The following is a 228,261-nucleotide window of genomic DNA, read 5'->3' on the forward strand; positions in this document are numbered from 1 at the left end:
TGCTCACGTGTTACTCACCCGTTCGCCGCTCGAGTACCCCCGAAGGGGCCTTTCCGCTCGACTTGCATGTGTTAAGCACGCCGCCAGCGTTCGTCCTGAGCCAGGATCAAACTCTCCATCAAGGTCCAACGACGGACACGGGGGCGAACCCGCACCGCCAAACCTCCGAAGGAATCCGAAGATCCCAGCATGCGATCCGAAGACCGCTTGCCTCAAAGAAATCCCCACCCCGACCTTCCGGTCAGGGCCACGGGGTGACCAGGCGCATCGCCTGATCTATAAAGGCACTGGCTTTTAACACGCTGTTGAGTTCTCAAGAAACGGACACCCACCGCGCTCGTCCCGCTTTCGCGGGCCTCGCTCCGGGGCAACCCTTCTATCTTACCGGGTTCTTCACTCGTGTCAACCGGCTCTTCCGAGCCGATCTTCTGAGCTCGCCCGCCCAGCGCATGAGGGCGCAGACGACTAGACGTCATCCGACGTGATCATTCGCTGGAGTCCCTCGGGCCGGCCGCCGTGTCCGGCGTCCTGCATCCCGTTCCGGGCTGACCACACCAGAGTAACGCGATCCGAAGCGTGCTTCGAACGGTTTTCCCTTCGGTGGTCTCCCCGGGGCCGTCCGCCTCTCGGCGTCCCGCATCCCCTCGGGGCAGGAAGAACATTAGGTACTCCCCGAGGGGTCGTCAAATCGGAGCGCATCGCGACCGGACGCCGTCGCGAACTCAGCTGGTGGCGGGCGTTTTCGCGGGTGGCATCTGGCTGAAGGGGGCCATGCCCGCGAGCTTGCCGCCGTCGATCGGAAGGACCGTTCCCGTGATGAAGGACGCCGCGTCCGAGCACAACCAGACCACGGCTTCGGCGACCTCATCGGGAGCGCCGATCCGGCGCATCGGCATGGCTTGGGCCGCCGCCGCCCGCGCCTGCTCCCCCGCGCGTTGCAGCTGCTCGGTGAGGATCGGCCCGGGGGCCAGGGCGTTCACGCGGATACCAGCGTCGGCGTAGTCGAGGGCGGCCGTCCTGGTGAGGCCGATCAGGCCGAACTTGCTGGTCACGTACCCGGCGAGTCCGCCGACGGCCTGGAGGCCGGCGGTGGACGACATGTTGACGATGGACCCGCCTCCCGAGGCCAGCATCGCCGGGATCTCGTGGCGCATCGCCAGGAAGACGCCGCGGAGGTTGACGGTCAGGGCACTGTCGAAATCCTCGACGGCGACGTCCGCCAGGCGGGTGGGGCGGTGGCCGCCGCCCGCGGCGTTGTTGAACGCGGCGTCGACGCGTCCGTAGGTGTCGAGCGCCTGCTGGACGAGTCGCTCGACGGCCGAGGCGTCGCCGACGTCGGTCGGGACGGCCAGGGCACGCCCTCCATCCGCGCCGATCTCGGAGGCGAGGGCCTTCAGGGCGTCGGCGTCGCGCGCGGCGAGGACGACGGCGGATCCGGCGCGGTGCAGGGCGCGGGCGGTCGCGGCGCCGATGCCGCGGCTCGCTCCGGTCACGATCGTCACTCGGCCGTCCAGGGGACGGTATGTCGCGGTGTGCACGGCGGGCCTGCTTTCCGGTAGAGTTCGTTGGACGGACAGTAAATCCAATTTTGAGGACGGTCAAGGATGTCGCCGCGCCCCTACCGTTCGGACCGGCGGGCCGCCGCCGCCGAGGAGACCCGCCGTCGCGTCCTCGCCGCGGCTCGCGAGCACCTGTCCGGGACGGGGATGACCCGCCTGTCGGTGGACGCGGTCGCCAAGGCGGCCGACGTGTCCCGGCAGACGGTCTACAACGCGTTCGGATCCAAGTCAGGGCTGCTGGAGGCGCTGTTCGACTCGCTCGCCGAGGAAGCCGGACTGTCCCTGGGAGCGGCTTTCGCGGCGGACGGCGTGGACGAGGCGTTGGCCCGGTTCTGCGCGGCGTTCTGCGGATTCTGGGCGTCCGAGCGTCCCGTGGTGCGCCGGCTCCGTGGCATGGCGGTGCTGGACGATGACCTGGACAAGCTCCTGCGCGAGCGCGACGGGATGCGCCGAACGGCCCTGATCACGCTGCTCGGCCGCTTCGACGGCGAGCCACCGGCGGCGCAGGTCCTGGACGTCGCGTGGCAACTGACGAGCTTCGAGTCCTTCGACCTGCTCGCCGGACGGGACGGAGACGGTGGGCGCAGCACCGAAGAGGTCGCTCGGCTTATCGCCGACGCCGTCATCGCCGTCCGCAACGGGCTGCCGCGCGACGCCTGACCCCTGGTGCTCGACGCCCCGCCGCACGCTCCTCGCCTTGCCGCATGGTCTCGATGTCCACGCCGTGCCGGGTGGGGTCGTGCGCGCGCACGAACGCGCGCGCACGAACGCGCGCGCACGAACGCGCGCGCACGAGCAAAAAGATCAGGAGGGGGTTTTGCCTGCGGAGATGGCGGCGATGCGACCGTGTTCGTCGAAGCGGACGACCAGTTCGCTGCCGTCCACCATGTCTCCGGCTACGACGTTCGGGCCCTCCTTGTACCGGGTCCCGTAGCGGGCGATGTAGCCCTGCACGATGAGCTTGGGGTTCGCAGGGAAGACTTCGGCGGCGGTCATCAGGAGGCGCGCCGAGGCGATGTGGCTGTAGGTGGCCGGTGGGATCTGCGGGTCGTCCAGGTGGATGTAGGCGGAGCCCTTGCCGTCGTTGATGCGGCATGACCAGCAGCCGTTTCCGCCGAGGATGTCGGCCGCGCCCAGGACCATCGTGGTCGCCGCTTGCGCCGGGTTGGGGAAGCCCGAGAAGTCGATGTGGCCCGTGGTGAACTCGACGATCTCGTAGTGCGCGCCGAGGTCGTAGACCGCGCGCAGCGGGGCGACGAACGGGTCGTCCCAGGAGAAGGCGGGGTTCGCCCAGGACCAGAGCCAGGTCTGGCTGAGGTGGGAGAAGCTGCCCATGCTCGTGACGCCGCCGAGGACCGTGCCGGCGCCGCTGAGGGTGCGCGCGCGCAGGTCGAACTGGCGTTCGGCGTCGCCGAGGAAGGCGTTCAGGACGTCCTGCCGGTGGATCACCGCGGCGGACGAGCGGCCCGCGAAGTTCTCGAAGGCGTCGCTGTAGCGGGCGAGTGCGAGGGGTTCTTCGATGCCGGGCATGCGGCGTGATCTTAGCCAGGCGTCAGGGCCGTGTCAGCGGAACGTCAGCCGGGCCGGGACCGTGACGGCGGCGCGTCAGGCGGGTGCCGGAATCTCGAGGTCGTGGGCGGCGTCCCGTCGCCGCCCGATGGGCGCGGCGGTGGTGGATCGCCGCCGTCGATACTTCGGGAGGCTACGGATGAGCCAGGTCATAAAGGCCGAGGGGCTGCGCAAGCGGTTCGGCGAGACGCAGGCGCTGGACGGTGTGGATCTCACCGTCGAGCAGGGGACGGTCCTCGGCGTCCTCGGGCCGAACGGCGCGGGCAAGACGACGGCCGTGCGGGTCCTCGCGACGCTGCTGAAGCCGGACGAGGGCCGCGCGGAGATCTGCGGCTACGACGTGATGCGGGACGCGACGAGGGTGCGGGCGCTGATCGGGCTGACCGGCCAGTACGCGTCGCTGGACGAGGAGCTGACCGGCCGGGAGAACCTGGTCATGATCGGCCGGCTGCTGGACCTGTCGCGGGCCGAGGCCCGGGCGCGCGCCGCGGCGCTGCTGGAGCGGTTCCGGCTCAGCGACGCGGCGGGACGGGCCGTCAAGACGTACTCGGGCGGCATGCGGCGGCGGCTGGACATCGCCGCGAGCATGATCAACCGGCCGCGGGTGGTGTTCCTGGACGAGCCGACGACCGGGCTGGACCCGCGGGCGCGCGGGGAGGTCTGGGAGACCGTCCGGGAGATGACGCTGGACGGCGCGACGGTGCTGCTGACCACGCAGTACCTGGAGGAGGCGGACGCCCTCGCCGACCGGATCACGGTGTTCGACCACGGCCGGGTGATCGAGGACGGGACGCCGGCGGAGCTGAAGGCGCGGGCGGGGCGGCAGACCCTCGCGGTGCGGGCCGCAGAGGTGTTCCGCACCGAGCAGCTCGCGGCGATCGTGGCGGAGCTGACCGGCGAGCGGCCGGAGGTCCGCCCGGACGCGGGCCTGGTCACGGCGCCCGTGACCGATCCGGGCGTGCTCCGCGCGGTGGTGCAGCGGCTGGACGAGGCGGGCCTGGTGGCCGCCGAGGTCGCGCTGCGGCTGCCCAGCCTGGACGAGGTGTTCCTGACCCTGACCGGACATGCGGCGGACGAGTCCGCCGTCGAGGCAACGCTCGAAGGGAGCGTCCGATGACCACGATGACCACCGCCCCGGCGGCCACGCTGCCGCCCGCCCGGATCAGCGCGCGGCGGACCGTCCGGCACAGCCTGACGCTGGCGTGGCGGAACATCGCGCAGCTGCGGCACTCGCCGGAGAAGCTGATCGACGTCACGCTGATGCCGCTGGTGTTCCTGACGCTGTTCCTGTACGTGTTCGGCGGCGCGGTCGCCGGGAACACGCACGCCTACCTGCAGCAACTGCTGCCGGGTCTGGTGGCGCAGATGGCGATGTTCGCCACGATGGGCCTCGGGACGGCGCTGAGCGAGGACATCCGCAAGGGGGTGTTCGACCGGTTCCGGAGCCTGCCGATCGCGCGGTCCGCGCCGCTCGTCGGCACTGTCCTGGGAGATACGGTCCGCTTTCTGACGGTGATGGTCGTGCTGTCGGCCGCGGGCGTGGCGATGGGGTTCCGGTTCGGCTCGGACCCGCTGCGGGTGCTGGCCGGATTCGGCCTGGCGTACCTGTTCTACATGGCGTTCTCGTGGATCTCGGTGATGGTCGGCCTGATCGCGCCGTCGCCGGAGACCGTCCAGGGGCTCTCGTTCATCTTCGTCATGCCGCTCACGTTCGGCAGCAGCGTGTTCGTGGCGAACACCAGCACGATGCCGGGGTGGCTCCAGGCGTGGACGAAGGTGAACCCGGTGACGCACCTGACGGACGCGCTCCGCGCCCTGCTCGTCGGCGGTCCCGTGGGGAACCACGTCTGGTACACGCTGGCCTGGGCCGTCGGGATCGTCGTCGTGACGTTCCCGATCGCGATGCGCATGTACGCCCGCCGCGCCTAGACCGGCCGTGCCCGATGCAAAGGCAGGGTCAAGGCGTCAGGGCCAGGGCGTCTTCGAGTGTGGCTGAACGACCTCGTTCGTAAGCCGCGTCGAAGGCGTCCTGGCCTAGGACGGGCAGGACGGCGGCTATGACCTCGCGACGGTCGTAGCCCTGTTCGTCGTTGAAGCCCCGGGCGCCGTGGGCCATCCCGAGGAGCTCAGCGGCGCGCTCGAATTCGCCGCGCGCGACGGCCAACCCCGCGATGCCCTCGACGACCGACGCGATCGTGTGGTTCACGAGCATCGACTTCGGGTCGACGTGCCGCAACGCGCGGGCGTGCCATTCGGCCGCGCGCTCGAAGTCGCCTTCGGCGGCGGCCAGCGTGCCCAGCCTGCTGTAAGTGAGTGTTGTAGCGCTGTGGAAATCCTGCCTGGCGGCGCGGGGCTCGACCAGTTCCAAAGCGCGTCGCGCGGACTCGTAGGCCGCCGCTAGGTCACCGTCGCGCATATGGAACTCGGCCTGGGTGATGTAGCCGACCGTCGCGTCCGCGTACTCGCCGATGCGGACCGCCGTGCGGATGCCCTCGGCGAGCTCCCGGTAGGCGCGTTCGGTGTCGCCGAGCGCGGCCCGCGCGCCCGCGAGCCGGATCAGGAGCGTGGAGCCCTGGTCGGGGTTGACTCCCTGGGCGGCGTACCGGCGGGCCTCCTCGCCGTACTCGACGGCCTCCTCCGGCCTGCCCTGGCTCAGCGAGATGTGGAGCAGGACGGTCAGGGTGATGCCCATGCCGAGCCGGTCGCCGATGGCCCGGAACCCCTCGTAGGACTCGCGGGCGCTGGCGTAGGACGCCTCCACGTCGCCGCTGTGGAGGGTGATGAAGGTCAGCAGGGTCTTGGCGATCGCGCCGACCCACGGGTCCGGGTGGCCGGTGAGCTCGCGGAAGCCCTCGGCGGCGGCGGGGACCTCGTTCACGAACAGGTGGGAGGCCGGCCGGGCGATCACCGACAGCGGATGCCGCGGACGCTCGGGCAGGAAGCGCAGCAGCTCGGCGATCGTCTCGCCGAAGAACTCGGGCGCGGGGCCGTCCTGGTCGGCGCGGGTGATGACCGTCCCGCTGAAGGCGCACAGGGCGTACTCCTCCTCCAGGCCGGGCGGCGGCTCGTCCCCGGCGAGCCGGTGGACGGCGGCGGCCCAGGTGCACGCCTCCCGTTCCAGGTCGCGCATCAGCCAGTACCAGACGAGCGCGCTGACCAGGCGCAGCCCGTTGCGGACGTCCCCGTTCTCGAGGACGGTCTGGAACGCGGCGTTGTGGTTGTCGCGCTCGGTGGTGAGCCGCTCCACCCAGGCGAGCTGGTCGCTGCGGCGCAGCTCGGGTTCGGCGCGTTCGGCCAGTTCCAGGAAGAACGCGGCGTGCGCGGCGCGGACGGCGTCGGTCTCGCCCGACTCGTCCAGGCGCTCGCGCGCGTACACGCGGACGGTCTCCAGCAGCCGGTAGCGCGGCTCGGCGTCGCCGTCGGCCATCACCAGGGACTTGTCCACCAGGGACGCGACGACGTCGATGACGTCGGCGGACAGGCCCGCGCCGCAGACCCGCTCGGCGGCCTCGGGCGTCGCGCCGCCCGCGAACACCGACAGCCGGGCGAGGACGGTGCGCTCGTCGTCGTCGAGCAGGTCCCAGCTCCAGTCCACGACGGCGCGCAGCGTGCGGTGCCGGGGCAGCGCGGTGCGGCTGCCGCCGGTGAGCAGCCGGAACCGGTCGCCGAGGCGGGCCGCGACCTGCGCCGGGGTGAGCGAGCGCAGCCGCGCGGCGGCCAGCTCGATCGCGAGCGGGATGCCGTCCAGGGCGCGGCAGATCTCCACGAGGTCGGCGACGTTGGTCTCGTCCACGGTGAAGCCGGGCCGGACGGCGGAGGCGCGGTCGGCGAGCAGGCGGGTGGCCGCGTGCTCCAGCGCGGTCGCCGGGCCCGCGCCGGCCGGCGGGAGGGCGAGCGACGGCACCGGGTACAGGGTCTCGCCGGTGATGCCGAGCGGTTCGCGGCTGGTCGCGAGGACCCTGACCTCGGGCGCGGCGGCGAGGACGCGGTCGGCCGCGGCGGCGACCCCGTCCAGGACGTGCTCGCAGTTGTCCAAAACGAGGAGGGTGCGGCGGGTGGCGAGCAGGTCGGCGAGCCGGTCCAGGGGGCGGGGCGCGGAGCGGCCCTCGGCCTGGCGCAGCAGGTCCGGGACGTCCAGGGCGACGAGGACGGCCTGCGCGACGGCGTCGCCGGTCCCGCCGGGCGCCATCGGGGCGAGCGGGACGAACCAGACGCCGTCCGGCAGCCGGTCGACGAGCGGCGCGGCGGCCTCGGACGCGAGCCGCGTCTTGCCCGCGCCGCCCGGCCCGGTCAGGGTGACGAGCCGGGACTCGCCGAGCATCTTGCCGAGCTGGCGGATCTCCTCGTCGCGTCCGACGAAGCTGGTGAGGCCCGCCGACAGATTCGTCCGGCGCTCCTCGACCGCCGGAGCGGGCTCGACCTGCGCCTTCGCGCGTTGCTCCGCCTTCGCGCCGGGCTGCGGTTCGGCGGCGAGCGGCGTCCCTGTGGCGGGAGGCCCTGCGGCGAACCGCGTCTCAGGGGCGGTCGGCGAACTTGCCGCGGGGCGCGGATTCGCGGCGAAGCGCGGCGGGGCGGCGGTCGTCGGGGGGTCGCGGCGGAGGATCGACAGGTGGAGCGCCGCTAGATCCGGCGCCGGGTCGACGCCCAGGTGCTCGGACAGGAGTTCTCGGGTCTCCTCGTACACGCGCAAGGCGTCGGCCGGACGGCCCGCCGCGTTCAGCGCGCGCATGAGCAAGCCCCGCAGCCGTTCGCGTAGCGGATGGGCCGTGGCGATGGCCTCCAGCTCGGGAATCAGCGAAACTGACTCGCCGAGCGTAAGTTCGGCTTCCATCCGGTCTTCGAATGCCGTGAGCCGGAGTTCCTCTAAGCGTGCCGCGCGTGCGCGGGCGAAATCGGCGTCCGCCACGTCGGCGAGGGCCGGGCCACGCCAGATGTCCAAAGCTTGACGAAGCGAAGCGGCCCGCTCGGACGGGCTGGACAGCGTGCGCGCGGCGGTGACCGCCCGTTCGAAGGCGACGGCGTCCACGGCGGCGGGATCGAGCGCGAGGCGGTAGCCGGCCGGGCTGTGCTCCACCAGGTCGCGCCCGGTCGCGGCGCGCAGCCGCGAGACCAGGGCCTGGAGGGCGTTGCCGCCGGGCGGGGCGCCGTCCCAGAGATCGTCCAGGAGCCGGGACGCGGACACCGGGCGGCCCGGTTCCAGGGCCAGCCGGACGAGCAGCGCGCGCAGCCGGGGCCCGCTGATCTCGACGGGACGGCCCGTCTCGTCCCGCGCCTCCAGCGGCCCCAGAATGCCGATGCGCACGCCTGCCATGCCTGCATTGTCCCCCACGTAAGCGACCGGGGCCGTCCATGCAGTTGGGAACGTTTGAGGCAGATGGGGCGGGTAGGGCGGATATATGGATCTGACTTTCCTCAAACCGCTGTACTCCGGATCCGGTCCGTACGCGTCCGTCTACCTGGACCTGACCCGCACGACCGAGGACGCGGCGAAGGCCGCCGAGCTCCGCTGGCGGGCGCAACGCGGAGAGCTGGCGTCGCAGGGCGCCCCGGAGGAGGATCTGCGGGCGCTGGAGGCCGTCGTCGCGGAGGACCTGCGCGACCGCCGCTCGGAGGGGCTGGTCGCGTTCGCCGCGGACGGGGAGGTCGCCTACGTCCGGCGGATGGACCGTCCACCGCGCGCCGAGCAGGCCCGCTGCGCGCCGCTGCCGCACGTCCTGCCGCTGCTGGCCGACCTCGGCGAGCGGTTCCCGTACCTGGTGGTGTCGGTGGACCGGCGCGGCGGCAAGATCACCTGCGTGACCCCGAACCTGTCCGCGGACGGAGGCGAGGACGCCCCGCCGCGGGTCATCGAGGTCGAGGGCGACGACTCCTACCCGATCCACAAGCCCAAGGGCGGCGACTGGAACCAGTCCCGCTACCAGCGGGCCGCGGAGGAGGCGTGGAAGGCCAACGCGCGCAAGGTCGGCCGGAAGGTGGAGGCCGTCGCGCGGCGGTGCGGGGCCGAGCTGATCATCCTCGCCGGGGACCCGCAGGCCCGCTCGGCCGTGCTGGAGGACCTGGGCGAGAACCTGCTCCCGCACACCGTCGAGACCGACCGCGGCCCGGACGGGGAGGCGATGCAGGACGAGATCGAGCGCCTGCTCGAACTGAAGCGCGCCGAGCGGATCATGAAGGTCGCCGAGCGGTTCGAGCGGGAGCTGGCGGTCGGCCAGCGCGCGGTGACCGGGCTGCCCGCGACGGCCGAGGCCGCCTTCGGGGGCCGCGTCGAGTCGCTGCTGCTGGACGAGGACCCGGCCGCGCCGACCCGGCTGTGGGTGGGGCCGCGCCCGCACGAGATCGCGGCGTCGCCGGAACGCCTGCGGGAGATGGGCGTGGACGAGCCGGCCGAGGACCGCGCCGACGCCGCGCTCATCCGCGCGGTGGCGGCGACGGACGGCGACCTGACCATCCTTCCGGCGATCACGCCGCAGGCGGAGCTCGGGGTCGGCGCCGTCCTGCGCTACTGACCGGACATCGCCGCGAAGGCAAAGATTTCCGAGGGGGAAAGCGAGAGGGGCCGGTGTCGCCACCGGCCCCTCTCGTCGCTGTGGAGCTATGGGGATTCGAACCCCAGACCTCCTCCATGCCATGGAGGCGCGCTACCAACTGCGCCATAGCCCCGCGTCGCGCCCGCCCGGAGAGAGTGCCTCCCAGGCGACCCGCAGGGAAAAGCTTAGTGCATGCCGAGACCGCTTCGGACCATCCCGAACCGGGCCCTCCTGCCGCGAAGCCCCGGCCGGGGACGGCGGCGTCGGCGCCGTCAGCAGCCTCAGCGGCGTCAGCGGCGTCAGCGCCAGCCGAGGCGGTCGGCAACCTCGTCGGGGGCGTAGCCCTCCTGGCGCCCCTCGCCGATCCAGACCATCCCGTCGGCCTCGGCGATCGCGCCCACGGTGTGCTCCTGGGGCATGCGCGGCTGGGTGGCGAGCCGCACCTCCATGTCGGACGGGTACCGGCGCAGCGCGTCGATCAGGTCGGCGACGGTCACCTCGCGCCGGGCTCCCCTGCGGTGTCTTCCCATGGTCGGTAATGAAACCATCCCGCTGGGAGTGATTTCGCCATCTGCGTACCCTGATGTCCGTTTCAACGGAGATCGAACGCGAAGAGAGCGGTGAGCATCGCTCACCGCTCTCTCGTAGGTGGAGCTATGGGGATTCGAACCCCAGACCTCCTCCATGCCATGGAGGCGCGCTACCAACTGCGCCATAGCCCCGTGCGACTGCGATGGACGTTCATCCCCGCAGCGCTCCGCCAGCATATAGGACCGGCGGCGTTCAGACGAATCGAAAAGGACGTCAGGCCCGGTCGTCGCCGAGCACCGGCTCGGGCAGGGTTCCGGCGTTGTGCTCGGCCAGCCGCCAGCCGCCGTCGCGCATCTCGGTGACCACCGACCAGCAGCAGTTCGACAGGCCGCCGAGCCGGTCCCAGACGTCCTCGGGCAGGCCGAGCAGGTGCCCGATGCCGAGCCGCAGCGCAGCGCCGTGCGAGGCGACGACGAGCACGCCGTCCGGGTCGAGCGCGGCAGCGTGCCGCTCCAGCGCCGTGCCGACGCGCTTGGCGACCTGCGCGCTGGTCTCGCCGCCCGGCGGATCCCAGCGGGCGTGCTCCTCGGGGAAGCGCTCGCGGATCTCGCGCGCGTTCAGGCCCTCCCACTCGCCGCCGTCCCGCTCGACCAGTTCCGGGTCGTACCCGACCGGAAGGCCGGTCAGGTCGGCGAGGGACTGCGCGGTGTCACGCGCGCGCACGAGGGTGGACGACACGATCGCGGTCGGGTGCAGCGCGGCGAGCAGCCGGGCCGCCCGGCGCGCCTGCTCGACGCCCGTCTCGTCCAGGGGGATGTCGGTCTTGCCCTGGAAGCGGCGCTCCACGTTCCAGGCCGTCTGGCCGTGCCGCCACAGGACGAGCCGCCGGCGACCGGGCTCGCGCCGCGCCGGGGCCGCCGCACCGGGGCGCTCGGACGCCGCCACGTCCGGGCTGCTGCTGCGCTCAGCCGCAGGGACGTCGATGTGCTCGGGCGTCGGGGTTTCGGTGCGCTCGGAGGCCGGTTCGCCTGCGCGCGCGCGGGAGGTTCCGGGAGTGTCACTCACCGGGGACCGCCGTCCGGGAGCGCTGCGCCATGTGCGCGTTGACGTCCTCGGGGAGCTCGATGGTCGGGCAGTCCTTCCACAGCCGCTCCAGGGCGTAGAAGGTGCGCTCCTCCTCGTGCTGGATGTGCACGATCACGTCGGCGTAGTCCAGCAGCACCCAGCGGCCCTCGCGCTCGCCCTCGCGGCGGATCGGCTTGGCCCCCGCCTCCTCGCGCAGGCGCTTCTCCACCTCGTCCACGATCGCGTGGACCTGCCGGTCGTTGGGGGCGGAGCACAGCACGAAGGCGTCGGTGATGACGAGCTGCTCGCTCACGTCGTAGGCAATGATTTCGTCGGCCAGCTTGTCGCCCGCCGCCTCGGCGGCGATCCGGACCAGCTCGGCGGCCCTGTCGGATGCGGTCACGGTGCGCTCGTGATCCTCCCTGTGGGGGTGGTGTCCGGGCTCAGCCTCTCACGGGAGGCTCCCGGGGTCCCCGGTGTCGTCCATCCGTGCGAACGGGCCGGGACGGCCCGCGACGGTCTCTCCCTTCCAGGGTATGGGGCGGAGACGACCGCTCGTCCTCGCGTTTCCCCCCGCGCTCCGCGGGCGGGGCTCAGGCCCGGTAGAGGTTGCGCTTGTTGATGTACTGGACGATGCCGTCCGGGACGAGGTACCAGATCGGCTCGCCCGCGTGCACCCGGTCGCGGCACTCGGTGGACGAGATCGCGAGCGCCGGGACCTCCATCAGGCTGACCCGCCCGTCCGGGAGGCCGGGGTCGGCCAGCCGGTGCCCGGGCCGGGTGACGCCGATGAAGTGGGCCAGCTCGAACAGCTCCTCGGTGTCGTGCCAGTCGAGCATCTTGGCCAGGGCGTCCGCGCCGGTGATGAAGAAGAACTCGTTGTCGTCGCCGTGCAGGGCGTGCATGTCGCGGAGGGTGTCCACGGTGTAGGTCGGGCCGGACCGCTCGATGTCGATGCGGCTGACCGAGAACCGCGGGTTGGACGCGGTGGCGATCACCGCCATCAGGTACCGGTCCTCGGCGGGGGTGACCCGCTGGTCGGGCTTGTGCGACGACAGCCCGGTGGGCACGAAGATCACTTCGTCCAGCGCGAAGAAGTGCGCCACCTCGCTCGCGGCCACCAGGTGGCCGTGGTGGATCGGGTCGAACGTGCCGCCCATGATCCCCAGCCGCCGCTTTTGCGTCATGCCGACGAGAATAGCCAGCGCGCCGGACCGCTCCGGCGCCGGGGCGGACGGCTACCGGCGTGCGGCGGGAGCGGGCGCAAGGTCGGCCCGAGGTCAGGTTGAGGTGAGGGTGAGATCAGGCGAGGTCGGGCAGGGGAGGCGCGCCCTCGGTCCACAGGACGACCCGGACGGCCTTGCCCACCTCGACGCGCGGCACGGTCCCGGCGGGCACGACGGCCACCTCGGCGTGCAGCCCGAGGTCGGCGCGCAGGAGCCCGGCGAGCCGTTCGGACGGGTCGTCCCCGCCCGCGGCGTCCGTCGCGGCCTCGCAGGCGACGATGAGCCGGACCGCCGCCTCCTTCCGGCGGTCCACGACGATCTGGTAGTGCGGGCCGACCAAACCGGAGCCGAGCAGCACCCGTTCGATCTCGCTCGGGTACACGTTCACGCCCCGGACGACCAGCATGTCGTCCGCGCGGCCCATGACCTTGCTCATGCGCACGAGCGTCCGGCCGCAGTTGCAGCCGCCGCGGGCGAGGGACGCCACGTCGCCCGTCCGGTAGCGCACGAGCGGCAGCGCCTGCTTGGTCGGCGTGGTGAACACCAGCTCGCCGGGCGTGCCGTCCGGGACGGGCTCGCCGGTCAGCGGATCGACGGCCTCGACGATGAAGTGGTCCTCGTTGACGTGCAGGCCGTCCTGCTCCAGGCACTCGGTCGCGACGCCGGGTCCGATGATCTCCGAGAGGCCGTAGACGTCCAGCGCCTTCAGCGGAAGGACCGCCTCGATCGCCGCGCGCAGCTCCTCCGACCACGGCTCGGCGCCGAAGATCCCGGCCTTCAGGGACGACACGTCCGCGCCGGCCTCGGCGGCGGCCTCGCCGAGCCGGAGGGCGTAGGCGGGCGTGCAGGTCAGGATGTCCGGCTTCAGGTCGGCGAGCATCCTCACCTGGCGTTCGGTCATCCCGCCCGACATGGGGACGACGGTCGCGCCGAGCTTCACCGCGCCCTGGTGGATGCCCATGCCGCCGGTGAACAGGCCGTAGCCGTAGGCGTTGTGGACGAGGCTCCCCGCGCCGGCCCCGGCGCAGGCGAGGGACCGCGCGCACATCGAGGCCCAGAGGTCCAGGTCGGCGCGGGTGTAGGCGACGAGCGTCGGCCGCCCCTTCGTCCCGGACGACCCGTGCACGGCGGCGACCTGGTCGCGCGGGACGGCGACCAGGCCGAACGGGTAGGCGTCCCAGAGCTGCCGCTTGGTGGTGAACGGGAGCCGGGGAAGATCGTCCAGATGGACGTCGGCGCCGCCCTCGATCCCCGCCTCGCGGAGCCACCGGCCCTGCGGACCGTCCGCGGCGAGGAGCCGGTCGATCATCCCCCACAGCCGGTGCCGCTGGAGCGCGGCCCGCTCGTCCACGGACATCGCCTCGGCCTTGGGGTCGAACATCCGCGCCTCCCGCGTCCACCTGGAGTGAAGCGTGTCACACGCTCCGGACGCCCGACCTTACTTACCGGCCATTCGGTAAGTCCACGGTCTTCTCCCGGTCCGGCCCGCTGTCGGAACCGATCACCGAGCGCGGAGCCGGTCGGCGCCGAAGCGGCGGGCCGGTGTCGGACGCGGCGGTCGGGAACCCCCGCACCCCGGCGATCGTCGGACATACCATGCCGGATATGACGACCAACACACCGGACCGAGCACGAACGCGCTTCCCCGGGATCAGCTCCCGGGCCTACGAACACCCCGCTGACCGCTCGGCGCTGGTGGCGCTGCGCTCGCTCACGGGGTTCGACGTCGTCCTGCGGAAGATGTCGGGGCTCTTCAACGAGCGGGCCATCCGGCTGACCTTCCTCGGCGGGGCCGTCCGCGCGGGCGAGGACCAGTTCCGCCACCTGCACGACATCGTCCGCGACGCCGCCTACATCCTGGACCTGCCCGAGGTCCCCGAGGTGTACGTCACCCAGGACCCGCGCGCCAACGCGATGGCGATCGGCTCCGACCACCCGTTCATCGTCGTGACGACCGGGCTGCTCGACCTGCACGACGACGAGGAGCTGCGGTTCGTCATCGCGCACGAGGTCGGGCACATCCTGTCCGGGCACGCGGTGTACCAGACGATGATGATGATCCTCATGCAGCTCGGGTCGCGGCTGGCGTGGCTGCCGCTCGGCAACATCGGGATCGCGGCGATCATCATGGGGCTGCGCGAGTGGTTCCGGAAGGCCGAGCTGTCGGCCGACCGCGCGGGCCTCCTCTGCGGGCAGGACCTGGAGGCCGCCAAGCGCGTGATGATGAAGCTGGCGGGCGGCACCCGCCTGTCGGAGATGAACGCCGAGGCGTTCCTGGCGCAGGCGCGCGAGTACGACGCCGCAGGGGACGTCCGGGACGGGTTCCTGAAGTTCCTGAACCTGCTGAACCAGTCGCACCCGTACTCGGTGATCCGGTTCGCCGAGATCGACCGGTGGGCGCGCGGCGGCGAGTACGAGCGGATCCTCGCGGGCGACTACCCGCGCCGCGCGGACGACTCCAGCGCCTCGATCACCGAGGAGATGCGGAACGCGGCCAGGTCGTACCGCGAGTCCTGGGAGAACAGCGCCGACCCGTTCGTCGGGAAGGTCCGCGACATCGCCGACGCGGCGGCGAACGCCGCGGGCGGCCTCTTCGACCGCCTCGGCCGCCGCAACGGCGGCGGTGGCAACGGCGGGGGCGGCAACGGCGGGGGCGGCGACTCCGCCAACTGACGTCCGCATGGAGAAATGACGTCCGTACGGAGAACGGCCGCCGCGCGTTTCGCGCGGCGGCCGTTTCGCGTTGGACACGGGCCGGCCCGACGCAGCAAGATCGTCCGACCGGCGGCGGAAGGGAGCGTGCGCGGATGATCGCGTTGGTCACCGGGGCGAACCGGGGCATCGGGCGGGAGGTGAGCCGCCTGCTGGTCGAGGCGGGGCACACGGTGGTCGTCACGGCCCGGTCGCTGGACGCCGCGAAGGACACGGCCGCCGAACTGGGCGCGCGCGCCGTCCCGCTGCGGCTGGACGTCACGTCCGAGCAGGACGTGCGGCGCGCGGCCGCGGCGGTCGCCGAGCGGCCCGGCGGGCTGGACGTCCTGATCAACAACGCCGCGATCACCTACGACACGTGGCAGCGGGCCGTGAACGCCGATCTCGACGTGGTGCGCGAGGCGGCGGAGACCAACCTGTACGGGCCGTGGCGGCTCGCGCAGGCGTTCCTGCCGCTGCTGCGGCACAGCCGCGCGGGGCGGATCGTGAACGTGTCGAGCGAGGCCGCGTCCCTGAACGGGATGGGCAGCGGCACGCCCGCGTACACGGTGACCAAGACCGGGCTGAACGCGCTGACCCGGATGCTCGCCGCCGAGCTGCGCGCCGACGGGATCCTGGTCAACGCGGTCTGCCCGGGCTGGGTCGCCACCGACATGGGCGGGCCCGGCGGCCGTCCGGTCGCGGACGGGGCCGCCGGGATCGTCTGGGCCGCCACCCTCCCGGACGACGGCCCGACCGGCGGGTTCTTCCGCGACGGCCGTCCGCTCCCCTGGTGATCTCCGGTTCCGGTCGCGTTCGTCAGCGGACGAGGTCGAAGAACGTCCGCATGTCGGCGGCGACGGCGTCCGGCTCCTCCATGGCGACGAAGTGGTGCGTGCCGGGATTGCCCTCGCCCCAGTGGACGATCTCGTTCGCGCGCTCGGCGAGCCGCCGGATGCCGGGAGGGCCGCTGTAGGTGCCGGACGGAACGGCCTTCTGTCCCTCGGGCCAGCCCGACCCCGCGTCCTTGCCCCGGCTGTAGTACGGCCAGGCAGCCGGGCCGAACGACTGCGTGAACCAGTAGAGGCTGGCGTTGGCGAGGAACAGGTCGCGGTCCACGGCGTCGAACGCGCCGGTGGCGAAATCGTTGAACTTGTGCGTCATCCAGGCGAGGGCGGCGGTCGGCGAGTCGTCCCATCCGTAGGCGAAGGTCTGCGGCGCGACGCGGTTGACGTGGTGGTGGTCGAGTACGGCGGCGCCCATCCACTGCTGCATCAGGTCGTACTGCGCCTTCTCCTCGGGGAGCATGTGCGGGACGTCCTTCTCGGTGGGGAAGCCCAGGCCGCTGATGATGTAGACGCCCGCGACGTCGCCGGGCGCGGCCTTGGCCATCTCGGGCGCCACGTACGCGCCGAAATCACCGCCTTCCACGCCGTACCGGTCGTAGCCGAGCCGGCGCATCAGCTCGATCCACATGCCAGCGACGCGCGCCGCGTCCCAGCCGGTCTCGCGCGGCGCCTCGGAGAACCCGACGCCCGGGACGCTCGGCACGACCACATCGAAACCGCGCTCCGTCAGCGGCCGGATCAGCTCCGCGAACTCGACGAACGAGTTGGGCCAGCCGTGCGCCAGCAGCACCGGCAGCCCGCGCGAGACGCCAGGAGCGTCCGGCATGGTCGCGGCGTCCGGCATGGTCGCGGCGTCGGAGGAGGGCGCGGTGTCGGGGCGGACGTGCAGGAAGTGCACGTCGTAGCCGTCGATCTCCGTGACGAACTGCGGGAACTCGTTGAACCGCGCTTCCTGCGCGGGCCAGTCGAACTCCGTGCGCCAGTACTCGGCGAGCTCCTTCATGAATCCGACCGGGACTCCGCGGTCCCAGCCGTCGCCCGGAAGCGTCCTCCCCCAGCGCGTGCGCGCGAGGCGGTCGTGCAGGTCGTCGATGTCGGCCTGCGGGATGTCGATGCGGAACGGGCGGATCTCGTTGCTCATGAAGATGACGCTAGAAACCGTGTAGGTCAGGGTTGTTCCTACACAGGGAGATTGATTCTGCGTATTCTCCGATCACCGATCATGGAGTGAAGGAGCCGCATGGCCGAGACGTCGTCGCGCCTGCTGAGGCTTCTGTCCCACCTCCAGACGCCGCGCCGGTGGTCGGCGACGGAACTCGCCGAGCGGCTCGCGGTCACGCCCCGGACGATCCGGCGCGACGTCGAACGGCTGCGCGACCTCGGCTATCCGGTCGAGACGACGATGGGACCCACGGGCGGATACCGGCTGGTCGCGGGCACCGCGATGCCGCCGCTGCTGCTGGACGACGAGGAGGCCGTCGCCGTCGCGGTCAGCCTGCGGACGGTCGGCGGCCAGCCCGTCGAGGGCATCGGGCCCGCCGCCGTCCGGGCGCTGGCGAAGCTGGAGCAGGTGCTGCCGTCCCGGCTGCGGCACCGGGTGTCGGCGCTCGGCGACGTGGTGGAGGCGCCGGTGCCCGAGCCGGACGAGCCGAACGTCGATCCCGGCGTCCTGGCGGTGATCGCCGCCGCGGCGAGCGCCGGGGAGCGGCTGCGCTTGCTGTTCCGGGACGAGCGGCGCGTGGTCGAACCGCACCGGCTCGTCCCCGTGCGGAGGCGCTGGTACCTGCTCGCCTTCGACGTCGCGCGCGACGACTGGCGGGTGTTCCGGGTGGACCGCGTGTCCGAGCCGTCCCGGACGGGGCAGCGGTACCCGGCGCGGGACGTGCCGGGCGGCGACGCGGCGGCCTACGTCCTGGATCGGCTGTACTCGGTCGTCCCGACGTTCGAGGTGGACGCGACGCTGCACCTGCCCGCCGCCGACGCCGTCCGCGCCCTCCGCACCGCCCCGGGCGAGATCGAGCCGATCGACGCCGGGACCTGCCGGCTCCGCGGACGCGCCGACACCCTCCCCTGGCTCGCGAACCGCCTGCTCATGCTCGGCTGCCCCTTCGAGGTCCACGGCCCGCCCGAACTGGCCTCCCACCTGCGCGATCTCGCCGCCCGCGCCGCCGCCGCGGCGACCGGCGGGGGGTGATCTCCGCGGCTGATCGACTCGGGCGTACGATCACCTCCTCCTTTCGAGAAAGGCCGAGGTGCGGTGCGCCGTTCCGCTCTGTTCTCCCTCGCCGCGACCGCCGTGACGGTCGCCGTATCCCTCCAACCCGCCCACGCCGCCACGGCGTCGGGCACGCAGTTCGCCGACCTGTCCGCGTCCAGCACGACGGTCGGCTACGAGCACCGGACGGTGACCGTCCAGGGCCACCTGCGGCACCTGGTCGCGCGCCAGTGGCAGCCGGTCGCGGACGAGCCCGTCGACGTCCGGCTCAACGGCACGACGCTCACCACCGTCACGACCGGCGCCGACGGCGCGTTCACCGCGACCGTGGACCTGCCGTCCGGCGGGGCGTTGATCGTCGTGTTCGGTGGCGACGGCCAGTACCAGCCGTCCCGGGCCTCGGTGGCGACGGAACGGCCCGAGCGGTCGCCCGGCCGCGTCGTGCTCGACCCGGCCCCCTCCTCGGTGCGCTCCGGCACCACCGTCGCGATCACGGGCGTCGCGCAGATCTCGCTGGACGGCGCCTGGAAGCCGCTTCCGCGCGTGGGACTCGATCTCGACGGTGACCAGGGCACCAGCCGATCCGTCACCAGCGGTGACGACGGACGCTTCCGGGTCGAGGTCACGGCCCGGGTGCCGGAGGTCTACAAGGTCGCGCTGCCTGACGACGGCGACGCCTACTACACCGGCGACCAGCCCGGCACCGCGCTGATCAGCGCGTACGACGACACCCGTTTCGCCTTCTTCAAGGTTCCGGCGACCACCGAGGCCCACCACGACGGCTACGTCACCGGCCGGGTGCAGTGGGGGCACGGCACGAGCTGGGGCGGCCCCGCCCAACCCCCGATCGTGAGCCTCTTCTACCGGCCGAAGGGCACCAAGGCCTGGCACACCATCGGTGGAACCCAGACGGACGCCTCGGGGAACTTCTCGTTCATCGCCTACGCGCCGATGGGCGCCGCCGACTGGCAGGCCCGGGTGGTCGGCGACGGCGTGAACCTGGCGAGCAGCAGCGCGACCGCTCCCCACACCATCACCGACCAGGGGCATTTCACGAATCCCGCCCCGCACGCTGACCGCGGCAAGCGGGGCACGACCGTGTACGGCCACCTCCAGGACTGGTACGACGGCCAGCACTCGTTCTCCAGGATGGGCGGCCTCAAGGTCGGGCTCTACTACCGCCGGGCGGGCAGCAGGACCTGGCACTGGTACCGCACCACGAGGACGACCAGGACCGGCATGATCTACATCGACCGGCTCGGCCTGGGCCAGGGGTACTCCTTCCGGCTGTACCTGCCCGCCCAGGGGCCGTACCTGCCGGTGACGAGCAAGACGTTCTGAGGGCGGCACTAGGGTCGGGACGGTGACCGCGTACTACCACGTCTGCTTCACCGTGCCCGACCTCGGCGCCGCGATGCGCGATCTGTCCCGTGCCGCGCCGCTCACCTGGCGTGAGCCGCGGACGGGACGGATCGGCGACTGGGACTATCGGATCGTGTTCTCCGACGGGCCGCCGCACGTCGAGCTGATCGAGGCGGCTCCCGGCGGGCCGTGGGGCGACACGTCCGAGCCGGGCTTCCACCATCTCGGGTTCTGGTCGTCCGATGTCGAGGGCGACTCGGCGCGGCTTTCGGACGAGGGGTTCGGCGTGGAGTTCTCCGGATGCCCGTACGGGCGTCCTTTCGCCTACCACCGGGTCGGGGCGATCGGGGCGAACCTGGAACTGGTGGACGAGTCGGCGCGGCCGGGGTTCCTGGAGACGTGGGGGTTCTCCGCGTCCTGAACGCGGTCAGGCGCGGCCGGCTCGGGCGGTGCGGGCGGCACGGGCGGCGCGGAGTTCGACGGCGTCCAGGAAGAGGGCCAGGGCCACTTCGAACTGGTCCTCGGCGTCCACTTCGGGGAGGTGGGACGCGACGGACGCGATGTTCGGGTACCGGTCGGGCGGCAGGGCGAGGTACTCGCGGCTCCAGGCCCGGCGGTCACCCTCCACGGCGTCGTCGGACAGGGTGAGCTGGACGGCCTCGAAGGCCGAGTAGGCGAGCGCGACGTCCACCAGGGCGCGGTAGCAGGAGGCGGCCTCGCGCCCGCGCAGGCCCGCCTGGAGCAGCGCGCCGATCACGAGTTCGGCGCCGGCGAACTCGTGGTCGCGGCGGGCGGTGCGGCCCGCGACGAGCGCGGCGGCGTGCGGGTGGGAGCGGCAGGCGCGGCGGACGCGCCGGGCCAGCTCGGAGAGGGTCGCGCGCCAGTCGCCCGAGGGCTGGAGACCGTCCAGGGACTCGGCGAGCAGCCGGTCGGTGATCGCGAGGAGCAGGTCGTCCTTGCCGCCGAAATGGCGCAGCACGGCGGTGTGGTCGACGCCGAGCTCGGCGCCGAGCCGCCGGAAGGTCAGGGCGTCCGCGCCGTCCCGCTCCATGATCGCCATGGCGGCGTCCACGATCAGCTCCGGGGTGAGGAAGCCCAGGGAGCGGCGGCGCCGGGCGGGCGCGGGAGCTGGCTCGGTCATCGCGCCAGGATATCCGCGGCCACTGAGCACCACTGTTGACACCAGTGGTGCTTAGCTGTTTCCATGCGGACCCACCCCCCAGTGATCGGAGCGCTCATGCTCAAGCGAGGAGTCGCCGCCGCAGCCTCCACGGCCGTGCTGCTGGCGTCCGTCCTGTCGTCGCCGGCCAGGGCGGACGACGGCCCGATGCCCCTGCCGCTGCTGCCGCACGTGCCCTTCTATCCGACGACCACGGTCGCGGTTTCGGGCCGTCCGGAACCTCTGGACGCGCGCCCACGCGAGATCGACGCCACGTACGGCTACCAAGGTCGGACGAAGACGCTGAAAGATTTCCTGAAGCGGTCGTCCACGCTCGGCTACCTCGTCCTGCACGACGACCGGATCGTTGACGAGCGGTACTTCTCCGGCTACGACAAGAGCAGCCGCTTCAACTCGTGGTCGGTCGGAAAGTCGATCACCGCCACGGCCGTGGGCGCCGCCATAGCGGACGGGCACATCCGCTCCGTGGACGACCCGGTGAGCAAGTACGTCCCGGAACTGCTCGGGACGGGCTACGACGGCGTCAGCATCAAGGACGTGCTGCACATGGCGTCCGGCCACAAGTACGACGAGACCAAGTACACCGACCCGACCAAGGGCTCGACCGCGACCACGATCCGCATGGTGTTCGGTACGCCGCTCACCGCGCAGGCGCGCGAGGCCGTCCGGGAGCGCGAGCCGGGCACGCGCTGGAACTACGACTCGATGAACACGTTCGTGCTCGGCTGGGTCGTGAGCAAAGCCGTGGGCCGTCCCCTATCCGCTTACGTGCAGGACAAGATCTGGCGTCCGGCGGGCATGGAGACGCCGATGCTGATGGGACGCGACTACGCGGGCAACGACATCGCCTACTGCTGCTACCACGCGACCGTCCGCGACTTCGCCCGCTTCGGCCTGCTCTACCTGCGCGGCGGACGCGCCGGCGGACGCCAGGTCATCCCGTCCGAATGGGTGCGCGACTCCACGCACAGCACCGAGCCCTACCTCCAGCCCCACCACCTCATGCCGGACGCCCCCGACACCCCGGACAACACCTACGGCTACGGCTACCAGTGGTGGCGCGGTGACGGCGACGAGGGCGACTACAGCGCGATCGGCATCCTGGGCCAGTTCGTGTACGTCTCCCCCAAGAACCACGTCGTCATCGTCAAGACGAGCCAGGACCTGAACTCCGAGGCGCACATGGCCGAGGCCCTCCACGCCTTCCGCGCCGTCGCCGACAAGGTCTCCGCACTCTCCTAGTCAGCGGGCGACGCGGAACCCGACATCGTCCACGCGGTAGGTCGGATGGCTGCGGCGACGGGCGGAGGCCCGGCAACTCCAGTCCTCGTCGAACCATCCACCGCCGCGCAGGACGCGGTAGGAGCCATAGACCTCCGGATCGTAGAGATCCCAGCACCAGTTCCAGACATTGCCGAGCATGTCGTAGAGGCCCCACGCGTTCGGACGCTTGCCGCCGACCTCGTGGGGCCTCTCGTCCGAATTGGCGCGATACCAGGCGATGTCGTCCAGCTCACCGTAGTGAGGCCCAGTCGTGCCCGCACGGCAGGCGTACTCCCACTCCGCCTCGGTCGGCAGCCGATACCCGTCAGCGGACGCGTCCCATTCGACGTCCTCACCCCGAACGCGGTAGACGGGAGCGAGCCCGTCCCGCTCGGACAGCGCGTTGCAGAACCTCACCGCGTCCCACCACGACACGTTCTCGACCGGCAATCGCCCCTCGGTCCCAGCGCCCAGCGATGCACCCGTGACCTCGGCATACAACTCCCGCGTCACGGGCAGCGCGGCGATCTGGAAACTGTCGAGCACAACCGTCCAGCGGCGGCGCGTCCGCCGATCGGACAACGTCACCGAACCCGCCGGAATCTCAACCATCACCTCCCGATCCTACGAACCCCCGCTCCACCTCCGAACCATGCCGCTGCGACTTCACAGGCACGCCCAGCAGTAGAGGTGCTGATCGGCGTCGCGAGCCGTCCGCGCCAGTCCGATGAGGTCCTCGACGACCGGCCGCCACTCGTCGGCGCCGCCGCCGCGCAATTCCTCGGTCCTCTCCACGAACGTAACGACCAGGGCGGTAACGTCGGCGGGCGCCACGCCGGCCAGGGTGTCCCTGGTCGGGTCGTCCAGCGCGAAAGCCCACGGGCCGTCCTGGAACGGGTCGTCCTCGGACGGATCCGGCTCCTGCTCCGATGCGGGCGGCCAGACCTGGCTGACCTTGACCTGCTGCACGTCCCAGGGGACGCCGCGGATGGTCGCGACCAGCGAGCCGAGGACGACGCCCGGGTCCACTCCCTTGGCCTCGACACCGTCGAAGGAGGGCTTTCTTCCGACGATCGGCGAGTGGCCGCGCGTACGGTCCAGCAGGCGGATGACGGCTTCGTCGTCGGGAGCGCGGAAGTAGTCCGTGAGAACACCCATGGTTCGTCCTGTCCGTGTGGGAGGCGTCAGGCGGCAGTACAGCAGGTGGGGGTGACAGGGCGGGGTGGTAAGGGGAGGGGGCGGGGTGGGTTGGGGATGATGGGGGGCATGAGCGGGATCAGGCGGGTGAGCGGGCGGGTCGTTTATGAGAATCCGTGGATGGTGCTGCGGGAGGACGAGATCGAGCGGGACGACGGGTCCCGGGGGATCTACGGGTTCGTGGACCGGCCCGACTTCGCGCTCGTGATCCCCATGCAGGACGACGGGTTCGTGCTGGTCGAGGAGTTCCGGTACCCGATCGGGCGGCGGGCGTGGAACTTCCCGCAGGGGTCGCGGCCCAACCGGGAGGACGGGGACCCCGAGGAGCTGGCGCGGATGGAGCTGGTCCAGGAGACCGGGCTGCGGGCCGGGAGGTTGCAGCACATCGGGTTCCTGCACAGCGCGCACGGGTCGGCGACGAACGGGTTCAACGTGTTCGTGGCGACCGACCTGGAGCAGGGGCCGCACGACCGGGAGCACGAGGAGCAGGACATGCGGCAGGGGTTCTTCTCGCGCGTCCAGTTCCGGGACATGGTGCTGCGCGGGGAGATCACCGACGACTCCAGCGTGGCGGCCTACGCGCTGCTGACCATGCGGGGGCTCTGAGCGCCGGCGATCAGAAAGGGGCGGGGACGAGGAGTTCGACGTTGCGGTCCTCGGCCTTGCCGCGGCGGTGCTCCGGGGTGTCCTGCCAGTCGTTCGCGGAGAGCTCGCGGGACAGGGACGCCAGGGAGACCGGGTCGGTCAGGCTCCGGGAGGCTTCCGGGCCCGCCGAATCCAGGACGGTGGCGAAGATCGAGAGGGTGCCGTCGCGGTTGTCGGCGATCTCGACGACGCGGCTCTGCTGCGGGAAGTCGATGTGGGCGGCCGTGTTGACCTCCCAGAACCCGCCGCCGCCCTTGCGCGCGTGTGGGGTGACCTGGTTGACGTGCGTGTGGCCGTTCACCCACAGGACGACGTTCGGGAAGCGCAGCAGCAGCGCCTCGACCTCGTCGCCGAGGACGCGTCCGCCGCCCAGGGGGTTGCTCAGGGACGCGAGCGTGTGGTGGCTGAACAGGACGAACAGCCGGTTCCGCACGTTGTGCGCGACCTTGCGTCCGGACGCGTCGTAGTACGTCCGGCTGCCGGCCTTGAGCTGGGCCTCCAGCCACGCGAGCTGCGTCCGGTCGAGGGAGCCCTCGGAGTAGCCGTTCGGGTTGACCGTGTCGAGGACGAGACCGCGCACGACACCCTGGTCGAAGCCGTAGTAGGCGGTCCCCTTGCGCAGGTTCTCGGCGGTGAAGCCGTGGCCGCGCAGGGCGGACGAGGTGGTGAAGTGCTCGCGGACGACCTCGGCCCGCGACAAGACGCGGCGGCGCGGGTCGGCGGTGACCTGCCGGAACAGGCCGCCGTCCGACCGCGCGGCGAGGCGCGCGAACTCGCGGGTGTCGCCGGTGCGCAGGACGCGGGCCAGCCGGTCGGCCTGCGCGGCGTCGGCGGGCGCGACGATCTTCGTGCCGCCGGTGGCGAGGGCGGCGAGCAGCGGGTTCGGCGGGAGGTTGCCCTGCATGAGGCCGTCGTGGTTGCCGAACGCGGCGAGCCAGGGGGTGCGCAGGCCGGTCGCGCGGAACGGCGCGCGGGCCGCGTCGAGCAGGCCCGGGACGCGCGGGAACCCGTGCTTCGCGATGGCCTGGTCGGCGGCGTGGCCGGGCGGCGGGCCGTCCGGGTGCCAGTAGGCGGCGCTGTAGCCGGCGCCGTCCATCACGCCCTCGTAGCGGCGCGGGTCGCCGGAGTCGGGGGTGATCGGGCGGCCGTCCAGCAGGTCGATGATCCAGCGCAGCTCGTTGTACTGGGTGTTGTCGGCGGCGTCGCCGGTGTTGATCGTGAACGCGAGGCCGAGGCCGGTCGCGGGGCCGCGTCCGACGCGGTTCATCGCGCGGACCATCGCCTCGGCGACGTGCGTGGTGAGGATCTCCTGCGGCCGGTAGGCGCCCTCCACCGGGATCGCGCCGGCCAGGTCCTTGATCCGGTCCAGGAACTCGACGCGTCCCGGGGACTGGGCGTCCACGATGTGCACGTCGGTGAGCTGGCCGAACGCCAGCAGGCCGCGCCGGGTCGCGGCGCGCCGGGCGGCGGCCGTCCCGCCGAGGTCGCGGCGGAGCAGGTGCGGCTCGCCGGGGCCCGCGACGATCTTCCGGTAGCCGCCCGGGCCGGGACGGCCGAGGAGCAGCGTCCGGTCCAGGGTCGTCCCGGAGGCGGAGCCGCGGAGCGGGGGCGCGGCGAAGCCGGGACGGGCGGGGAACGCGGCCAGGCCGGAGGCCGCGAGACCCGCGGCGCCCGCGCCCAGCAGGACGCTGCGGCGGGTCACGCCCGCCGACCGGGAAGCTTGGTTCACGAGAGTGAATCAGACCACACAGTGCACAGTTACATCAAGAGTAAATCTGTCACACATTCGGGACAGAGCAGAGCGCCGCGCCCCGGAACGGGACGCGGCGCTCGGAACCCTCCTCAGCCCCGGGTGTGGCCCTCGCCCGTGACGACGTACTTGGTGGACGTCAGCTCCGGCAGCCCCATCGGCCCGCGCGCGTGCAGCTTCTGCGTCGAGATGCCGATCTCCGCGCCGAACCCGAACTCCTCGCCGTCGGTGAACCGCGTCGAGGCGTTCACCATCACGGCCGCCGAGTCGACGAGCGCGACGAACCGCCTGGCGGCGGGCTGCGAGTCGGTGATGATCGCCTCAGTGTGGCCCGACCCGTACCTGCGGATGTGCGCGACCGCCTCGTCCAGCGTCGGGACGACCCGGGCGGCGATGTCGAGCGACAGGTACTCGGCGTACCAGTCGTCCTCGGTGGCGGCGACGACGTCCGGCGAGTAGGCGCGGACCAGCGCGTCCCCGTGGACGGTCACGCCCTTCTCCTTCAGCGCCGCGAGCGCGCGCGGCAGGAACCGGTCCGCGACGTTCGCGTGGATCAGGACCGTCTCGGCCGCGTTGCACACCGACGGACGCTGCGTCTTGGCGTTCACCAGGATCGCCAGCGCCATGTCGAGGTCGGCGGACTCGTCCACGTACACCGAGCAGTTGCCGACGCCGGTCTCGATCACCGGGACCGTCGACTCCTGCACGACCGAGCTGATCAGCGACGCGCCGCCGCGCGGGATCAGCACGTCCACCAGGCCGCGCGCCCGCATCAGGTGCTTCACCGACTCGCGCGAGGTGCCCGGCACCCGCTGGACGGCGTCCTGCGGCACGGCCGTGCCGCGCAGCGCGTCCTGCATGATCGCGACGAGCGCGGTGTTCGAGTCGACGGCCGAGGACGAGCCGCGCAGCAGCGCCACGTTGCCGCTCTTCAGGCAGAGCGCCGCCGCGTCCACGGTGACGTTCGGACGGCCCTCGTAGATGATCCCGACGACGCCGAGCGGCACCCGGACCTGCTGCACCGACAGGCCGTTCGGCAGCACGTAGCCGCGGACGGTCTCGCCGACCGGGTCCGGCAGCGCGGCGACCTTCCGGACGGCCGCCGCGACCGCCTCGACCCGCTCGCGGGTCAGCGCCAGCCGGTCGATCATCGCCTCGGACGTGCCCGCCTCGCGCGCCCGCGCGACGTCGCCCGCGTTGGCCTTGACGATCTCGTCGGCGCGGGCGACCAGCGCGTCCGCGACGGCGTGCAGCGCCGCGTCCTTCGCGGCGCGCGGCAGCGGCGCCAGCTCCGCCGCCGCGGCCCGGCCGGACTCGGCCACGCGCAGGAACGCTTCCCGCTCTTCGTTGTACGGCTCGCTCATCGGCGAACCCCTTTCCCTCTATCCGCGGTTCGGACGGGCGCCGTTGACCGTGTCCGGGTGGAGACGACGTGGGTGACGATCTGGAGAGGTGCTCAGGCGAGGATGACCAGGTGGTCGCGGTGGATGACCTCGCGCTCGTACTCCGGGCCCAGCTCGCGCGCCAGCCAGCGGGTCGAGCGGCCCATCAGCTCGGGGATCTCGGCGGCGTCGTAGTTGACCAGGCCGCGGGCGACGACCGAGCCGTCGGCGCCGACCAGGTCGACCGGGTCGCCCGCCGCGAAGTCCCCCTGCACGCCGGTGACCCCGGCGGGCAGCAGCGACTTGCGGCGCTGCACGATCGCCTCGACCGCGCCCGCGTCCAGCAGGACCCGGCCCTGGCCGGTCGTCGCGTGCGCGAGCCACAGGTTGCGCGACGACATGCGCGGCGCGTCGCCGGGATGGAAGTAGGTGCCGACCGGCTCCCCGGCGAGCGCGGCGGCGGCGCGCGCGGCGTCGGTCAGCACGACCGGGACGCCCGCGATCCGCGCCGCCTCCACCTTGGTGATCATGCCGCCGGTGCCGACGCGCCCGGACCCGCCGAGCTCGATCCCGGCGAGGTCGGCGGGCGAGCGGACCTCCCCGACCCGGACCGAGCCCGGCCGGGACGGGTCGCCGGTGTAGAGGGCGTCCACGTCCGAGAGCAGGACGAGCGCGTCCGCGCGGGTCAGGTGCGCGACGAGCGCGGCGAGCCGGTCGTTGTCGCCGAACCGGATCTCGTCGGTCGCGACCGTGTCGTTCTCGTTCACGATCGGCACGATGCCGAGCGCGAGGAGCTGCCCGACCGCGCGCTGCGCGTTGCGGTGGTGCGAGCGGCGCATCATGTCGTCCGGCGTCAGCAGCACCTGCCCGACCGTCAGCCCGTACCGCGCGAACGACGCGGTGTACCGGGCGACCAGCAGGCCCTGCCCCACCGACGCGGCGGCCTGCTGGGTCGCCAGGTCGCGCGGTCGCCGGGCCAGCCCGAGCGGGCCGAGCCCGGCGGCGATCGCGCCGGACGACACGAACACGATCTCCGTGCCGGCGGCGCGGCGCGCGGCCAGCACGTCCACCAGCGCGTCGATCCGGTTGGCGTCGATCGTGCCCTGCGGAGTGGTCAGCGAGGACGACCCCGCCTTCACCACGATCCGCCGGGCGGACCCGATCGCCTTTCGGATGGTCACCAATCCTCCTGGGGGGGTCGAGCCGGGGGGCTCGGCTCAGTCCTCGTCGCCCGTGTAACCCGCGCGGCGGGCGGCGCGCTTCTCCTCCAGCTCGGCGCGCCGCTCCACGTTGGTGCGGCGGTGCCCGGCGGCCGCGTCGAACCGCCGGTCGGTGCCGCGCGGGGACGCGGCGGCGGCGGCGGCAGCGGCGGCGGCGGTCTCGGGCTCCCAGTCGAACACGATCGCGTCGTCCATCGTGCCGATCAGGACCGTGGCCCCGGCCGCGGCGCCGGCCTTGGCGAGCTCCTCCTCCACGCCGAGGCGGGCGAGGCGGTCGGCGAGGTAGCCGACGGCCTCCTCGTTGTTGAAGTCGGTCTGCCGCAGCCACCGGACGGGCTTGTCGCCGGTGATCAGGTAGGTGTTGTCGCCGACGTGGCGGACCTCGAACTCGGTGCCGCCGCCGACCGGCACCGGGCGGATCACCAGGCGGGTCGGCTCGGCGGGCGGCAGCGACGCCCGGTACCGCTTCACCATGTCGGCCATCGCGAACGACAGCTCCCGCAGGCCCTCGTGCGTCGCGGCGGACACCTCGAACACCTTCAGGCCGCGCTTCTCGAACTCGGGCCGGACCATGTCGGCGAGCTCGCGGCCGTCCGGGACGTCCACCTTGTTGAGCACGACGATGCGCGGACGGTCCGACAGCGGACGGTCGCCGAGCACCCGGTCGTACGCCTGGAGCTCGTTCTCGATGACCTCGAAGTCGGAGACCGGGTCGCGGCCCGGCTCCAGCGTCGCGCAGTCGAGGACGTGCGCGAGCGTGGACGACCGCTCGATGTGCCGGAGGAACTCCAGGCCGAGGCCCTTGCCCTCGCTCGCGCCCTCGATCAGGCCGGGGACGTCCGCGACGGTGAAGGTCGTGTCGCCCGCGCCGACCACCCCGAGGTTCGGGATGAGCGTGGTGAACGGGTAGTCGGCGATCTTCGGCTTGGCCGCCGACAGCGCCGCGATCAGCGACGACTTGCCCGCGCTCGGGAAGCCGACGAGCGCGACGTCCGCGACGCTCTTCAGCTCCAGGACGACGTCGCGCTCCTCGCCGGGCTCGCCGAGCAGCGCGAAGCCGGGGGCCTTGCGCTTGGCGGTCGCGAGCGCGGCGTTGCCGAGCCCGCCCCGCCCGCCCTGCGCGACGACGAACCGGGTGCCCTCGCCGACCAGGTCGGCCAGGACCTCGCCGTCGGGGGACTTCACGACCGTGCCGTCCGGCACCGGGAGCACCACGGTGTCGCCGTTCGCGCCGGTGCGGTGCCCGCCCTGGCCCGGCCGCCCGTTCGGGGCCTTGCGGTGCGGGCGGCGGTGGTAGTCGAGCAGGCTGGCGGTGTTCGTGTCGACCTCCAGGACCACGTCGCCGCCGTTGCCGCCGTTGGCCCCGTCGGGGCCGCCCAGCGGCTTGAACTTCTCGCGGTGGACGGAGGCGCAGCCGTGGCCGCCGTTCCCCGCCGCCACGTGCAGCACGACCCGGTCCACGAACTGCGCGCCGGCTCCGGTGACTGGGGCCACGACTCCTCCTGGTTGGTCTGGAACAAAGCAAAGGGGCGGACCGAGATGGTCCGCCCCTCCTCTAACGTCGCTGCGTGGCGGACTTACTCCGCCGGCGGGACGATGCTCACGGCGTTGCGGCCACGGTAGCGGCCGAACTCCACGTGGCCCGCGACCAGCGCGAACAGCGTGTCGTCGCCGCCGCGGCCGACGCCCGGGCCGGGGTGGAAGTGGGTGCCGCGCTGGCGGACGATGATCTCGCCGGCGTTGACCAGCTGGCCGCCGAAGCGCTTGACACCCAGACGCTTGGCGTTGGAGTCGCGGCCGTTGCGGCTGGACGACGCGCCCTTCTTGTGTGCCATTCGGGGCCTCCCTTACTTCCCGGCCTTGATACCGGTGATCTTGACCTCGGTGTACGGCTGACGGTGACCCATCCGCCGCTTGTACCCGGTCTTGTTCCGGTAGTGCATGATGTGGATCTTCGGGCCCTTGACCGCGCCGAGGATCTCGGCGGTGACCTCGTAGGAGGCCAGGTCGGCCTGCTTGCTGACGACGTTGGAGCCGTCGACGACCAGCAGGGCCGGGAACGTCACCGTGGAGCCGACCTCGGCGTCGAGCTTGTCGACGGTGAGGACGTCGCCCTCGGCGACCTTCTCCTGCCTGCCGCCTGCGCGGACGATCGCGTACACGCGGAAACCCTTCGTTCAACGCGCGCTTCCGGATCGAACCGGTCCCACGCGTGGTCTTCACCAGCCTCCGGGCTCGGAGGCCTATCCCCGGCCGGGGCCGAGGACGGCACACCACACGGCCGCAAGGCCACGGGCGCTCTCTGCTCCTCCCCGCCCGGACCGGACGGGGTGTCTGCACCGCCGCGGCGTCGCCGCCGCCTCGCGGTCGCAAGTCGATATGGCGCGCCGACGACGCGCCGACTCTCAAGGTTACCGGACACTTCGAGGTAAGGCGAACCGTCCTCCGAGGCGCCCCGTACACGGCCGGCCGAGGCCTCCGTACACGGCCGGCCGAAAGCCTGCCCGTGAGCGGCCGGGGGCCGCCCGCCGCAGCGGGGCCGCTACGCGACCGTCAGGACGATCTTACCCGCGGTGCGGTTGGTCTCCCCGGCGACGTGCGCGTCGGCGGCCTTCTCCAGCGGGTAGGTCTCCTGGACGTGCACCCGGAGGCGGCCGTCCTCGACCAGGGCGGCGATCTCCCGCAGCGCGTGGTGGTCCGGCTCGACCAGGACGAACCCGGCCTCGATCCCCCGCTCCTGCGCGCCCGGGACCGGGCCGTCCAGCGGGAGGATCGAGACGAGCCTGCCGGTTCCGGGCTTCAGCGTGCGGACCGACCGCGCCGGGTAGTCGCCGCCGATCGTCTCCAGGACGACGTCGGCGTCCCGGACCACCTCGGCGAAGTCCTGCTCGGTGTAGTCGATCAGCTCGTCCGCGCCGAGGCCGCGCAGGAAGTCGTGCTTGGCGGCGCGGGCCGTGCCGATCACGTGCGCGCCGCGCGCCTTGGCGATCTGGACGGCCAGGTGACCCACGCCACCCGCCGCCGCGTGGATCAGGACGCGCTCGCCGGCCCGGACGTCCGCGGTGTCCACGAGCGCCTGCCAGGCGGTCAGCGCGGCCAGCGGGAGCGCGGCGGCGTGGACGTGGTCCAGACTCGCGGGCTTCGGCGCGAAGTGCCTGGTCGGGGCGGTGACGTACTCGGCGTAGGCCCCCGCCGGATGCGGGAACCGGGGCATCCCGTACACCTCGTCGCCCGGCCGGAACAGGGACACGCCGTAGCCGACGGCCTCCACGACGCCGGAGACGTCGAAGCCGAGGATGAACGGCGGGGTCGTGCCGTCCGAGAAGCTCCCGCGCTCGCGGCTCTTCCAGTCGGTCGGGTTGATCCCGGCGGCGTGGACCCGCACGAGGATCTCGCCGGCGCCCGGCTCGGGCCGCTCGGTCTCGACGAGCTTCAGGACCTCCGGGCCGCCCGCCTCGTCCTGCCTGACGGCGCGCATCGTCTCGGTTCCCATGGTTCTCTCCTTGATCTGCGTGGATCGGACGGCCTTCAGCTTTCCGGTCGCCGCCCCGCCCCGGGAGTGGCCCGCTGGACGCGATGCGAAAGAATCGGGCCATGCATCATGTGGCGGTCCTGGCGCTGGACGGCGTCATCCCCTTCGAACTCGGCATACCCGCGCGGATCTTCGGCGCGGCGCGGGACGCGTCCGGCGCCCCGCTCTACTCGGTGGCGACGTGCAGCCTGGACGGCCTGCCGGTCCGCGCGGACGCCGACTTCACGATCACCGTCCAGCACGACGCGTCCCTGCTGGCCTCGGCGGACACCGTGGTGATCCCGCCGTCGCACGCGCTGGAGGGCATCCGGCAGGGCGCGCCGCTGCCGGACGCCGTGCGCGACGCGCTCGGGACCGTCCGGCCGGGGACGCGGATGGTCGCGATCTGCACCGGCGCGTTCGTGCTGGCCGCCGCCGGGCTCCTGGACCGCCGTCCGGCCACCACGCACTGGCGCGAGAGCGACCGGCTGCGCCGCCTGTTCACCGGCGTGCGGGTCGATCCGGACGTCCTGTTCGTGGACGACGGCGACGTGCTGACCTCGGCGGGCGCGACGGCCGGGATCGACCTGTGCCTGCACCTCGTCCGGCGCGACCACGGCAGCGAGGTGGCGGGCGACGTCGCGCGCGCCTGCGTCACTCCCCCGTGGCGGGACGGCGGCCAGGCCCAGTACATCCGGCGGCCCGTCCCGGAGGAGCGCGCGGGCGGCCTGTCCGCCACGCGCGCCTGGGCTCTGGAGCGCCTCGGCGAGCCCCTCACCCTCACCGAGATGGCCGCGCACGCGGGGCTCAGCGTCCGCACCTTCACCCGGAACTTCCGCGCCGAGACCGGCGTCAGCCCCGGCCAGTGGCTCGCGGGCCAGCGCATCGACCTGGCCCGCCACCTGCTCGAAGCCACCGACCTCCCGGTGGACGCCGTCGCCCGCCGGGCCGGTTTCGGCACCGGCACCGCCCTCCGCCAGCGCTTCCGCGCCGCCCTGGGCGTCTCCCCGCAGAACTACCGCCGCACCTTCCGCCCCGTCGCCGCCTAGCGACCCCCTAGCCGCGCTCCCCGGCAGATCAGCTGGGCCCGGTCGTCAGGTTCGGACGGCTCGGACGGCGGAAAGCGCCCCCGTCGTCCGGGGAGGACGGCGGGGGCGCTTTCCGGTGCCGATCAGGCGCGTCAGTCGGCGACGGCGGGCTCCGGCGGGGCGGCGGCCGGACGGGTCGCGCGGCGGGTGCGGCGGCGGCCGCGGCCGTTCGCGGACGTCTCCACCGGCTCCGGGGCGTCCTCGGTCAGGGCGCCGGGGGCGGTGCCCTCGGACTCCTCGACGGCGTCGGCGGCCTCGACGGCGGCCTGGGCCTCGGACTCCTCGTCGTCGTCCTTGCGGGACGAACGGGCGATCTTCTCCTCGACCGCGCGCTCGACCTCGCCCTTGCGCTTGCGGCGGCGGCCGGACTCCTTCGCCGAACCGCCCTTGTCGGCGCCCTTGGGCTCGACCGGGGTCAGGTGGACGTGGATGCCGCGGCCGTTGCAGCTCTCGCAGGTCTCGGAGAACGCCTCCAGCAGGCCCTGGCCGACCCGCTTGCGGGTCATCTGGACCAGGCCCAGCGAGGTGACCTCGGCGACCTGGTGCTTGGTACGGTCCCGCGACAGGCACTCCACCAGGCGGCGCAGCACCAGGTCCCGGTTGGACTCCAGCACCATGTCGATGAAGTCGATCACCACGATGCCGCCGATGTCGCGGAGCCGGAGCTGCCGGACGATCTCCTCGGCGGCCTCCAGGTTGTTGCGGGTGACCGTCTCCTCCAGGTTCCCGCCCTGGCCGGTGAACTTGCCGGTGTTCACGTCGATCACGGTCATCGCCTCGGTGCGGTCGATGACCAGCGAGCCGCCGGACGGCAGCCAGACCTTGCGGTCCAGCGCCTTCGCGATCTGCTCGTCGATCCGGAACGCGCCCATGACGTCGCCGTCGCCGGTCCACTTCTCGACCCGGTCGGCCAGGTGCGGCGCGACGTAGCCGACGTACTCGGCGACCGTGTCCCACGCGCCGTCGCCCTGGACGACGAGCTTGGAGAAGTCCTCGTTGAAGATGTCGCGGATGACGCGGATCGTGAGGTCCGGCTCGCCGTGCAGCAGGGACGGCGCGGACGCCGTCTTCACCTGCTTCTGGATGTGGTCCCACTGCGCGGCCAGGCGGGACACGTCGCGCGCCAGCTCCTCCTCCGTCGCGCCCTCGGCGGCGGTCCGGACGATGACGCCGGCGTTCTCCGGCATGACCCGCTTGAGGATCTGCTTGAGGCGGCTGCGCTCCTTGTCCGGCAGCTTGCGGCTGATCCCGGTCATCGAGCCGTCCGGCACGTACACCAGGTAGCGGCCGGGCAGCGAGACCTGGCTGGTCAGGCGGGCGCCCTTGTGGCCGAGCGGGTCCTTGGTGACCTGCACCAGCACCGACTGGCCCGACTTCAGCGCGGACTCGATCCGGCGCGGCTGGCCCTCCAGGCCGGCGGTGTCCCAGTTGACCTCGCCCGCGTACAGGACGGCGTTGCGGCCCTTGCCGATGTCGACGAACGCCGCCTCCATCGACGGCAGCACGTTCTGGACCTTGCCCAGGTACACGTTGCCGACGTAGCTCTGGTGGCTGGCGCGGTTGATGTAGTGCTCGACCAGCACGTCGTCCTCGAGGACGGCGATCTGGGTGCGGTCGCCCTCCTGCCGGACGACCATCTCGCGCTTGACCGACTCGCGGCGGGCCAGGAACTCCGCCTCGGTGATCACCGGCGGGCGGCGGCGGCCCTGCTCGCGGCCCTCCCGGCGGCGCTGCTTCTTGGCCTCCAGGCGGGTCGAGCCGCGCACGGCCTGCACCTCGTCCTCGACCGGACGGGCGGCGGCCTGCTCGCGCACCTCGCGGACGTGCACGACGGTGTTCGGCGGGTCGTCCGAGCCGGACCCGTCGTCGCCGTTGCCGGAGCGACGGCGGCGGCGGCGCCGGCGGCGGGACGAACCGGACGCGCCGGACTCGTCGGCGTCCTCGTCGGCGTCGTCCTCGTCCTGCTCCTCGGCCGCGGCCTGCTTCGGCGCGTCCTTGGGAGCCTTCGCGTCCTTGGCGTCCTTGGCGTCGCGGGCCGCCGGCTCGGGCTGCTCGTCGGCGTCCTCGGCCTCGGCGGCCTCGTCGTCACCGCCCTCGCGGTTGCGGCCCCGGCCTCGTCCGCCCCGGCGCCGGCGGCGGCGGGACGGGCGGTCGTCCTCGTCCTCGTCGGCGGACGCGTCGGCGCGCTCGTCGGTCTCGGGTTCGGCCTCGTCGGCGGGAAGTTCGTCCTCCTGCGGCGGCTGCGCCTGCTTCTTGCGGACCGGGGTCGCGGCGGTCGGCTGCGGCGGCTGGAAGACCACCATCGTCGGCGGCTGGAAGGTCACGCCGGGCACGCCCACGGCGGACGCGGGCTCGTTCTCGTCGACCTGCGGGTCGGCGGCGGGGACGGCCGGGACGCCCGGAACCGTCGGCGCGTTCGCGGCGGACGCCTGCTCGGCGGGGGCCGATCCGGCGGCCGTGCCGCGCTTGCGCGTGCGGGTACGGGCGGTCTTGGGCGCGCTCTCCTCGGCGGCGGCAGCGTCGTCGGCGGAGGTGTCGGCGGGCGTCCCGTCCTCGACGGCGCGGGTCGAGCGGCGCCGCGTGCGGCTGCGCTTGGTCGTCCCCTCGTCCTCGCCGGAGGTCTCGCTCTCGCCCTGCGCGGACGCGCCGCGCGTCTCGTCCTCATCCCGGGCGGCCTTCGCGGACGCGCGCCGCCTGGTGGGAGCCTCGCCCTCGGTGTCGGACGCGGAAGCGCTGCGCGGCTCGGTCTCAGCCTCGGCGGTCTTCGCGGACGCGGCGCGCCTGCGGCCCCGGGCCGGGGTGGTCTCGGTGGTGGACGCGTCGCTCGGCGCGCTCTCGGCCGGGGCTTCCTCGCCCGGCTCGGGCGGCGGCGCGGCGGCGCGGGTCGCGGCGCGGCGGCGGGTGGTCTTGACGACCTTCACGGCGGGCTCGGCCGTCGCCTCGTCCCCGGCCGGGGCGCCGACCTCGGCGGACGCGTCGCTCGCGGAAGACGCGTCGTCCCGGACGGCGGTGCCCGTCGCAGCGCTGCGCCGGGTGCTCCCCGCCTTGGTGGCGGCCGCTCCAGAGGCGGCCTCGTCGGCGGCGGCGCCGGACTCGTCCGGCTCGGGCGGCGGCGCGGCGGCGCGGGTCGCGGCCCGGCGGCGCGTGGTCTTGACGACCTTCACGGCGGGCTCGGTCTCGGACGCGGCGGCGGCCGTCCTGGTCGTCTTGCGGGCGCGGGCCGGCTTCTTCGCCGGGGGTTCGGTCGCGACGTCGTCGTCCACCTCGGGCGGCGGACCGGCCGGACGGCTGGCCACGCGGCGGCGGGTGGTGGTCACGGCGGGGCGCGAACTCTCGGTGTTGCTCTCGGTGGTGTCGGCCTCGGTGGCCGGATTCGGTTCGTTGTCAGGCATGCGGGCAATCTCCCGTCAGGCTCCCGGGCGCGACCGCACGTTCCGCCCGGGAGGGGCGGTCCGCCGCGGTGCGCCGCACGAGAGCACTCCGTCAGTCATCGGCGCCGCCGCGCCCGGACCCTGGGTCCGGGCACGACGACGAAGTCGTCGGGGGCGCGCCCGCCGCTCCCTGCGGACCGGTTCCGCGCCGCCACGAGAGTGGCGGCGCCGGCTTCGGCCCTACGAGCGGGCGCTGACGGCATCCACGCCCACGGTGTCGCCGGACCGCGGCAGGGCGGGACGGTCCGCCGGACCGGCAGCGTCGCCGGCGGCGGAAGCCGTCTCCCGGTCGGGATCGAGCGGATCCGCGAGCTCACCGGTCCGCTCGTCCAGGAGCCCCTGCGCCAGCCTGGTCACCAGCGGAGGTGACGGCGGCGCGAGGTCGGCGACCTGGCGGAGACCGGTGAGGATGTCGTCGGGTCGTACGGCGGGTGTGGTGTGCCGCACAACCATGCGAAGTATCGCACATGGGGCATCCGTCGCCTCGGTGCCGCGCCGGTCGGCGTCCTGGGCGAGCTCCAGGGCGGACACGGCGGCACGCACGTCGAAGCGGCGGCGTCCCTTCTTGGTGAGGCGTTCGACCTCCACGGCCCCGGCGGCGAGGAAGGCGGACACGGCGGTGGCGGCGTCGCCCTCGGCGACGCCGTCGAGCCGTACCCGCCACTCGGACGCCTGGAGCCGATCGGCCAGCGCGGTGCTCTTGCCCGTCCCGGCCGGGAGGGCCACGACGTCGACGACGTCGAGGCCCGGCGGCAGGGCGGCGTCGAGCTCGGCGCGCACCCGCGCAGGGTCGCGGGGCTCGGTCAACCCGATCTCGAGGTACTCGGCCTCACTGGCCACCCCGGTCGCCGCCGCACCCGCGTAGGAGATCTTCGGGTGCGGGGTGAATCCAGCACTGAACGCGACCGGAATCCCGGCGCGCCGGACGGCGCGTTCCACGGCCCGGGAAATGTCGCGATGGCTCGTGAACCGCAGCCTGCCCCGCTTGGTGTAGCGGACGCGCAGGCGCTGGATCACGGGGGCCGGTGCGGGACCCTCCGGCATGGGTGCCAGGGTTCTGGTCCTTCCTACTCGCGTCGAGTCGAAAACGTCTCCCTATAGAGTACGGCCACGACGGCGCGCTCGGACCCCCGGGCGTCCCCGATCCGCCCGCACCCCCAGTTCACCGGGGGTGCGGGGTCAGACGACGCTGAGCGGCAGGAGCTTCTTGCCGGTGGGGCCGATCTGGATCTCGGTGCCCATGGTGGGGCAGACGCCGCAGTCGTAGCAGGGCGTCCAGCGGCAGTCCTCGACCTCGGTCTCGTCGAGCGCGTCCTGCCAGTCCTGCCAGAGCCACTCGCGGTCGAGGCCGGCGTCGAGGTGGTCCCACGGCAGGACCTCGACCTCGTCGCGCTCGCGCACGGTGTACCAGTCGAGGTCGACCGGCTCGGCGGCCAGGGCGCGCTCGGCGGCGGCGGTCCAGCGCTCGTAGGAGAAGTGCTCGGACCAGCCGTCGAAGCGCCCGCCGTCCTCCCAGACCGCACGGATGATCCTGCCGACGCGGCGGTCGCCGCGCGACAGCAGGCCCTCGATCACCGAGGGCTGGCCGTCGTGGTAGCGCAGGCCGATGGCGCGGCCGTACTCCTTGTCGGAGCGCAGCGCCTCGCGGAGCAGGCGCAGGCGGCGGTCCACGGTCTCGTGGTCGGTCTGCGCGGCCCACTGGAACGGCGTGTGCGGCTTGGGGACGAACCCGCCGATCGACACGGTGCAGCGGATGTCCTTGCGGCCGGTGGCCTCGCGGCCCGCCTGGATGACGCGCCTGGCCATCCCCGCGATCTCCAGGACGTCCTCGTCGGTCTCGGTGGGCAGGCCGCACATGAAGTACAGCTTGACCTGCCGCCAGCCGTTCTCGTAGGCGGTGGTGACGGTGCGGATGAGGTCGTCCTCCGACACCATCTTGTTGATGACCTTGCGCATCCGCTCGGAGCCGCCCTCGGGCGCGAACGTCAGGCCGGAGCGGCGTCCGCCGCGGGAGAACTCGTTCGCGAGGGTGATGTTGAAGGCGTCCACGCGGGTGGACGGCAGCGACAGCGAGGTGTGCGAGCCCTCGTAGCGGTCGGCGAGGCCCTTGGCGACGTCCGCGATCTCGCTGTGGTCGGCCGAGGACAGCGACAGCAGGCCCACCTCGGTGAACCCCGTCTGCTTGACGCCCTCGTCCACCATCGCGCCGATCGTGGTGATCGACCGCTCCCGGACCGGACGGGTGATCATCCCGGCCTGGCAGAACCGGCAGCCGCGGGTGCAGCCGCGGAAGATCTCCACCGAGAACCGCTCGTGCACGGTCTCGGCCAGCGGGACCAGCGGCTTCTTCGGGTACGGCCACTGGTCGAGGTCCATGACGGTGTGCTTCTCGACCCGCCACGGGACGCCCGGACGGTTCGGCGCGACCCGCTTGATGCGGCCGTCCGGGTGGTACTCGACGTCGTAGAACTTCGGCACGTACACGCCGCCGGTCTCGGCGAGGCGCAGCAGCAGGCCGTCCCGGCCGCCGGGCTCGCCCTCGTCCTTCCACTCGCGGACGACCTCGGTGATCGCGAGCGCGATCTCCTCGCCGTCGCCGAGGACGGCGGCGTCCAGGAAGTCGGCGACGGGCTCGGGGTTGAACGCCGCGTGCCCGCCCGCGAGGACGATCGGGTGCGAGTCGTCGCGGTCGGCGGCCTCCAGCGGGATGCCGGCGAGGTCGAGCGCGGTGAGCAGGTTGGTGTAGCCGAGTTCGGTGGAGAACGACACGCCGAGCACGTCGAACGCGCCGACCGGACGGTGCGCGTCCACGGTGAACTGCGGGATGCCGTGCTCCCGCATGACCTGCTCCATGTCCGGCCAGACCGCGTAGGTGCGCTCGGCGAGCACGCCCTCGCGCTCGTTCAGGATCTCGTAAAGGATCTGGACGCCCTGGTTCGGCAGCCCGACCTCGTAGGCGTCGGGGTACATCAGCGCCCACCGGACGGTCGTGTCGTCCCACTCCTTGAGCTGGGAGTTCAGCTCGCCGCCGACGTACTGAATCGGCTTCTGCACGCTCGGGAGCAGCGGCTCCAGGCGCGGGAAGATCGACTCTACGGACATGACGGTGCGCCTCCGATGGCTGGACGTGGGACAGACCGTCAAGCCTATCCCCGGGGAACCGGTCGATCGGACGCCGCGACCGGGTGGAGCGGGACGGCCGCGGCCGGGTGGAGCGGGACGGCCGCGGTCGGGTGGGAGCGGGACGGGCGCGGCCGGCCGGGTCAGTCGAACGGGCGCCTGCGGATGTGGACGGCCTGGAGCAGCCCCAACGCGATCATGTTCGCGAACGTCGCGGACCCGCCGTAGGACACGAACGGCAGCGGCAGCCCGGTGATCGGCATGATCCCGAGCGTCATCCCGATGTTCTCGAACGCCTGGAACGCCAGCCAGCAGACGACGCCCGTCGCGACCAGCGTGCCGAACAGGTCGGCGGCCTGCGAGGCGATCCGCAGCCCGCGCCACAGCACCAGGCCGAGCAGCAGGACGATCAGGGCCCCGCCGAGGAAGCCGAGCTCCTCCCCCGCGACGGTGAAGATGAAGTCGGTCTGCTGCTCGGGGACGAAGTGCCCGCCGGTCTGCTCGCCGTGGAACAGCCCCTTGCCGACCACCCCGCCGGAGCCGATCGCGATCCGCGCCTGCTGGGCGTTGTAGCCCGCGCCGCGCGGGTCGGCGGTCGGGTCGATGAAGGCGGTGAAGCGGGCGAGCTGGTAGGGCTTCAGGATCCCGAAGAACCAGACCGCGAGCCCGGCGAGCACGCCGCCGCCGACCAGGCCGCCGATCCACCGCTTGGCCGCGCCGGACACCGCGAGCATGCCGATCACGACGACGCCGAACACCAGCGTGGTGCCGAGGTCCGGCTGGAGCATGATCAGCGCGGCCGGGATCCCGGCGAGGCCGAGCGCGAGCAGCACGTCCCGGCGGCCGGGGCCGATCTCGCCGTCGCGCGGTTCGCCGAGCACCATCGCCATGACCACGACCAGGCCGACCTTGGCGAACTCCGACGGCTGCACCTGGAAGCCGCCGCCGAGCACGATCCAGGAGTGCGAGCCGTTGATCGTCGAGCCCAGCGGAGTGATCACCGCGAGCAGGCCGACGCAGGCCAGCCCGTACATGATCGGCACGTACGCGCGCAGCAGCCGGTAGTCCAGGACGGTCACGACCGTGCCGAGCCCGAGCCCGATCACCAGGTTCAGGACGTGCCGCTTGAGGAACCACTCGGGGTCGCGGCCCTGCTCGGTCAGCAGGTGGTAGGTCGCGGACCGGACCAGCAGCGTCCCGATCACCGACAGCGCCAGCACCGACAGGACGAGCGTCCAGTCGAGCCGCCGCAGCCCGGCGGCGCCCCGCCGCCAGGCGTTCCGCTCGCCGTAGCCCTCGACCGGCCCGGCGAGCCCGCCGAGCCCGGTCACGGCGTCCCTCCCGCCGCGGCCGTGGGCCTGGTCGCCGGGCCGGACGTGGCGCCGGGCGTCGGGCCGGTCGTCGGGACGGCCGGTGGACCGGCGGCCTGCGGGTCGAGCTGCGGCTGCGGGCGCGGCAGCGCGGACGGCAGCCGCCCGTCCCTGCCGACCATCGGCGGCTTGCCCTTCAGCCCGTACATCGCCTCGTAGATCTCGCGGACGGCGGGCGCGGCGGCGTTCGCGCCCTGCCCGCCCTGGGAGATCATTACGACGACGGCGTAGCGCGGGTTGCTCACCGGGGCGAACGAGGCGAACCAGGACGTGTCGTCCTTGCCGTAGACCTCGGCGGTGCCGGTCTTGCCCGCCACGTCCACCTTCTTGAAGTCGAAGCCGTTGAACGCCCCGGCGGCCGTGCCCGACTTGGTCACCCCGGCGAGGCCGCCCCGGATGTACTTCAGGACCTTCGGATCGACCGGCAGCTTCGCGGGGGGCGGGTCGGCGACGCGGCGCACGACGCTGCCGTCCGCGCGGACGACCGCCTGCCCGATGCGCGGCACGACCAGCCGTCCGCCGTTGGCGAGCGCCGCGTACGCGCGCGTGAGCTGCAGCGGCGTGGCGAGCACGTCGCCCTGCCCGACCGAGAAGTTCGCCGCGTCACCCGCGCGCCACACGTAGCCCTCGGCGCAGTTCTCCGCCGCGACCGCCTTCAGGTACGCGGCGCGGGACGGGTCGGACTCCGCGATGTCGGGATAGCCCTCCTTGGCCGCCTTGCAGTCGGCCTTCTTGGTGGCGTTCCAGTACGCGGTCTTCCAGGCCCGGTCGGGGATCCGCCCGGACGACTCGCTCGGCAGGTCCACCCCGGTCTTGGTGCCGAAGCCCCACTGCCGCGCCATCTTCACCATCGGGTCGGACGGGTTCTTCTTCGGCTTGGTGCCGCCGTCGCGGAGCCACTCCTCGTAGGCGAACCGGTAGAAGACCGTGTCGCAGGAGACGACCAGCGCCTCGTGCAGGTCCATGCTGCCGCGCGACTCGCCCTCGAAGTTGCGGAACGCGCGGCTCCCGACGTCGTAGGAGCCCGGGCACTGGTAGGTGCCGTGCAGGTCGTAGCCGTCGGCGACGGCCGCCGCCACCGAGGACACCTTGAACGTGGAGCCCGGCGCGAACTGGCCCTGGGTGGCCCGCGAGATCAGCGGCTCGCCCTTCTTCTTGCCGAGCAGCGCGTCGTACTGGTCCTGCGAGATGCCGCCCGTCCAGATGGACGGGTCGTAGGTCGGGTAGCTGGCGAGCGCGACGAGGTGCCCGGTCTGGACGTCCATCACCACGGCCGCGGCCGAGTCGGCCTTCTTGCCCTGCGAGCGCGCCGACTTCACCGCGTCCTGGAGCGCCTTCTCGGCCGCGCCCTGCACCCCGGCGTCCAGGCTGGTCACCAGGTTGCCGCCGGGGGTGGCGGCCTTGTCCTGCGCGGTGCCGGTGACGCGGCCCTGGCTGTCCACCAGCACCCTGCGGAAGCCGGGCTCGCCGCGCAGGTCGGCGTCGTAGGTCGCCTCCAGGCCGTCCCGGCCGATGAGGTCGACGCCGCTGTAGCCGGTGACCTTCAGGCCCTTGCGCTTGTCGAGCTCGTCCTGGGTGATCGGCTGGAGGTAGCCGAGCGCCTGCGCGGCGTTCGCGCCCTCCGGCTGCGGATACTCCCGGACGGCCTGGACCTGCGCCGTCACGCCGGGGAACTCCTCCTGCCGCTCCATGATCTGGAGGGCGCGCTTCGGGTCGACCCGGTCGTCCACCGGGATCGGCTGGTACGGCGAGCCGGGCCAGCAGGGGCGCTTGATGCCGGGCCCGCACAGCCGCGTCTTGTTCACCAGGTCGTCGTAGCGCGTGCCGAGCACGCCCGCGAGCCTGGTCAGGACGGCCCTGCCCCGGTCCTTCTGCCGCGACAGGACGGTCCGGTCGACCGAGACCACCAGCGCGGTGCGGTTGCGGACGAGCGCGCGGCCCCGGTCGTCCAGGATCATGCCCCGGACGGCCGGGACGACGATGTCGCGGGTGCGGTTCTCGGCGGCGACCTGCCGGTAGTGCTTGCCCTGGAGGACCTGCATCGTCCACAGCCGGCCCACCAGCACCAGCAGCAGCGCGCCGACCGTCACGTACAGGATGATCAGCCTGAGGTGCGTGCGGTTGGTCACAGGCGCGTCCGTCCCGACATCGCCCGGTACCGCGCCGCCGGGACCGAGAACCGGTCGCGGCCGCGCTCGGGCCGGTCGTAGCGGCGGGTCGCGCGCAGCACGGCCCACACCACGAACGGGCTGGCGATGACGTCGTAGAGCACCTGCAACGGGACCATCCGCGCGACGATCGTCCAGGACGCGCGCGGGTCGCCGAGCAGCATCCCGGTCGCGGCGTAGGCGAGGGTGCCGAGCAGCGCGCCCGCCGCGACCGCGAAGAACGGCACCATCGACTGGCGGTCCATCTCGCCGGCGGCGACCCCGCACACGTACCCGATGACGCAGTAGACCAGCGCGTACCGGCCGATGGTGTGGTCGGCGGGCGGGACGATGTCGGCGGCGAGCCCGGCGCAGAACCCGGCGACGCAACCGGTCAGCGACCCGGACACCAGCGCGAGCGCGACCACGCTGAGCAGCACCAGGTCCGGGGTGACGCCGCCGGGCAGCGGCAGCCGGTTGGCCACCGACACCTGGAGCACCAGCGCCACGACGATCACGATCGCGGAGATCACGCGCCGTCCCGTGGGCGACGCCTCCGGAGCGTTCAGCATGTCAGGCTCCCTTGGACGGGCTTTCTGGAACGGCTTTCACGAGCACGGCCTTCACGAGCGCGGCCTTCAGAGGGCCGGCCTTCACAGGGTCGGCCATCACGGGGACGACTTCGCGTCGGGGGTCTTTCCGGCGGGGGTCTTCCCGGCCTTGCGCGGCGGGCTCGACGAGGGCGGCGCCGACGGCGGCGGGGTGGACGGCGTGGGCGACGGCGGAAGCACCGCGTCGCGCGGGTCGGCCTTCGGCGGGGCGACCACCACGGCCACCACGTCCAGGCTCGTGAAGTGCACGAACGGCTGGACGTAGGCCGTGCGGGTCAGGCCGCCGCCGGGCGCGTCGATGCGCTCGACCGTCCCGATCGGGACGCCCGGCACGTACGGACGGTCGCCCTGCGAGCCGAGCGTCACCAGCCGCTGCCCGATCCGGAGCGGGGCGTTCGCGTCGAGGAGCTGGAACCGCATCGGCGTGCGGCCGCCGTCGCCGAGACCGCGACGGCCGCGGCCCTGCACGATGCCGATCTCCTTGGAGTCCTCCAGGCGGGCGCCGACCGAGGAGTTCACGTCCGTCGCGAGCAGCACGGTCGCGGTGGCCGGGCCGACGCGGGTGACCCGTCCGACCAGGCCGTCCGCGCTCATCACGGTCATGTCGGGGCGGATCCCGCTGCCCGAGCCGGCGTCGATCGTGACGGTGTCCTCCAGGCCCTGCCCGGCGGAGATCACGTTCGCCGCGACGATCTTGTACCCGCCGAGCCCGGCCGAGCCGAGCAGCCGGTCGAGCTGGGTCGCCTTGCCCTGGTCGACGCGGGTGGTGCGGAGCTGGTCGCGCAGCCGCTGGTTCTCGCGCTGCAACCGGTCGGCGCGGCGGCGCTCGCCGGGCGCGTTGAAGACCGCGTCCACGCCGTTGCCCACCGGACGCACGACCGCGGCCGAGGCGCGCTCGACCGGGCCGAAGACCGCCTCCCCCGCGCTGCGCAGGCCGCGCAGCGGAGAGGAGTCCCCGCCCCGGTAGTCGATCGTGATCATCGTGAGCGCGGCCACCAGCAGCGCCCCGAGCACCATGCGGCTGCGTCGGGTGTCGTTCACCCGCGGACCTCCCGTCCCATCGTCCTAGGAGATCAGTGCCGCGACTCCGGTACCAGCACCTGGCGCAGCGAGTCGAAGTCCTCCACGGTCTTGCCGGTGCCCAGCACGACCGAGTCGAGCGGATTGTCCACGAGATGGATCGGCATCCCGGTCTCCTCGCGGAGCCGCTCGTCCAGGTGCTTCAGCAGCGCGCCGCCGCCGGTCAGGGCGATGCCCCGGTCCATGATGTCGCCGGACAGCTCCGGCGGGCACTTGTCGAGCGTCGTCTTCACCGCGTCCACGATCGCGTTCACCGGCTCCTCGATCGCGCGGCGCACCTCCTCGGCGGAGATGACCACGGTCTTCGGCAGCCCGGACACCAGGTCGCGGCCCCGGATCTCGGCGTGCGGCTCCTCGTCCCCGCCGGGGTAGGCCGACCCGATCGCCATCTTGATCTCCTCGGCGGTGCGCTCGCCGAGCATCAGCGAGTACTCCTTCTTGGAGAAGCTGATGATGGCCTGGTCGAGCTCGTCCCCGCCGACGCGGACGGACTGGCTGGTCACGATCCCGCCGAGCGAGATGATCGCCACCTCGGTGGTGCCGCCACCGATGTCGACCACCATGTTGCCGGTCGGCTCGTAGACCGGGAGCCCGGCGCCGATCGCGGCGGCCATGGGCTCCTCGATGATGTACACGCGGCGGGCGCCGGCCTGGTAGCCGGCCTCCTTGACGGCGCGCTGCTCCACCCCGGTGATCCCGGACGGCACCGCCACCACGATCCGCGGCTTGGCGAAGTGCCGTCGCTTGTGCACCTTCTGGATGAAGTAGCGCAGCATGCGCTCGGTGACGTCGAAGTCGGCGATGACGCCGTCCTTGAGCGGGCGGACCGCGACGATGTTGCCGGGCGTGCGGCCGATCATCCGCTTGGCCTCGATACCGACCGCGACGATCTTGCCGGTGTTGGTGTTGATCGCGACCACGGACGGTTCGTTCAGCACGATGCCGCGCCCGCGCACGTACACCAGGGTGTTCGCGGTGCCAAGGTCGACCGCCATGTCACGGCCAAGGAACGACAGCTTGTTACCCATGAAGAAAGGGAGCCCTTCATGCTTGTCGGGCGTGCAGAGCGGCGCTCCCATCGTAACGTGCCCGCGCCGCGCCGGGCAGTCGCCCCACCGGCGGCGCGACGCCCGAAACCCCGCTGCGACCAGGCTGCCTATGCGAAAAACCCGCATGCGCCGAATGATTCAGACCCGCGTGTCTACCCTCGTCCAGCCCAACGAACTCCCCCTTTTCACACACCTCATCCGAATACGGACACAACAGTCATCCCACGGCCTCGTCGAGCCGCGGCGAGACGGGTCGGGCGGGGACAGCGGGACGGGTAGTCCGGGGACAGCGGGACGGGTAGTCCGGGGACAGCGGGACGGGTAGTCCGACGCGACGGGCGGGCGCGGCGGGACGGGACGGGAAACGCGTGTGCCCCGGCGCGCGGGCGGGCCGGGGCACGGAAGGCGAGCGGGGGCGGGTCAGCCCAGCTCGGGGAAGAAGATCTTGATCTCGCGGGCGGCCGAGTCGGGCGAGTCGGAGCCGTGCACGATGTTCTCGCCGATCTCCAGGGCGAAGTCGCCGCGGATGGAGCCGGTGGCGGCCTCGACCGGGTTGGTCGCGCCGGCGAGCTGGCGGAACGCCTTGATGGCGTTCGGGCCCTCGACGACCATCGCGACCAGCGGGGCGCTGGTGATGAACTCGACCAGCTCGCCGAAGAACGGGCGCTCGACGTGCTCGGCGTAGTGCGCCTCGGCGGTCTCGCGGGACAGGTGCTGGAGCTCCAGCGCCACGAGCTTCAGGCCCTTGCGCTCGATCCGCGAGATGACCTCGCCCACCACGCCGCGGCGGACGCCGTCGGGCTTGACCAGGACAAGAGTGCGCTCGGACACGGAGTTTCTCCTCAAGGAAAAGGGATGATCGATGGCGCGGAGCGCGCCGGGCATGACGCCAGTGCTTACTGTACCGAGGCGCCCGCTCTGCTCCGGCGCGCGACGGCCCGCCCGCGCCCGGACACCACGGCCCGTCCGGCGGCGGCGAGCAGCACGGCGAGCACGGCCGCCACTCCGAGCCACGTCCGGTACCCGTCGGCCAGCGCCGCGAGCTGGGCCTGCGCGGTCGTCGGCGCGGGCCGCAACCGCTGAGCCTGCAGCGACAGCACCACGAGCTGCCCGGCGAGGACGGCCGGGACGCACAGCGAGAGCCCGAACAGCGCGGCGGCGACCTCCGCGCCCCGCAGGGACGCGGCCAGCGCCGTCCCCGCGCCCGCACCCAGCACCGCCAAGGCCACGGTCTCGACCCGGGCGTCCTGCACAGGCGCGATCAGCAACGGCACCGCCGCCAGCACCATCAGAGCCTGCCCACCCAGGACGGCCCCTCGCTCCAACCGGCCGGCTTGCGTCGAGGGCTCGGGAAGGCGGGAGGTCAGCAGGGCGGCGGCGAGGGCGGCGCCCGCGCCCACGGCGAAGGGCAGGTAGGTGTGGAAGGACGCGCCGGTCCCGTTGCGGGCCGCGGTCGCGGCGATCCCGGCGAGGGGCGCGGCGACGGGGTAGGCGAGCAGGCCGGTGGTGACCATGACGACGGCCGCGCCGAGCGGGCTGCCCGCCGTGGCGTCGCGCGTGCCGACCAGGGCGAGTCCGGCGAGGCCGAGGAGCGCGAGCCCCGCGAGGAGGAGGCATCCGCCCGGTGACCAGCCGTAGGTGGTGACGACCGCGATGAACGCGAACCCGGCGGCCGGGACCAGCGGCAGGACGAGCTGTCCGCGCTCGGGGTGCCGCAGCGCGGGCAGGCGTCCGGACCGTCCGCGCAGGAGCAGGCAGAACGGCAGGCCGACCGCGACGGCGGCGGCGAACCACGGGAACGGCGCGAGCGCGGCGTGCCAGTCGATCGCGTGCGCGATCCCCGACACGGCCGACGCGGCGGAATTCGCGCCCGAGCCGGTGCTATCGGCGCCGGACGCGGCCGAGTCCGCGCCCGACGTCGCCTGGTCCGCCCCCGGCGCGGCGGGGTCGCCCGGGAGCGGGACGCGCGACAGGGCCAGCGGCATCGCTCCCAGCAGGGACGCGACGAGCATCCCCGACCACAACGCGGGGACGAGGCGTCCGCCGCGCTCCCAGGCCAGGACGAGCGTCGCGGGAAGGACCAGCCCCGCGCCCGCCCCCTGCGCCGCGCGAACGGCACCGATCATCACGACCGAATCGGCGCGCGCCGCTGCGAGCAACCCCGCCACCAGCAGCGCGAGACCCGCGGCCAGGATCGGACGGCCTCCGAACCTCCGCGCGGCGACCGCCCCGACCGGCACGCTCCCCAGCAGCACCGGGACGCTCATCCCCGTCGCGCGCAGCAGACCCGCGAGACCACCGGCGTCGAGTCCGAGCGCGCGGGCCGCCTGCTCGATCACGTTGTAGGACGTGTCCGGCACCACGAGCAGCGCCGCCGGGACGGCCGGGACGATCACCGCGAGCGCGGCGAGAGTCGCCGCCGCCTCGCGCCCCCGCCTCGGAGGCGCCAGTGCTGCGGGTCCAGCGGCCCCCACTCCGTCACCCGGCCTCGCCCCGGACGGCTCGTCCTCACCCTGCACCGGCCCGCCGCCAAGCGACGAACTCGCGAACGCGCCCGGACGCACGTCCCCAACACTGCTCTCGTCCGCGCCCGCATCGTCCGGGACGAATTCCCGCGAATTCACATCATCCGCGACAAATGCCACCTGGCTCGCGTCCCGCACGACGGAAAAGGCCAGACGCACACCGCCCGCACCAGACTCCGCCTGGCTCGCCTCGCGCACGACGGAAACGGGTGGACTCGCGTCGTCCGCAACAGACTCCGTTGGGCCGACCTCGCGCACGGTAGAAAAGGTCGGATTCGCATCGCCCGCGACAGGCTCCGCCGGGCTGATCTCGCGCACGACGGAAAAGGCCGGACTCGCGTCGTCTGCGACAGACTCCGCCGGGCTTGCCTCGCGTGCGACGGGGACGGGCGAGGTCGCGTCGCCTGCGGCGGGTTCCGCTTGGGGCGGGTCGTCCGCGGCGGGGGCGGGTGGGGTCGGGCGGGTCGGGCGGGTCGGGGGGTCGGGCGGGGAGGACACGGCCTGCTCCTACGGAAAGGCCGCCCGTCGCTTCAGCGGATGATGTCCAAATTGCGCACTATTTCGGAATAGCGAATGACGGCGGGCGGAATTCGGCTGCCTTCCCCGGGAATTTAGCGCGCCTGAGCCCTCTCCGCCTGGCGTCCGAGCCAGAAGGCCGTGCCCCACAGCGCCCCGAACAGGACGCCGAGCACGAACATCATCGGCACCATGAACCCGGTCAGCAGCACCAGCACCTGCAGGACGGTGCCGACCGCGAACCCCCACGGGCGGCCCATCACGCCGCACGCGAGCAGGCACAGGACGGCGAGCGTGCCGCCGACCCAGCCCGCGACCGCGCCGTCCACCTTCTGGACGGAGATCGCGACCGGGATCGCCAGCCCGATGACGATCGCCTCGCACGCGAGGACCGTCGAGTACAGCCGCCGTACCGGGTTCATCGGCCCTCTCCCACCCGCAGCAGCGTGCGGGCGTCGCCGGCGGTGACCACCGATCCGGTGATGAGCACGCCCGCGCCCCGGTACTCGCCGGTCTCCTCGGCGAGGCCGATGGCCCGGTCGATCGCGTCGTCGAGCCGCTCGACGAGGTGGACCCGCTCGGGGCCGAACGCGCCCTCGGCGATGTCGGCGAGCTCCTCGGGCGGCAGCGAGCGCGGCGAGGAGTTGCGGGTCACCACCAGCTCGGCGAGGACGGGTTCGAGCTGGTCGAGCACGCCCGCCACGTCCTTGTCGGCGGCGATCGCGAGCACCCCGACGAGCCGGGTGAAGCCGAACGACTCGGTGATCGTGTTGACCGTGGCGGCCATGCCCGCCGGGTTGTGCGAGGAGTCGATCAGCACGGTCGGGCCGGTGCGGGCGACCTCCAGCCGTCCCGGCGAGGCGGACTTGGCGAACCCGCTGCGCACCAGCGCCGGGTCGAGCTGGCCGTCGTCGCCGCCGGTGTAGTCCTCCCCGGCGGCGATGCGGGTGGCGGCCTCCAGGTTGTGCTCGCCGCGGGTCGGCGCGCCGGACGCGAACGCCTCCACGGCCGCGAGCGCGGTCGCCGCGTTGCTGGCCTGGTGCTCGCCGAACAGCGGCAGGAAGATCTCGTCGTACTCGCCGTGCAGCCCGCGCACCGTGATCATCTGGCCGCCGACGGCCACGTCCCGGTGGACGACGCCGTACTCGATGCCCTCGCGCGCCGCGACCGAGCCGACCTCGGCGACCCGGCGCAGCAGCACCTCGGCGGCCGGGATCGGCTGCTGCTCCAGCACCACGATCTGGCCGGGCTTGATGATCCCGGCCTTCTCCCCGGCGATCTGCTCGACCGTGTCGCCCAGGTAGGCGGTGTGGTCGAGGCCGACCGGGGTGATCACCGCGACGGTGCCGTCGGCGACGTTGGTGGCGTCCCAGGAGCCGCCCATGCCGACCTCGACGACCGCGACGTCGACCGGCGCGTCGGCGAACGCCGCGAACGCCATCGCCGTCAGGACCTCGAAGAACGAGAGCTTCGCGTCGTTCTTGGCGTCGATGAGGTCGACGTAGGGCTTGACGTCCTCGTAGACCTCGACGAACCGCTCCTCGGAGATCGGCTCGCCGTCGATCGCGATGCGCTCGCGCAGGGTGGTCAGCTCGGGGCTGGTGTACAGGCCGGTGCGCAGGCCGCGCTCGCGCAGCAGCGCCTCGATCAGCCGCGCGGTGCTGGACTTGCCGTTGGTGCCCGCCACGTGGATCACCGGATACGCGCGCTGCGGCTCGCCCAGCACGTCCACCAGGTCGCGGACCCGGTCCAGGGTCGGGTCGATGTCCCACTCGACCCCCCGGCTCATGATCGCGCCGATCGTGTCGCGGTAGCCGCGCGACCCCGTCACCTGACTCACGTCGTGGATCCCTGCCTGTTCAGCGGTGCGTTTCTGTGGACACGAAAAGCCTACTCGCGACCCGCCGCCGGACCGCCCGACCCCGCCCTCCTGTGGATATCCTCCGTCTGATGGCCGTTGACCAGGTGTTCTTCCGTGAATGGACGGCTCGCCGTCCGGGTGCTCGGCGTTCTTTGGCGCGGGCGCGCGAGCTGGCCGCGAAGCTCGATCTCGTGCCCCTCGACCTCCCGGTGCTGGCCGTCGTCGGCTCCAAGGGCAAGGGGACGGCGGCCACCTACGCGTCGGCGATGCTCTCGGCGGCCGGGCTGCGGGTCGTCTCCGTGATGAGCCCCGGTCACCGCTCCAACCGCGACCGCCTTCGCGTGGACGGACGGGCCGTTTCGGATTCCACGTTCGCCTCGCTCGCCGCCCGTCTGGAAAGGGCGATGGACGAGCTTCCGCCGGTTTCGGATGGCTACCTCTCCCCCGCCGGGCTGTTCACCTTGGCCGGCCTCGTGCACGCGCGCGACGTCGGAGCGGACGTGGCGGTGCTGGAGGCGGGGATGGGCGGAGGCTCGGACGAGATCAGCCTCTTCCCCGCGACGGTCGTCGCGGTGACGCCGATCTTCGGCGAGCACCTGGGCGTGCTCGGCGACACGGTCGCGGAGATCGCCGACGAGAAGGCCGCCGTGATCGTCCCGGCGACGCGCGCCGCGGTCTCGGCGCCGCAGTCCGCCGAGGTCGCCTCCGTCCTCGGACCGGTCGAGACGGCCGGATCCAGCCCTTGGGACGATCTGCTTCCGCCGGGCCTCGGCCGCGCGAACGCGCGCGCGGGCGCGCTGGCCGGTCTCCGTCTGGCGGAGGAGCTGGGGCGCCCTCCCGCGGAAGCGCGCGTGCGCGAGGTGCTGTCGTCGGTCGTGCTGCCCGGACGGCTCTCCGTCCACGAGCGGGACGGCGTCGAGGTGCTCGTCGACTCGGCGATCAACCGGGCGGGCGTCGCCTCGGCGCTGAGCGCGGCCCGCGAACGCTGGGATTCGGTCGATCACGTCTTGGTCTGCCTGCCCGACCACAAGGACCTGGACGGCGCGATCGCCGAGCTGGACGGGCTGCCGGTCACGTTCGTCCGGCTTCCGCACGCTCACCTGCGGTTCTCACGTCCGCTGCCGCCCTCGTGGGATGTCCTCGACGCCGCTGAGCTGTCCGTGGACGGGCTCCGGACGAGAGGGCGGCACGTCCTGGCGCTCGGCACCGTCTACTTCGCCGGGATCGTCCTGGACGTCCTGGACGCCGATGTCGAGCGGCTCTTCGGCTAACCCTCCAGGTCCGTCCGCATCCGGGAGACGAGTTGGGCGAGGTCGGCGGTGCTCTCCGCCGGAACGTTCGACGCCACGAACCCGTACGAACCGGACGTCGCCCACGCGCAGTACGCATGCACGGCGGACAGCACCGCGAACGTCCCGCAGACGTCCCGCCCGACATGCCCGGCGGCCAGGACGGTGTTGGGCTTGGCGCGGTCCAGGAACGCCTCCGGATCGGCGATCTCGCCCGTCCCGCCCACGAACAGGATGTCGCGCTCCTCGCTCATGTACACGGCGGCCGTCTGGCGCCGCAGCGGCATGCCTCCCCGCCGGACGGCCTCGGTGATGAACGGGTACGCGACGCTCGCGGCCGGATCCTCCGACGACCTGCGCAGGCCACCCGCCTCGGCGCTGAGCCTGATCTGCTTCACCGCGCCGCCGTCCCCGCCGTCGATGAAGATCGTCCCGCCCAGCACGACGGTCAGCGCGAAGAGCCCCCCGAGCGCCCCGACCCCCACGATCTTCCGCGCCGTCCGAGGCCCCTCCACCCTTTGAGCCCCACCCGAACGCCCAACCCGGCCCGCGCTCTGCGCCCCGCCCGCGCCCTGCGGCCCGTCCACACTCTGCGGTCCCCGCGCGCTCTGCGGACCGTCCGCAGGTTGCGGCCCGTTTGCGGGTTGCGGGGGGTGCTGTGATCGTTGTTCGGACGCGGCGTGCGCTTCGTCTCGGTGAGGCTCGCGTTGCTCGGGTAGCGGCGGCGTGTGCGCCGTGGACCGGGCGGACGGCGGTGGCGCGTCCTCCGAGGTGTCGGCGGTCAGCCACCAGGGCGGCGAATCGCCCCAGCGGGACGGAGGGACGGGCGAATCGGGCATCGCTCTCCTGCGCTTCGGACGGACGGCAGGATCGTAGCCGCACCCGGCGCGCGCCACGCCGGTAACCGGACCGGATCAGCGCAAGTAGAGACCGTATTCCACCAGCTCGGGCACCAGCCGGGGCGGCAGGTCGCAGACGACGGCGAGATCCTCGCCCGAGCTGAACCCGCCGGTCCCGTCGCGGAGTTCGACGGCCTTCTCGGCCTGCTCGGGCGTCAGCCCGAACCGGGTGAGCTCCACCGCCGGGACGACGTTGACGTCGATCAGCCCGCCGTCGTCGTAGGGACGCTGGGCGGGCGGGAGGTCGGTGCGTCCGATCCGGAGCTCGCGGGCCATCAGCGGGTTCTCGGCGGCGAGCGCGCGGGCCTCGCGGCGGCGCTGCGCGCGGGCGTTCATGTGCTGCACGGCCGCGCGGTTGGCCTGCTCGGCGCTGATCGGCTGCTGCCAGGGCTGCGGCGGAGGCGCGGGTGGCAGCGGCGGCCGGCGGTTCCCCGCCACGACCGCGTGCACGATCCACACCGGGATCCAGAGGCCGCAGGTCAACACGGTCAGGATGAGGTGCAGCACGTGAGTGGTGCCGTCCAGCCCGGCGGTGCGCTGCACGGGCGGCGCGGCCGGCGGACGAGGCGGTGGCGGCGGAGGCGCGGGCGGAGTCGGCGGGACGTGCACGTTGACGTTGACGATCGGCGCCTGCGGCCCCGTCGACTCCCTCGGCGGCGCGGCAGGGCGCTCCGGCTCCGCGGGCGCTGACGGCGGCACCGCCATCTCCGCCGATCCCCGCGTCCCGAACACCGCTGGCCCGGCAGGCGGCCCGGCCGCAGGCGCGACCGGCGCAGCGGGCCTGACAGGCGGCACGGGCGCAGCGGGCGAAGGCGATGCGCCCCCGGCCGACCTGGGCGCAGGCCCAGCGGGCGCGGACGCAGGCCCAGCAGGCGCAGGCCCAGCAGGCGCGGGCCCAGCGGGCGCAGGCCCAGCAGGCGCAGGCCCAGCAGGCGCAGGCCCGGCGGGCGCGGGCGCAGGCCCGGCAGACGGAGGCGCGGCAGGCGCGGGCGCGGTTGGCGGTGCGGGCGCGGTTGGCGCGGGTGGGGGAGGTGGGGGGACGGCGAACTCGGGGGCGATTTCGGGGGGTTTGGGGTGCAGGGGTGCGGGGTCGGGAGGCAACGGCGACGGCTCGGACATCACTCCCCCTGCGTTGTGCTGATCCGGACGACACCGACAGTTTACGAAAGCTCTCCCTCTTGGAGTCATCCTCCCGGCGAAGGGTTCCACGCACATCCGCCCCCGCTCCGGACGTCCGGAGCGAGGGCGGTGCGAGACGGTGCGAGGCAGCGCGAAGAGCGGGGGCGTCAGCCGGCCGGCAGGGCCGCCAGCTGGGCCTCCAGGCGGGCGATGTCGGCCTCGGCCTGGGCGAGGCGGCCGCGGTTCTTGGCGACGACCGCCTCCGGGGCCTTGGCCATGAACGCCTCGTTGGCCAGCTTCTTCGAGGTCTGCTCGACCTCCTTGCGGGCGGCGGCGAGGTCCTTCTCCAGGCGCTTGCGCTCGGCGGCCACGTCGATCGCGCCCGCCGTGTCGAGCCGGACGACGACGCCCTCGACGGGCAGGGACGCGGTGGCGGTGAAGCCGTCCTCGGGCGGGGTGAGGCGCAGCAGCGCCCGCACGCCCTCCTCGTGGGACTCGAGCGGCGAGCCGCCCCACTCCAGCGCGGCGGCGACCTTCTGCCCCGGCTTGAGGCCCTGGTCGGCGCGGAACCGGCGGACCTCGGTGACCAGGCGCTGGAGCGACTCGACGACGAGCTCGGCGGCCTTGTCCTCGCGGGCGGGGTCGGCGGCGGGCCAGGCGGCGCGGACGATCGTCTCCTCGCCGGTCAGGGACGTCCACAGCTCCTCGGTGACGAACGGGATCACCGGGTGCAGCAGCCGCAGCAGCTTGTCGAGCACCTCGCCCAGCACCCGCTGCGTCGCGGCGGCGCGCGAGTCGGCGAGCTGGACCTTGGCGAGCTCCACGTACCAGTCGCAGACCTCGTCCCACGCGAAGTGGTAGAGCGCCTCGCACGCCTTGGCGAAGTCGAACGACTCCAGGTGGCCGTCCACCTCGGCGGCGACCTGCTGGAGCCGGGACAGGATCCAGGCGTCCACGGTCGAGACCTCGGCGGGCAGCTCGCCGCGCACGTGCGCGCCGTTGATCAGCGCGAACCGGGTGGCGTTCCACAGCTTGTTGCAGAAGTTGCGCGAACCCTGCGCCCAGTCCTCGGCGACGGGGACGTCGCCGCCGGGGTTCGCGCCGCGCAGCAGCGTGAACCGGGTGGCGTCCGCGCCGTACCGGTCGATCCAGTCGAGCGGGTCGACGACGTTGCCGAACGACTTGGACATCTTCTTGCCGTGCTGGTCGCGGACCATGCCGTGCAGGGCGATCGTCTTGAACGGCTCGACGCCGTCCATCGCGTAGAGGCCGAACATCATCATCCGGGCGACCCAGAAGAACAGGATGTCGTACCCGGTGACCAGCACGGACGTCGGGTAGAACCGCTTCAGGTCGGCGGACGAGGCGTCCGGCCAGCCAAGCGTGGAGAACGGCCACAGCGCCGAGGAGAACCAGGTGTCCAGGACGTCGGTGTCCTGCGTCCAGCCGGCGGGCGGCTCCTCGTCCGGGCCGGGGCAGACGGTCTCGCCGTCCGGGCCGTACCAGACCGGGATGCGGTGCCCCCACCAGAGCTGGCGGCTGATGCACCAGTCGTGCATGTTGTCGACCCACTCGAAGTAGCGGGCCGCCATCTCCGGCGGGTGGATCGCGACGCGGCCGTCGCGGACGGCGTCGCCCGCGGCCTTCGCCAGCGGCTCGACCTTCACGAACCACTGGAGCGACACGCGCGGCTCGACGACCGTGGAGCAGCGCTGGCAGTGCCCGACCGAGTGCTCGTAGGGACGGACCTCCTTGACGATCCGGCCCTCGGCGCGCAGGGCGGCGACCACGGCGGGGCGCGCCTCGAACCGGTCCATGCCCTCGAACGGGCCGTGCGCGGTGATCACGCCGCGCTCGTCCATGACCGACAGGGACGGCAGGTCGTGCCGGCGGCCGATCTCGAAGTCGTTCGGGTCGTGCGCCGGGGTGACCTTGACGCAGCCGGTGCCGAACTCGGGGTCGACGTGCTCGTCGGCGACGACGGGGATGCGGCGGCCGGTCAGCGGCAGCTCCACGGTCGTCCCGACGAGGTGCCGGTACCGCTCGTCCTCGGGGTGGACGGCCACGGCGGTGTCGCCGAGCATCGTCTCGGCGCGGGTGGTCGCGACGACGATCTCGTCCGAGTAGCGGATCGAGACCAGCTCGCCCTCGCGCTCGTAGTGCTCGACCTCGATGTCCGACAGCGCGGTGAGGCAGCGCGGGCACCAGTTGATGATCCGCTCGGCGCGGTAGATCAGGCCGTCGTCGAACAGCCGCTTGAAGATCGTCCGGACGGCGCGGGCGCGCGCGTCGTCCATCGTGAACGCCTCGCGCGTCCAGTCGACCGAGTCGCCGAGGCGGCGCATCTGGCCGAGGATCCGGCCGCCGGACTCGCCCTTCCACTTCCAGACCCGCTCGACGAACGCCTCGCGGCCGAGGTCGTGCCGGGACAGGCCCTCCTTGGCGAGCTCGCGCTCGACCACGTTCTGGGTGGCGATGCCCGCGTGGTCCATGCCGGGGATCCAGGCGGTCTCGTAGCCCTGCATGCGGCGGCGGCGGACCAGCGCGTCCTGGATGGAGTGGTCCAGCGCGTGGCCCATGTGCAGGGAGCCGGTGACGTTCGGCGGCGGGATGACGATCGAGTAGGCCGGGGCGTCCGGATTCCGGGCCGGGTCGGCCGTGAAGTGGCCCGCCGATACCCAGCGCTCGTAGAGCCTGCCCTCGACGTTCGCCGGTTGGTACTGGGTGGGCAGATCGACGTCGGCGGCGGCGTTCTGGCCGCGCTCGTTGCTGGGCTGAGTCACGGCCCCTGATTCTACGGGTCCCGGACGCGTATAACGTGCGGGGTCAGAACAGATCAAGGATCGAGGAGAGAACGTGAGCGGCTGGAACCCTCCGCCCCAGTCGCCGGGAGGCAATCCCGGCGGATACCCGCCGCCCCCCGGTGGCGCCCCCAACCCCTACGGCCAGCCCGCCCAGCCCGCCTACGGCCAGCAGCCCGGATACGGTCAACCCGCCCCCCAGCAGCCCGGGTACGGTCCGTCCGGCCCGCAGCAGCAGCCCGGCTGGGCGCAGCAGGACCAGCAGCCCGGCTGGGGCCAGCCCCCCGGCGGCTACGGCCAGCCGCAGCCCGGCTTCGGCCCGCCGCCCGGCGTCCCGCCGCGCAAGTCGAACGCGGGCCTGGTGCTCGGCCTGGTCGGCGGCGGCCTGGTCATCGTGATCATCGCCGTGGTCGCGATCGCCGTGCTCGGCGGCGGCGCGGGCGGCGACAAGTACACGATCACCACCCCCGACACCGTCGCCGGCCGCTCCCGCGACAGCTCCATGGAGTCGCAGCTCGCGACGAAGATGGAGAGCCTCAAGTCGCAGATGCGCAGCACGACGCACGGCAAGGTCACCGACGTCCTGTCGGCGTTCTACAAGGACTCCGACACCAGCAGCCTCGCGAAGACCGGCGTCATCTTCTTCGGCGGCACCGGGCCGATCGGCAATCCGGACGGCTTCATGAAGGGGATCCGGTCGTCCGCGAGCACCAGCGGCACCACCGTGCAGGACGTCTCGGCCGGGCCGCACGGCGGCAAGGCGGGGTGCTTCCAGCTCAGCTCGGTCGGCGTCACGATCACCGAGTGCGCCTGGGCGACCAGCAGCAGCTTCGGCGCGATCGTCCCGACCAAGCCGGGCTCCACGATCAGCGACACCGCCGACCTCATGCGGCAGTTCCGCGACGCGGTCGAGCAGAAGAAGTAACCGCCCGCACGGGTACCATCCCCCTACCCGCGCGGTGCCGGCCGCCGTCGCGCGGGTAGGGGGACGCGGCCGCCGGGGACGACGAGACGACGGACGCGAGATGGACACCGAACCGATCCGGGTACTGATCACCGACGACCATCCCGTGTTCCGGCAGGGGCTGCGCGGCCTCCTCCAGGCGCTCGGCGTCGAGGTCGTCGGCGAGGCCGAGAGCGGGCCGGACGCCGTCCGGCTGGCCGCCGAACTGCGGCCGGACGTGGTCGTCATGGACCTCCACATGCCCGGCGGCAACGGCCTGGAGGCCACCCGCACGATCACCCGCACCAGCCCGCGCACCGGCGTGCTCGTCCTCACCATGTTCCAGGACGACGACTCGGTGTTCGCCGCGATGCGCGCGGGCGCCCGCGGCTACCTGCTGAAGGAGTCCGGCGCCGAGGAGATCGCGCGCGCCGTCAAGGCCGTCGCGGCGGGCGAGGCCATCTACGGCCCGGAGATCGCCCGGCGCGTCCTGACCTACTTCGCGGGCATGCCCCACCCGAGGCAGCACGCCTTCCCCCAGCTCACCGAGCGGGAACGCGAGGTCCTCGAACTCATCGCGCAGGGCCGCGGCAACGCCGACATCGCGTCCGCGCTGTTCCTGTCGACCAAGACCGTCCGCAACCACGTCTCGAACATCTTCATGAAGCTCCACGTGGCGGACCGCGCCCAGGCGATCGTCATGGCCCGAGAAGCCGGCCTCGGCGACTCCGGCAAAACCTAGCCCCGCGCTCCGGGCGCAAAGCGCCCTCCGCGCGGGGCGTGAAGCGCGCTTCCCCGGGGTTTCTCGCCCCCGCACGCGGGGGCGCCCGGCGCGGCAGGGGGCCTACGCGCGGGGGTCCCTGCGCCAACGGCGGAGCCCCCCGTACTCAAAAGCTTCGCGCGTAACCATTCTGCTCATCGCCCGCGCCGTTCGTGCCCGGCTAGGCCCCGGAACTGGAAGACCCGCGCGCGCAACGAACCGCACGGACAGAAGCCATGCCCGCGCACGCGGAAGGACCCTCGCGCACGAACAACCGCGCGAACACGAGCCGCGCGCGCACGCGGAAGGACCCCCGCGCACAAACAACCGCGCGGATAGGAGCCGGGCGCATGGGGAAGGACCGCCGCCCCGGAGGGGCGGCGGTCCTTCCCCATTGGTCTTTCTAGGCGCTCTTCTCGCGGGGTTCGCGCTTGCTGCGCTCGCGCGGGACGAGGGTCGGGTTGACGTGTTCGAGGACGGCCTCGCGGGTGATCACGACGCGGGCGACGTCCTGGCGGGACGGGACCTCGTACATCACCGACAGGAGCACCTCCTCCATGATCGCGCGCAGGCCGCGGGCGCCGGTGCCGCGCAGGATCGCCTGGTCGGCGATGGCCTCCAGGGCGTCGTCGGTGAACTCCAGATCGACGCCGTCCAGCTCGAAGAGCCGGTGGTACTGGCGGACCAGCGCGTTCTTCGGCACCGTGAGGATGTTGATCAGGGCCTCGCGGTCCAGGTTGTGGACGCTGGTGATCACCGGCAGGCGGCCGATGAACTCGGGGATCATCCCGAACTTCAGCAGGTCCTCGGGCATGACGTCGCCGAGGACGGCGGCGGACTCGTCGAAGTCGGACTTGGAGCGGATCACCGCGCCGAAGCCCATGCCCTGCTTGCCGACCCGGGACTCCACGATCTTCTCGAGGCCGGCGAACGCGCCACCGCAGATGAACAGCACGTTGGTGGTGTCGATCTGGATGAACTCCTGGTGCGGGTGCTTGCGGCCGCCCTGCGGCGGGACCGACGCGGTCGTCCCCTCCAGGATCTTCAGCAGCGCCTGCTGGACGCCCTCACCGGAGACGTCCCGGGTGATCGACGGGTTCTCGCTCTTGCGGGCGATCTTGTCGACCTCGTCGATGTAGATGATCCCGGTCTCGGCCTTCTTGACGTCGTAGTCGGCCGCCTGGATCAGTTTCAGCAGGATGTTCTCGACATCCTCGCCGACGTAACCGGCCTCCGTCAGCGCCGTGGCGTCCGCGATCGCGAACGGGACGTTGAGGAGTTTGGCGAGCGTCTGCGCGAGCAGCGTCTTGCCCGATCCGGTCGGGCCGAGGAGCAGGATGTTGGACTTGCCCAGCTCGACCCCGTCGCCCGAGCCCGTGTCACCGGACTGGATCCGCTTGTAGTGGTTGTAGACGGCCACCGAGAGGGCCTTCTTGGCCGTCTCCTGCCCGATCACGTAGGAGTCCAGGAACTCGTAGATCTCCCGCGGCTTGGGCAGGCTGTCCCACTTGAGATCGGAGGTCTCGGAGAGCTCCTCCTCGATGATCTCGTTGCAGAGATCGATGCACTCGTCGCAGATGTACACGCCCGGACCCGCGATGAGCTTCTTGACCTGCTTCTGGCTCTTCCCGCAGAACGAGCACTTGAGCAGGTCACCACCGTCGCCGATGCGTGCCACCCAACTGTCTCCTTTTCGTGGGGCCGCGGCCCGTAGGGCCATCCGCTGCGGCTCGGTCTGGTCCCGGAGGCTCCAGGCGTTGGACTCGACGTTACCGCCTCGCAGTGGGTTGTTAAGCCCCCCGCCCGGAACTCTCCCGGCCGGGCGGGGGCCCAACGCGCCCTCCCGAGGGGACGCCGTGAGCGCCGTCTATCAGGACGACACTACCTCGGCTTTGCGCTTCCTGCTGACGAAGACGTCGTCGATCAGGCCGTACTCCTTGGCCTCCTGGGCCGTGAGGATCTTGTCGCGCTCGATGTCGCGGCGGACCTCCTCCAGGTCCCGCCCGGAGTGCGTGGCCAGGATGTCCTCGAGCTGCTCGCGGATCCGCATGATCTCGCGGGCCTGGATCTCGATGTCGGACGACTGGCCGTAGGTGCCCTCGGTCGCGGGCTGGTGGATCAGTATCCGCGAGTTGGGCAGCGCGGCGCGCTTGCCGGGGGTGCCCGCGGCGAGCAGCACCGCGGCGGCCGAGGCCGCCTGGCCGATGCAGACCGTCTGGATGTCCGGCTTGACGAACTGCATCGTGTCGTAGATCGCCGTCATGGCGGTGAAGGAGCCGCCGGGCGAGTTGATGTAGATGCTGATGTCGCGGTCGGGGTCGATCGACTCCAGCGTGATGAGCTGCGCCATCACGTCGTTCGCCGAGGCGTCGTCGATCTGCACCCCGAGGAAGATGATCCGCTCCTCGAAGAGCTTGTTGTACGGGTTCATCTCCTTGACCCCGTACGTGGTGCGCTCGACGAAGGACGGGATGATGTAGCGGTTGTCGACCGGCATCACGCCGCCGCCCGCCTGGATCTGGGGCCGGTACAGTTCGCTCACTTGATGTGCCTCCGCTTCTCCGGACGTTCCGTCAGCTGACCGGGCCCTCGGAGGGCACCTGGGTGGCGCTGAGCACCACGTGGTCGACGAGGCCGTAGTCCTTGGCCTCCTCGGCGGTGAACCAGCGGTCGCGGTCGGAGTCCTTCTCGATCTGCTCCAGCGACTGACCGGTGTGGTCGGCGATCTTCTCGGCGAGCGTCTTCTTGACGTACAGCATCTGCTCGGCCTGGATCTTGATGTCGGACGCCGTGCCGCCGATCCCGCCGGACGGCTGGTGCATCATGATCCGCGCGTGCGGGAGGGCGTAGCGCTTGCCGGGGGTGCCCGCGCAGAGCAGGAACTGCCCCATCGACGCCGCCAGGCCCATCCCGACCGTCACGATGTCGTTCGGGACGTACTGCATGATGTCGTAGATCGCCATGCCGGCCGTCACCGAGCCGCCGGGCGAGTTGATGTACAGCGTGATGTCGCGGCGGCCGTCCTCGGCCGACAGGAGCAGCAGCTCGGCGCAGATGCGGTTGGCGATGTCGTCGTCCACCTGCTGGCCGAGGAAGACGATCCGCTCGCGCAGCAGCCGCTGGAACAGCTGGTCGCCCAGGGGCAGGAGCGGCGCCTCGGCCACCCGCGCCTGGATCCGGGACGACTCGTCGAAAGTCGGAGGCATGCTCACCGGGTGTTCCTCCGGTCCTTTAATCGGTTCGGATGATTGGACATTAACGCGCCCGGCCCCCCGGTTAAGCCCGTGGCCCCTCCTTTTCGCTGGGGGCGTACCGATGACGAGAACGGGCCTTGATCGCGTATCCCCGGCCCGCTCGGGGCGCCCGTCCCCGCCGCGGGGCCGTGCGGGCCGCCGGGACAGCGGAACCGCCCCGGTCCCTTCGCGGTGAAGGGGCGGGGCGGTTCGGGCGTCAGGGGCGCGTTCAGGCGTCCTTGTCGGTCTTCTCCTCGGCGGCGGCCTTCTCCTCGGCCTCGGCGTTGGCCTTCTCGGCCTGCTCGCGGTCGGCCTCGTCGGCGGCGTCCGCGTCGGCCGCGGCGTCGGCGATCTCCTGGGCCTGGTCGGCCGGGGCCTCCTCGGCGGCCTCGACCGTCTCGCCGCCGTTCAGCTCGCGCTGGATGGCCTCGACGTCGAGGGTCTCACCGGACTCGGTCTTCAGCACGACGTGCTCGACGATCAGGTTCAGGGCCTTGCTGCGCAGGACCTCCGACACGATCGCCGGGAGCTGGTTGTTCTCGGTGAGGTACTGGGCGAGCTGCTGCGGCGCCACGCCCATCTGCATCGCCTGGGTCACGACGTACTCGCTGAGCTCCTCGTTCTCGACACCCAGCTCCTCCTGGACGGCGAGCTGGTCCAGGACGAAGCCGCCCTTGACCGCGAGGGCCGCGGCGTCCTTGACCTCCTGGTCGAACTCCTCCTCGGACTTCTCCTCGTCCTTGAGGTAGTCCTCCTTGGTCATGCCCGCCATCTGCAGCTGCTGCTCGAGCTGCTGGTAGCGGCGGTCGATCTCCTGCTGGACGACCGCGTCCGGCAGCGGGATCTCGACCTTCTCCAGCAGGGCCTCCAGCGCCTTGTCGCGGGCGTCGGAGAGCTGCTGCAGCTTGACCTGGCGGCCGAGCCGGGTGCGGATGTCGTCGCGGAGCTCGTCGATGGTGTCGAACTCGGAGGCGAGCTGGGCGAACTCGTCGTCCGCCTCGGGCAGGTCCTTCACCTTGACCGACTGGACGGTCACGGTGATCTCGGCGTCCTCGCCCGCGCGCTCGCCGCCGACGAGCTTGGAGGAGAAGGTCTTGGACTCGCCCGCCGACAGGCCGGTGACGGCCTCGTCGAGGCCCTCGATCGCGCCCTGGCTGCCGACCTCGTAGGAGAAGCCGGTGGTGGCCGCGTCCTCGACCGCCTCGCCGTCGATCTCGGCGGTGATGTCGATGGTGGCGAAGTCGCCGGCCTCGGCGGCGCGCTCGACCGTGGTCAGGGAGGCGAAGCGCTCGCGGAGGTTGTCGAGGGTCTCGGCGACCTTCTCGTCGGTGACCTCGCCGTCCTCGACGACGACCTCCAGGCCGTCGTAGTCCGGCACCTCGAACTTCGGCCGGATGTCGACCTCGGCGGTGAAGGCGAACTTCTCGTTGTCGTCGAGCTCGGTGACCTCGACGTCCGGCTGGCCGAGGACGAAGATCTCCTTCTCCTCGACGGCGCGGCCGTACAGCTCGGGCAGGGCGTCGTTGACGGCCTCCTGGAGGACCGCGCCCCGGCCCACGTACTGGTCGATCAGGCGGGCGGGGACCTTGCCGGGCCGGAAGCCCTTGATCCGCACCTGGCGCGAGATCTCCTGGTACGCCTTGTCGAGATTCGGCTTGAGCTCGTCGAACGGTACCTCGACGGTGAGCTTGACCCGCGTGGGGGTCAGCTCCTCGACATCGGTCTTCACTGGGGTAGGTCTCCTTGATCGGGCACTGTCTTCGCCGCGGCGTTCGACGCGCTTGCTCAGCCTGTGTCAGTTACTCTCCGGCTCGCGGACAGGGCGGGCACGCCGAATCCCCGGCTCCTCGCCCATGCGCGCCAAGTCTATGGGGTAACCGGGGGAACCGTGGACATCGGCGGGTCGTCCACCGACCGCGGTCCCCGGCTTCCGGTCAACCTGAGGGACGTTACCAGTTGCGGCTGGTGGCCCTGGAATGCCTGGCGATCGGGAGGGCGTCCTCGGGCCTCTCGTACACCGACTGTACGGCGACGCGGCCCGGTCCGATGAGCCGCGCCCAGATGCTCCGGTTGCTGTACCGGTTGCCGAACAGGGCGCTCAGGCCGCGTCCGTTCATGTTGCGCGGATACTCCAGGTGCAGGTGCGCCTGGACGGTCACGTCCCGGTAAAGCAGTGCGCTGGGCTGGACGAGCAGGGGCTCCCCCGGCGCCAGGTCGCGGACGAAGGTGTTCCCGGGCGCGTGCAGCAGGAGCAGGCCCGGCCCGTTCCGGGCGGTGAACACGTCCCCGAACTGGCCCATGGGCCAGTGCCGTTCGCGCTCGTCGCCCTTGCGGGTGTCGTACCAGATGCCCGTGCTCGTCCAGTCGTAGGCGACGTTGCCGGTGGCGACGAGGAAGCGGTGCTCGCGCACCCACATCGCCTGGCCGTGCTGGAGCGGCAGGACGACGATGTCACCGGCGTGGTTGTCGGAGAGCGCGATCCGGCCCGGCCCCTGGCCGACGAGCATGACCAGCGGGAGGCCGGCCATCATCCGCTTCCAGCCGCCCTTGAGCCCCATGTTGGACAGCTGCGCCGCGGGGTCGGCCCACAGCAGGTTCTTGTGCGAGAAGTAGATCCACTCCCCGGCGGCGAGCGCGAAGTCGGCCACCGGGACGAGCGTCCCCTCGATCTGGCAGCGGGACTGGCCGAACTGGATGTGCGCCATGTCGCGGACGGCGGGCTGCTTCGTCCAGCCGGACACGCTCACCGACGCGCGCACGTCCACGGGCGCGCCGCAGAGCGGGCAGGTCCGCGCGGACGGGTCGCTCGGCTGGCGGCAGTAGCGGCAGACGTAGCGCTGGGAGCCTTGCGGTGTGGTCACGGACGCCTCACCCGGAGTGGTGGTGGACGTACATGGACTGGATGCCGACGCGGCCGGGTCCGGTCATCTCGGCGAGGTACATCCCGCGCCGCAGCAGGCCGGTCTTGAGATTCATCTGCACCGCCTGCATCTGCACGGTGGAGTCCTTGTAGAGAAAGGCGCCGGGCTCGACGAGGATCTTCTCCCCCGGCCGCAGCACCCGTTCGAAGACGTTCCCGTAACCGTGCAGCATGAGCAGGCCGGGATAGCCCTGGGTGACGAAGCGGTCCATGTACATGCCGTTGCCGCCGTGCAGGATGTTGGCCAGGCCCTTGATCCGGACGAACGAGTAGCCGATCGTCCCGGACGCGACGAGGAACGCGTGCTCGCGAACGTCCAGCTCCATCTGCGGGTGCAGCGGCAGGACGACCAGCTCGCCCGGGGAGTCCCGCGAGAACGCGACGCGTCCCGGGCCGGACGCGACGGTCACGATGTGCGGCATCCCGGCGAGCGAGCGCTTGAGGCCGCCGCCGGTGTTGTAGGCGGACAGCGGCGTGTGCTCGTCCTTCCAGAGCATCACGTGGTGCTCGAAGTACACCGCGTCGCCCTGGCCGAGCGCGACCTCGGCGACGGGGACCAGCTCCCCCTCGACCTGGCAGGTGCTGGCGCCGAAGCGGAACTCGGTCATGTCCCGCAGCCGGGGCGCCTCGCGCCAGCCGGAGTCGCTGACCCGGTCCGCCTCGTTCTGCGGCGCGCCACAGGTCAGGCAGCTGATCGTGCCGGGCGGGTTCTGCCCGCGGCACCACCGGCACTGAATTCTCTCCACCGCTGTTCCCGCTCCCCGGAATTCACCGTTCTCACGCCGCATTAACCCGGCGCTTACTTTTCTCCGGCCGGATTCGGCGCTATTCGCGGGAAGAACGTAGCAGGCACGGTTAGTATCCGTTCGGGGCTTTCCGGCGCAGTGGAGGGGACGATCGGTCATGGCCTGGTTCGAGCGGGAATTCATCGCGGTGCCGGATGAACGCAAGGGGCAGCTGGTCTTCAAATGGCCGGACGTGAACATCCGCCGGTTCACCAAGGCGATCGTCAACGCCGACCAGATGGCGATGTTCGTCAACACCGGCCAGATCGTCCAGATGCTCGGCCCCGGACGGCACACCATCGACGCCGAGGAGCTGCCCGGCCTCGGCGCGGTCATCGACCGGCTGACCGGCGGCAACGCCTACCGCGCCGAGCTGTACTTCGTGCACACCCGCGAGTTCACCGCGTTCACGTTCGGCGGGCGCATCGACAACGTCCAGGACCCGAAGAGCGGCCTCATCGTCACCCTGCGCGTCTTCGGCGACTACGCGCTGCGCGTCACCGACCCGGCCCGGTTGGTGATCAACCTCGCCGGGACCGTGGACCTCACCGACAACGAGCGCGTCGCCGCCTGGGTCAGCGACCAGCTGCTCAAGGCGCTGCGCTCCGGGGTGACCACCCAGATCGTCCGGAACGGCTGGCCCATTCTCGGCCTCTCCGCCTACTCGCAGGAGATCGAGAACGCGGCGATCGCGGCGGGCAACAACCAGCTCGCTGCCTACGGCGTCGCGATCACCCGCATGGGCAACTTCGACGTCAACCTCACGCCCGAGGACGAGAACGAGCTCAAGCGCCTCGCCCGCGACGTCCAGTACTCGCAGCTCGCGGGCGGTTTCAACAACTACGCGGCGGGCCAGATGGCGCTCGGCGCGGGCCAGGGCATGGCGCAGGGCGGCGGCGCCAACGCGGGCGCGTTCCTCGCCGCGGGCCTCGGCCTCGGCCAGCAGGCCGCCGCCGCGCAGCCCCAGCCCCAGGCCCGGCCCGCCGCCGCGATCGTCTGCACGTCCTGCAACACCGGCAACCAGGCGGGCGCGAAGTTCTGCATGGGCTGCGGCCGGCCGGTCGCCGCCCAGCCCCCGCAGTGCGCCGGCTGCGGCACCCAGCTCTCCGCCGGAGCCCGCTTCTGCGCCAACTGCGGCCAGCCCGCCCCCGCCTGACCCACCGGCAGCCGCGCCTGCCCCACCGGCCAGCGCCGAGCGCGTGCCGACCACACGCGCTCCGCGCCTCCCAGCCTCCGGGCCGTGCCCTCGCCCAGCGACGCCACGGCCCGGAGGCTCACTTTCCCGCCCCACCGCGCGAAGCGCTCCGCGCAGGAGCCCCCGAACCTGGGCAGAGCGCTACGAGCACGGCGTCGCCTCGCGACGCCGCGCTCGGGTGCTACTTCTTTCGGCGGTCCTGCTTCGGGAGGCCCTTGTCGAGGCCCGCTCGGCGGAGGGCGTCGGCCATGGCGCTGTTGCCGGCGGGGGCGTTGCCGCCGCCCTGGCGGTTGCGGCCGCCGCCTCCGTTGCCGGGCTGGCGGCGCTGCTGGCCTCCGCCGCCGCGCTGACCGCCGCCGCCCCGCTGGTTGTTGCGGGGGCGGTCGGCGGGCTTCTGCTGGGTCTCCTCGTCCAGACGGAGGGTGAGCGAGATGCGCTTGCGCTGGAGGTCCACGTCCAGGACCTTGACGCGGACGATGTCGCCCGGCTTGACGACGTCGCGCGGGTCCTCGACGAACTTGCTGGACATGGCCGAGATGTGGACGAGGCCGTCCTGGTGGACGCCGACGTCGACGAACGCGCCGAAGGCGGCGACGTTGGTGACCACGCCCTCCAGGATCATGCCCGGCTGGAGGTCGGCGAGCTTGTCGACGCCCTCCTTGAAGGTCGCGGTCTTGAAGGCCGGGCGCGGGTCGCGGCCCGGCTTCTCCAGCTCGGCGAGGATGTCGGTGACCGTGGGCAGGCCGAACCTGTCGTCCACGAACTGCTCCGGCTTCAGCGAGCGGAGCGTGGCGGTGTTGCCGATCAGCGCCTTGACGTCGGTGCCCGCCGCGTCCAGGATGCGCCGGACGACCGGGTAGGACTCGGGGTGGACGGCCGAGGCGTCGAGCGGGTCGTCGCCGCCGGGGATGCGCAGGAAGCCCGCGCACTGCTCGAACGCCTTCGGGCCGAGGCGGGCGACGCCGCGCAGGCCGTCGCGGGTGCGGAACGGGCCGTTCTCGTCGCGGTGGGCGACGATCGAGGCGGCGAGGCTCTCGCCGATGCCCGAGACGCGGGTGAGCAGCGGGACCGACGCGGTGTTGACGTCCACGCCGACGGCGTTCACGGCGTCCTCGACGACGGCGTCGAGGGAGCGGGACAGCTTCACCTCGGACACGTCGTGCTGGTACTGGCCGACGCCGATGGACTTGGGGTCGATCTTGACCAGCTCGGCGAGCGGGTCCTGGAGGCGGCGGGCGATGGAGACCGCGCCGCGCAGCGAGACGTCCAGGCCCGGCAGCTCGCGGGCGGCGTACGCGGACGCCGAGTACACCGACGCGCCCGCCTCCGACACCATGATCTTGGTGAGCTTGAGGTCGGGGTTCGCGGCGATCAGGTCGGCGGCGAGCTTGTCGGTCTCGCGGGACGCGGTGCCGTTGCCGATCGCGATCAGATCGACCTCGTGCTCCTTCGCCAGCTTGGCGAGGGTGGCGAGCGAGGCGTCCCACTGGCGGCGCGGCTCGTGCGGGTAGATCGTGTCGGTCGCGACGACCTTGCCGGTGGCGTCCACGACCGCGACCTTCACGCCGGTGCGCAGGCCCGGGTCGAGGCCCATGGTGGTGCGGCTGCCGGCGGGCGCGGCGAGCAGCAGGTCCTTGAGGTTGGCGGCGAAGACGCGGACGGCCTCGTCCTCGGCCTCCTGGCGCAGCCGGGTGCGCAGGTCGATGCCGAGGTGGACGAGGATCCGGGTGCACCAGGCCCACCGGACGGCGTCCTGGAGCCACTTGTCGGCCGGCCGCCCCTGGTCGGCGATCCGGAACCGGGCGGCGATCTCGGTCTCGTACGCGGACCGGACGCCGGGCTCCTCGTCCTGCATCTCGGGCTGGAGGTCCAGGTCGAGGACCTCCTCCTTCTCGCCGCGGAACAGGGCGAGGATGCGATGGGACGGCAGCTTCGTGAAGGGCTCGGCGAAGTCGAAGTAGTCGGAGAACTTCGCGCCCGCCTCTTCCTTGCCCTCGCGGACCTTGGAGACGACGCGTCCGCTCGTCCACATGCGCTCGCGCAGGGAGCCGATGAGGTCGGCGTCCTCGGCGAACCGCTCGACGAGGATGGCGCGGGCGCCCTCCAGCGCGGCGGACGCGTCGGCGACGCCCTTCTCGGCGTCGACGTACCCGGCGGCGGCCTCGGACGGCTCGTGCGTCGGGTCGTCCAGCAGCAGGTCGGCGAGCGGCTCCAGGCCCTGCTCGCGGGCGATCTGGGCCTTGGTGCGGCGCTTGGGCTTGTACGGGAGGTAGATATCCTCCAGCCGCGCCTTGGAGTCGGCCGCGACGATCTGGGCCCGCAGCTCGTCGGTGAGCTTGCCCTGACCCTCGATCGACTCCAGGATCGCGGCGCGCCGCTCGTCCAGCTCCCGGAGGTAGCGCAGGCGCTCCTCCAGGTCGCGGAGCTGGGTGTCGTCGAGCGCGCCCGTCGCCTCCTTGCGGTAGCGGGCGATGAACGGGACGGTCGACCCGCCGTCGAGCAGCTCGACGGCGACCCGCACCTGCCCCTCCCTGACGCCGAGCTCCTCGGCGATCCGCGCGGTGATGGGCCGCGGCGCGGCCTGCTCGGCGGCGTTCTGGCTGGTGACTGTCACGTGTCGGTTCGCTTTCTCCCCTGGATGTCGCCCGTGCATTGTCCAGGAACCGGGGCCGCTTGTCGCGTCGGCCCCGGTTCCCGTCCGGACTCGTCCCGTATGCGAGGGGATCGTCAGCTCACCGGCACGCGGGAGGGGATCCGGTCGCCGGCCGGGGCGGCGGCCCTGCGCGACATCCGTCCCGGCCACCAGTTCGCGCGGCCGAGCAGCACCATCGCGGACGGCAGGACGACGATCCGGATCACGACCGCGTCGATCAGCACCGCGACGGCGAGCCCGACGCCCATCTCCTTCATGTCCATCAGGCGCAGCGCCCCGAAGATCGCGAACACCGAGATCATGATCACCGCGGCGCTGGTCACGGTGCCCGCCGATCCGGCGATGCCCTCGGCGACCGCGCGCCGGGTCGGCAGCCCCGCCCTGGCGGCCTCGCGGATCCGGCTGACCAAGAAGACGTGGTAGTCCATCGACAGGCCGAACAGGACCGCGAACAGGAACAGCGGGATCCAGGCGACGATCGCGCCGGTGCTGTGGAAGCCGAGCGGCTTCTCCAGCCAGGTGTGCTGGAAGATCAGCACCAGCGCGCCGAACGAGGCGAGCACCGAGAGCAGGTTGACCAGGATCGCGGTCAGCGCGACGACGACCGACCGGAACATCAGCGTCATCATCACGAAGGTCAGCCCGAGGACGAACGCGACGACCAGCGGCAGCCGCTCGGAGATCTGCTTGCCGAAGTCGATCGAGGCGGCGGCGTCCCCGCCGACCCAGTGCTCGGCGCCGGCGATCCTGCCGACCGTCGCCGGGACGAGGTCGCCGCGCAGCTCGTTCACCGCGTCGCGGGCCTGGCCGCTGTTCATGCCGTACGGGGTGGCGAGCGTGAGCGTCTGGACGCGTCCGTCCGCCGAGGCGCGGATGTCGGGGCGCGGGCCGCGGGCGATGAACAGCCGGTCGCCGCTCGTCCGCTTGGCGAGGTCGGTCAGCGCGGTACGGACCTCGGCGGCCTCGCCGGGAGCCGACCGGACGACGATCTGGTGCTCGGTCGACTGGTCCGGGTAGGCGGCGACGAGCCGGTCGTAGGTCCGCAGCGCCGGGATGGCGCGCGGGAGCTGGTCGGTGGTGGTCGAGCGCAGGTTCATGTCGAGCGCCGGGACGGCCAGCGCGCCGAGCGCGACGACGGCCAGCAGCAGCGTCGCGGCCGGGTGCCGCAGCGCGGGGCGGAGCAGCGCGCGCCACAGCCGCGGGTTCTCGCGGGTGGCGGTGAGCCGCCACAGCACCGGGACGCGCGGCTTGTCGACGCGCGGGCCGAGCTTGGCGAGGATCGCGGGCAGGACGGTGAGCGAGCCGAGCATCGCGACCGCGACCACGACGATCGCGGCGGTGGCGAGCGAGGTGAAGATGACGTTCTGGGTGAGGAACAGCCCGGCCATCGCGACGATCACCGCGACGCCCGACACGACCACGGCGTGCCCGGAGGTGGCGGCCGCGATCTCGATCGCGTCCCGGTGGTGCGCCCCGCGCATCCGCTCCTCGCGCTCGCGGCGCAGGTAGAACAGCGAGTAGTCGACGCCGACGGCCATCCCCATCAGCATCGTCATGCTGCTCGCGGTGTCGTACATCGGGACGAGGTGGGAGACCAGCGCGGTCAGCCCGGTCGCGCCGCCGATCGCGGTGATCGCGAGCAGGATCGGGACGCCGGCGGCGATCAGCGCGCCGAACGCCACGACGAGGATCAGCAGCGTCACCGGGAACCCGATGCCGTCCGCGCGGACGAGGTCCTTCGCGATCAGCTCCGACATGCCCTTGCCGATGGACGCCGCGCCGGTCTGCTCGACGCGCAGCCCCGGATGCTCCTTCTGCACGGTCGCGGTCCGGTCCAGGACCGGCTGGACGCGGTCCTTGGCGGTGAGCGGGTCGCCGGCCAGGGTCACCGGGACGAGCAGCGCCGTGCCGTCCTTGCTCGGGACGGCCGCGTCCACCTTCGCGACCTGCGGCATCGCCCGCAGCGCGGCGGTGACGTCGGTCGCCGCCCGCTGGGCCTCGGCGCGGGGCAGCGCCCCGGACCGGGACGTGATGACCACGTTCTCCACCGCGGGCGGCGTCACGCCGTGGGCGTGCGCGACGCGTCCGGCGGTGCCCGCCTCCCGCGCGGCCTGGTCGAGGTCGGTCGCCTTGTTCGTGCCGAGGGCGCCGCCGAGCACCGTGCACGCCACCACGAAGACGATCCACAACCCGATCGCCCGCCAGGGGTGTCCCGCGCTCCAGCGGGCCACCCGCACTGTCACCGATCGCCTGCTCATGAGCCCGACGCCCTTTCCCTCGCTCGTTCCCTCGCTTGCGGAACCTGTCCTTGTGAAGCCGTCGGGTTCGATACTCATGGCGCGGGACCGCGCGGGCAGTGGGCTCACATCCTCTTAGGGGTAGGCATAAGTCCACCCCTGGGATTAGGGGTCTGGACCCACCGCCCGTCCCACGACCGCCAGGCACAATGAATGCCGTGAACGGCGAAGCGCACGAACATGCGGCGGCGAGCGGGCTGGCGGTGGCGCGCAGCCTGCTCCAGGCGGTGCTGACCCAGATGGCGAACCTGCCGCTGGCGATCCTGCTGCTGGTGTCGCTGGCGTTCGTCCCGCTCGGGGTGGGGCTGGCGCTGCTGCCGCCGGTGCTGTTCGCCCTGCGCGGGCTCGCGAACCAGCAGCGGCGCTGGGCGGCGGAGTGGTCCGGCGTCGAGATCGTCGTCCCGTACCGTCCGCGGCCTGAGAACGCGTCCGGGTTCGGGATCGTGAAGTGGCTGCTGCGCGACCCCGCGACCTGGCGCGACATGCTCTGGACGGTGGTGAACTCCGTGACCGGCCTGGTCCTGGCCGGGCTCCCCGCCGCGCTGGTCGTGTACGGGCTGGAGGGCGTCCTCGTCGCGCCCTGGATGCCGAACGTGCACACGTTCGGCTGGGGGCCGTTCTGGCCGCTCAGCGACTACGGCCTGACCGGCTCGGTCGGAAGCGCGCTGCTCGGCTCGCTGATGCTGCTCGTCGGCTGGCAGCTCGGGCCGTCCATCATGCGGGCGTACGCGATCGTCAACCGGTCGATGCTCGGCCCCACGCGGGGACGGCTGGAGGAGCGCGTCCGGGAGCTGACCGAGACGCGGTCGGAGACCGTGGACGCCTCGGCCGCCGAGCTGCGCCGCATCGAGCGCGACCTGCACGACGGCGCGCAGGCCCGGATCGTCGCGGTGTCGATGACCATCGGGCTCGCCGAGCAGCTCGTGAAGGACGACCCGGAGGCGGCGGCCAGGCTGATGGCCGAGGCGCGGCAGGCGAGCGGGACGGCCCTCACCGAGCTGCGCGACCTGGTGCGCGGCATCCACCCGCCGGTGCTCGCCGAGCGCGGCCTGGACGGCGGCCTCCGCGCGCTCGCGCTGACCCTGCCGATGCCGGTCGACGTGGCGGTGGACGTGCCCGGACGGGCCGCTCCCCCGGTCGAGTCCGCCGCGTACTTCGCGGTCGCCGAGATGCTCGCCAACGCGGCGAAACACGCGGAGGCGGCGCGGGCATGGGTGGACGTCCGGCACAATGGCTCCGCGCTCGTCATGATCGTCGGGGATGACGGGCGCGGTGGCGCGGATCCGGCCGCGGGCGGCGGGATGCGGGGCATCGAGCGCCGCCTGGCCGCCTTCGACGGCACGCTGGCGGTCACCAGCCCCGAGGGTGGGCCGACCGTCGTGACCATGGAGCTGCCGTGCGCGTTGTCATCGCCGAAGACCTAGCGCTGCTGCGGGACGGCCTGATCCGCCTGCTGTCCGCCTACGGGTTCGAGGTGGTCGAGGCCGTGGACAACGGGCCCTCGCTGAAGCGGGCGCTGGTGTCGCACCGTCCGGACGTGGCGGTCGTGGACGTCCGGCTGCCGCCGACGTTCACCGACGAGGGCCTGCGGGCGGCGCTGGACGCGCGCCGCGAGATCCCGGGGCTGCCCGTCCTGGTGCTGTCGCAGCACGTGGAGCAGCTCTACTCGCGCGAGCTGCTGTCCGACAGCTCCGGCGGCATCGGCTACCTGCTCAAGGACCGGGTGTCGGACGTCCAGCAGTTCGTGGAGGCGGTGAAGCGCGTCGCGGGCGGCGGGACGGCGCTCGACCCGGACGTGGTGTCGCAGCTTCTCACCCGCCGGTCCCGCGAGGAGCCGCTGAAGGCGCTGACGCCGCGCGAGCGCGAGGTGCTGGAGCTGATGGCCGAGGGCCGGTCGAACGCCGCGATCGCCGGGAAGCTGTTCGTCACCGAGAAGGCCGTCACCAAGCACACCGCGAACATCTTCGCCAAGCTCGGGCTGCCGGTGTCGGAGGACGACAACCGGCGCGTGCTGGCCGTCCTCGCCTACCTGCACGCCTGACCGCCTGACCGCGCACGCGAAAAGGGGCCGCCCCCGGCTGGGACGGCCCCTTTCGCCTGCTGTCGTTAGCCGACGGTGTAGGAGTAGGGAATCGCGGTGAGGACGTCGCCGCCGGTGTAGATCGCGCCGAGCGAGCCGTTGAACGCGCCCACCGGCGAGGTCACCAGGTAGAGCACGCCGTTCACGACCGTGCCGGGCTTGCCGTTCGGCGTGATCGTCACCGTGACCTTGCCGGACTTGCCGGGCTGCACGACGACCGGGCTGCCGTTCGGGGTGAAGTCCCCGGTGATCGCCGTCTTGTACGGGTCACCGGCCGGGGAGGTCACCGTGGCGTCCCACGGCTGGGTCTTGGCGAGCGCGGCGAGGGTGCTGGTGCCCGCCGGGGCCGGACCCGAGAACGGGCCGATCTCCTGGACGTAGCTGAACCAGAACCCGCGGGCGAGGACGTGCCGTCCGCCCGCCTCGCTGACCCGGGCGATCGAGGTGAGGTCGCCCTTCTTCGCCGAGCCGAGGTCGCCGAACACGTCCGGCTCCCCCGCCGGGCCCTGGAGCTCGACCTGCGCCGGGAGGCTGGACTTGGCGGCCAGCGACAGCGACCGGGTGCCGGGCGGCACGAGGTACGCGGGGATGGACGAGCTCGGGGTGATCGGCAGGCTGATCGTCGGGGACGAGCCGAGCGGCGCGAGCGCCACGTCGGCGTAGTTCCGCAGCCGCGGGTTCACCTGCACCGGGACGGGCGCGACCCCGCGGTTGGCGTAGGTGAGGGTGAAGTTCGCGGCCTTCCCGGCGGGCAGCTTCGCGCCGTTCGGGAGGGACCCGGTGACCTTCACCTGGTCGAACCCGATCGTGCCGGAGAAGTTCTGCGAGATCTCCTTGCCGCTGACCGGGTTGGCGACGATGACGGTCAGCCGCCAGCGGCCGGGCTCCGGGTCGGCCTGCGACACCTGGAGCGTGCTCGCGGTGACGGGCGTGCCGTCCTGCTTGAACCCGCGGGCGTTGGAGCCGGTGCCGATGAGCTGGCCGTCCGGGTCCACGAGCGCGGCCTGGACGAGGACGTTCGGGTCGCGAGCGAGCTTCAGGGTGACGCCGACGTCGTGGCGTCCCTTCGGCACGTCGAACGCGTAGGTCGCGGTCTGCGTCGGCGTGACCGCGCGGCCGTTGCCGCCGGTGATCAGGCCGCTGAAGGTGCCCTTGCCGCCCTTGGTCGGGATCAGCGTCCGGATGACGACCGGCACCGAGCCCGCCTGGCCCGCTGCGGTCTTGTACCAGACGGCCTCGGCGAGGTCACCGCGGTTGCCGTCGGTCTTCGCGCGGACCGTGACGGTCGTGCTCTGGCCCGGCTTCAGCGTCACCGAGGACGGGCTGACCGTGCCGCGCGCGACCGCCTTGGCCGCGCTGGTCGCGAACTGCACCGGGCCGCTGTAGGACTGCGCTCCGGTCTGCGGGGTGTAGAGGATCGCGGTCCACGTCCCGGCCGCCGGGTACCGGACGTCCACGTAGGCGTGGTTCGCCGAGACCGCGCCGCCCTGCGGGCGCGAGTTCGCCGCGTACGCGCCGTTCGGGTCGATCAGCGTGAGCCGGACGACCGGGCCGATCAGGCTGCCGTTCGGCTGCGGCTTGTTCACGCCCTGCCAGGCCGTCGAGACGCCCAGCACGTCGGTGCCCTTGGCGACCTTGAAGGTGACCTTCTTGTAGGCCCAGGGCGCGCCGTTGGTCGCGTACGGGAAGGTCGGCAGCGACTTGGCGTCGAGGCCGACGGTCTGCCAGCTCGTCTGCTTCGTGTCGTACGAGCGCGTGCCGAGCGTGACCTTGGTGGCCTTGGTGCCGTCGTTGGTCAGCGCGAACCGCTGGGCGACCGTCCCGCCGAGGTCGCCGGTCAGCGTGGTCTGGCTGATGCCCGGGACGACGTCGGCGGTACCGGACGGCCACTGCGCGACCGCGGCCGGGTCCGCGCCCTTGTAGGCGCGGGCGGCGTCCACGGCGGCCTTGGCGTCCAGCAGGCCCGCGCCCTGCTCGGGAGCGGGCAGGCCGAGGTCGTGCGCGGTGCCGGTGAGGAACCGCTTGACCAGCAGCGGCGACGGCGACTGCCCGCGGTGCGTGGACCGGTACGCCTGGATGACCAGGGCCGCCGCGCCCGCGGTGATCGGCGCGGACTGGCTCGTCCCGCCGAACGGCTGGATCGAGGCTGGCTTGCCGGAGTAGCCGACGCAGTTCTCGAACTTCTCCGGGTCCGGCGTGCACAGCGCCCAGTCGGACTCGCCCGGCGCGGCGAGGTCGGGGACCCGTCCGCCCTGGCTGATGCCGCCGGACGACAGCGCCGAGATGTTGTTCGAGATCCACTTGCCGGGCTTGGCGAAGCGCGCCGCGCCGTACCCGGTCTGCTGGTAGTTCTGGAAGTCGGTGGACGCCGCGGTCGCGATCACGTTCGGGTCGGTGGACGGGCTGCCCTGCGTCCCGGTGATGCCGCCGTCTCCGGTGGACACCGTGACGGTGACGCCCGCGCGGACGGCGGCGTCGTTGAACAGCCGGATCGTGTCGCGGCTGCCGCTGTCGGGGTACACGTTCGAGCCGAACGACTCGTTCAGCACGTTCACGTGCTTGCCGATCGCGTAGTCGATCGACTGGAGGATGGCGGAGTTAGGCAGCGTCTCACCACCCGCCTTCAACCCGAGGATCGACGCTCCGGGGGCCATGCCGAGCACCCGGATGGTGCAGCCCTTCGGGATGCCCTGCGACGGGTGCGCGTAGTCGGACACGTCGTAGACCATGCGGCCCTGCGCGCCGATCGCGGACGCGTCGCCGAACGCCTCGGCGCCGCCGGACGGGGTGTCCGGGCCCTCGCCGGAGAAGTCCTTGTAGTCGGTGAAGACCTTCTGCCCGTTCGCGCGGACGAAGTCGGGATTGTTCGGGTCGACGCCGTCGGCGATGTACGCGACGGTGACGCCCTTCCCGTCGATGCCCTGCTGGTGCGCGAGCGAGGCGCGCGTGCTGGTCAGCGCCTCGGGTTCCAGCAGCGGCTTCTTCGGGTCGCTCGGGCAGACCGTCGGCGGCAGCGCCGACTGGGCCTTCATGCCCTTGAGCGGCGCGGTCGGCTTCTGGCTCGGCGCCGGGGGCGCGACCGGGACGTTCGTGTCGGGCACGACGGCCGCGACCGCCGGGTCGTTCGCGAGCGCGACGGCCTGGTCGGCGGAGACCGTCGCGGCGAACGACGGCACGGCCTGGTAGGTGGTGATCTTCGTCCCGCCCGCCGCGCGCACCTTCGCGACCAGGCCGCTCTGGGCGGAGCCGGACTTCAGCAACACGATCACTCGGGACGGGCGTCCGGCGTCGGGCTTGGGCGCCGCGTGGGCCGGGGCGGCGAGCGCCCCCGAGCCCAGCGCCAGCACCGCCGCGCCCAGCCCGGCGAGCACGCTGCTCCGCCGGGTGGGCGCGCCGCCCCGCGCGTCCGTCCGTCGAGACGATCTCCCCTGTCGTAGGGCCATGAGGTCCCTTCACAAGATCCTTCGCGACCGTGGGCGGGTGAACGCGGTCGCGAGAACGGCGTCCGGTCGGGAGGGCCGGACGGGTCGCCGCCGGACAGAAGGCGGCGAACGTCCGAATATCAACGGATCTTGACGAGCGGGACAAGAGGGAGAAAAGCGACGATTAGATCACACTTTGGTTTGGGACACGGGTGGTGACCGAATTGCGCCGGGCGGTAATTCGCCCCACTAACAGTCAGCCCACCCGCGCGGTCGGCGCTCCCGTACGGTCAGCGGACCCACAGGGGGACGAGCCGCTCGTCGCCCTTGGGGGCGAGTTCGCAGCCGTCCGGCTCGGCGGGGTCGGGGTTGTAGGCGACGGTTCCGGCGGGGGCGGCGACGACGGCCTGGAAACCGTCCGGGGAAATGATCATTTGCCGGGCGACCCCGGCGGGCAGGACCAGGGTGTCGCCGGACGCGACGCCCACCCTGTCGTCGCCGACGAGGAAGTCGGCCGCCCCGCCGACGCAGGTCCACACCTGCTCGGCGTCGAAGGCGTGCAGCGGGCCGGTCACGCCCGGCACCGCCTCGACCCGCCACACCGCCAGCGCCGAGGTGCCGCCCTGGGTGGGCGTCGCGAGGCTGGTCATCGTGCCGTTGGGGGTCGTGGTGCGGCGGGTCTCGGCAGCTCGGATCACGGTCACGGGGGTCCTCCACTAAGGTTTGGACAACTGTGTTGTCCATATAGTCAACGAGGTTGTCTTTCATGTCAAGTCCCGAGCCCGACGCGCCCGGCTTCGAGCTGCCGCTCCGGCTGTTCCTGGCGTTCCGGCAGATCATCGACGAGACGCACGCCGAGCTGGCCCGGCAGGGCCATCCCCACCTGCGCCCCATGCACGGCTTCGTGTTCCAGGCGATCGGCCCGGCCGGCACGACCGCCGTCGAGCTCGGCCGCCGCCTCGGCGTCAGCAAGCAGGCCGCGGGCAAGCTGGTCGACACGCTGGAGCGGCTCGGCTACGTCGAGCGCGCCGCCGACCCGTCCGACGCGCGGCGCAAGCTCGTCCGGCTGACCGGACACGGCGTGGACGCGCTGCGCCGGTCCGCGCTGATCTTCGAGACCGTCCGGGAGCGCTGGGCGGGCGAGCTCGGCCGCGACCGGCTGCGCGCTCTGGAGGCCGACCTGCGCGCGATGACGCCCGGCGACATCTGGCGGCTGGACGCCCCCGGCTGGTTCGGCGCCTCCTGACGATCTTCCGGACCGGCGCAGCGTGCGGGGCGGACCAGCTTGATCGGCCATAACCGCTGCGCCGAAACCCTTGCCGGGCCCGGTCGGCGCGGTTAACATCGCGGCGACTCTTAGGAAACTTTCCTAACAGTCATGAGATTCCTGTTGGTTCGGGGGCGCGAACTGAACGGAGAATCATGGCCACACCGGGCAAGCGACGGGTCCTGGCGGCCCTGTCCGCGCTCACCGCGGCGGCGGGGCTCACGCTGACCGCGGCGCATCCCTCGGCGGCGGCCGGCGCCGTCACGGCGACCTGCACCAAGACCTCCGACTGGGGCACGGGCTTCGAGGGCTCGTGCACGATCAGCAACGGCACGTCCGCGGCGATCAGCAGCTGGAAGCTGGAGTTCGACCTGCCGTCCGGGACCGCGATCACCTCGGCCTGGAACACCACCCAGACCCACTCCGGCAACCACTACACCTTCGCCAACTCGTCCTGGAACGGGACGGTGGCGGCGGGCGCGACCACCAGCTTCGGCTTCGACGGCAGCGGCTCCGGATGGATCTCCGGCTGCACCGTCAACGGCGCGTCCTGCGACGGCTCGGGCACCCCGCCCGGCGGCGGGGACACCCAGGCCCCGACCGCGCCGACCGGCCTGACCGCCACGGGCAAGACCGACACCACGGTCAGCCTGTCGTGGACGGCCTCGAAGGACGACGTCGGCGTCGTCGGCTACGACGTCTACCAGGGCGGCGCCAAGGCCGTCTCGGTCACCGGCACGTCCGCGACCGTCACCGGCCTGACCCCGAAGACCGCCTACAGCTTCACCGTCAAGGCGCGCGACGCCGCCGGGAACGTCTCGGCCGCGTCCAACGCCGTGTCGGTGACGACCAGCGACTCCGGCGGCGGCAACCCCTCCGGCGGCACGAAGGTCATGGGCTACTTCACCGACTGGGGCATCTACCAGCGGAACTACCAGGTCAAGAACATCGACACCAGCGGCACGGCGAGCAAGCTGACGCACATCAACTACGCGTTCGGCAACGTCACCAACGGCCAGTGCGCCGTCGGCGACAGCTACGCCGACTACGACAAGGCGTACGGCGCGGGCGACAGCGTGGACGGCTCGACCGACAGCTGGGACAACGGCGCCCTGCGCGGCAACTTCCACCAGCTCCAGGAGCTCAAGAAGAAGTACCCCGGCATCAAGGTCATCTGGTCGTTCGGCGGCTGGACCTGGTCCGGCGGGTTCACCCAGGCCGCGCAGAACCCGGCCGCCTTCGCCGACTCCTGCTACAAGCTCGTCAACGACCCGCGCTGGGCGGGGCTGTTCGACGGCATCGACATCGACTGGGAGTACCCGAACGCCTGCGGCCTGAGCTGCGACACCAGCGGGTTCGCGTCGTTCAGGAACCTGCTGGCCGCGCTGCGGTCGAGGTTCGGCTCCTCGCAGATCATCACCGCGGCGATCACGGCGGACGCCACGTCCGGCGGCAAGATGGACGCGGCCGACTACGCCGGCGCGGCGCAGTACGTCGACTGGTACAACGTCATGACCTACGACTACTTCGGCGCGTGGGACGCCAAGGGGCCGACCGCCCCGCACTCCCCGCTGACCTCCTACAGCGGCATCCCGATCAAGGAGTTCAACACCACCGACACGATCGCGAAGCTGAAGGGCCTCGGGATCCCGGCGGGCAAGCTGCTGCTCGGCATCGGCTTCTACGGGCGCGGCTGGACGGGCGTCACGCAGAAGGCGCCCGGCGGCACCGCGACCGGACCGGCCGCGGGCACCTACGAGCAGGGCATCGAGGACTACCGCGTCCTCAAGACCAAGTGCCCCGCCGACAGCGTCGTCGCCGGAACGGCGTACGGGCTGTGCGGGAGCGACTGGTGGAGCTACGACACCCCGTCCACCATCAACGGGAAGATGGGCTTCGCCAAGTCCCAGGGGCTCGGCGGCGCGTTCTTCTGGGAGATGTCGGGCGACACCTCGAACGGTGAACTGGTCTCCGCCATGCGGTCGGGTCTCGGCTGACCGCATCCGCCGGTCGCGGCCCGGCCCTCCCCAGAACAGCCGGGCCGCGACCCCACCCAGAAGGCCCCCGGTAACTCCTCCCGCCGGGGGCCTTCGGCCTGTCAGGACGCGTCGAGCGTCGGGCGGAGCGCCGCGACGAGATGCTCGACGAACCGCTCGGGGGTCGCGGCGACGTTCGGACGGTCCTTGCGGAACTCGTCCCACTCGACGTACTCCAGCACCTCCCGGATGCTCTCCTCCGTCACCGGACGGTCGCGGTAGCCCTCGTCCGCGAGTTCGAAGACCGCGTGGAGCAGGTCGGCGGGCAGGGACGTCCGGTCGGCGAGGAGGCAGGCGTCGTACAGGTCCTTGCCCTGGGGGGCGGCGTCGCTGGTCAGCCACAGCAGCTTCCAGGCCAGCGACAGTTCGGGCGTCGCGGCGAGGACGCGGGCGGGCGCGCCGCCGTCCAGCCTCGGGACGTCGGTGAGCTCCGGCTCGGCGGGCAGCCGCTCGTTGAACACGAAGTCGAGCTGGACGGTGCCGCTCACCACGCTCGCCGCGTTCGCCGCGTTCGCCGCGTTCGCCGCGCTCGCCGTGCTCCCCGCGCTCGCCGTGCTCCCCGCGCTCGTCGCGCTCGCCGCGTTCGCCGGGCTCGCCGCGTTCGCCGGGCTCGCCGCCGACCAGGGCAGGACGACCCGGCGGCCCGGGACCCGGTCGTAGGTCCAGATGTCGGACCAGACCGCGCCGTCCGCGTCGACGAGCACGGGCTCGCGACCGGACGCGTCCTCCCGGGACGCCGCCTCGGCCGCCGCCGCGACGCCCCTCAGCAGATCGTCGGTGCGCGGCTCGTTCACGCCCCAGGTCTCCGGCCGCAGGACGAAGTCCAGGTCGCCGGGGTCGCGCGCCGCGTCGCCGTACCAGGCGCGCAGCAGCATGCTGCCGCGCAGCATCAGGTTCTCCGCCCACGGCGATCCGGCCACCCCGGCGAGGACGTGGTCGATCGCGCGCCGCCGCGCCGCGTACCAGCGGGGACCGCTCCCGTCCGCGAACCTCGGCTCGCTCGGCCGCAGCGCGCGGGCGTAGTGCTGGAGCGCCGGGTCGAACACCGGAACCTGCTCGGCTCCCGGCACCGGCCGGATGTTCGGCGGGAGCCGCCGCCGCGCGGCGGTCTCGGCGTCGGGCGGGTCCGGCGGCAGCCGCAGCGTGCCGGGCCAGGGGCCGTACGGCAGCTCGTCCCAGTTCATCGGGGCTCCTCGGTGATCCAGCCGTCGTCCAGCGACGGCGTGTCGTCGTGCACGACGTACTCGCGCTCGACCTCGGCGATCTCGTGGCGGGCCGCGCGCAGCGCCTTGACCAGCGCGTCCAGCCGGGCGGTGGCGGTGGGCGCGCCGACGCGGTGGCAGCGCTGGGTGACGAAGCGCTCGGCGCGGCCGTCCGCGCGGACGCGCCGGACGTTGCGGGACACGTGCGCGCCGTGCCTCACGGCCGTCGCGGTCAGCGCGCCGAGATCGGCGTCCGCGCCGAGCAGCAGCTTCACGTGGTGCTCGAAGTAGGAGCCGAGCGCCTCGCCCTCGGCGTCGGTGCGCGGCACGCCCGCGTTCCACGGGGCCGCCTCGACCTTCACGCGGACGACCTCCAGACCGTCCGCGCGGAGGCCGTCGGCGGCGCGGCCGGCCTCGGCGACCACCTCGCCACCGGTTCCGGAACGGCGCAGGCTCAGCATCGGCTGGGACGGCGTCCGGCCGCGCGCCAGCTCGATCAGGGTGAGCTTCCATCCGCGCGCCGCGGCGACCTCGCGCGCTCGCGGCGCGTCCGGCGCCGCGACGGTCAGATGGATCTCGAAATCACCCGTGATGTCCACGCCGCGATGGTCGCAGAGTTCCGCGATCCGGCCACCCGAATATCGGGCTGGAAGAATCGGGGCATGACCACCCCCACCGCGGCCGTCCTGTTCGATCTCGACGGCACGCTCATGGACCATTCGACGGCGGCCGTCCGGGCCGTCCTGGAGTGCTGGCCGGACGAGGACCCGGCGTTCCTGGAGCGCCGCTGGGTCGAGCTGACCGAGTCCTACGTCGAGCGGTACGCCGCGGGCGAGATGTCCTTCGCCGAGCAGCGGCGCCGCCGGGCGAAGGCGCTCGCGCGCGAGCTGGGCCGTCCCGATTGGGACGACGCGCAGGCGGACGCGTGGTTCGCCGGATACCTCACCCGGTACCAGGGCTACTGGGCCGCGTTCCCGGACGTCCTGCCCCTGTTCGAGGAGCTCGCGGCGCGGGGGCTGCGGTTCGGCATCGTGACGAACGGGGACGGCGCGCAGCAGCGCGCGAAGCTGGAGCGCATCGGCGTCCTCGCCCGCGTCGCGGACTGCGTCATCGCCTCGGCCGAGGTCGGCGCGGCGAAACCGGAGGCGGCGATCTTCGCGGCGGCGTGCGCGCGGCTGGGCCTGCCGGCCGGGGCCGTCCTGCATGTCGGGGACCTGCTCGACACCGACGCGCGGGGCGCGGCGGCGGCGGGCCTCACCGGGATCTGGCTGGACCGGCCCGGCACCGGCGCCGCCGCCGACGTCCCGCGCATCACCACCCTCGCCGACCTGCCCGCCCTGCTCTGACCGCCCGCCGGTCAGACCCCGGCGGCGGCGTTCAGGACGGCCTCGATCTCGATGGTGATCTCCACCTTCTCGCCCAGCGCCACGCCGCCGGGGATCGGCATGTTGGTGTCCACGCCGAAGTCGGTCCGGTTGATCACGCCGGTCGCGACGAACCCGGCGCGGGAGCCCCCGCCGTCCGGGTCGAACGCGTCCGGGCCGAACCCGCCCAGCTCCAGGTCGAAGGTGACCGGCCGGGTCACGCCCTTGATCGTCAGGTCGCCGTCCAGCTCGAACCGGCCCTCGCCGCGCGCCGGGCGCAGGCCGGTGGAGCGGAACTCCATGGTCGGGTGCTCCTCTACGCCGAAGTACTCGGCGGTGCGCAGGTGCTCGTCGCGCTGCGCGTTGCCGGTGTCGACCGAGTCCATCCGGACGGTGGCGGTCACGCTGGAGTCGAGCGGGTCCGCGCCCGTGGTGACCGTCGCCTCGAAGTCGCCGAACCGGCCCCGCACCTTGCTGATCATGAGGTGCCGGACGGCGAAGCCGACCGTGGAGTGGACGGCGTCCACGGTCCAGGTGCCCGCGACGTAGCCGGGGATCTCGACAGTGCCCGTGGTCATGGTGTCTCCTTGGTTCCAGGAAGTAAGTCGGTTCCTCTGAGGAACCGTCCCCATCCTGCGAGCGGGCGAGAAGGCCCCGCAAGAAGGCACTTTTTCCTGCCTCAGGCACCTGGAGATAACCATGGACCTCACCGCGCTGCGCGAGCACTCCCCCGAGGCCTGCCGCGGCCGCGAGACGCTCGACCGGGTCGCGGAGAAGTGGACGCTGATGGTCATCGCCATGCTCGGCGAGCGCACCAAGCGGTTCAACGAGCTGAAGCGCGAGTGCGTCGGGATCAGCCAGCGGATGCTGACCGTGACGCTGCGCTCGCTGGAGCGGGACGGGCTGGTCACCCGGACCGTCCACCCGGAGATCCCGCCGCGCGTCGAGTACACCCTCACCGACCTCGGCCGGACGATGCTGGAGGCGATCGAGCCGCTGCTCGTCTGGACCGAGTCCCACGCGGCGCGCATCGACGCCGCCCGCGCGGCCTACGACGCCGAGCACCCGGACCGCCAGGCCGCCGGGACCTAGGCGGGCCGTGCGGCTTATCGGGATGAAACCCGCGGGCTCCGCGGTTAGATTGGTTCACACCCGAACGACCCGCAGGGAGCAGACGTAGTCCCCATGGACCTTCACGAGGTGGGGCGGCGAGCTAGCCGCGCCGAGCCGGAGAACGCGCGTGGACGCGCGGCCCGGCTCGGCGGTGTGCGCCGCTGTCCCGACCACCTCGTGAGGGTCCACCATGCTTTCCACTGACGTCCGTTCGACCTTCCTGTCCTTCTTCGGCGAGCGCGGCCACGTCCGCGTGCCGTCCAGCCCGCTGGTGCCGGACGATCCGACGCTGCTCCTGACCAACGCGGGCATGAACCAGTTCAAGCCCTACTACCTGGGCGAACGCGTGCCCGAGCACCGGCGGCTGATGTCGGTGCAGAAGTGCGTGCGCACCGTGGACATCGAGAACGTCGGACGCACCACCCGGCACGACACGTTCTTCGAGATGCTCGGCAACTTCGCGTTCGGCGACTACTTCAAGCGCGAGATCATCCCGTGGGCGTGGGAGCTGATGACCGGGCACTACGGCCTGGAACGCGACCGGCTGTGGGTCACCGTCTTCCGCGACGACGACGAGGCGGAGGCGATCTGGCGCAGCCTCGGCGTTCCGGCGGACCGGATCCAGCGGCTCGGCATGGCCGACAACCACTGGTCGATGGGCGTGCCGGGACCGTGCGGGCCGTCCTCCGAGCTGCACTACGACCGCGGTCCGGCGTTCGGCCCCGAGGGCGGCCCGGCGGTGGACGGCGAGCGCTACCAGGAGCTCTGGAACCTGGTCTTCATGGAGAGCCTGCGCGGCGCGGGCGACGGCAAGGACGGCTACGAGGTCCTCGGCCCGCTGCCCGCGCGCAACATCGACACCGGCCTCGGCCTCGGCCGGCTCACCGCGATCCTCCAGGGCGTGGACACCGTCTGCGAAACGGACATGATGCGGCCCGCGTTCCGGCTCGTCCAGGAGCAGGCGGGACGCGAGTACCCCGGCCGGAACGGCGGCGAGGTCGCGACGTCGATGCGCGTCGTCACCGACCACGCGCGGACGGCGGCGTTCCTCGTCGCGGACGGCGTGCTGCCGTCCGGCGACGGGCGCGGCTACGTGCTGCGGCGGCTGCTGCGCCGCGCGATCCGGCACGCGCGGCTGCTCGGGATCGAGGGACCCTTGCTCGCGGACCTGACCGGACGCGTCGCGGACGGCCTCGGCGGCTCCTGGCCCGAGCTGGTCTCCGGCCGCAAGCTAATCGCGAAGGTCGTCTCGGCGGAGGAGGAGCGGTTCGACCGCACGCTGCGGCAGGGATCGCGGCTGCTGGAGTCGGCGATCTCCGGCGCGCGGTCGTCCGGGAGCCTGCCGGGGCGGACGGCGTTCGAGCTGCACGACACCTACGGCTTCCCGATCGACCTGACCCTGGACGCGGCGCGCGCGGCGGGCCTGTCCGTGGACGAGGACGAGTTCGGACGGCTCCTGGAGGCGCAGCGCAGGCAGGCGCACGAGGCGGGCCGGGGCCGCAAGGGCGACGCGGTCGCGCGGCAGGACCTGTACCGGACCGTCCTCGCGCGGCACGGCCGTACCGAGTTCGTCGGCTACGACCGCACGTCCGCGGAGGCGCGGGTCGTCGCGCTCCTCGACACGGCGCCTCGCGACGACGCGGCCTCTCGCGACGACACGGCCTCTCGCGACGACGCGTCCGAGGGGGCGACGGTCGAGGTCGTGCTGTCGCGGAGCCCGTTCTACGCGGAGGCGGGCGGGCAGGTCGGCGACACCGGACGCGTCGTCACGCCGTCCGGGACGCTGGAGGTGCTCGACACGCGGCTCGGCCTGGACGGTCTGCACGTCCACACGGCGCGGGTCGTGGCGGGCGAGGTCCGCGTCGGCGACGAGGCGGAGGCGGTCGTGGACGCGGACCGGCGCGCGGCGACGGCGCGGTCCCACAGCGCGACGCACGTGCTGCACGCGATGCTGAAGCGCGTGCTCGGCGACCACGCGGCGCAGCGCGGCTCGCGCGTCGAGCCGGGCCGGCTGCGGTTCGACTTCGCGCACTTCGGCGCGGTGACGGAGGACGAGCTCGCGACCGTCCAGACGCTGGTCAACGACTACCTGCTGGACGACCCGGAGGTCCGGGTCTGGGAGGCGGACCGCGCGGCGGCGGAGGCGGCGGGCGCGGTCGCGCTGTTCGGCGAGAAGTACGGCGACCGCGTCCGGATCGTGGACATCGGCGACGCGTCCCGCGAGCTGTGCGGCGGGACGCACGTCGGCCACGGCGCGCAGGCGGGGCCCGTGCACCTGCTCGGCGAGTCGTCGGTCGGCTCGGGACTGCGCCGCGTCGAGGCGCTGACCGGCCCGGACGCGCTGCGCCACCACGACCACCAGGGCGAGCTGCTGCGGGAGCTGGCGCGGCTGCTGTCCGTCCCGGCGGACCAGGCGCCGGAACGCCTGCGCCAGCGGCTCGCGTCCCTCGCGGAGGCGGAACGCGAGCTGTCGGCGCTCCGCGCGGCGGACCTGTCGTCGCGCGCGTCCCGGCTGGCGTCGAGCGCGGTGCCCGCGCGCCTCCTCGTCCCGCAATCCGACCTCGCGCCGGTCTCGCGCGGCCCCGCGCCGGAGGGCGTGCTCGCGGTTTGCGCGCGGATCGACGGCGTGCCCGCGGAGTCGTTGCGGGGGCTCGCATCAGAGACGCTCGGACTCCTGCCCCGGCCGGGCGCGGTGGTGCTCGGGACGGTCGTCGAAGGCAAGGCGCTGCTGGTGGCGGCGGTCTCGGAGTCGCTCGGCGTGCAGGCGCGGGAGCTGCTCGCGGACGCGGCGCGCGCGGTCGGCGGCGGCGCGGGCGGACGCGGCACGCTCGCGAACGCGGGCGGACGCCGCGCGGAAGCGCTCCCCGAAGCGCTAGCGGTGGCGTCGCGAACCGTCCGCGACCTCCTCGCCCGCTAGCCCGCCGCCTCCCGGTCCCGGCCCTGGCTCCCGGCTCGGCCGGTGGGGCGCCGGGTTGCGGCTTGGCCGGTGGGTCCCTCGGGCGGGCGGTCTTGATTGGCCGGGGCGCGGGCGTATCGTCCGAGGCACTGCGCCGGAAGGAGCGGGCGATGCTGCGCGTCTACTGTTTCGACACCCTCGCGGTGACCGTCGAGGATGTCTACCTCCGGGAACCCGATCCCCAGCGGGGCGGGGACGAGCGCGGTGTGCGGGTCGAGCTGCGGCCGCTGGCCGCGCCGCCGTGGCAGGGGTCGCCGAACGCGTCGCAGCCGCTCGCGTGCGGGCCCGCGCTCTGGCGGGCGGACCTCCTGGAGTCGGTCGCGGGCGGGCCCGGCACCAAGGACCGGATGCACCACCATCCCGGCATGTCCGGCGGCGAGCCCGGCCCGCGCGTGTTCGTCCCCGCGCTGACCGCCGACCCGATCCTCTGGCTGCGCGACCGGCTCGCCGACGTGACGCCGATGCTGGAGGCCGCGCGGGTGACGGACGCGGCGTCGCACAAGGCGGCCGTGGCCGCCCTGCGGGACGCGGCGCCGGAACTCGCCGAGATCGTCGGGACGGTGCTCGGCGAGGTCCGGGCCGGACGGCTGGCCACATCCGGCCACTGACCGCCCGGCGGCGCGCTCGCCTCAGCGGCGCGCCGGCGGCGCGTTCTCCCGGCGGCGTGGCCTCGCGGTCAGGCCGGGACGATGACGGCCCGGCCGTTGACCTTGCCCTCGTGCAGCCGCTGGTAGGCGAGAGGCGCCTCGTCGATCGAGTAGGTCTCGACGTGGACGTCCACCGCTCCGGCGCGGGCGAGGTCGAGGACCTCGATCAGCTCGGCGCGGCTCCCCCAGTAGGGCGCGCGGACGGCCGCGTCGTAGGCGAGCGCGCCGAACCCGACGCTCGCCACGCCGCCGCCGATGCCGACGATCGCGACGTCCGCCTCCGTCCCGGCGACGCCGGTGGCGATCGCGGTGGTGGGCGGGGCGCCGACGAAGTCGAACACGGCCTGCGCGCCGAGACCGCCGGTCAGCTCGCGCACGCGCGCGACGGCGTGCGCGTCGGACGGGACGACCTCGTGCGCCCCGACCGTCCGGGCGAGGTCGAGCTTCTCGGCCGAGACGTCCAGCGCGATCACGCGGGCCGGGGTCAGCGCGCGCAGCAACTGGATCGCGACGTGCCCGAGCCCGCCCGCGCCGATCACGACCGCGGTGCTGCCCGGCACGAGCCGCGTCAGCGCGCCCTTGATCGCGTGGTACGGCGTGAGACCCGCGTCGGTCAGCGGGACGCTCCGCACCGGGTCGAGCCCGGCGAGCGGGACGAGGTGGCGCGGGTCGTCCACCAGCAGGTACTCGGCGAGCGCGCCGGGCGCGCCGAGGCCGGGCGGACGGATGCCGAGCGCGGCGGCGCGCCGGCAGTAGTTCTCCTTGCCCTGCGCGCACATCGGGCACGTCCCGCAGCCCCACGGCCCGTACACGGCGACGGACTCGCCGAGCTCCAGGCCGGTGACGCCCGCGCCGAGCTTCGCGACCGTGCCCGCGCCCTCGTGCCCGAGCGTCAGCGGCAGCGCGAGCCCGGTCTCCTCCGGCGGACGGCTCATCACCGCGAAGTCGGAGTGGCAGAGCCCGGCGGCGGTCACCTCCAGCAGCACCTGGCCGGGACCCGGCTCCGGGTCCGGCACCTCGACGACCTCGGGAAGCCTTCCGAACTCCCGGTACTGGACAGCCTTCATGATCTTCCCTCCCGTCAGCGCGCCGCGTACCCGCCGTCGACCAGGTGGTAGCTGCCCTGGACGAACGACGCCCGGTCCGAGAGCAGGAACGCGACGACCTCGGCGACCTCCTCGGCGGTGCCGAGGCGTCCGGCCGGGTGCAGCGCGACCAGCAGCGCGCGGTGCTCCGCGTCGGCCTCCTTGAGCAGCGGCGTGTCGATGAAGCCGGGACCGACCGCGTTGATCCGGACGTTCCGGTCCGCGTACTCCAGCGCGGCGGTCTTGGTCAGGCCGACGACGCCGTGCTTGGCCGCGACGTACCCGGCCGCGCCCGCGAACCCGTTCGTCCCCAGGATGGACGCCATGTTGACGATCGCGCCGCCGCCGTTCTCCACCAGCACCGGCAGCTCGGCGCGCATCGAGTAGAAGACGCCGCTCAGATTGATGTCGATCACGCGCCGCCACGCGTCCACGGGCGTCTCGCCCGTCGGCAGCGGCGGCGTGCTGATGCCGGCGTTGTTCACCGCGAGGTCGAGCCGCCCGAACGTCTCGACCGCGAAGCGCACCGCGCTCTCGGCCGACGCCGGGTCGGTCACGTCCATCGCGACCGCCGCGGCCTTCCCCCCTGCGGACTCCAGCTCGTGGACGGCGCGCAGCGCGCCCTCCTGGTCCCGGTCGGCGACGACGACCGCCGCGCCGTCGCTCGCCAGGCGCTTCGCCACGGCGAGCCCGATCCCGGACGCTCCCCCGGTGACCAGCGCGACCCTGCCTTCGAACTCCATCGTTCATCCCCCCATTTCGGCGGCGAGCACGTCGAAGACCCGGCCGGCCGCGACGTGCGGCCCGCCGTCCTCCGGGTGCTCCTGCCACAACCTGATCGCGGCGCGCAGCGCCCCCGCGCACACGGCCGCCAGCACCACCGGACGCAGCCCTTCCGCGCCCGTTCCGGCCGGGTCCGATCCGTCCAGGCCCAGCCGGGCGGCGAAGATCTCGGCCGTCCGGTCCTCGGCCTCGGCGATGACCCGCTGGTAGGCGGCCTCCGCCTGCGCCTCGGCGTGGACGACCCGGAGCAGCTCGGCGCGCGCCGCGAACGGCGTGTCCGAACCGAGCCGGTCGAGGACCGCGTTGCGGTAGGCCACGACCGGACGCTCGTCCGCCGGGCGGGCCGCGAGCGCCGCGTTGATCGCCGCGCAGTCCTCCCGGACGGGCTCGACGAGCGCGTCCTCGCGCCCCGCGAAGTGGCGGGAGAACGTCCGGCGCGACACGTCCGCCCGGTCGGCGATCTCCTGGACGGTCAGCGCCGCGAAGCCGCGCTCCACGACGATCTCCAGGGCCGCCGCCGCGAGCGCCGAGCGGGTGCGCGCGACCTTGCGCTCGCGCCGTCCGGTGCCGGTGGTGCTCATACCCCCACGCTAGCTCGCGAAATGTCCCATCGGGACACAAGTCCCCATGAGCCACATCACTCGCCCACGCGGCTCTGCGCCGACACCGCCGGACGGGATAGACTGCCGCGTGCTGCGGGCTGTAGCGCAGTTTGGCTAGCGCACCGCCTTTGGGTGGCGGGGGTCGCCGGTTCGAATCCGGCCAGCCCGACGGACGGGGCGCGGCGGGGTCCCCACGGGCCTCCGCCCGCCCTCGACCGGAATCGGCGCGGCAACCGCTCCGAAAACCCGGTACGCTACGGTTGCGGACGAGGCGACTCCCCCGTCCCACGCGGATGTAGCTCAATGGTAGAGCCCTAGTCTTCCAAACTAGCTACGCGGGTTCGATTCCCGTCATCCGCTCTCCTCGACGAAGAACGGCGGCCCATGGGCCGCCGTTCTTTTTGTGCGCCGCACTCTCTTCAATGCCTCTCGCTCATGGAGCGGGGCTCAGCAGCGCCTGGCCCGCGGCCCGGTGCTCGGCCGCGGCGGGCGGGTCGGTCTCGGCGAGGACGGCGGCGATGCCCTCGTGGGCGAGGGCCTCCTCGTGCCGGTAGCCGACCTCGGGCGCCAGTTCCAGAGCCTCGCGGTGCAGGCGCAGGGCCTCGTCGGGAAGGCCCGCGAGCCGGCACGTCTCGCCGTAGCCGTTCAGGAAATGGATCTTCCAGTGCTCCTCGAACAGCTCGTCCAGCAGGGCGAACGCGCGGCGGTGGCTGGCCAGCGCCTCGTCGTAGCGGCCCATCCGGCGCAGGGCGACGCCGAGGCAGTTGAGGCACCACGCCTCGTTGTGCCGGTGGCCGTCCTCGCGGGCCAGGTCGAGGGCCCGGTGGAGGTGCTCGGTCGCCTCGTCGGGGCGGTCGTGGGCGATGGCGACGCCGAGGGTGATCCGGGCCGTCAGCGTGGACGGCCAGGCCGGATCGGAGCCCGTCAGCTCCAGCGCCTCGCGGGCCAGCCGCGCGGCGTCGTCGCTGTAGCCGAGCTGCTGCACGGCCCACGCCTCGTACGCCGTCGCGTGCGCCCGTCCGGTGACCGAACCGATGCGCTCGTAGAGCTTTCCGGCCCGGCGGAAAAGGTCGAGCGGTTCGTCGACCCGGCCCTCGTCCCAGAGCAGGAAGGCGCGGCGCATCGTCAGCTCGGCCTCGGCCCAGGTGTCGCCTGTCCGGGCCACCAGTGATTCGGCCGCGTCATAGGCGGCGTGGGCCTCGGCCATGCGGCCCGCGTTGTACCGGGCGAAGCCGAGGTCGCTGTGCGCCTCGGCGAGCTGGAGCGGATCGTCCAGGCGGCGGGCCGCGTCGAGGGCACGCTCGAACAGGCCGTTGAGGTGCGTGGTGCCGCAGCGGCGGGCGAAGAACGCGCGCATGTGGCGCGGCAGCTCGCACGCGTGGACGTCCGCTCCGGTGGCGACCGCTGTGTCGAACACGGTCATCAGGTTCGTGTACTCGGTCGCGAACCAGAAGAGGGCCTGGTGCTTGTGCGCGAAGCTCGGAAGCGCGGCCGGCGGCTCGCCCGCCGTGGGCTTCCGGCTGCGCGACAGGTAGGGCATCGCCGACTCGGCGGCGGCAGCCGCGTGGACGTAGTAGTCGAGGACGCGTCCGACCGCCCGTTCCCGGTCGGCCTGCGAGTCCTGCTCGGCGGACGCTCGGCGGGCGTGCGCGCGCACGAGGTCGTGCAGGCGGTAGCGGCCCGCGGACGGCTGCTGGACGAGATGGGCGTCGAGGAGGTCCTCCAGCATCGTCCGGGCGTCGCGGAGGGAGACGTCCGCGACGGCCGCCGCCACGTACTCGTCGAAGGACGAGCCGGGCACCAGCCCGAGCAGGCGGAAGAAGCGGCGCTGCGCCCGGTCGAGCTGCCGGACGGACATGGCGAACGCGGTGTCGAACTCGCTCGCGCCCTCGGCCATGCGCTCCACGAGGACGCCGACCGTCCAGCCCGGCCGGTGCCGGAGCCGCGCGGCGGCCAGGCGCAGGGCCAGCGGCAGGTGGCCGCAGAGGCGCAGCACCTCGGCGGCGTTGCCGGGCTCGCGGGCCAGGCGTCCGTCCGGGCGGGACGCCTCGCCGCTGGCGCGGGCCAGCAGCTCGGCGCTCTCCGCCTCGGACAGGACGTCCAGCGACACCGGCGGCACCTCGTCCAAACCCAGCAGGCGGTTCCGGCTGGTGATCAGCGCGACCGACGCGCCCGCGCCCGGCAGCAGGGGGCGGACCTGCTCGGCGTCCGCCGCGTTGTCCAGGACGACCAGCGCCCGCCGCGAGGCGAGCTCCGACCGCCAGAAGGCGGCGAGCGGCTCGACGCCGCCGTCCTGCGGGATCTTCTCGGACGGCGCGTCGAGCGCCGCGAGCAGCGTCCGCAGCGCCGTCTCCGGGTCGAGCGGCTCGCGTCCCTCGGTGAAGCCGTGCAGGTCGAGGTAGAGCTGGGCGTCGGGGAGGTCGGGGGTGAGCAGGTGCGCGGCGTGCACGGCCAGGCACGTCTTGCCGACGCCGGCCATGCCGTCGATCGCGACGAGCCGGTCGGTCCGGACGGCCTCGACGACGGCGGCGAGGTCGTCCTCGCGTCCGGTGAAGTCGGGCACGTCGCGCGGCAGGTCGTTGCGCGGCGGGCGCGGCGCCCCGGCGGGCGGCGCGGGCGGCTGCACCTGGCGGCTGGTCTTCGGCGGCGCGGGCAGCGGGCTCCCGGCCCGCTCCCACAGCGGACGCAGCGGACGCGGATCGCGCTTCACCAGCCGGCACAGCGCGACGACCGCGGGCCACGGCGGGACGGTCCGCCCGCTCAGGTAGCGCGACAGCGAGGACGAGCTGAGCCCCGCGTCCCGGGCCAGGGCGCGGACGCCGCGTCCCGACAGCTCCTGGACCAGCCGCAGCCGCTCGGCCAGCTCCTCCCGGGGGTCGGACGCCGCCGTCCGCCGTTCTGAGACCACCGCAACCTCGTCTTTCGTCCCACCGCCGAAGAAACTTCGCGAACGGCGTCTCCGCTGGTCGAGACGGTAGCACCTGTCCCACGGTGTCCCACGGGGATCGTCTCGCCGGATCGGTCCGGCTGTGATGGAGCCATGCCCCGAGAGCACGGGGCGGACGGAACGAAAGCCCTGGTGGAGGAGATTCGAGATGCAGGCTCGCATGCAGAACCCGGCCATGGTCCTGTCCGGCGCGATGGGCCCGATCCAGGAGATCTTCAAGGCGGTGCACGGCGGCGGCGTGGACGCGCAGACGCTGGAGCTGGTCCACCTCCGGGTCAGCCAGATCAACGGATGCAGCGCCTGCGTCGACGCGGGCGTCAAGGGCGGCCGCAAGGCGGGCGTCGGCGAGGAGAAGCTCGCCACCGCCGCCGCCTGGAGGGAGGCGCCCTACTTCTCCGACGAGGAGCGCGCCGCGCTGGCGCTGGCCGAGGCCGCGACCCGGCTGGCGGACCGTCCCGACGCGGTGAGCGACGAGATCTGGGACACCGCCGCCACCTACTACGACGAGAAGCAGCTCGCCGCGATCGTCCTGATGATCGGCGTGACGAACCTGTTCAACCGGCTCAACGCCACCACCCGCCAGATCGCCGGCGCCTGGGGCTGAGCCCGCCGGCCCCCGTACCGTTCCCTTCACACCCCACCACGAGCACGAGGAGACACCATGGCCGACAACACCGCGAACGAGACGGCGAACGAGACCGAGGGCTTCACCGCCGAGGAGCGCGCCGCGATGAAGGAGCGCGCCAAGGAGGTGCGCGCGCCCAAGCGCCGCGCGTCCGCCGCCGACAAGGCCGCCGAGGCGGAGCGGGACGTCCTGGCGAAGATCGCCGAGTTCCCGGAGCCGGACCGGACGACCGCCGCGCGGATCCACGCCCTCGTCAAGGAGCACGCGCCGGGCCTCGCGCCGAAGCTCTGGTACGGGATGCCGTCCTACGCCCGGGACGGCAAGGTCGTCTGCTTCTTCCAGAACGCGGACAAGTTCAAGGCCCGCTACGCCACGCTCGGCTTCAACGACAGCGCGCACCTCGACGACGGCGACATGTGGCCGACCGCCTACGCGCTGACCGAACTGACCGACGAGGTCGAGGCGCGGATCGCCGAACTCGTCAAGCGCGCGGCGGGCTGAACCGGAACACGAGCACCCGCACGCGGCGTGCAACGGGCTGAGCGACGCTTCCCTCCGGGAAGCGTCGCTTCCCCATGCCCGCCCCCCTTCCGCACTCCGCGCCTCCTCCGCGTTCTTCCCGCGGCTTCTGCGTGCGTTTCGGGCGGGCGGCCGTAAGTGGCCGTCTTCCGGCGTAAACCCGGCCGCGGTTGTTAGCGTGCGCGCCATGCGGAGAGTGAGCGCGCCCGGACTCGCGGCGCGCATGGCGGCGTGCACGGTGGTGTGCACGGCCGCGACCGGTTGCCTCCCGGGCGCGTCGAGTGCAACGGGGCTGCTCGCCGAGCGGACCCTAGTCGCCGGGGTGCGGCCGGACCTGCCCGGCATCGGGATGCGCAAGCAGGACGGCACGTTCGAGGGCCTGGACGTGGACGTCGCGACCTACGTGGCGCACGCGCTCGGGAAGCGCGTCCGGATCGTGGCGGTCGAGGCGGCCGACCGCGAGCGGGTCCTGCTGAAGGACAAGAGCGTCGACCTCGTGCTGACGTACTGGGTGCGGGCCGACTGGAAGACGCGGATCGTCTTCGCCGGGCCGTACGTGCCGTCCTACCAGGACATCCTGGTCCGCGCGGACGAGCAGCGCATCCGCAACGTGCACGACCTCGCCGGACGGCCGATCTGCGCGGTCAGGGGGGCGGGCGCGTCCGACCTGGTGATCAAGGGGCTGCGCGTCCCGGCGCGGCCGGTGCAGGCCGACGGGTACGCCGCGTGCACCGCGATGCTCCGCGACGGGCGGATCGACGCGATCACCACGAACGACACGATCCTGGCCGGGCTGCGCAACACGGCCGGCTCGTCCTTCCGGCTGCTCGGCGCGCGGTTCGGGGAGCAGCGCACCGGCATCGGGATGCGGCCCGGCGACCCGGACGGCTGCGAGGCCGTCAACAAGGCGCTCACCCGCATGTACCAGGACGGGACGATGGCGAGGACCATGAAGCACTGGTTCGGCGGGTCCGGGCTGGACCTGTCGGTCGTGGCCGTTCCGCAGTTCGAGGGCTGCGCGTGAGGAACGGGCCCGGGCACGCGGCATCATGATCGCGTGGACGTCTCCTCCGTGCTGGTCCCTGCCGACCGGCTGAAGCAGCATCTCGGGTCGCCCGGCCTGGTGGTCCTCGACGCGTCGGTGGGCGCGCGGCGCGGCGCGGACCGCGTGCCCGGCGCGCGGCGGTTCGACATCGACGGCGCGATGTCCGACCCCGGCAGCCCGGTGCCGCACACGATGCCCTCGCCGGACCGGTTCACCGAGGAGATGCGCGCGCTCGGCGTGAACACGTCCGACACGGTGGTCGTGTACGACGCGGCGGGCGTCTACTCCAGCGCCCGCGCGTGGTGGATGCTGCGCGCGATGGGGTTCGACCGGGTCGCCGTCCTGGACGGCGGGCTGCCCGCCTGGATCGCCGCAGGTCTGCCCACGGAGCGCGGCGAGCCCGAACCACCCGAACCGGGTGATTTCACGGCGCATCCCCGCCCCGGTTTCTTCGTGGACGCCGACGAGGTGGCGGTGGCGCTCGGCGACCCGGGCCGCGCCGTCCTCGACGCGCGCTCGGCCGGACGCTTCGCCGGGACGGAGCCCGAGCCGCGTCCCGGCCTGCGCGGCGGCCACATGCCGGGCTCGGTCAACCTGCCGTTCACCGCCCTCCAGGACGGTGACGGCCGGATGCTGCCCGCACCGGCACTCCGCGACCTGTTCGCGGACGCGACCGGAGGCCGCGAGCGGCTCGTGCTCAGCTGCGGCTCGGGCGTGACCGCGTGCGTGCTGGCGCTGGGCGCAGAGCTGGCCGGGTACCGGGACCTGACCGTGTACGACGGGTCCTGGAGCGAGTGGGGACTTCCGTCCGGACGGCGGCCCGTCGAAACCGATGGAACCGGCGGAACCGGTGGAACCGGCAGTTAGCGGCATAATCCAGGCAGACCGCGTGTGTCGTGGGTGACGTTTGGGGTTGCCCGGCCGCACGCGGAGGTAGAAGTGGTCCCAGGGCCCGACGATCAACGAGACGATCAACGAGGAGCAGCCATGCCGCCGCCAGAGTCGCAACCGCCGCGACGCCAACCGCAGGCGGTGCTCAGCCCGCTCACCGAGGCCGCGCTGTTCCTGGTGGTCACCGTCGACGCCGGGGGCGAGCAGGTCGCGCACGAACTGCTGGCCGACCTGTCCGGGCTGGTGCGGGCCGTCGGGTTCCGGGTGCCCGAGGGCGCGCTGACCTGCGTGACCGGGATCGGCTCGCGGGCCTGGGACCGGCTGTTCTCCGGCAACCGCCCCGCCGAGCTGCACGAGTTCGTCGAGCTGACCGGCCCGCGGCACCACGCCCCGTCCACGCCCGGCGACCTGCTGTTCCACATCCGCGCGCGCAGCATGGACCTCTGCTTCGAGCTGGCGTCGCAGATCATGGAGCGGCTGCGCGGCGCGGTGACCGTCCGGGACGAGGTGCACGGCTTCCGCTACTTCGAGAACCGCGACCTGCTGGGCTTCGTCGACGGCACCGAGAACCCCGCCGGGTACGCCGCCGAGCGCGCGACCCTCGTGGCGGCGGAGGACGATCCCGAGTTCGCCGGTGGCAGCTACGTGATCGTCCAGAAGTACGTGCACGACCTCCAGGCGTGGAACGCCCTGCCGGTCGAGGCGCAGGAGCTGGCCATGGGCCGCCGCAAGCTGACCGACATCGAGCTGGACGACGCGTCCAAGCCGGCCGACTCGCACGTCGCGGCGAACACCATCACCGGCGCGGACGGCGAGCAGCGGCAGATCCTCCGCGACAACATGCCGTTCGGCTCGGTCGGCGCGGGCGAGTTCGGCACGTACTTCATCGGCTACTGCCACACGCCCGAGACGACCGAGCAGATGCTCCGCAACATGTTCCTCGGCCGTCCCGAGGCCGGGGGACGCGGCGACCGCATCCTCGACTTCTCCACGGCCCTCACCGGCTGCCTGTTCTACTGCCCGACGTCCGACTTCCTGGACGACCCGCCCGACCTGCCCGACCTCTCCGCCTCCGCCGCGACCGGCGCCGCGCCGGCCGCGTCTCCCGCGGCCGTGCCCAGCCAGGCCGCGCCCTCCGCATCCGAAACCGTCCCGGCCGCGCCGCCCGCCGCCGCTACCGAGCCGCCCCCGCGCGACCCGTTCGGGTCGCTCGGCATCGGCGGTCTGAAGGAGACGCCGTGAACAACCTGCACCGCGAACTCGCCCCGATCTCCGACGCGGCCTGGGCCGACCTGGAGGCCGAGGTCCGCCGCACCTTCACCCGCAACCTGGCCGGACGCCGCCTGGTGGACGTCCCGGACCCGGCCGGTCCCGAGCTGGCCGCCGTCACCACCGGCTACCTCGACCCCGCCGACTCCCCCGCCGACGGCGTCACGGCGGCGCTGCGGACGAGCCGTCCGGTCGTCCAGCTCACCGCGCCGTTCACCCTCACGCGCGAGGCGATCGACGCGGTGGAGCGCGGCGCGCAGGACGCCGACTGGCAGCCCGCCAAGGACGCCGCCACCAAGCTCGCCCACGCCGAGGACCGCGCGATCTTCCACGGCTACGCCCCCGCCCGCATCACCGGCATCGCCGAGGCCGCCGTCTCGGCCTCCCCGGCGCGGTCGCTGCCCACCGAGGCGTCGCGCTACCCCGACGCCGTGGCCGAGGCCCTCGCCACCCTCCGCCTCGCCGGCGTGGACGGCCCGTACGCGCTCGTCCTCGGCTCGGAGGCCTACACCGCCGCGACCCGGTCGTCCGACCAGGGCTACCCGGTGTACCAGCACCTGGCCGCCCTGGTGGACGGCGGCATCCTCTGGGCCCCGGCGATCGACGGCGCGGTGGTCATGAGCACGCGCGGCGGCGACTACCGGCTGAGCCTCGGCCGGGACCTGTCGATCGGTTACAGCAGCCACACCGCCACGACCGTCGAGCTGTACCTGGTCGAGACCTTCACCTTCCTCGCCTACACCGCCGAGTCGGCCGTCGCGCTGACCGGTCCCTCGAACAACTCCCACCCGACCGGCTTCCAGTCCGGGAGCTGACCGGCGAGGACACATCAGCGGGCGGTCCGGCCACAGAAATGTGAGCTCCGGGTCCGCCCGCCTCATTTTCCGGCGTCTCCTCCCCGCCCCTCGGCGACGGTCTCGCCGAACAGGGTCGGGTCCAGGCCGTCCGGCCCGGCGAGCCGGCCGAGCTGACCGGCGAGGGCGTGCGCGCGCGCAGGCGGATCGCCGCGGCGATCGCCGCGCAGCGCGCCCGGATGAGCGAGTGCTTCTCATCCGGGAACATCGAGTGGCTTACGGAGATGCTCCAGCGCTTCTCCGCGCACCTCGCCACCGTCTAACGGGCGGCGTCCAGGGCCTGGAGGACGTCGGCGACCAGGTCGGCGGTGTCCTCGACGCCGCAGGAGAAGCGGATGAAGCCCGGCGGCACGGCGTCGCCGCCCCAGCGGGCGCGGCGTTCGGCGGAGCTGTGCACCGAGCCGAAGCTGGTCGCCTCGGTGACCAGGCGCGACGCGGCGAGGAAGCGTTCGGCGGCGGCTTGCGACGGCAGCGTGAACGACACGACGCACCCGAACCGGCGCATCTGCGCGGCGGCGACCGCGTGCGCCGGGTCGTCCGGAAGGCCGGGGTAGCGCAGGCCGCTGACCAGCGGATGCTCGCGCAGGGCCGTCGCCAGCGCGAGGGCGTTCGCGGTCTGCCGGTCGAGCCGCAGCGCGAGCGTGGCGAGGGAGCGGTGCGCGAGCCACGCCTCCATCGGGCCGGGGATCGCGCCGACGGTCTTCCGCCACGTCCGGACGGCCTGCGCGAGCGCCGCGTCGCGGGTCGTGACGTGCCCGAGCAGCAGGTCGCCGTGGCCGGTCAGCGACTTGGTGTCGCTCGCGACGGCCAGGTCCGCGCCGAGGTCCAGGACGCGCTGGCCGAGCGGCGTTGCGAGGGTGTTGTCGACCGCGACGAGCGCGCCCGCCTCGTGCGCGGCGGCGGCGATGCGCTTGATGTCGCACACGTCCAGTCCGGGGTTGGACGGCGTTTCGAGCCACACCAGGCGCGCGCCGTCCAGCACGTCGAGCTGGGCGTCCCCGGCGGTCGGGGCCGTCCGGACGTGCACGCCGTAGGACTCCAGCCGCTCGCGCAGCGCGCGGGTCGTCTGGTAGCAGTCGTCCGGCATGACGACCGTGTCACCCGAGGCGACCAGCGAGAACAGGGCGGCGGAGACGGCGGCCATCCCGGACGGGAACACCGTCGTGGCGCCGCCGCCCTCCAGCTCGCTGATCGCGTCCTCCAGCAGCGTCCAGGTCGGGTTCGCGTCGCGGCCGTAGGTGTACGGCCCGGTCGCCTCGCCGGCCAGGTGGTAGTGCGCGGCGAACGTCGGACCGGGCAGCTCGGGCGCGTGCTGCTCGGCGGCGGGTCGTCCCGCCCGGACGCTGCGCGTGCTGTCGCCGTCGGCCATGCCGTGTCTCCTTCGGGTCGTCCGCCCGAAGGGTAACGGCACTGCTCAAAGGCCCCCGCAACCGGGGTCGGGACGGCCCGGCGAAGGCGCCGAGGCGCCCGAGCGCGAGGGGTCGGCGAAGGCGCCGAGGCGCCCGAGCACGGCGGGCAGGCGGAGGCGGTGAGGCGCCTGGGTCGGCGGGTCGGCGGGGGCGGCAGGCGGCTGGGCGCGGCGGGTCAGCGGGGGCGGTGGTGCGCCGGGGCCGGGTCGGGGTCGGCGTCGCGGCGCGCGGGGCCGGACGGCGCGGGCGACGGGACGGGCGCGTCGCCGTCCGCCGGGGACGGCAGGAGGCCGATCTCGGCGAGATAGGCGCGGCCCCGGGGCGTGATGTCCCACAGGTTGCTGCGCCACTCCTTGCGCCGCCACACCACGCCGGCGGCGAGCAGCCGGCGGCCGACGCGGCTGATCTCGGTGTCGTCGGTGCCGAGTTCGGCCGCGAGCTCCCGGTTGGACCGCCCCGGACGGGCCGCGACCGCGACCAGGAACCGCGCGGCGTGCCCGCCGGGCCGCAGGCCGAGCTGGAGCCCGGACGGCAGCCTCTGCAGCGCCCAGTGCGCGACGTCGATCAGGCCGAGCAGCCGGCCGCGCTCCTCGCGCCGGTCCGGATCGAGCGCCGGGACGTCCAGGTAGTGGGTCCGGTACAGCCACTGGAGGCCGTCCTTGATGGCCGTCAGGGACGGCTCGTCGGCACACAGCGACGCGTCGGTGATCAGCATGCCGAGCGCGCTGAAGTGCCCCTCCTCGAGGGATTTCGCGTGCTCCATGGTCTCCAGCAGGCGCTCGGCCTCGGCCCGCCTGCCGCGGCTCGCGCCGAACGCGGTGGTCGTCGTCGCCATACGCGCCGTCCTCGGTGGTCTCTTCGGCTGGTACTCCTCCACTGTGCGCCGATGCCAAGTGAATGTCAAGTGACTCATCGGTTTCGCGCCGGACGGCACGAAACCCCTACGTGGTAAGGGCTAGCATCGTTGACACGTCCAGTAGCGCGCTGTCACGACCCCCCTTGGAGGGCGCACATGACGGATCGGCCCGCGGCGCACCCGCCGGAGACCGCGGCGTACCCGGCCGACCCGGCTGACCTCTTCGTCCGGCTCTACGACGAGCTTCCCGCGGAGCTCCACCGGTCCTGGGCGCCGAACCTCTGGTACGAGGACGACCGGGTCCGGCGCGTCGCCGCCGAGCTGCGCGACCGGATCATCGACCCCGACCTGGATGCGGACCCGGACCCGGATCCGGACGGCCCCGCCCGGGCCCCGGACCCGGATCCGGACGGCCCCGCCCGGGACCCGCTCGACCCGGCCGCGACCGCCGCGCTCGTCGAGGCGGAGGGCGACCGGGGCCGGTTCGCGCTGCTGCTCGCGCTGGACGGCGCGCTCGCCCTCGCCAACCCGTACGGGCCGTTCTACGACGCGTCCGCGATGACCGGGATCACCGTCCGGTACCTGGTCGAGGGCCGGTTCGACAGCGGCGCGGCGGGCGGCGCGCTGCTCCCCCGCTGCGCCCTCCCCGGACGGCCCGAGGGCATGCGCACGCTGCCGGACTTCTTCGGCGTCCACCGCGTCCCCCCGGACCTGTGGCGCAGGATCGACCACAAGCGGCTCCCCGCCGTGCACGACCCGCACCTGCCGCGGGACGAGCCGATCGAGGTCGGCTGCGCGCCGCTGATGGAGTCCTACGACGACGTGCGGATCGATTTCGGCGAGCGCGCGGGGCGCACGGTGTACCGGCTCCGGCCGTCCGGCTCGGCGTCCGTCCGGGCGCGGATCCGGACGATCGTCCGGCGGCTGGACGAGGCGGGCGCGCGGATCGCCGTGCTGCCCGAGGCCACGCTGACCGACGGCCTGCTCGACGCGTGGAAGGAGGCCGCGTTCGACACCGCCAGCCGGGACGGCTCGCTGCGGCTGCTCCTGGTCGGCTCGGGCCCGGTCGGCGGCGGCGACCCGCCGCCGAACCGCGCGGTGCTGATCGACCGGTGGACCGGCACCGAGCTGCTCGTCCAGGACAAGATGAGCCCGTTCGTCCTCGGCACGCAGCAGATGCGCGACTGGGCGCTGCCCGGCGCGCCGGACGCGGGCACCGCCGAGGAGGACATCGAGCCGGGCACGACCGTCCGGCTGCTGGACTCCTCGCTCGGCCGCCTCGCCGTCCTGATCTGCGAGGACCTCAGCCGCGCGGACCGCTGGGACCGCGAGCTCATGGCCGCCGGCGCGTCCCACCTGCTGGTGCCGATCTTCTCCAAGCCGATCCTGCGCTACCGCTGGGAGGAGCAGAACGCGCAGCGCCAGGTCAACACGCTCGGCGCGTGGGTCGTGGTCGCCAACAGCCTGGTCGTCGCGAACGGCACGGCCCCCGGCCCGGCGGACGGCGAGCGGTATTCCTGCCTGGTCGCCGGGCCGGCCGGCGCGACGCGGCTCGACTACGCCTCGGCTCTCGCGTTCGGTTCCGCGCGGCACGGCGACGAGCCCGGCCTGACCGCGGACGGCAAGCTCCCGGCCGTCCACGCGGGAGCCGCGCACGAACCGTGGCTCCCGCACTGGGCGGACGACCTAGACGGCCCCCTGGACGCCGCTCCGGACGGCAAGCCCGGCAACGGCCTGAACGGCGACGCGAACGGCGGGTCGAACGGCGACGCGAACAGCGGGCTGAACGGCGACGCGAACGGCGGGTCGAACGGCGACGCGAACAGCGGGCTGAACGGCGACGCGAACGGCGGGTCGAACGGCGACGCGAGCAGCGGGCTGAACGGCGACGCGGGCGGCGGGCTCGGCGGGAGTCTTGGCGGGGACGGAGCGCTCCACGGCGCCGAGCCCGACGACCTCACTCTCGACTGACCGGCCCGTCGGCCGGGCGCCGGCTCTCGACCAGGTCCTGGTCGGGGACGTTCAGCGTCAGCCCGGACCGCCGCCACGGCGTCTCGGCGGCGGCCCTGGCCTCGGCCGCCTCGTCCGGACGGCCCAGGTCGTCCAGCGCGACGGCGGTCAGGGCGAGCACGCGGCCTCGCAGGTGGTCGTCGCCGATCTCGCCGAACAGCTCGGCGGCCCGCCGTCCGATGTCCACGGCCTCCTCCGGATTGCCGAGCCGCAGGTGCGCGACGATGATCCGGGGCAGGCACCAAGCGGCGCGGAGCGGCATGCCGCGCGTCCGGAAGATCTCGCGCGCGGTCTCCAGCTCGCGCAGCCCGCGCCGGGGATCGCCCGCGTAGATCGACGCGACGCCGAGCCCGAGCCAGCACAGTCCCTCGGCGTTGCCGTCGGCCACCGGCCCGGCCAGGTCCAGCCCGGCGAGGCCGTGCCGCCGCGCCTCGACGACCATCCCCGTCTCGGCGTAGGCGAGGGCGAGCTGGCCGTGCGCGCGGCTGATCAGCGCGGCGTCGTCCGGGAGGACGTCCAGCGCCTCGCTGAGCAGGCCGATCGCCTCGTCCGCCGCGCCCATGACGCGCGCGCCCGCGCCCATCGCGAACAGCACGCCGCCGGGCAGCAGCTCCGCCGGGACGGTCGTCCGGTCGGCGAGCGACGGCACCACGAACAGGCGTCGGGTGAGCCGTCCGGGCGAGCCGCCGCCCGCGAGGTAGCCGCGCAGCGCGGCCATGACGTTGGCGTGCTCGGCGCGCATCCAGGCGACCATCGCGGCGGCGTCCGCGAAGTGCAGGCCGGTGTGCAGCGCGTCGGCCGACGCGCTGTGCGCCTCGACGACCTCGGGCTCGGAGTACACCTGGTACAGCGCGAACGTCTGCCGGAACAGGCCGCGGACGCCCGCGAGGAAGTGCTCCAGCAGCCGGTCCAGCGCGCGGGCGCACAGGATCGGGCCGTCGCCGGTCTCGGCGAGGCCGCGCGCGTAGAGCCGGAGCAGGCTGTGGTAGGCGTACCGGCCCGGCGCGCGCGACTCCAGCAGGCCGGAGTCGACGAGCGACTCGCAGAGGTCCTCGGCGTCCGGGACGTCGAGGTCGAGGAGCGCGGCGGCGGCCTCGCCGGACAGGTCCGGCCCGTCGTGTAGCGCCAGGAGCCGGAACGCGCGCGCCTCCTCGATGCCGAGTTGCGCGTAGCCGAGCGCGAAGCAGGACTCGACGGCCTCGTCGCCGATCCGCAGCTCCCCGAGCCTGCGGCGCTCGTCGTCCAGCCGTCCGGCGAGGACGGCCGGGCGCATCCGAGGCCGGGCCGCGAGCCGGGACGCGACGATCCGCACCGCGAGCGGCAGCAGCCCGGACGCGTGCACCAGGCGCAGCGCCGCGTCCGGGTCGGCGGTGATCCGCTCCGGACCCGCGACCCGGCGGAGCAGCGCGGTCGCGGCCTCGGGCGTGAACGGCGCGAGGTCCAGGTGCGCGGCGACCGGTAGTTCGGCGAGCCGCGTCCGGCCGGTGACCAGCACCGCGCTGCCGGGCTCGCCGGGGAGCAGCGGCGCGATCTGCGCGGCGTCGCGGGCGTCGTCGAGGACGACCAGGACGCGCCGTCCGGCGAGATGGGAGCGGAGCAGCGCGGCGCGGCGGTCCGGCTCGGGCGGGATCTCCCGGTCGGGCGCGCCGAGCGCGCGCAGGAACCCGGCGAGCACGGCGGCGGGCGCGGCCGGGACCGGTCCGGTGCCGTGCAGTTCGGCGTAGAGCTGGCCGTCCGGGAAGGCGTCCCGGACGGCGTGCGCGACGTGCAGCGCGAGCGCGGTCTTGCCGATGCCGCCGAGACCGGCGACGGTGACGACGGGCACGGCGCTGCCGTCCCGGGCGGTCAGCGCGGCGGTGAGCCGGGCGGTCTCGGCGTCCCGGCCGGTGAAGTCGGGCAGGTCGGGCGGGAGCTGGGCGGGCGGAAGCGGTGCGTGCGGTCGTCCGGACCGGTCGTGCGGCGGATGCGCGGACGGCCGGTCGGCGGACGGCCGGTCGGCGGACGGCGGGTCGGCGGACGGAGCGTTGGCGGACGGAGCGTTGGCGGATGGAGCGTTGGCGGGCGGCGCGTCGGACATGGCGATCCCCTCGTTCCCCTCAACCAGTAATTTTGCATGTCGCCGACATCTGGGACGGAAGGGACCGAATGGGCGAATTTCCGCGGTTCGCGGTGCTCGGCCCGGTGCGCGGGTGGCGCGGTGACGCCGAGCTCGCCCTGGGACCGCCGCAGCGGCGCGCGATGCTGGCGTTCCTGCTGTTACAGGAGGGGCGGGCCGTCGCCGGGCAGACCATCGTCGAGGCGCTGTGGGGCGACCGGCCGCCGGACCGGGCGCGCGGCGCGGTCCGCTCGCACGCGTCCCGGCTGCGCTCGGCCGTCGAACGCGACCGCGCCCGTCCGGAGGTCCTGCTCACCGCCGGGGACGGCTACCGGCTCGTCCTGCCGGACGACGCGTTGGACGCCGCCCTCTTCCGCCGCGGGCTCGCCGCCGCCGATCGGGCGCGGGCCTCGGGTGATCGTGCCGCCGCCCGGTCGCTGGTGGCGGACGCGCTGTCGCTCTGGACGGGCGAGCCGCTGGAGGACCTCCCCGGCCCGTTCGCGCGGGCGCAGCGGGCGCGGCTCGCCGAATGGCGGCTGGCCGCGTGGGAGACGCGCTTCGAGCTGGACCTGGAACTCGGCCTGCACGAGGAGGCCGTCGCCGGACTGTCCGTCCTCGCCGCCGGGCATCCGCTGCGGGAGGGGTTCCAGCGGCTGCTGATGCTCGCGCTGTACCGGTCGGGACGCCGGGCGGAGGCGATCGAGGTCTTCGAGCGCTCGCGCTCCCTGCTGGACGCCGAGCTCGGCCTCGACCCCGATCCCGAGCTGGTCGGGCTGCGCCGGCTGATCGGCGCCGCCGGCACCCGCGCCTCGGCCGCCGCGCAGCTTCCGACCGACCTCATCGACTTCACCGGACGGGACGACCAGGTCGCCTCCCTCGTCCGGACCCTCACGTCCGGCCCGGTCGTCGCGGCGGTCGCCGGGCCGGTCGGAGCCGGGAAGTCGGCGCTCGCGCTGCACGTCGCCCACCGCGTCCGGGACGCCTACCCGGACGGTCAGCTGTACGCCGACCTGCGACGCGACGATCCCGACGCGATCCTGTCCGACTTCCTGCGCACGCTCGGCGCTCCGCCGCGGCCCGGCGCGTCCGTTTCTGAGCGAGCCGCGCTGCTCCGCACGATGCTGCGCAGGAAGCGGATGCTCCTCGTCCTCGACAACGCGCCGGACGCGGAGTCGCTGCGTCCGCTGCTTCCCGGCGGCGGCTGCTCCACGCTGCTCACCTGCCGGGCGCGCCCGAACGTTCCGCCCACCACCGAGCCGGGCGAGTTCGGCGTCTCGCAGGTGATCGAGGTGGGTGAGTTCTCCGAGCGGGAGGCCGTTCTCCTCTTCGGACGCGTCGCCGGTCACGACCGCGTCGAGCGGGAGCCGGAGGCCGTGCGCGAGGCGATCGCGCTGTGCGGGCGGCTTCCGCTGGCCGTGCGGATCCTGGCGGCGCGGCTCGCGTCCCGGCCGGGATGGACGGCGGCGTCGCTCGTCCGGCGGCTCGCGGACGAGCGGCGCCGGCTCGCCGAACTCAAGGTCGGCACGCTCGACGTCGAGGCGGTCTTCGCCCGCGCGCACGCCGGGCTCGACGGAGATCAGGCGCGCGCGTTCCGGCTCCTGGCCCGCGCCGGCTCGCCGCTCTTCTCGCTCGACACGGCCGCCGGGGTCCTCGGCCGCCCGCGCGACGAGACCGAAGCCCTGCTGAAGGCGCTGTGCGACTCCGGGCTCGTCACCGGCCCGTCCGAAGACCGCTACCGCTACCCCGCGCTGCTCCGTCTCTACGCGCGGCGACTCACCTGATCCGCGTCACCGGACGTGGCCACCGGTCGCGGCCGGCCGCCCGTCCACGCTGAGGAGCGCGCGGACGTCGTCGGCCTCGGCGGTGCCGAGACCGGTGAAGACGTCCAGCGCGACGCGCCATTCGCGGTGCGCGCGGGTCGTCCGGCCGAGCGCGGCCCACGCCCGGCCGAGGACGACCCGGCTGCGCGCCTGCTGCCAGTCCCCGCCGATGACGCGGCTGACGGCGAGGGACTGCGCGGCGGTGTCGGCCGCGTCCCGGAACTGGCCCAGCGCGAGCCGCGCCTCGGCCATCCGCATGAGCACCTGCGCCTCGCGCATCGGCAGCGAATGCGTCCAGCAGACCGTGAGCGCCTCGTCGAACGCGGCCAGCGCTTCGACGTGCCGGTCCAGCGCGCCGAGGATCTGCCCGACCAGGTAGAGCGCGTAGGCGACGGCTACCGGCGCGTCCGCGCGACGGGCGAGCGAGAGTCCTTGGTAGCCGGCGGCGAGCGCGGCCGACCGGTCGCCCATCTCCAGGTGCAGCTGCGCGATGTTCGCCATCCGCGTCGCCTGGCCCCGGACGTTCCCCATCCGGACGTCGATCGCGAGCGCCTCCTTGCAGCGCGCCAGGCTGGCGGCGTGGTCGCGCCGGTAGAACGCGTCCAGCGCGAGGACGCTCAGCGCCTCGGCGAGCGCGGACGGGTCGTCCAGCTCGCGGCAGATCTCGGCGGCGCGGCCGACCAGCGGCGGCCCGCCGGGCTGCTTGACGCAGTGGATCAGGTGGTAGCCGAGGACGAACGACCCGGCCATCTCCGCGCGCCGCTCGCCCTTACGGACGCCGGCGTCCAGCAGCGCCCGCGCGGCGCCGACCAGCTCCGTCCAGCGCGGCCCGTCGTCGAGCTGCTGCGCGAGCGCCAGCGTCAGCTCGGCGACGCCGTCCAGCGGCAGGGCGGGGTCGGCGGCGTACCGGGTGATCAGCGCGAGCAGTTCGGTGAGCTGGTCGGTCGTCCACTGGCTCGCGGCGCTCGCCGACGCGAACCGGGGCGGCCCGGTGCGCGCCGCCAGGGCGTGGCTCTCCCCGAGCAGGGCGAGCGCCTCGCGCTGCGCCTCCAGGTGGTAGTCCAGCAGCCGGGCGTACGCGGCCCGCCGCTCGTCCGGTCCGCCGCGTTCGGTGAGCCCGCGGGCGAACAGCAGCGACAGGTTGTGGAAGCGGTACCGGCGCGGCGCGGGCGAGGCGAGCATGCCCTGCTCGACCAGCGAGTCGGCCAGCTCCTCGGCCTCCTCCTCGACCGTGCCGAGCAGCGCGGCGGCGGTGCCCGCGCCGATCACCGGCGCGTCGGAGAGCGCGAGCAGCCGGAACGCGCGGGCCTGCGCGGGTTCGAGCCGGTCGTAGGCGAGCTGGAAGGTGGTCTCGACGGCGGTGCGGCCGAGCCGCAGCTCGGCGAGCCGCCGCTCGCCGTCCGCGAGCCGGGCCAGCAGGGACTCGACCGTCCAGGCGGGCCGCGCGGCGAGCCGGGACGCGACGATCCGGACGGCGAGCGGCAGCCGGTCGCAGAGCCGCAGCACCTCCTCGGCGGCGGACCGCTCGGCGGCCGTCCGCGCCGTGCCCGCGATGCTCGCGAACAGCGCGAGCGCGTCGCGGCGGTCGAGCGTGCCGAGGTCGAGATGCCGGTCCACCGGGAGCGCGGCCGGACGCGCCCGGCCCGCGACCAGCACCGCGCAGCCCGCGCCGCCGGGCAGCAGCGGGCGCAGCCGCGCCGCGTCCCCCGCGTCGTCGAGGACGACCAGGACCTTCCGGTCGGCAAGGCACGAGCGGTAGAGCGCGGCCGAGGCGGCGAGGTCGCCCGGCTGGCGCGGGTCCGGGATGCCGAGCCGCCGCAGGAAGCCCCGCAGCACCTCCCCCGGCTCGACCGGCTCGGCCCGCGACGCGCCGAGATCGGCGTACAGCACGCCGTCCGGGAACGCCCCGGCCACCTCGTGCGCGACCTGGACGGCCAGCGCCGTCTTCCCGACGCCCGCTCCCCCGGCGAGCGTCACGATCACGGGGGCCCGTCCGCGGCGTCCGCCCCGGTCGGGGTCGGTGAGGGTCGTCCGGAGGCACTCCAGCTCCCGCGTCCGGCCGACGAAGTCGGGCACCGCCCGCGGCAGCTCGTACGCGGGCAGTCGCGGCGCGGGGAGGGTCTCCGGCTCGTTGGACCTGAGGATGCGCTGGTGCAGCTCTTGCAGCGCGGGGCCGGGACGGGCGTCCAGCTCGTCGGCCAGGGCCCGGCGGGCGGCGGTGTAGGCCGCCAGGGCCTCGGCGCGGCGACCGCTCCGGTAGAGGGCCAGCATCCGGAGCAGGTGCAGGCGTTCCCGGAGCGGATGCGCGGTCGTGAGCGCGGCCAGCTCGACGGCCGCGTCGGCGTGCCGGCCCAAGGCCAGATCGGCTTCCAGGCGGGCTTCCAGCGCGTCCAGGCGGAGCAGGGCGAGGCGTTCGCGGTGGGTGGCGGCGGACGGCCCCGGAAGCCCGACCAGCGGTTCGCCGCCCCAGAGCGCGTCGGCCTCCAGGAGCAGGCGGCGAGCCGCCGCGTGCTCGCCCGAATCGGCGGCGGCGCGCGCGTCCCGGACGAGCCGCTCGAACTCCACCGCGTCCACCGCGTCGGACGGCACGTGCAGCGCGTACCCCGCGCCGACCGAGACGAGGACGCGGGGACGCGTCCGGTCGTCCTCCAGGACGAGCCGGAGCCGCGACACGTAGGTGCGGATCATGCCGACCCCGCGGGCGGGCGGCTCGCCCTCCCAGAGCGCGGCCACCAGGTCGTCGATCCCGGCCGGGCGTCCGCCGCGCAGCAGCAGCGCCGCCAGCAGCGCGCCCGCCTGCGGCGACCCGGTGGCCAGCCGGGCGTCGCCGCGCCGGACCGCCAGCGGCCCGAGCACCGTGAAGCGCAGTCGTGTCGAGGTCACCCGGTCACCCTCTCGCAGTCGGCCCGGTCCACCCGCTCACTCTCGCACGGTGAACGGGTCCGGGCTCGTCGCGGAGCCGCCCGGGGCGCGCACGACCAGCCGTCCGGACGCCGCGTCCGCCGGGACGGTGACGGTCAGCGCGGTGTCGGTGGCGTTCGCGACCCGCGCCTCGGCCGCCCCGAACCGGACGGCGGTCGCGGCGGCGAGGCCGACGCCCGTCACGCGGACGGTCTCGCCCGGCGCGGCCTCCGCCGGTTCCACGCCCCGGACCTGCGGTCCCATCGCCTGGTCCCGGCCCGGCTGCGCGGGCGCGAGCAGCGTGGCGAACACCGCGCGGAGCTTCTCCGACGTCTCCCGCGAGAACAGCCCGACGAGCGCGGCGATCGCGGCGACGCCGTACGGGTTGAGGTCGTCGGACGAGCCCGCGCCGGTCACCAGGCCGCCGCGCAGGACGAGGTAGACGATCAGCCCGAGCAGCGCGCCCACGAACGGCAGCGCCAGGTACATCATCAGCCAGCTCCGCCGCAGCGACCGGTTGCCCACGTACCAGTACAGCGACCGCGACACGTGCACGCACGCGCCGAGCGCGCCCGCCGCGAGGACGACCAGGAACATCGACTTGTCCCGGGACACGTGCGTCCGCCATCCGAACCAGTTCAGCGTGTGCCCCGGCGCGATCCGCGCGCCGGCGCCGGCCGGCGGCGGCCACGCCTGGACGAGCAGGGCGACCAGCGCGGCGGCCATCAGCACGATGACCAGCGCGACCGCGACGATGTCGCGCGTGCGGGCGTAGTCGGTGCCGACCGGTGAATCCTGCACGGATGCTTCCTCACGGATCTCTCGCCGGGACCTCCCCGCGCGCCGGAGGAGGTCTCCCGCATATCGGTCCGTCTCCGCGGCTCGTTTCCGCGCCTTCCACCTCGGCGACCCGCCTCCCGGGATCACCCCATTCATCCCATCCCATTACAAATTGGTGGAGTCTTCACCGACGGTTCTGTTTCGCACCGGTCGCCGCCCCTACGCTCCCGCCATGCGCCGAACAGCAGCAGCACTCGCGACCGCGGCCGTCGCGGCGGCGGGCCTCGCCGGATACTCCGGCAGCGCCCGCGCCGAGACCCCCGCGGCCGCCTGCGAGACGCCCGCCGACCACCGGATCGCGCAGGTCCAGGGGTCCGGGGACGTCTCTCCCCTCGCCGGTCAGACCGTCCGGGTCGAGGGCGTCGTCACCGGCGACTTCCGCCGTGCCGACCAGCTCAAGGGGTTCTTCGTCCAGGACCCGAGGCCCGACGCCGACCCGGCGACCGCCGAGGGCCTGTTCGTCTACTCCACCAGGGACGTGAAGCCCGGCGACCGCGTCCTCGTCACCGGCAAGGTGACCGAGTACAGCGGGCTGACCGAGCTGTCGCCCGCGTCCGCCGTGGACGTCTGCGGCACCGGGACCGTCAAGCCCGTGGACGTCCGGCTCCCCCTCGCCAAGGGCGTGACGCCGGAGCGTTACGAGGGCATGGTCGTCCGGTTCAAGCAGCGCCTCACCGCCACCGAGGTGTACAACCTCGGCCGCTACGGCGAGGTGTCGCTGTCGTCGGCCGGGCGCCTGTTCAACCCGACCGAGGGGCGCGGCAGGTCGCAGGAGTGGAACGACGCGCACCGCGTCCTGCTGGACGACGGTTCGAACGTGCAGAACCCGCCCGTCCCGCCGTACACCAAGCCGCACGTCCTGCGCGTCGGCGACTCCACGACGAACCTGACCGCGATCATGTCGCAGGGCTTCGGCAGCTACCGGCTGGAGCCGGCGAAGCTGCCGAAGTTCGCCCGCACGAACCCGCGCCAGGCCCGGCCGTCGCCGGTCGGCGGGAACGTCCGCGTCGCCGGCTTCAACACCGAGAACTGGTTCACCACGCTGAACAAGCGCGGGGCGACCACCGCCGAGGAGCGCGACCGGCAGCTCGCCAAGCTCGTCGCGGCGATCAAGGGCCTGAACCCGGACGTCGCGGGCCTCATGGAGATCGAGAACAACGACGCGGCGGGCGCGGCGTCCGCCATCCAGACGCTGGTCGACAAGCTCAACAGCGAGGTCGGCGCGGGCACCTACGCGTGGATCAGGCACCCGAACCCGGGCACGGACGAGATCCACGTCGCGGCGATCTACAAGCCCGCGCGGGTCCGTCCGGTCGGCGCGCCGCGCTCGTCCGACGCGCCGGTGTTCGAGCGTCCGCCGCTCGTGCAGACCTTCGCGCGGGCGCACGGCAAGGGCGCGACGTTCACGCTCATCGCCAACCACTTCAAGTCCAAGGGCTGCACCGGCGCGACCGGCGCGGACAAGGACCAGGGCGACGGCCAGGGCTGCTTCAACCCGCGCCGCGTCGCCCAGGCGAAGGCGGTCGCCGAGCTCGCCGCGCACGAGACCAACCCGCTGGTGCTCGGCGACCTCAACGCGTACACGGCCGAGGACCCGATCAAGGCGCTGACCGGCGGCGGGCTCGTCGGCCAGACCGAGCGGTTCGTCCGTCCCGCGCAGCGCTACAGCTACGTGTTCGACGGGCAGTCCGGCGAGCTGGACCACGTCCTGGCCGGGAAGGCGCTGTCCCGGCGCGTCACCGGCGCGGCGATCTGGCACATCAACGCCGACGAGCCGCTCGCCGAGGGCTACTCGACGAAGTACAACCCGCCGTTCCTCTACCACCCGGACGCGTACCGGTCGTCCGACCACGACCCGGTCGTGATCGGCCTCGACCTGCGCTGATCCCCTGACACGACGGTGCCCGGAGCGTTCTGCGCCCTCCGGGCACCGTCATTCCGGTCAGGACGCGCCGAACGCCTCGGCGAGGATGTCGAGGCCCTCGGCCAGCAGGTGGTCCGGGATGACCAGCGGCGGCAGGAAGCGCAGCACGTTGCCGTACGTCCCGGCGGTGAGGACGAGCAGCCCGGCCGCGTGGCAGCGGCGCGCGATCTCGGCGGTCGCCGCCGGGTTCGGGTCCTTGGTGCCGGGCTGGACGAGCTCGATGGCGGTCATCGCGCCGCGTCCCCGGACGTCCCCGATGACGTCGTGCTTCGCGGCCAGCTCGCGCAGCCTCGGCAGCATCGTGTCGCCGATGCGCCGGGCGCGCTCGACCAGGTTCTGCGCCTCGATCTCCTCCAGGACGGCCAGGGCCGCCTCGCAGGCGAGCGGGTTACCGCCGTAGGTCCCGCCGAGCCCGCCGCCGTGCACCTTGTCCATGATGTCGGCGCGTCCGGTGACGGCCGCGAGCGGCAGGCCGCCCGCGATGCCCTTCGCCGTGGTGATCAGGTCCGGGACGATCCCCTCGTGCTCGCACGCGAACAGGTGCCCGGTCCGCGCGAAGCCCGTCTGGACCTCGTCCGCGACGAACAGGATGCCGTGCTCCTTCGCGAACTCGGCGATGCGCGGCAGGAAGCCCGGCGCGGGCTCGATGAACCCGCCCTCGCCCGCGATCGGCTCGATGACGACGGCCGCGACGTTCTCCGGCCCGATCTGCTTGGTGATCTGGTCGATCGCCAGCGCCGCCGCCTCCGGACCGCAGTTCTCCGGCCCGGACGGCCAGCGGAACGGGTAGGCCAGCGGCATCCGGTAGACCTCCGGCGCGTACGGCCCGAAGCCCTGCTTGTACGGCATGTTCTTGGCGGTCAGCGTCATCGTGAGCAGCGTCCGGCCGTGGTAGCCGTGGTCGAACACCACGACCGCCTGCCGTCCGGTCGCGTAGCGGGCGATCTTGACGGCGTTCTCCACCGCCTCCGCGCCGCTGTTCACCAGGATCGACCGCTTCTCGTGGTCGCCCGGCGTCAGGTCGTTCAGCGCCTCGCACACCGCGACGTACGACTCGTACGGCGCGACCATGAAGCAGGTGTGCGTGAACCGCTCCACCTGCGCCTTCACCCGCTCGACGACGCGCGGGTTGGCGTTGCCGACGTTCGTGACGGCGATCCCGGAGCCGAAGTCGATCAGCGAGTTGCCGTCGGCGTCCACGACCACGCCGCCGCCCGCGTCCGTCACGTACACCGGCAGCACGCTGCCGACGCCGGGCGGGACGGCCGCCTTCCGGCGCTCCTGCAACTCCCGGGACCGGGGGCCGGGAATCTCCGTGACGATGCGCCGTTCCTGCGCGAGTTCGCTGGTCATGAGGCCGACGCTAGACCGGGATGCGCCTAGGCTGAACTCGCCGCGACGGCGAACCGGCCCGTCCTCGCTCGCCGTGGCGGAGACCCCGGTCACACCGTCCGGCCCTTCCGGCGAAAGGACCCCGCCCGTGCCGCCCCGCCTCGCCGCCGTCGCCGCGCTGCCCCGGCTCGGCCTGCGCCCGCTGACGCCCGTCCCGCCGGACGCCCCGGTCGCCTGGGTCGCGGTCAGCGAGCTGGAGGACCCGACCGCCTACCTGGAGGGCGGCGAGCTGCTGCTCACCACCGGCATGCGACTGACCGGCGGCAACGCCGACGAGTACCTCTCCCGGCTCGTCCGGCGGGGGGTGGCCGGGCTGGGGTTCGGGGTGGGGGTCGTGCACGGGACCGTCCCGCCGGAGCTGATCGACTCGGCGCGACGGCGCGGGCTGGCGCTCCTCGAAGTGCCGCGCGCGACCCCGTTCATCGCGGTCGGCAAGGCCGTCTCCCGGATGCTGGCCGCCGAGTGGTACGAGGACGTCACCCGCGCCTTCCAGGCCCAGCGCGCCCTGTCCCGGGCGGCCCTCGACGGGCCCGCCGCCGTGATCGTCCGGCTCGCCCGCGAGCTGGGCGGCTGGGCCCTGCTCCTGGACGCCGCCGGAACCGTCCGGCACGCCGAGCCCGCCACCGCCGCCGACCGCGCCGCCGCGCTCTCCCCCGACCTGGCCCGCCTCCGTCCGCACGCAAACGGTCCGTCGGGGGGTGACGGGCGGGGGGTGGCCGGGAGCCTGTCGCTGGTGGACGGGGACGCGCACGTGGTCGTCCAGGGCATCGGGCCGGGCGACCGGCCGCGCGGGTTCCTGGCCGTGGGGACGTCCGAGCCGCTGCCGCACGTGGCGCACACGATCGTCGGCGCCGCCGCCGCGCTGCTGACGCTGCGGACGGAGACGCCGCGGTCGGGACGGGACCTCCGGGCGGCGCTCGCCGCGGCCCTGCTCGGCCTGCCGTCGCCGGAACGCGCGCTCCCCCGCTTCCCGGCGACCGTCCTGGCCTGCGCGAACACCGGCGTCGCGGACGCGCTGGAGGCCGACCCGCTGGGTGATCGCTGCCTGGCCCTGCCGCGTCCGGGCCATGTCGTGGTGATCGCGCCGTCGTCCGGCGCGCGGCGGGTCGCGGCCCTCGCGGGCGGCCCGGTCGGCATGAGCGAGCCCGCCGCGTCCGCGAGCGAGCTGGGGTCGGCGCTCGTCCAGGCCGAGCGGGCCCTGACCGCCGCGCGCCGCGCGGGCGCGACCGTCGGATACGGCGAACTCCCCGGCCAGGGGCTCCTCGGCGTCCTCGACCCGGACCTCGCGCGGGGCTTCGCCGACGCGCTGCTCGCCCCGCTGCGCGCCGAACCCGCGCTCCTCGCGTCGCTGCGCGCCTACCTGGCCGCCGGCGGACGCCTGGAGGAGGCCGCCCGCGACCTGGACGTCCACCGGCACACGCTGCGCACGCGCGTCCGCCGGGTGGGCGATCTGCTGGACCGCGACCTCGACGACCCGGGCGTCCGCGCCGAGCTGTGGGTCGCGCTCGCCGTCACGGCCAACGAGGGCGGCCCGATTGGCCTGACCGGAGCGTCCGGGCCGGGATAGGCAGAGATAACGTCGTGGGTATGGACGTGACTCCCTTCTGGCTCGCCGGGCGCCCCGAGACCGGCACCGAGACCTTCGCCGTGACGCACCCGTACGACGGCCGCGAGGTCGGCGTCGTCGCCGTGCCCACCCCCGAGCAGGTGGAGGAGGCCGTGGCGGCGGCCCACGCCGTCCGCGCCGAGGCCGCCGCGCTGCCCGTCCACGCGCGCGCCGACGCCCTCACCCACGTCTCCCGCCGCCTGGAGGAGCGGCAGGAGGAGATCGCCAAGCTGATCACCGCCGAGAACGGCAAGCCGCTGATGTGGTCGCGCGTGGAGGTCAAGCGCGCGGTGTCGGTGTTCCGGTTCGCCGCCGAGGAGGCCCGCCGCTGGTCGCCGTCCACGCAGCGCCTCGACACCGAGCCGGGCGGCGCGGGCCGCCTGGTGTACGTGGACCGCGTCCCCAAGGGGCCGGTGCTCGGCATCGCGCCGTTCAACTTCCCGCTGAACCTGACCGCGCACAAGGTCGCCCCGGCGATCGCCGCCGGCGCGCCGATCGTCGTCAAGCCCGCCCCGGCGACGCCGCTGTCCGCGCTCGTCCTCGGCGAGATCCTCGCCGAGACGGACCTGCCCGCCGGGATGGTCTCGGTGCTGCCCGTCCCGAACGACCGCGCCTCCGACCTGGTGGACGACCCGCGCCTGCCGGTCGTGTCCTTCACCGGCTCGGTCCCGGTCGGCTGGTCGATCAACGACCGGGTGCCGCGCAAGCACGTCACGCTGGAGCTCGGCGGCAACGGCGCGGCCGTCGTCCTGCCGGACGCCGACCTCGACTGGGCCGCCCAGCGCATCGGCCTGTTCTCCAACTACCAGGCGGGCCAGTCCTGCATCGCCGTCCAGCGCGTGTACGTGGACGAGGTCGTCTACGACGACTTCCTGCCGAAGCTGGCCGACACCGTCAACGCCCTGGTCACCGGCGATCCCTGGGACGACAAGACCCAGGTCGGCCCGCTGGTCAGCGAGGACGCCGCCGAGCGCGTCGAGGCCTGGGTGAACGAGGCCGTCGCGTCCGGCGCGAAGGTCGTCGCGGGCGGCTCCCGCGAGGGCTCCACCTACGCCCCGACGATCCTCACCGACGTCCCGCAGGACGCGAAGGTCCTGCGCGAGGAGATCTTCGGCCCCGTCCTGGTGGTCGAGAAGACCTCCGGCGTGGACGAGGCGTTCGCCAAGGTCAACGACTCCAAGTTCGGCCTCCAGGCGGGCGTCTTCACCCGCAGCCTGGACATCGCCTTCCGCGCCCACCGCGAACTGGCGGTCGGCGGCGTGATCATCGGCGACGTCCCGTCCTACCGCGCCGACCAGATGCCCTACGGCGGCGTCAAGGACTCCGGCGTCGGCCGCGAGGGCCTCCACTCCGCCATGACCGACTACACCGAAGAAAAGATCATGGTCCTCACCGGCCTCCCCCTCTGACGGAAGCCGTCGGTCGGGCCGTCCACACGCGACGGCCCGATCGACTGGTACCATTTCTGGTACCAGTCAAGAAGGAGGCGACGTGTCCATCACCGCGAGCGAGGCGCGCAAGCGCCTGTTCCCGCTGATCGAAGAGGTCAACGCCGACGCGACCGCGGTGGAGATCGTCTCCAAGGCCGGCCGCGCCTACCTCGTCTCCGCCGAGGAGTACGAGGCCCTGGAGGAGACGGCCCATCTGCTGCGTTCCCCGGAGAACGCGCGTCGCCTGATCGAGTCGCTCCAGGAGGCGCTCCACGGCCGCCATCAGGCTCGCGAGCTCATCGAAGACGGCGAATGAAGGTCGCCTTCACCGAACAGGGGTGGGCCGACTACGTCTCCTGGCTGGACACCGACCGCAAGGTCCTCAAGCGGATCAACCGCCTGGTCGAGGACGTCAAGCGCGACCCGTTCGAGGGCATCGGCAAACCGGAGCCCCTCAAGCACATGCTGGCCGGAACCTGGTCGCGGCGCATCACCGACGAACACCGCCTGGTGTACCTGCCCACCGACGACGAAGTGATCATCCTCCAGGCCCGCTACCACTACTGACCCGCCATCTGGCTGGACAAGGTCGCTCTTATCACGGACGTCGAAGAGCTCTTCGTCTGAGCGGCCCGGGCGCGGGACGAGGGGTTGCCCCTTCGTCCCGCGCCGTTGTGCGTCCGGGGGACCTCGGTCAGGGCGGGCAGGATTCGGCCAGGTGGGTGGTGAGGGCTTCGGCGAAGCGGGCGGCGGCCGGGGACGGGGTTTCGGGGAGGACGAGGGCCAGGTGGCGTTCGGGTCGCGGGGGTTTCAGGGGGATCAGGCGTAGGGCGTCCGGGGGGTCGTCCGCTCTGGGGACGAGTTGGGTGGGCGGGGCCAGGGCCATGCCCAGGCCCGCCTGGACCAGGTCTCTGAGGATCTGCCAGTCGGCCACTTCGCAGATGACCCGGCGCGAGACGCCCGCTTCGGCGAAGGTCCTGTCGGTGCGGTGGCGGGTCGTCCAGGCGGGGTCGGTCTCGACGAACGGTTCGTCCGCCAGGTCGGTCAGGGAGACCTCGTCGCGGGCGGCCAGGGGGTGGTCGGCGCGGACGGCCAGGCGGAGCTCCTCGGAGACCAGGGGGATGGCTCGCAGGCCGGGTGGCGGCGGGCCTATCTGGTCGAACAGGGCGCAGTCGAGCTCGCCTTCGGCGACCTTGGCGGCGGTGACGGTGCCGGGGATCTGGCGGACGGAGACGTCCAGGGCCGGGTGGGCGCGGGCGAAGGCGGCGAGCAGGGCCGGGAACGGGAGCAGGCGCGGGTTGATCGGGTAGGTGCCGATCCGGAGGTGGCCGGAGAGCAGGCCCCGGACGTCCTGGACGGCCTGGCGGGCGGCCTCGGCGGCTTCCAGGGTGCGGCGGGCGGCCGGGAGCAGGGCGCCGCCCTCGGCGGTGAGCCGGACGGGCCGGCTGCCGCGCACGAACAGTTCCGCGCCGACCTCGCGTTCGAGGGCGCGGACGGACGCCGACAGCCCGGACTGGACGATCAGCTCGCGTTCGGCGGCGCGGGTGAAGTTGCGCTCTTCGGCGAGCGCGACGAAGTGCCTGAGGTGGCGCAGCTCCATGGGCACATTATCTCTGACAGAGATGGAAGGTATCTCTACTTTCTGCCGGTGAGGGGGTGGGAATGCCGTGAGTGTCTTGGTTGTCTGGAGAACGCCGTCGTTGGATTGGAGCTCGGATGCCTGTCGTTTCGCTGGTCCGGAAGCCCTCTCGCGAGGAGGTGGGAGGCGCCGCGCACGTGCGCGCGTTCTGGGTCGCGGCGGCGGCCTTCTCGGTCGTCATGGCGTTCGGGACCGCGCCGACTCCGCTCTGGCCCCTGTTCGCGGCGCGGGACCGGTTCGGCCCGACGATGGTCACGGTCGCGTTCGCGGCGATCGTCGTCGGGACGGCGACCGGGTTCCTGCTGCTCGGGCACCTGTCCGACCGGCACGGCCGCCGGGTCGTGATCATCCCGGCGCTGCTGGTCACGGCGGCCTCCGCCGTGCTGTTCGTGGTCTGGCACGGGCTGGCGGGGATCATCGTCGCGCGGATGCTGAACGGGGTCGGGACGGGCCTGATGGCCTCGACCGCGACGGCCTACCTGGGTGATCTGTACCGGCGGGCGCGTCCGGACCGTCCGGCGTCGGCGGTGCCGGGGGTGGTCGCGGCGGCGGCGAACCTGGGCGGGCTGGCGCTCGGGCCGCTGGCCGCGGGCGCGCTGGCGGAGTGGGCGCCGTCTCCGCTCGCCACGACGTTCGTGGTGTTCGCGGTGGTGATGGCGGCGCTCGCGGTCGTCCTGCTGCTGGACGCGCCGGAGACCGTGGAGGGCGGGACGTCCGAGCGCCGGTTCGGGCTGCGGCCGGGCGCGGGCGCGATGTTCGCCGGGGCCGCGGGCACGGGCGCGGTCGCGTTCGCCGTGATGGGGTTCTTCTCGTCGCTGAGCGCGGGCATGCTGAAGACCGCGCTCGGCGAGTCGTCGGTGTTCGTGGCCGGGCTGCCGGGCTTCGCGCTGTTCGCGGCGAGCGCGGTCGTGCAGCTCGCGGTCGGCGGATGGTCCGGGACGCGGATGTCGGCGGTCGGGGTCGTGCTGTTCCCGGCGGGGCTCGCGCTGACCGTCCTGTCGGTGTACCACCCGTCGCTGGCGCTGTTCCTGGTCGCGGCGGCGGTGACCGGGGCCGGGGCCGGGCTGCTGTTCAAGGCGGCGATCGCCGAGGCCGCCGGGGCGGCGAAGCCGGAGTCGCGGGCGGGCGTGCTCGCGGTGTTCTTCGCGGTCGGCTACGTCGGGATGGGACTGCCGTCGATCGCGTTCAGCGTCGCGCAGCGCCATCTCGGACTCACCACGTCGATGGTGTGGTTCGCCGCGCTGATCTCGGGCGCCGCGATCCTCACCGTGGCCACCGCCCGGCGCGCGTCCCGGAGAGCCTGAGGGCGGACCGCGAGCCGAAGGGCGGGGCCGACGCGCGGCCCCGCCCTCTCGCGCCCCCGGTCAGGCCAGGGTGACGGTGACCGGCATCTCCTTGATGCCGTTCACGAAGTTCGACCGGACGCGCCGGACGTCCCCCGCGAGGCGGACGTCGGCGAGGCGCGGCAGCAGCTCCTCGAACATGACCCGCAGTTCGAGGCGGGCGAGCGCGTTGCCGAGGCAGAAGTGCGGGCTGCCCTTCCCGAACGTGACGTGGTCGTTCGGCGTGCGGGTCACGTCGAAGACGTCGGGGTTCTCGAAGACGTCCTCGTCGCGGTTGCCGGACGCGAACCACAGCACGACCTTGTCGCCCTCGCGGATCGTCCGGTCCCGCAGCTCGACGTCGCGGGTGGCCGTCCGGCGGAAGTGGTACACCGGGGACGCCCAGCGCAGGAACTCCTCGACGGCGGTCGGCATCAGCGACAGGTCGGCGCGGAGCCGCTCGGCCTGCTCGGGGTGCTCGATCAGCGCGCGCATGGTGTGCGTGATGGCGTGCCGGGTCGTCTCGTTGCCCGCGACGACCAGCAGCAGGAAGTAGTTGTCGAAGTCGTGCGCCGACAGCGGCTCGCCGTCCAGCGGGACCTCGTTGACCAGCTTGGACACCAGGTCCTCGCCGTCGCCGCCGCGCCGCTGCCGGGCCAGCTCGCGGCCGTACTCGAACACCTCCAGCGCGGCGGGCGACCGGAACGGCAGGTCCTTGTACTTCTCCGACTCCTCGCTGTGGATGACGACGTCGGCGTACTCGGGGTCCTGGTTGGCGATGATCCGGTTGCCCCAGTCGATCAGCCGGGTGGTGTCGTCCTCGGGGACGTCCATCATGCGGGCCAGCACGTTGATCGGGAAGTCGGCGGCGACCTCCTTGACGAAGTCGAACGTGCCCTTCGCGAGCGCGCGGTCGAGGGTCCGCGCGGTGAGGCCGCGCAGGAACGTCTCGTACCCGGCGACGGCGCGCGGGGTGAACTGGCGCTGGAGGATGCGGCGCAGCGCGTGGTGGCGCGGGCCGTCGGTCTCCAGCAGCGAGCGGCGGATGGCGGCCTGCCGCTCGTCCACCTCCTCCAGGTTCACGAACCTGGTGGAGGTGAACGTCTCGGCGTCGCGGTCCACCGAGACGATGTCGGCGTGCTTGGTCAGCGACCAGAAGCCGCTGCCGCCGTCGTGCTCGGGCGTCCAGTGGACGGGGTCGGTCCGGCGCAGCTCGGCGAAGATCCGGTAGGGGGTCGCGCCGTCCAGGAACAGGTCCGGGTCGGCGAGGTCCAGGGACGTCGCGGTGCTCAAGCGGGTCCTCCTTCTCAGAGGTGGTAGGCGTACTCGCGGAACTCCCAGTCGGTGACGTGCCGCTGGAACCGCTCCACCTCGTCGCGCTTGTAGGTCAGGAAGGCCCGGACGAACGGCTCGCCGAGCACTTCGGTCAGGTCGGCGTCGGCCTCCAGCGCGTCGAGCGCGGCGGGCAGGTCGCCGGGCAGCAGGGGGGCGCGGTCGGCGTCGTAGCCGTAGCCCTCCAGCGGCTCGGGGCAGTCGAGCTTGTCGCGGACGCCGAGGTGCGCGGCGGCGACCAGGCCCGCGATGCCGAGGTAGGGGTTGGCGGTCGCGTCGCCGAGCCGGACCTCCAGGCGGGTGGACGCGCCGCGCTCGGGCGGGATCCGCACCATCGCGCTGCGGTTGTCCAGGCCCCAGTCGATCAGCCAGGGGGCGAGCGTGTCGGGGCCGAACCGCTTGTAGGAGTTGATCGTCGGGTTGAACAGCGCGGCGAGGGCGGGCGCGTGCGCGAGGACACCCGCGATCGCGTGCCGCGCGGTCGCCGAGAGGCCGTGCTCGTCGCCGTCCTCGCCGGCGAGGACGTTGCGGCCGCCGGCGTCGCACAGCGACAGGTGGACGTGGAAGCCGGAGCCGCCCTCGTCGTTGAACGGCTTGGCCATGAACGTGGCGAGCCGTCCCTCGTGCCGGGCGATCTCCTTGACGGCCGACTTGAAGCGGAAGGCGCGGTCGGCGGCGTCCAGGGCGCCGGAGTGGTCGAGGTTGATCTCGAACTGGCCGCCGCAGAACTCGTGGTTGCCCATGGTCGCGCCGATGCCGTAGTCGCGCAGGCCGCGCAGCGTGGACAGCAGGTGGCCTTCGGGGTCGCCCTTGCGTCCGGCGACGTAGACGTTGCCGGGCGCGTCGCCGTAGCGCCGCCATCCGGTCGGGCTCTGCGGGTCGGGCTCGCAGAGGAAGTACTCCAGCTCGGGTCCGGCGACGGCGGTCAGGCCGGTCTCGCCGAGGACGGCGGTGACGCGGCGCAGCACCTCGCGCGGGCCCTCGGGGCACAGGTCGGTGCCGTGCGGCTCGTAGGCGTCGCCGAGGCAGTGCGCGACGCCGGGCTCCCAGGGGATCGGCTTCAGCGTCGCGAGGTCGGGGACGACCCGGATGTCCGGGAGTCCCGCGCCGAGGCCCTCGGGCACCGGCACCACGTCGCCCTGCGGCGTGGTGTGGTACACCGCCCGGCAGAACGCGAGGCCGTGCTCCATCACCGCGGGCAGCCGCTCGACCAGCACGTCCCGGGCGCGCTCGGTGCCGATGAGGTCGGGGTAGGCCACGCGGACCACGTCGATCCCGTCCGCCCTGAGCCGGGCCACGACCTGCTCGACGGTCGCGCCGCCGCTGTCGGTGCCGTGGCCTCCGGCGTCCCTGGCACGGGCCGCGTCGAGTGGGTTGTTCACCGTCGAACTCCCTCACGGGGGGTCATTTGAGCCCAAACCATATGGCCGGAAGTAAGCGCTGACAAGACCTGGCCGGGACACAATCGCGGCCGCCCCCTGGCCAGGCCCCGGGGGCGGCGATATCGTACGGACCCAAACGAAGACCCGAAGGAGTGGCATGGCCGTGCGAGGCTTCCTGCATCCCCGAACCGCGACGGGTCGCGCGTCGCTGATCCCGAGCCCGCCGTGGCACTACTCCGGCGACCTGCTCACCGTCGAGTACCGGACGGACCCGGCGCGCGTGGCCGAGCTGCTGCCCGCCCCGCTGTCCCCCGCGGACGAGGACCCGGGCGCGGTCGCGATCATCTGGGCGGACTGGCAGTCGTGCTCGGCCTCCGGCGAGGAGCTGCTCGACCCGGTGCGCGCGCAGTACAAGGAGTGCTTCGTGGTCGTCCGCTGCTCCTTCGAGGGCCGGACGTACTCCCGCTGCGTCTACATCTGGGTCGACAAGGACTTCGCCATCGCGCGCGGCCTGCACCAGGGCTACCCGAAGAAGCTCGGCTCGATCCACCAGACCCGTCCGCACCCCTTCGGGGCCGCCGCGCCGCGCATCGCGGCGGGCGGGCGGTTCGGCGCGACCCTCGCCGCCGCCGACCGCCGCCTCGCGGAGGCCGTCGTGACGCTGCGCGAGCCGTCGGACTCCAACGGCTTCGTCAACGGGCACCCGATGGCGCACCACCGCTACCTGCCGAGCATCGAGACCGGCGGCGCGCCCGCGCTGGACGAGCTGGTCGAGTCCGGCGCGTCCGGCTTCGAGGCCGGGCAGGCGTGGCGCGGCGACGCCGAGCTGCGGCTGTTCGAGGCCCCGACCGAGGAGCTCGCCTCGCTGCACGTGGACGAGATCATCGGCGCCTACTACCGCCAGGTCGGCGTCGTCTGGGACGGCGGCCGCAAGCTCGCCTGACCAGCCTCGCCTGACCAGCCTCGCCTGACCAGGCTCGCCTGATCAACGCCGTGAGCGGCGTGCCGGTGGACCCCACCGGCACGCCGCTCGCACGTTCACGGGGTCAACCGCGGCCGATGCGCTCGTAGACCTCCGGCCGCCGGGCCCGCAGGACGAGCGCGAACCCCACGCCCGCCAGCGCGAACACGAAGATCAGGCCGGGCAGCACCCAGACCAGCGGCGAGTTCTTGTCCGCGCCGAGCAGCGCGTCGAAGTTCCGCAAGCACACGACGAACAGCGCGGCCAGGCCCAGCCCGGCGAGGACCGGCGCGACGAGCCGGTTCCACGCGTTCTCGCCGCGGGCGTCCTTCAGGAAGAACGCGACGACGGCCGCCGACGTCAGCGCGAGCAGCAGCATCACGCCGAGCGCGCCGAGGTTGGTGAACCAGTTGAACAGGGTCAGCACCGGGTCCTTGCCGGACGCCGCGAACACCACGACCACCGCGACGGCGAGGACGGTCTGGGTGGCCGACCCCACGTGCGGCGAGCGGTGCTTGGCGTGCGTCCGTGCGAGCGGCGCGGGGAGCACGCCGTCCCGTCCGAGCGAGTAGAAGTAGCGGGCGACCGCGTTGTGGAACGACAGCAGCGCCGCGAACAGGCTCGTGACCAGGAACAACTGCGCGGTGTCGGAGAACGCCTTGTCGAGGTGCTCGGTGGCGAGGCCCCAGATGACGCCCGGCCCCTCCCGGCCGGACCGTTCGATGATCTGGTGCGGTCCGGCGCCGATCGTGATCGCCCACGCGGTGAACGCGTAGAACAGCGCGATGACGCCCACCGCGATGTAGGTCGCGCGGGCGACCGTCCGGCGCGGGTCGCGGCACTCCTCGCTGTAGATCGCGGCGGCCTCGAAGCCCATGAAGCTCGCCATCGCGGCGACCATGGCCGCGCCGGTCGCGCCGGTCCGGACGGCGGCCCAGCCGAGCGGCTGCGCCGACACGCCGTGCGGCGCGTCCGCGAACTGGGCGATGTCGAAGACGAGCACGGTCAGGAACTCGACGGCGAGCAGGACGCCGAGGACGCGCGCGTTGAGGTCCACGCGCCGGAACCCGAGGACGGCGACGACCGCGACCCCGGCGAGCGCGACCGCCCACCAGGGCAGGTCCCAGCCGAGCCGGCCCTTCAGCAGGTCGGCCGTGGTGAAGCCGAAGATCCCGTACAGGCCGACCTGCATGGTGTTGTAGGACAGCAGCGCGACGAACGCGGTGCCGACCCCGGCGACGCGTCCGAGGCCGTGGGTGACGTAGGCGTAGAAGGCGCCCGCGTTCGCGATCGAGCGGCTCATCGCGGCGTATCCGCCGGTGAACACGACGAGCAGGACGCCCAGCACCACGTACAGCGCGGGGATGCCGAGCGTCCGCGACACCGCGAACGAGGTGGGCATGCCGCCCGCCGCGACGGTCAGGGGCGCGGACGCGGCGACGACGAAGAACACGATCCCGGGCACGCCGATGCGGCGTCCGGGGCGGTCGGCGGGAGCGGACAGGGGGGATTCGACATCTGAGATCGCCATCAGCGGCTCCAGGCTGGGCGCGGCACGGGGCGGCCGGCGTGGCGGGGACGGGTCCGGCGCCCCCACGGCTCTCGCGGGCCGCGGGGGGTCGTTCGGCCCCGCACGACATCCGGGTCGCCCGATCGTACGGATTCAAACGAGCGCCGACAAGGGTAGGTTCTGACGAGGCCCGGGCGGAGCGTTCCGCGGCGGGACGGCCCCCGAGACGGATGGAGAGCGCGTGACCGGGCACCACACCCTCGGCGAGACCGAGCAGGCGATCCAGCGGCGGCTCGGCGACGTGCCCATCCGGCACGACGCGATGATGGCCGTCTCCAACATCTACCGGGCCGCGACCGCCATCCGGCAGCACGTGGAGGGCTCGGTGCTGCGCCAGGCCGACCTCACCTGGACCGCGTTCGTGGTCCTGTGGGTGGTGTGGATCTGGGAGGAGATGGAGACCCGCCACGTCGCCGAGGAGGCGGGCATCTCCAAGGGCACGCTCACCGGGGTCGTCCGCACGCTGGAGGGCCGGGGCCTGCTGGAGCGCCGCCAGCACGCCACCGACGGGCGGCTCGTCCTGCTGCGCCTGACGCCCGCGGGCGAGGAGCTGATGTGCGAGCTGTTCCCCGCGTTCAACGCCGAGGAGGCGTTCGTCGCCGAGCCGCTCTCCCCCGGCGAGAGCAAGACGCTCGCCCAGTCGCTCCGCGCCATCGTCGAGCACCTGGAGGCCGACGGCGACGCGCGCCGCAAGGCCCTGCGCGCCGACTCCCCGCCGCCGCCGCGGCGCTCCGGGCGCCGTCCCCGGCTCTGATCCCGCGAGGGTCTGGGCAGCCTTGGTTTGGCGCCTTACGATCATCGCCATGGGTCCCCGATTCGTGCTGGTGCTCAGCGAGAACTGGACGCTGACCGGCGGGCGTGACCTCCCGCGCCTCGTCCGGTGGGCGCGCGAGGCCGAGGACGCCGGGTTCGACGCCGTCATGGTCAGCGAGCACGTCGTGCTCGGCCGGGACGCGTGCGCGAACGGCGTCATGGGCAATCCGCGCGACTACGCGCTCCCCGGCAACCAGGATCCCTCCATGCCGTGGCCGGGTTCGCTGCCGCTGCTGAGCGCGATCGCCGCGGTCACCTCGCGGATCCGGCTAGCGGCGGCGGCCGTCATCACGCCGCTGCGGCATCCGCTCGCGCTCGCGCGCGACATCGGGACCCTCGACCTGCTCTCGGAGGGACGGCTGGTCGTCCAGCCCACGGTGAGCTGGAGCCGCGACGAGTACGCGGCGCTCGGCGTCCCGTTCGAGCGCCGCGGAGCCATCCTGGACGAGCAACTGGAGATCTGGGCGAAGCTGTGGCGCGGCGGCCCGGTGTCGCACCGCGGACAGCACTTCGCGTTCGACGAGGTGTACTTCGAGCCGCGCGCCTTCCGCGAGGACGGCCCGCGCCTGTGGTTCGGCGGCCAGCACCTCCATCCGCGCCTACTGGACCGGCTCGTGAAGTACGGGCACGGCTTCCACCCGTTGGGCCGTCCTACCGAGGACGAGACGGAACGCCTCTCCAGCGCTTTGAATGCGGCGGGCCGCGAGCCGCTCGAAATGATCGGCGGCGTCCGCGCCGACTTCCCCGACGACGACTCGTGCGCCCCGCTCGCGCCCGCCCTGGAGTCGATCCCCGGCCAGATGGAACAGGGCTTCACGACGTTCTGCATCAAGCCGTCCCAGTACATCGACGACCCGGACGGCGTCGGCGCCTTCTGCCGCGAAGTGATCGCCCGCACGTCCTGACGGCCTCAGGGATTCAGCCGTGCCAGGGAGCGGTCAAACGATCAGACCGCGGCGGCGAAGGCGTCCATGAGGAGCTTGCGGTAGCGCGGGATCGCCGAGGCGAGGCCCAGGAGGACGACGCCGACCAGCTCGCCGTCGCGGTGGTAGCCGACGGCGCACTCGGACGTCAGGTCGCCTTCGAGGACGCGGATGTCGTCGCAGCCGAGCGCGGGCGCGCCGAACGACTGGATGCGCAGGTCGTACTGGTCGCTCCAGAAGGACGGCAGCGGCGCGAAGGGCGGGGACTCGACGCCGAGGAGCGTGCGGGCCGCCTTGCGGGCGGTGTCGGTCGGGATCGACCAGTGCTCGACGCGGCGGCACACGCCGTCGTAGCGCGGGTTGGGGAACCGCGCGACGTCGCCGACCGCCACGACGTCCGGACGGCCCTCGACGCGCAGTTCCGCGTCGCAGAGGACGCCGTCGGAGAGGTCGAGCCCGTTGCCGTCCAGCCACGACACGCACGGCGTGGAGCCCACGGCCTCGATGATGACGTCCGCGGCGACGGCCGTGCCGTCCGAGAGGACGACGTCGGCGGCCCGGTGCGGTCCGGGCGGGGTGGACGCGGCGAAGGCGGTCACGGTCCGGCCCAGCAGGAACCGGACGCCCTCGGCCTCGTGGCGGCGGCGCAGCTCCGCGCCGAGGTCGGGGCCGAGCGGGCTCATCAGCGGCTCGGGCGCGGCGCAGACGACGGTCACCTCCGCGCCGAGCCTGCGCGCGGTCGCCGCGACCTCGCAGCCGACGAAGCCCGCGCCGATCACCACGACGCGCACGCCCGGCGCGAGGGACGCGCGGAGCCGGGTCGCGTCGTCCAGGGTGCGGACGACGTGGCGGCGGTCCTCCAGGCCCGGCTGCGGGAGGCGGCGCGGGCGCAGGCCGGTCGCCACGACCAGCCCGTCGTAGGCGAGGGACGACCCGTCCAGGAGGGTGAGCGTGCGGGCCGCGAGGTCGGACGACACGACCGGCATGCCGAGCCGCCAGTCCACGTCCGCGACCGAGGAGCGCATGCGGAACGCGACCGCCGCGTGCGTGACCTCGGACGCCAGCACCTCCTTGGACAGCGGCGGGCGGTTGTAGGGACGGTGCGGCTCGTCCCCGACCACGACCAGCTCGCCCGCGAACCCGGCCGCGCGCAGCTGCTCGGCCGCGCGCAGCCCGCCCATGGACGCGCCGACCACCACGATCCGCCGCATGCTCATCCCTCCAGCCCGTCCCGTCCGGTCAGTCTTCGAGCGTGATCGCCTGGAGCGGGCACACGTCGGCGGCCTCTTCCACGGCGTCGCGGAGGGAGTCGTCCGGGGTCGCGTCGTACTCCAGGTGGCCCTCGTCGTTCAGGTGGAACACGTCGGGGGCGGAGAAGACGCACTGGCCGTGGTCCTGGCAGCGGTCCATGTCCACGATGATCTTCATGGGGGTGGTGTTTCCTCTCGGACGGGGACGAAGGGGCTCAGCGGCGGGGCGCGCGGACGCCGCGGAACTCCCAGTCGCCGCCGAAGGCCGTGGAGACGACCTCTTCGGACTCGGTCGGCTGGGCTCCGCAGTCGTCCCGGATCGGCACGGGCCCGGTGACGATGTGGTTGGTGAGGCGGCCCAGGCCCTCGGCCTCGACCTCGACGACGTCGCCGGGCGAGACCGGCCGCGAGTTGGCCGGGGTGCCGGACAGCAGCACGTCGCCGGGGTTGAGGGTGATCGTGCGGGCGATGTCGGCGACGAGGTAGTGCATGTCCCACTGCATCTCGTCGGTCGAGCCGTCCTGGACGATCTCGCCGTTGACGTAGGTCCGCAGGTACTTGCCGCGGAAGTCCCAGCCGGTGACGAGGCCGGGGCCGAGCGGGCAGAGCGTGTCGGAGCCCTTGACGCGCAGCATCGAGCCGGCGTCGGTGTCGCGGAAGTCGTGCAGGCCGTAGTCGTTGGCGACGGTGTAGCCCGCGATGTGGTCGCCGGCCTCGGACGGCGCGATGTTGCGGGCGGTGCGGCCGATGACGATCGCGATCTCGCCCTCGTAGTTGAGGTACTTGCAGCCCTCGGGGCGGACGACCGCGCCGCCGTGCGAGTTCAGCGCCGAGGTCGGCTTGTGGAAGTAGGTCGGCGCGGGCGGCAGCTTGGTCTGGAACTCCTCGACGCGGCTGCGGTGGTTCAGGTGCACCGCGATGATCTTGGACGGCTCGACCGGCGGCAGGTGCACGGCGTCCGCGGCCGGGACGCGGCGGCCGTCGGCCGACACCAGCTCCTCGCCGTCGCGCACGACGCGCGTCACCGCGCCGTCCAGCAGGATGCGGCGGTACTCCACGGTCATCGGGACGTCCATCCGTTCTCGGGGCGGTCGAACCAGAGGTGCACCTGGCCCGTGCCGACGCTGTTCTCGTACTCGCTGTAGAGGCGTCCGGGAGCGGCGCAGTCCCGCTCGCCGAGCGCGCCGATCATCATGAGGTAGTGCCCGAACCGGGCCTCGGGCTTGAACTTCAGGAACTCCGGCATGTGGTCCAGGACGCGGGCGTGGTCCCCCTTCCGGAACCACTCGATGAGCTCCTCGTCCGCGCGCCGCGCCGCGTCGGTGAAGATGTGCGCGGGGTCGGCGGACTCGTGGTCGCGGATCTGCCGCAGCGGCCAGAACGTGTGCGACAGCGCGCCGGACGCGATGAGCAGCACGCGCCGGTCGGTGTCGGCGATCCCGGCGGCCAGGGCGCGGCCGAGGCGCAGGTTGTCCTCGACGTCGGCGGTCTGGCAGACGCCGATCGAGATCCACCGCTTGCCCGGCCGGTTCAGGTACGGGAAGTCCCGCACGCCCAGGTACGTCCACAGGTTCACCGTGGCGTAGTGGATCGGCAGGTACGGGTCGTCGATCGGGGTGATCCAGGTGCCCTGCTCCTCGGCGTGCGCGGCGATCGCGCGCGCGAGCTCCGGGTCGCCCGGGAAGTCGTAGGGCACCCGGCACATGCCGCGCGGCAGCTCGTCGGACGTGTACAGCCCGGCGCGGCGGTCGTGCGCGGTGACGACGAACTCGACGGTCGTCGCCCAGTGCGAGTCGAGGACGACGACGGTGTCGTAGTCGTCGCGCTCGAAGACGTCCGCGCGGAGCCGTTCGAGCCCGGCGACGAGCGTGGAGTCCTCGCCGCCGTTCAGCTCGCGGCGGGTCACCTCCGGCAGGACGATGGTGGGGACGTGCGCGAGCAGTCCCGCGCCGACTACTTCTCCCATGGGGCCGTCACCGTGTTCTTCAGATCGCAGTAGAAGTCGAAGGACCAGTCGCCGCCCTCGCGCCCGACGCCCGACTGGCGCGAGCCGCCGAACGGGGCGCGCAGGTCGCGGACGAAGAAGCAGTTCACCCAGACCGTCCCGGCGACCAGGGCGGACGTGACGCGCTCGGCGCGCTCGGACGAGCCGGTCGCGACGGTCGCGGCGAGGCCGAACCGCGTCTCGTTGGCCATCGCGACGGCCTGCTCCTCGGTGTCGAAGGTCTGGAGCGTGAGGACGGGCCCGAAGACCTCCTCCTGCACGATCTCCTCACCGGGCGTCGCGAACAGCGTCGGACGGTAGTACAAGCCGCCCAAATCGTCGTTCGGACCGCCGCCCATCAACGCCGTCGCGCCGTCCGCCTTCGCCCGCTGGACGAAGCCGTCCACGCGCTCGAAGTGCTTGCGGTGGATCTGCGGGCCGATGTCGGTCGTCTCGTCGCGCGGGTCGCCCTGCTTGAGCCGGGACGCCTTGGCGATGAACCGGGCCGTGAACTCGTCGGCGACCGACGACTCGACGAGCAGGCGCGTCGCGGCGAGGCAGACCTGCCCGGCGTTGTCGTACTGCTCGACCGCGAGGTCCACGGCGAGGTCGAGGTCGGCGTCGGCGAAGACGAGCAGCGGGGACTTGCCGCCGAGCTCCAGCGAGAGCGGCGTCAGGTTCGGGGCGGCCGCGGCGGCGATCGTCCGGGCCGTCGGGACCGAGCCGGTGAAGCTGATCCGCCGGACGTCGGGGTGCGCGGTCAGCGGGCCGCCGACGTCCGCGCCGTAGCCCTGGACGACGTTGAACACGCCGTCCGGCAGCCCGGCCTCGGCGGTGATGTCGGCGAGCAGGGACGCGGTGAGCGGCGTCCACTCGGCGGGCTTCAGCACGACCGTGTTCCCGGCGGCGAGCGCGGGGGCGATCTTCCAGGTGGCGAGCATCAGCGGCGCGTTCCAGGGGGTGATCAGCGCGCAGACGCCCGCCGGGTCCCAGGAGACGTGGTTGGCGTGGCCGCGGGTCTCGAAGTCCTCGTGGCCGAGGTTGAGCAGCCAGTCGGCGAAGAAGCGGAAGTTGTGCGCGACGCGCGGCATGACCCCGCGCCGGTGCGACCGGATCAGCGCGCCGTTGTCGTGCGTCTCGACCTGCGCGAGCTCCTCGATCCGCTTCTCCACGCCGTCGGCGATCGCGTGCAGCAGCCGGGCGCGCTCCTCGCGGGACGTCCTCGCCCAGGCGGGGAACGCCTTGTACGCCGCGTCGACGGCGGCCTCGGCCTCGCGCGCGCCGCCGGAGGCGATCTCGGCGAGCGGCGCGCCGTCGATCGGCGACACGTCGGTGAACGTCGCGGCGGACGGGACCCGCTCACCGCCGATCCAGTGACCGGTGTCGACGGCGACACCCGCGATCGTTGCCACGGCACCTCCAGGTTGTTTGGTCCCAAATAAGTTTCCGGACGGGAGTGACGGAGGTCAACCCCCCGCTCTAACATTCGGGACCAAATGACTTCTCCGACCCGAGGAGGGACCGTGCCCGAGATGTCCCACGAGCAGTGGCGCGAACGGGCCGCCCGGCTCGTCCCGGCGACCGCGCACCGCATCGGCGGAGGGGAGCGCGAGGAGGGCGGCGACGCCCTCGACGTGGTCTCCCCTCGGGACGGCGCGGTGATCGCCCGCGTGCCGTCCGCCGGGAAGGCCGAGGTGGACCTCGCCGTCGCCGCCGCCCGCCGCGCCTTCGACGAGGGACCCTGGCCGCGGATGAAGCCCGCCGAGCGCAAGGCGGCGCTGCTGCGCTGGGCCGACCTGGTCGAGCGCGACCGCGCCGAGCTGGCGCTGCTGATCGCGCTGGAGATGGGCAAGCCGGTCGCCGAGGCGGACGGCATCGAGCTGCGCGCGACGATCAACGGCCTGCGCTGGTACGCCGAGATCGCCGACAAGGGTCTGGACGAGGCCCCGCGCACGGCGGACGGCTCGCTCGCCCTCGTCACGCGCGAGCCCGCCGGGGTCGTCGCGGCGGTCGTCCCGTGGAACTTCCCGCTCACGATGGCCACCTGGAAGCTCGCGCCCGCGCTCGCGGCGGGCTGCACGGCCGTGCTGAAGCCCGCCGAGGAGTCGCCGCTGTCGGCGCTGCGGCTCGCCGCGCTCGCCGACGAGGCCGGCCTGCCGCCGGGCGTCCTCAACGTCGTCAACGGCCCCGGCGAGGTCACCGGCCGCGCGCTCGGCGAGCACCCCGGCGTGGACGTCCTGGCGTTCACCGGGTCCACCGAGGTCGGCCGGCACTTCCTTCGCTACGCGGCCGACTCCAACCTCAAGCGGGTCTGGCTGGAGCTGGGCGGCAAGTCCCCCAACATCATCCTGCCGGACGCCCCGGACCTCGACGCCGCCGCCGACACCGCCGCCTGGGGGATCTTCTTCAACGCCGGGGAGATGTGCACCGCGCCGTCCCGGCTGCTCGTCCACCGCGACGTCGCCGACCGCGTCGTGGAGCGGATCGTCGCGCGCGCGGGCGCGCTGCGCGTCGGCGACCCGCTCGACCCGGCGACCGAGATGGGGCCGCTCGTGTCGTCCCGGCACCGCGAACGGGTCCTGTCGTACATGGACGCCGGACGCGCCGACGGCGCCCGCCTGCTCGCGGGCGGCGCCGCCCTCGACCGTCCGGGCCACTTCGTCGAGCCGACCGTGTTCGACCGGGTCACGCCGTCCATGCGGATCGCGCGCGAGGAGATCTTCGGGCCGGTGCTGTCGGTGCTGACCTTCGAGGACGCGGACGAGGCCGTCCGGCTCGCCAACGGCACCGACTACGGTCTCGCCGCCGCCGTCTGGACGTCCGACCTGTCCAAGGCGCACCGGATCTCGCGCGCCCTCCGCGCCGGGACGGTCTGGGTCAACTGCTACGAGGAGGGCGACTACAGCGTCCCGTTCGGCGGCGTGAAGCTCTCCGGGCACGGACGCGACAAGTCGCTGCACGCGCTCGACAAGTACACCGACCTCAAGACCACCTGGATCGAGCTGTGAGCGCGCGCGCCCCGAGGCCTTTGATCGCGCTGCCGTGCCGGTTCTCCGAGTCGGCGTCCGCGCTGCGGTACCGGGCCGAGGTCACCGCGCGGGCGCTCGCCGAGGCCGTGTGGCGCGGCGGCGGCGAGCCGTTCATGATGCACCCGGCCGCGCCCGAGGACGTGGCGTCCCGGCTGGCGCGCTGCGACGGCGTCCTGCTGCCCGGCGGCGGCGACCTGCACCCGAGGCACTACGGCGTCGCCGACGAGCACGAGACCCTGTACGACGTGGACGAGGAGCAGGACGCCTTCGACCTCGCCGTGGCCCGGCACGCGCTCGCCGCCGGGCTCCCGCTGCTGGCGGTCTGCCGCGGCCTCCAGGTCGTCAACGCCGTGCGCGGCGGGACGCTCCGCCAGCACATGGAGCCCGACCACCGGCACGTCGTCCACCCGGTGGCGGTCACGCCCGGCACGCTGCTCGCCAAGATCGCCGGCGAGGCGGAGGTGACGGCGTCCTGCTACCACCACCAGGCGGCCGAGTCCCTCGGCGCCGGGCTGGTGCCGGTCGCGCACGCGAACGACGGGACGGTCGAGGCCGTCGAGCTCGACGGCGGGACGGGCTGGTTCCTCGGCGTCCAGTGGCATCCCGAGGACACGGCCGGGACCGATCCGGTGCAGCAGGCGATCTTCACCGAGCTGGTCGACGTCGCGTCCCGGTCGTCCCGCTAGGCGGTCGCGACCTTCGCCAGGAAGGCGTCCAGCAGGCCCTCCATCAGGGCGGCCGTCGCGTCGGCCCGGGCACGGACCTCGCCGAGGACCGTGTCCGGGTCGAGCCCTGCGCCGAGCAGCGCGCGCGTGCCGCCGCCGTTCAGCCACTGCTCCAGGACGGCGGGGGTGATCTCCGGGTGGAACTGGACGCCCAGCGAGCGCCCGACGACGAACGCCTGCGGCGCGGCGTCGTTCCAGGCGACCGTCCGGGCGCCGGGCGGCGCGGACCAGCGGTCGGTGTGGAACTGGAACCACGGCCCGGACGGGACGAGCCCGGCGTCCTCGGTCTCGACCTCGACGAACCCGTACTCGGCGCGGGCGGCGCGCTCGGTCCGTCCGCCGAGGGCGGTGGCGAGGAGCTGGCCGCCGAAGCAGATCCCGAACACCGGGACGCCGGTCGCGTGCGCCTCGCGGATCAGCGCCAGCTCGGGCGCGATCACCGGCGCGGTCTCCTCGTCGTGCGCGGACCAGGCCGCGCCGAGCGGCGCCACCAGGTCGTAGCCGCCGGGCGCGGGCAGCTCGGCCCCGGGGCCCTTGACCACGTGCTCCTCGCACTGCCAGCCGCGGGCGGCGAGGGCGGACTGGAGCCCGTCCACGGGGGCGGACGACTCGTGCTGGATGATCAAGGCGCGCATGGACATATCGTACGGCCCCGAACGATCCGGAATCCAGGGGCTTGTCGGGCATCAGGGGTTGCGCGGCGGGCGGATTGCAGTAAACATTTACTTCATGACCGACAGCCGGACCGCACTGCTGGACGCCGCCGCCGAGGAGTTCGCCCGCCACGGCTTCAAGGGCGCGCGCGTCCAGGAGATCGTCCGGCGCGCCGGAGTGAACGAGCGCATGATCTACCACCACTTCGGCAGCAAGGAGGGCCTCTACCGGGCGACCGTCCAGGAGCTGCGCCGCCGCACCGGCGAGCTCTGGAGGCCCGTGCTGGCCGAGGCCGCCGGGAGGGAACCGGTGGACGGCGTCCGGCACGCGCTGCGCGGCCTGTTCGTCACGCTGGACACTGTCCCGCAGATGATCGCCGTGATGCTGCACGAGTGGCTGTCCGGGGAGTGGCGCTCGACCATGCCCGGCCCGGACGAGCTGCCCGCCGAGCTGCGCAAGCTCTACGAGCGCGGCCAGGACTCCGGGATCTTCGCCCCGGACGTCCCGTTCGAGGTCGTCTACGGATCGGTCATCGGCTCGGTCATCTCCACCAACGTGTTCGTCGACCGCTTCGGCGAGTTCAACCCCGGCAGCATCCCCGCCGACCGGGCCGCGCAGCGCGAACTCGCGATCGACCAGCTCCTGTACGGCATGGGCGCCCGCGACCGCTGACCGCCCCGCATATCGCTCTCCCTGAGACCCCCTGCCCAGCCCGTCCCGTATCCGCTGCGCAGTAAATATTTACTGCGCCTCCCTCCGAACTGGAGAACAGGACATGGCAGAGACCACGCTCAGCCCGCCGCCACCCGACGCGCGGCGGCTCTCCCCCGCGCTGCTGCGGCTCGCGGGCGTCATCATGCTCGCCTCGCTGATGATGCAGCTCGACATGACGATGACCGGCATCGCCACCAAGACGCTGCTGCGCCGCTTCGACACCACGCTGAGCACCGTCCAGTGGGTCACCACCGGCTACATGCTCGCGATGGCCGTGGTCATCCCGGTCGCGGGCTGGGGCATGGAACGGTACGGGGCCCGCGCGGTCTGGATGACCTCGCTGGCGCTGTTCCTCGCCGGGTCGGTCGCCTGCGGGGCGGCCTGGTCGATCTGGTCGCTGATCGCGTTCCGGGTCGTCCAGGGGCTCGGCGGCGGGCTGATCCTGCCGCTCGCCCACGCGATCGCCGCGCGCGAGGCGGGGCCCGAGCGGCTCGGCAGGATGACCGCCGCGATCGCCGTGCCGTCCCTGCTCGGGCCCGTCCTCGGGCCGGTGCTGGGCGGCTGGATCGTCAGCGACCTCAACTGGCGATGGATCTTCTTCGTGAACGTCCCGGTCTGCGCCGCCGCGCTCGTGCTCTCGCCGCGCGCCGTGCCGTCCGGGCGAACGGGGCCATCCGGGCGGGGTCCGGGACGGGCGCCGCTGGACGTGCTCGGCCTCGTCCTGCTCGCCGCGGCCTCGGCCGCCCTCGTGTACGGATGCGCCGAGATCGGACGGCTCGGGTCGTTCGGCTCCGCCCGCGTGATCGTCGCGCTGGCCGCCGGGATCGTCCTGCTCGCGGCGTTCGTGGCGCACGCGCTGCGGCCGGGCGTCGAGCCGATCATCGATCCCCGGCTGTTCCGCTCGCGCCGCTTCGCCGCACCGGCCGCCGGAATCCTGCTCGCGACCGCCCTGATGTTCGGCGCGCTCGGCCTCCTGCCGCTCTACTACCAGCAGGCGCGCGGCGAGAACGCCCTGCACACGGGCCTGATGATGATCCCCTTCGGGGTCGGAATGGGCGTCGCGCTGGCCGTCAACGGGCTGCTCGCCGACCGCGTCCCGGCCCGGCTGCTCGCCGTCGCCGGGACCGTCCTGACCGGAGCCGGGGCCCTAATCTTCACCCGCCTGGACACCCACACGGGCGCGGTCACGACCGGGTTCGCGCAGGTCCTGTACGGCGCGGGCATCGGCGGGCTCCTCGTGACGATCCTGACGGCGGGGATGCGGAGCGTCGCCCCCGACGCCATCCCGCGCGCCTCGACGGCCCTGCGCATCCTCCAGCAGATGGGCGGCTCGTTCGGCAGCGCGCTGCTGTTCGTGATCTTGCAACGACGCGAGGCCGGGCATCCGGGTGGGCAGGCGTTCGGCTCCACGTTCTGGTGGCTGGTCGGCTTCGCCGCGATCACGCTCGTGGCCACTCTCGCGCTGCCGTCCCGGCGGCCCTGACGGGGTGATGTGAGGAGCGACGCTCTTCCGGCCGGGAAGACGGGCGGACGGGCGCGGGTTGGCACTGAGCATGAGTCTCCCGTTCTCCGTGCTCGATCTCGCGCCCGTCGCGTCCGGCTCGACGTCCGCGCAGGCGCTCCGCAACACGCTCGACCTCGCCCGGCACACCGAGGACCTCGGCTACCACCGCTACTGGCTCGCCGAGCACCACCGGATGCCGGGCATCGCCTCCTCGGCGACGGCCGTGCTGATCGGGCAGGTCGCGGCGGCCACCTCGCGGCTGCGGGTCGGCTCCGGCGGGATCATGCTGCCCAACCACGCGCCGATGGTCGTGGCCGAGCAGTTCGGCACGCTGGAGGGCCTGTTCCCAGGCCGGATCGACCTCGGCCTCGGCCGCGCGCCCGGCACCGACCAGGCGACCGCGCGGGCGCTGCGCCGCACCCCCGGCCCGCTCTCGGCGGACGACTTCCCCGAGCAGGTCCACGAGCTGCGCGCCTACTTCGAGGACGGCGGGACCGTCACCCCGGCGGCGGGCAACCGGCCGCCGATCTGGCTGCTCGGATCCAGCGGCTACAGCGCCCGGCTCGCCGGGATGCTGGGGCTCCCGTTCGCGTTCGCGCACCACTTCAGCGCCGAGAACACGCTGCCCGCGCTGGCCCTGTACCGGGAGGCCTTCCGTCCTTCGGCGGACGGCCTGTCCGAGCCCTACGCGATGATCGCGGTGTCGGTCACGGCGGCGGCGGACGACGCGACGGCCGAGCGGCTCGCCCGCCCGCAGGCGCTGTCGTTCCTGCGGCTGCGCCAGGGCCGTCCGGGGCCGCTGCCGTCCCCGGAGGAGGCCGAGGCCTACCCGTACACGCCGCTGGACCGCGAGGTGATCCGCTCCCGCCAGGACTCGCAGGTCGTCGGCGGGCCCGAGACCGTACGGCAGAAGATGGACGCGCTGGTCAAGGAGACGTCCGCCGACGAGGTCATGGTCACGACGATGGTCCACGACCACGCCGACCGGCGGCGCTCGTACGAGATCCTCGCCGGGATCTACGGGCTGCCGGCGCCGGCGGAGGCCGACCTCGCCCACCGATAGAGCCCGCCGGCTAGAGAACGCCGGAAGGCCGCCGTGGCTGGAGCCGCGGCGGCCTTCTGCTGCTTTCGCCGCGGTCAGGTGGACCGGTCTTCGGCGGCGGGCTCGTCCTCCTCGATCGAGAGGACCATGTTCGGGCACATGTCGGCCGCCAGGCGGACGGCCTCGTACTGGTCCTCGGGCGGGGTGTCGGTGGCGAGGACGACCGTGCCGTCCTCGTCGGACTGGTCGAACACCTTCGGCGCGTGCAGGACGCACTGCCCCGCGCCCAGGCAGCGCTCGCGGTCGGCGACGACGCGCATCCCGGTCACACCTCCCAGCGGACGGGCAGCTCGTGGACGCCGTAGATGGCCATGTCGTGCCGCATCCGCAGCTCGTCCGCCGGGACGGCCAGCCGCAGGCCCGGCAGCCCGTCGAACAGCGCGGTCAGCGCGATCCTCATCTCGACGCGGGCGAGCTGCTGCCCGAGGCACTGGTGGATGCCGTGCCCGAACGCCACGTGCTGGGACGGCGGCCTCGTGACGTCCAGCTCGTCCGGACGGTCGAAGTGGCCGGGGTCGCGGTTCGCGGCGGGCAGCGACAGCACGAGCGTCTGCCCCGCGCGGACGAGGCGCCCGTGGACCTCGACGTCCTCGCGGGCCACGCGGGTGGTGCCGAACTGGATGATCGTCAGGTAGCGGAGCAGCTCCTCGACCGCGCGGTCGGCGGCGTCCGGCGAGCCGCGGAACGCGCGGAGCTGGTCGGGGCGGGTGAGCAGGGTGACGGTGCCGAGGGCCAGCATGTTCGCGGTCGTCTCGTGCCCGGCGACCAGGAGCAGGCGGCCGATGCCGGTGAGCTCGGCGTCGGTCAGGTCGGTGCCGGCGGTGATCAGCGTGCCGAGCAGCGCGTCGTCCGGTTCGCGGCGCTTGGCGGCGACCAGCTCGCGCATGTAGCCGGTCAGCGCCAGCCGCGCCGCGTCCACCTCCGCGTCGGTCGTGGTGAGGCTGAGCGCGGCGGCCGACCAGGCGTGGAAGCGGCCCCGGTCCTCGTACGGCACGCCGAGCAGCTCGCAGATCACCAGCGACGGGATCGGCAGCGTGAACGACGGCACGAGGTCGGCGGGCGGCCCGGCGGCACGCAGCGCGTCGAGGTGGTCGGCGACGATGCGCTCGACGCGCGGCGCGAGCGCCTGCATGCGGCGGGTCGTGAAGTACGGCGTGAGCAGGCGCCGCAGCCGCGTGTGCTCGGGCCGGTCCATCGTGAGGAGCATCCCCGGGCGGTCCTCCTCCTTGAACGGCGGACGGCCGCGGACCGGCGACGACGCGGTCACCCGGTCGGCGCTGAACCGCTCGTCCGCGAGGATCGCGCGGACGTCCTCGTGCCGGGTGAGCAGCCAGCCGGTCGCGCCGTCCGGGAAGGACAGCGGGGAGATCGGCGCCTCGCTGCGGATCCGGGCGAGCTCGGGCGGCGGGTCGAGCGGGTCGTCGCGCCGGGTCGGCAGGACGGGTGCTTCGGCAGCCGCCGCGGAGACGGGGCACCGGGCGGAGGCGGACGGTTCGGCGGAGGCGGAAGGCTGGGCGGAGGCTTCGGCTGAAGTGGAGACGGAGGCGGGAGGCTGGGCGGAGGCGGGAGGCTGGGCGGAGGCGGGGGGCTGGGCGGAGGCGGGGGGCTGGGCGGAGGCGGGGGGCAGTGGAGCGCGCATGGAGAGGTTCCCTTCCTCGGTGGATCGCGCCGTGCGCCGCTCTCCCCCGGCGGGACGGCTTCGGCGGGTCCGCCGGGCGGGGGCGGCCTGCCCTCCGAAAATAGAACTGCTTCGTTCTATGTGCGAGGATCCCGCGAGTTCGGGACGTCCAGGAGGGGGGCCAGGATGCCGTCCACAAACCGGTCCACCAGCCCCGGGCCTGGGTTTTCGTCCCTTACAAGGACATGACTGAAGATGACCGCGAACGGCAGATCCGCGAGGAGTCCGGCGTCCACCCGGTCCGGGATCTCGCCCCGGCGGACGGCCCGGTCGAGCGCCGCCTCGATCGAGTCCTTCACCGGCGTGGCCAGCCGCTCCCGCCTGAGCCGGGCCAGCTCGGGGTCCCGGCGGCTGCCCTCCAGCAGCGCGATGAGCAGGCCCCGGTCGAGGACGGACCAGCTCGCGGTGTAGGCCGTCAGGAGCTGCCGGATGTCCTCGACGAAGGATCCGGCGTCCCGCCGCGGCACCTCGGGGCGGTAGCGCTCCATCGCCGCCACCACCAGGTGCGCCTTGGACGGCCACCGCTGGTACAGGCTCGCCTTGCCGACCCGCGCCCGCCTGGCCACCAGGTCCATGGTCAGCCGCTCGTACCCGACCTCGGAGAGCAGTGCGAGCACCGCGTCGAACAGCTCCGCCCGCCGCTCCGGCCGGCTGAGCGGCACCTTGCGGATGCCGGTCCCCCGCTGCCGCCGGCCGCCGCCCGCCGGGAGGCCCTCGGCCACTGGTTCGTTCCGCACGCCGTCCGCCCTTCCCATGGTGCTCAGCACGGTAAGCCCCGCGCCGCCGGACGGCAGCCTGCACGGCCCGATGCGTCCCCTACAGGCCACTTCCCGCGCGCCGGGCGTAGCGGCGGCTGCGACCGGACGGGTCGGAGCGCAGCGCGGGAAGCTCGCGCGCCAGGACGCGGGCGGCGCGCACGCAGAACGCCTCCGGCTCGTCGGCGGCGTCCGGCCGTTCGGGGACGATCGCGTCCACGATGCCGTCCGCGCGCAGGTCGGCCGCCCGGACGCGCTGCGCGGCGGCGAGTTCGGGCGCGCGGTCGGGCGTCCGGTGGACGATCCCGGAGGCGCCCTCCGGCGGCAGCGGCGCGAGCCAGGCGTGCCGCGCGGCCAGGACGCGGTCGGCGGGCAGCAGGGCCAGCGCCGCGCCGCCACTTCCCTCACCCAGCAGAAAGCAGAGTGTGGCCGTCCGGAGAGTGATCAGGTCGGCGAGGCAGCGCGCGATCTCGCCCGCCAGCCCGCGCTCCTCGGCCTCCGGCGAGAGCGCCGCGCCGGGCGTGTCCACGACGGTCAGGAGCGGCAGGCCGAACTCGGCGGCGAGCCGCATACCGCGCCGGGCGACGCGCAGCCCGGCGGGGCCGAGCGGCCGTCCGACGCGCTGCGCCGCCCGGTCCTGGCCGATCACGACGCAGGACGCCGAGCCGAACCGCGCGAGCGCGAGGAGCAGTCCCGGATCGGCGTCGCCGTCGCCCGTCCCGGACAGCGGCGTCACGCTGGACGCCCCGTACCGCAGCAGTTCGCGGATTCCGGGACGATCCGGGCGCCGCGACCGCTCGACCGACTCCCAAGCCGACACCTCGTCGGCCTCGCCGTCAGCCGGGACGGGCATCTCGGTACGAACCGTCCGCTGCGCGGGGGTGGGCGCGGGCTTGGGGGCGGTGGACAGGGTGTCGAGGGCTTGGGCGGCGACTTCGGGGAGGTCGTCCACGCCTACGACGGCGTCCAGGAGCCCCTTCGCAGCGAGGTTCTCGGCCACCTGGACGCCGGACGGGAACGGCTTGCCGTACAGCGTCTCGTACACGCGCGGCCCCAGGAAGCCGATCAGGGCTCCCGGTTCGGCGGCGGTGAGGTGGCCCAGCGAGCCCCACGACGCCAGCACCCCGCCGGTCGTGGGATGCCGCAGGTAGACGAGGTAGGGCAGGCCCGCGGCGCGGTGCGCCATGACGGCGGCGGTGATCCGCGCCATCTGGACGAACGCGATCGTGCCCTCCTGCATCCGCGTGCCGCCGGACGCCGGCGCGGCCAGGAGCGGCAGCCCCTCGGCGGTGGCGCGCTCGACGGCCGAGACGATCCGGTCGGCGGTCGCCACGCCGATCGATCCGGCCAGGAAGGCGAACTCGGAGACGACGACGGCGACGCGGCGTCCGCGGAGGAGCCCGGATCCGGTGACGACGGCCTCGTCACGTCCGCTCCGCTCGCGCGCCCGCGCGAGGTCGGCCGCATACGACGGGCTGAGCGTCCCGTACGAGGGCGGGACGTCCCAGGACTCGAAGCCGCCCGGATCAAGGACCCGGCGCAGCAGCCCGGCGGCGTCGGGACGATCCAGCGGCGCGCTCATAACCCGCAGGCTAGTGCCCCTCCCGCCCCCGTCCGGCGCGGGGTCAGCGGGCCGGTCGCGGGGTCCGCGGGGGCGGGGACGGGGCTCCGGCGCGCGGCAGGGTGAGGACGAGGTGGGCGCCGGTCCGGGTGTCGGCGATGACCAGCGTGCCGCCGTGCGCGTGCGCGATGTCGCGGGAGATGGGCAGGCCGAGCCCCGAGCCGCCGTTGTCGCGCTTGCGCCCCTCGGCGAGGCGCTGGAAGCGCTGGAAGACGCGGTCGCGGTCGGCGGGCGGGATGCCGTCGCCGTCGTCCGCGACGGTGAGGACGGCGTCGGACCCGCTGGACGCGACGGTGACGGTCACGCCCGTGCGCGCGTGCCGGGCGGCGTTGTCCAGCAGGTTCGTGATCAGGCGCAGCAGCGGGCCGCGCGCGCCGAGGACGACCACGCCGTCCTCGGCGGTGACCTCGACCGGGACGCGGCGGGGCCGCGCGCCCTCCTGGCGGGCGAGGTCGCCGAGGTCCACCGGCTCGCGGTCGAGCGGGACGCCCGCGTCCAGCTTGGCCAGCAGGAGCAGGTCGGTGACGATGCGCTGGAGCCGGTCGGCGTCGTTCAGGGCGGCGCGGGCGACGGCGGGCCAGTCCTCGTCCTCGGGATGCTCCAGCGCGACCTCGAGCTGCGCGCGCAGGCCGGTGAGCGGGCTGCGGAGCTCGTGCGAGACGTCCCCGACGAACTGGCGCTGCCGCACGACGGTCTGCTCAAGCCGGTGCAGCGTCACGTTGACGGACGCCGCGAGCTGCGCGATCTCGTCGTGGGTCACCGGGACGGTGACGCGCCGCATCCGGCCGGGACCCGATCCGGTCACTTCGGCCAGTTCGGCGCTCATCTTCCGGACGGGCCGCAACGCGCGCCGGACGGCCAGCGAGACCGACACGGCCGCCATGAGCAGCCCGAGCGGCACGGCGAGCACCAGGAGTCCGGTGAAGTACGAGCGCGAGCGGGAGAAGCCGGGCATCGGCGCGCCCGCGTAGAGCACCCGCCATCCGTGCCGCGTCCGGACGCGGGTGGCCACGACGTAGACCTCCTCGCGGGCGAGGGTGGTCCGTCCGGCGCGGGTGGGGTGCGAGGCGTCCGGACGCAGGTCGGCGAGCGGCGGACGGCCGGCCATCTCGTCGCTGGCCGCGCGGACGCGTCCCCGGTCGTCCAGGACCTGGAGCAGCAGGAAGCCCGTGTCGCCCGGGTGCAGCGCGCCGGGGCCGCGCGGATCGGAGGCGCGGACGGTCCCGGCGAGCGCGCTCACGGCCTTCGCGCCCCGGGCGTGCAGCGAGGCGTAGACCGCGTGCCGCAGCGTCGCGTAGAAGCCGACCGCCCCGGCGACCAGGAGCAGGCCGACCACCAGCGTCGCGGCGACCGTCACCCGCGTGCGCAGTGACCAGCTCCCCGGTGGCCAGCGCCCCGGCATCTCCCCGCGTCCTCCCCGTCGCCGCCTCTCGCGGTCTGCAACCGCCCGAAAGGATCACGCTGCGCCCTGCGGCGGCCGGACGCCACCCCCCGCGCGCGGGCTGGCCGTACCGGGATGATCGCCTTAAGAAATCTTGTGCGGGACGTGGCCGCCGGCGTCGCCGACCCGGCCATTGGCCGGTTGACGTGCGGAAAGACGCGCGAGAGGGAGATGCCGGTGGTCGGGACGGGCCGTGCCGTCACCGTCCCGACCACCGTGCGCCCCGCCGGAAGAGCGCCCCAACGGCGGGGAGGGCCTCGAAGAGCCCCGACTTCGCGATCACCATCCTGGCGCCGATTTCCCATAAAGTCAACTTGTTTTATAGGGAATCGGCGGGGTCGATGTCCGCGCGGCCGGGGCCTCCCACCCCTGGGGTCCCGTCCGCGCGGACATCGTCTTCGGTGCCGCCGACCGCCCGCCCGCACCGCGCCGAGGAGGTACCGCCGGAGCGGACGGTCGCCGAACTGGTTCCCACTGTGCCCGATCTTCGTGCACTGGCTGCTACATCCAGATGACGATCACGTTTCGCGGTTTCGTGCGGATGGGGCACCATGTTGGGCCGGGACGTCCGGCGCGCGCCGGACCGCGAGCGACGAAGGAGGCCGGGGGACGGCATGGACGAGCACAGACCGGACCCCACCCCCGAGCACGACCCGGGCCCCGCGCCCCGGCACGCGCCGGACCCCACCCCTGACCTGGTCCCCGACCTGCCGCTGGACGCCTCCGAGGGCGTGACGCCGCTCGAACCGGCCGACCCGCGCGCGGTCGGCGCCTACCCGCTGCTCGGCCGCCTCGGCGCGGGCGGCATGGGCACCGTCTACCTCGGCCAGGACCCGAACACCGGCGCGCGCGTCGCGGTCAAGACCATCCACCCGCACCTGGCGGACGACCCGAGGTTCCTGCGCCGCTTCCGGGACGAGGCGCTGCTCGCCGGACGCGTCGCCTCGTTCTGCACGGCCCGCGTCCTCGCGCACGGCGAGGAGGCCGGGCGCCCGTACATCGTCAGCGAGTACGTCGCCGGGATCTCGCTCCAGCAGCGGATCGCGTCCGGCGGTCCGCTGCCCGCCGCCGACCTGCACGGCGTCGCGGTCGGCGTCGCGACGGCGCTCGCCGCGATCCACGCCGCCGGGCTCGTCCACCGCGACCTCAAACCGGCGAACGTGATGCTCACGCTCTCCGGATGCCGCGTCATCGACTTCGGCATCGCGCGCACGCAGGGGTCGCAGGGCTCGGTCAGCACGTCCGGGACCGTCCTCGGGACGCCGGGCTGGATGCCTCCGGAAGTCATCGCGGGCGGCCCCGTCTCCTCAGCCGCGGACGTCTTCTCCTGGGGATGCCTCGTCGCGTACGCGGGCACCGGACGGCTCCCCTTCGGCGACGGCCCGGCACCGGAGATCGCCCTACGGGCGGCCAGCGACGAGCCCGATCTCGCGGGTCTGCCTCCGCAACTGCTGTCCGCCGTCCGCTCGGCGCTCGCACCGGATCCGAGCGCCAGGCCCACGGCGTCCGAACTGCTGATGTCGTTGGTGGAGCAGACCGCGACCGAGGCTGAAGGCTTCGCCGCTCCCCCGCGCGCGCACGAGGAAGACGATCCGACCGCACACACCCAAGCCTTCACCGCGATTCCGGACAACGCCCACACGCAGGTCTTCACGCCCGTGCCCGAGGAAGAAGCGCCTTCGCACATGCGGACGCGCGTCCTCGCGGGAGTGGGCGCTGCGGCTGCGACCGTCCTCGTCGGAGCCCTGGTCCTCGGGTTGTCGGACAACGACAAAAGCGATGCCGCGCCTCCGCCGAAACCGACGTCCCCTGCGGCGAGCGTCTCGTCACCGCCTCCGGCTTCGGCTCCGTCCGCGAAGCCCTCCACACCCACGGCCAAGCCGAAGCCCAAACCGAAACCGAAGCCGAAGCACAAGCCCAAGCGGAAGCACAAGAAACACCACGGCCACTAGGCGACGGTCAGGTGCGCATGCTCAGGTGCGCATGCTCACGGCGCGTGGTCAAGTGCGCGTGGTCAAGTGCGCATGTCAGGTGCGCCAGATCAGGATGAGCGCGCAATCGTCGTCGCGTTCGGCGGCCATCAGCTCGACCAGTTCGCGCGCGCCCTTGCGGAACCCGTTGGGGACGAGCCGCTCCGCCTCGCCCAGCAGGCGGTCGATACCGGCGTCCAGATCGCTTCCGGGCGATTCGACCAGGCCGTCGGTGTAGAGCAGCAGCGCGTCGCCGGGACGCAGCCGGCCGCGCTCGGGCGTGGCCGCCAGGTCGGGGATCACCCCGAGGACGACGCCCTTCGCCGGGCTGACCTGCCACGTCCCGCTGCCCGCGTCGAACTGCACGACCGGCGGATGCCCGGCCGACTCGACCGTGTACTCCCCCGTCTCCAGCTCGATCACCACATGGACGGCGGTGACGAACCCCTCGTCCCACTTCTGCCGGTGGAGGTAGCTGTTGCACGACGGCAGGAACCGCTCCGTGGGCACCGACCCGAGCAGTCCGCCGAACGCGCCGGAGAGCATGAGCGCTCGGGTGCCCGCGTCCGTGCCCTTGCCCGACACGTCTACCAGGGCGACTTCGAGGACGCCGTCGTGCAGCGCCGACACCACGAAGTCACCGCCGAAGGACGACCCGCCCGCCTGGAGCATGACGACCTGCGTGTCCCAGCCGCCGGGCAGAGCGGGCATCTCCCCTTGGCTGCGCAGCCGGTCGCGCAGCTCCAGGAGCATCGAGTCGCCGCGCAGCCCCATGACGCCGAGCTGCTGCCGCGTCCGCGCCAGCGTCACCGCGAGGACGCCCGTGACCGCGAGCGTCGCGACGATGCCGGGCCCGGTGCTGCTCGGCGCCCGCCACGCGTCGTAGGCGACCATCACGGCCACGACCCCGAGCAGGACGGCCAGCGTCCGCACGCGCAGGAGCAGACCGCCGCCGAGCAGCGTCAGCACCAGCGCCCCGGACGGCGACCACCGCTGCGACTCGACCGCCCCGAGCCCGAGGACGACGGCCAGCAGCGCGAGGACCGCGAAGATGTAGCGATCCCGCGAGAGCTTTCCCCGCCGGAGCCACCTGTACAGCGCCACGAGCACCGGAATCCGGCGCAGGAACGCGCGGACTCGCGGCGGCAGCAGGTGCACCAGACGTTGAAGCATGACCTGGGCACTGTACCGAGCATCCGGATCGGCGGCCGGACATCCGCGCCCGCGACCACGGATCGCAACCGGCCCGCGACACGCGGGTGACGGGGTTATCCACAGGTGGGGGCGCCCCTTGCGGCACCCCCCGCCGGACGGTGTCCAATGGACGGAGACCCGACCGAGGGAGCTCCCGGCATGACCCAGCCGAGCATGCGCATCACCGTGGACGCCGCCATGCGCGCCCGCGACATCTCCCGTCCGGCGCCCGAAGGCGCCGCCGCCACGCCGTCCGTCCCCGCCGACCCGCCCCGGCGCACCCGGGCCGCCAAGAACGAACGCCGCCGCCTGGGCAAGCGAGGCCCCCGTCCGGCCCCGCAGAACCCCCTGACCGACGACCCCTCGACCGGCGACCAGCCCCCACCGGAAGGAGCCCCATGACCTGACCCCGCCCACCCGCAAGCCACGAATCCCGCCCAGCCGCAGAGCGAGTGCGCGCCCGAGCCGCAAGATCTCGGTCGGCTACAGGGCAATTGCGCCCTCCGGCCGCAAGGCGAGACATCGACCGGCCGCAGGGGCGAGCGCGCCCCCAGGCCGCAGGGCGAGAACTCAGCCGTCCGCAGGGGGCGGGCGTCCCTCCGGTCGGAGGGACGCTCGTGATCTTCGTCCGGCGTCAGGACTCGTTCGGGAGGGACGGCAGCTCGGAGGTGCTCTCGTAGTCGCTGATCATGCGGATGCGGCGAGTGTGCCGGGCCTCTTCGGAGTACGCGGTGCCGAGGAAGATCTCGACGAAGCGGGTCGCCTCCTCCACGGAGTACTGGCGCGCCCCGAGGCTGACGACGTTCGCGTCGTTGTGCTCGCGGGCCAGGCGGGCGGTGTCCTCGCTCCACACCAGGGCCGCGCGGACGCCCTCGACCTTGTTCGCGGCGATGGCCTCGCCGTTGCCGGAGCCTCCGATCACGATGCCCCGGGACGCGGGGTCGGCGACCGTCCGCTCGGCGGCACGCAGCACGAACGGCGGGTAGTCGTCCACCGCGTCATAGGTGAAGGCGCCGCAGTCGACGGGCTCGTGGCCATTGTCCTTCAACCAGGCGACGAGGTGCTCTTTCAGTTCGTACCCGGCATGGTCGCTACCAAGAAACACGCGCATGCGCCGATTCTCGCAGGTCTCCGATGACCAGGGCACGGGCGGCCCCACGAGGCGCCGCCGGGGCCGTCCTCGCGCATGAAGCGGCACGGCCGGCGGCAGCTCAAAGCGGAGGAGGCAGCGGCTCGTCAGCCGACCGCTCCGCCGCCCCCACCTGCGGAGGCACGGCCCCGCCGCCCGCACCGGAAGCCCGCGCGGCACCCCCATCGGACGCGTCCTCGGCGGCCTTGGTGGTCGTGGTGGTCGTGCTGGTCGTGGTGGTCGTGGCCTGGGTGTTCTTGTCGGGGGCGTCCTCGGAGGCTGTCGGCCGCTCCTCTATCAGCGTCGGCGAAGCCTGCTCGATCACGGTTGCCGGGGTCTGCTCGATCACGGTCGCCGGAGCCTGGGCGGTGTGTGACGCGGCGTCCTGGTCCGGATCGGAGGTGGCTGCGTCCTCGTCCGACGCGGACGCGCTGCCGTCGGTCGCCGATGCGTCCTCGTCCGACGCTGGGGCGGCGGCATCCGGCGCCGAGGCTTCGGCGTTCGGGGGCGGGGTGGCCGGGGGGACGTTCGGGGCCCATTGCGGGTAGCCGGGCTGGGCGTACTGGGCGGGCGGAGGGGTGGGAGTGGCGGCCGGGGCCGCGGCTGGGGTCAGGGCCGCGGTGGAGGGCGGGGCCGCGGTTGGGGCCGGGGCCGCGGTGGGGGGCAGGGCCGGGGCGGGGTAGCCGGGAGCGGGGTGGGTGTAGGGGGAGGCGGGCGGCTGGGTCCGCGGGGGGCGGCTGCCGGTGGCGCGGAGGATGAGGAGGGAGACCATGGCGCCGAGGCCGCCCAGCCAGCCGAACCAGAAGCCGAACTGGGCGGCGGTGCTCGCGGTCTGCCAGACGCTGAGGCTGTATTCGCCGCTCGGGAAGTGCAGCGCGTCCGCGTAGAGGAAGCCGCGCAGGAAGCCGGTGACGCCCGCGGCCACGAAGGTGGCCCACCAGCCGAGGACGACCGCGGAGAACAGGCCGCGCTCGGCGGAGAGGGCGCGGGCGCCGCCGAAGACCAGGCCCGTCAGGATCAGCAGGAAGAAGAAGGTCGAGATGTCCTGAGCGAAGATCAGGTCGCCCGCGGGGCCGCTCATCCGGCCGTCCGCGCCGGTGACGCGCCAGCCGGGGGCCTGGGAGATCCGCAGCAGCGGGCCGAGGCCGCGGCTGAGGTCGACGTCGACCTTCACCATCCCGTCATAGACCCACTGGTTGGCCACGACCAGGACATAAAGGACGGTCGGCACCAGCGCGCCGACCGCCACGACGAGCATCCGCCGGACGGTCATGCGCGGCACTGTAGCGGCGATCACACCGGCCCGGCAGGCCTTTTCGGACCGGTTTCCGGGCCCGCGCGGCGGCCCGTTCAGGCGGGGAAGCGGAAGTCCGCGTCGACCTGCTTCTCCAGGTTCTCGCCGGTCGCGGCGTTCGCCCAGCTCCGGGCGTTCTTGAGGTGGAAGTCGATGGCCTGGCGCTGGTACTTCGCCCAGTCCTTGCGGCGGGCGTCCACGGCGGCGAGCATCCAGTCGAGGGCGGCCTCGTTGGCGGATTCCAGGGCGACGCCCTGGCGGCCCTGCTCGACGGCGCGGACGGCGGCGGACTGGCCGACCCAGGTGAGCAGGTCGTCCCCGACGTGCTCGCGCAGGTAGGCGATGTCCTCGTCGCCCTGGATCTTGTTGCCGATGACGGTGATGGCCACGTCGTAGTCGGCGGCGTACTCCTTGTACTGGCGGTAGACGCCGACGCCCTTCCGGGTCGGCTCGGCCACCAGGAACATCAGGTCGAAGCGGGTGAACAGCCCGGACGCGAAGGTGTCGGCCCCGGCGGTCATGTCCACCACGACGTACTCGCCCGGCCCGTCCACCAGGTGGTTGAGGTAGAGCTCGACCGCGCCGGTCTTGGAGTGGTAGCAGGCGACGCCGAGGTCCTCGTCGTTGAACGGGCCGGTGACCAGCAGGGTCGCGCCGTCCACGTCCTGCCCGAGCGCGTGGATCGGGTCGTCGCCGCGCAGCCGCAGCAGCCGCGAGCCGGAGCCCGGCGGCGTGGTCTTGACCATGGCGGACGGCGAGGAGATCCGCCAGTTCCGGCCGCGCAGATAGGTCTTGATCTCGGGGAGCCGGTCGCCCATCGCCGTGATCTTGGCGGCCCGGCCCTCGTCCAGGCCGAGCGCCACCCCGAGATGCTGGTTGATGTCGGCGTCCACCGCGACCACGGGCAGGCCCTTGGCGGTGAGGTGCCGGATGAACAGGGAGGACAGGGTCGTCTTGCCGCTGCCGCCCTTGCCGACGAACGCTACCTTCACGTATGCCCCCGAAACGGATATGAAAACCGTTGCCACTTCCAGGAGTGCCGAGTCTTCCCGAGCGGCGACCGGGAGGCAAGCAGAATCCCCGAGCGGCCCGCGGGTCGGTTCCCGTCCGTCCGGAACGACCGGAATCGGCGCCGGAAGAGGGAGGGACGTCACGCCGTTCCAGTATTTGCAAATGCTTTGCAGGTGCGTGAGTCTGGTGGTAGCGGTGTGGACGCGAGAAAGGGTTGAGCGGATGAGCCGGATGAGCGAGAGCGGCGGCGTGCGGCGCTCACTTGCCGCGGGCGAGTGGGGACGGCTCGGCGGAATGGCCGCCTTCATCCTCGCCCTGCACGTGGTGGGCTGGGGAATCCTCCTCCTGCTCGTCCTGCCGGGCCACTACCGGCTCGGAGACGGCAAGCTGTTCGGCATCGGCGTCGGGCTGACCGCCTACACGCTCGGCATGCGGCACGCGTTCGACGCCGACCACCTCGCCGCCATCGACAACACCACCCGGAAGATGATGAACGAGGGCAGGCGGCCGGTGTCGATCGGCTTCTGGTTCTCGCTCGGGCACTCCTCGGTGGTCTTCGTGGCCTCCATGCTGCTGACCTTCGGCGTCAAGGCGCTCGCGAACGGCATCTCCGACGACGAGTCCGGCCTGCACAAGATCACCGGGACGATCGGCCCGACCGTGTCCGGCACCTTCCTGGCCGCGATCGCGACGATCAACCTGGTCATCCTCGTCGGCATCGTGAAGGTCTTCCGGCGCATGAAGGCCGGAGAGTACGACGAGGCCGCGCTGGAGGAGCAGCTCAACAACCGCGGCTTCATGAACCGCGTCCTCGGCCGGTTCACCAGGCTGATCACCAAGCCGTGGCAGATGTACCCGCTCGGCTTCCTGTTCGGGCTCGGCTTCGACACCGCGTCGGAGATCGCGCTGCTCGCCCTGGCCGGGAGCGCGGCGGCGGGCGCCGGCCTGCCCTGGTACGCGGCGATGTGCCTGCCGATCATCTTCGCCGCGGGCATGTCCCTCTGGGACACCATCGACGGCACGTTCATGAACTTCGCCTACGGTTGGGCGTTCTCCAACCCCGTCCGCAAGGTCTTCTACAACATCACCCTGACCGGCGTGTCGGTCGTGTTCGCGTTCGTCATCGGCGGCACCGAGCTGCTCCAGGTCGTCCAGGACCGGGCCGGGCTGACCGGCGGCTTCTGGGACTGGATCGCCGAGCTGGACCTCAACGTCGCCGGGTTCGTCGTGACCGGGCTGCTGCTCGTCCTGTGGGCGGGCGCGCTGCTCTACTGGAAGCTCGGCCGGGTGGAGGAGCGCTGGTCCGCGGGGCTCGCCGAGGGAACCGAAGAGCCCGCACGAACCAGCGCCTGACCAGGCCCCACGCCCCGGGGCCGACGCGCGAATGGCGCGCGTCGGCCCAAGGCAGCGCGTCGGTCGAGGACGGCACGCCCCGCTGAAGACGGTGCCCGTCGCTCGAGGACGGCGCGCCCCCGCTCGAAGACGGTGCCCGTCGCTCGAAGACGGCGCGTCGGTCGAGGACGGCGCGCGTCAGTCGAAGATCGGGTCGCGGGTGCGGGTGCGCTTGAGCTCGTAGAAGCCGTCCACGGACGCGACCGCGACGACGCCGTCGAACAGCTTCAGGGCCTCCTCGCCGCGCGGGATCGGCGTCACGACCGGGCCGAAGAAGGCGTGCCCCTCGATCTCGATCACCGGGGTGCCGACCTCCTGGCCGACGCGGTCGATGCCGTCCTTGTGGGACGCGCGGACGGCCGGGTCGAGCGAGGCGTCGTCGGCGGCCTTCGCCAGCTCGGGGTCGAGTCCGGCGGCGGTCAGCGCCTCGCGGAACAGCTCCGGACTCCACTCGCGGCCCTCGTTGTGGCGCCGCGTGCCGAGCTCGGTGTAGAGCCGTCCGAGCGCCTCGGCGCCGTACTTCTGCTCGGCCGCGATGGCGATCCGCACCGGGCCCCAGCCGCGCTCGATCATGTCCCGGTACTTCTGCGGGACGTCCTTGTCCTCGTTCAGCACCGACAGGCTCATGACATGCCAGTGCACGTCGAGGTCGCGGTGCTCGGCCACCTCGTGGATCCACCGGGACGTGATCCACGCCCACGGGCAGAGCGGGTCGAACCAGAAGTCGACGCGCTGGGACATCGTCAGCCTCCTCAGGCCAGGTCGTGATTCGTAACGGGCAACCCCGCCCCGTCCGCGCCCATTCCCCGGCGCGGCGACCGCGTTCGGACCGTTCCCGCCGGCCCGCGGGAACGGGGTGCGGCGCGTGGGCGTCCGGAACCAGTCCGCCGCGCGGCGGGTCCGCCGACGCCGCGAGGGCCCCGGCATTGGTAGACATGGAGCGACAGGGTTCTTTCACGACCAAGGAGTACACGTGGCAGGCAACCTCACGCGCGACGAGGCGCGGGAACGGGCGCGGCTGCTCACCGTCGAGTCGTACGAGGTGGAACTCGACCTGACGACCGGCGCCGAGCGCTTCGGCTCCACCACCGCGATCCGGTTCGGCTGCGCCGAGCCCGGCGCCTCGACCTTCGTCGACCTGCACGGCGGGGTCGTGCACGAGGTGACGCTGAACGGCCGGGCGCTCGACCCGGCGTCCTACGACGCGGAGAAGGGCCGCATCCCGCTGCCGGACCTCGCCGCCGAGAACGAGCTGAAGGTCGTGGCGGAGGCGACGTACTCCCGTTCCGGCGAGGGCCTGCACCGCTTCGTCGACCCGGTCGACCAGTCCGTCTACCTGTACACGCAGTTCGAGACGGCCGACGCGCACCGGATGTTCACCTGCTTCGACCAGCCGGACCTGAAGGCCGCGCACGAGTTCACGATCATCGCCCCGGAGGACTGGGAGGTCGTGTCGAACGAGGCCCCGGACCGGGTCGAGGGCCGGGTGCGGCACTTCCCGAAGACGCCGCGGATCTCCACCTACATCACCGCGCTCGTCGCCGGGCCGTACCACGTCGTCCGGGACGAGTACCGGCGCAAGGACGGCACGGTCATCCCGCTCGGCGTGTTCTGCCGCGCGTCGCTCGGCGAGCACCTCGACGCCGAGGCGATCGTGGACGTGACGCGCCAGGGCTTCGCCTTCTTCGAGGAGGTGTTCGGCCGGCCGTACCCGTTCGGCAAGTACGACCAGCTGTTCGTGCCGGAGTTCAACGCGGGCGCGATGGAGAACGCGGGCTGCGTCACCTTCCTGGAGGACTACGTCTTCCGGTCGCGGGTCACCGACGCCGCCTACGAGCGCCGTGCCGAGACGATCCTGCACGAGATGGCGCACATGTGGTTCGGCGACCTGGTCACCATGCGCTGGTGGGACGACCTGTGGCTGAACGAGTCGTTCGCGACGTTCATGAGCGTGCTGTGCCAGGCCGAGGCCACCAAGTGGAAGGGCGCCTGGACGACGTTCGCGAACCTGGAGAAGGCGTGGGCGTACCGGCAGGACCAGCTGCCGTCCACGCACCCGATCTCGGCCGACATCCCGGACATCCGGGCCGTGGAGGTCAACTTCGACGGCATCACCTACGCGAAGGGCGCGAGCGTCCTGAAGCAGCTCGTCGCCTACGTCGGACGGGACAACTTCCTGGAGGGCGTCCGGCACTACTTCGACCGGCACGCGTGGGGCAACACCGTCCTGACCGACCTGCTCGGCGCGCTGGAGCAGACGTCCGGGCGCGAGCTGACGTCCTGGTCGAAGGAGTGGCTGGAGACCGCGGGCGTCAACACGATGCGCCCGTCCTACGAGGTGGACGAGGACGGTAACTTCACGTCCTTCGCCGTCCTGCAGGAGGCCAAGCCCGAGTACCCGACGCTGCGCTCGCACCGCCTCGCGATCGGCCTGTACGACCGGACGCCGGACGGCATCGTCCGCCGCCGCCGCGTCGAGCTGGACGTCGTCGGCGCGCGCACCGAGGTCCCCGAGCTCGTCGGCGACAAGCGTCCCGACCTGGTCCTGGTGAACGACGACGACCTGACCTACACCAAGGTCCGGCTCGACGACCACTCGCTGAAGACCCTCGTCGAGGGCATCGGCGACGTCCGGGACAGCCTGCCCCGCGCCCTCTGCTGGTCGGCCGCGTGGGACATGACCCGCGACGCCGAGATGGCGACCCGCGACTACGTCCGGCTCGTCCTGTCCGGCATCCGCGGCGTCACCGACATCATGGTCACCCAGACCCTGCTGCGGCAGGCGCGGACGGCCGTCCAGCAGTACGCGGACCCGGCCTGGCGCGCCGAGGGCCTGCGCCTGATGGCGGACGCCCTGTACGACCTCGCCCGCGAGGCCGCGCCCGGCTCGGACTTCCAGCTCGCCTACGTCCAGGCGTTCACCGCGGTCGCGTCCTCGCCCGAGCACCTCGCCTACGTGCGCGGCCTCCTGGACGGCACCGAGACCCTGGACGGCCTGACCGTCGACACCGAGCTGCGCTGGACCCTGCTGCGCCGCCTGGTCGTCAAGGGCGAGGCCGGCCAGGCCGAGCTCGACGCCGAGCTGAAGCGCGACCCGACCGCCGCGGGCGAGCGGCACGCCGCCGCCGGCGCCGCCGCGATCCCGACCGCCGAGGCCAAGGCCGCCGCCTGGGAGAAGATCGTCTCCGGCACCCTGCCGAACGCCGTCTTCCGCGCCACCATCGGCGGCTTCGTCGACCCCGACCAGACCGAACTGCTCGTCCCGTACGTGGACAGGTACTTCGCCGAGGTCGGCCGCGTCTGGAAGGAGTGGTCGAGCGACACGTCCCAGACGTTCGCCGAGGTCGGCTACCCCTTCCTCGTGATCGACCAGTCCACGGTCGACCGCACCGAGGCGTACATCGCCGAGGAGCGCCCCCCGTCCGCCCTCGTCCGCCTCCTCTCCGAAGGCCGCGACGGCATCACCCGCGCTCTCAAGGCCCGAGCGAAGGACGCCACCGCCTCCTGACCCACCCACCCGAAAGGCCGCCCGGCATCCCCGGGCGGCCTTTCTCATTGCCACGGATCTCCTTGCCACCGACGACATGCCGCACGTGGTCAGGCTCCATCGACGCCACACCACTTGAAGGGGACCGTTCAAGGTCGTGCGGGCGCCGTCCACCGCGGGGCGGGCTCGAAGCCGCGCTGGTCCGGCTCGCTCCGCAGGGAGCGCAGGGTGTGGGGCACGGGGGTTTCCCCTTGGGGGGCGCGGTGGTGGGGGCGGGGGCGTGGCAGAGTGACGGGGTGGAGACCGCGCGGGACGTGCTCAGGGTGTTGGCGGAGCGGTATGCGTTCGGGGACCTGGAGGCCCTGACGACGGCGCCGAGGGGACCGGTAGCGGCGCTGTGCGCGTTCGGGCAGCGGGTGCTCGATCTGGACGCCGAGGACTTCGGGATGCCGGAGGAGGCGGGGGAGGTCCCGAAGGACCTGCTCGACCGGGCGCGGGCGAGCCGGATGCCGCAGACCGCGAAGGAGCGTCCGCGCGGGGCCCTGGCGAGCCTGCGGCCGGCGTACCGGCTGCTGCTGGAGGTCATCGAGATCCGGTGGCGGCGGCGGGAGATGGCGCCGCTGGTCGCGGCCGTGCACATCGCGAGCGAGTACGCGCCGATGCTGGCGTGGGAGCCGGTGCTCGGGCACGCGGGCGACCCGGCGCTGATCGGACGGTCGGTGACCGGGCCGGGCAGCCGGTTCGGGGTGCCGGTGGAGCCGGGCGCGGCGCGGGCCTGCGACCACACCCGGCCGGAACGTTCCGCGTGCGAGCGGACGCTGCGGGTCGCGCACGAGCCGGGGCCGGGCTGGCGCGCCTACCTGGACCGGCAGCACAGCCAGGTCGCGCGGGCGCTCGGCGACTGCGCGGCGCGGTGCCGGACGCAGTGCAGCGTGATGTCCCGGCTGGACGACGGCGTCCGCGCGGCGCTGACCGAGCGCTGCCGGCTCGCGGCCGACTTCGCCGACAGCGCCCTGGTGCGGCTGCGGCACGCGGCTCCGGTCGGGCACGGGTTCGGGGTGCCGTCGCCGGAGGAGGTCCAGACGGCGTGGGCTCGGGCGCGGGCGTCGCTGCGGCACCAGCCGCTCGGTGAGAAGGCCCTGAAGGACGAGGACAGTGACGGCTACCCGCTGCCGGGCCTGCCCGGGCTCTTCTCGGCGATCGCCTCGACCGAGCTGGTCAAGGACGACCTGCTCGAAGAGGTCTCGCGGCGGCTCAGGGCCGCGCTGGACTGAGCCGCGATCGACTGAGCCGCGCTGGATGAGTCCGCTCGACCAGGCCGTCAGGGGCTTGCCGGGCCGAGGTCGTCCAGGAGGACGGGGCGGCCCGACGCGTCCGCCAGCGGGACCCGCCAGTTCGGGTACTCGTCGGTGGTGCCGGGCTGGTTCTGGGTGCGGCGCTCCCCCACGACGTCGGTGAGCGCGATGCCGACGAGGCGGGCCGGGGTGCGGCGCAGGAACGCGTGCAGGGCGTGGACGACCTCGGCGTCGTGCGCGGTCGAGCCGTCGTCGAGCGCGGCGAGGACGGTCTCCGGGGGCGTGTCCAGCAGGCCTTCGGCGGCGAGCAGGCCGAGCCATTCGGCGAGGTCGCGGCGGTGTTCGGCGGCCTCCTGCGCCAGCGGCCGGGTGAGCAGGCCGAGGCGGTCGCGCAGGGCGAGGTGGTCGCCGTGCAGCATCCCCGTGATCGGCGGCATGTCGTGCGTCCCGACCGTGGCGAGGGACAGCTCCCGCCACTCCCCCGGACGTTTCGGACGGCCCTCGCCGTCGCGCTCGAACCAGAGCAGGGACGTGCCGTAGACGCCGCGCGCGGCCAGGTCCTCGCGGAGGCCGGGTTCGACCGTGCCGAGGTCCTCGCCGACGATCACGCCGCCGGTGCGGGCCGCCTCCCAGGTCAGCGCGGACAGCATCGCGTCCCGGTCGGACGACACGTACGCGCCCTCCGCCGGGGACGCGCCGTCCGGCACCCACCAGAGGCGCGAGACCTGCATCGCGTGGTCGAGCCGCAGCCCGCCGCCGTGCCGCAGCGCCGCCGAGACCATGCCGCGGAACGGCAGGTAGGCGGCTTCGGCGAGGCGTCCGGGATGCCAGGGCGGCTGTCCCCAGTCCTGGCCGAGCTGGTTGAACTCGTCCGGGGGCGCGCCGACGCTCATGCCGGGCGCGAACAGCGTCCGGTACATCCACGCGTCGGCGCTGGCCCGATGCACGCCGACCGCGAGGTCGTGGACGATCCCGATCGGCATCCCGGCGCCGCGCGCGGCCGTCTGCGCCGCGCCGAGCTGCCGGTCGAGCTGCCATTGCAGCCAGGCGTGGAAGTCGACCCGGCCGGCGAGGCGTCGCGCGGCCCGCCCGACGGCCGTGCCTTCGGCGTCGCGCAGGTCAGCGGGCCATTCGCGCCAGTCCGCGCCCTGTTCCTCGCAGAGCGCGCACCACGTGGCGAACGCGGTCAGGGGCGCGCCTTCCCGCCGCCGGAACTCCTCGTACGGCGCGCTGTCCGCGTTCTCCCGAAAGGCGCGGTGAAGGATCTCCAGGGCCTGGATCTTGGCGATGTGGACGGCGTCGCGGTCGATGACGTCGAGGGTCTCGTTGCGCGCGCGCAGGGGCGCGCTGAGGCGGTCCACACGGTCGCGGTCGTCCGGCGGGAGGATCGCGTACTCGGGGACGTCCTCGACGCGCAGGTACAGGGGGCTCGCGAAGCGGCGGCTCATCGGCGAGTACGGCGACGGCCCCACCGGCGGGACGGGCTCGGACGCGTGCATCGGGTTGACCAGGACGAACCCGGCTCCCCGCGCCGCGCCCCACACGGCGAGGTCCGCGAGGTCCCGCAGGTCGCCCATCCCCCAGGACGCCCGCGACCGGACGGAGTACAGCTGCGCCGTCAGCCCCCACGCGCGCGGCCCGGTGCCGAGCCGCTCGGGCGCGACGAGCAGGGCCGCCTCCGCGCCGTCCACGGAGAGCTCGTGCCAGCCGAGCGGCAGTTCCTCGCCGGTCGGGAGGTCGAGGACGCGGCCGTCCGCGAGCACGACCGTCCCGTCCTTGCCGAGGGGCTGCCCGGGCCGCGTGACCACGACCGGCGGGACCCGCCGCGGCGCGGCCTTCCGGGCCAGCTCGTCCCGGACGGCCGCGGCCGTGGACACGTCCGCGCCCAGCGAGGTGAGGACGGCCCGCAGCGTCTCCGGCGACACCACCGCCGGACGTCCTCGCCAGTCGATGTAGTCGGTGGAGACACCGTGCGCGCGGGCCAGAGCCCTCAGATCCAGATCCCGGTCCTTCACCCCCACCCCATGCCCGCGCAAACGGAACCCAAGCCGGGGGTGACGGACGGGACCGGTCAGGCGTGCCAGATGCCGGGCTTGCGGTCGGCCCAGGGGCGGGCCTCTTCGAGCTGGGCGGAGAGCGAGATCAGCGTTCCCTCGCCGCCGGGGCGCCCGGCGAGCATGACGCCGATGGGCAGGCCCTCGTCCGTCCAGTGCAGGGGGACGTTGACGGCGGGCTGGCCGGAGACGTTGTAGACGGAGGTGAAGGGGGTGAAGAGCTTCTGCCGCTCGAAGTTCTCCTCGGGCGACCGGCCGTGGAAGTGGCCGATGAGGGCCGGGGGCTGGGCGAGCGTGGGGTGGAGGATCGCGTCGTACTCGTCCAGGACGGGCAGGACGGTCCGCATGGCGGCCTGGAGCGCCGCGTGGGCCATCATCAGCTGCGGCGCGGTCGTGGCCTCGCCACGGGCGCGGAGCCAGCGCGTGAGGGGCTGGAGAAGCTCCTCGCGGTCCGGCGCGACGGGGGTGAGGGTGGCCATCGCGGCCCAGAGCGTCTCGAAGTGCGGGACGAGATCGGCCGACCAGAGCAGCGGGACGTCCACGACCTCGTGGCCCAGCTCCTCCAGCAGCTCGGACGCCGCGTCGTAGGCGGCCCGGACGTCCGGGTGGATCTCCACTCCCGGGACGCCCGCCTCGATGCTGCGCGCGATGCGGAGACGGCCCGGCGGACGCTCGGTGTACGACAGGAAGGAGCCCTCGACGCCGGGGGCGCGGAACATGTCGCCGGGACGCGGGCCGGCCATGACGTCCAGCAGGAGCGCGGCGTCCCGGACGGTCCGGGTGATCGGCCCGTTCGTGGACAGGCCGAACAGGTCGGGGACGACCGGCCCGTGCGAGATCCGGCCGCGGGTCGGCTTGATGCCGAACAGCCCGCACGCCGAGGCCGGGATGCGGATCGAGCCGCCGCCGTCGCTGCCCTGCGCGGCCGGGGCGAGGCCGGAGGCGACCGCCGCCGCCGCGCCGCCGGACGACCCGCCCGCCGAGCGGCTCAGGTCCCAGGGCGTCCGGGCCGGGGGCGCGACGTCGTTTTCCGTATAACAGGGCAGGCCGAATTCCGGGGTGTTGGTCTTGCCGAGATGGACAGACCCCGCTTCCCTCAGCCGTACCACGACCGTGTCGTCGGCGAACCCGGTGAGGTCGGCGTGCGCGGCCGAGCCGAGCGTCATCCGCACCCCGGACACCATGTTCAGGTCCTTCACCGGGATCGGGACGCCGAGCAGCGGCGGCAGTTCGGCGGGGTCGTCGGCGCCCGCCACCAGCTTCTCCGCGGCGCGGGCCTGCTCCAGCGCCAGTTCGGGGGTGAGCGTGACGTAGGCGCCGACGCGGTCGTTCAACCGCTCCGCGCGGTCGAGGTAGTGGCGGGTCAGCTCGACGGGCGAGAGGTCGCGCGAACGGACGGCGGCGGCGGTCTGTTCGGCCGTGAGGTCGTGGGTATGAGTCACAGAGTCGAACGCTAGCCGCAGGCCCGGGAGGACAATGACCCTACCCGCTCGCCGACTCGGCGAACCCCCCGGAAACAGCGACAAAACTATTAACCCGGCATGACTGGTCCGGGCCCCGCGAACTGATTACTCTGCGCTCGGAGGATCATGCTTCCGGCGCGAAAGGAACACGGAGCGTCATCTATGGCGATCACGGAACGGAGCAACGCGCAGCAGGCCCGCGGCCAGCCCGACCAGGCCGCGGAGCAGCGCCCGCCCGAGGGCGAACCGGTCGCCGACAGGCCCGCCGGTCACGGCCCGGCCGAACGGCCGCCCGGTCCGCGAGGACTGGGCGACAGGCTCGGCGACCCGGCCGTCCGGCAGTGGATCCAGCGCGGCGCGGTCGCGCTGGTGGTGCTGGTGGCGGTCTCGGTCGTCCTCAACGTCAAGCTCGGTCTGGCCGCGGCGGTCCTCGTCGTGGTGGGCGACCTCGTCCGCCGGTCCCGCACCGCCTCCAGCGTGGAGGCGTGGCAGAAGGCGTCGGCGGTCGAGCGTAAGACCGAGCGCCAACTGAAGTCCCTGGAGAAGAACGGGTACCGGGTGCTGCACGCCCGGGCCGTGCCCCGCGACGACGAAGGCGTCAGTGACGGGCGGATCGACCACCTGGTCATCGGCCCGAGCGGGGTGTACGCGATCGACTCCGAGGCGTGGGACAAGCGGCTCCCGGTCCGCACGCTCTCCCACCGCAAGCTCTTCCACGGCCCCTTCAACAAGAAGGACCGCCTGGACGAGACGCGCTGGGAGGCCGACCTGGCCGGGAAGATCATCAGCGAGCAGGTCGGCTTCGAGGTGCCGGTCCAGGGCTCGGTGGCGATCTACGGGCCGTCCATCCCGTGGAAGGTCATGCGGGTCCGCGACGTGGACGTGTACGCGGGGAACCGGGCGCGGGGCTACCTTCGCCGCAGGCCGCGCGTGCTCACCGTCACCGACGTGGAGCGCATCTTCCAGGCGGCGCAGGAGTCGCTGCCGCCGAAGTACCCCGACTGATCGACGCACCGCCCGGGCGGTCCAGCCGGACCGGGCCGCCCACCAGGCTCGACGACGAGTCCCCCGAAGTCTTCTACCACCAGCCCCGAGAGCTCCTACCACCGGCAAGTCCCTCGAAGCCCCCTCCCCGGGCTCGGGACACACCCTTCCCCAGGGCCCGCACGCGCCAGGTCCCGCGCGTGCTCCACGTCACACGCCGACCGCCGGCACGCCCGCTCCCGGTGCCCGCGCGAGCGCCGGGACACGCGCGCTCCCAGTGCCCGCGCGAGCACCGGGACACGCGCGCTCCAGGGCATGGGCGTGCCGTTGGTACGATCGGACGACACCGGCCGGCCGACCCGTTCCCCGGCCCGGCGTCCTCGCGGCGGGCATCCGACGGCGCGCTGGGCGTCCGGGACGTCCGCCACGGCGGAGCGGAACGGATCGGGCACACGGCCCGCGCCGACCGGCGGCAGCGCCGCGCGACCCGCCCCGCTGCGGCCCGAGCCCGGCCCGCGCCCGCCCACCCGCCGCGGACGAGGTCCCCGCTCGCCGTCCACGCTCGTCCACGGTTGGAAGAGGTCTCGATGCCACCGCTCAGGTCACGTACGGTCACCCACGGCAGGAACATGGCGGGCGCGCGCGCCCTCATGCGGGCCAGCGGCGTACAGCGCGAGGACTTCGGCAAGCCGATCGTCGCGGTGGCCAACAGCTTCACCCAGTTCGTCCCCGGCCACGTCCACCTGCGCGAGGTCGGCGACGTCGTCGCGGGCGCGGTCCGCGAGGCGGGCGGCGTGCCGCGCGAGTTCAACACGATCGCGGTCGACGACGGCATCGCGATGGGCCACGACGGCATGCTGTACTCGCTGCCGTCCCGCGAGCTGATCGCCGACGCGGTCGAGTACATGGTCGAGGCGCACCGCGCGGACGCGCTGGTCTGCGTCTCCAACTGCGACAAGATCACGCCGGGCATGCTGCTGGCCGCGCTGCGGCTGAACATCCCGACCGTGTTCGTGTCCGGCGGGCCGATGGAGGCGGGCAAGCCCGTCCAAGGCGTGCACGGCGGCAACAAGCTCGACCTGATCGACCCGATGATCGCCGCCGCGAACGAGTCGGTCAGCGACGCCACCCTCGCCGAGATGGAGGAGAGCGCCTGCCCGACCTGCGGGTCCTGCTCGGGCATGTTCACCGCCAACTCGATGAACTGCCTCACCGAGGCGATCGGGCTGGCGCTGCCCGGCAACGGAACCGTCCTCGCCACCCACACCGCGCGCCGCCGCCTCTACGAGGACGCGGGCCGCACGGTCGTGGAGATCGCCAAGCGGTACTACGACGGGGACGACGCGTCCGTCCTGCCGCTGAACATCGCCACCAAGGACGCGTTCGAGAACGCCATGGTGCTCGACATCGCCATGGGCGGCTCGACGAACACGATCCTGCACCTGCTCGCCGCCGCGGTCGAGGGCCACGTGGACTTCGGGCTCAAGGAGATCGACGAGCTGTCCCGCCGGGTGCCGTGCATCTGCAAGCTCGCGCCCGCGACCGGCAAGTACCACGTCGAGGACTGCCACCGCGCGGGCGGCATCCCGGCGCTGCTCGGCGAGCTCGACCGGGCCGGGCTGCTGCACCGGACGGTCTCCTCCGTCCACTCCGCCTCGCTGACCGAGCACCTCGCCAAGTGGGACGTCCGCTCCCCCGACGTGCTGCCCGAGGCGGTCGAGATGTTCCACGCCGCGCCCGGCGGCGTCCGCACGACCTCGGCGTTCAGCCAGTCCGCGCGGTGGGACGAGCTCGACCTCGACCGCGTGAACGGCTGCATCCGCGACGTCGAGCACGCCTACACCACCGACGGCGGCCTCGCCGTGCTGCGCGGCAACATCGCCGAGGACGGCGCGATCGTCAAGACCGCCGGCGTGGAGGAGGAGCTCTGGACCTTCACCGGCCCCGCCGTCGTCTTCGAGTCGCAGGACGCGGCCGTCGAGGGCATCCTCGGCGGCAGGGTCAAGGAGGGTGACGTGGTCGTCATCCGCTACGAGGGGCCGCGCGGCGGGCCGGGCATGCAGGAGATGCTCTACCCGACGTCCTTCCTCAAGGGCCGCGGCCTCGGCAAGGCGTGCGCGCTGGTCACCGACGGCCGGTTCTCCGGCGGCACGTCCGGGCTCTCGATCGGGCACGCCTCGCCGGAGGCGGCGGCCGGCGGCGTGATCGCGCTCGTCCGGGACGGCGACCGGATCGTCATCGACATCCCGAACCGCGTGCTCCGGCTCGACGTCCCCGACGAGGAGCTGGCCGCGCGCCGCGAGGAGCTGCTGGCCGAGCTGGGCGGCTACCGCCCGCGCGACCGCGACCGCAAGGTCAGCGCCGCCCTCCAGGCGTACGCGGCGATGGCGACGTCCGCGTCCACCGGCGCCGCCCGCGACGTGAGCCTCCTCGCCCGCTGACCTTCGCGCGGGCACGGCCCTCCCGGGCCGCTGACCTTCGCGCGGGCACGGCCCTCCCGGGCCGCTGACCTTCGTGCAGGCACGGCCTCCCAGGCCGCTGACCTTCGCGCGGGCACGGCCCTTCCGGGCCGCTGATCTGCGTGCAGGCACGGATCTGGCCGCTTGGCCTCGCAGGCGACGGCCCTCGCGGGGCGCTTGGCCCAAGCGCGCTCCTGCGGGGGCCGACCTGTGTGCGTTCGATGCCCGTCCGGTTTTTGCCGGGCGGGCGTTGCGCGTTTTGGGATGCGCTCGCGTCGGTGCGCTCGTGGGGGCGGACGGGGGGCGTGAAAGGCGCGGGGGCCAAGGGTCAATACAGGAGAGACCGAACGAAAGGACTCTCCTTGCGACGAATCAGATCAGGCGTGGCGGCGCTCGCGGGCGCGGCCGTCCTCGCCGCCGCGCTGGCGCCGCTCGGCGGCGCGGACGCGCAGGCCGCTCCGGCGCCGGGACGGCAGCCGCTGCCGAGCGGGAAGTCATGGCGGGTCACCCTGTTCACGGGGGACGTGGTGACCGTCCGGACGCGGAAGGGCGCGGTCCCGAGCGTGGGCGTGCGGCCGGGTCCGGACCGGCGCCACGCGATCTTCAGCACGTCCGTCCGCCCGGACGGCCACGTGGTCGTGGTGCCCGGCGACGTGGCGCGGCTGCGCGGACGCGTCGTCGATCCGGCGCTCTTCGACGTCACGACGCTGATCCAGAACGGCCTGGACGACGCGCGCAGCCGCGACCTGCCGCTGATCGTGCAGCGTTCCGGCCGGGCGGTGGCGGCGGCGCTGCCGCAAGGGCGGCGGCTCGCCAGCCTGGACGCGGTGGCCGTCCGGCAGCCGAAGTCAGGTTCGGCGAGGCTCGGGAGCGCGCTCGCCGCCGCGCCCGGCGACGCGTCCCACATCTGGCTCGACCGAACGATCCGAACGACGGCCACGACCCGGACGGCGCCGGTTCCGGTGGCGAAGGCGTCGGTTCCGGTGGCGAAGGCGTCGGTTCCGGTGGCGAAGGCGCCGGGCCTGGACCGGAACCTGGTGCAGGTCGGGGCGCCCGCCGCGTGGAAGGCGGGTGCCACGGGGCGCGGCGTCAAGGTCGCCGTGCTGGACACCGGCGTGGACGCCACGCATCCCGACCTCAAGGGACGGATCGCCGAAAGCGCGAACTTCTCCACATCGCCCGACACCGTCGACCGGTTCGGGCACGGCACGCACGTCGCGTCGATCGTGGCGGGCGGCGGGAACGCGTCCGGCGGGTCCCGCAAGGGCGTCGCGCCGGACGCGAGGCTGCTGGTCGGCAAGGTGCTGAACGACGACGGGCGGGCGCCGGAGTCGCAGATCATCGCGGGCATGGAGTGGGCCGCCGCCCGCGCGAAGATCGTGAACATGAGCCTCGGCGGCGACACGAGCGACGGGACCGACCCGCTGTCGCAGGCCCTCGACGGGCTCTCCCGGCGGCACGGCACGCTGTTCGTCGTCGCGGCGGGCAACGACGGCGCGATCGGCGCGATCAACACGCCCGGATCGGCCGACACCGCGCTCACCGTGGGCGCGGTGGACGGCTCCGACCGGCTCGCGGACTTCTCCAGCCGGGGCCCGCGCCCCGGCCGGACCGCCGCCAAGCCCGAGATCGTCGCGCCGGGCGTGGACATCGTCGCCGACCGCGCCGCCGGGACGTCCATGGGCCGGATCATCTCGGCCCGGTACACCGCCGCGAGCGGCACGTCCATGGCCACCCCGCACGTCGCGGGCGCGGCGGCGCTGGTCGCGCAGCGGCACCCGGACTGGGGTCCGGACCGGCTCAAGGCCGCTCTCGTCGGGTCGGCCGCTCCGGCGAAGGACCGCGACGCCTACGAGGCCGGGGCCGGACGCCTCGACGCGGGCGCGGCCGTGACGGCGCCGCTGCTGTCGCTCCAGGGCGTCCCGCATCTGGGCACGTCGTCGTTCCCGGCGCATCCGGCATTGGGGACGAAGCTGGCGTGGAGCGCGCCGTCCACGGCGGTGACGGCGAACCTGTCCGTCGAGGTCACCGACCGGACGGGCCACCCGGTCGCCGGGGCCGCGAAGCTGTCGGCGACGCGGCTCGCGGTCCCGGCCGGTGGGACGGCGACGGCGCAGCTGACCGTCCGCGTGACCCGTCCGGGCCTCTACACGGCCGAGGTGATCGCCTCGGCCGGCGGACGCACCGCGCGGACGCCCGTCACGTTCGTCGTCGAGCCGCCCAGCCATACCGTGACCGTGGTCGGGAAGCCGATCCCCGGTACGTCCGAGAACGGGTACAGCGGGTCGGCGTCGGTGGTGAACCTCGACGACGTCGCGCTGTTCGCGCAGGCCGTGGACGCCCCGGCCGACGGCGGCGGTGACGGCGGCGGCGGTGGCGGTGGCGGTGGCGGTGGCGGTGGCGGTGGCGGTGGCGGTGGCGGCAAGGTCCGCGTGCCGGACGGCCGGTACAGCGTCGTCGGCGTCCTGTACGACTTCCGGTCGGACCGCACCACGCGGATGGCCCTCACCGGAACGCCCGAGATCACCGTGGACCGGGACCTCACCGTCACGCTGGACGGCGCGGCGGCGCGGCCGTTCGGCGCGAGCGTCCAGGGCACCGCGACGAAGACCGCGATGTCGTCGCTGTCGGTGGTCCGGTCGTTCCGGCAGGGGATCATCGCGGACGGCGTCTACACCGCGGACGCCCTGCCCGGGCAGGCGCTCGCCCAGCCGATGCCGGGCCGCGTCACGACCGGGTCCATCGCCACGACCACCGGGTTCCGGCTGACCGCTCCGGGCACGGTGTACGACCTGTTCTACCCCCGTCCCGGCGGCGTGCCCGCCGACGCGTCGCACGTCGTCACGCCCGCCGAGGTCGCGAGGATGGCCCGCATCGACCAGCGCTTCGCGGCCGTGGACGGTGACACCTCGAAGCCGGTTTCGGACGTCCGGTACGGCCTGGCTCCGGGCGCGCCGCTGTTCGCCGGATTCCAGGCCGGATCGGACGTCCCGTCCGGCACGACGCGCACCGACTACGTCAGCGCCGGCCCCGGCGTCCTCTGGATGCACGAGGCGTTCCCGAAGGCCGTCGCGGACGGCCAGTGGGGCGATCTGGGCGACTTCTCCGAGCCGAAGCCCGGAGCCCGCACCGCCGAGTCGTGGGGCCGCCAGCCGTTCCGTCCCGGCCCGTACTCGGCGACGCGCCACTCCGAGAGCGGCTGCACGCCGACGCCGTCCGTCCGGACGAGCGGGAACGTGCACGTCCAGATGGTGGACCTCCAGGTGCGGCCGGACGGCTTCGACTGCGACCTGATCCCGGCGCTGAAGCACACCATGACGCTCAGCGAGGGCACGCGCCGCGTCGGCCAGGCCTCGGCGGCGACGGCCGACTTCTCCGTCCCGGCTCGGCCCGCGACGTTCACGCTGCGCTACGACACCGACTCGTCGTCCGTCCTGCCGATCTCACCCCGGACGTCCACGACCTGGACGTTCCGGTCGGGCGTCCCGTCGGGGTCGTCGTCCGAACGGCTGCCGCTGCTGCTGGTCGACTACGACCTGGGCCTCGACCTGCGCAACCAGCCGACCGGCGCGCCCGCGACGTTCACCGTCGCGCGGCTCGCGGGCTCCGCGCGCGGCACGGTGACGGGCATGACGGTCGAGACGTCCGTGGACGGCGGCAGGACGTGGCACGCGTCGGCCGTGCGCGCGCTCGGCGGCGGACGGTTCTCCGCCCCGCTTCCGAAGCCGGGCGCGGGCGGATCGCTCTCGCTCCGCGTGACCGCCCGCGACTCGGGCGGCGGCTCCGTCCGGCAGGAGATCGCCTCGGCCTACCGGCTGCGCTGAACCGCTTCCCTCCGGGGTAGGCGATGGCATTACGTCCGAGGTCATCGCCCACCCCGGCCGGCACGGGCCAGACTGAAGATCGTCAACCGGACGCAACGGGCGTCCGGAGGATCCTGAGGAGCACGAGATGCCCGCCGCCTACGCCATCGCCCGCATGTTCCCCCCGGCGCGCCTCCACGACGACGTCCTGGAGTACCTGGAGCGCATCCAGGAGACCCTCGACCCGTTCGGCGGCCGGTTCCTCGTGCACGGGGGCGTCCCGGACGTCAAGGAGGGCGAGTTCCCCGGCGTCCTGGTGATCGTCGGCTTCCCGGACGCGGCCGCCGCCTACGGGTGGTACGAGTCGGACGCCTACGCGGAGATCCTCGCCAAGCGCGCCGACCACATCCCGAGCGACCTGTTCATCGTCGAGGGCGTGGACGCGGACTACGACATCAGCAAGACCGCGGCCGAACTGCGCAGGCAGCGCGACAGCGCCGAGTGACGGCGCAGGGTGACGGCGCAGGGTGACGGCGCAGGGTGACGGCGCAGGGTGACGGCGCAGGGTGACGGCGCCGAGTGACGGCGCCGAGTGACGGCGCAGGGTGACGGCGCCGAGCGCCACTACCGAGTGGCGCCGGAGCGATGCCGGTGGGACGGCACGGCTGAAGGGCCCCGGACACTCGTCCGGGGCCCGGTCCGTTCCGTCCGGGTCAGGAGCAGCAGCCCCCGCCGCAGCAGCCCCCGCCACCGCTCGCGCGCGGGGCGGGCGCGGACGCCTGCCCCGTCACGGCGACGGTGGACAGCAGCTTGACGGTGTCGTCGTGGCCCGCCGGGCAGGGGGCCGGGTCGGACGCCTGGATCATCGGGCGCGAGACCTCGAAGGTCGATCCGCACGCGCGGCAGCGATAGTCATACCGTGGCACGCGACCAGGATACGTGCGGACGCGACCCGGCACGGGACCGGCGGAGCGGGACGGGCGGCCACGCCGGTCAGGCGGCCGGTTCGGTGACGTAGGGAGCCCACTGCGGGTCGCCGTCCGGGACGATGCCGATGAGCCGCCAGTGCGCGCCGCGCGGTACGCCGGGCGTGATCGGGAGCGTCCAGCCGAGTTCCTCCAGCAGCCGGTCGGCCTTGCGGTGGTTGCAGGTCCGGCAGGAGGCGACGCAGTTCTCCCAGACGTGCTTGCCGCCGCGGCTGCGCGGGTGCACGTGGTCGATGGTCTCGGCGCGGCGGCCGCAGTAGACGCAGCGGAAGTTGTCGCGGCGCATGAGCGCCGTGCGCGTCAGCGGGACGCGGGTGCGGAAAGGGATGCGCACGTACCGGCGCAGCCGGATCACCGACGGGATCTCCACCGTCATGGCGGCGGAGTGGAGGACGGCGCCGGAGACGTCCTGGTGGACGATCTCGGCCTTGTCCCGGAGGACGAGGACGACGGCGCGGCGGAGCGGAAGGGTCGTGAGGGGTTCGTAGGTCGCGTTGAGGAGCAGGACCTGACGCATCAGACGGCCTCCGCCGGGTCGAGCGCAGCCGTCGCGGTGGGATCGGTCGTTCGTTTCTTCGCCTCGGCGGGCGCACGACTCGCGCGCGCCCCGACCCGAGGCCCGAGTATCGTCTCCGGCACCTGTGCACCCGCCATGAGGACCTCCCCAGGGGCGTTTCCGGTCCGTCCGTTACCAGTCCGCCGGCCACCGCCCGGCCCGGGGGACGAGCGAGCGGTGGAAGCCGACCGTGACGGCCGGCCCGCAATCAGTGTGGCCCCTGAGCTGGCCGCCCGCTACCCCCTTTAATCCCCATGAACGCGGCGGTTCGAACGGCGCCGGCGGTGAACGTGCCGAAAAAATCCCGCCGCCGCGGGGACTCCGGCGGAACCGGCCGGACCGGCCCGGGACGGATCGGACGGCCGATGTCGCTCGTCCGATCCGTCCAGCGCGGGCACCGTCCGATCAGTTCTTCGGAGCGGCGGGCGCCGCGGGCGCGCCGGGCGCGGCCGGAGCCGCGGGCGCGTTCGGCGCGGCGGGCGCGGCCTGAGCCTTCGGGGCAGCCTGAGCCTTGGGCGCGGCCTGGGCCTTCGGCGCGCCCTGAGCCTTGGGCGCGGCCGGAGCCTTCGGCGCTGCTGGGGCCTTCTGCGAGGCGGGCGATGCGGGAGTCTTCGGCGCGGCCGGAGCCGCGGGCGCCGCGGGCGCGGCCGGAGCCTCCGGCGAGGCGGCGGGCGCGTTCGGATCGGCGGGTGAAGCGGGCGCGTTCGGATCGGCGGGTTGCTCCGGAGCGGTGGCGGGCGCCTCCGGCGCGGCGGGTGGGTTCGGAGCGGTGGCCGCGTCGCGGCCGGTCGCCGGAGCGCCGCCCGCCGGGGCCTGCGCCTCGGCCTGCTGCCAGGTGACCCGGCCGTTGATCTGGACGCTGCCGCTGGTGGAGGACGGGACGGCGGCGGTCAGCTCGCCCTTCGCCGTCGCCCCGGCCTTGAGCTCGCCGTACGAGCAGCGGATCGCCGAGTCGTCCGACTTGCACTGCGAGGAGACCTTGGCGACCTTGAGCTGCGGTGTCAGCCGGTGCGTGAGGACGACGTTGTTCACGCTCTCGCCGCCGACGTTGCGGATCGTCCACTTCCAGGTCACCGCGTCGCCCGAATGGGCGATCTCCGGAGCGGAGTAGGAGAACTGGACCTTCCCGGCCGGCGCGGGCGCGGCCTGGCCGGCCTGCGCGGCCTGCGCGGCGAGCGCGGCGGCCAGCAGCGAGGCGCCGAGCACCGTCCCGCCCAGGGCCGTGCGGCGTACGGCGATGGTCTTCTTCATGTGCAACCCCCGACTGGAGTACTGTCTGATCACCAAACGTTCTACCGATGTCACCGCGCGTATACACCTTGTGACACCCCATGATCTTGGGATCGGGTTCCGGTCCGGATGAATACAGTGCTCGCATGAGCCGACCGCAGTACCCTTCCGCGCCACGCCAGGACGTCGCCGACGACCTGCACGGCCACCGCGTCCCCGACCCGTACCGATGGCTGGAGGACGCCGCCTCCGACGACACCGCCAAGTGGCTTTCGGCGCAGGACGACCTGTTCCACCAGGTGGTGGACGGCCTGCCCGGACGCGACCGGCTGCGCGCGCGGCTCGGGGAGCTGCTCGGCGCGGGCAGCGTCGGCTCCCCGGTGTGGCGCGGCGCCCGGCGGTTCTTCACCCGGCGCACCGCCGACCAGGAGCACCCCGTCCTGTACACCGTGGACCCGGACGGCTCGGAGCGGGTGCTCGTCGACCCGACCGCGCTCGACCCGTCCGGCACGACGACGCTCGACGGCTGGCAGCCGGACAAGGAGGGGCGGCTGCTGGCGTACAAGGTCTCGCACGGCGGCGACGAGGAGTCCCTGCTGCACGTGCTGGACGTGGCGTCCGGCGAGCGCGTCGAGGGTCCGATCGACCGCACCCGCAACTCCGTGGTCGCGTGGCTGCCCGGCGGGGAGGCCTACTACTACGTGCGGCGGCTCGCGCCCGGTGACGTCCCGTCCGGCGAGGAGCAGTTCCACCGGCGCGTCTACCTGCACCGCGTCGGCGCCGATCCGGACACCGACGTGCTCGTGTTCGGCGACGGGCTCGACAAGACGAACTACTACGGCGTCGGCGTCAGCCGCGACGGCCGCTGGCTCACGGTCACCGCGTCCGCCGGGACCGCGCCGCGCAACGACCTGTGGATCGCCGACCTGGCCGCCGGGCCGCTGGAGAGCCCGGAGTTCCGGCCCGTCCAGGTGGGCGTGGACGCCGGGACGTCCCTGCACGTCGGACGCGACGGACGCGCCTACGTGTTCACCGACCGGGACGCGCCGCGCTCGCGCGTGTGCGTGACCGACCCGTCCGACCCGTCCTACGGGAACTGGCGCGACCTCGTCCCCGAGGACCCGGAGGCCGTGCTCACCGACTTCGCGATCCTGGACGACCTGGACCGGCCGGTCCTGCTCGCGGGCTGGACCCGGCACGCGATCAGCGAGATCACCGTCCACGACCTGGAGACCGGCGAGCGCGTCGGCGAGGTCCCGCTGCCCGGCCTCGGCTCGATCGGCGGCATCGTCGAGCGTCCCGAGGGCGGCCACGAGGCGTGGTTCGGCTACACCGACAACGTCACGCCCTCGTCGGTGCTGCACTACAACGCGCTGACGGGCCAGACGCACGTGTGGGCGTCCGCGCCCGGCACCGTCGAGGTCCCCGAGATCGAGACCCGGCAGGTCACCTACGCCTCGAAGGACGGCACGGACGTCCGGATGCTGGTGATCTCCCGCCCGGACGCCGCCGGCCCGCGCCCCGCCGTCCTCTACGGCTACGGCGGTTTCAACGTCTCCCTCACCCCGGCCTACTCGGCGTCCATCCTCGCCTGGGTCGAGGCGGGCGGCGTGTACGCGGTCGCGAACCTGCGCGGCGGGTCCGAGGAGGGCGAGGACTGGCACCGCGCCGGGATGCGCGACCGCAAGCAGAACGTCTTCGACGACTTCCACGCCGCCGCCGAGCGCCTCATCGCGGACGGCCTGACCACCCCGTCCCAGCTCGCGATCTCCGGGGGCTCGAACGGCGGCCTGCTGGTCGGCGCCGCCCTGACGCAGCGCCCCGACCTCTACCGCGCCGTCGTCTGCTCGGCGCCGCTGCTCGACATGGTCCGCTACGAGAAGTTCGGGATCGGCCAGATCTGGAACGACGAGTTCGGCTCCGCCGGCAAGCCGGACGAGCTGGAGTGGCTGCTCGCCTACTCGCCGTACCACCACGTCCGCGAGGGCGTCGAGTACCCGGCCGTCCTGTTCACGGTGTTCGACAGTGACAGCCGCGTGGACCCGCTGCACGCCCGCAAGATGTGCGCCGCGCTCCAGCACGCGACGTCGTCCGACCGGCCCGTCCTCCTGCGCCGCGAGTCCGATGTGGGCCACGCCGCGCGGTCCGTCACCCGCTCCACCGCGCTGATGACCGACACCCTCTCGTTCCTCGCGCACCAGACGGGTCTGGCTCTGACCTGAGCTTTCGGGCCGAGGGCTCGCCCCTCGGCCCGAAAACCGTGGCGGGCGCGCCGACCTCGCCTGGCACTGGGTCATGCGGTGGGTTGGATCACACCGCCGGATCCGAGGGGGACAGCAGGTATTGACGCGTGGTCGAATAATGCCGTGCGCTCTTCGACGACGCAGGATCCCGGCCTGTTCGACCGCGTGCTCGGACTGCTTGCCGACCCGCCGGACATGGCCGCCGCGCCGCACGGCTACCTGGACCTGCTCGCCGCCGAACCCGCGCCGACGCTGGCCCAGCGGGTCATGCAGTCCACGCTGCTGCCGCAGGTCTACGAACGGGTGTGGCGGCCGGTCGCGTTCAACCTGTCCAAGGGCTGGCCGACCGGCCCGGACACCGCCGAGGAGCACGCCCTCGCCCGCGACTGGCTCGGGCTCGGGCAGCCCGGCGACATCGCCAAGCCCGCCGCGACCGTCCTCGACCTGGCCTGCGGGCCGGGCAACACCACCCGCGCCCTCGCGTCCGGCGTCGCCGAGAACGGCCTGGTCGTCGGTCTGGACGCGGCCCCCGCCATGCTCGCCCGCGCCGCCGCCGACAGCCAGGGCATCGCCTACGTGCGCGGCAACGCCGTCTCCCCGCCCTTCCGCGACGGCGTCTTCGACGCGGTCTGCTGCCTCGGCGCGCTCTACCTCTTCGACGACCCCTGGGCGGCCCTGGACGGCATGGTCCGCGTGCTCCGCCCCGGCGGCCGCCTGGTCATCCTCACCACCCGCCGTCCGCCGCTGCCGATCACCCGCCTCACCGGCGACGTCCTCGGCCGCGCCGCGGGCATCACCATGTTCGACGACGACCTCCCGGACGACCTCACCGCCCGCGGCCTCACCGTCCTCCACCACCGCCGCTATCCCCTGATGCAGTTCATCGCGGGGGTGCTGGACTGAGCTCCGGTGGACGGGAAAGGCCCGGGACGGCGGCTGCCGGCGGACCGCGCCTCCGCTGGTGGCCGACGCCCCGGGGGTTCACAGGTGCCCGGCGGGCCTCTCAGTGGATGCGTTTCTCCAGGTAGATGTTGATGATCCCGTTGATGACCTCGCGGTGGGTCTCGCGCCAGCCGAACTTGCGGTAGAGCGCGAGGGCGGGGCCCTGGCGGGCCGTGGTGTCGGCCCGCAGGACGCGGTAGCCGAGCTCGGCGGCGCGGTCCTCCAGGGCGCGGACGAGGACCTCCCCGTAGCCGCGCCGCTGGAACTCCGGCCGCACCCGCAGGCGCACCATCTCGACCGCGTGCTCGCGGGCGGGCGGCTCCGGCGTTCCTCCGCCCTGCGCGCGGGCGACGCCGCCGGGGACCAGGTCGGCGCGGCGGAGTCCGCCCATCGCGACGATCCGGCCGTCCAGCTCGCCGACGAGGAACTCGCCGTCGCCGCGGAGGTAGATCTCCTCCATCCGGAAGAAGTCGTGGTCGTAGTAGACACCGTCGCCGGGCCGCAGCCCGACCTGCGCGAGGCCCTGCCGGTGCAGGGCGAGCACGGCGGCGTGGTCGGACCCGACGTAGCGGCGCAGGCGCAGCCCGCCGTACTCCCACAACGGCGGGTCGGCCCGCACCCGGACGAGGTCCGGGCGGTCTGGACGGCGCCGTCCCGCCACGGTGGCCGGGCGCGGCCCGGCCCCGGACCGCGGTCCGGCCGGTGGAGACCCGGGCCGCGCCCGGGCGGATGTGGCCCCGGCCGGGTCGGCCGGGTCGTCGGAGGCGCGCGGTCGTGCCGGTGCCGCCCGGGGTCCGGGCAGTTGGCCCTCTGGCTGTGGCATGCCGCGTCAGACCTGCTCTGCGGGCGGGACGGCGGGCTTGGGCGGCGTCCCGGTGGGGCTCTGCACGTGCGGGCCGGACAGCGCCTCGTAGAACTCGCTCAGCGCGGGCATGCCCGGGTGCTTCGCGCCGACCGCCGCGCCGATCTGCCGCGCCCGGTGGACGAGGATGTCGGAGCGGTGCTCGGCCGGCAGGTCGAGGATCGCCTCCTGCGCCGCGGTGAGCGCGGCGTCCGGGTGGCCGGCGTGCAGCTTGCACGACGCCCGGTCGAGGCGGACCAGGGTCAGGTCGACCCGGTCGGTGGGCGCGTAGAGCGTGAGCGCCTTGCTCAGTGATTCCTCCCCCGTTTTGTGGTCGCCGAGGTTGGTGTAGGTGTCGCCCTCGTAGAACGCCATCTGCCGTTCGGTGAAGCCGAACACGAGGTCGCCGGTGTGCTCGCGGCTGAGCTGGTCGAACACCGACCGGCCGCGCAGCAGGGCGCGCCGGGCGCTGGGCGCGGCGTCGCCGCGGCCGCGCAGGGCGAGCTGGCCGAGGGCGCGCGCCTCGACCGCGGGCGCCATCGCGGCGGCCACGCTCGGGTCGCGGCCGGCGAGGTCCTGGGCCTTGCGGGCCAGGTGCAGCGCCTCGCGCGGGTCGCCGTAGTACATCGGGACCAGCGCCTCGCGGACGGTCACCCAGGCGCGCAGCTTGCGGTCGCCGGTCTCGTCGGCGGCCGTCCGCGCGGTCCGGAAGAACGAGCGCGCCAGCCGGTGGTCGCCCAGGTTGATCATGATGAGCCCGGACAGCCCGGACAGCTGGGCGGCGATCCGCAGCAGCCGCTCCTGGAGCTCCACGGGCTGCCGCTTGTCGGCCATCCGCCGGACCTCGGAGAAGTCGAGCAGCACGTCGCAGAGCATGCGCAGCGACGGGGTGGCCTGGTACTGCTGGCCGTAGCCGAGCGTCGTCTCCTCCCACTGGTCGAGCATGGTCGGAGACACGGTCGCGCTGACCAGGGTGTCGTCCATCTTGCGACGAAGGTTGTCCACAGCGCCCAGGAACTGGCCGTCGAGCGTCACGACGCCCGACCCCGCCAGCAGGCTCAGCAGAGTCCTACGAAGCACGATGTCCTCCTCTCCCACATCGATCGAGGCGGGGCCGTCAGCGCGGCGGTCCGGACCCCTGGGGTTTCTTACGGAGACCCAGTGCCGGTCGTCCGGCGCCGGGACCACGACCGCCCCGATGAGGGCGTCGGTGTCGTCCGGCGGCCGGGGACCGGCATCCCGCGGGGACGGGACGCCGGCGGGGACCGGGCCGCCGCCCGTCTCGGCGGGACGGACGGCGTGGGCACGCCCGCAGATGCAGGGACTGCGGTACCCGAGATCGTCGGGTTCGACCCGGTAGACGGCGCAGAGGTAGTGGAGGTACTCGGGCCCGGGGCGCTTGTAGCCGCTCTCGTAGGCCGACAGCAGGGTGTCGCCGAGCTTGGGCTCGGGCTTGCCGTCCACCTCGAAGAGCGCCCGGACCTGAGCGACGATGTCGGACAGCGCGACCCCGTGGGCGAGGCGGTGCGCCTTGATCGGCGTGGTGCCGAACAGCGGCCCGCACTGATCGTGGATGTCCACCGCGATCTGCGCCGGGCCACGTCCCCTGGCGAGACCGCGCGCCCTGATGCGGCGGGCGATCTCGGTCTCCTTCTTCGGGGGGTCTGACATCGTTCCGGCCTCCTCACCGCTGGGCCGGGGGGAGGTCCTCGGAAGGGAGGGCCTGACCTCGGGGCCACGGCGACCGGTAGCTAGGTCAACCTCTTCGGACGGAGCTTTTCCCGCATCGCCCGCAAAGGGGTGGGTGATACGAGAAATAATCTCTTGCGCACGCAGCGTAACGCCCGCTCTGGGGCAGGCCAAGCGTTTCTTCGGGAAGACGGGCACAGCGGGAGCGCCTTGTCCCCCGCAGGTAGAGATTCCTCCTCCAGGGTCGGTCAACCTCCCCCTGAGATGGGGGAATCCCGTACTTCGCCAGACAGGCGGCCCCTTGACCGAGCACCGTGGGGATTGCGATTCTCGCCGCGTGTAACGGATCGGAAGCGCTGAGTTCGATCACCGCGGGGGCCCGGCCCGGCCGGGAGGAAGATCTTCACCCGCGGCGAGAGGGACCATTCGGCCACACGGGAACGGCACGAGCAGTCCTCGGAATGCACGTTGACGGAGGGGGTGCGCAGGTGGCACACGACGAACGCGTCGGCTACCTGGAGGAGCTGGAGCACGAACTCGACACGCGCGGCCTGGTCGCGCGGGTGGTCCGGACCCGGTCCGGCCCGGCGTTCCTGCGGGTGGTCAACCCGGAGGCGGCGAGCCTGGCCGAGGACGTGACCTGCGCGCCGGCGCCGGACACGCGAGGCCACTACTACTACTGGTGGTCATGGGGGGAACGCATGCACAGGGTCGGCGATCCACGCGGGGCCGCGTCCAAACTGGCGCACGTCCTGCAACCGCTCCGACAACAGACGCGCGGTCTCGAGGCGCAGGGCTTCGAGATCCGCGATCCGGCCACAGCGGGGGGCAGGCCCTCGGGCCGCCCCTGACGGGGCCGGAAGCGTCCCCGGGGGTCGTGGCCGAAACGGCGCGGCAGCCGCGGCCCCCGCGGGACCCATCACCTCCAGCGCGACCCGGCTCCCTCCGAGCAGGCCGGCCAGCGCTTCCGTCCGCCCTCTCCGACCAGCCGCGGACCCGCTTCCCACGCCCGATTCATCCGGGTCCGCGGCCCCGGAGCAGGCCCTTCCCGTCCGGTGCGCGCCACCCGTCCGGCGATGTACGAACCCGTCGTCACCGTCCCCTACGATCGGGCTCGTACCGCCGCAGGTCCACGGGCGACGTGGCGCGGCATCCACCATCGGTCGGGGAGGGTCTGCCCCATGTACGGCACCGCGGCGTTCAGCGCGCCCGTCGCCCATGCCGCCGGGGTGCTCGGCGAGCCCCTGGTGAACATGGACGGGAAGGCCGAGCAGTACTGCGTCAGCAAGGCCGGCGAGGAGCCGTCGACGACCTGCCGCCTGTTCTGGAACGTCACGCACAGCCCGGACGCGACCCGGTTCGTCCACAACTACGCCCTCGACGACTGGACGGGCAAGCTCGTCGCGATCGTCGTGACCTTCGTCATCGCGCTGGTGATCCGGAACGTCGCGCACCGGATGATCACCAAGATCACGCTCCGGATGGCCGAGGGGACCATGTCGGAGAAGGTCCGCGAGCGCAGCCGGACGATCTTCGAGGGCAGCCCGGCGCTGCTGTCACAGCGGCGCGCGCAGCGGGCCAAGACGCTCGGCTCGGTGCTGCGTTCGGTGGCGTCCGTGGTGATCATGGGCACGGCGCTGTTCAGCATCCTCGGCTACCTCGGGCTGAACCTGACGCCGATCGTGGCCAGCGCCAGCGTCATCGGCGTCGCGGTCGGCTTCGGCGCGCAGAACGTCGTCAAGGACTGCCTCGCCGGGATGTTCATGCTGCTGGAGGACCAGTACGGCGTCGGCGACGTCATCGACGTCGGCAGCGCCAAGGGCACGGTCGAGGCGGTCACCCTGCGCGTCACCCGGATGCGCGACGTCAACGGCGTGGTCTGGTACGTCCCGAACGGCGAGATCAAGAAGGTCGGCAACGAGTCGCAGAACTGGGGCCGCGCGGTGCTCGACATCCCCGTCGACATCGGGGAGGACGTCGAGAAGGTCAAGGAGATCCTCCAGGCCACGGCCGACACGATGGCCGACGACCCCAAGTGGAGCGACCTCATCCTGGAGCGCCCGTCGGTCTGGGGCGTCCAGGCGCTCGCCGCGGACGCGCTGGTCATCCGCGTGGTGCTGAAGACCGCGCCGGGCAAGCAGAGCGAGTGCGCCCGCGAGCTGCGCGAGCGCGTCAAGGTCTCGTTCGACGAGGCGGGCGTCTCGGTCGCCACCCCCAGCGCCTCCTGACGGCCCGCGGCCGCGTCCCGGCGGCACGCCGCCCGCGTTCGCCTCGGCCGGCCGCGCTCCGATCTCGGTTGACGCGTCCCGGCCTCGGCCTATGGGCCCAAGCCCGACGATCTAGAGCGTGAGCGGCCTCCCACCGCATAGGCTTGGGGCGTTATGGCTGATCCCGAACAGGTGACCTTCTACGAGGCGGTCGGGGGCGAGGAGACGTTCCGCTCGCTCGTCCACCGCTTCTACCAGGGCGTCGCGGACGACCCGGCGCTGCGCGCGATGTATCCCGAGGAGGACCTCGACCCCGCCGAGGAGCGGCTGCGGCTGTTCCTGATCCAGTACTGGGGCGGCCCGAACACCTACAGCCAGCGGCGCGGCCATCCACGCCTCCGCATGCGGCACGCCCCTTTCGTGGTGGACGAGGCGGCCAAGGAGTCCTGGCTGCGGCACATGCGCAAGGCGCTGGACGAGACGGTCGCGGAGTTCGGCCTGCCGCCGCAGGCGGAGCAGATGCTCTGGAACTACTTCACGATGGCCGCGCAGAGCATGGTGAACGCGCCTTCGTGACCGCCCGCGCGGGGTGACGGTTCTTTCCGTTCCGGGTAGATCGTCGGTATGACGCGATCCCCCTGGTGGCGCCACGCCGTCGTGTACGAGGTCTACGTCCGCAGCTTCGCCGACGGCGACGGTGACGGGGAGGGCGACCTCCGGGGCGTCCGGTCGCGGCTCCCCTACCTGCGCGACCTCGGCGTGGACGCGCTGTGGCTGACGCCGTTCTACCCGTCCCCGCTCGCCGACGGCGGGTACGACGTGGCCGACTACACCGGCGTCGACCCGCGGTTCGGGACGCTGGACGACTTCGACGCCCTCGTCGCCGACGCGCACGCGCACGGCCTCCGGCTGATCATCGACATCGTGCCGAACCACACCTCGGACCGGCATCGGTGGTTCCGGGAGGCGCTCGCCGCGCAGCCCGGCGATCCGGCGCGCGAGCGGTACGTGTTCCGGCCCGGCCGGATCCGCCCGGACGGCCGGATGGAGGGGCCGCCGAACGACTGGCCGTCCATGTTCGGGGGCCCGGCCTGGGAGCGGCTCCCGGACGGCCAGTGGTACCTGCACCTGTACGCGCGCGAGCAGCCTGACCTGAACTGGCGCACCCCCGAGGTGCGCCGCGAGTTCGAGCGGATCCTGCGGTTCTGGCTCGACCGGGGCGTGGACGGGTTCCGGATCGACGTGGCGGCCGGGCTGTTCAAGGACGCCGCGTTCGCCGACGCCGGCGCGGACGCCCGCGACACGCTGCGCGGCCGCATCTACAGCCGTCCCGAGGTGCACGGTGTCTACCGGGACTGGCGGCGCATCCTGGACTCCTACGACGGCGACCGGATGGCGATCGGCGAGGTCTGGACCGACAGCCCCGACGAGCTCGCCCGGTTCCTGCGCCCGGACGAGCTGCACCAGGCGTTCCAGTTCGACCTCCAGCTCGCGCCCTGGTCGGCGACGGCGTTCCGGGACGTGATCCGCGCGGCGGTCGCGGCGGTCGAACCGACCGGAGCCGCGCCGACGTGGGTGCTGTCCAGCCACGACATGCCGCGGCACGTCACCCGGTACGAGCGTCCGGCCGGAGTGCCGGGCATCGGGACGGCCCGCGCCCGCGCCGCGCTGCTGATGCTGCTCGCGCTGCCCGGCTCCGCCTACCTCTACCAGGGCGAGGAGCTGGGCCTGCCGGAGGTCGAGGACCTGCCCGACGAGGCGCGGCAGGATCCGATCTCGCGCCGCACCGGGGGCAAGCGCCCCGGCCGGGACGGCTGCCGCGTGCCGCTCCCCTGGTCCGGGACGGCCGAACCGTACGGGTTCTCTCCGGACGGCGTCCGCCCCTGGCTGCCGATGCCGCCGGACTGGGCGTCGCTGACCGTCGAGGCACAGGACGGCGATCCGGGATCAATGCTGACGTTCTACCGGAGGGCGCTGGCGCTGCGCCGCGAGCTGCTTCCCGGCCTGCCCGAGCGGATCGAGTGGCCGGACGACCCGTCCGACGCGACCGTGGCGTTCCGGCGCGGACGGCTGACCTGCGTGCTGAACTGCTCGGACAGCCCGGTCCGGTTGCCGCCCGGCGAGGTCGTCCTCGCGAGCGCGGTCCGCTACGGCGACCTGCTGCCCGGCGACTCGTCCGCCTGGATCCTCGCCTGATCCCGCCGCCGCGGAGGGGGCCGGAACTGACGAGGCGTGGGACGCGGACCTGGGGGATGGTCCGCGTCCCACGCCTCGGGGGTGGGAACCGGAGCCCGCGCGGGGCTCACGGCTCGGCGGCTACAGCGGGGGACGCTGCGCCAGGGTCGGGTCCTCGCCCATCGGGGTCGGAACCACGGAGGTGGCCTTCATGGCGGGCGCGACGCCCGCCCAGCGCTGGAGGTCGGCGATGGCCTTGGCGCGCTGCGCGTCCGGCAGCTTGGCGATGAGCCGGCCGCTGTGGTTCATGCCCGGCGCGACGTAGACGGCCGAGTCGCGGCTGCCCTTGCCGAGCCGGAACGGCTTGCTGCCCCACGGGTCGTTCGCGCCGTAGAGGAACAGCATGTGGCTGGCGCTGCTGCGCACCCAGCGGTCGATGTCGCGCATCGCCTTGCCGTTGTCGAACCGCATCGGGATGTCGCGCGGGACGTACGTCCGCGGCACGTAGCTGCTCTCGTAGCGGAGCAGGTCGTGCAGGTTCGGGAACTTCGGCGACGGCCAGCCGAGCTGCGTGCCCGCCTGGTAGTAGTACGGGATGAACGCCTGGAGGCTCTGGTCGCTGTAGGACGAGACGTCCGAGACGGTGTTGAAGACCTTGTAGATGTCGTCGTCGGAGGCGTTCGTCGCGGGCAGCGAGGCGCACTCGGACTGCAGGTGGTACTGCCAGAAGCCCCACTCGAAGTCCATGACGGAGTTCTCGAAGGCGCGGTCCACGGTGCGCAGGATCGAGAACGTCCACTTGTTGGCCTTGGCGTCCGCCTTCATCCGCGTCTCCATGGCGGAGCGGCGCTTCAGGATCTCGCGAGCCAGGTCCTTCACGTGCGCGCGGCACTTGGGGTCGGTGCCGACCGTCTGGAAGAACCGGTCATAGGCCTTGTCGTGGTTGTTGTCGTAGTCGTTCGGCGCGACGTACACGACTGAGCCCGCCACGTCGTTCGGGTAGAACCGCTTGTGGTAGGTCGCGGTCATGCCGCCCTTGGACGCGCCGGTGTTGATCCACTTGGCGCCGTAGATCGGCTTCAGCGCCTGGACGATCCGGTGCTCGTCGGTCGCGGCCTGCCAGATGTTGTCGTACTTCCAGTTCGCGTTCTGCGGACGCGACGGGGTGAAGTACCGGTACTCGACCGAGATCTGGTTGGCGTTCAGCAGCGCCGTCGGCTCGGACTGGAACATCGTCTCGGGCGTGTTGTAGCCGCTGGTGTACTCCACCATCGGCGCGCTCGCGTCCCGGTGCTCCAGCATGATCCGCTGCTCGAACCACTTGCCGCGCGGGTTGCGGTGGTCGACCGGCTGCTTGTAGGTCAGCCAGAACCAGCGGTAGCCCGGCAGGGTCGACGGCTTCTCCTGGACGGACATGCCCTTGATGGCCTTGAGCCGGGCCAGGATGTCGCCCTTGGCGGCCGCGGGGGCCGCCTGGGCCGCCCCGGCGATGCCGATTCCGGAGGCGGTCAGGCCGCCCGCCAGCAGCAGGGACAGTGCCCCGTGGGAAACGCGCCGCATCTTCTCACCTTCACGTGGGATCGCCACAATTCGCGTTGCGACCGTAGAGGGAAGAAGTGTGACGAAAACATACCGGGGGGACGCTTGTTACACACCCGTGACCATGTGGCGATCTCCCGGTAGCGCGCCGGAGCGCGCCTTGGCGCGCAGCAGACCGGGCGAAGGGACGGATCAGACGAGGCCGCCGCTGAGCAGGTGGGTGACCAGCCAGGCGAGGCCGACGAGCAGGGCGAGGCGGCGCAGCTGCCAGCCGATCGGCTTGCCGCGGATGGCGAACACGTTCCAGACCAGCTCGGAGAGCGTGTCGCCGCGCTGCCGGTTGAACACCGCGGGCAGCTCGATCGCGAAGAACATCAGGATCCACAGGATCCAGGCGAAGACATAGGGGGACATGAGGGGACCTCGGGCGGACACGCCGGCCCGGACCTCGGGGCGAGGTGCGGGCGGGCTCGGGACGGGACGCTGTCCCATTGATCCCCGCTAGCCGAGATCGTTACCCCAGCTCAGGAGCACTGTTTCCGGAAATCTTCGGAAAACCTAGGTGAGGACGTCCACGGCGCGCTGGAGCAGGCCGCGCAGCGCCGCCAGCTCGCCCTCGTCGAAGGCGTCCACGAGCCGGCGCTCGACGGCCGCGGCGGCGGCGTCCGCCTCGTCCAGCAGGGTCCGGCCCTCGGGCGTGAGCCGGGTGACCAGCACCTGGGCATGGTCCTCGGACGCGCGCCGCTCGATCAGCCCGCGCGCCTCCAGCGTCTTCAGCACCGTCGTCATGCTCTGCGGCGTCACCGCGCAGTAGCGCGCCAGCCGCGCGCCGGAGACGCCTGGGGCCAGCGACAGCGCGTACATCGCGGCGTACTGCGGGACGGTCAGCCCGAACGGCCGCAGCACGCGGCTCTTCTCGGCGATGAGCGCCTGCTCGGCCCGCTTGATCAGCATGCCGGGCCGCCAGGCCGTCGCCTGCTCGATCCGGTCCTCGCCCGCCATCGGATCCCCCTCCCGAACGCCTCACCTTACCAATACTCGACGGCTTGACAAGGTACGTGCTTGCATCAGAGTCTTTGCATCCATCAGAGTTCTTATGGTTCGTCGACCTCGAAGGGATTCGCCATGCCCGGTTCGGACCGGCCCCCGCGCCGGCAACGGCGCCGGCACCGGCCCCGGCGCCGTGACGGCCGCGCCTTGACGCTCGGGGTGGTGTGCGGCGCGCTGCTGCTCATCCCGATCACCGCCACGGGCGCCGCCGAGGCCACCGCCGACGTCGGACGGTCGCTGCACGCGGGCCTCGCCGCCTCGCAGTGGGTGGTGAACGCGTTCTTCCTGACCTTCGCGAGCTTCATGGCGGGCACCGGCTCGCTCGCCGACCGGATCGGACGCCGCCGGATGTTCGCGTCCGGGCTCGCGCTCTTCACGGCGTCCATGCTGGTCGCGACGGTCGCGCCCGGCATCGGCATGCTCGTCGCCGCCCGGCTGCTCGCGGGGGCCGGGGCCGCCGCCGCGACCACCGGCGGCAGCGCGCTGCTGGCCGCCGCCTTCCCGGACGGCCCGTCCCGCGCCCGCGCGTTCGGCGTGTTCGGAACCGTCATCGGCCTCGGCCTGGCGTTCGGCCCCGTCGTCGCGGGACTGCTCGTCACCGGCCTCGGCTGGCGCGCGTTCTTCGGCGTCGCCGCCGTCGCGCTGCTGCCGAGCCTGCTCGCCGTCCCGCTGCTCGCCGAGTCGCGCGCGCCCGTAGCCGCATCCCTGGCCGCGCCCGAGGCCGCGCCCCTCGACCGGGCGGGCGCCGTGACCTTCACCCTCGGCCTGTCCGCGTTCACGTTCGCGCTGGTCGAGGGCCCGACGCTGGGCTGGACGCACCCGGCCGTCCTCGGCGGGTTCGCGGCGTGCGCGCTGCTCCTCACGGCGTTCGCGATCGTCGAGCGGCGGCACCCCGCCCCGCTCGTGGACCTCGCCCTGCTGACCCGCCCGCGCTTCGTCGCGATCTCGGCGATGCCGTTCCTGCTGGCGTTCGGGTTCGTCGCGCTGACGATCGTCCTGCCGCCGTACTTCATGGCGACGCTGCACGCGTCGGCGGGCCGGGCGGGCCTGCTGCTGATGCTGCTCACCGGCCCGACGCTGCTGCTGCCGCCGCTCACTGCCGTCCTCGCCCGGCGACTGTCGCAGCGCGTCCTGCTCGTCGCGACGCTGCTGCTGGTCGCGGCCGGGACCGCGCTGCTGGCACTCGTCCCGGGCGGCGCGGGCGCGGGCTCGCTCGCCGCGCCCCTGCTGCTGGTCGGGTCCGGTTTCGGGATCTCGCTGGCCATCATGGACGGCGCGGCGATCTCGTCCGTCGAACCCGAGCGCGCCGGGATGGCCGCGGGCCTGTTCAACACCGCCCGGATCACCGGCGAGGTCGTCGCGGTCGCCGTCCTCGGCGCGCTGCTCAGCACGCTGACCCGCGCCGGCCTGGCCGGACGCTACGGCTCCCGGACCGCGTCCGAGGCCACCTCCCGGCTGCTCCAGGGCGACATGACCCCGCCGTCCGCCGTGCCGGGCGGTTACGAGGCCGCCGCGACGCACGCGTACGCGGGCGCGCTCCACGACGTGTCGTGGGCGCTGTCCGCGCTCTCGCTGGCCGGCGCGCTGATCGTCGCCCGCCTCCTGCGCACCCCCGCCGCTCCTGCCGTTCCCGCCGCTCCCGCCGCTCCTGCTGCTTCTGCTGTTCCCGCTGCTCCTGCTGTTCGACCCTTGGAAGGAAACGCATGCCCGCTGTCGACGTCCTGATCAGCTCCGGCACCAGCACCGTCAACTACCTGGTGACCGGCACCGGACCCGGCCTCGTCCTGGTGCACGGCACCGGCGCGGACGGCCCGGGCAACTGGGGGCCGCTCATCGACGCCCTCGCCGACCGCTTCACGATCGTCGCGCCCGACCTGTCCGGCGCGGGCGCGACCCGCGACCCCGGCGGCCCGATCCTGCTGGACGACCTGGTCGCCCAGGCGCTCGCGGCGGCCGACCACGCCGGGCTGGACCGCTTCCACCTCGCCGGCCACTCCCTCGGCGGAACCGTCGCGCTCGCCCTCGCCGCGTCCGCGCCCGACCGGGTGCTCTCGGTCGTCCCCCACGCGGCGTGGGCGAAGACCGACCCGTGGATGGCGTTCCAGTTCGACCTGTGGTCCCGGCTGACCGTCCTCGACCCGGAACTCCAGGCACGCCTGCTCCAGTGCACCGCCATGGGCGACGCCACGCTCCGCGCCCGCTCCGACGCCGACTTCGCGGCGGCGACCGAGGGCTTCACGCACGCCGTCCGCGCCGTCTCGGACGGCTACCTCCGCCAGATCGAGACCGACCGGACCGTGGACATCACCGCGCTGCTCCCCCGGATCACCGCCCCGACGGTGATCATCTCCAGCGCGGACGACCGGATCGTCCCGCCGCACCACCAGCGCGCCCTCGCGGAGGCGATCCCGCACGCGCGCATGGTCGAGGTCCCCGGCGGCCACGGCCTGCCGTTCGAGGACACCGCCCTATTCGTCCGGACCTACACCGAGATCCTCGACGCGCAGGCCGCGGCGATCCCCTACTCGGCCGGGGCGCGGTAGCGGGCGATGAAGTCGCGCTCGTACGGGGTGAAGCGGCGCAGCCGGTTGTTCTCCACGTCGAACGCGACGAGGACGGAGGTCGCGCGGGCGTACACGTTCTCGTCGTCCCGGACCTCGTAGGCCAGGGTGAACGACGCGGCCCGCGCCTGCGTGATCCACGTCTCCACCCGGATCGGGTCCACGGTCGGCAGCAGCGGCGTCACGTAGTCGATCTCGTGCCGCGCGACCACCATCCCCCGGATGGGTTCCTCGCCCTTCCGGACGGGATCGCTGTGGAACATCTCCAGGCGGGCGTCCTCCAGGTACCCGAGGAACTTCACGTTGTTCACATGGCCCTGCGAGTCGATGTCGCCGAACCTCAGGTGGAACTCGTAGACATGCCGGAAGTCCGCCGTCGGCCGCTCGTCACCGCTCTGCATAGCCTCACCCGGGTCGAAAGTGGACACGAGCGCCGATGCTACCCGCCCCACCGCACCCGCCGTTCCTCACCCGACCCACAACATTTCGCCTCTGGCCTTGTCCGCCTCCGGGACGGAGCCCTCGCGGCGAGGCGCGTCGGGGTGGTCACTTGGGAAAAGGGAAGCGCCGCACCCGGTCGAACCGGTGCGGCGCTTCTCGACGTCGTCCGCCCGGCGCCGGTCCGGCATCGGACGCGGCGCGCGGACGGGCCGGCGGGTCAGTCGCGGGTGAGGCGGCGGTGCGTGACGCGGTGCGGGCGGGCCGCCTCCGCGCCGAGGCGCTCGATCTTGTTCTTCTCGTAGTCGGCGAAGTTGCCCTCGAACCAGAACCAGTTCGAACCGTCCTCCCACGCGAGGATGTGCGTGGCGATCCGGTCCAGGAACCACCGGTCGTGCGAGGTGATCACGGCGCAGCCGGGGAAGTCCAGCAGCGCGTTCTCCAGGCTCGACAGGGTCTCGGTGTCGAGGTCGTTGGTCGGCTCGTCCAGCAGCAGCACGTTGCCGCCCTGCTTGAGGGTCATCGCCAGGTTCAGCCGGTTGCGCTCGCCGCCGGACAGCACGCCCGCGGGCTTCTGCTGGTCCGGGCCCTTGAAGCCGAACGCCGCGATGTAGGCGCGGGACGGCATCTCGACCTGGCCGACCTTGATGTGGTCCAGGCCGTCCGAGACGACCTCCCAGACGTTCTTGTCCGGGTCGATGCCGCCGCGGCCCTGGTCCACGTACGAGATCTGCACGGTGTCGCCGACGCGCAGCGCGCCGGTGTCCGGCTGCTCCTCACCGACGATCATGCGGAACAGGGTGGTCTTGCCGACGCCGTTCGGGCCGATGACGCCGACGATGCCGTTCGGCGGCAGGTTGAACGACAGGTGGTCCATCAGGACCCGGTCGCCGAAGCCCTTGGTGAGGTCCTCGGCGACGATCACCGTGTTGCCCAGGCGCGGGCCCGGCGGGATCTGGATCTCCTCGAAGTCGAGCTTGCGGGTCTTGGCGGCCTCGGCGGCCATCTCCTCGTACCGCTGCAGACGGGCCTTCGACTTGGTCTGGCGGGCCTTCGGGTTCGACCGGACCCACTCCAGCTCGTCCTGGAGGCGCTTCTTGCGCTTGGCGTCCTTGTTGCCCTCGACCTTCAGCCGCTCGGCCTTCTTCTCCAGGTAGGTGGAGTAGTTGCCCTCGTAGGGGTGGCAGCGGCCGCGGTCCAGCTCCAGGATCCAGGTGGCGACGTTGTCCAGGAAGTACCGGTCGTGGGTGACGGCCAGGACGGTGCCCTCGTACTTGGCGAGGAACTGCTCCAGCCACTGGACGGACTCGGCGTCCAGGTGGTTGGTCGGCTCGTCCAGCAGCAGCAGGTCGGGGGCCTGCAGCAGCAGCTTGCACAGCGCCACGCGGCGGCGCTCACCACCGGAGAGCTTGGTCACGTCGGCGTCCGGCGGCGGGCAGCGCAGCGCGTCCATCGCCTGCTCGAGCTGGGAGTCCAGGTCCCACGCGTTGCTGTGGTCGAGCTTCTCCTGGAGCTTGCCCATCTCGGTCATGAGCTCGTCGGAGTAGTCCGTCGCCATCTGCTCGGCGATCTCGTTGAACCGGTCGAGCATCGCCTTGGTCTCGGCGACGCCCTCCTCCACGTTCCCGAGGACGGTCTTCTCCTCGTTGAGCGGCGGCTCCTGCTGCAGGATGCCCACCGTGTACCCCGGCATGAGCTTGGCGTCGCCGTTGGACGGCTGCTCCAGACCGGCCATCATCCGCAGCAGCGTGGACTTGCCGGTGCCGTTCGGTCCCAGCACGCCGATCTTGGCGCCGGGCAGGAAGTGCAAGGTGACGTCGTCCAGGACGACCTTGTCGCCATGTGCCTTGCGCACACGCTGCATCGTGTAGATGTACTCGGCCATAATCCTCAAGCCTATTGGGTCCGGAGCACCGTTCGTCGCACCCTTTCCGGACCCCGCCGCCCGTCTACTCTCCCGGCGCCGCCGCCCATCCGCTCCCGGCGCCACCGCCCATCCGCTGTCCCGGTGCCGCCGGCCGCCCGCCTCCCGACCCCGCCGGCCGCCCGCTTCCCGACCCCGCCGGCCGTCCGCAGCCCGATCCGGCCGACCGGCCGCTCTCGGCGCGACGGGGCAACGGATGGGCGGCGTCGGAGCGGGAGGACGGACCGGGGTCAGGGTTCGGGGGTGCGGGGGGCTTCCACGGCGGGGAGGCAGACGCGGTCGCGGCCGGATTCCTTGGCGCGGTAGAGGGCCAGGTCGGCGGCGGCCAGGAGTTCGATCAGGTCGGAGCCGTGGGTGTTCAGGAGGGCCACGCCGACGGAGATCGTCACGGTGACGGTGCCGTGCTCGGCGGGGACGGTGAGGCGGCGGACGCGGCCGCGCAGGCGCTCGGCGATGCGGCAGGCCTCGACGGTGTCGGCGCCGGGCAGCAGGGCGACGAACTCCTCGCCGCCGAAGCGTCCGACGACGTCGTAGTCGCGCAGCTGGCCGCACAGGGTGGTCGCGACGCCGACCAGGACCTGGTCGCCGATCAGGTGGCCGTGGGTGTCGTTGACCCTCTTGAAGTAGTCGATGTCGATCAGCAGCAGGGCCAGCGCCTCGTCGGTGCGCTGGGCGCGGGACAGCTCGGTGTCGGCCTCGCGCTGCCAGGCGGCGGCGTTCAGCAGGCCGGTCTTGGCGTCCGTCCGGGCGGCGGCCTGGAGCTGCTGGTGCATCAGGCTGCGCTGCAGCAGGACGACGGGGGGTAGCGCGAGCAGCAGCAGCGCCGGGGAGAGCGCGCTGGTCACCGTGACGAGGACGCCGACGCACAGCTCCACGACGTCCAGCATGAGGCTCTCGCGGTTCCACAGGACCTCGCGCCAGCGCCCTTCGGGAGCGGCGGCGTGCGCCGCGACGGCGACGATGCCCGTGTTGAGGACGGTGAACAGCGCCGCGCACGCGACCGCGACCGGAATGCCGGGGATGCCCTGGACGACCCAGCCCGGGCCGTCCGCCAGCGGTTCGGGCACGACGGAGTGGAAGACGACGCTCGCGCAGGCCCCCGCGAGCCCCAGCGCCGAGGTGACCATGACACGCCGGTACAGCAGCGTCCGCCGGACGCGGAACTGGAGCAGGACCTGCAACGGGATCGGGATGAGCAGCGCGTACACCGGCGGGAGCAGGAGCGCCACCGGGAGCCACCACGCCGACAGCAGGTCGCGCGCGACGCCCGCGGGCATGCCCAGGCGGCGGGACGCCTCGATGCAGACCGCCCCACACGCCAACAGGGCGGAAAATGTCAGTAGATCTTCAAGTCGCGGCGGGGTGCGCCAGAGGCCCCCGACGGCCAGCGCCAGGTGCAGCAGCACCACCGCCGGGACGTAGACGGCCAGCAGGGACGGCCGCCCGGATCCCCCCAGGCGCCGGGACGTTCGGGCCAGATCACCGCCGCGATCCTCGGCGGACGACTGCACTGCCGTCATCCTTCCCCCCTACGCATCACGTTCTGTAACACGATAGTTGCAACGTGTGCGGAGTGCGCCGGAAACCGGTACCTTCGATAGAGCAACAGGTGGACGGCCACCGTGGCCGTCCGCAGGGGCCGCGGGGTTCGCGGTCCCCGGCACATCCGGAGGGGGAATCCACCATGCGCGGCGTTTCCTGGGTCTAGAACTCTGGGCCCTGCGCACTGTGGTCGCGTTGCGACAGTGTGCCTCCGTCGCGGAAGAAGTCCGCGGCGGGCGGGCATCCTGACAGAGGCCCGCACCGGAACGGGCCGAGCCGTCCGCGACGGCTTCAGCCCCCGCGGCGGCTCCCACCCCGGACCGCGTCCCGGCCTCTGCGATACCGACCGGCCCGGTGGACGCGCCTTCCCCGAACGGGCCGTTCCGCCCCGGCGGACCGCCCACTCCGGCCGACCGCGCGCCCACCGGGCCTCCGCCGTCCCGCCGCCGTCGCATCCCGCCCCATCGCCCGATCCCGCCACAGCCCGGCCCTTCGCGGCCCGCCGTCCCCGCCCACGGGTCTCCCACTCCTTCCCCCTCCCAAACGATCCCGACGTCCGACGCGTCCATCACTTCGAGGCGACATTCACGTCCGCCCCGCCCCCTTCGCCCCGACCGAAACCCCGTGCCGCCCGCGTTTCCGCCCCCGCACCCTCACCCGGTCTCCCCCGTCAAGCGGCGCCTGACCTCGGACGCACGGCCCACCGAAAGCGGAGCGCATCCCGGAGACTGCGCGCTGTAATGCTCTCGCTTCATATGACCCCCGACACCCCGCCTCGGTTCACGCCTGCGATCCACGAATTCAGACCGCCGCCTCGAAACCCCCGTCCGCGCCCACCAGGTCCGCGACCGCCCACAGAAGCTCCCTAGAGAAAGAACGTCCGCAAGCGCCCAAACACCTCAAAGCCCTCTGCCCCAGCACAAACGCCTTGGCCGCGGCCCGCGAGCGCCCGCCCCCGAGCCAGCTCACGACGGGCGCACGTCCGCCTGAGCGACAAACTCCCGAAAGACGCCCGGCGCGAGAGCACCCGGCGTCCCCCACACCAGCGCGCTTCTCGCCCGGGAACCCACCAGGCTCAGCGCGGCCGACACACGCCCCACCGACGACCAGCGGCTGCGCCCTTGGTGATGGACGGACGAGTCGAGGCGGACGTCAGGGTAGGCAGATACGGCCAATCAGCAGGCAGCGGGAGCCGGTTAATGAGTGGGCCGGTCGTCGGGGGTCATCTGGCGAGGGACGGAGGGCAGGGGGCGATCGGACGCGGCGGGTCGGGATTCAAGATGGTTGAGGCGCGTGCTCAGGTTGTCGAGGCGGGTGTTGATGGCTTCGAGGTGGTTGTCGAGGTCGCGGCGGAGGGTCTCGACGGTGGTGTTGACGTGACCGCGGAGGGAGTCGGTGGTGAGCTGAAGCTGCTCGCGGTAGGACTCGGTCGCGGCCGTGACCTGGTCACGCTGGTGCTCCAGCACGCTCCGGAGCTGGTACTGGTCGGCCTGGTCGGACGCGTGGAGCTGCTCGCGCAGAGCGTCCGTGCCCGACTGGAGTCGGTCACGCAGCGCCTCCACGTGCGCCATCGTCTCGCGCCGGAAGCTCTCGCCACCCGTCTCCAGCTCGCGGCGGAGGCTGTCCGAGGTGGCGTGCAACTCCGCGCGGAGACCACCGAGACCGGCCTGAAGCTCCGCCCGAAAACCTTCGGCACTCGCAGCGGTCTCCCCGCGCAGGCCGGCCAGCGCCGCCGCCGACTCCCCGCGGAGCCCCGCCACCTCCGTCTTGATCGTCCGGACGGCGAAGGCGACGGTCACCAGGAGCGCGGCCGAGAAGAGCACCAGAACTACCCAGGAGTGAGTCATAGTCACTGAGCGTACGCTTTCAACCACCCTACGAAAGGGCCTCAACTCCCTTACCCTCCACCACCCCTCTTCTCCCCGAAACGCCCGCCAGGCAGAAGCGCGGGCGCGGGGAGACACATGCGCTGGCGCGCCGGGCCCAGCCTCGCTGGAAGCAAGCACGCCCGCGCGAGCGCGACCCAAGCGCACGGCCTCAAATGCCCGGACCGCGAGCGCGGACTCAACGCGCGGCAGGGAAGTGGGCCAGGGGCGCAGGGCAAGGGGTGGACGTGGGGTGGAGGGGTGGCCGGGCCGCCCCTTTTGGCGGCCCGGCCTGCAAGGGAGAGTGGTTTTGTTGGTTGGGTCAGGCTGCCTTGGCGGGTTCGGTGGCCTCCTCGGTGGTCTGGTCGCCGGTGAGGGCGAAGAGGTCGGAGAGCTCCTGCGCCTCGCGGCGCTCGGACTCGGTGAGCGAGCCCGAGCGGGACGCGGCGCGGAAGTCGGCGGTGCCGCGCGACAGGTCGTGGCCGAGCGTGGTCGCCTCGATCTCGGCGCAGTAGCGCCACTGGCCGTCCCGCTCGTACTGGCGGATGCGGAGACGTCCGGTCACGAGGACGGGATGGCCGCGGGCGAACTCCGAGGCGTTGACGTTCTCGGCCAGGTTCCGCCAGCAGTTGACGGTGAGGAACATGGTCTCCACGTCCGCCCACTGGCCGGTCGTCCGGTCGTAGCGGCGCGGCGTGCAGGCCAGCTTCATCGACAGGTACGGCGTGCCGTTCGCGGTGATCAGGAACTGCGGGGTATCGGCCACCCAGCCGATGACGGTGATCTGTGCCTCGTTCATCGAGATCCTCCGTGATGTCGGTGCGGAAGCGTCCCTGTGACGCTTCCGAACACCACGATCGCGGACGGTGACAGCCCAAGGAAAGTCGCGCCCCGAACTGTGGATAACTTCGGAGGGCGCTTAGGCGCGCCTAGGCAGATCGCTCGGTCAGCATGGCCAAGCACGACGTAGCGAGGGCTGCGGAAGCGTGGTTGAGAGGCTTGCCGGCTTGCCGGGGTGACCTTTGGGATAGGGCGGGCGGGGCCTTGGCGGGGTCAGGCGCCCCGAACCAGGTCCACGTCGTCGCGGAAGGCGGCGTAGAGGGCCAGTTCCTCGTTGATGGGCTCCAGGACCTTCTGTTCGGCCACGGCCACGATGCGTTCGCGCATGTGGCGTTCCATGCGTTCGCCGTGCTTGGCGGACGAGAGGGCCACCAGGTTGCGGGACGTCGCGGTCGTCAGCCAGCCCATGCCGAGGGTGCACACCACCAGGACGGCGACGTACGGGATCAGGCCCGACTCGCCCACCCAGCCGCTGGGGGCCTCGGCCACGTCCGCGACGCCGTAGGCGACGAGCAGGCCGATCCAGACCAGGCCGAGGAGGGACACGAGGACGAGGAAGTACTGCCAGGTCTTCACCAGCCACCACCAGCGTGGCACCTGGTTGAAGCTCGGTAGCGCCTCCTTCATGGCCTCGCCGAGCTCTTCCGGTAGTTCGGCGGCGTGCTTGCGCGCGGCCGCGCGGACGGAGCGGACCCAGGCGTCCGGGAGGTCAGTGATGACGCCGTCCGTGACGTCCATCAGGGCGGTGTCGACCTCGCCCTGCTGGGCGCCCGTCGGGCCGGTGAAGGCTCCGCGCAGTTCCTCGCGCAGTTCGCCCAGGCGCATCCGCCGCAGGGGGTCGGTGCGGAGGCGGGCCACGAGGGAGAGGATCGGCCAGCTGATGAAGTCGGCGGCGCGCAGCTCGTAGGCGCTTTCCATGGCCTCGGCCACGGCGGGTGCACCGGCCGCGTCCGTGAGCGCGCGCATGAGCTCGTCCCTGTGCGGGGCGTCCACGGCGGTGGGCGGCTCGGCCTCGCCCTTGTAGGGCAGGAAGCGTTCGCCGATGTCGGTGACGTCCACGGCGAGGCGCTCGCTGCGCGCGTGCCGGGCGGCGACCGTGTCCACGAGGACCTCGCGCAGGCCGCGCACGCCCTCCTCCGACACCGCCGACGTCGTGACGATGCGCGGCTTCGCCAGGCCCTCGGCTTCGAGGAGGCGGCGCAGGTCGGCGACGCACTCGTCCACCTCGTCCGGGGCCAGCCGGTCCACCTGGTTGAGGACGATCAGCGTCACGCCCGCGTGCTTGGCGAACGGGACGATGTAGTTGCGGTGCAGCGCGGCGTCGGCGTACTTCTGCGGATCGACGACCCAGATCAGCAGGTCGGCGATCGAGACGAAACGGTCGACCTCGGCGCGGTGCATCGCCTGGACGGAGTCGTGGTCGGGCAGGTCGATGAGGACGAGCCCCTGCAGCGAGTCGTCGGCGCGCTGGAGGTCCAGCGCGGACGCGCGCGCGTAGCGGTGCCGCTTGTCGACGTCGAGCCAGTCGAGCAGCGGGCCCGCGCCGTCCAGCCCCCAGACGCACGCGTGCGCGCGGGACGTCATCGGACGGCGCATGCCCGTCGGCGACAACTCCAGCCCGCACACGGCGTTGAACAGCGAGGACTTGCCGCTGCCCGTGCCGCCCGCGAGCGTCACCACGGTGTGGTCGCCCGACAGCCGGAGCCGCTGGCCCGCGCGGTCGAGCAGCACGGCGGCGTCGTCCAGCAGGGACGGCGCGAGACGGCCGGAGCCGGCGGCGGTGATCCGGTCCAGCGCGTCCAGCCGCGCGGTCAGGCCCGGGGCGGCGGCGGCCGGGTCCTGCGGCGCGTCGGCGACGGGCGGCGGGGCCGAGGTGGTCATCGGGCGACCTCGAGGTTGTAGACGGCCTGGTAGAGCCGGACGGGGACGGTCTCGTCGGGGATGCCCGCGGCGTCGAGCGCCTGCCCGAACCGCAGGCCCTCCTCGTCGAAGAGCATCGCGATCCGGCTGCGGAGGTCGGCGCGCGCCTTGGCGCCCATGCCGCGCAGCGACTCCGCCCCGAACAGCGCCTTCAGCAGCCGCTGCGGGACGGCGCTGGTGCCGCCCTCGACGTTCACGTCGGACGTGCCGTAACCGAGCAGCCCGATCGTCAGGACCAGCGACAGCGCCTCGGTGTCGAACGAGACGAGCTTGGCGACCGAGCGCTTGGTGACGCCCTCGGTGCGGACGAGTTCCTGCACGTGGTCCTGCCACGAGCTGACCGCCCGCGACACCCGCCGGGACAGCTCGGGCGACACCTCGCCGAGCCCCGGCACCGGCGCCCCGGCCAGCACCTGCGCCCCGGCCGGGTGCTCCCGCCAGGCGGTCACGGCCTGCTCGGCGGCGTGCTCGGCGGACGCCACGATCAGCGACTCCAGCCCGCTGCGCAGCGCGCCCTTCAGCGCGCGGACGCGGGCCGGGCTGCGGTGCCGGCGCGAGGAACGCCGTCCGATGCCGAACTTGTTGCGGCGGGTGCGGAGCGAACGCAGCAGATCGCCCGTCCCGGCGAAGTCCTGCCAGCGGGCGAGGACCTCGCCGCGCAGCAGCGAGCCGTTCCGGGTCGCCTCGTCCAGCTCGGCGAGGGCCGTCCCGTAGGCGGACTCGACCAGCCCGGCGAGCTCGCCGCGCACCTCGACCTGCGCCTCCACGTGCTTGGCCAGCTCGGGGACGCGCGTGCGGAGGCTGTCCAGGACGCCGCCGAGCGTGTCGCCGATGACCACGCGCCGGTGGTCGGCGTCCTCGGCGATCGCGGTCAGGTAGCCGCGGATCTCCTCGACCGCCTCCTCCGGGAGGCGGCTCTCCTCGACCCGCGTCTCCGGGACGGTGAACCGGCGCGCGTCGCCGACGCCGTGCTCGTCGAGCATCTCGCCGAAGTGCTCGACGACCTCGCCGCCCGCGCCGTCCGGCACCCGGGACAGGACGACCCCGATCGTCGCGCCGTTCTCCCGCGCGCGCTGGAGCATCTGCCAGACCATCGCGTCCGCGTACCGGGACGCGGTGACCACGCACAGCCACACGTCGGCCGCGGCCATCAGCTTGGTCGCGAACTCGTAGTGGTCCTCGAAGACCGAGTCGAAGTCGGGGCTGTCCAGCAGCGCCAGGCCCGGCGGTATCGCCTCGCTCGTGATCACGACGAGCTGGTCGCCCGCGATCGCGTCCGGCGCGGGGCCCTTCACCCGTCCCATGCCCGGCAGCAGCGGGCCCTCCAGGAACCAGTCCGCGTGGTCGGGGTGGCACACCAGGATCGGGCTGGACGTGGTCGGACGCAGCACCCCGGTCGCGCTGACCCGGCTCCCGACCAGCGTGTTCACCAGCGTGGACTTCCCCGCCCCGGTGGACCCGCCGAGCACCACGAGCATCGGCGCGCCCGCGCCCTCGATGCGCGGCAGCGCGTAGTCGACGAGCTGGTTGCGCAGTTCGAGCCGCTGCTCGCGCGCCTCCTCGACGCCGGGGACGTCCAGCACGAGCTCGAACGCGCCGAGCTGGTCCCGCAGCCCGGACAGCGCCCGCGTCAGCTCGCCCTGCCGTGTCCCGACGCCCGGCAGCGTCCCCGCCTCGGCGGCCTTCGCCGCCGCGACCAGCCGCTCCCCGGCCGTCCAGCCACCGACCCCGGCCAACGCCTCATCCCGACCCGCCCCGGTGCCGACACCTTCGCCGTCGTCAACGCCCGCGCCCGCGCCTGCGTCAGGGCTGAAACCCGCGCCCCGCCTGGCGTCCGCACCCGAGCCCGCATGAGCACCAAGCTTCGCGCCGGACGACGCGTCCGCGTTGAGGCCCGCGTCCGCGCCCGCGCCAGAGGACGCATCCGCGCCGAGGGCTGCGTCCGCGCTCGCGCCGGAGGACGCATCCGCGCCGAGGGCTGCGTCCGCGCCCGCGCCGGAGGACGCGTCTGCGCCAAGGCCTGCGTCCGCGTTCGCGGCGGAGGACGCGTCCGCGTTCGCGGCGGAGGACGCGTCCGCGTTCGCGGCGGAGGACGCGTCCGCGTTGAGGCCTGCGTCCGCGTTCGCGGCGGAGGGAACGTCCGCGTTGAGGCCTGCGTCCGCGTTCGCGGCGGAGGGAACGTCCGCGTTGAGGCCTGCGTCCGCGTTCGCGGGGGAGGGCGCGTCCGTGCTGAGGGGCGCGCTTGCTTCCGTGTCCGCGTTTGGGCTGGAGGGGGCGTTCGCGTTGGGGCCCGGGGCTGGGGCGTCGGCGGGGCGCTCGTCGTCGCCGGGGGGTGCGCTTTCGGGCTTGGGCGCGCCGCTGCTGGAAGCTTCGGCAGCGGCGGAGTCCTCGGCTTGACGTGGGGCGTCGTTGGGGGGCGTTTCGTCCTTCGGCGCTTGGGTGTCGTCGCGTCGTCCCTGCTCGGCGGGCTGGGGCACGCTTCCAAGCTTTACCTGCTCAGCTTGCGCCTCGGGCGTGTCGCCGCCCGGGGCCTCGTCGTCCTCGCTCACGCTCTCAGCCTGCTCATCGCGGCCCGGAACAACCTCACGCCGCGTCGATTCCTCACGCACCTCAGCGTCCTCGGCATGCGCGCGTGAACGCGGGTTTTCCAGCGGCGTCCAGTCATCCCGCATGGTCACCCTCACAGCGCGCGCAAGCGCTTCCTGGCCGCGCGCCAAGGCTTCCTCGACGTCCGCCGAGGCCGCACGTCCGGACGGCTTCGCGCCCTCGCTCGCCGGCGCGTCGCCGACCTGCTCCGGAGTGCCCTTGCTCGCCTCGGCGCGCGCAGAGGGCTCCGCAGTGCGCGCTTGCTCGGGACGCGGCGATGCCGATGGCGTCTCGTCAGTGCGCGGCGACGCGTCCTCAGACGGCGTCACGTGGCTGCGGGACGGGGAATCCTCGGCGCGCGCGAGGGGCTCCGCAGTGCGCGCTTGCTCGGGACGCGGCGATGCCGATGGCGTCTCGTCATCGCTCGGCGGAGCGTCCACGGAGGGCGCCGCGTCACTGTCGGACGGGGCGGTCCCGGCACGTGTGGGGGGCGCCTGCTCTTCGGGGGGCTTCGGGGACGCGGGGGGCGGCACGACGGCGGGGGAGGCGCTGTCTGCGGAGGCGCTCATGGTGGACGGGTCGTCCTCGGGCGTCGGGAGGGGCGTGGCGGGAGCGGCGTGCTTCGGGGTGTGGGGTCTGGCGGGGGTTTCGGAGGCGGGTTCGGCGGCGGGGCGGGCATGGCGAGGGGCCGGAGCGCCCTCGCGGGCGTCCGGACGGGCGGGCGGGTCGCCCGCTCGGGGGGCCTCCTCGTCGGGGGCCGCGCTCTGCTCTGCCGGGGGTCTCACGGATCCCGCCCCAAGTCCGCGTCGATGCCTTCGACCTGCTGTGCCACCTTGACGACGTCGCCCACGACCACGATCGCCGGCGGCCGGACACCCGTGGCCGCCATCTCCTCGGTCACCGTGCCCAGCGTGGCGATGAGCCTGCGCTGACCGGGGAGGGTGCCGTCCTGGATCACGGCGACCGGCGTGTCGGACGAACGACCATAGCGCATGAGGGTCTCGGCGATGGCGGCCATCCGCTCCACGGCCATGAGCAGGACGAGGGTGCCGTGGGCGCGGCCGAGGGCCTCCCAGTCGACGGTGGACGCGGGGTCGCCGGGCGCGACGTGCGCGGAGACGACGTGGAACTCCTGCGCGACGCCGCGGTGGGTGACCGGGATGCCCGCGGCGGACGGGACGGCGACGGCGCTGGTGATGCCCGGCACGACCAGCACGGGGATGCCGTGCTTCGCGCAGTGGATCACCTCTTCGCCGCCGCGCCCGAAGACGAACGGGTCGCCGCCCTTGAGCCGGACGACGAACTTGCCGAGGCCGACCTGCTCGACGATGTGGTCGTTGATCCGGTCCTGGGTGACGGTGCGGCCGTAGGGGATCTTGGCGGCGTCGATGATCTCGACGTCGGCGGGCAGCTCGTCCAGCAGCTCGCGGGGCGCGAGGCGGTCGGTGATCACGACGTCGGCCTGGGCGAGCAGCTGCCGTCCGCGCACGGTGATCAGGCCGGGGTCGCCGGGGCCGCCGCCGACGAGCGCGACGCCGACCGGCTTGGAGCGGGAGTGCCGGGCCTCCAGGGTCGCGTCGCGGAGGCCGTCCAGGACAGCATCGCGGATGCCGGCGGCGCGGCGCGGGTCGCCCCCGGCGAGGACGCCGACCGTGGTCTCCCCCACCTGCCCGGACGCGGGCGTCCAGGCGGCGGACGCGTCGGCGTCGTCGGCGCGGACGCACCAGACGCGGCGGGCCTCGGCCTCGGCGGCGACGGCGGCGTTGACCTTGGCGTCGTCGGTGACCGCCTGGACGAGCCAGACCCCGTCGCAGTCGCCGGTCTCGAACGGCCGCGCGAGCCAGGTGATCCGCCCGTCCGCGACCAGGTCGTCCAGGGCCGGGGTGATCGACGGCGCGATCACCGTCACGTCGGCTCCGGCGGCCAGCAGCGCGGGGACGCGGCGCTGCGCGACCCGTCCGCCGCCGACGACGAGGACGCGTCGCCCGCCGAGTCGCAGGCCAAGCAGGTACGGGGGCACGGGCATCTCTCGCTCGGAAGCTCTCTCGTTCAGTCGGACTCGGGTGACGGACACGTGTCTTTGTGGACCAAAGGTACTCGGCTCGGAGGCGCGGTGCCGAGGTCTCCCCGGCACTCGACACCCGAGCGTGACTCAAAGTGTGATCATCGTGTTACGCGCCCGCGTCCTTCTCGCTGACCCCGGCCGAGTCGAAGGTCGCCACCTCGTGCAGGACCCGCGCCGCGCCCTGGACCAGCGGCAGCGCCAGCAGCGCGCCGGTGCCCTCGCCGAGCCGGAGCTCCAGGTCGACCAGCGGGCGGAGCCGGAGGTGCGCGACGGCCGCGCCGTGGCCGGGCTCGGCGGACCGGTGTCCGGCGACGCACGCGCCGAGGGCGTCCGGGCAGAGCGCGGCGGCGGCGAGCGCGGCGGCCCCGGCGATCACGCCGTCCAGGACGACCGGGATTCGCAGCGCCGCGGCCCCGAGGATGAACCCGGCGATCCCGGCGTGCTCCAGCCCGCCGACCGCCGCCAGGACGTCCAGCGGGTCCCGTCCGTCGGCAGGGGCGGTCGCCGCCGGACCGGGGAGCAGGTCGTGGCGGCCGAGGGCCGTGCGGACGACCTCGACCTTGCGCGCGTGGGTGGCGTCGTCGATGCCGGTGCCGCGGCCCGTGACGTCCTCGGGCGGGAGGCCGGTGAAGGCGGCGATCAGGGCGGCGGACGCGGTGGTGTTGGCGATCCCCATGTCCCCGGTGATCAGGCAGCGCGCGCCGGACGCGACCAGGTCGCGGGCGACCTCGATGCCCGTCTCGACCGCCTGCCGCGCCTGGCCGGGCGTCATCGCGGGGCCCTCGGTCATGTCGGCGGTGCCGGGCGCGACCTTGCGCGGGAGCAGTCCCGGCGCGGGCGCGAGCGGCGCGGCGACGCCGATGTCCACGACGGAGACCTCGGCTCCGACCTGGGCGGCGAAGGCGTTGACGACCGCGCCGCCGGCGAGGAAGTTGGCGACCATCTGGGCCGTCACCTCCTGCGGCCAGGGCGTGACGCCCTGCGCGTGGACGCCGTGGTCGGCGGCGAACACCGCGACGGCCGCCGGTTCGGGCATCGGCGGCGGGCAGGCTCCGGCGAGCCCGGCGAGGCGCACCGAGACGTCCTCCAGGACGCCGAGGGAGCCGGGCGGCTTGGTCAGCCGGTTCTGCAGTTCGCGGGCGTCCCGCATGGCGGCCTCGTCGAGCGGCCGGACGGCCTCGACGGTCTGGGCGATCAGATCCACGATGTCCTCCCCGGGCAGCGCGCGCCGCCCGTACTCCTCCCGGTGGACGGCCCAGGCGAGCGGACGCCGCCGGGCCCAGCCGCTCAGCGCCAGCTCCGGCGCGGGCGGGAACGCGCGCACGTGCCCGGCGCACAGGTACGCGACGATCTCCAGGTGCGGCGGAAGCCCCAGCTCGGCGGCCAGTTCGCGCTCGTCGAAGAAGCTGACCCAGCCGACGCCGAGGCCCTCGGCGCGGGCGGCCAGCCACAGGTTCTCCACGGCGCAGGCGACCGAGTAGGGGGCCATCGCGGGCTGGGTGCCGCGGCCGAGCGGGTTCGGCCCGCCGCGCGTCGGGTCGCACGTCACGACGATGTTGACCGGCGCCTCGCGGATCGCCTCGACCTTCAGGCCGTCGAACCGCGCCGCGCGGGGCCGGACGAGCGAGTCGGCGTAGGCCTTCCGCTGCCGCTCGGCGAGCGCGCGGACGCGTTCGCGACGCGCCGCGTCCGTGATGATCAGGAAGTCCCAGGGCTGCGTGAGGCCCACGGACGGCCCGCGATGCGCGGCGTCCAGGACTCGGGTGAGCAGCGCGTCGTCCACGGGGTCGGGCAGGAAGCCGGTGCGCATGTCCCGCCGCTCGGCGATCACCCGCCGCACGGCCTCCCGCTCCGCCTCGGAGAACGCCGGAGCGCGGTCGTCAGATGCCGAGGTCACCGAGGGCTTCCAGGAGTTCGTCGTTGGCGTCGCGGTCGCGGACGGCGATGCGGAGCCAGTCGGAGCCGAGACCGGGGAAGGTGTCGCCGCGCCGGACGGCGAAGCCGCGCTGCCGCAGCAGGGCCCGGATGCCGAGGGCGTCCGGGACGCGCAGGCACAGGAACGACGCGCTCGCGCCGGGCACGACGTACAGGCCGCGCCGGGTGAGTTCGGCGGCGAGGCGGTCGCGTTCGGCGCCCATGGCGACGGCCCAGGCGCCGGCCTCGGCGACCGCCTCGGGGCTGCTGCACGCCTCGATCGCGACGAGCGCGGGCGTGGAGACGGCCCAGAGCGGCTGCGCCTCGGCGAGCCGCGTGACCAGGTCGGGGGCGGTGAGGAGGTAGCCCGCGCGGAGCCCGGCGAGGCCCCAGGTCTTGGTGAGGCTGCGGACGACGACGAACCCGGTGGGGAGCCGTCCGGCGAGGCTCTCGGGCTCGCCGGGGACGCAGTCCATGAACGCCTCGTCGATCACGACCGTCCGGCCGGGGCGGGCCAGCGAGGCGAGCGCCGCGGCCGGGTGCAGCACCGACGTCGGGTTGGTCGGGTTCCCGATCACCACGAGGTCGGCGTCGGCGGGGATCGCGGCGGGGTCGAAGGCGAAGTCCTTGCCGAGCAGGACCCGCTCGACCGGGTGGCCGGCGGCGCGCAGCGCGGCCTCGGGCTCGGTGAACTGGGGGTGGACGACCACGGCCCGGCGTGGTTCGAGGACGCGCGCGAGCAGCACGAACGCCTCGGCGGCCCCGGCGGTGAGCAGGACCTCGTCCGGCGCGCGGCCGTGCCGGCGGGCGACGGCCCGCCGGGCGGGCGCCGGGTCCGGGTAGGCGGCGAGGTGCGCGATCGAGTCGCGGATGCGGTCGGCCAGCCAGGCGGGCGGGGTCGCGCCCCGGACGTTCACCGCGAAATCGCGCAGCCCGTCGCCCACCTCGGCGTCGCCGTGGTGGGAGAGATCGACATCGTCGTCGGTCAGTGCCTCAAGGTTCACTTAGTGCCCCAACGTCTCAGCGGGCGTGAAGGTGCCCGTGCCCGTGACCGCGTCCCTGTTCAGGGCCGTGTTCGGGGTCGTGGTGATGGCCGTGGCCGTGCCCGTGGCCGGACGGGTCGTCGGGGTGGTGGTGCGGCGTCTGCGGCGCGCCGACCCTGTCCTCGAAGCCGGGCATGGCGATCCGGTAGACGCAGGTGTCGCAGTTCATCCGGATGTCGCCGCGCAGCGCCTCCGCGTAGCGCTCGACGACCAGGTCGGCGAGGCCGTCGCAGTCGCCGATGACCTCGGCGTAGCGGACGTCCAGGTCCGGGTGTGACGCCGCCCACTCGCGCGACTCGGCGACGACCCGGTCCGGCAGGACGCCGGAGAACAGGAAGTACGGCAGCACGACGATCCGCTCCGCGCCGAGGCGCCGCAGCCTTTCCAGCCCTTCCGGGACGCTCGGGCGCGCGAGGGAGATGAACGCCGGTTCGACGGCGGACAGCCCGTGCCCTTGCGAGGGGCCGCCCGCGCCCCGTCCCTCCCAGAACAGCCGCGCGACCTTGTGCACCTCGGCGTTGGCGTCCGGATCGGTGGAGCCGCGTCCGACCAGCAGAACGGCCGTCCCGCCACCGGAGCGGTCGCCGTCGTCCGGCAGGACGGCTTCGAGGCGTTCCTCCAGCAGGGCGAGGAGGGCGGGGTGGGGGCCCAGCGGACGTCCATAGGCGTAGGAGAGGCCCGGATGCCGGACGATCTCGCGGGCCATCGCGCCCGGGATGTCGCCCTTGCCGTGGCCGGCGCCGACCAGCACGAGCGGGACGGCGGCGACGTGGCGGTGGCCGTCCGCGTACAGCGCCGCGACGGCCTCGGTCAGCGGCGGGCGGGACAGCTCGATGAAGCCTCCGGTCACCGGCGTCCCGTCCATGCGGCGGGCGAGCCGTTCGACGAACCGGCCGAAGTCGGCGACGCCCGCCTCCGACTGCGTGCCGTGTCCGACGACCAGAAGCGGCGAGTTCACTGGGGGTCCCCCTCGTAGTAGAGCAGTGCGTTGCAGGCGGCGGCCGCGACGGCGGAGCCGCCCTTCTCCGAGACGTTGCTGACCTGCGGCAGTCCGCTGTCGCGCAGCGCCCGCTTGGACTCGGTCGCGCCCACGAAACCGACCGGGAGCCCGATGACCAGGGCGGGCCGCACGCCGCGCTCGATGATCTCGATGAGCGCGGTGGGGGCGCAGCCGACGACCCAGACCGCGCCGGGCCCGACCTCGGCGTAGGCGAGCCGGACGGCGGCGGCCGAGCGGGTGATCCCGGCGGCGCGGGCCATCCGTCCGGTGGCCGGGTCGGCGATCTGGCAGAGGGTGTCGCGGGCGGTGATCCCGGCGGCGACCATCTCGACGTCGGTGACGATCGGCGCGCCCGCGCGCAGGGCGGCCAGGCCCGCGGCGAGGTCCTCCTCGCGGGTGAGCAGGTCGACCGCGTACTCCAGGTCGGCGCTGGCGTGGATGACGCGCTCGGTGACCGCGCGCCACAGCGGCGGCATGGGCGTCAGGTCCACGCGCGAGCGCAGGATCTCGTAGGACTCGACCTCGATCGGATGCGGCTTGCGCACGCGTGGCACCGCCCCGCCACGACCGTTCGCAGGGGCGGGGTGGGTGGGGAGGGGGTGTTCGGTCATCTGGGTGGTGGCTCCTTGCTGGGGGCGGCCAAAGGGGACGCTCGGCGGGGCGGTCAGGCCCACCGGTATCCCCGCGGGGTGACGAAGCGCCCGGCGACGGCGCGGCTGCGGCTGGAGCCGACGAGGACGACGGTGAACATGTCGACGTCGGCGGGATCGACGTCGGCGAGGGTCGTCAGGGTCGCGTTCTGGTCGGGGCGGGTGGCGTTGCGGACGAAGCCGACCGGCGTGTCCGGCGGACGGTGCGCCGCGAGGATCTTGAGCGCGGCGGGGAGCTGCCAGTCGCGGGCGCGCGAGCGCGGGTTGTAGAAGCAGACCGTGAAGTCGCCCTCGGCGGCGGCCCGGACGCGGCGTTCGATGACCTCCCACGGCGTGTGCAGGTCGGAGAGCGAGATGTAGGCGTGGTCGTGGCCGAGGGGCGCGCCGAGCAGGTTGGACGCGGCGACGGCGGCGGTGATGCCGGGGACGCCGTCCACGTCGATGTCGGCGCCGGCGAACTCCAGCGCGGGGCTCGCCATCGCGTAGACGCCCGCGTCGCCGGAGCCGATCAGCGCGACGGCGCGGCCCCGGGCGGCCTCCTCGACGGCCGTCCTGGCGCGCTCCTCCTCCTGGCCGAGCCCGCTTTCGAGGACGCGCGTTCCCGGACGGACCAGGTCGCGCACCTGGTCGACGTACTGGTCGAGCCCGACGATCACCGAGGCGCGGCGCAGGGCCTCCTCGGCGCGCGGGGTGAGCAGGTCGCGGGCGCCGGGTCCGAGGCCGACGACGGCGAGCCGTCCGCGCGGGGTGAGCCGGGCGACGGCGCAGGTGGCGTTGGCGGACTTCCGCTTCGGGGCGACGAGTTCGGCGGCGCGGCCGAACTCCCGGGCGGCGTGCAGCGCGGACGCCTCGGCGACGGACGGCGTGCCGACCTCGGCCTCGACGACCTCCGACGGGTTCGGGACCTCGACCGCCGACAGCGTCCCGGCCGGGTAGGTGACGACGTTCCAGCCGCGCTCGGCCGCGGCGTCCAGGATGCCCTGCTCGTCGGCCTTGAGGTCGATCGTCGCGACGCAGCGGACGGACTCGGGCGCGACACCGGCCTCGGCGAGCGTCCGGTCGATCAGCTCGCCGACCTCGGCGGCCGGGACGCCGCGCGCCGACCCGACGCCGACGACCAGCGACGGCGGCCGGTAGACCAGGCGGTTGCCGAACCAGCCGTCGTGGCACATGCAGGACAGCTCGGCCCTGTCGGTGATCAGGATGCCGGTGGTCGCGTCCTCGGCGTCGGGGGCGACGTTCGGCGGGAGCGGCGGGAGGGGCCAGCCGTCCGCGCCGTCCAGCAGGACGGGTTCGCCCGACAGGACGGCCGCGCCGACGTGCGCGAGCAGGTCCGGGTTGTGGACGGTGAAGCCGAGGTCGCGGCCGTAGGAGTCCAGCGCGGAGACGTTCGCGCCGTCGCTCGCCGTGGTGATCACCGGCTGCGTGCCGAGGACCCCGGTCAGCCTTCTGGCCAGCAGGTTCGCGCCGTGGTGGCCGCCGAGGACGGCGACGGCGAAGCTCATCGACTCGTCCACGCAGACGACGGCCGGGTCCCCGGTCTTGTGGCCGAGCAGCGGCGCGAGGACGCGGACGGTCGCGCCGACGGCCAGGAACGACACGACGGCGTCGCAGGTCCGCCACGCCTCGCGCAGCGCGTCGGCGGGCCTTTCGTCCGCGAGGACGCGGACCTCGCCGGGCCAGGCGGCGGCGAGGGTGGCGGCGGCGGTCCGGCCGCTCGCGGTGGCCGCGATGACCCCGATCACAGGACACTCCCGGGCAGTTCGGTGACGGGCCGCCGGACGGGCGGCTCGGGCTTGGGATAGGTCGCGGGGTTCCGGTCGCCCCACACGACGTGGACGGGGTTCGTCGCGGCGAGCCGGTGCACGTCGCCGGGCAGCGGCGACAGCCGGTTCGCCTGGATCTGGACGGCCTGGACCGTGAACCCCTCGGCGCGCAGCGCGTCCATGGACGGCCGCACCCGCTCGATCGCCGCGAGCGTCACGACGACCGAGCGCAGGGCTCGTTCCGCGCATGCGCGCACGACGTCCGGCCCGCCCCCGCCTACGAACACCGCGTCCGGGTCGGGCAGATGAGCGAGGACGTCAGGGGCGGTGCCGCGCGAGACGGCGACCTTCACCTCGTGCGCGCGCACGTTCGCACGGATCCGTTCGCAGGACGCCTCGTCCTTTTCGACCGCGACGACGGCCGCGCCGAAGCGGGCGCACTCGATCGCCACCGAGCCGCTGCCCGCGCCGATGTCCCACACCATGTCGCCGATGCGCGGCCCGAGCTTCGCCAAGGCGAACGCACGGATCTCCGCTTTGGTGACGAGCGACTCGCGGTAGGCGAAGGCGTCCTCCGGAAGCGCCCAGACGGACGGCCCGGGACGTCCGCCCGCGAGCCATCCCTTGGCGCCGACCGCCCGGCGCGGGTCGAGGACGAGCACGACGTTCGGATCCCGCCACGGACGCGTGGACGCCTCGGCCGGACGCACGTGCACGACCCGCTCGTCCGGTTCCCCGAGGTTCTCGCACACCACGAACGTGCGCGGCGTCTGCGGGAACAGCTCGCGCGCCAGCTCGGCCGGCCCGGAACCGGGCGCGGTCAGGACGGCGACCTTCGGATGCGCGCGGCACGCGTTCACCGCGCGCCGCAGCTCGCGGCCGTGCGCGGACACCACGAGCGCGTCGTCCCAGGGCAGCCCGGCCCGCGCGAACGCGCGCGCGACCGACGACAGGGCGGGCAGGACGCGCGGCCTGTGCCCGCGCTCGCGCAGCGCCCGCACGATGCCGAAGAACCCCGGATCGCCGCTGGCGAGCACGACGACGTCGCCGGACGCCTCGTCCACGGCGTCCAGGGCGGCGGGCACGCTGCCCATGACGACCGTCCGCGTGCCCGGCGGGACGGCCACCGCCGCCAGGTGCCGCGCTCCCCCGACGACCAGCGCCGCCGAGGCCAGCAGGCCGGACGGGACCGGGCGCTCGCCGTCCAGGCCGATCACGGTGATCATCCGGATCTCGCCATCCGGCCGTACATGCCGACCATCCTCTCGCCGGTCGCGTCGACCAGGACGACCTGCGCCGCGATCGGGCTCGTCGCCGTCCCGGCCCGGTCGGCGGCGAAGCGCTCCAGACCGTCCGCGACGTGCCGGCAGAGCTCGCGGCCGCAGGGGCCGAGCACGCCGGCGGCGTCCCAGAGCTCGGACGCCTCCCGTCCGGAACGGGCGCCGGCGACCTCGGCGGCCAGCGCCTCGTCCCCGCTCATGTCCCGAGTGATCCGCTCCAGCACGCTCTCCGGATCGGGCCCGCCGGTCAGCCCGGTCAGGGCGTCGGCCGTCCCGACGAGGACGAGCTGCGGAAGGGCGTCCTCGACGGCACGGGCGACGGCGGCGTCGGTGTGGGCGCCGGTCTCGACGAAGCAGACGTCCGGGAGCCGCGGCAGCATCCTCCGCGCGCCGGCTTCGGCGCGCTCGTCCGTGCAGAGGACGAGGGTCCTCTCGCCCCGCTCGGCGATCGCCGAGACGGCACGCTCGCGCAGTTCGCGGTCATCGGTCGTGGTCATGTCGTCCCCAAAAGGCTCGTCGGTGCTCGTCGGCGCTCGTCGGTCAGGACGAGCGACGAGCCTCTCGGAGGGAACGCCGCGCGGCGGGCTCGGCACGCCGGAAACCGTGGAAGTGGCCCGGGTGGTAGAGGTGCGAGCGGGTGCCGCCCGCCGCCAGCGCGGGGCCGACCAGCACGAGCGTGTGCTTCCACAGCTTGTGGGCCTTCACGGTCGCCGACAGCTCGCCCAGCGCGCACCGGACGATCAGCTCGTCCGGCCAGCTGCACTGGTAGGCGACCACGCAGGGCGTGTCCTCGGGGTAGCCGCCCTCCAGCAGCTCGTCCTGGAGCTGGCCGGAGCGCGCCGCCGACAGGAACAGCGCCATCGTCGTCCCGTGCCGGGCGAACTCGCGGACCTCCTCGCCCGGCGGCATCGGCGTCTTGCCGCCGCCGAGCCGGGTGAGGATCACCGACTGCGCGACCTCCGGGATCGTCAGCTCGCGCCCGACCGCCGCCGCGACCGCGCTGAAGCTCGACACGCCCGGTATGACCTCGGTCTCCAGGCCCATCTCGACGCACCGGTCGAGCTGCTCCTGCAACGCGCCCCACAGCGCCGGATCGCCCGAATGGATGCGCGCGATCGTCAGCCCCTCGGCGACGGCCCGCTCGTAGTACGGCAGGACGCCTTCCATCGGCAACTGCGCGGAGTCCACGATCTCGGCGTCTTCGCGCGCGTGCACGAGGACGTCCGGGTGGACGAGCGACGCGGCCCAGATCACCACGTCCGCGTCGGCGATGGCCTTCGCGGCGCGGAAGGTCAGCAGGTCGGCCGCGCCCGGCCCGGCCCCCACGAAGAGCACGCGTCCGGCACTCACAGCTTGCCTCCTCGGCTGGTCCGGCGAGCCGGAACGATCAGGGTGGAGAGGTACGGGACGGGCCCGTCGATCGCGCTCGCGGGCCCGACGTCCTCGCCGGGCAGGCCGAGCCTGGCCCCGTAGACGGCGTCGTCGAGCCGTCCGGCGTCCTTGAGCGCCTGCGTGACCTCGGGCGCCACGGAGCCGAACTTGTACGCCACGACCGTGTCGCAGGTCGCGAGCGCCTCGCGGAACCCCCCGGCCCCGGCGGTCAGCGGGACGAGCGCCAGCGACTCGGCGCCCTCGGCGAGGACCGTTCCCGAGCGCGCGGCGAGGTCCTGCATGGCGGTGATGCCGGGGACGGTCTCGACCGCCACGTCCGGACGTCCCGCGCGGACGCTCTGCGCGAGGTAGGTGAAGGTGGAGTACACGTTCGGGTCGCCGATCGTCGCGAACACGACCGTCCGCGCGCCGCGCTCGAACGCCTCCAGCACGCGCGCGGCGGCTCCGTCCCAGGCGGCGGCGCGCTTCTCGGTGACGCCGCCGCGGTCGTTGAGCGCGAACACGACGCGTTCGGCCTTGGCCGTGTACTCCCGGACGACCGACTCGGCGCGGCCCGGCTCGTCCGGCGCCATGACCGGGACGAGCACGACGTCGGCCTCCTGGAGCAGCCGGACGGCCTTGGCCGTGACCAGCTCGGGGTCGCCCGGCCCGACGCCGATCCCGACGAGCCGCACCGGCCCGTCAGTGGCGTCCGCGCCGGTGGCGTCGGTGGCGAGCCGCGAGAACATGACCAGGTCCCGGTGCTCGCTCGCGCCGCGCTGGACGCCCTCGCGCCGGAACCCGGCCTTCTCCGCGACGCGCATCGAGGCGATGTTGTCGGTCAGCGTCCGCAGCTCGATCCGGTGCAGGCCGCAGTCGCGCAGCGCCCAGTCGCAGGCCAGCCGCAGCGCCTCGGTCGCGTGCCCGCGCCCGCGCTCGGCCCGGCGCAGCGCGTACCCGACCTCGCAGGTGTCGTGCGCCGCGTCCACGCGGAACAGGCCGAGGAAGCCGATCAGGGTGTCGGTCTCGCGGTCGGCGATCGCCAGGTGCACCGACACGCCGAACCGCTGCCCGTTCGGCACCGCCACGGTCAGCCAGTGCGCGAGCGCCTCGGCGTCGTCCACGCCGTGCAGGGTCTTCGGCAGGATCTCCGGCTCGGCCCGGACGATCGCGACCAGCGCGGCCGCGTCGTCCAGGGTGAGCTGCCGGACGATCGTCCGCTCGCCCGCCAGCCGGACGGGACGGCGGAACACGCTCTCGTTCATCGGGTCGCGGCCTCCACGAGACGGCGGGCGGAATCGGGTGATCCTGCCCAGTGAAGATGCAGGTAGGAGGCAATGCAACCATCCTGGACGAATCCGGCCGGACCGCCCGTGTTCCACTGCCACGCCGCCACCGCGCCGTGCGCGGGATCGGTGGCCGTGCGGTGGAACTCGTGCCCGTGGAACCGCTCGCCCGCCCGCCCGACGACCGAATCGGAGACCGCGACGGCGGCCCGGTATCCGAGCGTCAGCTTCGGCGTCATCGTCGCCCGCACGCCCCGCAGGACGCCGCACATCGGCTCGCCGTCCAGCTCGTCCACGAGGTAGAGCAGCCCGGCGCACTCCGCGTACACCGGACCGCCGAACGCGGCGATCTCCTTGCGCAGCGGCTCGTTCGCCGACAGGTCGGCGGCGTACATCTCCGGGAAACCGCCGCCGATCACGACGGCGCGCGTGCCGTCCGGAAGCCGCTCGTCGCGAAGCGGATCGAACCGGACGACCTCGGCCCCGGCCGCCGCGAGCAGCTCCTCGTTCTCGGCGTAACCGAACGTGAACGCCGCTCCCCCGGCCACCGCCACGCGCGTGCGCGCGGGAGCGTCGAAGGGCGGAGACCACGGCTCGACGTGCAGGTCGGGAGCCGTGCGGGCCAAGGCCACGAGGGCGTCGAGGTCGCAGTGGCGCGCGACCAGGTCGCCCAGGCGGCGGACGGTCTCGACGGCCTCGGCGTGCCGTTCCGCCGCCGGGACGAGCCCGAGGTGCCGGGACGGCTTGGCGATGTCGTCCGTCCGGGGCAGCGCGCCGAGCACCGAGACGCCGGTCTCCTCGATCGCCTCGCGGCACAGCGCCGCGTGCGCCTCCGAGCCGACCCGGTTCAGGATCACCCCGCCGAAACGGACGTCGCCGAACGACCGGAACCCGTGCACGACGGCGGCCACCGAGCGGCTCGCCGCCGACGCGTCCACGACCAGCACGACGGGCGCGTCGATCAGCGTCGCGACGTGCGCGGTCGAGGCGAAGTCGCCGCCGGACGACCCGCCCGGCCCGGCCTTCGCCGCGCCGTCGAACAGCCCCATGACGCCCTCGACCACGGCGATGTCCGCCGCGCGCCCCGCGCTGCCAGCGCTGCCCGCACTGCCAGCGCTGCGCGCGCTGCCAGCGCTCTGCGCGCCGTGCAGGAGCAGCGGCGCGATCAGCGCCTCCGAGGTCAGCCACGGGTCGAGGTTGCGGCCCGGCCGTCCGGTCGCCAGGCCGTGGTAGCCGGGGTCGATGTAGTCCGGGCCGACCTTGTGCGGCGAGACGGCGAGGCCGCGCGCGGCCAGCGCCGCCATCAGCCCGGTCGCGACGGTCGTCTTGCCGCTCCCGGAGGCGGGCGCGGCGACGACCAGCCGGGGAAGCGCTACCACTCGATGCCCTTCTGGCCCTTCTGGCCCCGGTCCATCGGATGCTTGACCTTGGTCATCTCGGTGACCAGGTCGGCGGCCTCCAGCAGCCGCGGGTCGGCGTCCCGGCCGGTGATCACGACGTGCTGGTTGCCGGGACGGTCCTTCAGCGCGGCGAGCACGTCGTCCACGTCCACCCAGCCCCACTTCATCGGGTAGGTGAACTCGTCCAGCACGTACAGCCGGTAGGTCTCGGCGGCCAGGTCGCGCTTGATCTGCTCCCAGCCCTCGCGCGCGTCGGCGGCGTGGTCGGCGTCCGTGCCGGGACGCTGGATCCACGACCAGCCCTCGCCCATCTTGTTCCAGGTGACCGTCCCGCCCCGGCCGCTCTCGCCGAGCACCTTCAGCGCGGTCTCCTCGCCGATGCGCCACTTCGCCGACTTCACGAACTGGAACACCCCGATCGGCCAGCCCTGGTTCCAGGCGCGCAGCGCGAGCCCGAACGCGGCGGTCGACTTGCCCTTGCCGGGACCGGTGTGCACGACCAGCAGCGGCCGGTTGCGGCGCTCGCGGGTGGTCAGGCCGTCCTCCGGGACGTACTCGGGCTTGCCCTGCGGCATGGTCAGGCCACCTTCCTCACGTCGCGGACGACCCCGGCGAGGGAGTCGGCCCCCAGTTCCTCCAGCCGGACGACCTCGCCGCCCAGCCGCTCCCCGAGCCGTCCGGCGAGGCCGAGCCGCACCGGGCCGGACTCGCAGTCCACGACCACGGACGCGACGCCGGCGAGCAGCGCGCAGGCCCGCGCCGGATCGTCGCCGTGCGTCGCGCGGCCGTCGGTGACGACCACCAGCAGCGGACGCCGCGCCGGGTCGCGCAGCCGCTCCACGCGCAGCACCTCGGCGGCGCGCAGCAGCCCGGCGGCGAGCGGCGTGCGGCCGCCGGTCGCGAGCCGCTCCAGCCGCCGCGCGCCCGCGTCCACCGAGGACGTCGGCGGCAGCGCCAGCTCGGCGGACGCGCCCCGGAAGGTGATCAGGCCGACCTTGTCGCGGCGCTGGTAGGCGTCCAGCAGCAGGCTGAGGACCGCGCCCTTGACCGCCCGCATCCGCTGCCGCGCGGCCATCGAGCCCGACGCGTCCACGACGAACAGGACGAGGTTGCCCTCCCGGCCGTCGCGGACGGCCTCGCGGAGGTCCTCGGGCGCGACGACGAGGCCGGGCCCGGACCGTCCGCGCGCCTTCTGGTGCGGGGCGGCGGCGCGCAGCGTCGCGGTCAGGTGGACGCCGCGCGCGCCGGGGCGTGCGCCCGCGACGCGTCCGAACGGGCTGCGGGCCTTGGACCGGCGTCCGGGCGCGCCCGTTCCGGTGCCGGGCACGGTGAACAGGCGCGGCCTGTACGTCGCGTCGGGGCGGGCGGCCTCCTGCTCGCCGCCACCGACCGGCTGCCGCTCTCCCGGCCCGCCGGACGTCCCGTCCGCGCCGGACGCCGGCGCGTCGACGGCCTCGGGCTCAGGCGCTCCGTCCGCGCTGGACCCGTCCGGGCCGGAACCGCCGTCCGGGGGTTCGGGCGCACCGCCGGGACCGCCCTCCGGGGGCTCGGGATCGGGGTCGTCGCCGTGCTCGTCGAGGACGTCGTCGAGGCGTTGCTCGTCCAGGCCGGGAGCGTCGAACGGGTCGCGGCGGCGGCGGTGCGGCAGCGCGAGCCGGGCGGCCGTCCGCACGTCGTCGGACGTGACGGTCGTTCGACCGTTCCAGGCCGCGAGGGCCATCGCGGTCCGCGCGGTGACGAGGTCGGCGCGCAGGCCGTCCACCTCGAACGCGGCGCACACGGCGGTGATCTGGCGCAGGGCGGCGTCGGTCAGCTCGACCTCCGGCAGCCGCGCGCGGGCGGCGGTGATCCGGGCGGCGAGGCCGGCCTCGGCGCCCACCCAGGCGGCGGCGAAGCCGGCCGGGTCCTCCTCGAACCGCAGCCGCCGCCGGACGACCTCGGCGCGCTCGGCCGGGTCCCGGGTCGCGGCGACCTCCACGGTCAGCCCGAACCGGTCGAGCAGCTGCGGGCGCAGCTCGCCCTCCTCCGGGTTCATCGTCCCGACCAGCAGGAACCGGGCCGCGTGCCGCACCGACACGCCCTCCCGCTCCACGTGCGACTCGCCCATCGCGGCGGCGTCCAGCAGCAGGTCGACCAGGTGGTCGTGGAGGAGGTTGACCTCGTCCACGTAGAGCACCCCGCGGTGCGCGGCGGCGAGCAGGCCGGGCTCGAACGCCTTCACGCCCTCGGTCAGCGCCCGCTCGATGTCGAGCGACCCGGTGAGCCGGTCCTCGGACGCGCCGACCGGCAGCTCCACGAGCCGCGCGTCGCGCTCCCGTCCCGCGGCGGCGGTGTGCGGGCCGTCCGGGCAGCCGGGGTCGGGGTCTTTCGGGTCACACGAGAACCGGCATTCCGGCACGACCTCGACCGGGGGCAGCAGGGCCGCGAGCGCCCGCACGATCGTGGACTTCGCGGTCCCCTTCTCGCCCCGGACGAGCACGCCGCCCACGGCCGGCGAGACGGCGTTGACCAGCAGGGCCAGCTTGAGGTCGTCCATTCCGACGACGGCGGAGAACGGGTACCGGACGGCGGAGCCGCGCGTCATCGGCGCATCAGTGAGGGCATGCCTCGAAGTCCCTTCCCTCGGGTGTCCACGCCCGTGGTGGCGGTCGGTGCCGACGGCCGGAGTTCCTGACTCACCAGGGGACCTGGTTCACAGTTGCGGGCACAGCCCCGGATTCGCACCGGGTTCCTCCGTCGTCCGTCGCCCAGACAGGATGACATATCCCCTGCACACGCCCAAGCGCGGCGGGGTGCGGGGCGGCGGCTCAGAGCGGGACGGCGAACCAGACCGCCTTGCCCTGCGAGGGCGGACCGAGGCGGGACGTGGTGCGGATCATGCCCCAGCGGCCCTCCGACAGCTCCCGGACGATCGACAGCCCGCGGCCGCAGTCGCCGGACGTCCACGAGTAACCGGGCAGGTCGCACGGGAGCCGGTCGAAGATGGCGCAGCGCGCCTCCGTGACGCACGCGGCCCCCTCGGCCGCGCCGCGGACGGAAGAGGCGGCCGCGCCGCGGACGGAAGGATCGGCCGCCGCGCCGCGGGCGGGAGGGGCGGTCGCGCCGCGGACGGAAGAGTCGGTCGCGCCGCGGGCGGACCGGTCGGGGGCGCCGTCGGCCGGCCGGTCGGCGAGGTAGAGCCACAGCTCGTGCGGGCCGTGCTCGCCCGCGTGCTGGAAGGCGTTGGTGGCCAGCTCGCTGACCATCAGCTGCGCCTCGGAGACGCGGGTGCGGTCGGCGCCGAGTTCGGCGAGCGCGTCGCGCAGGACGGCCCTGGCGTACCCGGGGCAGGCCGGGCCGCCGGGCAGGGCCCACACCCGGCCCTGGCGCGCGCCCTCGCCGCCGGGCGGCGGCACGAGGGCCAGGCGGCGGTGGGAGGTGGCGGACGTATCGTCCACGGCGTCTCCGAGGTCTGGAGAGGTGGTCACGGGGTTCCCTCCCGGGGCGGCGGCACGGCGGGCGCGTGGAACCGGCCGCGGCCCTCGCGGTCAGTCGATGGTCACGTAACGACACCGTGCGGTCACGATCCTCAGAATCGCGTGAGATTCTCACCACCGCAACTCCGTTGGCCAGATTGCTCTACCGGGTTGGTCATTTCCGTTGTGGGAGCGCGTGCGAGGGGCGAGACTCCCCTGCCATGAGTTACCGGCCCACCGTCCGCGCCCGCAGGCTGGCCCGCGAGCTGCGCACCCTGCGCGAGAAGCGCGGTCTCACCCTCCAGGAGGTCGCCGACCAGCTGAGCATGTCGCGCGCCACGGTGTCGAGGCTGGAGACCGCGCAGACGCGTCCGAAGACCGACGACATCGAGCGGTTCCTCGACCTGTACGGGGTGCCGAGCCCGGAGCGGGACGCGCTGTCCAACCTGGCGTCGGCGGCGTCCCGGCGCGGCTGGTGGACGGCCTACTCCGACGTGTTCACCGGCAGCTACGTCGCGATGGAGCACGAGGCCGAGCTGATCCGGTCGTGGGACCCGCAGCTCGTGCACGGCCTGCTCCAGACCGAGGACTACGCGCGGGCCGTCATCACGGCGGGGCGGATGCTGCCCAACCCCGAGGACGTGGAGCGGCGGCTCGACGCCCGCCGGGCCCGGCAGGCGCTGCTGGAGCGGTCCGACGCGCCGATGGTGCACATGGTGGTGGACGAGGCGGTCCTGCGCCGTCCGATCGGGGGGCCGCGGGTGCTGGCCGACCAGCTCGCCCATCTCGCGCAGCTCGCCGAGCGCGACCGGATCATCGTCCAGATCCTGCCGTTCACCGTGCGTGAGCACGCGGGCCTGGACGGCAGGTTCACGATCCTTTCGTTCCCCGACCCCGCCGACCCCGATATCGCCTACGTGGAGGGCACCATGGGCGACGTTTACGTCGAAAGCGTCGCGGAAATAGCCAGTCACAGGGAACGCTTCCAGCGGATCGCCGAGGCGGCCCTCCCTCCGGAGGAGTCCGCGCGCCTCGTCGCCGACTCAGCAAGGAGCACCACGTGAACCCAGCCCCCCAGGACATCCAGAGCGAACTCGACACCGCGCTGTGGACGAAGTCGTCCCACAGCGGCAGCGGCGACCAGTGCGTCGAGGTCGCCGCGCTCTCCGGCGCCCGCCGCGCGGTGCGCGACTCGAAGGACCCGGACGGCCCCGCGCTGCTACTGGCGTCCGGTGAGTGGCACGCGATGCTGGAACGCGTGCACGACCGCTGACAGCCCGTCCCCTGAACCACCCGGACCACCGAACCACCTGAACCACCTGATCGGACCGTTCCCGATCGCTTCCCGATCGCTTCCGGATTCCCGGCAGCCCGTCCCGGCGGGGCCGCACCGCGCGCGGCCCGCCGGCCCTACCGAGCAAACTAGAACGTGTTCTAATATCGCGGTGCCCCCTACGGAAGGTGCCACCGTGACCGCGGACCTGAAGCTCGGTATCAACGTCGGCTACTGGCAGCGCGACCCGGACGACCAGACCGAGACCGTGCTGGCCGCCGAGCGGCTCGGGTACCACGCCGTCTTCACCGCCGAGGCGTACGGCTCGGACGCGTTCACCCCGCTCGCCTGGTACGCCGCCCGGACGTCCCGGATCAAGCTCGGCACCGCCGTCGCGCAGCTCTCCGCGCGCACGCCCGTCGCGACCGCGATGCACGCCCTCACGCTGGACGCGCTGTCGGGCGGACGGATGATCCTCGGCGTCGGCGCGTCCGGCCCGCAGGTCGTCGAGGGCTGGTACGGGGTGCCGTTCCCCAAGCCGCTCGCGCGCACGCGTGAATACCTGGACATCATGCGGCAGGTGTGGCGGCGCGAAGCGCCCGTCACGAACGACGGGCCGCACTACCCGCTCCCCTATCCGGGCGGGACGGGTCTCGGGAAGCCGCTGAAGTCGATCGTGCATCCGGCGCGTCCGGAGATCCCGGTGTACCTGGGCGCCGAGGGGCCGAAGAACATCGCGCTCGCCGCCGAGGTCGCGCAGGGCTGGCTGCCGCTGTTCGTGGACCCGACCCAGATCGACGCGCTGTTCGGGGCGTCGCTGGCGGGCCGTCCGGACGGCTTCGAGATCGCCGCGACCGTCACCACGATCGTCACCGACGACCTCGCGTCGGCGCTGGAGTTCGCCAAGATCCCGCTCGCGTTCTACATCGGCGGGATGGGCGCGAAGGACCGCAACTTCCACCTCGACCTGATCGGCCGCCTCGGCTACGCCGAGCAGGCCGCGCGCGTGCAGGAGCTGTTCCTCGCCGGACGGCGCGACGAGGCGGTCCGGGCCGTCCCGGACGAGCTGGCCGACTCGATCTCGCTGCTCGGCCCGCTCGGGCGGATCGAGGAGCGGCTCGGACTGTGGCGGGACAGCCCGGTCACGACGCTGCTGCTGGCGGGCGTCCGGGACGAGCCGACGCTGCGCGCCGTCCGCGACCTCGTCCTCGGCTGAGACCCCCGGGTCCTCGACTGAGCCCTCCGGGGCCTCGGCTGAGACGTCCCGCGCACGGCCGGGGGTGAGGTTGGCCACAGCGGGAAATGCGCGCCGGGTGAAGGATGCTCTAGCCAACACCGAGACCTCACCGAGGGAAGAAGGACAGGACCATGTCCACGCAGGCGGACGCCGCGAAACTGCTGGTCCGCACCCTGGAGGCCGAGGGCGTCGAGTACGTCTTCGGCATCCCGGGCGAGGAGAACATCCACTTCGTCCAGGCCCTGGACGACTCGTCCATCCGCTACGTCCTCGTCCGCCACGAGCAGGGCGCGGCGTTCATGGCGGAGATCTACGGCCGGCTGACCGGCAGGGCCGGGGTCGCCTCGGCGACGCTCGGTCCGGGCGCGATCAACCTCCAGCTCGGCGTCGCCGACGCGCAGACCAACTCCACCCCGGTGGTGGCGATCTCCGCGCAGGTCGGGCTGGACCGCATCTACAAGGAGTCGCACCAGATCGTCGACCTGGTGTCGCTGTTCCGGCCGATCACCAAGTGGTCCGAGCTCGCGCCGACGCCCGAGGCGCTGCCGGAGATGGTGCGCAAGGCGTTCAAGACCGCGCAGACCGAGCGTCCGGGCGCGGTGTACCTCGCGATCCCCGAGGACGTGGAGGCGGCGGCCGTCTCGGCGGACCTGGGGCCGCTGCCGGTGAACGTCGTCCAGCCGCAGGAGCCGTCCGCCGCGCAGGTCGCGCGCGCCGCCGACGTGCTGGCGATGGCACGGCAGCCGATCGTGCTCGCCGGGCACGGCGCCACGCGCGCGCACGCGAGCGAGGCGCTCGTGCACTTCTCGGAGAAGCTGGGGCTTCCCGTCGCAACCACGTTCAACGGCAAGGGCGTCTTCCCCGACGACCACCGCAACGCGCTCGGCGCGGTCGGGTTCATGCGCCACGACTACGTGAACTTCGGGTTCGACGAGGCGGACGTGCTCATCGCCGTCGGCTACGAGCTCCAGGAGTTCGACCCGGTCAAGGTCAACCCGCACGCCGACAAGAAGATCATCCACATCCACGCGATGCCCGCCGAGGTGGACGACCACTACCCGGTCGAGGTCGGCATCCAGGGCGACATCTCGCGCTCGCTGCGCGCGCTCGGCGACGCCGTGCACCGCCGCTGGGACGTCAACGGCACGGGCCGCCGCATCCGCGAGCTCCTGCGCGGCGAGCTGGCCGAGGGCCGCGGCGAGAACGGCTTCCCGCTGTCGCCGCGCCGGGTCGTCGCCGACATCCGCGAGGCGATGGGACGCGAGGACATCGTGCTCGCCGACACCGGCGCGGTGAAGATGTGGATGGCCCGGCTCTACCCGACCTACGAGCCGAACACGCTGCTGGTGTCGAACGGGCTGTCGTCCATGGGGTTCTCGGTTCCGGGCGCGCTCGCCGCGAAGCTCGCGCACCCGGAACGCAAGGTGCTCGCCGCCACCGGGGACGGCGCGTTCCTGATGAACTCGCAGGAGCTGGAGACGGCCGTCCGCGAGAACATCCCGATCACCGTCCTCATCTGGGAGGACGACGCCTACGGGCTGATCGAGTGGAAGATGGACCTGGAGATGGGCCGCAGCTCGAACATCAAGTTCGGCAACCCCGACTTCGTCGCCTACGCCGAGAGCTTCGGCGCGCACGGCTACCGCGTGACCTCGGCGGACGACCTGCTGCCCACGCTGCGCAAGGCGCTCGCCGACGACGGGGTGTCGGTGGTGACCGTCCCGGTCGACTACTCGCACAACCTCCAGCTCACCGACAAGCTCGGCGAGCTGACCGACCCCTTCTAGACGGCCGTCTCCCCGGCCGCCGGACGGATCGTCTCCCCGGCCGCCGGACGGGTCGTCGCCCCGGCGGTCAGGCGCGGCAGAGGATCTCGCCGTTCTGGGCGGTGAAGACGCCGTCCGGGGCGGCGGCCCACTCCTGCCAGCCCCGGTGGATGCGCTCCAGGTCGTCGCGGGTGGCGTGGCCCTTCGCGACGGCCTGGTCGGCGACGTTCGAGTGGACCATCCGGCCGCCCCACGTCCCGCTCCACCAGGCGCGCTCCTCCGGCGTCGCGAAGGCCCAGACGGTCGAGGTGTACGTGACGTCGGTGAAGCCGGCTTCGCGCGCCCAGGAGACGAGGCGGCGTCCGGCCTCGGGCTCGCCGCCGTTGCCGCGCGCGACCCGGTAGTACACGGGCAGCCACTCGTCCATGCCGGGCGGCTGCGGGTACCAGGTGAAGCCGCCGAAGTCGGCCTCGCGCGCCGCCACGATCCCGCCCGGCTTGCACACCCGCCGCATCTCCGACAGCGCGCGCACCGGGTCGGGGATGTGCTGGAGCACCTGGTGGGCGTGGACGACGTCGAACGTGTCGTCCGGGAATCCCAGATCGTGGACGTCCGCGACCGCGAACTCGATGTTGCGTAGGTCACGCTCGGCCGCGTGCGCGCGGGCCCGGGCCAGCACGCCCTCGGCGGCGTCCACGCCGACGACCCGTCCGGGGGCGAGGCGTTCGGCGAACTCGGCGGTGATCGTGCCGGGGCCGCAGCCGACGTCCAGGAGCGTGCTTCCCGGACGGAGGTGTCCGGCCAGGTAGGCGGCGGAGTTGTCGATCGTGCGCCAGGTGTGCGAGCTGAGCACGGTCGGGTGGTGGCCATGCGTGTAAACGGGCATCCGGGTCACCTCTCACGGAGTCGGCCGGGTTCTGCGGTGTGCTCCGCAGCCTAGACGCGCTTCTCAGAGTTTGAGAAATGCGTATCAGGATGTGAGATCCCGGATTCTTAACGTTTGCTGCTGAAACTGTCGGAGGCGGTGATCTTTTACTACCGTGACGTTCGCGACTGAAGGGGCGAACGTGCGCAAGAGGACCGAACGCAAACTGGCCGTGGGCGCGGTGGCGGTCGTCGCGGCCGTGCCGACCGCCTTGGTGCTGATCCCGTGGGACGGCTCCGGGGGCTCCCAGCCCGCCGCGGGCACCGCGCCGCTGGGCGCGCAGGCCGCCGCGTCCGACCCGAGACCGGTGCAGCAGACGCCCGGCGCGCCGTCCCCGGCGCAGGGCCGGATGTCCAAGCTGCCCAACGCGGCGCCGACGAGCACGGGCGCGCCGACGCCGACCTCGGTCCCGACCATCCCGCCGGGCGGCGGCAACGGCGGCCTGAAGAACTGGCTGCCCGCCGACGACGGCGCGGTCGTCACCGCCGCCAAGTGGGCGAACAAGTACCAGGTCGACCTGTCCGTCAAGTCGCCCGCGCTGGGCCAGACGCGGACCGTCCGGGTGCTGGTGCCGAGCGGCTGGAAGGCCAGGTCCACCCAGACCTACCCGACGGTCTACGCCCTGCACGGCGGCAACGACACCTACGTCTCCTGGACGCGCAGCACCGACATCGCCAAGGTCTCGCGCCAGTGGGGCGTCATCGTGGTGATGCCCGAGGGCGCGAACGGCTCCTACACCGACTGGTACAACGGCGGACGCGGCGGGAGCCCGCGCTGGGAGACCTTCCACACCGCCGAGGTCCGGCAGCTCGTCGAGCGGAACCTGCACGCGGGCTCGTCGCGGGCCGTCATCGGCATCTCGTCCGGCGCGCAGGGCGCGGTCACCTACGCGGCGCGGCATCCGGGGATGTACCGGTACGCGGCGTCCTACAGCGGCGTGCTGTCGATGCTGTCGCCCGGCATCCCGGCGCTGCTCATGTACATCAACACGCGTCCGGGCACCAACCCGACGGACATCTGGGGCGACCCGTGGACGGCCCGCGCGAACTGGGCCGCGCACGACCCGGCGTCGCTGGTCAAGCGGCTGCGCGGGACGAGGCTGTTCGTCTCGGCCGGCAACGGCAACAAGGGCCCGCTCGACAAGCCCGGCAAGGCCCCCTGGGACATCGGCTACCTCAGCGAGACGCAGGTGCTGCGCGCGACCGGCGACTTCGTGGCCGCCGCGAAGAGGTCCGGCGTGCCCGTCACGACCGACTTCTACGGCGCGGGCTCGCACAGCTGGCCGTACTGGAAGCGCGAGATGCACAAGACGTGGCCCGAGATCATGGCCAGCATCGGCGCCCAGCGCGCCTGACCCGCCTCAGCCGGTCGTCTGGAAGGTGTCCCGGTACGGCTGGGGCGCGACGCCGACGACGCGGCGGAAGTGCGGGCGCAGCGCGACGCCGTTGGTGAAGCCGACCTGCCGGGCGATCGCGTCGATCGGCAGGTCGCTGCTCTCCAGGAGCCGCTGGGCCTGAAGGACGCGCTGCGCGAGCAACCACTGCAACGGCGAGGTTCCCGTGGCCTCGCGGAAGCGGCGGTCGAAGCTGCGGCGGCTCATGTGCGCGCGCCGGGCGAGGGCGTCCACGTCCAGCGCGGGGTCGTGCAGGTTGCGGACGGCGTGCTCCAGGACGGGCGCGAGCGGGTCGTCCGTCCCCGGCTCGGGGAACGGCCGCTCGATGTACTGCGCCTGCCCGCCGGACCGCTGCGGCGGGACGACCATCCGCCGCGCGATCGCCGCGGCCGTCCGCGCCCCGGCCTCCCGCCGGACGAGGTGGAGGCACGCGTCGATCCCCGCGGCGGTGCCCGCGGAGGTGACGATCGAGCCCTCGTCCACGAACAGGACGGCGGGATCGACGCGGACGTCCGGGTAGCGCTCGGCGAGCGCGGGCGCGAACCGCCAGTGCGTGGTGGCGCGCCGTCCGTCCAGGAGGCCGGCCGCGGCGAGGACGAACGCGCCCCGGCACAGGCCGACGACGGTCGCGCCGCCGGCGTGCGCGGCGCGGAGCGCGGCGAGGGCCTCCTCCGGCGGGTCCTCGCCGGCGATCCGCCAGCTCGGGACGACCACGATCCCCGCGCCGTCCAGCGCGTCGAGCCCGTGCGGCGCGTGCAGGACGAGCCCCGCCGACATCCGCAGCGGGCCGGGCTCGGCCGCGACCGCCCGCACCCGGAACGGCGTCTCGCCGCGCGCGTCGGCGCCGAAGACGCTGAGGGGCACGCTCGTCTCGAACATCGGCACGCCGTCGAAGACCAGCACCGCGACCGTCCGGGGATCTGGCATGGCTGGAATCTATCGCACCGTGGCTTTCTCGCCACTCCCCGGCCGACCTGCCGGAACGCCAGGATCATGGGCATGACGATCACCATCACGGCCCTTGGCGGCCCCACCGCGATCCTCGAGCTCGGCGGCCTGCGGCTGCTCACCGACCCGGCCTTCGACGAGCCCCGCGACTACCCGATCGGGGACCGCAGGCTCACCAAGACCGCCCCGACCGCGCTCGCCCCGGACGAGGTGGAGCCGATCGACGCCGTCCTGCTCTCGCACGACCAGCACCCCGACAACCTGGACGAGTCGGGCCGCGCCTTCCTGGCGCGGGTGCCGCTCGTCCTGACCACCGTCGCGGGGGCCGAGCGCATCGGCGCGACGCCGGTGCCGCTCTGGGAGCACCACGACATCCCCCGTCCGGGCGGCGGGACGCTGCGGGTGACGCGCGTGCCGGCCCTGCACGGCCCCGAGGGTGCGGAGCCCGTCACCGGCGAGGTCGCGGGCTTCGTGCTCACCGGCGAGGACCTGCCGACGGTCTACGTCAGCGGCGACAACGCGTCGCTGGACGTCGTCCGCGAGGTCGGGGACCGCTTCCCGGTGATCGACGTCGCGGTGCTGTTCGCGGGCGCGGCCCGGACGCCCCTGTTCGACGGCGCGCTGCTGACCCTGGACAGCGCGGGCGCGGCCGAGGCGACCCGCCTGCTGGGCGCCCGGCACGCCGTCCCGCTGCACTTCGACAGCTGGGCCCACTTCACCGAAGGCGGCGAGGAGCTCACCAAGGCCTTCGCCGAGGCGGGCCTCACCGACCGGCTCACCCTGCTCGCGCCGGGCGACTCGGCGGAACTCTGACCGCGGAGATCAGGCGACGGCCAGGCTCCCGCTTCGTCCGAGGGGCGGGACGGGCCGTCGCAGGGTCACGACCTGGCCGTCCGGCGCCTCGTCCGCGTAGGTGTTCAGCGGGAGCCGCGCCAGCTCGCTGAGCCAGGGTTCCACGATCGTCCGCTCGGCGGGCCCGTTCAGGCTGGCCCGGGAGAGGTGTTGAGAAGACCCGTTCGCGGAGCCCATGACGACGTCCATAGCGACCCCTTTCCCATGCCTTGCGAACACCCGTGGGTACGCACCGCGAAACCGTCCGGTTCAGCGGTGTTCCCCCACGTCACAGCCCGAACTCTACGGATCGCCTACGACATTTCCGGGCGGCGTCCGGCAGGGCGAGAAAGGGGCCTCAGAGCCAGCGCGCGACGCCCCCGTGATGCGAGCACGTGCCGCGCCGGTGCTGGGAGTAGGAGAGCGTCCCGTCCCGGCAGACCGCCGACGCCCCGGACGGGTAGTCCGGCGCCTTCGGCTTCGGGCTCGGCCGGTGCGGACGCGGCGTGGGCGGCTTCGGTTTCGGCGGGTGGCCGGGCGTCTTCGCCGGGACGGGCGTGGACGGCGACGAGGTCGGTGGCGTGACCGTCCCGGTCGGGCTCGTACTCGCGTCCGGCGAAGACGCGGACGGCGACACCGTCGCGATCGCGGTCTTCGGCGCCGGGTCCGCCGTGCAGCTGGTCAGGAGGACGCCGGCGAGCAGGGCGCCGGTGAGGCGTGCGCGCATGAACCACTTCCTTGGTGCGGGCGTGTCAGGGGAGGACGCCGCGCCGCCCGCACCGGTTCACATGTCGCCTATCTCGGACATCTTCCTGTCCATCCCCTAATCGGGGCGGGGTGCCGGGTTCGTGGTGACCGCGCGGAGCAGGGGCCGGCTCAGCGCGCTCGCGGCGAGGACGCCGCCGAAGCCGAGGGTCAGGAACGCGGCGAGGGTCAGCGCGCCGGAGAGGCCGAAGCCCATCGCGAACGGCGTCGCGAAGAACAGGCCGGTCGCCAGCGAGCCGCCGCCCATGACCAGCAGCGGGATCAGGGTCTCCAGGCGGCGGGCCCGGTCGAGGACGTCCAGCGGCGTCCCGGCCAGGCGGAGCATGGCGTAGGTCTGGCGGCGGTCCAGCACCGCGGACGCGCCGGTGATGCCCGCGCTGGTGATCGCGATTAGGAACGAGACCGCGAGCACGGTCAGCGCGCCGGTGCGCAGGTCGGCCAGCAGGTGCGCGGACGCCACGTCGGAGTCGGCGTCGGTGGTGGCGTTGTGGCCGGGGACGAGCCCGGTGAGGGCCGTCCGGGCGCGGTCGACGTTCTGCTGCCCGCCGTCCACGGTGGCCTGGACGATCGCGGATTCCCCACGCTTGCGCCCGGGCTCCGGACCGCCGGAGAGCGGTTTTTCGCGAGCGATGGCGACCTTCGCGGGAAGGCCGTGCAGGCGGTCGCGGGCCTGAGCGGCGACGGTCTCGGCGGACGCGACGGGCACGGTGATCTCCAGGCGGTCGGCCGCACCGTGCCGGAGCATGGCCGACGACGGGTTCAGCAGCGCCAGGAAGCCCGCGACGAAGCCGGTGAGGGCGACGCCCGCGACGGTGCGCCACGCGGAGCGCGGGTCGTCCATCAGGCGGCGGCCGGCGAGGAGGCGGGCCGGGCCGCGCGCGGTCCCGGCGGCGACGCGTCCGATGAGCGCGACGATCCACGGGCCGACGAGGTTGATGCCGAGGAAGGCCAGCGCGAGGAAGACCAGCAGCACGACCAGGCCCGCCCGGCCGAGCGACGTCAGGCTCCCGGACAGCAGGCCGAACGCGATCACGATGGCCAGGAAGACCAGCGGCCGGACGGCGCGCAGCGCGGGCGGCGTCTCGCGGCGGGCGACGCCGAGCGGGCTCACCACGACGCGGCGCAGCCCGACGACGGCGCTGATCCCGACCAGGACGGGCACGGCGGCCAGCACGAGCAGCGTCCACGGCCCGGACCACAGGTCGGAGGCGTACCAGGTGCCGCCCGCGATGGTGATCTGGGTGAGGGCGGGCAGCGCGGCGAAGAACAGGACGGTCCCGAGGACGGCTCCGGCGGCGGCGGTCAGCACGGCCTCGGCGGTGGTGATCGCGACGACCTGGCCGGGCGTCGCGCCGACCAGCCGCAGCGCGGCGAGCCGCTGGTCGCGGCGGGCGACGGTGAGCCGAGCGGCGGCCCCGCCGAACACCAGCAGCGGGACGGCCATGAGCACCGAGGCGATCGCGGCGAGCATCTGGTAGACGAACGCGGTGGCCGACTGCGAACCGGTCGCGTAGCGGTCGATGCGGGTCGGCGAGGCGACGGCGTCCGCGATGCCGGTGTCGGCGCGGCTCGCGGACATCGCCGGGTCGGACGCGGCGCGCCCGACGACCGCGACCAGCTCGTCCGGGTGGACGACGGCGGCGCGGCCGAGCGTCCCGGCCGGCGTGCGGGCGGGGAAGCGCCCGGCGAGCTGGTCGGCGGGCAGCGTCCGCATGAGCGAGGCCAGCGCCGGGGACGTCCACACCTCGCCGGGCTTCGGGAAGCTCCTCATGCCGGGCGGGACGGGCGCGTCCCCGGAGAGCGCGGACAGCTCGACCACGGTGATCTGGCGTCCGCGCACGTAGTCGGTGTTCAGCGCCTCGATCGCGGTCGCGGCGCCGTGCGCCTTCGCCGGGTGCCGCCAGGCGTCGGCGGCGGACCGCGCGGCGAACGCGTGGTTCGCGCCGACCGCGAACAGCAGCAGGCCGGTCGAGACGGCGACGGCGGCGAGGGTGAGCAGGGAGCCGAGCAGTCCCCGGCGTCCGCCGCCGCGCAGCAGCCGCCAGGAGAGGGCGAACGTCGTGCGCATCACGCGGCTCCGGGGAACGGGGTGAGCAGGCGGCCGTCGCGGACCTCGACGGTGCGGTCGCACCAGTTCGCGACGCCGGGGTCGTGCGTGACGACGACGAGCGACGCCCCGTTGTGCCTGGTCGCCTCGACGAGCAGCCGCATCGTGTCGTGGCCGGTCGTCTGGTCGAGCGCGCCGGTCGGCTCGTCCGCGAACACCACGGCCGGACGCGTCGCCAGGGCGCGCGCGATCGCGACGCGCTGCGCCTGCCCGCCGGACAGCTCGCCGGGGCGGCGTCCCTCCAGCCCGGCGAGGCCGAGCGGCCCGAACCAGGCGCGGGCCGCCGCGACGGCCTCCCGGCGCGCGGTCCCGCCGAGCATCAGCGGGAGCGCCACGTTCTCGTCGGCGGGCAGTTCGGGCAGCAGCTGCCCGAACTGGAACACGAACCCGAACCGGCTCCGGCGCAGCGCGCTGCGGCGGCGCTCGCCGAGGTCGTCGATCCGGTCGCCGAGCAGCCGCACCTCGCCCCGGTCCGGGCGCATGATCCCGGCGAGGCAGTGCAGCAGGGTGGACTTGCCGGACCCGGACGGGCCCATGATCGCGACGGCCTCGGCGCGGCCGACCGCGAGGTCCACGCCGCCGAGCGCGACGGTCGGACCGAAGGTCTTGACCAGACCCGTCCCGCTCAGGACGGGAGAGGCGGGGGTGTTCACGCGGCGGCCTTCCGGTCGGTGCGGGCGGTCTGGAACTCGATCACCTCGGCGGCGGCGTCGGCGCCGGTGCCGGCGGCGGCGTCCGGGCCGGCGCCGGTGCCGGCGTCCGGGCCGCGCGGGCGGTCGTGGCGGAGCGAGTCGCGCATCTCCTTGGCCGGCATGACCAGCCCGCCGTAGATCACGAAGGCGACGAACGCGACGGCGACGGGGACGTACACGAGGTAGAGACCGTTGAAGTTCATGCCTCCATGCTTGGCGAACCCGCCGGTCCGGCACATCGGACGCAGGTTCGGTCCCGGAAACGCCGGTATCGGCCGAATGGTCGATACCGGGGTAAGCCCCAAGCCGTAGCCTCGGGGGATATGAACGTTTCGGGGGGCGCATGGGGAGCGCCTGGCGGCGCGCCGGGTGCGCCGGGCGGCGCGACAGGAGCGCCTGGCGGCGCGCCGGGTGCGCCGGGCAACGGGCTTCAGCCGCCGGGCGGCGGGCCGGGCCGGGAGCCGGACGCCAGGGACGGCCTCGCGCGGGTGCAGTCGGTGGGCGGCTGCCTGTTCCGGCTGCTGGCCTGGGGCTGCGCGGCGCTCTACCTGCTGATCTGCCTCGCCGCGGCGTACTCGCGGCGCAGCCCGGCCGATCTCGCGACGATCGTGGTCGCCGCGCTCGTCGCCTACTCCTGCCTGGCCCGGCGCGGCCTCACGCAGTGGACGGCGGCGAGCGCCGCGGCCTCGCTGCTGCTGACGTGGGCGCTGGCGATCGGGAACGTCGGCGTCCGGGACCAGGCGGCGCTGGTCGAGGTGACCGGGCTGCTCGTGCTGGTCGCCCGGATGGTCTGGACGGCCCCGAAGCGGCGGCTGGCCTGGCTGACCGCGCTGGCCGCCGTCCCGGTGGTGCTCGTCCCGCTGCGCGGCTCGGAGACGATGCTGATCTTCCTGGCCGGGCCGCTGGCGGTGCTGGTCGCGATCGCGATCGGCGCGGGCCTGTACCTGCGGGCGCTGGACGAGCGCCGCCGCCGCGCGCTGTCGGACGCGCGCCGGGACGAGCGCCTCGAACTGGCCCGCGACCTGCACGACTTCGTCGCCCACCACGTGACCGGGATCGTCGTCCAGGCGCAGGCGGCGCGGTTCGCGGCGTCCTCGGGGGCGGCGGCGCAGTCGCCCGAGCAGCTCGACCGGATGTTCGGGCAGATCGAGAGGGCGGGCACCGAGGCGCTGACGTCGATGCGCCGCATGGTCGGCCTGCTCCGCGACGCCCAGGAGCCCGGGCGCGGCCCGGAGCCCGGCGCGACGCGTCCGGTCGGGGACCTCGCGCAGGTCGCCGAGCTGGTGGACGGCTTCGGCGACACCCCGCCCGCCGCGCTCGCGCTGGCCGACGACCTCGGCGAGCTGCCGCCGGAGGTCGTCACCTCGGTGCACCGGGTCGTCCAGGAGGCGCTGACGAACGCGCGCAAGCACGCCGCCGACGCGTCGGTGGTGCGGGTCTCGGTGGCGCGGCTCGGGGACGGGTCGGTCGAGGTGGCCGTCCGGGACGACGGGCAGGGCCGGGGGCGGCGGCTGCCGTCCGGCGGGTTCGGGCTCGCGGGCCTGGCCGAGCGGGTGGACGCGATCGGCGGCCGGCTCACCGCGGGGCCGCGCCCCGAGGGCGGGTGGGAGGTCGTCGCGGTGATCCCGGTATCGGAGAGCTGAGAGAATCGCGTTCGTGACGATCCGTGTACTGATCGCCGACGACCAGGAGATGGTCCGCACCGGCTTCCGGATGATCATCGACTCGCAGCCGGACATGACGGTGGTCGGCGAGGCCGCCGACGGCGCGGCGGCCGTGGAGCTGGCCCGGCGGCTGCGGCCGGACGTGTGCCTGTTCGACATCCGGATGCCGCGCATGGACGGCCTGGAGGCGACCCGGCTGCTCGCCGGGCCGGACGTGGCCGACCCGCTCCGCGTCGTGATCGTCACGACCTTCGACATGGACGAGTACGTGTACCGGGCGCTGCGCGGCGGCGCGGCCGGGTTCCTGCTCAAGGACAGCGGCCCGGCGCTGCTGGTGGAGGCCGTGCGGGCGGCGGCGAACGGGGAGGCGCTGGTGTCGCCGTCGGTGACCGTCCGGCTGCTGGCGAACCTGTCGGCCCCCGCCCCGGAGCCGCCCCGGTTGCCCGAGCCGCTCACCGACCGGGAGCTGGACGTGGTCCGGCTGGTCGCGCGGGGCCGCACCAACGAGGAGATCGCGGCGGAGCTGTTCGTCTCGCTGTCCACGGTGAAGACGCACCTGGGCAGCGTCCAGCGCAAGCTCGGCACCCGCAACCGCACCGGGATCGCCGCCTGGGCCTGGGAGTCCGGCCTGATGCGCGGCTGATGGCGGCCGGAACGTTCGGTGGCGCGCCCTGGCCGCTGCTCGCCGTGTGGATCGCCGGGGCCCTCGGCTGGGGCGTGGTGCTGGGCCTGCTGCGCCGGTCGGGCGTGACCGGCACGGGCGCGTTCCTGCACGCGATCACCCCCGTGACGCTGGTGCTCGGCTTCGCCTTCGCCGGTTTCGGCTCCGCGTACGCGACGGTGTTCATGTCCGTCCAGTGGTGGACGCTGCTCGCCGCGACCGGCGGCCGTCTCGACCGGCTCTTCCGCGGCGGCCCGTCCGGCCTGGTCTGCGCCGTGCTGTGGCTGGCACTGACCCTGGCGGCGGCCTTCGCCGCCACCCGCGCCCTCCTCTGATCGTCCCGGCGCGGACGTACCGCTTCCCGGGCCGGCGGGGCGCGGCAGGGGTCAAAGGTACGTAGTATCCGAGGCAATGGACTACAAAGTCCTCGGAGGTGTCCCCCATGCCGTGTGCGCTGTGCGGCGACATCGTCCCGGCGGACGTCGCGCGCTGTCCGGCCTGCGGAGCGTGGGCCAGGCGCCGGGACTTCCGCGCCGTCGGGGTCGCGGTGTTCATGTTGCTGGGCTTCCACGCGTTCCTCGCGCTGGGCGCCGGGATCAGCCTGGTCCGGATGTCCCATCCGCTGCGGAACGCGACCCAGGACGGCTACGACCCGGCCACGACCCGGCACTCGCTGATCCCGTTCGCCGACCTGTTCGTCATCTGCGCGGTGCTCGCCGCCGTCACCGGGGTGATGTTCGTCTCCTGGCTGTGGCGGGCCTACACGCAGTCCCCCGGGCCGCACCGGCACCGCAAGGGCTGGGTGGTGCTCGGCTGGCTCGTCCCGGTCGCGAACCTGTGGGTGCCGCCGCGCCTGCTCTACGACGTGTGGGTGACGACCGGCCGCTACCGGATGTCGCAGCGGCACATCGCCGGCACGCTGATCGCCGCGTGGTGGCTGAGCGTCCTGCTGGCCCTCCTGCTCTCCCGCTCGTTCGCCCACGGCGGGGCCGACTCGCTCGCCGACGCCCGCTTCACCGTCCACATCGGCGTCGCCGCGGCCGCCTTCCAGGCGATCGCCGCGACCCTCGCGATGACCGTCGTCTACCAGGTCACCCGCCTCCAGATCGCCCGTCCCGACTAGCGCCGCGGTCAGGGGTCAGTCGGGCCTGAGCTGCCCTGGCCGGCGTGCCAGAGGCGGGCGGGCGGCGGGCGCCTGATCGCCGGGCCCGCGTGCCCGACGTCGGCGTACGGGCTGGCCGCGAACCCCGAGCCGTAGGTCACGCGGCGGCCGATCGG

Annotated in this window: 191 protein-coding genes, 4 tRNA genes, 1 rRNA gene and 1 riboswitch (1 of these 197 only partly in view); of the genes, 77 read left to right on the forward strand and 119 right to left on the reverse strand. The window is 73.4% G+C overall.

Features of this window, described 5'->3' with window-relative positions; all coding sequences use genetic code 11:
* Window positions 1-122 (reverse strand): 16S ribosomal RNA (locus ACFPCY_RS28175); the annotation flags it as partial.
* Between the two features lie 600 nt (window positions 123-722).
* On the reverse strand, window positions 723-1,538 hold the full coding sequence (locus tag ACFPCY_RS28180; protein WP_378259907.1) for an SDR family NAD(P)-dependent oxidoreductase: 816 nt from the start codon (window positions 1,536-1,538) through the stop codon (window positions 723-725).
* Window positions 1,539-1,604: 66 nt separating this feature from the next.
* Here ACFPCY_RS28180 and ACFPCY_RS28185 point away from each other — a divergent pair, with 66 nt between their 5' ends.
* Complete coding sequence (locus ACFPCY_RS28185; RefSeq protein ID WP_378259909.1) at window positions 1,605-2,219, forward strand: TetR/AcrR family transcriptional regulator; 615 nt, start codon at window positions 1,605-1,607, stop codon at window positions 2,217-2,219.
* Window positions 2,220-2,363: 144 nt separating this feature from the next.
* Here ACFPCY_RS28185 and ACFPCY_RS28190 read toward each other — a convergent pair whose 3' ends face one another.
* Window positions 2,364-3,089: a DUF6882 domain-containing protein gene (locus ACFPCY_RS28190; RefSeq protein ID WP_378259911.1), complete on the reverse strand. Its 726-nt coding sequence runs from the start codon at window positions 3,087-3,089 to the stop codon at window positions 2,364-2,366.
* Between the two features lie 178 nt (window positions 3,090-3,267).
* On the opposite strand from ACFPCY_RS28190, the gene ACFPCY_RS28195 reads away from it, so the two are divergent.
* Window positions 3,268-4,245 (forward strand): ATP-binding cassette domain-containing protein, encoded by a 978-nt coding sequence (locus tag ACFPCY_RS28195; RefSeq protein ID WP_378259913.1) that lies wholly within the window; start codon window positions 3,268-3,270, stop codon window positions 4,243-4,245.
* The gene (locus ACFPCY_RS28200) at window positions 4,242-5,057 is read left to right on the forward strand and encodes an ABC transporter permease (RefSeq protein WP_378259916.1); all 816 of its coding nucleotides are present in this window, start codon (window positions 4,242-4,244) and stop codon (window positions 5,055-5,057) included. Before ACFPCY_RS28195 ends, ACFPCY_RS28200 begins: the two co-directional genes overlap by 4 nt.
* A gap of 28 nt (window positions 5,058-5,085) precedes the next feature.
* Here the strand turns inward: ACFPCY_RS28200 and ACFPCY_RS28205 are convergent, their stop codons facing one another.
* Window positions 5,086-8,439: an AfsR/SARP family transcriptional regulator gene (locus ACFPCY_RS28205; protein WP_378259918.1), complete on the reverse strand. Its 3,354-nt coding sequence runs from the start codon at window positions 8,437-8,439 to the stop codon at window positions 5,086-5,088.
* 85 nt (window positions 8,440-8,524) lie between these two features.
* On the opposite strand from ACFPCY_RS28205, the gene ACFPCY_RS28210 reads away from it, so the two are divergent.
* Window positions 8,525-9,634: a baeRF2 domain-containing protein gene (locus ACFPCY_RS28210; RefSeq protein ID WP_378259920.1), complete on the forward strand. Its 1,110-nt coding sequence runs from the start codon at window positions 8,525-8,527 to the stop codon at window positions 9,632-9,634.
* An 81-nt stretch (window positions 9,635-9,715) separates the two neighbouring features.
* Here ACFPCY_RS28210 and ACFPCY_RS28215 read toward each other — a convergent pair.
* The 7 genes from ACFPCY_RS28215 to ACFPCY_RS28245 all read right to left on the reverse strand — a co-directional run bounded on the left by ACFPCY_RS28215 (window position 9,716) and on the right by ACFPCY_RS28245 (window position 13,858).
* Window positions 9,716-9,788: transfer RNA gene (locus tag ACFPCY_RS28215), tRNA-Ala, on the reverse strand.
* Window positions 9,789-9,954: 166 nt separating this feature from the next.
* A complete protein-coding gene (locus tag ACFPCY_RS28220) occupies window positions 9,955-10,185 on the reverse strand; it encodes a hypothetical protein (protein ID WP_378259922.1) in 231 nt (76 codons plus the stop codon).
* Window positions 10,186-10,304: 119 nt separating this feature from the next.
* Window positions 10,305-10,377: transfer RNA gene (locus ACFPCY_RS28225), tRNA-Ala, on the reverse strand.
* An 82-nt stretch (window positions 10,378-10,459) separates the two neighbouring features.
* Entirely contained in the window at window positions 10,460-11,131 is a 672-nt protein-coding gene (locus tag ACFPCY_RS28230) for a histidine phosphatase family protein (RefSeq protein WP_378260693.1), read from the reverse strand.
* A gap of 112 nt (window positions 11,132-11,243) precedes the next feature.
* Window positions 11,244-11,654 (reverse strand): ribosome silencing factor, encoded by a 411-nt coding sequence (gene rsfS, locus ACFPCY_RS28235; protein ID WP_378259924.1) that lies wholly within the window; start codon window positions 11,652-11,654, stop codon window positions 11,244-11,246.
* Window positions 11,655-11,844: 190 nt separating this feature from the next.
* On the reverse strand, window positions 11,845-12,438 hold the full coding sequence (gene nadD, locus ACFPCY_RS28240) for a nicotinate-nucleotide adenylyltransferase (protein WP_378259926.1): 594 nt from the start codon (window positions 12,436-12,438) through the stop codon (window positions 11,845-11,847).
* A 115-nt stretch (window positions 12,439-12,553) separates the two neighbouring features.
* On the reverse strand, window positions 12,554-13,858 hold the full coding sequence (locus ACFPCY_RS28245; RefSeq protein ID WP_378259928.1) for a phenylacetate--CoA ligase family protein: 1,305 nt from the start codon (window positions 13,856-13,858) through the stop codon (window positions 12,554-12,556).
* A 224-nt stretch (window positions 13,859-14,082) separates the two neighbouring features.
* On the opposite strand from ACFPCY_RS28245, the gene ACFPCY_RS28250 reads away from it, so the two are divergent.
* Window positions 14,083-15,150 (forward strand): M48 family metallopeptidase, encoded by a 1,068-nt coding sequence (locus tag ACFPCY_RS28250; RefSeq protein ID WP_378259930.1) that lies wholly within the window; start codon window positions 14,083-14,085, stop codon window positions 15,148-15,150.
* 134 nt (window positions 15,151-15,284) lie between these two features.
* Window positions 15,285-15,965, forward strand: coding sequence for an SDR family NAD(P)-dependent oxidoreductase (locus ACFPCY_RS28255; protein WP_378259932.1), 681 nt, complete (start codon window positions 15,285-15,287; stop codon window positions 15,963-15,965).
* Between the two features lie 22 nt (window positions 15,966-15,987).
* Here the strand turns inward: ACFPCY_RS28255 and ACFPCY_RS28260 are convergent, their stop codons facing one another.
* On the reverse strand, window positions 15,988-17,157 hold the full coding sequence (locus tag ACFPCY_RS28260; protein WP_378259934.1) for an epoxide hydrolase family protein: 1,170 nt from the start codon (window positions 17,155-17,157) through the stop codon (window positions 15,988-15,990).
* 99 nt (window positions 17,158-17,256) lie between these two features.
* On the opposite strand from ACFPCY_RS28260, the gene ACFPCY_RS28265 reads away from it, so the two are divergent.
* The 3 genes from ACFPCY_RS28265 (at window position 17,257) to ACFPCY_RS28275 (ending at window position 20,014) form a co-directional block, all read left to right on the forward strand.
* Window positions 17,257-18,210 carry a helix-turn-helix transcriptional regulator gene (locus tag ACFPCY_RS28265; RefSeq protein WP_378259936.1) on the forward strand — a complete coding sequence of 318 codons (954 nt, stop codon included), beginning with the start codon at window positions 17,257-17,259 and terminating at the stop codon, window positions 18,208-18,210.
* A gap of 63 nt (window positions 18,211-18,273) precedes the next feature.
* Entirely contained in the window at window positions 18,274-19,572 is a 1,299-nt protein-coding gene (locus ACFPCY_RS28270; protein WP_378259938.1) for a hypothetical protein, read from the forward strand.
* A 22-nt stretch (window positions 19,573-19,594) separates the two neighbouring features.
* Window positions 19,595-20,014 (forward strand): VOC family protein, encoded by a 420-nt coding sequence (locus tag ACFPCY_RS28275; protein ID WP_378259940.1) that lies wholly within the window; start codon window positions 19,595-19,597, stop codon window positions 20,012-20,014.
* A 6-nt stretch (window positions 20,015-20,020) separates the two neighbouring features.
* Here the strand turns inward: ACFPCY_RS28275 and ACFPCY_RS28280 are convergent, their stop codons facing one another.
* The gene (locus ACFPCY_RS28280; RefSeq protein WP_378259942.1) at window positions 20,021-20,734 is read right to left on the reverse strand and encodes a TetR/AcrR family transcriptional regulator; all 714 of its coding nucleotides are present in this window, start codon (window positions 20,732-20,734) and stop codon (window positions 20,021-20,023) included.
* A 96-nt stretch (window positions 20,735-20,830) separates the two neighbouring features.
* Here ACFPCY_RS28280 and ACFPCY_RS28285 point away from each other — a divergent pair, with 96 nt between their 5' ends.
* Window positions 20,831-22,015 (forward strand): serine hydrolase domain-containing protein, encoded by a 1,185-nt coding sequence (locus tag ACFPCY_RS28285; RefSeq protein ID WP_378259944.1) that lies wholly within the window; start codon window positions 20,831-20,833, stop codon window positions 22,013-22,015.
* On the opposite strand, the gene ACFPCY_RS28290 is transcribed toward ACFPCY_RS28285, so the two are convergent.
* Window positions 22,016-22,648 carry a formylglycine-generating enzyme family protein gene (locus ACFPCY_RS28290; RefSeq protein WP_378260695.1) on the reverse strand — a complete coding sequence of 211 codons (633 nt, stop codon included), beginning with the start codon at window positions 22,646-22,648 and terminating at the stop codon, window positions 22,016-22,018.
* A 54-nt stretch (window positions 22,649-22,702) separates the two neighbouring features.
* Window positions 22,703-23,194 (reverse strand): hypothetical protein, encoded by a 492-nt coding sequence (locus ACFPCY_RS28295; protein WP_378259946.1) that lies wholly within the window; start codon window positions 23,192-23,194, stop codon window positions 22,703-22,705.
* 108 nt (window positions 23,195-23,302) lie between these two features.
* Here ACFPCY_RS28295 and ACFPCY_RS28300 point away from each other — a divergent pair, with 108 nt between their 5' ends.
* Window positions 23,303-23,839: an NUDIX domain-containing protein gene (locus ACFPCY_RS28300; protein ID WP_378259948.1), complete on the forward strand. Its 537-nt coding sequence runs from the start codon at window positions 23,303-23,305 to the stop codon at window positions 23,837-23,839.
* Window positions 23,840-23,849: 10 nt separating this feature from the next.
* On the opposite strand, the gene ACFPCY_RS28305 is transcribed toward ACFPCY_RS28300, so the two are convergent.
* The 7 genes from ACFPCY_RS28305 to ACFPCY_RS28335 form a co-directional block, all read right to left on the reverse strand.
* Window positions 23,850-25,607 carry a TIGR03767 family metallophosphoesterase gene (locus ACFPCY_RS28305; RefSeq protein WP_378259950.1) on the reverse strand — a complete coding sequence of 586 codons (1,758 nt, stop codon included), beginning with the start codon at window positions 25,605-25,607 and terminating at the stop codon, window positions 23,850-23,852.
* Window positions 25,608-25,720: 113 nt separating this feature from the next.
* Window positions 25,721-26,992 carry a glutamate-5-semialdehyde dehydrogenase gene (locus ACFPCY_RS28310; RefSeq protein ID WP_378259952.1) on the reverse strand — a complete coding sequence of 424 codons (1,272 nt, stop codon included), beginning with the start codon at window positions 26,990-26,992 and terminating at the stop codon, window positions 25,721-25,723.
* Window positions 26,993-27,084: 92 nt separating this feature from the next.
* Window positions 27,085-28,191 carry a glutamate 5-kinase gene (gene proB / locus ACFPCY_RS28315; protein ID WP_378259954.1) on the reverse strand — a complete coding sequence of 369 codons (1,107 nt, stop codon included), beginning with the start codon at window positions 28,189-28,191 and terminating at the stop codon, window positions 27,085-27,087.
* Between the two features lie 36 nt (window positions 28,192-28,227).
* On the reverse strand, window positions 28,228-29,724 hold the full coding sequence (gene obgE, locus ACFPCY_RS28320; protein WP_465251239.1) for a GTPase ObgE: 1,497 nt from the start codon (window positions 29,722-29,724) through the stop codon (window positions 28,228-28,230).
* Between the two features lie 83 nt (window positions 29,725-29,807).
* The gene (gene rpmA, locus ACFPCY_RS28325) at window positions 29,808-30,065 is read right to left on the reverse strand and encodes a 50S ribosomal protein L27 (RefSeq protein WP_378259956.1); all 258 of its coding nucleotides are present in this window, start codon (window positions 30,063-30,065) and stop codon (window positions 29,808-29,810) included.
* A 12-nt stretch (window positions 30,066-30,077) separates the two neighbouring features.
* Window positions 30,078-30,392 (reverse strand): 50S ribosomal protein L21, encoded by a 315-nt coding sequence (rplU, locus tag ACFPCY_RS28330; RefSeq protein WP_378259958.1) that lies wholly within the window; start codon window positions 30,390-30,392, stop codon window positions 30,078-30,080.
* A gap of 380 nt (window positions 30,393-30,772) precedes the next feature.
* The gene (locus tag ACFPCY_RS28335; protein ID WP_378259960.1) at window positions 30,773-31,723 is read right to left on the reverse strand and encodes an NADP-dependent oxidoreductase; all 951 of its coding nucleotides are present in this window, start codon (window positions 31,721-31,723) and stop codon (window positions 30,773-30,775) included.
* Window positions 31,724-31,824: 101 nt separating this feature from the next.
* On the opposite strand from ACFPCY_RS28335, the gene ACFPCY_RS28340 reads away from it, so the two are divergent.
* Window positions 31,825-32,790 (forward strand): GlxA family transcriptional regulator, encoded by a 966-nt coding sequence (locus ACFPCY_RS28340; protein WP_378259962.1) that lies wholly within the window; start codon window positions 31,825-31,827, stop codon window positions 32,788-32,790.
* A gap of 131 nt (window positions 32,791-32,921) precedes the next feature.
* Here ACFPCY_RS28340 and ACFPCY_RS28345 read toward each other — a convergent pair whose 3' ends face one another.
* From ACFPCY_RS28345 to ACFPCY_RS28400, 12 genes are all read right to left on the reverse strand, one after another.
* Window positions 32,922-36,221, reverse strand: coding sequence for an Rne/Rng family ribonuclease (locus tag ACFPCY_RS28345; RefSeq protein ID WP_378259964.1), 3,300 nt, complete (start codon window positions 36,219-36,221; stop codon window positions 32,922-32,924).
* 219 nt (window positions 36,222-36,440) lie between these two features.
* On the reverse strand, window positions 36,441-37,304 hold the full coding sequence (locus tag ACFPCY_RS28350; protein ID WP_378259966.1) for a TIGR03936 family radical SAM-associated protein: 864 nt from the start codon (window positions 37,302-37,304) through the stop codon (window positions 36,441-36,443).
* Between the two features lie 135 nt (window positions 37,305-37,439).
* The gene (locus tag ACFPCY_RS28355) at window positions 37,440-39,362 is read right to left on the reverse strand and encodes a TIGR03960 family B12-binding radical SAM protein (RefSeq protein WP_378259968.1); all 1,923 of its coding nucleotides are present in this window, start codon (window positions 39,360-39,362) and stop codon (window positions 37,440-37,442) included.
* A gap of 161 nt (window positions 39,363-39,523) precedes the next feature.
* Complete coding sequence (gene rodA / locus ACFPCY_RS28360) at window positions 39,524-40,711, reverse strand: rod shape-determining protein RodA (protein WP_378259970.1); 1,188 nt, start codon at window positions 40,709-40,711, stop codon at window positions 39,524-39,526.
* A complete protein-coding gene (mrdA, locus tag ACFPCY_RS28365; RefSeq protein WP_378259972.1) occupies window positions 40,708-42,879 on the reverse strand; it encodes a penicillin-binding protein 2 in 2,172 nt (723 codons plus the stop codon). The genes rodA and mrdA overlap by 4 nt, the downstream gene beginning before the upstream one ends.
* On the reverse strand, window positions 42,876-43,469 hold the full coding sequence (mreD, locus tag ACFPCY_RS28370) for a rod shape-determining protein MreD (protein ID WP_378259974.1): 594 nt from the start codon (window positions 43,467-43,469) through the stop codon (window positions 42,876-42,878). Before mreD ends, mrdA begins: the two co-directional genes overlap by 4 nt.
* Window positions 43,470-43,565: 96 nt before the next feature.
* Window positions 43,566-44,549 carry a rod shape-determining protein MreC gene (gene mreC, locus ACFPCY_RS28375; RefSeq protein ID WP_378259976.1) on the reverse strand — a complete coding sequence of 328 codons (984 nt, stop codon included), beginning with the start codon at window positions 44,547-44,549 and terminating at the stop codon, window positions 43,566-43,568.
* Window positions 44,550-44,581: 32 nt separating this feature from the next.
* The gene (locus tag ACFPCY_RS28380) at window positions 44,582-45,616 is read right to left on the reverse strand and encodes a rod shape-determining protein (RefSeq protein ID WP_253883893.1); all 1,035 of its coding nucleotides are present in this window, start codon (window positions 45,614-45,616) and stop codon (window positions 44,582-44,584) included.
* Window positions 45,617-46,057: 441 nt separating this feature from the next.
* Window positions 46,058-46,468: a nucleoside-diphosphate kinase gene (gene ndk / locus ACFPCY_RS28385; RefSeq protein ID WP_378259979.1), complete on the reverse strand. Its 411-nt coding sequence runs from the start codon at window positions 46,466-46,468 to the stop codon at window positions 46,058-46,060.
* Between the two features lie 65 nt (window positions 46,469-46,533).
* Complete coding sequence (locus tag ACFPCY_RS28390) at window positions 46,534-48,111, reverse strand: hypothetical protein (RefSeq protein WP_378259981.1); 1,578 nt, start codon at window positions 48,109-48,111, stop codon at window positions 46,534-46,536.
* Window positions 48,112-48,773: 662 nt separating this feature from the next.
* Window positions 48,774-49,100: a DUF4233 domain-containing protein gene (locus tag ACFPCY_RS28395; RefSeq protein ID WP_378259983.1), complete on the reverse strand. Its 327-nt coding sequence runs from the start codon at window positions 49,098-49,100 to the stop codon at window positions 48,774-48,776.
* Complete coding sequence (locus ACFPCY_RS28400; RefSeq protein WP_378259985.1) at window positions 49,097-50,518, reverse strand: bifunctional folylpolyglutamate synthase/dihydrofolate synthase; 1,422 nt, start codon at window positions 50,516-50,518, stop codon at window positions 49,097-49,099. The genes ACFPCY_RS28395 and ACFPCY_RS28400 overlap by 4 nt, the downstream gene beginning before the upstream one ends.
* A gap of 110 nt (window positions 50,519-50,628) precedes the next feature.
* On the opposite strand from ACFPCY_RS28400, the gene ACFPCY_RS28405 reads away from it, so the two are divergent.
* Window positions 50,629-51,810 carry a folylpolyglutamate synthase/dihydrofolate synthase family protein gene (locus ACFPCY_RS28405; RefSeq protein WP_378259987.1) on the forward strand — a complete coding sequence of 394 codons (1,182 nt, stop codon included), beginning with the start codon at window positions 50,629-50,631 and terminating at the stop codon, window positions 51,808-51,810.
* On the opposite strand, the gene ACFPCY_RS28410 is transcribed toward ACFPCY_RS28405, so the two are convergent.
* The 3 genes from ACFPCY_RS28410 to ACFPCY_RS28420 form a co-directional block, all read right to left on the reverse strand.
* A complete protein-coding gene (locus ACFPCY_RS28410; RefSeq protein ID WP_378259989.1) occupies window positions 51,807-52,313 on the reverse strand; it encodes a hypothetical protein in 507 nt (168 codons plus the stop codon). The two genes, ACFPCY_RS28405 and ACFPCY_RS28410, sit on opposite strands and share 4 nt — an antisense overlap.
* A 429-nt stretch (window positions 52,314-52,742) precedes the next feature.
* Window positions 52,743-53,432, reverse strand: coding sequence for a ComEA family DNA-binding protein (locus tag ACFPCY_RS28415; protein WP_378259991.1), 690 nt, complete (start codon window positions 53,430-53,432; stop codon window positions 52,743-52,745).
* A 581-nt stretch (window positions 53,433-54,013) separates the two neighbouring features.
* Window positions 54,014-56,629, reverse strand: a complete 2,616-nt coding sequence (locus ACFPCY_RS28420; protein WP_378259993.1) for a valine--tRNA ligase — start codon at window positions 56,627-56,629, stop codon at window positions 54,014-54,016.
* 73 nt (window positions 56,630-56,702) lie between these two features.
* On the opposite strand from ACFPCY_RS28420, the gene ACFPCY_RS28425 reads away from it, so the two are divergent.
* Both ACFPCY_RS28425 and ACFPCY_RS28430 read left to right on the forward strand, forming a co-directional pair.
* On the forward strand, window positions 56,703-57,572 hold the full coding sequence (locus tag ACFPCY_RS28425; RefSeq protein WP_378259995.1) for a hypothetical protein: 870 nt from the start codon (window positions 56,703-56,705) through the stop codon (window positions 57,570-57,572).
* A 100-nt stretch (window positions 57,573-57,672) separates the two neighbouring features.
* Window positions 57,673-58,332, forward strand: coding sequence for a response regulator (locus ACFPCY_RS28430; protein WP_378259997.1), 660 nt, complete (start codon window positions 57,673-57,675; stop codon window positions 58,330-58,332).
* Between the two features lie 421 nt (window positions 58,333-58,753).
* On the opposite strand, the gene clpX is transcribed toward ACFPCY_RS28430, so the two are convergent.
* The 6 genes from clpX to ACFPCY_RS28460 form a co-directional block, all read right to left on the reverse strand.
* The gene (gene clpX / locus ACFPCY_RS28435; protein ID WP_378259999.1) at window positions 58,754-60,028 is read right to left on the reverse strand and encodes an ATP-dependent Clp protease ATP-binding subunit ClpX; all 1,275 of its coding nucleotides are present in this window, start codon (window positions 60,026-60,028) and stop codon (window positions 58,754-58,756) included.
* Window positions 60,029-60,220: 192 nt separating this feature from the next.
* Complete coding sequence (locus tag ACFPCY_RS28440) at window positions 60,221-60,847, reverse strand: ATP-dependent Clp protease proteolytic subunit (protein WP_301324159.1); 627 nt, start codon at window positions 60,845-60,847, stop codon at window positions 60,221-60,223.
* 76 nt (window positions 60,848-60,923) lie between these two features.
* On the reverse strand, window positions 60,924-61,556 hold the full coding sequence (locus ACFPCY_RS28445) for a ClpP family protease (RefSeq protein WP_378260698.1): 633 nt from the start codon (window positions 61,554-61,556) through the stop codon (window positions 60,924-60,926).
* A 256-nt stretch (window positions 61,557-61,812) separates the two neighbouring features.
* Window positions 61,813-63,312 (reverse strand): trigger factor, encoded by a 1,500-nt coding sequence (gene tig / locus ACFPCY_RS28450; protein WP_378260001.1) that lies wholly within the window; start codon window positions 63,310-63,312, stop codon window positions 61,813-61,815.
* A gap of 220 nt (window positions 63,313-63,532) precedes the next feature.
* The gene (locus tag ACFPCY_RS28455; protein ID WP_378260003.1) at window positions 63,533-64,444 is read right to left on the reverse strand and encodes an AIM24 family protein; all 912 of its coding nucleotides are present in this window, start codon (window positions 64,442-64,444) and stop codon (window positions 63,533-63,535) included.
* A 7-nt stretch (window positions 64,445-64,451) separates the two neighbouring features.
* Entirely contained in the window at window positions 64,452-65,249 is a 798-nt protein-coding gene (locus tag ACFPCY_RS28460; protein WP_378260005.1) for an AIM24 family protein, read from the reverse strand.
* Between the two features lie 157 nt (window positions 65,250-65,406).
* Between ACFPCY_RS28460 and ACFPCY_RS28465 the strand changes: the two genes are divergently transcribed.
* Window positions 65,407-66,444: an SPFH domain-containing protein gene (locus ACFPCY_RS28465; protein WP_378260006.1), complete on the forward strand. Its 1,038-nt coding sequence runs from the start codon at window positions 65,407-65,409 to the stop codon at window positions 66,442-66,444.
* Between the two features lie 220 nt (window positions 66,445-66,664).
* Here ACFPCY_RS28465 and ACFPCY_RS28470 read toward each other — a convergent pair whose 3' ends face one another.
* Window positions 66,665-69,136, reverse strand: coding sequence for a Tex family protein (locus ACFPCY_RS28470; protein WP_378260008.1), 2,472 nt, complete (start codon window positions 69,134-69,136; stop codon window positions 66,665-66,667).
* A gap of 74 nt (window positions 69,137-69,210) precedes the next feature.
* Window positions 69,211-71,379 carry an MMPL family transporter gene (locus ACFPCY_RS28475; protein WP_378260010.1) on the reverse strand — a complete coding sequence of 723 codons (2,169 nt, stop codon included), beginning with the start codon at window positions 71,377-71,379 and terminating at the stop codon, window positions 69,211-69,213.
* 212 nt (window positions 71,380-71,591) lie between these two features.
* Here ACFPCY_RS28475 and ACFPCY_RS28480 point away from each other — a divergent pair, with 212 nt between their 5' ends.
* Window positions 71,592-72,857, forward strand: a complete 1,266-nt coding sequence (locus ACFPCY_RS28480) for a sensor histidine kinase (protein ID WP_378260012.1) — start codon at window positions 71,592-71,594, stop codon at window positions 72,855-72,857.
* A complete protein-coding gene (locus ACFPCY_RS28485) occupies window positions 72,830-73,474 on the forward strand; it encodes a LuxR C-terminal-related transcriptional regulator (RefSeq protein WP_378260014.1) in 645 nt (214 codons plus the stop codon). Before ACFPCY_RS28480 ends, ACFPCY_RS28485 begins: the two co-directional genes overlap by 28 nt.
* Window positions 73,475-73,539: 65 nt before the next feature.
* Here the strand turns inward: ACFPCY_RS28485 and ACFPCY_RS28490 are convergent, their stop codons facing one another.
* Window positions 73,540-76,884, reverse strand: coding sequence for a S8 family peptidase (locus ACFPCY_RS28490; protein WP_378260016.1), 3,345 nt, complete (start codon window positions 76,882-76,884; stop codon window positions 73,540-73,542).
* Window positions 76,885-77,225: 341 nt separating this feature from the next.
* The gene (locus ACFPCY_RS28495; protein ID WP_378260018.1) at window positions 77,226-77,639 is read right to left on the reverse strand and encodes a cupin domain-containing protein; all 414 of its coding nucleotides are present in this window, start codon (window positions 77,637-77,639) and stop codon (window positions 77,226-77,228) included.
* 62 nt (window positions 77,640-77,701) lie between these two features.
* On the opposite strand from ACFPCY_RS28495, the gene ACFPCY_RS28500 reads away from it, so the two are divergent.
* Complete coding sequence (locus ACFPCY_RS28500; RefSeq protein ID WP_378260020.1) at window positions 77,702-78,181, forward strand: MarR family winged helix-turn-helix transcriptional regulator; 480 nt, start codon at window positions 77,702-77,704, stop codon at window positions 78,179-78,181.
* A gap of 176 nt (window positions 78,182-78,357) precedes the next feature.
* On the forward strand, window positions 78,358-80,199 hold the full coding sequence (locus ACFPCY_RS28505) for a glycosyl hydrolase family 18 protein (RefSeq protein WP_378260022.1): 1,842 nt from the start codon (window positions 78,358-78,360) through the stop codon (window positions 80,197-80,199).
* 101 nt (window positions 80,200-80,300) lie between these two features.
* Here ACFPCY_RS28505 and ACFPCY_RS28510 read toward each other — a convergent pair whose 3' ends face one another.
* On the reverse strand, window positions 80,301-81,422 hold the full coding sequence (locus tag ACFPCY_RS28510; RefSeq protein WP_378260024.1) for a nucleotidyl transferase AbiEii/AbiGii toxin family protein: 1,122 nt from the start codon (window positions 81,420-81,422) through the stop codon (window positions 80,301-80,303).
* A complete protein-coding gene (locus ACFPCY_RS28515; protein ID WP_378260026.1) occupies window positions 81,419-82,039 on the reverse strand; it encodes a hypothetical protein in 621 nt (206 codons plus the stop codon). Before ACFPCY_RS28515 ends, ACFPCY_RS28510 begins: the two co-directional genes overlap by 4 nt.
* A 63-nt stretch (window positions 82,040-82,102) precedes the next feature.
* On the opposite strand from ACFPCY_RS28515, the gene ACFPCY_RS28520 reads away from it, so the two are divergent.
* Window positions 82,103-82,786, forward strand: coding sequence for an HAD family hydrolase (locus ACFPCY_RS28520; RefSeq protein WP_378260028.1), 684 nt, complete (start codon window positions 82,103-82,105; stop codon window positions 82,784-82,786).
* Between the two features lie 11 nt (window positions 82,787-82,797).
* Here ACFPCY_RS28520 and ACFPCY_RS28525 read toward each other — a convergent pair whose 3' ends face one another.
* Window positions 82,798-83,382 carry a YceI family protein gene (locus tag ACFPCY_RS28525; RefSeq protein WP_378260030.1) on the reverse strand — a complete coding sequence of 195 codons (585 nt, stop codon included), beginning with the start codon at window positions 83,380-83,382 and terminating at the stop codon, window positions 82,798-82,800.
* A gap of 121 nt (window positions 83,383-83,503) precedes the next feature.
* Between ACFPCY_RS28525 and ACFPCY_RS28530 the strand changes: the two genes are divergently transcribed.
* The 3 genes from ACFPCY_RS28530 (at window position 83,504) to ACFPCY_RS28540 (ending at window position 87,481) form a co-directional block, all read left to right on the forward strand.
* Window positions 83,504-83,896 (forward strand): winged helix-turn-helix transcriptional regulator, encoded by a 393-nt coding sequence (locus ACFPCY_RS28530; RefSeq protein ID WP_378260032.1) that lies wholly within the window; start codon window positions 83,504-83,506, stop codon window positions 83,894-83,896.
* Window positions 83,897-84,107: 211 nt separating this feature from the next.
* The gene (gene alaS / locus ACFPCY_RS28535) at window positions 84,108-86,834 is read left to right on the forward strand and encodes an alanine--tRNA ligase (protein WP_378260034.1); all 2,727 of its coding nucleotides are present in this window, start codon (window positions 84,108-84,110) and stop codon (window positions 86,832-86,834) included.
* Between the two features lie 149 nt (window positions 86,835-86,983).
* Window positions 86,984-87,481 (forward strand): hypothetical protein, encoded by a 498-nt coding sequence (locus tag ACFPCY_RS28540; protein WP_378260037.1) that lies wholly within the window; start codon window positions 86,984-86,986, stop codon window positions 87,479-87,481.
* A gap of 68 nt (window positions 87,482-87,549) precedes the next feature.
* Here the strand turns inward: ACFPCY_RS28540 and ACFPCY_RS28545 are convergent, their stop codons facing one another.
* From ACFPCY_RS28545 to ACFPCY_RS28555, 3 genes are read right to left on the reverse strand one after another with little or no spacing between them, the layout of a single operon-like run.
* Window positions 87,550-88,587, reverse strand: a complete 1,038-nt coding sequence (locus ACFPCY_RS28545) for an NAD(P)-dependent alcohol dehydrogenase (protein WP_378260039.1) — start codon at window positions 88,585-88,587, stop codon at window positions 87,550-87,552.
* 14 nt (window positions 88,588-88,601) lie between these two features.
* Entirely contained in the window at window positions 88,602-89,348 is a 747-nt protein-coding gene (locus ACFPCY_RS28550) for an SDR family NAD(P)-dependent oxidoreductase (RefSeq protein ID WP_378260041.1), read from the reverse strand.
* Window positions 89,349-89,351: 3 nt separating this feature from the next.
* The gene (locus ACFPCY_RS28555; RefSeq protein WP_378260044.1) at window positions 89,352-89,969 is read right to left on the reverse strand and encodes a TetR/AcrR family transcriptional regulator; all 618 of its coding nucleotides are present in this window, start codon (window positions 89,967-89,969) and stop codon (window positions 89,352-89,354) included.
* Between the two features lie 115 nt (window positions 89,970-90,084).
* Here ACFPCY_RS28555 and ACFPCY_RS28560 point away from each other — a divergent pair.
* Together ACFPCY_RS28560 and ACFPCY_RS28565 are read left to right on the forward strand one after the other, a co-directional pair.
* Window positions 90,085-90,159: transfer RNA gene (locus ACFPCY_RS28560), tRNA-Pro, on the forward strand.
* 120 nt (window positions 90,160-90,279) lie between these two features.
* Window positions 90,280-90,350 (forward strand) — tRNA-Gly (locus ACFPCY_RS28565).
* Window positions 90,351-90,423: 73 nt separating this feature from the next.
* Here the strand turns inward: ACFPCY_RS28565 and ACFPCY_RS28570 are convergent.
* On the reverse strand, window positions 90,424-92,898 hold the full coding sequence (locus ACFPCY_RS28570) for an ATP-binding protein (RefSeq protein WP_378260046.1): 2,475 nt from the start codon (window positions 92,896-92,898) through the stop codon (window positions 90,424-90,426).
* Window positions 92,899-93,085: 187 nt separating this feature from the next.
* Here ACFPCY_RS28570 and ACFPCY_RS28575 point away from each other — a divergent pair, with 187 nt between their 5' ends.
* From ACFPCY_RS28575 to ACFPCY_RS28605, 7 genes are all read left to right on the forward strand, one after another.
* Window positions 93,086-93,541 carry a carboxymuconolactone decarboxylase family protein gene (locus tag ACFPCY_RS28575; RefSeq protein WP_378260048.1) on the forward strand — a complete coding sequence of 152 codons (456 nt, stop codon included), beginning with the start codon at window positions 93,086-93,088 and terminating at the stop codon, window positions 93,539-93,541.
* Window positions 93,542-93,598: 57 nt separating this feature from the next.
* Window positions 93,599-94,063 carry an iron chaperone gene (locus ACFPCY_RS28580; protein ID WP_378260050.1) on the forward strand — a complete coding sequence of 155 codons (465 nt, stop codon included), beginning with the start codon at window positions 93,599-93,601 and terminating at the stop codon, window positions 94,061-94,063.
* A gap of 205 nt (window positions 94,064-94,268) precedes the next feature.
* Window positions 94,269-95,105: a transporter substrate-binding domain-containing protein gene (locus tag ACFPCY_RS28585; protein ID WP_378260052.1), complete on the forward strand. Its 837-nt coding sequence runs from the start codon at window positions 94,269-94,271 to the stop codon at window positions 95,103-95,105.
* 33 nt (window positions 95,106-95,138) lie between these two features.
* Window positions 95,139-95,993 (forward strand): sulfurtransferase, encoded by an 855-nt coding sequence (locus ACFPCY_RS28590; protein ID WP_378260054.1) that lies wholly within the window; start codon window positions 95,139-95,141, stop codon window positions 95,991-95,993.
* Window positions 95,994-96,113: 120 nt separating this feature from the next.
* The gene (locus ACFPCY_RS28595) at window positions 96,114-97,259 is read left to right on the forward strand and encodes a Dyp-type peroxidase (RefSeq protein WP_378260056.1); all 1,146 of its coding nucleotides are present in this window, start codon (window positions 96,114-96,116) and stop codon (window positions 97,257-97,259) included.
* Window positions 97,256-98,101 (forward strand): family 1 encapsulin nanocompartment shell protein, encoded by an 846-nt coding sequence (locus ACFPCY_RS28600; protein ID WP_378260059.1) that lies wholly within the window; start codon window positions 97,256-97,258, stop codon window positions 98,099-98,101. Before ACFPCY_RS28595 ends, ACFPCY_RS28600 begins: the two co-directional genes overlap by 4 nt.
* A gap of 167 nt (window positions 98,102-98,268) precedes the next feature.
* Window positions 98,269-98,403 (forward strand): hypothetical protein, encoded by a 135-nt coding sequence (locus ACFPCY_RS28605; protein WP_378260061.1) that lies wholly within the window; start codon window positions 98,269-98,271, stop codon window positions 98,401-98,403.
* On the opposite strand, the gene ACFPCY_RS28610 is transcribed toward ACFPCY_RS28605, so the two are convergent.
* Together ACFPCY_RS28610 and ACFPCY_RS28615 are read right to left on the reverse strand one after the other, a co-directional pair.
* Window positions 98,400-99,509 (reverse strand): cystathionine gamma-lyase, encoded by a 1,110-nt coding sequence (locus tag ACFPCY_RS28610; RefSeq protein WP_378260063.1) that lies wholly within the window; start codon window positions 99,507-99,509, stop codon window positions 98,400-98,402. The genes ACFPCY_RS28605 and ACFPCY_RS28610 overlap by 4 nt on opposite strands.
* 215 nt (window positions 99,510-99,724) lie before the next feature.
* Complete coding sequence (locus ACFPCY_RS28615; protein ID WP_378260065.1) at window positions 99,725-100,384, reverse strand: hypothetical protein; 660 nt, start codon at window positions 100,382-100,384, stop codon at window positions 99,725-99,727.
* A 177-nt stretch (window positions 100,385-100,561) separates the two neighbouring features.
* Here ACFPCY_RS28615 and ACFPCY_RS28620 point away from each other — a divergent pair, with 177 nt between their 5' ends.
* The gene (locus tag ACFPCY_RS28620) at window positions 100,562-102,376 is read left to right on the forward strand and encodes a hypothetical protein (RefSeq protein WP_378260067.1); all 1,815 of its coding nucleotides are present in this window, start codon (window positions 100,562-100,564) and stop codon (window positions 102,374-102,376) included.
* On the opposite strand, the gene ACFPCY_RS28625 is transcribed toward ACFPCY_RS28620, so the two are convergent.
* A complete protein-coding gene (locus tag ACFPCY_RS28625; protein ID WP_378260069.1) occupies window positions 102,363-104,492 on the reverse strand; it encodes an ATP-binding protein in 2,130 nt (709 codons plus the stop codon). The genes ACFPCY_RS28620 and ACFPCY_RS28625 overlap by 14 nt on opposite strands.
* A 68-nt stretch (window positions 104,493-104,560) precedes the next feature.
* Between ACFPCY_RS28625 and ACFPCY_RS28630 the strand changes: the two genes are divergently transcribed.
* Window positions 104,561-106,291 (forward strand): AfsR/SARP family transcriptional regulator, encoded by a 1,731-nt coding sequence (locus tag ACFPCY_RS28630; RefSeq protein ID WP_378260071.1) that lies wholly within the window; start codon window positions 104,561-104,563, stop codon window positions 106,289-106,291.
* 6 nt (window positions 106,292-106,297) lie between these two features.
* Here ACFPCY_RS28630 and ACFPCY_RS28635 read toward each other — a convergent pair whose 3' ends face one another.
* Both ACFPCY_RS28635 and ACFPCY_RS28640 read right to left on the reverse strand, forming a co-directional pair.
* Complete coding sequence (locus ACFPCY_RS28635) at window positions 106,298-109,213, reverse strand: AfsR/SARP family transcriptional regulator (protein ID WP_378260073.1); 2,916 nt, start codon at window positions 109,211-109,213, stop codon at window positions 106,298-106,300.
* A 36-nt stretch (window positions 109,214-109,249) separates the two neighbouring features.
* Window positions 109,250-110,032 (reverse strand): IPT/TIG domain-containing protein, encoded by a 783-nt coding sequence (locus ACFPCY_RS28640; protein ID WP_378260075.1) that lies wholly within the window; start codon window positions 110,030-110,032, stop codon window positions 109,250-109,252.
* Window positions 110,033-110,243: 211 nt separating this feature from the next.
* Between ACFPCY_RS28640 and ACFPCY_RS28645 the strand changes: the two genes are divergently transcribed.
* Window positions 110,244-111,956, forward strand: a complete 1,713-nt coding sequence (locus ACFPCY_RS28645; protein WP_378260078.1) for an ExeM/NucH family extracellular endonuclease — start codon at window positions 110,244-110,246, stop codon at window positions 111,954-111,956.
* A gap of 57 nt (window positions 111,957-112,013) precedes the next feature.
* On the opposite strand, the gene gabT is transcribed toward ACFPCY_RS28645, so the two are convergent.
* Complete coding sequence (gene gabT, locus ACFPCY_RS28650; protein WP_378260080.1) at window positions 112,014-113,348, reverse strand: 4-aminobutyrate--2-oxoglutarate transaminase; 1,335 nt, start codon at window positions 113,346-113,348, stop codon at window positions 112,014-112,016.
* Window positions 113,349-113,475: 127 nt separating this feature from the next.
* Here gabT and ACFPCY_RS28655 point away from each other — a divergent pair, with 127 nt between their 5' ends.
* The 4 genes from ACFPCY_RS28655 (at window position 113,476) to ACFPCY_RS28670 (ending at window position 116,990) form a co-directional block, all read left to right on the forward strand.
* On the forward strand, window positions 113,476-114,954 hold the full coding sequence (locus ACFPCY_RS28655; protein ID WP_378260082.1) for a PucR family transcriptional regulator: 1,479 nt from the start codon (window positions 113,476-113,478) through the stop codon (window positions 114,952-114,954).
* Window positions 114,955-114,974: 20 nt separating this feature from the next.
* Window positions 114,975-116,402 carry an aldehyde dehydrogenase family protein gene (locus tag ACFPCY_RS28660; protein ID WP_378260084.1) on the forward strand — a complete coding sequence of 476 codons (1,428 nt, stop codon included), beginning with the start codon at window positions 114,975-114,977 and terminating at the stop codon, window positions 116,400-116,402.
* Window positions 116,403-116,484: 82 nt separating this feature from the next.
* Window positions 116,485-116,739 carry a type II toxin-antitoxin system Phd/YefM family antitoxin gene (locus ACFPCY_RS28665; protein WP_378260087.1) on the forward strand — a complete coding sequence of 85 codons (255 nt, stop codon included), beginning with the start codon at window positions 116,485-116,487 and terminating at the stop codon, window positions 116,737-116,739.
* A complete protein-coding gene (locus ACFPCY_RS28670; protein ID WP_378260089.1) occupies window positions 116,736-116,990 on the forward strand; it encodes a Txe/YoeB family addiction module toxin in 255 nt (84 codons plus the stop codon). Before ACFPCY_RS28665 ends, ACFPCY_RS28670 begins: the two co-directional genes overlap by 4 nt.
* Window positions 116,991-117,117: 127 nt before the next feature.
* On the opposite strand, the gene ACFPCY_RS28675 is transcribed toward ACFPCY_RS28670, so the two are convergent.
* Window positions 117,118-118,023: a LysR family transcriptional regulator gene (locus ACFPCY_RS28675; protein ID WP_378260091.1), complete on the reverse strand. Its 906-nt coding sequence runs from the start codon at window positions 118,021-118,023 to the stop codon at window positions 117,118-117,120.
* A 116-nt stretch (window positions 118,024-118,139) separates the two neighbouring features.
* On the opposite strand from ACFPCY_RS28675, the gene ACFPCY_RS28680 reads away from it, so the two are divergent.
* Window positions 118,140-119,366 carry an MFS transporter gene (locus ACFPCY_RS28680; protein ID WP_378260093.1) on the forward strand — a complete coding sequence of 409 codons (1,227 nt, stop codon included), beginning with the start codon at window positions 118,140-118,142 and terminating at the stop codon, window positions 119,364-119,366.
* A 60-nt stretch (window positions 119,367-119,426) separates the two neighbouring features.
* Here ACFPCY_RS28680 and ACFPCY_RS28685 read toward each other — a convergent pair whose 3' ends face one another.
* The gene (locus tag ACFPCY_RS28685) at window positions 119,427-120,677 is read right to left on the reverse strand and encodes a cytochrome P450 (protein ID WP_378260095.1); all 1,251 of its coding nucleotides are present in this window, start codon (window positions 120,675-120,677) and stop codon (window positions 119,427-119,429) included.
* Window positions 120,678-120,691: 14 nt separating this feature from the next.
* Entirely contained in the window at window positions 120,692-122,098 is a 1,407-nt protein-coding gene (locus tag ACFPCY_RS28690) for a glutamine synthetase family protein (protein ID WP_378260097.1), read from the reverse strand.
* A 157-nt stretch (window positions 122,099-122,255) separates the two neighbouring features.
* On the opposite strand from ACFPCY_RS28690, the gene ACFPCY_RS28695 reads away from it, so the two are divergent.
* Window positions 122,256-123,041: an acetoacetate decarboxylase family protein gene (locus tag ACFPCY_RS28695; RefSeq protein WP_378260099.1), complete on the forward strand. Its 786-nt coding sequence runs from the start codon at window positions 122,256-122,258 to the stop codon at window positions 123,039-123,041.
* A gap of 103 nt (window positions 123,042-123,144) precedes the next feature.
* Here ACFPCY_RS28695 and ACFPCY_RS28700 read toward each other — a convergent pair whose 3' ends face one another.
* Window positions 123,145-124,590 carry an APC family permease gene (locus tag ACFPCY_RS28700; RefSeq protein ID WP_378260102.1) on the reverse strand — a complete coding sequence of 482 codons (1,446 nt, stop codon included), beginning with the start codon at window positions 124,588-124,590 and terminating at the stop codon, window positions 123,145-123,147.
* Window positions 124,591-124,810: 220 nt separating this feature from the next.
* Here ACFPCY_RS28700 and ACFPCY_RS28705 point away from each other — a divergent pair, with 220 nt between their 5' ends.
* A complete protein-coding gene (locus tag ACFPCY_RS28705; RefSeq protein WP_378260104.1) occupies window positions 124,811-125,383 on the forward strand; it encodes a MarR family winged helix-turn-helix transcriptional regulator in 573 nt (190 codons plus the stop codon).
* A 49-nt stretch (window positions 125,384-125,432) separates the two neighbouring features.
* Window positions 125,433-126,347 (forward strand): TIGR03619 family F420-dependent LLM class oxidoreductase, encoded by a 915-nt coding sequence (locus tag ACFPCY_RS28710; protein ID WP_378260106.1) that lies wholly within the window; start codon window positions 125,433-125,435, stop codon window positions 126,345-126,347.
* A 41-nt stretch (window positions 126,348-126,388) separates the two neighbouring features.
* Here ACFPCY_RS28710 and ACFPCY_RS28715 read toward each other — a convergent pair whose 3' ends face one another.
* The 5 genes from ACFPCY_RS28715 to ACFPCY_RS28735 are packed head-to-tail and all read right to left on the reverse strand — an operon-like array spanning window position 126,389 to window position 131,011.
* Window positions 126,389-127,576 carry an NAD(P)/FAD-dependent oxidoreductase gene (locus ACFPCY_RS28715; RefSeq protein ID WP_378260108.1) on the reverse strand — a complete coding sequence of 396 codons (1,188 nt, stop codon included), beginning with the start codon at window positions 127,574-127,576 and terminating at the stop codon, window positions 126,389-126,391.
* 28 nt (window positions 127,577-127,604) lie between these two features.
* Complete coding sequence (locus tag ACFPCY_RS28720) at window positions 127,605-127,793, reverse strand: ferredoxin (RefSeq protein WP_378260110.1); 189 nt, start codon at window positions 127,791-127,793, stop codon at window positions 127,605-127,607.
* A 37-nt stretch (window positions 127,794-127,830) separates the two neighbouring features.
* Window positions 127,831-128,679, reverse strand: a complete 849-nt coding sequence (locus ACFPCY_RS28725; protein WP_378260112.1) for a fumarylacetoacetate hydrolase family protein — start codon at window positions 128,677-128,679, stop codon at window positions 127,831-127,833.
* Window positions 128,676-129,581 (reverse strand): 3,4-dihydroxyphenylacetate 2,3-dioxygenase, encoded by a 906-nt coding sequence (locus tag ACFPCY_RS28730; RefSeq protein ID WP_378260115.1) that lies wholly within the window; start codon window positions 129,579-129,581, stop codon window positions 128,676-128,678. Before ACFPCY_RS28730 ends, ACFPCY_RS28725 begins: the two co-directional genes overlap by 4 nt.
* On the reverse strand, window positions 129,569-131,011 hold the full coding sequence (locus tag ACFPCY_RS28735; protein ID WP_378260117.1) for an aldehyde dehydrogenase: 1,443 nt from the start codon (window positions 131,009-131,011) through the stop codon (window positions 129,569-129,571). The genes ACFPCY_RS28730 and ACFPCY_RS28735 overlap by 13 nt, the downstream gene beginning before the upstream one ends.
* Window positions 131,012-131,131: 120 nt before the next feature.
* Here ACFPCY_RS28735 and ACFPCY_RS28740 point away from each other — a divergent pair, with 120 nt between their 5' ends.
* Complete coding sequence (locus tag ACFPCY_RS28740) at window positions 131,132-132,607, forward strand: aldehyde dehydrogenase (RefSeq protein WP_378260700.1); 1,476 nt, start codon at window positions 131,132-131,134, stop codon at window positions 132,605-132,607.
* The gene (locus tag ACFPCY_RS28745; protein WP_378260119.1) at window positions 132,604-133,314 is read left to right on the forward strand and encodes a gamma-glutamyl-gamma-aminobutyrate hydrolase family protein; all 711 of its coding nucleotides are present in this window, start codon (window positions 132,604-132,606) and stop codon (window positions 133,312-133,314) included. Before ACFPCY_RS28740 ends, ACFPCY_RS28745 begins: the two co-directional genes overlap by 4 nt.
* Here the strand turns inward: ACFPCY_RS28745 and ACFPCY_RS28750 are convergent.
* Window positions 133,311-133,988, reverse strand: a complete 678-nt coding sequence (locus ACFPCY_RS28750) for a type 1 glutamine amidotransferase (protein WP_378260121.1) — start codon at window positions 133,986-133,988, stop codon at window positions 133,311-133,313. The two genes, ACFPCY_RS28745 and ACFPCY_RS28750, sit on opposite strands and share 4 nt — an antisense overlap.
* A gap of 94 nt (window positions 133,989-134,082) precedes the next feature.
* Here ACFPCY_RS28750 and ACFPCY_RS28755 point away from each other — a divergent pair, with 94 nt between their 5' ends.
* The 3 genes from ACFPCY_RS28755 (at window position 134,083) to ACFPCY_RS28765 (ending at window position 137,288) form a co-directional block, all read left to right on the forward strand.
* Window positions 134,083-134,679: a TetR/AcrR family transcriptional regulator gene (locus ACFPCY_RS28755; RefSeq protein ID WP_378260124.1), complete on the forward strand. Its 597-nt coding sequence runs from the start codon at window positions 134,083-134,085 to the stop codon at window positions 134,677-134,679.
* A 103-nt stretch (window positions 134,680-134,782) separates the two neighbouring features.
* Window positions 134,783-136,204: a DHA2 family efflux MFS transporter permease subunit gene (locus ACFPCY_RS28760; protein WP_378260126.1), complete on the forward strand. Its 1,422-nt coding sequence runs from the start codon at window positions 134,783-134,785 to the stop codon at window positions 136,202-136,204.
* Window positions 136,205-136,274: 70 nt separating this feature from the next.
* Window positions 136,275-137,288, forward strand: a complete 1,014-nt coding sequence (locus ACFPCY_RS28765) for an LLM class flavin-dependent oxidoreductase (RefSeq protein WP_378260128.1) — start codon at window positions 136,275-136,277, stop codon at window positions 137,286-137,288.
* 74 nt (window positions 137,289-137,362) lie between these two features.
* Here ACFPCY_RS28765 and ACFPCY_RS28770 read toward each other — a convergent pair whose 3' ends face one another.
* The 5 genes from ACFPCY_RS28770 to ACFPCY_RS28790 form a co-directional block, all read right to left on the reverse strand.
* Complete coding sequence (locus tag ACFPCY_RS28770) at window positions 137,363-137,587, reverse strand: ferredoxin (protein ID WP_378260702.1); 225 nt, start codon at window positions 137,585-137,587, stop codon at window positions 137,363-137,365.
* Window positions 137,588-137,592: 5 nt separating this feature from the next.
* Window positions 137,593-138,966, reverse strand: coding sequence for a cytochrome P450 (locus tag ACFPCY_RS28775; protein ID WP_378260130.1), 1,374 nt, complete (start codon window positions 138,964-138,966; stop codon window positions 137,593-137,595).
* Between the two features lie 116 nt (window positions 138,967-139,082).
* Window positions 139,083-139,742 carry a TetR/AcrR family transcriptional regulator gene (locus ACFPCY_RS28780; RefSeq protein WP_378260132.1) on the reverse strand — a complete coding sequence of 220 codons (660 nt, stop codon included), beginning with the start codon at window positions 139,740-139,742 and terminating at the stop codon, window positions 139,083-139,085.
* A 79-nt stretch (window positions 139,743-139,821) separates the two neighbouring features.
* Window positions 139,822-141,342 carry a carboxyl transferase domain-containing protein gene (locus tag ACFPCY_RS28785; protein WP_378260134.1) on the reverse strand — a complete coding sequence of 507 codons (1,521 nt, stop codon included), beginning with the start codon at window positions 141,340-141,342 and terminating at the stop codon, window positions 139,822-139,824.
* Between the two features lie 43 nt (window positions 141,343-141,385).
* Window positions 141,386-142,783 carry a sensor histidine kinase gene (locus ACFPCY_RS28790; protein WP_378260136.1) on the reverse strand — a complete coding sequence of 466 codons (1,398 nt, stop codon included), beginning with the start codon at window positions 142,781-142,783 and terminating at the stop codon, window positions 141,386-141,388.
* 653 nt (window positions 142,784-143,436) lie between these two features.
* On the opposite strand from ACFPCY_RS28790, the gene ACFPCY_RS28795 reads away from it, so the two are divergent.
* Window positions 143,437-144,774: a serine/threonine-protein kinase gene (locus tag ACFPCY_RS28795; protein WP_378260138.1), complete on the forward strand. Its 1,338-nt coding sequence runs from the start codon at window positions 143,437-143,439 to the stop codon at window positions 144,772-144,774.
* 75 nt (window positions 144,775-144,849) lie between these two features.
* Here ACFPCY_RS28795 and ACFPCY_RS28800 read toward each other — a convergent pair whose 3' ends face one another.
* Complete coding sequence (locus tag ACFPCY_RS28800; protein ID WP_378260140.1) at window positions 144,850-145,965, reverse strand: PP2C family protein-serine/threonine phosphatase; 1,116 nt, start codon at window positions 145,963-145,965, stop codon at window positions 144,850-144,852.
* 180 nt (window positions 145,966-146,145) lie between these two features.
* Between ACFPCY_RS28800 and ACFPCY_RS28805 the strand changes: the two genes are divergently transcribed.
* Window positions 146,146-146,388 (forward strand): hypothetical protein, encoded by a 243-nt coding sequence (locus tag ACFPCY_RS28805; protein ID WP_378260142.1) that lies wholly within the window; start codon window positions 146,146-146,148, stop codon window positions 146,386-146,388.
* Window positions 146,389-146,620: 232 nt separating this feature from the next.
* On the opposite strand, the gene ACFPCY_RS28810 is transcribed toward ACFPCY_RS28805, so the two are convergent.
* The 3 genes from ACFPCY_RS28810 to ACFPCY_RS28820 form a co-directional block, all read right to left on the reverse strand.
* Window positions 146,621-147,097, reverse strand: coding sequence for a ribose-5-phosphate isomerase (locus ACFPCY_RS28810; RefSeq protein ID WP_378260144.1), 477 nt, complete (start codon window positions 147,095-147,097; stop codon window positions 146,621-146,623).
* Window positions 147,098-147,197: 100 nt separating this feature from the next.
* Complete coding sequence (locus ACFPCY_RS28815) at window positions 147,198-148,388, reverse strand: hypothetical protein (RefSeq protein WP_378260146.1); 1,191 nt, start codon at window positions 148,386-148,388, stop codon at window positions 147,198-147,200.
* Between the two features lie 77 nt (window positions 148,389-148,465).
* The gene (locus ACFPCY_RS28820; protein WP_378260148.1) at window positions 148,466-149,401 is read right to left on the reverse strand and encodes an ATP-binding protein; all 936 of its coding nucleotides are present in this window, start codon (window positions 149,399-149,401) and stop codon (window positions 148,466-148,468) included.
* A gap of 241 nt (window positions 149,402-149,642) precedes the next feature.
* Here ACFPCY_RS28820 and nicT point away from each other — a divergent pair, with 241 nt between their 5' ends.
* Window positions 149,643-150,773: a Nickel transporter NicT gene (gene nicT, locus ACFPCY_RS28825; protein WP_378260150.1), complete on the forward strand. Its 1,131-nt coding sequence runs from the start codon at window positions 149,643-149,645 to the stop codon at window positions 150,771-150,773.
* A 177-nt stretch (window positions 150,774-150,950) separates the two neighbouring features.
* Here the strand turns inward: nicT and ACFPCY_RS28830 are convergent, their stop codons facing one another.
* Window positions 150,951-151,553 (reverse strand): mycothiol-dependent nitroreductase Rv2466c family protein, encoded by a 603-nt coding sequence (locus ACFPCY_RS28830; protein WP_378260152.1) that lies wholly within the window; start codon window positions 151,551-151,553, stop codon window positions 150,951-150,953.
* Between the two features lie 232 nt (window positions 151,554-151,785).
* On the opposite strand from ACFPCY_RS28830, the gene pepN reads away from it, so the two are divergent.
* Entirely contained in the window at window positions 151,786-154,320 is a 2,535-nt protein-coding gene (gene pepN / locus ACFPCY_RS28835; RefSeq protein ID WP_378260154.1) for an aminopeptidase N, read from the forward strand.
* A gap of 275 nt (window positions 154,321-154,595) precedes the next feature.
* On the forward strand, window positions 154,596-155,573 hold the full coding sequence (locus ACFPCY_RS28840; RefSeq protein ID WP_378260156.1) for a hypothetical protein: 978 nt from the start codon (window positions 154,596-154,598) through the stop codon (window positions 155,571-155,573).
* Window positions 155,574-155,620: 47 nt separating this feature from the next.
* On the opposite strand, the gene malQ is transcribed toward ACFPCY_RS28840, so the two are convergent.
* Entirely contained in the window at window positions 155,621-157,609 is a 1,989-nt protein-coding gene (malQ, locus tag ACFPCY_RS28845; protein ID WP_378260158.1) for a 4-alpha-glucanotransferase, read from the reverse strand.
* Window positions 157,610-157,665: 56 nt separating this feature from the next.
* Complete coding sequence (locus ACFPCY_RS28850) at window positions 157,666-159,090, reverse strand: amidase (protein ID WP_378260160.1); 1,425 nt, start codon at window positions 159,088-159,090, stop codon at window positions 157,666-157,668.
* 183 nt (window positions 159,091-159,273) lie between these two features.
* On the opposite strand from ACFPCY_RS28850, the gene ACFPCY_RS28855 reads away from it, so the two are divergent.
* The 4 genes from ACFPCY_RS28855 to ACFPCY_RS28870 all read left to right on the forward strand — a co-directional run bounded on the left by ACFPCY_RS28855 (window position 159,274) and on the right by ACFPCY_RS28870 (window position 166,862).
* A complete protein-coding gene (locus tag ACFPCY_RS28855; RefSeq protein ID WP_378260162.1) occupies window positions 159,274-160,116 on the forward strand; it encodes a nuclease-related domain-containing protein in 843 nt (280 codons plus the stop codon).
* A 566-nt stretch (window positions 160,117-160,682) separates the two neighbouring features.
* Window positions 160,683-162,536: a dihydroxy-acid dehydratase gene (gene ilvD / locus ACFPCY_RS28860; protein WP_378260164.1), complete on the forward strand. Its 1,854-nt coding sequence runs from the start codon at window positions 160,683-160,685 to the stop codon at window positions 162,534-162,536.
* A gap of 380 nt (window positions 162,537-162,916) precedes the next feature.
* Window positions 162,917-166,378: a S8 family serine peptidase gene (locus tag ACFPCY_RS28865; RefSeq protein WP_378260166.1), complete on the forward strand. Its 3,462-nt coding sequence runs from the start codon at window positions 162,917-162,919 to the stop codon at window positions 166,376-166,378.
* A gap of 127 nt (window positions 166,379-166,505) precedes the next feature.
* Window positions 166,506-166,862, forward strand: a complete 357-nt coding sequence (locus tag ACFPCY_RS28870) for a DUF1330 domain-containing protein (protein WP_378260168.1) — start codon at window positions 166,506-166,508, stop codon at window positions 166,860-166,862.
* Between the two features lie 208 nt (window positions 166,863-167,070).
* Here ACFPCY_RS28870 and ACFPCY_RS28875 read toward each other — a convergent pair whose 3' ends face one another.
* The 3 genes from ACFPCY_RS28875 to ACFPCY_RS28885 all read right to left on the reverse strand — a co-directional run bounded on the left by ACFPCY_RS28875 (window position 167,071) and on the right by ACFPCY_RS28885 (window position 169,150).
* Window positions 167,071-167,283, reverse strand: a complete 213-nt coding sequence (locus tag ACFPCY_RS28875) for an FmdB family zinc ribbon protein (protein WP_378260170.1) — start codon at window positions 167,281-167,283, stop codon at window positions 167,071-167,073.
* Window positions 167,284-167,350: 67 nt separating this feature from the next.
* Entirely contained in the window at window positions 167,351-167,860 is a 510-nt protein-coding gene (locus ACFPCY_RS28880) for an HNH endonuclease (RefSeq protein WP_378260172.1), read from the reverse strand.
* 444 nt (window positions 167,861-168,304) lie between these two features.
* Complete coding sequence (locus ACFPCY_RS28885; protein WP_378260174.1) at window positions 168,305-169,150, reverse strand: hypothetical protein; 846 nt, start codon at window positions 169,148-169,150, stop codon at window positions 168,305-168,307.
* 125 nt (window positions 169,151-169,275) lie between these two features.
* Here ACFPCY_RS28885 and ACFPCY_RS28890 point away from each other — a divergent pair, with 125 nt between their 5' ends.
* Both ACFPCY_RS28890 and ACFPCY_RS28895 read left to right on the forward strand, forming a co-directional pair.
* Window positions 169,276-171,351 carry a prolyl oligopeptidase family serine peptidase gene (locus ACFPCY_RS28890; RefSeq protein WP_378260176.1) on the forward strand — a complete coding sequence of 692 codons (2,076 nt, stop codon included), beginning with the start codon at window positions 169,276-169,278 and terminating at the stop codon, window positions 171,349-171,351.
* Window positions 171,352-171,495: 144 nt separating this feature from the next.
* Entirely contained in the window at window positions 171,496-172,275 is a 780-nt protein-coding gene (locus tag ACFPCY_RS28895; protein WP_378260178.1) for a class I SAM-dependent methyltransferase, read from the forward strand.
* A gap of 100 nt (window positions 172,276-172,375) precedes the next feature.
* On the opposite strand, the gene ACFPCY_RS28900 is transcribed toward ACFPCY_RS28895, so the two are convergent.
* Both ACFPCY_RS28900 and ACFPCY_RS28905 read right to left on the reverse strand, forming a co-directional pair.
* On the reverse strand, window positions 172,376-172,933 hold the full coding sequence (locus ACFPCY_RS28900) for a GNAT family N-acetyltransferase (protein WP_378260180.1): 558 nt from the start codon (window positions 172,931-172,933) through the stop codon (window positions 172,376-172,378).
* A 210-nt stretch (window positions 172,934-173,143) separates the two neighbouring features.
* Window positions 173,144-174,826 (reverse strand): XRE family transcriptional regulator, encoded by a 1,683-nt coding sequence (locus ACFPCY_RS28905; RefSeq protein WP_378260182.1) that lies wholly within the window; start codon window positions 174,824-174,826, stop codon window positions 173,144-173,146.
* 506 nt (window positions 174,827-175,332) lie between these two features.
* Between ACFPCY_RS28905 and ACFPCY_RS28910 the strand changes: the two genes are divergently transcribed.
* The 4 genes from ACFPCY_RS28910 (at window position 175,333) to ACFPCY_RS28925 (ending at window position 179,247) form a co-directional block, all read left to right on the forward strand.
* Entirely contained in the window at window positions 175,333-175,695 is a 363-nt protein-coding gene (locus ACFPCY_RS28910; protein WP_378260184.1) for a hypothetical protein, read from the forward strand.
* A 330-nt stretch (window positions 175,696-176,025) separates the two neighbouring features.
* The gene (locus ACFPCY_RS28915; RefSeq protein WP_378260186.1) at window positions 176,026-177,072 is read left to right on the forward strand and encodes a mechanosensitive ion channel family protein; all 1,047 of its coding nucleotides are present in this window, start codon (window positions 176,026-176,028) and stop codon (window positions 177,070-177,072) included.
* A 153-nt stretch (window positions 177,073-177,225) separates the two neighbouring features.
* A complete protein-coding gene (locus ACFPCY_RS28920) occupies window positions 177,226-177,627 on the forward strand; it encodes a globin (RefSeq protein WP_378260188.1) in 402 nt (133 codons plus the stop codon).
* 48 nt (window positions 177,628-177,675) lie between these two features.
* On the forward strand, window positions 177,676-179,247 hold the full coding sequence (locus ACFPCY_RS28925; RefSeq protein WP_378260190.1) for a glycoside hydrolase family 13 protein: 1,572 nt from the start codon (window positions 177,676-177,678) through the stop codon (window positions 179,245-179,247).
* A gap of 120 nt (window positions 179,248-179,367) precedes the next feature.
* On the opposite strand, the gene ACFPCY_RS28930 is transcribed toward ACFPCY_RS28925, so the two are convergent.
* From ACFPCY_RS28930 to ACFPCY_RS28940, 3 genes are all read right to left on the reverse strand, one after another.
* Window positions 179,368-180,786 (reverse strand): S28 family serine protease, encoded by a 1,419-nt coding sequence (locus ACFPCY_RS28930; RefSeq protein WP_378260192.1) that lies wholly within the window; start codon window positions 180,784-180,786, stop codon window positions 179,368-179,370.
* Between the two features lie 171 nt (window positions 180,787-180,957).
* The gene (locus ACFPCY_RS28935) at window positions 180,958-181,179 is read right to left on the reverse strand and encodes a hypothetical protein (protein ID WP_378260195.1); all 222 of its coding nucleotides are present in this window, start codon (window positions 181,177-181,179) and stop codon (window positions 180,958-180,960) included.
* A gap of 144 nt (window positions 181,180-181,323) precedes the next feature.
* Window positions 181,324-181,767 carry a MarR family winged helix-turn-helix transcriptional regulator gene (locus tag ACFPCY_RS28940; protein ID WP_378260197.1) on the reverse strand — a complete coding sequence of 148 codons (444 nt, stop codon included), beginning with the start codon at window positions 181,765-181,767 and terminating at the stop codon, window positions 181,324-181,326.
* 195 nt (window positions 181,768-181,962) lie between these two features.
* Here ACFPCY_RS28940 and ACFPCY_RS28945 point away from each other — a divergent pair, with 195 nt between their 5' ends.
* Window positions 181,963-183,540, forward strand: coding sequence for an MFS transporter (locus ACFPCY_RS28945; protein WP_378260199.1), 1,578 nt, complete (start codon window positions 181,963-181,965; stop codon window positions 183,538-183,540).
* Window positions 183,519-184,358, forward strand: coding sequence for an alpha/beta fold hydrolase (locus tag ACFPCY_RS28950; RefSeq protein WP_378260201.1), 840 nt, complete (start codon window positions 183,519-183,521; stop codon window positions 184,356-184,358). Before ACFPCY_RS28945 ends, ACFPCY_RS28950 begins: the two co-directional genes overlap by 22 nt.
* Here ACFPCY_RS28950 and ACFPCY_RS28955 read toward each other — a convergent pair.
* From ACFPCY_RS28955 to ACFPCY_RS28985, 7 genes are all read right to left on the reverse strand, one after another.
* The gene (locus ACFPCY_RS28955; RefSeq protein ID WP_378260704.1) at window positions 184,337-184,777 is read right to left on the reverse strand and encodes an acyl-CoA thioesterase; all 441 of its coding nucleotides are present in this window, start codon (window positions 184,775-184,777) and stop codon (window positions 184,337-184,339) included. The genes ACFPCY_RS28950 and ACFPCY_RS28955 overlap by 22 nt on opposite strands.
* Window positions 184,778-185,034: 257 nt before the next feature.
* Complete coding sequence (ettA, locus tag ACFPCY_RS28960; RefSeq protein WP_378260203.1) at window positions 185,035-186,699, reverse strand: energy-dependent translational throttle protein EttA; 1,665 nt, start codon at window positions 186,697-186,699, stop codon at window positions 185,035-185,037.
* 269 nt (window positions 186,700-186,968) lie between these two features.
* Window positions 186,969-188,258 carry a sensor domain-containing diguanylate cyclase gene (locus ACFPCY_RS28965; protein ID WP_378260205.1) on the reverse strand — a complete coding sequence of 430 codons (1,290 nt, stop codon included), beginning with the start codon at window positions 188,256-188,258 and terminating at the stop codon, window positions 186,969-186,971.
* A gap of 1,218 nt (window positions 188,259-189,476) precedes the next feature.
* Entirely contained in the window at window positions 189,477-190,127 is a 651-nt protein-coding gene (locus tag ACFPCY_RS28970) for a hypothetical protein (RefSeq protein WP_378260207.1), read from the reverse strand.
* Between the two features lie 340 nt (window positions 190,128-190,467).
* Entirely contained in the window at window positions 190,468-190,944 is a 477-nt protein-coding gene (locus tag ACFPCY_RS28975) for a single-stranded DNA-binding protein (RefSeq protein WP_378260209.1), read from the reverse strand.
* Window positions 190,945-191,198: 254 nt separating this feature from the next.
* Complete coding sequence (locus ACFPCY_RS28980) at window positions 191,199-192,866, reverse strand: GTPase family protein (protein ID WP_378260211.1); 1,668 nt, start codon at window positions 192,864-192,866, stop codon at window positions 191,199-191,201.
* Window positions 192,863-194,641: a GTPase family protein gene (locus tag ACFPCY_RS28985; RefSeq protein WP_378260213.1), complete on the reverse strand. Its 1,779-nt coding sequence runs from the start codon at window positions 194,639-194,641 to the stop codon at window positions 192,863-192,865. The genes ACFPCY_RS28980 and ACFPCY_RS28985 overlap by 4 nt, the downstream gene beginning before the upstream one ends.
* Before the next feature lie 699 nt (window positions 194,642-195,340).
* Here ACFPCY_RS28985 and ACFPCY_RS28990 point away from each other — a divergent pair.
* Window positions 195,341-195,541, forward strand: a complete 201-nt coding sequence (locus tag ACFPCY_RS28990) for a hypothetical protein (protein ID WP_378260215.1) — start codon at window positions 195,341-195,343, stop codon at window positions 195,539-195,541.
* A 731-nt stretch (window positions 195,542-196,272) separates the two neighbouring features.
* Here ACFPCY_RS28990 and cobA read toward each other — a convergent pair.
* The 14 genes from cobA to ACFPCY_RS29060 all read right to left on the reverse strand — a co-directional run bounded on the left by cobA (window position 196,273) and on the right by ACFPCY_RS29060 (window position 212,733).
* Entirely contained in the window at window positions 196,273-197,517 is a 1,245-nt protein-coding gene (cobA, locus tag ACFPCY_RS28995; protein WP_378260217.1) for a uroporphyrinogen-III C-methyltransferase, read from the reverse strand.
* Window positions 197,518-197,662: 145 nt separating this feature from the next.
* Window positions 197,663-199,453: a nicotinate-nucleotide--dimethylbenzimidazole phosphoribosyltransferase gene (cobT, locus tag ACFPCY_RS29000; protein WP_378260219.1), complete on the reverse strand. Its 1,791-nt coding sequence runs from the start codon at window positions 199,451-199,453 to the stop codon at window positions 197,663-197,665.
* Window positions 199,437-200,474, reverse strand: a complete 1,038-nt coding sequence (cobC, locus tag ACFPCY_RS29005; protein ID WP_378260221.1) for an Rv2231c family pyridoxal phosphate-dependent protein CobC — start codon at window positions 200,472-200,474, stop codon at window positions 199,437-199,439. Before cobC ends, cobT begins: the two co-directional genes overlap by 17 nt.
* 16 nt (window positions 200,475-200,490) lie before the next feature.
* A complete protein-coding gene (locus ACFPCY_RS29010) occupies window positions 200,491-201,471 on the reverse strand; it encodes a sirohydrochlorin chelatase (RefSeq protein ID WP_378260223.1) in 981 nt (326 codons plus the stop codon).
* The gene (locus ACFPCY_RS29015) at window positions 201,468-202,124 is read right to left on the reverse strand and encodes a precorrin-8X methylmutase (protein ID WP_378260225.1); all 657 of its coding nucleotides are present in this window, start codon (window positions 202,122-202,124) and stop codon (window positions 201,468-201,470) included. The genes ACFPCY_RS29010 and ACFPCY_RS29015 overlap by 4 nt, the downstream gene beginning before the upstream one ends.
* A 53-nt stretch (window positions 202,125-202,177) precedes the next feature.
* Complete coding sequence (gene cobJ, locus ACFPCY_RS29020) at window positions 202,178-203,908, reverse strand: precorrin-3B C(17)-methyltransferase (RefSeq protein ID WP_378260227.1); 1,731 nt, start codon at window positions 203,906-203,908, stop codon at window positions 202,178-202,180.
* Window positions 203,905-205,155: a precorrin-6y C5,15-methyltransferase (decarboxylating) subunit CbiE gene (gene cbiE / locus ACFPCY_RS29025; protein ID WP_378260229.1), complete on the reverse strand. Its 1,251-nt coding sequence runs from the start codon at window positions 205,153-205,155 to the stop codon at window positions 203,905-203,907. The genes cobJ and cbiE overlap by 4 nt, the downstream gene beginning before the upstream one ends.
* The gene (locus ACFPCY_RS29030) at window positions 205,152-205,706 is read right to left on the reverse strand and encodes a hypothetical protein (RefSeq protein ID WP_378260231.1); all 555 of its coding nucleotides are present in this window, start codon (window positions 205,704-205,706) and stop codon (window positions 205,152-205,154) included. The genes cbiE and ACFPCY_RS29030 overlap by 4 nt, the downstream gene beginning before the upstream one ends.
* A 43-nt stretch (window positions 205,707-205,749) precedes the next feature.
* Window positions 205,750-206,559: a precorrin-4 C(11)-methyltransferase gene (gene cobM / locus ACFPCY_RS29035; protein WP_378260233.1), complete on the reverse strand. Its 810-nt coding sequence runs from the start codon at window positions 206,557-206,559 to the stop codon at window positions 205,750-205,752.
* The gene (gene cobI / locus ACFPCY_RS29040) at window positions 206,556-207,845 is read right to left on the reverse strand and encodes a precorrin-2 C(20)-methyltransferase (RefSeq protein WP_378260235.1); all 1,290 of its coding nucleotides are present in this window, start codon (window positions 207,843-207,845) and stop codon (window positions 206,556-206,558) included. Before cobI ends, cobM begins: the two co-directional genes overlap by 4 nt.
* A complete protein-coding gene (locus ACFPCY_RS29045; protein WP_378260237.1) occupies window positions 207,842-209,245 on the reverse strand; it encodes a cobyrinate a,c-diamide synthase in 1,404 nt (467 codons plus the stop codon). Before ACFPCY_RS29045 ends, cobI begins: the two co-directional genes overlap by 4 nt.
* Window positions 209,239-209,841, reverse strand: coding sequence for a cob(I)yrinic acid a,c-diamide adenosyltransferase (cobO, locus tag ACFPCY_RS29050; protein ID WP_378260239.1), 603 nt, complete (start codon window positions 209,839-209,841; stop codon window positions 209,239-209,241). Before cobO ends, ACFPCY_RS29045 begins: the two co-directional genes overlap by 7 nt.
* Before the next feature lie 2 nt (window positions 209,842-209,843).
* Window positions 209,844-211,850, reverse strand: a complete 2,007-nt coding sequence (locus tag ACFPCY_RS29055; protein WP_378260241.1) for a putative cobaltochelatase — start codon at window positions 211,848-211,850, stop codon at window positions 209,844-209,846.
* Between the two features lie 80 nt (window positions 211,851-211,930).
* Window positions 211,931-212,023, reverse strand: a riboswitch (cobalamin riboswitch).
* Between the two features lie 50 nt (window positions 212,024-212,073).
* Entirely contained in the window at window positions 212,074-212,733 is a 660-nt protein-coding gene (locus ACFPCY_RS29060; protein ID WP_378260243.1) for an ATP-binding protein, read from the reverse strand.
* 209 nt (window positions 212,734-212,942) lie between these two features.
* Here ACFPCY_RS29060 and ACFPCY_RS29065 point away from each other — a divergent pair, with 209 nt between their 5' ends.
* The 4 genes from ACFPCY_RS29065 (at window position 212,943) to ACFPCY_RS29080 (ending at window position 217,018) form a co-directional block, all read left to right on the forward strand.
* On the forward strand, window positions 212,943-213,785 hold the full coding sequence (locus ACFPCY_RS29065) for a helix-turn-helix domain-containing protein (RefSeq protein WP_378260245.1): 843 nt from the start codon (window positions 212,943-212,945) through the stop codon (window positions 213,783-213,785).
* Window positions 213,782-213,994 (forward strand): DUF397 domain-containing protein, encoded by a 213-nt coding sequence (locus ACFPCY_RS29070; RefSeq protein WP_378260247.1) that lies wholly within the window; start codon window positions 213,782-213,784, stop codon window positions 213,992-213,994. Before ACFPCY_RS29065 ends, ACFPCY_RS29070 begins: the two co-directional genes overlap by 4 nt.
* 196 nt (window positions 213,995-214,190) lie before the next feature.
* Window positions 214,191-215,210 (forward strand): LLM class F420-dependent oxidoreductase, encoded by a 1,020-nt coding sequence (locus ACFPCY_RS29075; RefSeq protein ID WP_378260249.1) that lies wholly within the window; start codon window positions 214,191-214,193, stop codon window positions 215,208-215,210.
* A 152-nt stretch (window positions 215,211-215,362) separates the two neighbouring features.
* Window positions 215,363-217,018 carry an acetolactate synthase large subunit gene (locus tag ACFPCY_RS29080; RefSeq protein WP_378260251.1) on the forward strand — a complete coding sequence of 552 codons (1,656 nt, stop codon included), beginning with the start codon at window positions 215,363-215,365 and terminating at the stop codon, window positions 217,016-217,018.
* A 67-nt stretch (window positions 217,019-217,085) separates the two neighbouring features.
* Here the strand turns inward: ACFPCY_RS29080 and ACFPCY_RS29085 are convergent, their stop codons facing one another.
* The gene (locus ACFPCY_RS29085; protein WP_378260253.1) at window positions 217,086-217,883 is read right to left on the reverse strand and encodes a methyltransferase domain-containing protein; all 798 of its coding nucleotides are present in this window, start codon (window positions 217,881-217,883) and stop codon (window positions 217,086-217,088) included.
* A 181-nt stretch (window positions 217,884-218,064) separates the two neighbouring features.
* Here ACFPCY_RS29085 and ACFPCY_RS29090 point away from each other — a divergent pair, with 181 nt between their 5' ends.
* Window positions 218,065-219,276: an alpha/beta hydrolase gene (locus ACFPCY_RS29090; RefSeq protein ID WP_378260255.1), complete on the forward strand. Its 1,212-nt coding sequence runs from the start codon at window positions 218,065-218,067 to the stop codon at window positions 219,274-219,276.
* Window positions 219,277-219,282: 6 nt separating this feature from the next.
* Here ACFPCY_RS29090 and ACFPCY_RS29095 read toward each other — a convergent pair whose 3' ends face one another.
* Window positions 219,283-220,242, reverse strand: coding sequence for a GlxA family transcriptional regulator (locus ACFPCY_RS29095; protein WP_378260257.1), 960 nt, complete (start codon window positions 220,240-220,242; stop codon window positions 219,283-219,285).
* A gap of 72 nt (window positions 220,243-220,314) precedes the next feature.
* Between ACFPCY_RS29095 and ACFPCY_RS29100 the strand changes: the two genes are divergently transcribed.
* A complete protein-coding gene (locus ACFPCY_RS29100; protein ID WP_378260259.1) occupies window positions 220,315-221,076 on the forward strand; it encodes an MBL fold metallo-hydrolase in 762 nt (253 codons plus the stop codon).
* A 9-nt stretch (window positions 221,077-221,085) separates the two neighbouring features.
* On the opposite strand, the gene ACFPCY_RS29105 is transcribed toward ACFPCY_RS29100, so the two are convergent.
* From ACFPCY_RS29105 to ACFPCY_RS29125, 5 genes are all read right to left on the reverse strand, one after another.
* Window positions 221,086-221,304, reverse strand: a complete 219-nt coding sequence (locus ACFPCY_RS29105) for a hypothetical protein (RefSeq protein ID WP_378260261.1) — start codon at window positions 221,302-221,304, stop codon at window positions 221,086-221,088.
* A gap of 148 nt (window positions 221,305-221,452) precedes the next feature.
* The gene (locus ACFPCY_RS29110) at window positions 221,453-221,821 is read right to left on the reverse strand and encodes a DUF3761 domain-containing protein (protein ID WP_378260263.1); all 369 of its coding nucleotides are present in this window, start codon (window positions 221,819-221,821) and stop codon (window positions 221,453-221,455) included.
* Window positions 221,822-221,917: 96 nt separating this feature from the next.
* Window positions 221,918-223,927, reverse strand: coding sequence for an FtsX-like permease family protein (locus ACFPCY_RS29115; RefSeq protein WP_378260265.1), 2,010 nt, complete (start codon window positions 223,925-223,927; stop codon window positions 221,918-221,920).
* Complete coding sequence (locus ACFPCY_RS29120) at window positions 223,927-224,619, reverse strand: ABC transporter ATP-binding protein (protein WP_378260267.1); 693 nt, start codon at window positions 224,617-224,619, stop codon at window positions 223,927-223,929. The genes ACFPCY_RS29115 and ACFPCY_RS29120 overlap by 1 nt, the downstream gene beginning before the upstream one ends.
* Window positions 224,616-224,861 (reverse strand): hypothetical protein, encoded by a 246-nt coding sequence (locus ACFPCY_RS29125; RefSeq protein WP_378260269.1) that lies wholly within the window; start codon window positions 224,859-224,861, stop codon window positions 224,616-224,618. The genes ACFPCY_RS29120 and ACFPCY_RS29125 overlap by 4 nt, the downstream gene beginning before the upstream one ends.
* 120 nt (window positions 224,862-224,981) lie before the next feature.
* Between ACFPCY_RS29125 and ACFPCY_RS29130 the strand changes: the two genes are divergently transcribed.
* The 4 genes from ACFPCY_RS29130 to ACFPCY_RS29145 all read left to right on the forward strand — a co-directional run bounded on the left by ACFPCY_RS29130 (window position 224,982) and on the right by ACFPCY_RS29145 (window position 228,106).
* The gene (locus ACFPCY_RS29130; RefSeq protein ID WP_378260271.1) at window positions 224,982-226,301 is read left to right on the forward strand and encodes a sensor histidine kinase; all 1,320 of its coding nucleotides are present in this window, start codon (window positions 224,982-224,984) and stop codon (window positions 226,299-226,301) included.
* Window positions 226,302-226,314: 13 nt separating this feature from the next.
* The gene (locus ACFPCY_RS29135) at window positions 226,315-226,965 is read left to right on the forward strand and encodes a response regulator (protein ID WP_378260273.1); all 651 of its coding nucleotides are present in this window, start codon (window positions 226,315-226,317) and stop codon (window positions 226,963-226,965) included.
* Entirely contained in the window at window positions 226,965-227,318 is a 354-nt protein-coding gene (locus ACFPCY_RS29140; protein WP_378260275.1) for a hypothetical protein, read from the forward strand. Before ACFPCY_RS29135 ends, ACFPCY_RS29140 begins: the two co-directional genes overlap by 1 nt.
* Window positions 227,319-227,425: 107 nt before the next feature.
* Entirely contained in the window at window positions 227,426-228,106 is a 681-nt protein-coding gene (locus ACFPCY_RS29145; protein WP_378260277.1) for a DUF4328 domain-containing protein, read from the forward strand.
* A gap of 8 nt (window positions 228,107-228,114) precedes the next feature.
* On the opposite strand, the gene ACFPCY_RS29150 is transcribed toward ACFPCY_RS29145, so the two are convergent.
* Window positions 228,115-228,261: the end of a DNA polymerase III subunit alpha gene (locus ACFPCY_RS29150; protein WP_378260279.1), read on the reverse strand. Its footprint extends 3,198 nt past the window's final position; 147 of the gene's 3,345 nt are visible here — the last part of the coding sequence; its start codon lies off the right edge, out of view; its stop codon occupies window positions 228,115-228,117.

The organism is Actinomadura gamaensis (genome assembly GCF_042652125.1).
GTDB lineage: Bacteria > Actinomycetota > Actinomycetes > Streptosporangiales > Streptosporangiaceae > Spirillospora > Spirillospora gamaensis.

What these genes read in the sequence shown, in the direction of transcription:
- ACFPCY_RS28730 (WP_378260115.1), bottom strand. Translation starts at nt 129,581, where the DNA reads ATGGGAGAAGTAGTCGGCGCGGGACTGCTCGCGCACGTCCCCACCATC.
- ACFPCY_RS28250 (WP_378259930.1), top strand. Translation starts at nt 14,083, where the DNA reads ATGACGACCAACACACCGGACCGAGCACGAACGCGCTTCCCCGGGATC.
- ACFPCY_RS28770 (WP_378260702.1), bottom strand. Translation starts at nt 137,587, where the DNA reads ATGCGCGTCGTCGCCGACCGCGAGCGCTGCCTGGGCGCGGGGCAGTGC.
- ACFPCY_RS28725 (WP_378260112.1), bottom strand. Translation starts at nt 128,679, where the DNA reads ATGACCGTGGAGTACCGCCGCATCCTGCTGGACGGCGCGGTGACGCGC.
- gabT (WP_378260080.1), bottom strand. Translation starts at nt 113,348, where the DNA reads ATGACCAGCGAACTCGCGCAGGAACGGCGCATCGTCACGGAGATTCCC.
- ACFPCY_RS28335 (WP_378259960.1), bottom strand. Translation starts at nt 31,723, where the DNA reads ATGGGAACCGAGACGATGCGCGCCGTCAGGCAGGACGAGGCGGGCGGC.
- ACFPCY_RS28630 (WP_378260071.1), top strand. Translation starts at nt 104,561, where the DNA reads ATGGGCGAATTTCCGCGGTTCGCGGTGCTCGGCCCGGTGCGCGGGTGG.
- ACFPCY_RS28205 (WP_378259918.1), bottom strand. Translation starts at nt 8,439, where the DNA reads ATGGCAGGCGTGCGCATCGGCATTCTGGGGCCGCTGGAGGCGCGGGAC.
- ACFPCY_RS29125 (WP_378260269.1), bottom strand. Translation starts at nt 224,861, where the DNA reads ATGAACTTCAACGGTCTCTACCTCGTGTACGTCCCCGTCGCCGTCGCG.
- ACFPCY_RS28810 (WP_378260144.1), bottom strand. Translation starts at nt 147,097, where the DNA reads ATGCGCGTGTTTCTTGGTAGCGACCATGCCGGGTACGAACTGAAAGAG.
- ACFPCY_RS28540 (WP_378260037.1), top strand. Translation starts at nt 86,984, where the DNA reads ATGCTGCGCGTCTACTGTTTCGACACCCTCGCGGTGACCGTCGAGGAT.
- ACFPCY_RS28430 (WP_378259997.1), top strand. Translation starts at nt 57,673, where the DNA reads ATGGACACCGAACCGATCCGGGTACTGATCACCGACGACCATCCCGTG.
- ACFPCY_RS28750 (WP_378260121.1), bottom strand. Translation starts at nt 133,988, where the DNA reads ATGCGCGCCTTGATCATCCAGCACGAGTCGTCCGCCCCCGTGGACGGG.
- ACFPCY_RS28785 (WP_378260134.1), bottom strand. Translation starts at nt 141,342, where the DNA reads ATGAGCGCGCCGCTGGATCGTCCCGACGCCGCCGGGCTGCTGCGCCGG.
- ACFPCY_RS28350 (WP_378259966.1), bottom strand. Translation starts at nt 37,304, where the DNA reads ATGCCGGAGGGTCCCGCACCGGCCCCCGTGATCCAGCGCCTGCGCGTC.
- ACFPCY_RS28965 (WP_378260205.1), bottom strand. Translation starts at nt 188,258, where the DNA reads ATGACGGCAGTGCAGTCGTCCGCCGAGGATCGCGGCGGTGATCTGGCC.
- ACFPCY_RS28525 (WP_378260030.1), bottom strand. Translation starts at nt 83,382, where the DNA reads ATGACCACGGGCACTGTCGAGATCCCCGGCTACGTCGCGGGCACCTGG.
- ACFPCY_RS28660 (WP_378260084.1), top strand. Translation starts at nt 114,975, where the DNA reads ATGGACGTGACTCCCTTCTGGCTCGCCGGGCGCCCCGAGACCGGCACC.
- ACFPCY_RS28530 (WP_378260032.1), top strand. Translation starts at nt 83,504, where the DNA reads ATGGACCTCACCGCGCTGCGCGAGCACTCCCCCGAGGCCTGCCGCGGC.
- ACFPCY_RS28755 (WP_378260124.1), top strand. Translation starts at nt 134,083, where the DNA reads ATGACCGACAGCCGGACCGCACTGCTGGACGCCGCCGCCGAGGAGTTC.
- ACFPCY_RS28255 (WP_378259932.1), top strand. Translation starts at nt 15,285, where the DNA reads ATGATCGCGTTGGTCACCGGGGCGAACCGGGGCATCGGGCGGGAGGTG.
- ACFPCY_RS28915 (WP_378260186.1), top strand. Translation starts at nt 176,026, where the DNA reads ATGTACGGCACCGCGGCGTTCAGCGCGCCCGTCGCCCATGCCGCCGGG.
- ACFPCY_RS29140 (WP_378260275.1), top strand. Translation starts at nt 226,965, where the DNA reads ATGGCGGCCGGAACGTTCGGTGGCGCGCCCTGGCCGCTGCTCGCCGTG.
- ACFPCY_RS28465 (WP_378260006.1), top strand. Translation starts at nt 65,407, where the DNA reads ATGGCCTGGTTCGAGCGGGAATTCATCGCGGTGCCGGATGAACGCAAG.
- ACFPCY_RS28760 (WP_378260126.1), top strand. Translation starts at nt 134,783, where the DNA reads ATGGCAGAGACCACGCTCAGCCCGCCGCCACCCGACGCGCGGCGGCTC.
- ACFPCY_RS28195 (WP_378259913.1), top strand. Translation starts at nt 3,268, where the DNA reads ATGAGCCAGGTCATAAAGGCCGAGGGGCTGCGCAAGCGGTTCGGCGAG.
- ACFPCY_RS29130 (WP_378260271.1), top strand. Translation starts at nt 224,982, where the DNA reads ATGAACGTTTCGGGGGGCGCATGGGGAGCGCCTGGCGGCGCGCCGGGT.
- ACFPCY_RS28710 (WP_378260106.1), top strand. Translation starts at nt 125,433, where the DNA reads ATGGGTCCCCGATTCGTGCTGGTGCTCAGCGAGAACTGGACGCTGACC.
- ACFPCY_RS28280 (WP_378259942.1), bottom strand. Translation starts at nt 20,734, where the DNA reads ATGACCGAGCCAGCTCCCGCGCCCGCCCGGCGCCGCCGCTCCCTGGGC.
- ACFPCY_RS29015 (WP_378260225.1), bottom strand. Translation starts at nt 202,124, where the DNA reads ATGACCGAACACCCCCTCCCCACCCACCCCGCCCCTGCGAACGGTCGT.
- cobO (WP_378260239.1), bottom strand. Translation starts at nt 209,841, where the DNA reads ATGCCGCAGGGCAAGCCCGAGTACGTCCCGGAGGACGGCCTGACCACC.
- ACFPCY_RS28920 (WP_378260188.1), top strand. Translation starts at nt 177,226, where the DNA reads ATGGCTGATCCCGAACAGGTGACCTTCTACGAGGCGGTCGGGGGCGAG.
- ACFPCY_RS28200 (WP_378259916.1), top strand. Translation starts at nt 4,242, where the DNA reads ATGACCACGATGACCACCGCCCCGGCGGCCACGCTGCCGCCCGCCCGG.
- ACFPCY_RS28645 (WP_378260078.1), top strand. Translation starts at nt 110,244, where the DNA reads ATGCGCCGAACAGCAGCAGCACTCGCGACCGCGGCCGTCGCGGCGGCG.
- ACFPCY_RS28980 (WP_378260211.1), bottom strand. Translation starts at nt 192,866, where the DNA reads ATGACCACCTCGGCCCCGCCGCCCGTCGCCGACGCGCCGCAGGACCCG.
- ACFPCY_RS28575 (WP_378260048.1), top strand. Translation starts at nt 93,086, where the DNA reads ATGCAGGCTCGCATGCAGAACCCGGCCATGGTCCTGTCCGGCGCGATG.
- ACFPCY_RS28285 (WP_378259944.1), top strand. Translation starts at nt 20,831, where the DNA reads ATGCTCAAGCGAGGAGTCGCCGCCGCAGCCTCCACGGCCGTGCTGCTG.
- ACFPCY_RS28310 (WP_378259952.1), bottom strand. Translation starts at nt 26,992, where the DNA reads ATGAGCGAGCCGTACAACGAAGAGCGGGAAGCGTTCCTGCGCGTGGCC.
- ACFPCY_RS28610 (WP_378260063.1), bottom strand. Translation starts at nt 99,509, where the DNA reads ATGGCCGACGGCGACAGCACGCGCAGCGTCCGGGCGGGACGACCCGCC.
- ACFPCY_RS28775 (WP_378260130.1), bottom strand. Translation starts at nt 138,966, where the DNA reads ATGCGCGCTCCACTGCCCCCCGCCTCCGCCCAGCCCCCCGCCTCCGCC.
- ACFPCY_RS28670 (WP_378260089.1), top strand. Translation starts at nt 116,736, where the DNA reads ATGAAGGTCGCCTTCACCGAACAGGGGTGGGCCGACTACGTCTCCTGG.
- ACFPCY_RS28815 (WP_378260146.1), bottom strand. Translation starts at nt 148,388, where the DNA reads ATGACCGTCCGGCGGATGCTCGTCGTGGCGGTCGGCGCGCTGGTGCCG.
- ACFPCY_RS28970 (WP_378260207.1), bottom strand. Translation starts at nt 190,127, where the DNA reads ATGACTCACTCCTGGGTAGTTCTGGTGCTCTTCTCGGCCGCGCTCCTG.
- ACFPCY_RS29095 (WP_378260257.1), bottom strand. Translation starts at nt 220,242, where the DNA reads ATGCCAGATCCCCGGACGGTCGCGGTGCTGGTCTTCGACGGCGTGCCG.
- cobI (WP_378260235.1), bottom strand. Translation starts at nt 207,845, where the DNA reads ATGAACGAGAGCGTGTTCCGCCGTCCCGTCCGGCTGGCGGGCGAGCGG.
- nadD (WP_378259926.1), bottom strand. Translation starts at nt 12,438, where the DNA reads ATGACGCAAAAGCGGCGGCTGGGGATCATGGGCGGCACGTTCGACCCG.
- ACFPCY_RS28405 (WP_378259987.1), top strand. Translation starts at nt 50,629, where the DNA reads ATGGCCGTTGACCAGGTGTTCTTCCGTGAATGGACGGCTCGCCGTCCG.
- ACFPCY_RS28740 (WP_378260700.1), top strand. Translation starts at nt 131,132, where the DNA reads ATGTCCCACGAGCAGTGGCGCGAACGGGCCGCCCGGCTCGTCCCGGCG.
- ACFPCY_RS29080 (WP_378260251.1), top strand. Translation starts at nt 215,363, where the DNA reads ATGTCCACGCAGGCGGACGCCGCGAAACTGCTGGTCCGCACCCTGGAG.
- ACFPCY_RS28975 (WP_378260209.1), bottom strand. Translation starts at nt 190,944, where the DNA reads ATGAACGAGGCACAGATCACCGTCATCGGCTGGGTGGCCGATACCCCG.
- ACFPCY_RS29100 (WP_378260259.1), top strand. Translation starts at nt 220,315, where the DNA reads ATGACGATCACCATCACGGCCCTTGGCGGCCCCACCGCGATCCTCGAG.
- ACFPCY_RS28805 (WP_378260142.1), top strand. Translation starts at nt 146,146, where the DNA reads ATGACCCAGCCGAGCATGCGCATCACCGTGGACGCCGCCATGCGCGCC.
- ACFPCY_RS28620 (WP_378260067.1), top strand. Translation starts at nt 100,562, where the DNA reads ATGACGGATCGGCCCGCGGCGCACCCGCCGGAGACCGCGGCGTACCCG.
- ACFPCY_RS28355 (WP_378259968.1), bottom strand. Translation starts at nt 39,362, where the DNA reads ATGTCCGTAGAGTCGATCTTCCCGCGCCTGGAGCCGCTGCTCCCGAGC.
- ACFPCY_RS28935 (WP_378260195.1), bottom strand. Translation starts at nt 181,179, where the DNA reads ATGTCCCCCTATGTCTTCGCCTGGATCCTGTGGATCCTGATGTTCTTC.
- ACFPCY_RS29115 (WP_378260265.1), bottom strand. Translation starts at nt 223,927, where the DNA reads ATGCGCACGACGTTCGCCCTCTCCTGGCGGCTGCTGCGCGGCGGCGGA.
- ACFPCY_RS28295 (WP_378259946.1), bottom strand. Translation starts at nt 23,194, where the DNA reads ATGGGTGTTCTCACGGACTACTTCCGCGCTCCCGACGACGAAGCCGTC.
- mreD (WP_378259974.1), bottom strand. Translation starts at nt 43,469, where the DNA reads ATGCTGAACGCTCCGGAGGCGTCGCCCACGGGACGGCGCGTGATCTCC.
- ACFPCY_RS28440 (WP_301324159.1), bottom strand. Translation starts at nt 60,847, where the DNA reads ATGCCGGTCGACAACCGCTACATCATCCCGTCCTTCGTCGAGCGCACC.
- alaS (WP_378260034.1), top strand. Translation starts at nt 84,108, where the DNA reads ATGCTTTCCACTGACGTCCGTTCGACCTTCCTGTCCTTCTTCGGCGAG.
- ACFPCY_RS29055 (WP_378260241.1), bottom strand. Translation starts at nt 211,850, where the DNA reads ATGACGCGCGGCTCCGCCGTCCGGTACCCGTTCTCCGCCGTCGTCGGA.
- ACFPCY_RS28940 (WP_378260197.1), bottom strand. Translation starts at nt 181,767, where the DNA reads ATGGCGGGCGAGGACCGGATCGAGCAGGCGACGGCCTGGCGGCCCGGC.
- ACFPCY_RS28445 (WP_378260698.1), bottom strand. Translation starts at nt 61,556, where the DNA reads ATGCCTCCGACTTTCGACGAGTCGTCCCGGATCCAGGCGCGGGTGGCC.
- ACFPCY_RS28905 (WP_378260182.1), bottom strand. Translation starts at nt 174,826, where the DNA reads ATGTCAGACCCCCCGAAGAAGGAGACCGAGATCGCCCGCCGCATCAGG.
- ACFPCY_RS28950 (WP_378260201.1), top strand. Translation starts at nt 183,519, where the DNA reads ATGCCCGCTGTCGACGTCCTGATCAGCTCCGGCACCAGCACCGTCAAC.
- rpmA (WP_378259956.1), bottom strand. Translation starts at nt 30,065, where the DNA reads ATGGCACACAAGAAGGGCGCGTCGTCCAGCCGCAACGGCCGCGACTCC.
- ilvD (WP_378260164.1), top strand. Translation starts at nt 160,683, where the DNA reads ATGCCACCGCTCAGGTCACGTACGGTCACCCACGGCAGGAACATGGCG.
- ACFPCY_RS28470 (WP_378260008.1), bottom strand. Translation starts at nt 69,136, where the DNA reads ATGCACGGGCGACATCCAGGGGAGAAAGCGAACCGACACGTGACAGTC.
- ACFPCY_RS28265 (WP_378259936.1), top strand. Translation starts at nt 17,257, where the DNA reads ATGGCCGAGACGTCGTCGCGCCTGCTGAGGCTTCTGTCCCACCTCCAG.
- ACFPCY_RS28545 (WP_378260039.1), bottom strand. Translation starts at nt 88,587, where the DNA reads ATGAAGGCTGTCCAGTACCGGGAGTTCGGAAGGCTTCCCGAGGTCGTC.
- ACFPCY_RS28300 (WP_378259948.1), top strand. Translation starts at nt 23,303, where the DNA reads ATGAGCGGGATCAGGCGGGTGAGCGGGCGGGTCGTTTATGAGAATCCG.
- ACFPCY_RS28580 (WP_378260050.1), top strand. Translation starts at nt 93,599, where the DNA reads ATGGCCGACAACACCGCGAACGAGACGGCGAACGAGACCGAGGGCTTC.
- ACFPCY_RS29110 (WP_378260263.1), bottom strand. Translation starts at nt 221,821, where the DNA reads ATGCGCGCACGCCTCACCGGCGCCCTGCTCGCCGGCGTCCTCCTGACC.
- ACFPCY_RS28675 (WP_378260091.1), bottom strand. Translation starts at nt 118,023, where the DNA reads ATGGAGCTGCGCCACCTCAGGCACTTCGTCGCGCTCGCCGAAGAGCGC.
- ACFPCY_RS28220 (WP_378259922.1), bottom strand. Translation starts at nt 10,185, where the DNA reads ATGGGAAGACACCGCAGGGGAGCCCGGCGCGAGGTGACCGTCGCCGAC.
- ACFPCY_RS28890 (WP_378260176.1), top strand. Translation starts at nt 169,276, where the DNA reads ATGAGCCGACCGCAGTACCCTTCCGCGCCACGCCAGGACGTCGCCGAC.
- ACFPCY_RS28930 (WP_378260192.1), bottom strand. Translation starts at nt 180,786, where the DNA reads ATGCGGCGCGTTTCCCACGGGGCACTGTCCCTGCTGCTGGCGGGCGGC.
- ACFPCY_RS28185 (WP_378259909.1), top strand. Translation starts at nt 1,605, where the DNA reads ATGTCGCCGCGCCCCTACCGTTCGGACCGGCGGGCCGCCGCCGCCGAG.
- ACFPCY_RS28925 (WP_378260190.1), top strand. Translation starts at nt 177,676, where the DNA reads ATGACGCGATCCCCCTGGTGGCGCCACGCCGTCGTGTACGAGGTCTAC.
- ACFPCY_RS28680 (WP_378260093.1), top strand. Translation starts at nt 118,140, where the DNA reads ATGCCTGTCGTTTCGCTGGTCCGGAAGCCCTCTCGCGAGGAGGTGGGA.
- ACFPCY_RS28500 (WP_378260020.1), top strand. Translation starts at nt 77,702, where the DNA reads ATGTCAAGTCCCGAGCCCGACGCGCCCGGCTTCGAGCTGCCGCTCCGG.
- cobA (WP_378260217.1), bottom strand. Translation starts at nt 197,517, where the DNA reads ATGCCCGTGCCCCCGTACCTGCTTGGCCTGCGACTCGGCGGGCGACGC.
- ACFPCY_RS28520 (WP_378260028.1), top strand. Translation starts at nt 82,103, where the DNA reads ATGACCACCCCCACCGCGGCCGTCCTGTTCGATCTCGACGGCACGCTC.
- ACFPCY_RS28345 (WP_378259964.1), bottom strand. Translation starts at nt 36,221, where the DNA reads ATGCCTGACAACGAACCGAATCCGGCCACCGAGGCCGACACCACCGAG.
- ACFPCY_RS29105 (WP_378260261.1), bottom strand. Translation starts at nt 221,304, where the DNA reads ATGGACGTCGTCATGGGCTCCGCGAACGGGTCTTCTCAACACCTCTCC.
- ACFPCY_RS29085 (WP_378260253.1), bottom strand. Translation starts at nt 217,883, where the DNA reads ATGCCCGTTTACACGCATGGCCACCACCCGACCGTGCTCAGCTCGCAC.
- ACFPCY_RS29030 (WP_378260231.1), bottom strand. Translation starts at nt 205,706, where the DNA reads ATGACCACGACCGATGACCGCGAACTGCGCGAGCGTGCCGTCTCGGCG.
- ACFPCY_RS28415 (WP_378259991.1), bottom strand. Translation starts at nt 53,432, where the DNA reads ATGGCGGTGCCGCCGTCAGCGCCCGCGGAGCCGGAGCGCCCTGCCGCG.
- ACFPCY_RS28340 (WP_378259962.1), top strand. Translation starts at nt 31,825, where the DNA reads ATGCATCATGTGGCGGTCCTGGCGCTGGACGGCGTCATCCCCTTCGAA.
- ACFPCY_RS28190 (WP_378259911.1), bottom strand. Translation starts at nt 3,089, where the DNA reads ATGCCCGGCATCGAAGAACCCCTCGCACTCGCCCGCTACAGCGACGCC.
- ACFPCY_RS28290 (WP_378260695.1), bottom strand. Translation starts at nt 22,648, where the DNA reads ATGGTTGAGATTCCGGCGGGTTCGGTGACGTTGTCCGATCGGCGGACG.
- ACFPCY_RS28555 (WP_378260044.1), bottom strand. Translation starts at nt 89,969, where the DNA reads ATGAGCACCACCGGCACCGGACGGCGCGAGCGCAAGGTCGCGCGCACC.
- ACFPCY_RS29065 (WP_378260245.1), top strand. Translation starts at nt 212,943, where the DNA reads ATGAGTTACCGGCCCACCGTCCGCGCCCGCAGGCTGGCCCGCGAGCTG.
- cbiE (WP_378260229.1), bottom strand. Translation starts at nt 205,155, where the DNA reads ATGATCACCGTGATCGGCCTGGACGGCGAGCGCCCGGTCCCGTCCGGC.
- ACFPCY_RS28510 (WP_378260024.1), bottom strand. Translation starts at nt 81,422, where the DNA reads ATGAACTGGGACGAGCTGCCGTACGGCCCCTGGCCCGGCACGCTGCGG.
- ACFPCY_RS28765 (WP_378260128.1), top strand. Translation starts at nt 136,275, where the DNA reads ATGAGTCTCCCGTTCTCCGTGCTCGATCTCGCGCCCGTCGCGTCCGGC.
- ACFPCY_RS28695 (WP_378260099.1), top strand. Translation starts at nt 122,256, where the DNA reads ATGGCCGTGCGAGGCTTCCTGCATCCCCGAACCGCGACGGGTCGCGCG.
- ACFPCY_RS28700 (WP_378260102.1), bottom strand. Translation starts at nt 124,590, where the DNA reads ATGGCGATCTCAGATGTCGAATCCCCCCTGTCCGCTCCCGCCGACCGC.
- nicT (WP_378260150.1), top strand. Translation starts at nt 149,643, where the DNA reads ATGAGCCGGATGAGCGAGAGCGGCGGCGTGCGGCGCTCACTTGCCGCG.
- ACFPCY_RS28800 (WP_378260140.1), bottom strand. Translation starts at nt 145,965, where the DNA reads ATGCTTCAACGTCTGGTGCACCTGCTGCCGCCGCGAGTCCGCGCGTTC.
- ACFPCY_RS28855 (WP_378260162.1), top strand. Translation starts at nt 159,274, where the DNA reads ATGGCGATCACGGAACGGAGCAACGCGCAGCAGGCCCGCGGCCAGCCC.
- ACFPCY_RS28830 (WP_378260152.1), bottom strand. Translation starts at nt 151,553, where the DNA reads ATGTCCCAGCGCGTCGACTTCTGGTTCGACCCGCTCTGCCCGTGGGCG.
- ACFPCY_RS28795 (WP_378260138.1), top strand. Translation starts at nt 143,437, where the DNA reads ATGGACGAGCACAGACCGGACCCCACCCCCGAGCACGACCCGGGCCCC.
- ACFPCY_RS28870 (WP_378260168.1), top strand. Translation starts at nt 166,506, where the DNA reads ATGCCCGCCGCCTACGCCATCGCCCGCATGTTCCCCCCGGCGCGCCTC.
- ACFPCY_RS29145 (WP_378260277.1), top strand. Translation starts at nt 227,426, where the DNA reads ATGCCGTGTGCGCTGTGCGGCGACATCGTCCCGGCGGACGTCGCGCGC.
- ACFPCY_RS28585 (WP_378260052.1), top strand. Translation starts at nt 94,269, where the DNA reads ATGCGGAGAGTGAGCGCGCCCGGACTCGCGGCGCGCATGGCGGCGTGC.
- ACFPCY_RS28720 (WP_378260110.1), bottom strand. Translation starts at nt 127,793, where the DNA reads ATGAAGATCATCGTGGACATGGACCGCTGCCAGGACCACGGCCAGTGC.
- ACFPCY_RS28790 (WP_378260136.1), bottom strand. Translation starts at nt 142,783, where the DNA reads ATGCCGGGGCGCTGGCCACCGGGGAGCTGGTCACTGCGCACGCGGGTG.
- ACFPCY_RS28885 (WP_378260174.1), bottom strand. Translation starts at nt 169,150, where the DNA reads ATGAAGAAGACCATCGCCGTACGCCGCACGGCCCTGGGCGGGACGGTG.
- ACFPCY_RS28880 (WP_378260172.1), bottom strand. Translation starts at nt 167,860, where the DNA reads ATGCGTCAGGTCCTGCTCCTCAACGCGACCTACGAACCCCTCACGACC.
- ACFPCY_RS28955 (WP_378260704.1), bottom strand. Translation starts at nt 184,777, where the DNA reads ATGCAGAGCGGTGACGAGCGGCCGACGGCGGACTTCCGGCATGTCTAC.
- ACFPCY_RS28210 (WP_378259920.1), top strand. Translation starts at nt 8,525, where the DNA reads ATGGATCTGACTTTCCTCAAACCGCTGTACTCCGGATCCGGTCCGTAC.
- ACFPCY_RS28550 (WP_378260041.1), bottom strand. Translation starts at nt 89,348, where the DNA reads ATGGAGTTCGAAGGCAGGGTCGCGCTGGTCACCGGGGGAGCGTCCGGG.
- ACFPCY_RS28615 (WP_378260065.1), bottom strand. Translation starts at nt 100,384, where the DNA reads ATGGCGACGACGACCACCGCGTTCGGCGCGAGCCGCGGCAGGCGGGCC.
- ettA (WP_378260203.1), bottom strand. Translation starts at nt 186,699, where the DNA reads ATGGCCGAGTACATCTACACGATGCAGCGTGTGCGCAAGGCACATGGC.
- ACFPCY_RS28260 (WP_378259934.1), bottom strand. Translation starts at nt 17,157, where the DNA reads ATGAGCAACGAGATCCGCCCGTTCCGCATCGACATCCCGCAGGCCGAC.
- ACFPCY_RS28395 (WP_378259983.1), bottom strand. Translation starts at nt 49,100, where the DNA reads ATGAACCCGGTACGGCGGCTGTACTCGACGGTCCTCGCGTGCGAGGCG.
- ACFPCY_RS28715 (WP_378260108.1), bottom strand. Translation starts at nt 127,576, where the DNA reads ATGCGGCGGATCGTGGTGGTCGGCGCGTCCATGGGCGGGCTGCGCGCG.
- ACFPCY_RS28595 (WP_378260056.1), top strand. Translation starts at nt 96,114, where the DNA reads ATGCCGCCGCCAGAGTCGCAACCGCCGCGACGCCAACCGCAGGCGGTG.
- ACFPCY_RS28380 (WP_253883893.1), bottom strand. Translation starts at nt 45,616, where the DNA reads ATGGGTAACAAGCTGTCGTTCCTTGGCCGTGACATGGCGGTCGACCTT.
- ACFPCY_RS28505 (WP_378260022.1), top strand. Translation starts at nt 78,358, where the DNA reads ATGGCCACACCGGGCAAGCGACGGGTCCTGGCGGCCCTGTCCGCGCTC.
- ACFPCY_RS28625 (WP_378260069.1), bottom strand. Translation starts at nt 104,492, where the DNA reads ATGTCCGACGCGCCGCCCGCCAACGCTCCATCCGCCAACGCTCCGTCC.
- ACFPCY_RS28245 (WP_378259928.1), bottom strand. Translation starts at nt 13,858, where the DNA reads ATGTTCGACCCCAAGGCCGAGGCGATGTCCGTGGACGAGCGGGCCGCG.